At 67.3% G+C, this 225642-nt stretch carries 200 protein-coding genes, 1 tRNA gene, 1 pseudogene and 1 riboswitch (2 of these 203 cut by a window edge); of the genes and pseudogenes, 102 read left to right on the top strand and 100 right to left on the bottom strand.

Annotated features, from left to right (window positions below; genetic code table 11):
- Positions 1–677: the 5' portion of an aromatic ring-hydroxylating oxygenase subunit alpha gene (locus PIGHUM_RS02375; RefSeq protein ID WP_124077736.1), read on the bottom strand. The gene continues 412 nt to the left of window position 1, outside the view; the window shows 677 of its 1089 coding nt (coding positions 1–677); it begins with the start codon at positions 675–677; its stop codon lies beyond the left edge, outside the window.
- 310 nt (positions 678–987) lie between these two features.
- On the opposite strand from PIGHUM_RS02375, the gene PIGHUM_RS02370 reads away from it, so the two are divergent.
- On the top strand, positions 988–1698 hold the full coding sequence (locus tag PIGHUM_RS02370) for an aspartate/glutamate racemase family protein (protein ID WP_124077633.1): 711 nt from the start codon (positions 988–990) through the stop codon (positions 1696–1698).
- Positions 1699–1771: 73 nt separating this feature from the next.
- Complete coding sequence (locus tag PIGHUM_RS02365; RefSeq protein WP_124077632.1) at positions 1772–2551, top strand: class I SAM-dependent methyltransferase; 780 nt, start codon at positions 1772–1774, stop codon at positions 2549–2551.
- A gap of 29 nt (positions 2552–2580) precedes the next feature.
- On the opposite strand, the gene PIGHUM_RS02360 is transcribed toward PIGHUM_RS02365, so the two are convergent.
- The 8 genes from PIGHUM_RS02360 to PIGHUM_RS02325 form a co-directional block, all read right to left on the bottom strand.
- Positions 2581–3876, bottom strand: a complete 1296-nt coding sequence (locus tag PIGHUM_RS02360) for a M24 family metallopeptidase (RefSeq protein ID WP_124077631.1) — start codon at positions 3874–3876, stop codon at positions 2581–2583.
- A 23-nt stretch (positions 3877–3899) separates the two neighbouring features.
- Positions 3900–5009, bottom strand: a complete 1110-nt coding sequence (locus PIGHUM_RS02355) for an alcohol dehydrogenase catalytic domain-containing protein (protein ID WP_124077630.1) — start codon at positions 5007–5009, stop codon at positions 3900–3902.
- Between the two features lie 36 nt (positions 5010–5045).
- A complete protein-coding gene (locus PIGHUM_RS02350) occupies positions 5046–6026 on the bottom strand; it encodes a hypothetical protein (protein WP_124077629.1) in 981 nt (326 codons plus the stop codon).
- A gap of 409 nt (positions 6027–6435) precedes the next feature.
- A complete protein-coding gene (locus PIGHUM_RS02345; RefSeq protein WP_124077628.1) occupies positions 6436–7683 on the bottom strand; it encodes a LysR family transcriptional regulator in 1248 nt (415 codons plus the stop codon).
- Between the two features lie 52 nt (positions 7684–7735).
- Entirely contained in the window at positions 7736–8731 is a 996-nt protein-coding gene (locus PIGHUM_RS02340; RefSeq protein ID WP_160142113.1) for a Bug family tripartite tricarboxylate transporter substrate binding protein, read from the bottom strand.
- 62 nt (positions 8732–8793) lie between these two features.
- The gene (locus tag PIGHUM_RS02335) at positions 8794–9792 is read right to left on the bottom strand and encodes a 2Fe-2S iron-sulfur cluster binding domain-containing protein (protein WP_124077626.1); all 999 of its coding nucleotides are present in this window, start codon (positions 9790–9792) and stop codon (positions 8794–8796) included.
- An 11-nt stretch (positions 9793–9803) separates the two neighbouring features.
- Complete coding sequence (locus tag PIGHUM_RS02330; protein ID WP_160142112.1) at positions 9804–10301, bottom strand: aromatic-ring-hydroxylating dioxygenase subunit beta; 498 nt, start codon at positions 10299–10301, stop codon at positions 9804–9806.
- Positions 10301–11644, bottom strand: coding sequence for an aromatic ring-hydroxylating oxygenase subunit alpha (locus tag PIGHUM_RS02325; RefSeq protein WP_124077624.1), 1344 nt, complete (start codon positions 11642–11644; stop codon positions 10301–10303). Before PIGHUM_RS02325 ends, PIGHUM_RS02330 begins: the two co-directional genes overlap by 1 nt.
- Positions 11645–11747: 103 nt before the next feature.
- Here PIGHUM_RS02325 and PIGHUM_RS02320 point away from each other — a divergent pair, with 103 nt between their 5' ends.
- The 3 genes from PIGHUM_RS02320 (at position 11748) to PIGHUM_RS02310 (ending at position 15401) form a co-directional block, all read left to right on the top strand.
- The gene (locus tag PIGHUM_RS02320) at positions 11748–12713 is read left to right on the top strand and encodes a LysR family transcriptional regulator (RefSeq protein WP_124077623.1); all 966 of its coding nucleotides are present in this window, start codon (positions 11748–11750) and stop codon (positions 12711–12713) included.
- A gap of 459 nt (positions 12714–13172) precedes the next feature.
- Positions 13173–14180, top strand: a complete 1008-nt coding sequence (locus PIGHUM_RS02315) for a Bug family tripartite tricarboxylate transporter substrate binding protein (RefSeq protein WP_160142111.1) — start codon at positions 13173–13175, stop codon at positions 14178–14180.
- A gap of 183 nt (positions 14181–14363) precedes the next feature.
- Positions 14364–15401 carry a porin gene (locus tag PIGHUM_RS02310; protein WP_124077621.1) on the top strand — a complete coding sequence of 346 codons (1038 nt, stop codon included), beginning with the start codon at positions 14364–14366 and terminating at the stop codon, positions 15399–15401.
- On the opposite strand, the gene PIGHUM_RS02305 is transcribed toward PIGHUM_RS02310, so the two are convergent.
- On the bottom strand, positions 15398–16693 hold the full coding sequence (locus PIGHUM_RS02305; RefSeq protein WP_124077620.1) for an erythromycin esterase family protein: 1296 nt from the start codon (positions 16691–16693) through the stop codon (positions 15398–15400). The genes PIGHUM_RS02310 and PIGHUM_RS02305 overlap by 4 nt on opposite strands.
- Positions 16694–16787: 94 nt before the next feature.
- Between PIGHUM_RS02305 and PIGHUM_RS02300 the strand changes: the two genes are divergently transcribed.
- Positions 16788–17474, top strand: coding sequence for a phosphoribosyltransferase (locus PIGHUM_RS02300; RefSeq protein WP_124077619.1), 687 nt, complete (start codon positions 16788–16790; stop codon positions 17472–17474).
- A 16-nt stretch (positions 17475–17490) separates the two neighbouring features.
- Here the strand turns inward: PIGHUM_RS02300 and PIGHUM_RS02295 are convergent, their stop codons facing one another.
- The 7 genes from PIGHUM_RS02295 to PIGHUM_RS02265 all read right to left on the bottom strand — a co-directional run bounded on the left by PIGHUM_RS02295 (position 17491) and on the right by PIGHUM_RS02265 (position 24364).
- Positions 17491–18423 carry a LysR family transcriptional regulator gene (locus PIGHUM_RS02295; RefSeq protein WP_160142110.1) on the bottom strand — a complete coding sequence of 311 codons (933 nt, stop codon included), beginning with the start codon at positions 18421–18423 and terminating at the stop codon, positions 17491–17493.
- Between the two features lie 34 nt (positions 18424–18457).
- Positions 18458–19360 carry a polysaccharide deacetylase family protein gene (locus PIGHUM_RS02290; RefSeq protein WP_124077617.1) on the bottom strand — a complete coding sequence of 301 codons (903 nt, stop codon included), beginning with the start codon at positions 19358–19360 and terminating at the stop codon, positions 18458–18460.
- Positions 19357–20061 carry an isochorismatase family protein gene (locus PIGHUM_RS02285; RefSeq protein ID WP_124077616.1) on the bottom strand — a complete coding sequence of 235 codons (705 nt, stop codon included), beginning with the start codon at positions 20059–20061 and terminating at the stop codon, positions 19357–19359. The genes PIGHUM_RS02290 and PIGHUM_RS02285 overlap by 4 nt, the downstream gene beginning before the upstream one ends.
- Before the next feature lie 14 nt (positions 20062–20075).
- Positions 20076–21683 carry an FAD-dependent oxidoreductase gene (locus PIGHUM_RS02280; protein WP_246012868.1) on the bottom strand — a complete coding sequence of 536 codons (1608 nt, stop codon included), beginning with the start codon at positions 21681–21683 and terminating at the stop codon, positions 20076–20078.
- A 29-nt stretch (positions 21684–21712) separates the two neighbouring features.
- Complete coding sequence (locus PIGHUM_RS02275) at positions 21713–22705, bottom strand: Bug family tripartite tricarboxylate transporter substrate binding protein (protein WP_124077614.1); 993 nt, start codon at positions 22703–22705, stop codon at positions 21713–21715.
- Between the two features lie 67 nt (positions 22706–22772).
- Positions 22773–23588, bottom strand: a complete 816-nt coding sequence (locus PIGHUM_RS02270) for a maleate cis-trans isomerase family protein (protein ID WP_124077613.1) — start codon at positions 23586–23588, stop codon at positions 22773–22775.
- 122 nt (positions 23589–23710) lie between these two features.
- Positions 23711–24364 carry a GntR family transcriptional regulator gene (locus tag PIGHUM_RS02265; protein WP_124077612.1) on the bottom strand — a complete coding sequence of 218 codons (654 nt, stop codon included), beginning with the start codon at positions 24362–24364 and terminating at the stop codon, positions 23711–23713.
- 345 nt (positions 24365–24709) lie between these two features.
- Here PIGHUM_RS02265 and PIGHUM_RS02260 point away from each other — a divergent pair, with 345 nt between their 5' ends.
- From PIGHUM_RS02260 to PIGHUM_RS02250, 3 genes are all read left to right on the top strand, one after another.
- Complete coding sequence (locus PIGHUM_RS02260) at positions 24710–25639, top strand: fumarylacetoacetate hydrolase family protein (protein ID WP_124077611.1); 930 nt, start codon at positions 24710–24712, stop codon at positions 25637–25639.
- 55 nt (positions 25640–25694) lie between these two features.
- The gene (locus tag PIGHUM_RS02255; RefSeq protein WP_124077610.1) at positions 25695–26255 is read left to right on the top strand and encodes a VOC family protein; all 561 of its coding nucleotides are present in this window, start codon (positions 25695–25697) and stop codon (positions 26253–26255) included.
- A gap of 194 nt (positions 26256–26449) precedes the next feature.
- Positions 26450–27439 (top strand): Bug family tripartite tricarboxylate transporter substrate binding protein, encoded by a 990-nt coding sequence (locus tag PIGHUM_RS02250; protein WP_124077609.1) that lies wholly within the window; start codon positions 26450–26452, stop codon positions 27437–27439.
- Between the two features lie 19 nt (positions 27440–27458).
- Here PIGHUM_RS02250 and PIGHUM_RS02245 read toward each other — a convergent pair whose 3' ends face one another.
- The 3 genes from PIGHUM_RS02245 to PIGHUM_RS02235 are packed head-to-tail and all read right to left on the bottom strand — an operon-like array spanning position 27459 to position 29468.
- Entirely contained in the window at positions 27459–28106 is a 648-nt protein-coding gene (locus tag PIGHUM_RS02245; RefSeq protein WP_246012867.1) for a 4-carboxy-4-hydroxy-2-oxoadipate aldolase/oxaloacetate decarboxylase, read from the bottom strand.
- On the bottom strand, positions 28103–28783 hold the full coding sequence (locus tag PIGHUM_RS02240; protein WP_124077608.1) for an RraA family protein: 681 nt from the start codon (positions 28781–28783) through the stop codon (positions 28103–28105). The genes PIGHUM_RS02245 and PIGHUM_RS02240 overlap by 4 nt, the downstream gene beginning before the upstream one ends.
- 25 nt (positions 28784–28808) lie before the next feature.
- A complete protein-coding gene (locus tag PIGHUM_RS02235) occupies positions 28809–29468 on the bottom strand; it encodes an RraA family protein (RefSeq protein ID WP_124077607.1) in 660 nt (219 codons plus the stop codon).
- A 190-nt stretch (positions 29469–29658) separates the two neighbouring features.
- On the opposite strand from PIGHUM_RS02235, the gene PIGHUM_RS02230 reads away from it, so the two are divergent.
- The gene (locus tag PIGHUM_RS02230; protein WP_124077606.1) at positions 29659–30582 is read left to right on the top strand and encodes a LysR family transcriptional regulator; all 924 of its coding nucleotides are present in this window, start codon (positions 29659–29661) and stop codon (positions 30580–30582) included.
- Positions 30583–30597: 15 nt separating this feature from the next.
- Here PIGHUM_RS02230 and PIGHUM_RS02225 read toward each other — a convergent pair whose 3' ends face one another.
- Entirely contained in the window at positions 30598–31134 is a 537-nt protein-coding gene (locus tag PIGHUM_RS02225) for a DUF4188 domain-containing protein (RefSeq protein WP_124077605.1), read from the bottom strand.
- Between the two features lie 224 nt (positions 31135–31358).
- On the opposite strand from PIGHUM_RS02225, the gene PIGHUM_RS02220 reads away from it, so the two are divergent.
- Genes PIGHUM_RS02220 through PIGHUM_RS02210 form a run of 3 tightly spaced genes read left to right on the top strand, consistent with a single transcriptional unit; the run spans position 31359 to position 34378 of the window.
- Positions 31359–32147 (top strand): enoyl-CoA hydratase/isomerase family protein, encoded by a 789-nt coding sequence (locus PIGHUM_RS02220; protein WP_160142109.1) that lies wholly within the window; start codon positions 31359–31361, stop codon positions 32145–32147.
- 22 nt (positions 32148–32169) lie between these two features.
- Positions 32170–33366, top strand: a complete 1197-nt coding sequence (locus PIGHUM_RS02215) for a CaiB/BaiF CoA transferase family protein (protein WP_124077603.1) — start codon at positions 32170–32172, stop codon at positions 33364–33366.
- A gap of 52 nt (positions 33367–33418) precedes the next feature.
- On the top strand, positions 33419–34378 hold the full coding sequence (locus PIGHUM_RS02210) for a Bug family tripartite tricarboxylate transporter substrate binding protein (protein WP_160142108.1): 960 nt from the start codon (positions 33419–33421) through the stop codon (positions 34376–34378).
- A 7-nt stretch (positions 34379–34385) separates the two neighbouring features.
- On the opposite strand, the gene PIGHUM_RS02205 is transcribed toward PIGHUM_RS02210, so the two are convergent.
- The gene (locus PIGHUM_RS02205; protein ID WP_124077601.1) at positions 34386–35159 is read right to left on the bottom strand and encodes an IclR family transcriptional regulator; all 774 of its coding nucleotides are present in this window, start codon (positions 35157–35159) and stop codon (positions 34386–34388) included.
- 79 nt (positions 35160–35238) lie between these two features.
- Here PIGHUM_RS02205 and PIGHUM_RS02200 point away from each other — a divergent pair, with 79 nt between their 5' ends.
- Complete coding sequence (locus PIGHUM_RS02200; protein ID WP_124077600.1) at positions 35239–36165, top strand: fumarylacetoacetate hydrolase family protein; 927 nt, start codon at positions 35239–35241, stop codon at positions 36163–36165.
- Positions 36166–36283: 118 nt separating this feature from the next.
- Here PIGHUM_RS02200 and PIGHUM_RS02195 read toward each other — a convergent pair whose 3' ends face one another.
- Complete coding sequence (locus PIGHUM_RS02195) at positions 36284–37261, bottom strand: Bug family tripartite tricarboxylate transporter substrate binding protein (protein WP_160142107.1); 978 nt, start codon at positions 37259–37261, stop codon at positions 36284–36286.
- Positions 37262–37368: 107 nt separating this feature from the next.
- The gene (locus tag PIGHUM_RS02190; RefSeq protein WP_124077598.1) at positions 37369–38361 is read right to left on the bottom strand and encodes a quinone oxidoreductase family protein; all 993 of its coding nucleotides are present in this window, start codon (positions 38359–38361) and stop codon (positions 37369–37371) included.
- Positions 38362–38686: 325 nt separating this feature from the next.
- On the opposite strand from PIGHUM_RS02190, the gene PIGHUM_RS02185 reads away from it, so the two are divergent.
- The 3 genes from PIGHUM_RS02185 to PIGHUM_RS02175 all read left to right on the top strand — a co-directional run bounded on the left by PIGHUM_RS02185 (position 38687) and on the right by PIGHUM_RS02175 (position 42082).
- Entirely contained in the window at positions 38687–39568 is an 882-nt protein-coding gene (locus PIGHUM_RS02185; RefSeq protein ID WP_160142106.1) for a tripartite tricarboxylate transporter substrate-binding protein, read from the top strand.
- 73 nt (positions 39569–39641) lie between these two features.
- A complete protein-coding gene (locus PIGHUM_RS02180) occupies positions 39642–41222 on the top strand; it encodes an AMP-binding protein (protein WP_124077596.1) in 1581 nt (526 codons plus the stop codon).
- A complete protein-coding gene (locus tag PIGHUM_RS02175) occupies positions 41219–42082 on the top strand; it encodes a citryl-CoA lyase (RefSeq protein ID WP_246012866.1) in 864 nt (287 codons plus the stop codon). The genes PIGHUM_RS02180 and PIGHUM_RS02175 overlap by 4 nt, the downstream gene beginning before the upstream one ends.
- Positions 42083–42137: 55 nt before the next feature.
- Here PIGHUM_RS02175 and PIGHUM_RS02170 read toward each other — a convergent pair whose 3' ends face one another.
- The 4 genes from PIGHUM_RS02170 to dnaA all read right to left on the bottom strand — a co-directional run bounded on the left by PIGHUM_RS02170 (position 42138) and on the right by dnaA (position 48827).
- The gene (locus PIGHUM_RS02170) at positions 42138–42899 is read right to left on the bottom strand and encodes an IclR family transcriptional regulator (RefSeq protein ID WP_160142105.1); all 762 of its coding nucleotides are present in this window, start codon (positions 42897–42899) and stop codon (positions 42138–42140) included.
- 256 nt (positions 42900–43155) lie between these two features.
- Positions 43156–45549 (bottom strand): DNA topoisomerase (ATP-hydrolyzing) subunit B, encoded by a 2394-nt coding sequence (gyrB, locus tag PIGHUM_RS02165; protein ID WP_246012881.1) that lies wholly within the window; start codon positions 45547–45549, stop codon positions 43156–43158.
- A 398-nt stretch (positions 45550–45947) separates the two neighbouring features.
- Positions 45948–47054, bottom strand: a complete 1107-nt coding sequence (gene dnaN / locus PIGHUM_RS02160; protein ID WP_124077593.1) for a DNA polymerase III subunit beta — start codon at positions 47052–47054, stop codon at positions 45948–45950.
- Between the two features lie 243 nt (positions 47055–47297).
- Entirely contained in the window at positions 47298–48827 is a 1530-nt protein-coding gene (dnaA, locus tag PIGHUM_RS02155) for a chromosomal replication initiator protein DnaA (protein WP_124077592.1), read from the bottom strand.
- 212 nt (positions 48828–49039) lie between these two features.
- On the opposite strand from dnaA, the gene PIGHUM_RS02150 reads away from it, so the two are divergent.
- From PIGHUM_RS02150 to PIGHUM_RS02070, 17 genes are all read left to right on the top strand, one after another.
- Complete coding sequence (locus PIGHUM_RS02150; RefSeq protein ID WP_246012865.1) at positions 49040–51508, top strand: heavy metal translocating P-type ATPase; 2469 nt, start codon at positions 49040–49042, stop codon at positions 51506–51508.
- A complete protein-coding gene (gene ccoS, locus PIGHUM_RS02145) occupies positions 51508–51702 on the top strand; it encodes a cbb3-type cytochrome oxidase assembly protein CcoS (RefSeq protein ID WP_160142104.1) in 195 nt (64 codons plus the stop codon). The genes PIGHUM_RS02150 and ccoS overlap by 1 nt, the downstream gene beginning before the upstream one ends.
- Before the next feature lie 80 nt (positions 51703–51782).
- The gene (ccoN, locus tag PIGHUM_RS02140) at positions 51783–53255 is read left to right on the top strand and encodes a cytochrome-c oxidase, cbb3-type subunit I (RefSeq protein ID WP_124077590.1); all 1473 of its coding nucleotides are present in this window, start codon (positions 51783–51785) and stop codon (positions 53253–53255) included.
- Positions 53256–53268: 13 nt separating this feature from the next.
- On the top strand, positions 53269–53907 hold the full coding sequence (ccoO, locus tag PIGHUM_RS02135) for a cytochrome-c oxidase, cbb3-type subunit II (RefSeq protein ID WP_124077589.1): 639 nt from the start codon (positions 53269–53271) through the stop codon (positions 53905–53907).
- 3 nt (positions 53908–53910) lie between these two features.
- Positions 53911–54087, top strand: coding sequence for a cbb3-type cytochrome oxidase subunit 3 (locus tag PIGHUM_RS02130; RefSeq protein WP_124077588.1), 177 nt, complete (start codon positions 53911–53913; stop codon positions 54085–54087).
- Complete coding sequence (ccoP, locus tag PIGHUM_RS02125) at positions 54084–55010, top strand: cytochrome-c oxidase, cbb3-type subunit III (RefSeq protein ID WP_124077587.1); 927 nt, start codon at positions 54084–54086, stop codon at positions 55008–55010. Before PIGHUM_RS02130 ends, ccoP begins: the two co-directional genes overlap by 4 nt.
- Complete coding sequence (ccoG, locus tag PIGHUM_RS02120; RefSeq protein WP_124077586.1) at positions 55007–56461, top strand: cytochrome c oxidase accessory protein CcoG; 1455 nt, start codon at positions 55007–55009, stop codon at positions 56459–56461. The genes ccoP and ccoG overlap by 4 nt, the downstream gene beginning before the upstream one ends.
- Positions 56462–56492: 31 nt before the next feature.
- A complete protein-coding gene (locus PIGHUM_RS02115) occupies positions 56493–56687 on the top strand; it encodes a FixH family protein (protein ID WP_425466660.1) in 195 nt (64 codons plus the stop codon).
- A complete protein-coding gene (locus tag PIGHUM_RS02110) occupies positions 56684–56944 on the top strand; it encodes a hypothetical protein (RefSeq protein WP_124077584.1) in 261 nt (86 codons plus the stop codon). Before PIGHUM_RS02115 ends, PIGHUM_RS02110 begins: the two co-directional genes overlap by 4 nt.
- 61 nt (positions 56945–57005) lie before the next feature.
- On the top strand, positions 57006–57806 hold the full coding sequence (locus tag PIGHUM_RS02105; RefSeq protein WP_124077583.1) for an urease accessory protein UreH domain-containing protein: 801 nt from the start codon (positions 57006–57008) through the stop codon (positions 57804–57806).
- Between the two features lie 298 nt (positions 57807–58104).
- Positions 58105–58239, top strand: a complete 135-nt coding sequence (rpmH, locus tag PIGHUM_RS02100) for a 50S ribosomal protein L34 (protein ID WP_124077582.1) — start codon at positions 58105–58107, stop codon at positions 58237–58239.
- Between the two features lie 67 nt (positions 58240–58306).
- The gene (locus PIGHUM_RS02095; RefSeq protein ID WP_124077581.1) at positions 58307–58711 is read left to right on the top strand and encodes a ribonuclease P protein component; all 405 of its coding nucleotides are present in this window, start codon (positions 58307–58309) and stop codon (positions 58709–58711) included.
- Positions 58712–58754: 43 nt separating this feature from the next.
- Positions 58755–59135, top strand: a complete 381-nt coding sequence (gene yidD, locus PIGHUM_RS02090) for a membrane protein insertion efficiency factor YidD (RefSeq protein WP_124077580.1) — start codon at positions 58755–58757, stop codon at positions 59133–59135.
- A 42-nt stretch (positions 59136–59177) separates the two neighbouring features.
- A complete protein-coding gene (gene yidC, locus PIGHUM_RS02085; RefSeq protein WP_124077579.1) occupies positions 59178–60860 on the top strand; it encodes a membrane protein insertase YidC in 1683 nt (560 codons plus the stop codon).
- Between the two features lie 109 nt (positions 60861–60969).
- Positions 60970–62346: a tRNA uridine-5-carboxymethylaminomethyl(34) synthesis GTPase MnmE gene (gene mnmE, locus PIGHUM_RS02080; protein WP_124077578.1), complete on the top strand. Its 1377-nt coding sequence runs from the start codon at positions 60970–60972 to the stop codon at positions 62344–62346.
- A 169-nt stretch (positions 62347–62515) separates the two neighbouring features.
- Complete coding sequence (locus PIGHUM_RS02075) at positions 62516–64411, top strand: ATP-binding protein (protein ID WP_124077577.1); 1896 nt, start codon at positions 62516–62518, stop codon at positions 64409–64411.
- Positions 64412–64524: 113 nt separating this feature from the next.
- Positions 64525–65004, top strand: a complete 480-nt coding sequence (locus PIGHUM_RS02070) for a YaiI/YqxD family protein (protein WP_124077732.1) — start codon at positions 64525–64527, stop codon at positions 65002–65004.
- On the opposite strand, the gene PIGHUM_RS02065 is transcribed toward PIGHUM_RS02070, so the two are convergent.
- The 4 genes from PIGHUM_RS02065 to PIGHUM_RS02050 all read right to left on the bottom strand — a co-directional run bounded on the left by PIGHUM_RS02065 (position 64996) and on the right by PIGHUM_RS02050 (position 69622).
- Positions 64996–66222: an MFS transporter gene (locus PIGHUM_RS02065; protein ID WP_124077576.1), complete on the bottom strand. Its 1227-nt coding sequence runs from the start codon at positions 66220–66222 to the stop codon at positions 64996–64998. The two genes, PIGHUM_RS02070 and PIGHUM_RS02065, sit on opposite strands and share 9 nt — an antisense overlap.
- Before the next feature lie 194 nt (positions 66223–66416).
- A complete protein-coding gene (locus tag PIGHUM_RS02060; RefSeq protein WP_124077575.1) occupies positions 66417–67391 on the bottom strand; it encodes a Bug family tripartite tricarboxylate transporter substrate binding protein in 975 nt (324 codons plus the stop codon).
- Between the two features lie 74 nt (positions 67392–67465).
- A complete protein-coding gene (locus tag PIGHUM_RS02055) occupies positions 67466–68614 on the bottom strand; it encodes a PrpF domain-containing protein (protein WP_124077574.1) in 1149 nt (382 codons plus the stop codon).
- A 126-nt stretch (positions 68615–68740) separates the two neighbouring features.
- Positions 68741–69622 (bottom strand): LysR substrate-binding domain-containing protein, encoded by an 882-nt coding sequence (locus PIGHUM_RS02050; protein WP_124077573.1) that lies wholly within the window; start codon positions 69620–69622, stop codon positions 68741–68743.
- Positions 69623–69743: 121 nt separating this feature from the next.
- On the opposite strand from PIGHUM_RS02050, the gene PIGHUM_RS02045 reads away from it, so the two are divergent.
- Positions 69744–70346: an HD-GYP domain-containing protein gene (locus PIGHUM_RS02045; protein WP_124077572.1), complete on the top strand. Its 603-nt coding sequence runs from the start codon at positions 69744–69746 to the stop codon at positions 70344–70346.
- Positions 70347–70383: 37 nt separating this feature from the next.
- Here the strand turns inward: PIGHUM_RS02045 and PIGHUM_RS02040 are convergent, their stop codons facing one another.
- The 8 genes from PIGHUM_RS02040 to PIGHUM_RS02005 all read right to left on the bottom strand — a co-directional run bounded on the left by PIGHUM_RS02040 (position 70384) and on the right by PIGHUM_RS02005 (position 80033).
- On the bottom strand, positions 70384–71307 hold the full coding sequence (locus tag PIGHUM_RS02040; RefSeq protein WP_124077571.1) for an aldo/keto reductase: 924 nt from the start codon (positions 71305–71307) through the stop codon (positions 70384–70386).
- Positions 71304–72635: an NTP/NDP exchange transporter gene (locus PIGHUM_RS02035; RefSeq protein WP_124077570.1), complete on the bottom strand. Its 1332-nt coding sequence runs from the start codon at positions 72633–72635 to the stop codon at positions 71304–71306. The genes PIGHUM_RS02040 and PIGHUM_RS02035 overlap by 4 nt, the downstream gene beginning before the upstream one ends.
- Positions 72636–72638: 3 nt before the next feature.
- Entirely contained in the window at positions 72639–73583 is a 945-nt protein-coding gene (nudC, locus tag PIGHUM_RS02030) for an NAD(+) diphosphatase (protein WP_124077569.1), read from the bottom strand.
- 97 nt (positions 73584–73680) lie between these two features.
- Complete coding sequence (locus PIGHUM_RS02025) at positions 73681–74646, bottom strand: Bug family tripartite tricarboxylate transporter substrate binding protein (protein ID WP_246012864.1); 966 nt, start codon at positions 74644–74646, stop codon at positions 73681–73683.
- A 58-nt stretch (positions 74647–74704) separates the two neighbouring features.
- Complete coding sequence (locus PIGHUM_RS02020; RefSeq protein WP_124077567.1) at positions 74705–75742, bottom strand: CobW family GTP-binding protein; 1038 nt, start codon at positions 75740–75742, stop codon at positions 74705–74707.
- 79 nt (positions 75743–75821) lie between these two features.
- On the bottom strand, positions 75822–76196 hold the full coding sequence (locus PIGHUM_RS02015; RefSeq protein ID WP_246012863.1) for a hypothetical protein: 375 nt from the start codon (positions 76194–76196) through the stop codon (positions 75822–75824).
- Positions 76186–77940 carry a hydantoinase B/oxoprolinase family protein gene (locus PIGHUM_RS02010; RefSeq protein ID WP_124077566.1) on the bottom strand — a complete coding sequence of 585 codons (1755 nt, stop codon included), beginning with the start codon at positions 77938–77940 and terminating at the stop codon, positions 76186–76188. The genes PIGHUM_RS02015 and PIGHUM_RS02010 overlap by 11 nt, the downstream gene beginning before the upstream one ends.
- Complete coding sequence (locus PIGHUM_RS02005) at positions 77940–80033, bottom strand: hydantoinase/oxoprolinase family protein (RefSeq protein ID WP_124077565.1); 2094 nt, start codon at positions 80031–80033, stop codon at positions 77940–77942. Before PIGHUM_RS02005 ends, PIGHUM_RS02010 begins: the two co-directional genes overlap by 1 nt.
- Before the next feature lie 217 nt (positions 80034–80250).
- On the opposite strand from PIGHUM_RS02005, the gene PIGHUM_RS02000 reads away from it, so the two are divergent.
- The 3 genes from PIGHUM_RS02000 to PIGHUM_RS01990 all read left to right on the top strand — a co-directional run bounded on the left by PIGHUM_RS02000 (position 80251) and on the right by PIGHUM_RS01990 (position 83710).
- Positions 80251–81207, top strand: a complete 957-nt coding sequence (locus PIGHUM_RS02000; protein ID WP_124077564.1) for a LysR family transcriptional regulator — start codon at positions 80251–80253, stop codon at positions 81205–81207.
- 129 nt (positions 81208–81336) lie between these two features.
- On the top strand, positions 81337–82854 hold the full coding sequence (locus tag PIGHUM_RS01995; protein ID WP_124077563.1) for a PAS domain S-box protein: 1518 nt from the start codon (positions 81337–81339) through the stop codon (positions 82852–82854).
- A gap of 232 nt (positions 82855–83086) precedes the next feature.
- The gene (locus PIGHUM_RS01990; protein WP_160142103.1) at positions 83087–83710 is read left to right on the top strand and encodes an ATP-binding protein; all 624 of its coding nucleotides are present in this window, start codon (positions 83087–83089) and stop codon (positions 83708–83710) included.
- Here the strand turns inward: PIGHUM_RS01990 and PIGHUM_RS01985 are convergent, their stop codons facing one another.
- The 8 genes from PIGHUM_RS01985 to PIGHUM_RS01950 all read right to left on the bottom strand — a co-directional run bounded on the left by PIGHUM_RS01985 (position 83711) and on the right by PIGHUM_RS01950 (position 91994).
- On the bottom strand, positions 83711–84499 hold the full coding sequence (locus PIGHUM_RS01985) for a sulfate/molybdate ABC transporter ATP-binding protein (protein WP_124077561.1): 789 nt from the start codon (positions 84497–84499) through the stop codon (positions 83711–83713).
- A complete protein-coding gene (gene modA, locus PIGHUM_RS01980; RefSeq protein WP_124077560.1) occupies positions 84496–85245 on the bottom strand; it encodes a molybdate ABC transporter substrate-binding protein in 750 nt (249 codons plus the stop codon). Before modA ends, PIGHUM_RS01985 begins: the two co-directional genes overlap by 4 nt.
- A 12-nt stretch (positions 85246–85257) precedes the next feature.
- Positions 85258–85935: a molybdate ABC transporter permease subunit gene (gene modB, locus PIGHUM_RS01975; protein ID WP_124077559.1), complete on the bottom strand. Its 678-nt coding sequence runs from the start codon at positions 85933–85935 to the stop codon at positions 85258–85260.
- Between the two features lie 94 nt (positions 85936–86029).
- Positions 86030–86389: a winged helix-turn-helix domain-containing protein gene (locus tag PIGHUM_RS01970; RefSeq protein ID WP_124077558.1), complete on the bottom strand. Its 360-nt coding sequence runs from the start codon at positions 86387–86389 to the stop codon at positions 86030–86032.
- 63 nt (positions 86390–86452) lie between these two features.
- On the bottom strand, positions 86453–86842 hold the full coding sequence (locus tag PIGHUM_RS01965) for a DUF1850 domain-containing protein (protein ID WP_124077557.1): 390 nt from the start codon (positions 86840–86842) through the stop codon (positions 86453–86455).
- 3 nt (positions 86843–86845) lie between these two features.
- Positions 86846–88903, bottom strand: coding sequence for a TRAP transporter permease (locus PIGHUM_RS01960; RefSeq protein ID WP_124077556.1), 2058 nt, complete (start codon positions 88901–88903; stop codon positions 86846–86848).
- Between the two features lie 35 nt (positions 88904–88938).
- Positions 88939–89931, bottom strand: a complete 993-nt coding sequence (locus PIGHUM_RS01955; RefSeq protein WP_425466659.1) for a TAXI family TRAP transporter solute-binding subunit — start codon at positions 89929–89931, stop codon at positions 88939–88941.
- 119 nt (positions 89932–90050) lie between these two features.
- The gene (locus PIGHUM_RS01950; protein ID WP_124077555.1) at positions 90051–91994 is read right to left on the bottom strand and encodes an aconitase family protein; all 1944 of its coding nucleotides are present in this window, start codon (positions 91992–91994) and stop codon (positions 90051–90053) included.
- A 231-nt stretch (positions 91995–92225) separates the two neighbouring features.
- Between PIGHUM_RS01950 and leuC the strand changes: the two genes are divergently transcribed.
- The 3 genes from leuC (at position 92226) to PIGHUM_RS01935 (ending at position 95316) form a co-directional block, all read left to right on the top strand.
- Entirely contained in the window at positions 92226–93626 is a 1401-nt protein-coding gene (gene leuC, locus PIGHUM_RS01945) for a 3-isopropylmalate dehydratase large subunit (RefSeq protein ID WP_124077554.1), read from the top strand.
- Between the two features lie 39 nt (positions 93627–93665).
- Entirely contained in the window at positions 93666–94322 is a 657-nt protein-coding gene (gene leuD / locus PIGHUM_RS01940) for a 3-isopropylmalate dehydratase small subunit (RefSeq protein WP_124077553.1), read from the top strand.
- Between the two features lie 94 nt (positions 94323–94416).
- Positions 94417–95316 (top strand): LysR substrate-binding domain-containing protein, encoded by a 900-nt coding sequence (locus tag PIGHUM_RS01935; RefSeq protein WP_124077552.1) that lies wholly within the window; start codon positions 94417–94419, stop codon positions 95314–95316.
- A 12-nt stretch (positions 95317–95328) separates the two neighbouring features.
- Here the strand turns inward: PIGHUM_RS01935 and PIGHUM_RS01930 are convergent, their stop codons facing one another.
- The gene (locus PIGHUM_RS01930) at positions 95329–96852 is read right to left on the bottom strand and encodes a CoA-acylating methylmalonate-semialdehyde dehydrogenase (protein WP_124077551.1); all 1524 of its coding nucleotides are present in this window, start codon (positions 96850–96852) and stop codon (positions 95329–95331) included.
- 135 nt (positions 96853–96987) lie between these two features.
- Between PIGHUM_RS01930 and PIGHUM_RS01925 the strand changes: the two genes are divergently transcribed.
- Positions 96988–97929: a LysR family transcriptional regulator gene (locus tag PIGHUM_RS01925; protein ID WP_124077550.1), complete on the top strand. Its 942-nt coding sequence runs from the start codon at positions 96988–96990 to the stop codon at positions 97927–97929.
- Here the strand turns inward: PIGHUM_RS01925 and PIGHUM_RS01920 are convergent.
- Complete coding sequence (locus tag PIGHUM_RS01920) at positions 97869–98756, bottom strand: NAD-dependent protein deacetylase (RefSeq protein WP_124077549.1); 888 nt, start codon at positions 98754–98756, stop codon at positions 97869–97871. The two genes, PIGHUM_RS01925 and PIGHUM_RS01920, sit on opposite strands and share 61 nt — an antisense overlap.
- A gap of 506 nt (positions 98757–99262) precedes the next feature.
- Positions 99263–100429 (bottom strand): methionine aminotransferase, encoded by a 1167-nt coding sequence (locus PIGHUM_RS01915; RefSeq protein ID WP_124077548.1) that lies wholly within the window; start codon positions 100427–100429, stop codon positions 99263–99265.
- A gap of 319 nt (positions 100430–100748) precedes the next feature.
- On the opposite strand from PIGHUM_RS01915, the gene PIGHUM_RS01910 reads away from it, so the two are divergent.
- Positions 100749–100955, top strand: coding sequence for a cold-shock protein (locus PIGHUM_RS01910; protein WP_124077547.1), 207 nt, complete (start codon positions 100749–100751; stop codon positions 100953–100955).
- Between the two features lie 258 nt (positions 100956–101213).
- On the opposite strand, the gene PIGHUM_RS01905 is transcribed toward PIGHUM_RS01910, so the two are convergent.
- Positions 101214–102221, bottom strand: a complete 1008-nt coding sequence (locus PIGHUM_RS01905) for a D-2-hydroxyacid dehydrogenase family protein (protein ID WP_124077546.1) — start codon at positions 102219–102221, stop codon at positions 101214–101216.
- A gap of 191 nt (positions 102222–102412) precedes the next feature.
- On the opposite strand from PIGHUM_RS01905, the gene PIGHUM_RS01900 reads away from it, so the two are divergent.
- Complete coding sequence (locus tag PIGHUM_RS01900; RefSeq protein WP_124077545.1) at positions 102413–104278, top strand: phosphoenolpyruvate carboxykinase (GTP); 1866 nt, start codon at positions 102413–102415, stop codon at positions 104276–104278.
- Between the two features lie 64 nt (positions 104279–104342).
- Here PIGHUM_RS01900 and PIGHUM_RS01895 read toward each other — a convergent pair whose 3' ends face one another.
- The 5 genes from PIGHUM_RS01895 to PIGHUM_RS01875 all read right to left on the bottom strand — a co-directional run bounded on the left by PIGHUM_RS01895 (position 104343) and on the right by PIGHUM_RS01875 (position 113126).
- On the bottom strand, positions 104343–106262 hold the full coding sequence (locus PIGHUM_RS01895) for a choice-of-anchor tandem repeat GloVer-containing protein (RefSeq protein WP_124077544.1): 1920 nt from the start codon (positions 106260–106262) through the stop codon (positions 104343–104345).
- Positions 106263–106290: 28 nt separating this feature from the next.
- Positions 106291–108471, bottom strand: coding sequence for a choice-of-anchor tandem repeat GloVer-containing protein (locus PIGHUM_RS01890; RefSeq protein ID WP_124077543.1), 2181 nt, complete (start codon positions 108469–108471; stop codon positions 106291–106293).
- Between the two features lie 34 nt (positions 108472–108505).
- A complete protein-coding gene (locus PIGHUM_RS01885) occupies positions 108506–111331 on the bottom strand; it encodes a TonB-dependent receptor (RefSeq protein ID WP_246012862.1) in 2826 nt (941 codons plus the stop codon).
- A gap of 291 nt (positions 111332–111622) precedes the next feature.
- The gene (locus PIGHUM_RS01880; protein ID WP_124077542.1) at positions 111623–112585 is read right to left on the bottom strand and encodes a FecR domain-containing protein; all 963 of its coding nucleotides are present in this window, start codon (positions 112583–112585) and stop codon (positions 111623–111625) included.
- Between the two features lie 34 nt (positions 112586–112619).
- On the bottom strand, positions 112620–113126 hold the full coding sequence (locus tag PIGHUM_RS01875; protein WP_124077541.1) for a sigma-70 family RNA polymerase sigma factor: 507 nt from the start codon (positions 113124–113126) through the stop codon (positions 112620–112622).
- Between the two features lie 274 nt (positions 113127–113400).
- Here PIGHUM_RS01875 and PIGHUM_RS01870 point away from each other — a divergent pair, with 274 nt between their 5' ends.
- From PIGHUM_RS01870 to PIGHUM_RS01850, 5 genes are all read left to right on the top strand, one after another.
- Positions 113401–113874 carry a fasciclin domain-containing protein gene (locus PIGHUM_RS01870; protein WP_124077540.1) on the top strand — a complete coding sequence of 158 codons (474 nt, stop codon included), beginning with the start codon at positions 113401–113403 and terminating at the stop codon, positions 113872–113874.
- A 1848-nt stretch (positions 113875–115722) separates the two neighbouring features.
- The gene (mnmG, locus tag PIGHUM_RS01865) at positions 115723–117657 is read left to right on the top strand and encodes a tRNA uridine-5-carboxymethylaminomethyl(34) synthesis enzyme MnmG (RefSeq protein WP_124077539.1); all 1935 of its coding nucleotides are present in this window, start codon (positions 115723–115725) and stop codon (positions 117655–117657) included.
- A gap of 76 nt (positions 117658–117733) precedes the next feature.
- Positions 117734–118444, top strand: a complete 711-nt coding sequence (gene rsmG, locus PIGHUM_RS01860) for a 16S rRNA (guanine(527)-N(7))-methyltransferase RsmG (protein ID WP_425466656.1) — start codon at positions 117734–117736, stop codon at positions 118442–118444.
- A 50-nt stretch (positions 118445–118494) separates the two neighbouring features.
- Positions 118495–119376, top strand: coding sequence for a ParA family protein (locus tag PIGHUM_RS01855; protein WP_246012861.1), 882 nt, complete (start codon positions 118495–118497; stop codon positions 119374–119376).
- 12 nt (positions 119377–119388) lie between these two features.
- Positions 119389–120330, top strand: a complete 942-nt coding sequence (locus tag PIGHUM_RS01850; protein WP_124077538.1) for a ParB/RepB/Spo0J family partition protein — start codon at positions 119389–119391, stop codon at positions 120328–120330.
- Positions 120331–120441: 111 nt separating this feature from the next.
- On the opposite strand, the gene PIGHUM_RS01845 is transcribed toward PIGHUM_RS01850, so the two are convergent.
- Complete coding sequence (locus tag PIGHUM_RS01845) at positions 120442–121551, bottom strand: zinc-dependent alcohol dehydrogenase (protein ID WP_246012860.1); 1110 nt, start codon at positions 121549–121551, stop codon at positions 120442–120444.
- Positions 121552–121777: 226 nt separating this feature from the next.
- Between PIGHUM_RS01845 and PIGHUM_RS01840 the strand changes: the two genes are divergently transcribed.
- Complete coding sequence (locus PIGHUM_RS01840) at positions 121778–122995, top strand: NAD(P)/FAD-dependent oxidoreductase (protein WP_124077536.1); 1218 nt, start codon at positions 121778–121780, stop codon at positions 122993–122995.
- Positions 122996–123078: 83 nt separating this feature from the next.
- Here the strand turns inward: PIGHUM_RS01840 and PIGHUM_RS01835 are convergent, their stop codons facing one another.
- From PIGHUM_RS01835 to PIGHUM_RS01825, 3 genes are all read right to left on the bottom strand, one after another.
- Complete coding sequence (locus tag PIGHUM_RS01835) at positions 123079–124104, bottom strand: GTP-binding protein (RefSeq protein WP_124077535.1); 1026 nt, start codon at positions 124102–124104, stop codon at positions 123079–123081.
- Positions 124101–124880 (bottom strand): IclR family transcriptional regulator, encoded by a 780-nt coding sequence (locus tag PIGHUM_RS01830; RefSeq protein WP_124077534.1) that lies wholly within the window; start codon positions 124878–124880, stop codon positions 124101–124103. Before PIGHUM_RS01830 ends, PIGHUM_RS01835 begins: the two co-directional genes overlap by 4 nt.
- A gap of 274 nt (positions 124881–125154) precedes the next feature.
- Positions 125155–126129, bottom strand: coding sequence for a Bug family tripartite tricarboxylate transporter substrate binding protein (locus tag PIGHUM_RS01825; RefSeq protein WP_124077533.1), 975 nt, complete (start codon positions 126127–126129; stop codon positions 125155–125157).
- A gap of 158 nt (positions 126130–126287) precedes the next feature.
- On the opposite strand from PIGHUM_RS01825, the gene PIGHUM_RS01820 reads away from it, so the two are divergent.
- From PIGHUM_RS01820 to PIGHUM_RS01810, 3 genes are all read left to right on the top strand, one after another.
- Entirely contained in the window at positions 126288–127586 is a 1299-nt protein-coding gene (locus PIGHUM_RS01820) for an aromatic ring-hydroxylating oxygenase subunit alpha (RefSeq protein WP_124077532.1), read from the top strand.
- A 116-nt stretch (positions 127587–127702) separates the two neighbouring features.
- Positions 127703–128752 carry an NADP(H)-dependent aldo-keto reductase gene (locus PIGHUM_RS01815; protein ID WP_124077531.1) on the top strand — a complete coding sequence of 350 codons (1050 nt, stop codon included), beginning with the start codon at positions 127703–127705 and terminating at the stop codon, positions 128750–128752.
- A 131-nt stretch (positions 128753–128883) separates the two neighbouring features.
- The gene (locus tag PIGHUM_RS01810) at positions 128884–130293 is read left to right on the top strand and encodes a phospholipase effector Tle1 domain-containing protein (RefSeq protein ID WP_160142102.1); all 1410 of its coding nucleotides are present in this window, start codon (positions 128884–128886) and stop codon (positions 130291–130293) included.
- An 80-nt stretch (positions 130294–130373) separates the two neighbouring features.
- Here the strand turns inward: PIGHUM_RS01810 and PIGHUM_RS01805 are convergent, their stop codons facing one another.
- The 3 genes from PIGHUM_RS01805 to PIGHUM_RS01795 form a co-directional block, all read right to left on the bottom strand.
- A complete protein-coding gene (locus PIGHUM_RS01805) occupies positions 130374–131366 on the bottom strand; it encodes an ABC transporter substrate-binding protein (RefSeq protein ID WP_124077529.1) in 993 nt (330 codons plus the stop codon).
- Positions 131367–131387: 21 nt separating this feature from the next.
- Positions 131388–132356, bottom strand: coding sequence for a Bug family tripartite tricarboxylate transporter substrate binding protein (locus PIGHUM_RS01800; protein ID WP_124077528.1), 969 nt, complete (start codon positions 132354–132356; stop codon positions 131388–131390).
- Between the two features lie 241 nt (positions 132357–132597).
- Positions 132598–133479, bottom strand: coding sequence for a LysR family transcriptional regulator (locus PIGHUM_RS01795; protein ID WP_160142101.1), 882 nt, complete (start codon positions 133477–133479; stop codon positions 132598–132600).
- On the opposite strand from PIGHUM_RS01795, the gene PIGHUM_RS01790 reads away from it, so the two are divergent.
- From PIGHUM_RS01790 to PIGHUM_RS01725, 14 genes are all read left to right on the top strand, one after another.
- Positions 133451–134170: an ATP synthase subunit I gene (locus PIGHUM_RS01790; protein ID WP_124077526.1), complete on the top strand. Its 720-nt coding sequence runs from the start codon at positions 133451–133453 to the stop codon at positions 134168–134170. The genes PIGHUM_RS01795 and PIGHUM_RS01790 overlap by 29 nt on opposite strands.
- A 78-nt stretch (positions 134171–134248) precedes the next feature.
- Complete coding sequence (gene atpB / locus PIGHUM_RS01785) at positions 134249–135115, top strand: F0F1 ATP synthase subunit A (RefSeq protein ID WP_124077525.1); 867 nt, start codon at positions 134249–134251, stop codon at positions 135113–135115.
- A gap of 243 nt (positions 135116–135358) precedes the next feature.
- Positions 135359–135601, top strand: coding sequence for a F0F1 ATP synthase subunit C (gene atpE / locus PIGHUM_RS01780; RefSeq protein WP_087782618.1), 243 nt, complete (start codon positions 135359–135361; stop codon positions 135599–135601).
- A 77-nt stretch (positions 135602–135678) separates the two neighbouring features.
- Positions 135679–136149, top strand: a complete 471-nt coding sequence (locus tag PIGHUM_RS01775; protein WP_124077524.1) for a F0F1 ATP synthase subunit B — start codon at positions 135679–135681, stop codon at positions 136147–136149.
- 88 nt (positions 136150–136237) lie between these two features.
- The gene (locus tag PIGHUM_RS01770) at positions 136238–136777 is read left to right on the top strand and encodes a F0F1 ATP synthase subunit delta (RefSeq protein WP_124077523.1); all 540 of its coding nucleotides are present in this window, start codon (positions 136238–136240) and stop codon (positions 136775–136777) included.
- A 53-nt stretch (positions 136778–136830) separates the two neighbouring features.
- The gene (atpA, locus tag PIGHUM_RS01765; RefSeq protein ID WP_124077522.1) at positions 136831–138369 is read left to right on the top strand and encodes a F0F1 ATP synthase subunit alpha; all 1539 of its coding nucleotides are present in this window, start codon (positions 136831–136833) and stop codon (positions 138367–138369) included.
- Positions 138370–138525: 156 nt separating this feature from the next.
- Positions 138526–139404: a F0F1 ATP synthase subunit gamma gene (gene atpG / locus PIGHUM_RS01760; RefSeq protein ID WP_124077521.1), complete on the top strand. Its 879-nt coding sequence runs from the start codon at positions 138526–138528 to the stop codon at positions 139402–139404.
- A 42-nt stretch (positions 139405–139446) separates the two neighbouring features.
- Positions 139447–140865: a F0F1 ATP synthase subunit beta gene (atpD, locus tag PIGHUM_RS01755; RefSeq protein WP_124077520.1), complete on the top strand. Its 1419-nt coding sequence runs from the start codon at positions 139447–139449 to the stop codon at positions 140863–140865.
- A 211-nt stretch (positions 140866–141076) separates the two neighbouring features.
- The gene (locus PIGHUM_RS01750; protein WP_124077519.1) at positions 141077–141499 is read left to right on the top strand and encodes a F0F1 ATP synthase subunit epsilon; all 423 of its coding nucleotides are present in this window, start codon (positions 141077–141079) and stop codon (positions 141497–141499) included.
- A 342-nt stretch (positions 141500–141841) separates the two neighbouring features.
- Positions 141842–145042 (top strand): efflux RND transporter permease subunit, encoded by a 3201-nt coding sequence (locus PIGHUM_RS01745; protein WP_124077518.1) that lies wholly within the window; start codon positions 141842–141844, stop codon positions 145040–145042.
- 3 nt (positions 145043–145045) lie between these two features.
- Positions 145046–146263: an efflux RND transporter periplasmic adaptor subunit gene (locus PIGHUM_RS01740; protein ID WP_124077517.1), complete on the top strand. Its 1218-nt coding sequence runs from the start codon at positions 145046–145048 to the stop codon at positions 146261–146263.
- Positions 146260–147738 carry an efflux transporter outer membrane subunit gene (locus tag PIGHUM_RS01735; protein WP_124077516.1) on the top strand — a complete coding sequence of 493 codons (1479 nt, stop codon included), beginning with the start codon at positions 146260–146262 and terminating at the stop codon, positions 147736–147738. Before PIGHUM_RS01740 ends, PIGHUM_RS01735 begins: the two co-directional genes overlap by 4 nt.
- A gap of 176 nt (positions 147739–147914) precedes the next feature.
- Positions 147915–149015, top strand: coding sequence for a mechanosensitive ion channel family protein (locus tag PIGHUM_RS01730; protein ID WP_124077515.1), 1101 nt, complete (start codon positions 147915–147917; stop codon positions 149013–149015).
- Positions 149016–149170: 155 nt separating this feature from the next.
- The gene (locus tag PIGHUM_RS01725; RefSeq protein ID WP_124077514.1) at positions 149171–149899 is read left to right on the top strand and encodes a hypothetical protein; all 729 of its coding nucleotides are present in this window, start codon (positions 149171–149173) and stop codon (positions 149897–149899) included.
- 83 nt (positions 149900–149982) lie between these two features.
- Here the strand turns inward: PIGHUM_RS01725 and PIGHUM_RS01720 are convergent, their stop codons facing one another.
- On the bottom strand, positions 149983–150882 hold the full coding sequence (locus PIGHUM_RS01720) for a LysR family transcriptional regulator (protein ID WP_124077513.1): 900 nt from the start codon (positions 150880–150882) through the stop codon (positions 149983–149985).
- A 346-nt stretch (positions 150883–151228) separates the two neighbouring features.
- Here PIGHUM_RS01720 and PIGHUM_RS23840 point away from each other — a divergent pair, with 346 nt between their 5' ends.
- The 12 genes from PIGHUM_RS23840 (at position 151229) to PIGHUM_RS01665 (ending at position 166774) form a co-directional block, all read left to right on the top strand.
- The gene (locus PIGHUM_RS23840; protein ID WP_160142100.1) at positions 151229–151375 is read left to right on the top strand and encodes a hypothetical protein; all 147 of its coding nucleotides are present in this window, start codon (positions 151229–151231) and stop codon (positions 151373–151375) included.
- 147 nt (positions 151376–151522) lie between these two features.
- Positions 151523–152596, top strand: a complete 1074-nt coding sequence (gene hemE / locus PIGHUM_RS01715; RefSeq protein WP_124077512.1) for a uroporphyrinogen decarboxylase — start codon at positions 151523–151525, stop codon at positions 152594–152596.
- A 377-nt stretch (positions 152597–152973) separates the two neighbouring features.
- A complete protein-coding gene (locus PIGHUM_RS01710) occupies positions 152974–155205 on the top strand; it encodes a primosomal protein N' (RefSeq protein ID WP_425466655.1) in 2232 nt (743 codons plus the stop codon).
- A 107-nt stretch (positions 155206–155312) separates the two neighbouring features.
- Entirely contained in the window at positions 155313–157337 is a 2025-nt protein-coding gene (locus PIGHUM_RS01705) for a UvrD-helicase domain-containing protein (protein ID WP_124077725.1), read from the top strand.
- Positions 157338–157538: 201 nt separating this feature from the next.
- Positions 157539–159632, top strand: a complete 2094-nt coding sequence (locus PIGHUM_RS01700) for a hydantoinase/oxoprolinase family protein (RefSeq protein ID WP_124077511.1) — start codon at positions 157539–157541, stop codon at positions 159630–159632.
- A gap of 16 nt (positions 159633–159648) precedes the next feature.
- Positions 159649–161835, top strand: coding sequence for a hydantoinase B/oxoprolinase family protein (locus tag PIGHUM_RS01695; RefSeq protein ID WP_124077510.1), 2187 nt, complete (start codon positions 159649–159651; stop codon positions 161833–161835).
- A gap of 11 nt (positions 161836–161846) precedes the next feature.
- Positions 161847–162605 carry a dienelactone hydrolase family protein gene (locus PIGHUM_RS01690; RefSeq protein ID WP_124077509.1) on the top strand — a complete coding sequence of 253 codons (759 nt, stop codon included), beginning with the start codon at positions 161847–161849 and terminating at the stop codon, positions 162603–162605.
- A 2-nt stretch (positions 162606–162607) separates the two neighbouring features.
- Complete coding sequence (locus tag PIGHUM_RS01685; RefSeq protein ID WP_124077508.1) at positions 162608–163747, top strand: DODA-type extradiol aromatic ring-opening family dioxygenase; 1140 nt, start codon at positions 162608–162610, stop codon at positions 163745–163747.
- Positions 163748–163801: 54 nt separating this feature from the next.
- The gene (locus PIGHUM_RS01680) at positions 163802–164665 is read left to right on the top strand and encodes an alpha/beta fold hydrolase (protein WP_124077507.1); all 864 of its coding nucleotides are present in this window, start codon (positions 163802–163804) and stop codon (positions 164663–164665) included.
- Positions 164658–165053 carry a RidA family protein gene (locus tag PIGHUM_RS01675; RefSeq protein WP_124077506.1) on the top strand — a complete coding sequence of 132 codons (396 nt, stop codon included), beginning with the start codon at positions 164658–164660 and terminating at the stop codon, positions 165051–165053. The genes PIGHUM_RS01680 and PIGHUM_RS01675 overlap by 8 nt, the downstream gene beginning before the upstream one ends.
- A gap of 97 nt (positions 165054–165150) precedes the next feature.
- The gene (locus PIGHUM_RS01670; RefSeq protein ID WP_160142099.1) at positions 165151–165924 is read left to right on the top strand and encodes a GntR family transcriptional regulator; all 774 of its coding nucleotides are present in this window, start codon (positions 165151–165153) and stop codon (positions 165922–165924) included.
- 76 nt (positions 165925–166000) lie between these two features.
- Positions 166001–166774, top strand: coding sequence for a GntR family transcriptional regulator (locus tag PIGHUM_RS01665; protein ID WP_124077504.1), 774 nt, complete (start codon positions 166001–166003; stop codon positions 166772–166774).
- 36 nt (positions 166775–166810) lie between these two features.
- On the opposite strand, the gene PIGHUM_RS01660 is transcribed toward PIGHUM_RS01665, so the two are convergent.
- On the bottom strand, positions 166811–167785 hold the full coding sequence (locus PIGHUM_RS01660) for a Bug family tripartite tricarboxylate transporter substrate binding protein (protein ID WP_124077503.1): 975 nt from the start codon (positions 167783–167785) through the stop codon (positions 166811–166813).
- A 219-nt stretch (positions 167786–168004) separates the two neighbouring features.
- Between PIGHUM_RS01660 and PIGHUM_RS01655 the strand changes: the two genes are divergently transcribed.
- A complete protein-coding gene (locus PIGHUM_RS01655) occupies positions 168005–169231 on the top strand; it encodes a CaiB/BaiF CoA transferase family protein (protein WP_124077502.1) in 1227 nt (408 codons plus the stop codon).
- 49 nt (positions 169232–169280) lie between these two features.
- On the opposite strand, the gene PIGHUM_RS01650 is transcribed toward PIGHUM_RS01655, so the two are convergent.
- Positions 169281–169856, bottom strand: coding sequence for a c-type cytochrome (locus PIGHUM_RS01650; RefSeq protein ID WP_124077501.1), 576 nt, complete (start codon positions 169854–169856; stop codon positions 169281–169283).
- Between the two features lie 266 nt (positions 169857–170122).
- Here PIGHUM_RS01650 and PIGHUM_RS01645 point away from each other — a divergent pair.
- Positions 170123–170198 (top strand) — tRNA-Arg (locus PIGHUM_RS01645).
- Between the two features lie 27 nt (positions 170199–170225).
- Here the strand turns inward: PIGHUM_RS01645 and PIGHUM_RS01640 are convergent.
- The 4 genes from PIGHUM_RS01640 to PIGHUM_RS01625 form a co-directional block, all read right to left on the bottom strand.
- Positions 170226–171197 carry a helical backbone metal receptor gene (locus PIGHUM_RS01640; protein ID WP_124077500.1) on the bottom strand — a complete coding sequence of 324 codons (972 nt, stop codon included), beginning with the start codon at positions 171195–171197 and terminating at the stop codon, positions 170226–170228.
- A 13-nt stretch (positions 171198–171210) separates the two neighbouring features.
- Positions 171211–173055, bottom strand: coding sequence for a TonB-dependent receptor plug domain-containing protein (locus PIGHUM_RS01635; protein WP_124077499.1), 1845 nt, complete (start codon positions 173053–173055; stop codon positions 171211–171213).
- A gap of 146 nt (positions 173056–173201) precedes the next feature.
- A riboswitch (cobalamin riboswitch) is annotated at positions 173202–173449 on the bottom strand.
- Positions 173450–173689: 240 nt separating this feature from the next.
- A complete protein-coding gene (rnk, locus tag PIGHUM_RS01630; RefSeq protein WP_124077498.1) occupies positions 173690–174109 on the bottom strand; it encodes a nucleoside diphosphate kinase regulator in 420 nt (139 codons plus the stop codon).
- Positions 174110–174393: 284 nt separating this feature from the next.
- Positions 174394–175233 carry an alpha/beta hydrolase gene (locus tag PIGHUM_RS01625; RefSeq protein WP_246012859.1) on the bottom strand — a complete coding sequence of 280 codons (840 nt, stop codon included), beginning with the start codon at positions 175231–175233 and terminating at the stop codon, positions 174394–174396.
- A gap of 191 nt (positions 175234–175424) precedes the next feature.
- Here PIGHUM_RS01625 and PIGHUM_RS01620 point away from each other — a divergent pair, with 191 nt between their 5' ends.
- Both PIGHUM_RS01620 and PIGHUM_RS01615 read left to right on the top strand, forming a co-directional pair.
- Positions 175425–175976: a hypothetical protein gene (locus tag PIGHUM_RS01620; RefSeq protein ID WP_124077497.1), complete on the top strand. Its 552-nt coding sequence runs from the start codon at positions 175425–175427 to the stop codon at positions 175974–175976.
- Positions 175977–175979: 3 nt separating this feature from the next.
- The gene (locus PIGHUM_RS01615; protein WP_124077496.1) at positions 175980–176237 is read left to right on the top strand and encodes a YkgJ family cysteine cluster protein; all 258 of its coding nucleotides are present in this window, start codon (positions 175980–175982) and stop codon (positions 176235–176237) included.
- A 39-nt stretch (positions 176238–176276) separates the two neighbouring features.
- Here PIGHUM_RS01615 and PIGHUM_RS01610 read toward each other — a convergent pair whose 3' ends face one another.
- The 3 genes from PIGHUM_RS01610 to PIGHUM_RS01600 form a co-directional block, all read right to left on the bottom strand.
- Positions 176277–177182: an AEC family transporter gene (locus PIGHUM_RS01610; protein ID WP_124077495.1), complete on the bottom strand. Its 906-nt coding sequence runs from the start codon at positions 177180–177182 to the stop codon at positions 176277–176279.
- Between the two features lie 369 nt (positions 177183–177551).
- On the bottom strand, positions 177552–179087 hold the full coding sequence (locus PIGHUM_RS01605; protein WP_124077494.1) for a YifB family Mg chelatase-like AAA ATPase: 1536 nt from the start codon (positions 179085–179087) through the stop codon (positions 177552–177554).
- A 121-nt stretch (positions 179088–179208) separates the two neighbouring features.
- The gene (locus PIGHUM_RS01600; RefSeq protein ID WP_124077493.1) at positions 179209–179661 is read right to left on the bottom strand and encodes a MarR family winged helix-turn-helix transcriptional regulator; all 453 of its coding nucleotides are present in this window, start codon (positions 179659–179661) and stop codon (positions 179209–179211) included.
- Between the two features lie 100 nt (positions 179662–179761).
- On the opposite strand from PIGHUM_RS01600, the gene PIGHUM_RS01595 reads away from it, so the two are divergent.
- From PIGHUM_RS01595 to PIGHUM_RS01545, 11 genes are all read left to right on the top strand, one after another.
- The gene (locus PIGHUM_RS01595; RefSeq protein ID WP_124077492.1) at positions 179762–180655 is read left to right on the top strand and encodes an FAD binding domain-containing protein; all 894 of its coding nucleotides are present in this window, start codon (positions 179762–179764) and stop codon (positions 180653–180655) included.
- A complete protein-coding gene (locus tag PIGHUM_RS01590) occupies positions 180655–183042 on the top strand; it encodes a xanthine dehydrogenase family protein molybdopterin-binding subunit (RefSeq protein WP_124077491.1) in 2388 nt (795 codons plus the stop codon). The genes PIGHUM_RS01595 and PIGHUM_RS01590 overlap by 1 nt, the downstream gene beginning before the upstream one ends.
- Entirely contained in the window at positions 183035–183598 is a 564-nt protein-coding gene (locus PIGHUM_RS01585; protein ID WP_124077490.1) for a (2Fe-2S)-binding protein, read from the top strand. The genes PIGHUM_RS01590 and PIGHUM_RS01585 overlap by 8 nt, the downstream gene beginning before the upstream one ends.
- A gap of 71 nt (positions 183599–183669) precedes the next feature.
- Positions 183670–184185: an SRPBCC family protein gene (locus PIGHUM_RS01580; RefSeq protein ID WP_124077489.1), complete on the top strand. Its 516-nt coding sequence runs from the start codon at positions 183670–183672 to the stop codon at positions 184183–184185.
- 11 nt (positions 184186–184196) lie between these two features.
- Positions 184197–185177, top strand: coding sequence for a Bug family tripartite tricarboxylate transporter substrate binding protein (locus tag PIGHUM_RS01575; RefSeq protein ID WP_124077488.1), 981 nt, complete (start codon positions 184197–184199; stop codon positions 185175–185177).
- A gap of 15 nt (positions 185178–185192) precedes the next feature.
- Positions 185193–186302: an FAD-dependent oxidoreductase gene (locus PIGHUM_RS01570; protein ID WP_124077487.1), complete on the top strand. Its 1110-nt coding sequence runs from the start codon at positions 185193–185195 to the stop codon at positions 186300–186302.
- Positions 186303–186371: 69 nt separating this feature from the next.
- Entirely contained in the window at positions 186372–187337 is a 966-nt protein-coding gene (locus PIGHUM_RS01565; protein WP_124077486.1) for a Bug family tripartite tricarboxylate transporter substrate binding protein, read from the top strand.
- The gene (locus PIGHUM_RS01560; RefSeq protein WP_124077485.1) at positions 187334–188083 is read left to right on the top strand and encodes an isochorismatase family protein; all 750 of its coding nucleotides are present in this window, start codon (positions 187334–187336) and stop codon (positions 188081–188083) included. Before PIGHUM_RS01565 ends, PIGHUM_RS01560 begins: the two co-directional genes overlap by 4 nt.
- A gap of 40 nt (positions 188084–188123) precedes the next feature.
- Positions 188124–189128 (top strand): Bug family tripartite tricarboxylate transporter substrate binding protein, encoded by a 1005-nt coding sequence (locus tag PIGHUM_RS01555; protein ID WP_124077484.1) that lies wholly within the window; start codon positions 188124–188126, stop codon positions 189126–189128.
- A 6-nt stretch (positions 189129–189134) separates the two neighbouring features.
- Positions 189135–190187 (top strand): 2,5-dihydroxypyridine 5,6-dioxygenase NicX family protein, encoded by a 1053-nt coding sequence (locus PIGHUM_RS01550; protein ID WP_124077483.1) that lies wholly within the window; start codon positions 189135–189137, stop codon positions 190185–190187.
- A 12-nt stretch (positions 190188–190199) separates the two neighbouring features.
- Positions 190200–191621, top strand: coding sequence for an amidase family protein (locus tag PIGHUM_RS01545; protein ID WP_124077482.1), 1422 nt, complete (start codon positions 190200–190202; stop codon positions 191619–191621).
- Here the strand turns inward: PIGHUM_RS01545 and PIGHUM_RS01540 are convergent.
- Complete coding sequence (locus PIGHUM_RS01540; protein WP_124077481.1) at positions 191584–192546, bottom strand: LysR family transcriptional regulator; 963 nt, start codon at positions 192544–192546, stop codon at positions 191584–191586. The genes PIGHUM_RS01545 and PIGHUM_RS01540 overlap by 38 nt on opposite strands.
- A gap of 80 nt (positions 192547–192626) precedes the next feature.
- On the opposite strand from PIGHUM_RS01540, the pseudogene PIGHUM_RS01530 reads away from it, so the two are divergent.
- Positions 192627–193742 (top strand): annotated as a pseudogene (locus tag PIGHUM_RS01530) (Bug family tripartite tricarboxylate transporter substrate binding protein).
- Between the two features lie 79 nt (positions 193743–193821).
- On the opposite strand, the gene PIGHUM_RS01525 reads toward PIGHUM_RS01530, so the two are convergent.
- The 6 genes from PIGHUM_RS01525 to PIGHUM_RS01500 form a co-directional block, all read right to left on the bottom strand.
- Entirely contained in the window at positions 193822–194655 is an 834-nt protein-coding gene (locus PIGHUM_RS01525) for a nitroreductase family protein (RefSeq protein WP_124077478.1), read from the bottom strand.
- A 69-nt stretch (positions 194656–194724) separates the two neighbouring features.
- Positions 194725–195153 (bottom strand): nuclear transport factor 2 family protein, encoded by a 429-nt coding sequence (locus tag PIGHUM_RS01520; RefSeq protein ID WP_160142097.1) that lies wholly within the window; start codon positions 195151–195153, stop codon positions 194725–194727.
- Positions 195146–195934: a fumarylacetoacetate hydrolase family protein gene (locus PIGHUM_RS01515; RefSeq protein ID WP_124077476.1), complete on the bottom strand. Its 789-nt coding sequence runs from the start codon at positions 195932–195934 to the stop codon at positions 195146–195148. Before PIGHUM_RS01515 ends, PIGHUM_RS01520 begins: the two co-directional genes overlap by 8 nt.
- Before the next feature lie 42 nt (positions 195935–195976).
- A complete protein-coding gene (locus PIGHUM_RS01510) occupies positions 195977–197134 on the bottom strand; it encodes an alpha-hydroxy acid oxidase (RefSeq protein WP_124077475.1) in 1158 nt (385 codons plus the stop codon).
- Positions 197135–197139: 5 nt separating this feature from the next.
- Positions 197140–198090: a TauD/TfdA dioxygenase family protein gene (locus tag PIGHUM_RS01505; protein WP_246012858.1), complete on the bottom strand. Its 951-nt coding sequence runs from the start codon at positions 198088–198090 to the stop codon at positions 197140–197142.
- Positions 198091–198234: 144 nt separating this feature from the next.
- On the bottom strand, positions 198235–199224 hold the full coding sequence (locus PIGHUM_RS01500) for a molybdopterin-binding protein (protein ID WP_124077474.1): 990 nt from the start codon (positions 199222–199224) through the stop codon (positions 198235–198237).
- A gap of 151 nt (positions 199225–199375) precedes the next feature.
- On the opposite strand from PIGHUM_RS01500, the gene PIGHUM_RS01495 reads away from it, so the two are divergent.
- Entirely contained in the window at positions 199376–200311 is a 936-nt protein-coding gene (locus PIGHUM_RS01495) for an alpha/beta hydrolase (RefSeq protein ID WP_124077473.1), read from the top strand.
- A 102-nt stretch (positions 200312–200413) separates the two neighbouring features.
- On the opposite strand, the gene PIGHUM_RS01490 is transcribed toward PIGHUM_RS01495, so the two are convergent.
- From PIGHUM_RS01490 to PIGHUM_RS01435, 12 genes are all read right to left on the bottom strand, one after another.
- Positions 200414–201253, bottom strand: coding sequence for a cytochrome b561 domain-containing protein (locus tag PIGHUM_RS01490; RefSeq protein ID WP_246012857.1), 840 nt, complete (start codon positions 201251–201253; stop codon positions 200414–200416).
- Positions 201243–202691: a sulfatase family protein gene (locus PIGHUM_RS01485; protein WP_124077472.1), complete on the bottom strand. Its 1449-nt coding sequence runs from the start codon at positions 202689–202691 to the stop codon at positions 201243–201245. Before PIGHUM_RS01485 ends, PIGHUM_RS01490 begins: the two co-directional genes overlap by 11 nt.
- A gap of 21 nt (positions 202692–202712) precedes the next feature.
- Positions 202713–203693, bottom strand: coding sequence for a Bug family tripartite tricarboxylate transporter substrate binding protein (locus PIGHUM_RS01480; RefSeq protein ID WP_246012856.1), 981 nt, complete (start codon positions 203691–203693; stop codon positions 202713–202715).
- Between the two features lie 41 nt (positions 203694–203734).
- A complete protein-coding gene (locus PIGHUM_RS01475) occupies positions 203735–205171 on the bottom strand; it encodes an aldehyde dehydrogenase family protein (protein WP_124077471.1) in 1437 nt (478 codons plus the stop codon).
- Positions 205172–205175: 4 nt separating this feature from the next.
- A complete protein-coding gene (gene araD1, locus PIGHUM_RS01470; protein WP_124077470.1) occupies positions 205176–206165 on the bottom strand; it encodes an AraD1 family protein in 990 nt (329 codons plus the stop codon).
- A gap of 4 nt (positions 206166–206169) precedes the next feature.
- Positions 206170–207342 (bottom strand): L-rhamnonate dehydratase, encoded by a 1173-nt coding sequence (locus PIGHUM_RS01465; protein ID WP_124077469.1) that lies wholly within the window; start codon positions 207340–207342, stop codon positions 206170–206172.
- Positions 207343–207358: 16 nt separating this feature from the next.
- Positions 207359–208393: a 4-hydroxythreonine-4-phosphate dehydrogenase PdxA gene (locus PIGHUM_RS01460; RefSeq protein WP_124077468.1), complete on the bottom strand. Its 1035-nt coding sequence runs from the start codon at positions 208391–208393 to the stop codon at positions 207359–207361.
- A 62-nt stretch (positions 208394–208455) separates the two neighbouring features.
- Entirely contained in the window at positions 208456–209382 is a 927-nt protein-coding gene (locus PIGHUM_RS01455; RefSeq protein ID WP_124077467.1) for a YncE family protein, read from the bottom strand.
- Positions 209383–209392: 10 nt separating this feature from the next.
- Positions 209393–210319 (bottom strand): SMP-30/gluconolactonase/LRE family protein, encoded by a 927-nt coding sequence (locus PIGHUM_RS01450; protein ID WP_124077466.1) that lies wholly within the window; start codon positions 210317–210319, stop codon positions 209393–209395.
- On the bottom strand, positions 210316–211041 hold the full coding sequence (locus tag PIGHUM_RS01445; RefSeq protein WP_124077465.1) for a FadR/GntR family transcriptional regulator: 726 nt from the start codon (positions 211039–211041) through the stop codon (positions 210316–210318). Before PIGHUM_RS01445 ends, PIGHUM_RS01450 begins: the two co-directional genes overlap by 4 nt.
- Before the next feature lie 53 nt (positions 211042–211094).
- The gene (locus PIGHUM_RS01440) at positions 211095–212657 is read right to left on the bottom strand and encodes a sulfatase family protein (protein ID WP_124077464.1); all 1563 of its coding nucleotides are present in this window, start codon (positions 212655–212657) and stop codon (positions 211095–211097) included.
- A 7-nt stretch (positions 212658–212664) separates the two neighbouring features.
- Positions 212665–213651 (bottom strand): Bug family tripartite tricarboxylate transporter substrate binding protein, encoded by a 987-nt coding sequence (locus tag PIGHUM_RS01435; RefSeq protein WP_124077463.1) that lies wholly within the window; start codon positions 213649–213651, stop codon positions 212665–212667.
- Positions 213652–213846: 195 nt separating this feature from the next.
- Here PIGHUM_RS01435 and PIGHUM_RS01430 point away from each other — a divergent pair, with 195 nt between their 5' ends.
- Positions 213847–215235 (top strand): APC family permease, encoded by a 1389-nt coding sequence (locus PIGHUM_RS01430; RefSeq protein ID WP_187697735.1) that lies wholly within the window; start codon positions 213847–213849, stop codon positions 215233–215235.
- A gap of 18 nt (positions 215236–215253) precedes the next feature.
- On the opposite strand, the gene PIGHUM_RS01425 is transcribed toward PIGHUM_RS01430, so the two are convergent.
- Positions 215254–216090, bottom strand: a complete 837-nt coding sequence (locus PIGHUM_RS01425; protein WP_160142096.1) for an alpha/beta fold hydrolase — start codon at positions 216088–216090, stop codon at positions 215254–215256.
- Between the two features lie 104 nt (positions 216091–216194).
- Between PIGHUM_RS01425 and PIGHUM_RS01420 the strand changes: the two genes are divergently transcribed.
- A complete protein-coding gene (locus PIGHUM_RS01420) occupies positions 216195–216623 on the top strand; it encodes a MarR family winged helix-turn-helix transcriptional regulator (RefSeq protein WP_124077460.1) in 429 nt (142 codons plus the stop codon).
- 73 nt (positions 216624–216696) lie between these two features.
- Here the strand turns inward: PIGHUM_RS01420 and PIGHUM_RS01415 are convergent, their stop codons facing one another.
- The 4 genes from PIGHUM_RS01415 to PIGHUM_RS01400 form a co-directional block, all read right to left on the bottom strand.
- Entirely contained in the window at positions 216697–217692 is a 996-nt protein-coding gene (locus PIGHUM_RS01415; protein WP_160142095.1) for a tripartite tricarboxylate transporter substrate binding protein, read from the bottom strand.
- Positions 217693–217802: 110 nt separating this feature from the next.
- Positions 217803–218939 carry an LLM class flavin-dependent oxidoreductase gene (locus PIGHUM_RS01410; RefSeq protein WP_124077458.1) on the bottom strand — a complete coding sequence of 379 codons (1137 nt, stop codon included), beginning with the start codon at positions 218937–218939 and terminating at the stop codon, positions 217803–217805.
- Complete coding sequence (locus tag PIGHUM_RS01405; RefSeq protein WP_124077457.1) at positions 218936–219727, bottom strand: alpha/beta fold hydrolase; 792 nt, start codon at positions 219725–219727, stop codon at positions 218936–218938. Before PIGHUM_RS01405 ends, PIGHUM_RS01410 begins: the two co-directional genes overlap by 4 nt.
- A gap of 35 nt (positions 219728–219762) precedes the next feature.
- Entirely contained in the window at positions 219763–220371 is a 609-nt protein-coding gene (locus PIGHUM_RS01400; protein ID WP_124077456.1) for an NADPH-dependent FMN reductase, read from the bottom strand.
- 187 nt (positions 220372–220558) lie between these two features.
- On the opposite strand from PIGHUM_RS01400, the gene PIGHUM_RS01395 reads away from it, so the two are divergent.
- On the top strand, positions 220559–221224 hold the full coding sequence (locus tag PIGHUM_RS01395; RefSeq protein ID WP_246012855.1) for a hypothetical protein: 666 nt from the start codon (positions 220559–220561) through the stop codon (positions 221222–221224).
- 12 nt (positions 221225–221236) lie between these two features.
- Here the strand turns inward: PIGHUM_RS01395 and PIGHUM_RS01390 are convergent, their stop codons facing one another.
- Positions 221237–221722: an Lrp/AsnC family transcriptional regulator gene (locus tag PIGHUM_RS01390; protein ID WP_124077455.1), complete on the bottom strand. Its 486-nt coding sequence runs from the start codon at positions 221720–221722 to the stop codon at positions 221237–221239.
- A complete protein-coding gene (locus tag PIGHUM_RS01385; RefSeq protein WP_124077454.1) occupies positions 221719–222939 on the bottom strand; it encodes a GGDEF domain-containing protein in 1221 nt (406 codons plus the stop codon). The genes PIGHUM_RS01390 and PIGHUM_RS01385 overlap by 4 nt, the downstream gene beginning before the upstream one ends.
- 135 nt (positions 222940–223074) lie before the next feature.
- On the opposite strand from PIGHUM_RS01385, the gene PIGHUM_RS01380 reads away from it, so the two are divergent.
- The 3 genes from PIGHUM_RS01380 to PIGHUM_RS01370 all read left to right on the top strand — a co-directional run.
- The gene (locus PIGHUM_RS01380) at positions 223075–223899 is read left to right on the top strand and encodes a helix-turn-helix domain-containing protein (RefSeq protein WP_124077453.1); all 825 of its coding nucleotides are present in this window, start codon (positions 223075–223077) and stop codon (positions 223897–223899) included.
- Between the two features lie 167 nt (positions 223900–224066).
- On the top strand, positions 224067–225062 hold the full coding sequence (locus PIGHUM_RS01375) for a Bug family tripartite tricarboxylate transporter substrate binding protein (protein ID WP_281279038.1): 996 nt from the start codon (positions 224067–224069) through the stop codon (positions 225060–225062).
- A gap of 60 nt (positions 225063–225122) precedes the next feature.
- A protein-coding gene (locus PIGHUM_RS01370) for a Rieske 2Fe-2S domain-containing protein (protein WP_160142093.1) crosses the window boundary here: on the top strand, positions 225123–225642 show its start. It continues 686 nt past the right edge of the window; 520 of the gene's 1206 nt are visible here — the first part of the coding sequence; the start codon lies at positions 225123–225125; the stop codon falls past the right edge of the window.

The raw sequence follows: 225642 nt of genomic DNA, 5'->3' as shown, positions 1-225642 counted from the left end.
CTGGGCGGCGTGAAGCGGCAGATCTGCCAGCGGTCGCAGGGCACGTCGTCGGCCAGGCCGTTGCCGCGCAGCGCCGCGGCCCAGAACGGCGGCGGCATGATGTTTTCCATGTGGCGGCCGGTGACGACTTCGTCGCCTATCGTTTTGGTGGACGGCGCCGACTCCTCGATCTCGGCCTGGCCGATGCTGCTGGCATGCACGTAGGTCTCGTGCGTCAGGTCCATCAGGTTGTCGATCATCAGGCGGTAGTCGCAATGGATGTGGTACAGGCCGCCGCCATAGGCCCACTCGGGACTCTCGGCCCATTCCAGGTGATGGATCCTGGCCGGATCGGCCAGTTCGGCATCGCCGGGCCACACCCAGACGAAGCCGTAGCGCTCGACCACGGGAAAGCTGCGGATGCTGGGAAAGGCCCGCACGCGCTGGCCGGTCATGCCGGCACAGGTGCCGTCGGGATTCATGCGCAGGCCGTGGTAGCCGCACACCAGTTCGCCCTTGTCGATGAACCCCAGCGACAGCGGCGCGCCCCGGTGCGGACAGAAATCCTCCAGCGCCGACACGGCGCCGTCCTGGCCGCGATAGAAAACCATGCGCTCGCCGCAGACCATGCGGCCCAGGGGCTTGCCGGCGATCTCCTCCGGCATACAGGCGACGTACCAAGCGTTTTTAAGAAACATCGGTCTTTTCTCCATGGCCTGGCGGGGCTCGGCCACGATGGCGCCCAGACCCATGGCCTGATTCAAGCTGTATACAGACTGATTGTGCGCCCGAATCCAAAACAGCGAAATATCGGGATAACCCGCATTAATTTTGGGCTATTTATCCGCCTCGGATGAAGTCCGGGGAATTATCTGTATACAGATAGATATGTCCGGCAACGCTATGGCGGCCCGCGGAGCAAGCCTGCGCCGTTGCCGCGTCCTGCCGTTTCTGCATACTATCCAACGCTATCCACAATGCGGTGAACGGAACAGGAGAGAAGCAGCCATGGCACGCCTGATCGGCCTCATAGGGGGCATGAGCTGGGAATCATCGGCGCTCTATTACCGCCTGCTCAACCAGGCCATGCAGCGCCGGCTGGGCGGCCACCACAATGCCGCCAGCGTCATGGTCACGCTGGAGTTCGAGCCGCTGCTGCAGGCCGGCGCGGCCGGCCGCTGGGACGAGGTCGCCGACGCCATCGCGCAGGCCGGCATGCGCCTGAAGCGCGCCGGCGCGGAGTTCTTCCTCCTGACCGCCAATACCGCGCACAACTTCGCCAGCCAGGTGCAGGCGGCGGTGGACCTGCCGCTGCTGCACATCGGCACGCCGACCGTGGCCGCGCTCCAGGCGGCGGGCATCGCGCGCGCCGGCCTGATCGGCACCCGCCACGTGACCGGACCCGGCGCCTACCGCGACTGGTACCGCAGCCAAGGCATCGAACTGGTACCGCCTCCGGATGACGATCGCGCGGCGCTCGACGCCATCATCGCCGACGAGCTGACCCAGGGCCGCATCGACCCGCGCTCGCGCCAGCGGGTGCTGGCCATCGTCGACGGCATGCGGCTCGCCGGCCTGCAGGCGGTCGTCATCGGCTGCACCGAACTTCCCCTGCTGCTGGAAGGCGCGGCCCTTCCGCTGGCCGGCTACGACACCACCCGGCTGCACGCCGAAGCCGCCGTCGCGCTGGCGCTCGATGAAGACGGCGGCTTCGACTGACGCGCGCGCCAAGCGCCGATCCGCATGCCCGCAACCCGGCGAGACCGCTCAGCCGGCCCGGAAGGAGACAGACATGGAACGCCCCTCGACCATCCACCACGCCGCCGCCGACGGCTATACCCAGCAGGCCGACGCCTATGTGCGCGGCCGGCCGGATTACCCAACGCAGATCGACGGCTGGCTGCGCGATGCCGTGGGCCTGCGCGCCGGCACGACCGTCGTGGACCTGGGCGCGGGCACGGGCAAGTTCACGCCGCGCCTGGCCGCCACCGGCGCCACGGTGATTGCCGTCGAACCGGTGCCGAGCATGCTCGACAAGCTCACGGCCGCGTTGCCCGGCGTGCGCGCGCTGACAGGCACGGCCGAGGCGATCCCGCTGCCCGACGCCTCAGCCGACGCAGTGGTCTGCGCCCAGGCCTTCCACTGGTTCGCCCATGCCGCCGCGCTGGACGAGATCCACCGCGTGCTCAAGCCGGGCGGACGGCTCGCCCTGGTGTGGAATATGCGCGATGCGCGCGTGCCATGGGTGGCGCGGCTGGACGCGATCGTCAATGCCTACGAGAACGACGCGCCGCGCTTCTATACCGGGGCCTGGCGCGCGGCCTTCCCGCACGCCGGCTTCGGTCCGCTGGACGAGCGCCACTATCCCAACCGCCACGCCGGCCCGCCCGAGCACGTCATCCTCGACCGGGTGCGTTCGACCAGTTTCATCGCCGCCTTGCCGGAACGGGAACGGACGCAAGTGGACACGCAGCTCAGGGCCTTGATCGACGCCGAGCCGGAACTGCACGGCCGGCCCGAGGTGGCCGTTCCCTACGACACGGCGGCCTTCGTCGCGGTAAAGAACCGCTGACCGCGCCCCGCGCCTTGCGGGGCCGGCGCTCAGGCCGCCGAGCCGTAGACCGTGACGTCCTGCGGCCAGTCCGCAAAGGGCCGGGCCTCCGACACCTGCACGCCGTGCGGCATGCTGCCCATGCGGCGCGCGCCGCCGGGGGTCACGCGGACGGTATCGCCCCAGGCGAATTCGACGCGGCCGTCCGCGGTCGCCACCGAGGGCTTGCAGATGTAGACGCCGTTCTCGGGAAAGCGGGCCTCCAGCGCACGCAGGGTGGCGCCGTAGAAGGGCTCGCCGTCCAGCTTGGTCAGCACCAGCGGACGGTCGTCGCCCAGGCCGCGGCCGTGCAGGATCAGCGACGCCCGCGCGCCGGCCAGCGGTCCGCGGCGCGGCGCGGCGCGGCGCGTCAGGGCGACGGTGGCGTCGATCATCTCGCGCACGGTCACGCCCGGCTTGAGGGTTTCCATCAGCCCGGCATACATCTCGCCGTGCAGCGCCGACAGCTCGGCGATCAGCGGCGGGCAGCGGTTCACCGCCACCACCGGCAGCCGCTGGGCGCGGTAGCCGATCACCGAGGATTCGATCTCGCCCAGGATCAGGTCTCCCTCGCGCAACGGGCGCGCGGTGGGGCGCGTCAGGGTGCGGCCGGGGTTCGCGCCGCTGACCCAGTTGAAGTGCACCGACAGCTCCGAGCCGCGCCGGAACATGGCGTGCATGGTCTCGGCCCACACCACGTAGTCCGGCACGCCGGGCTGGGCGGCGGCGAGCTGGGCATCGAGCGCGCGCTCGACCAGGTCGATCGAGCATTGCAGGACGGCGATCTCTTCTTCGCTCTTGATCTCGCGCACGTCCTGCATCAGCTCGCTGGCGTCGATAAAAGTGGCGTTGGGCACCGCCGCGGCCAGCGCGCGGTAGGTGCCGTGCATGATCGTGCCTTCCGGGGTGCGCGTGCCGCCCTCCAGGCCGCATACGCCGATGCGGCTGCCGTCCAGCCCCAGCTCCAGCAGGCGCTCGCCCATGGCCGCGCCGAACTGGCGGTTCACGGTCCGGACGTCGCTCACCCAATCCTGCACCAGCGGCCCCCAGCGCTCGCGCGCCGAGGTGGCGACCACGGTCACCTCGCCGTCGAGCGGGAAAACCACGCCGATCGAGGTGTCGGCGCCGCCGCCGCAATGCGACAGATAGCGGGTATCGGCCTGCCAGTCGGTGGAGTTGCCGGGGTTGGGCGGGGCGATGATCGCGCTCAATCCTTCGCGCGCCATGAGCTGGCGCACCGCCCGCCATCTGCGGTCGCGCTCGGCCAGGGAGAAACGTCGGTAGGGGTGCATGGGGGTATCGGTCATAAGCAGTCCGGGCGATGCGCGAATCAGGCGGCCGCGCCGTCGGGATGGACGATGGCCATCCAGATGGGCTCCTTGCGGCTGGCGGTGGCCTCCATGGCCTCCTGCAGGCGCGACAGCGGATAGTGGTGGGTGATCAGGTCGTCGGCCTGCACCTGCCCGGAGGCCAGCAACTCCAGCACCATGGCGGTGTCGGCCTTGGTGCACGAGCGGGTGCCGACGAAGCGCCAGCAGTGGTGCATCATGTCGCGGATCGAGAACGGCAGCATGGACATGTTGCCGCCCATGTGCACCAGCGCGCCGCCGGTCGCCAGCGCAGCCATGGCCTGGGCCGTTCCGGGGCCGGAGGGGAAGAAGTCCAGCACCGCGTCGGCGCCGTTGGGCAGCAATGCCTGCAGGCGCTTCGCCAGGCCGTCGTTCTCTTCCCAGTCCGGCAGTTCCTCCAGCGCCACCGTGCGCACCGGCAGGCCGCCGGCCAGCGGCCGCAGCGCTTCCAGCCGCTGCGCCGAACGCGCCACCAGCACCAATTCGCGGGCGCCGAAGAAACGCGCGAACTTGATCGAGGCCGTGCCCATGGTGCCGGTCGCCGCGGTGATGACCAGCCGGCCCGAGGGCGCCATGCCGGTCTGGCTCAATGCGCGCACCGCATTGCCCAGGTCGTGCAGCTTGGCGCCGAGGTCGAAGCTGACGTTGTCCGGCAGCCGGTCGATATGCGTGGCGGGCACGCGCACGTAGTCCGCCAGGCCGCCGTCGTGGTAGCGCTCGTACAGCGGCATCGGGCCGGAGCCGAACGAGGCATGGCCGATCATGGCGGTGGATTCGCACATGGGCTCGCGGCCGGTCAGGCAGAACTCGCAATGGCCGCAGGTCAGATTGGGCGATACCCGCACGCGCTGCCCCAGCAGCGCGCGGTCCACCCCGGCGCCCGCCTCGGCCACCGTTCCGGCGATCTCGTGGCCGAGCGTGGTCGGCAGGTGGCGGAAGCGCCCCTTGGCCAGCAGCTTGGCAATGCCCGGCGCGATGCCGGCGCTGGCCACTTTCACCAGCACGTCGCCGGGGCCGGGTTCGGGCACGGCGATCTTCTCGAGCTTCAGTTCGCCCGTGGCGTAGGCCCGGGCGGCGGTCATCGATGTCATGGATGTCTCTCGTCGTTGTCGGTAGCGGAATCGCGTTCAACCCGCGCGCAGCCGCTCCACCTCGGCGGCGTCGGGCTTGCGGCTCTGCTTGTTGCTTTCGGCCGCCTGCGCCACGTCGTGGCGCGAGGCCAGCACCAGGTATTCGCTGGGCTCGTGGTGGATGCTGGTGAATGCCACGCCATGCGGGATGCGCACGAAATCCCCCGGCTCGATGTCCAGGCAGCCGCGCTGGGTGATCAGGGTGCGGCGGCCGCGTACCTGGTACTGCACCTCGTCGGCGTTCAGGTGGCGCTGATAGACGCGACCGTCCGAGGCGTCGCGCAGTGTTCTGCCTATCCAGACGTGGGCCGAGCGGTATACCCACGCAAGGCCCTGCTGCGCATCGTCGAGCTGGATCACCGACAGGCGGCGCGGATCGCTGCGGGCATTGCCCAGCAGCAGCGCCTCGTCGGCCGGCGCGAGCACGAGATACTGCCCCGGGCCGGCGAGGTCTTTGGAGACCAGTTCGTTGACCACCGCCGGCGTCCACTCGGGGAATTGCTGCTCGAGGTACTCCGAGGCGCGGCTGGCCGGCTGCAGCTCGACCGCGGGCTCGGACACGTAGATCAGCAAATGGATGTCCTGCCGGCCGTAGTTGTCGTGCGCCACCCCGTTGGGCAGGCGCACGAATTCGCCGGGCACCAGGTCGACCGAGCCGCACTCGGTCATCAACAGGCGCTTGCCGTCCACCTGATAGGAGATCTCGTCGGCCCCGGTATTGCGATGGTAGAAGCGCTGCCGGCCGCCGGTCATGGAATGCCGCTCGATGCGCAGGGTGGGGCTTTCGAACACGTTGCGCTGCGGCCCCTTGGCCTCGGTGAACGCGGGCGAATAATGGACGGCCGTGATCGGCGCCGCTTCCGGCGGCTTGACCGAGGACGCCACCGGCTCGGCCAGCAGCAGTTCCTCGCGGCGGGCCAGCACGGTCGGCGGCGCGTCGAACGGAAAGAGATGGAGGTGCTCGTGAACGATGCTCATGCGGTGTCTCGCTTTGTCTGAGGGTTGCCTGCGGGCGGCTGCCGCCGCCTGGGGAAGAAGATCGCGCATCGGAGCGCGGGGTCTGCGCCATGCGCGCTGCCGTCTTCCCAGTGGCGGCATCATGGCCACGCGGCTTGGAGAAATCAAGATGCCAATAATTTTTTTCGGCGCTTATACCGGGTGAATCGAACCCGCTTCGGCGGCCATGAAACCCCTGCGCCAGCTTGCCGAAAAAGTACGATTTAGTGGATTATCTATTTGATTTAATTGAATTTTCACTATGCGGAGGCAAGCGCCTCCCATGCCGCGGTCCATCTCGACGGCCGATCGGCAGGATGAAAAATCCGATAAATAAAACAGATGCCCCATCACAGCAGATTGCTAGGGCTTTCCCCAGGCGCCGCCACGCTCAGGATGCACCCGACGATTCGCCGACGACACTCCGGATGGCCTCGATCAGGGTGCGCGCCGCCGGCGAGGGTTCGCCCGTCGCCCGCATCGTCAGGCCGATGTCGCGCGCCGTGCCCGGCAACGGAATATCCAGCACCACGAGGCTGCCCATCTGGCATTCATAGTGCAATTGCTGGGCGGGCAGCACCGCCAGCATGTCCGAGCGCAGCAGCAGGCCGCGGATCATGGCCAAATCGGCGGTCTCCACGGCCGGCTCGGGCGGCTTGGCGCGGGCCCGCTGGAACAAGTCGTCGAGGATCTCGCGCGCCGGGGTATGGGCGCGCGGCAATATCCATTGCTGGCGTCCCAGCTTGCCCAGGGTCAGGTCGCGGACGCCGGCCAGCGGATGATCGCTGCGCGCCAGCACCACCATGGATTCGGACATCAGCCATTCGCCGTGGAAGCCGCCGGCTGCCTCGGCGCCGCGCAGCCCGCCGAAGATGAAATCGATGTCGCCCGCGCGCAGCCCCGCGGCCAGCGCCTCGTAGGAGCTCTCGTCGGTCATCACCCGCACGCCCGGATGGCTGCGGCTCACGCGCGCCACAGCCTCCGGCAGGATGCGGGCGCGCGCGAACGGCAGTCCGCCCACCACCACCTGCCCGCGTATGCTGCCTTTCACCGCGGCGATATCGTCCGGCACGTGGCGCAGTTCATTCAATGCGCGGCGCACGTGCAGCACGAAATGCTCGCCGCTCTCCGTGAGCTGCAGGCCGCCGGCCGAGCGGTCGAACAGCGCGAAGCCGGCGCCGTTCTCGAGTATGCGGACCGCGGCGCTGACCGCGGGCTGGCTGATGCCGAGCGCGTGCGCGGCGGTAGGCATGTGGCGGTGCCTGGCCAGCGTCACCAGCAATTGCAGGCGGCGCGTGTTGAGCAGGTAGGGCGGCACGCCGGACGGCGGCAGCGTGCGCGGCCGCCCGTGCTGGAGCATGCACCACTGGGCCAGCTCCTCCAGTTCCGCGAAGATCCGCGCATTGCGTTCGAGCACGGCCTTGCCCATGGCGGTGGGAACCATCCCGGAAGCGCGCCGCTCCAGCAATTGCACCCCCAGCGCCTGCTCGATCTCTCGGATCGACCGGGTTACCGCGGACTGGGCCCGGAACAGCGCGGCCGCGGCGCGGGTCGCGCTGCCATGCTGGACGACTGCGGACAGCACGCGCAAATGGGCGAGGCTGGGCAGCTCGGCAAGGCGCTTGGGGTGAGGGGCCACGGTGCAAATGCCATCTTATTTTCTGATCGGCATTATGGCAGCGGGCCGCAGACTAGCGCGTGATGCCCTTGCTTTCGATCAGGGCGCCCAGCATGTCGTAGTCCTTCCTGAGGTTCTTCTCGAATTGCTCGGGCGAGGTCATGTAGGGATCCGCCGAAAGCTCCTTCAGGCGCGCGCGCACGTCGGGCGCCTCGGCCGCCTTCGCGAAAGCCTGGTGGATGCGGGCCACCAGCGCCGGCGGCGTGCCCGCCGGCACGAACAGGCCGGTCCATTGGTGCGGATTGAACTCGGGATAGCCCGCCTCCGCGAAAGTGGGCACGTCCGGCATAGCTTCCATGCGCTTGTCGCTGGTGACCGCGAGCGCGCGCACCTTTCCGCCCAGCGCCTGGGGCACCGCCAGGGTGGCCGAGATCAGCAGCGCCTGCACGTGCCCGCCCACCAGGTCGGTCATGGCGGGGCTGCCGCCTTTGTACGGTGCGTGCACCATGTCGATCCGGGTCATGTCCTTGAACACCTCGAAGAACAGATGGTTGCTGGTCCCCGCGCCGGGACTCGCATAGGAATACTTGCCCGGCGCGGCGGCGGCGAACGAAACCAGCTCCTTGACGGACTTCACCGGCAGGGCCGGATTGACCAGCATGACCAGCGGAATGCGGACCAGCTGGCTGACCGGCTGGAGGTCCCGGAACATGTCGTAGGACAGTCCCTTGTAGAGATGCGGGTTGGCCGGCACGCCGTCGGCGGTCATCAGCAGCGTGTATCCGTCCGGCTCCGCGCGCGCCACGGCGCCTTCGGCCACGGTCCCGCCTGCCGCGGGACGGTTCTCGATGATGACCGGCTGGCCGAAGATCTCGGTCAGGCGCGGCTGAAAGGCCCGGGCAATGATGTCGGTCAGCCCGCCCGGCGCGAAAGCCACGACGACGCGGATCGGTTTGGCGGGCCAGGCTTCCCCTGTCGCGCTGGCGGCGGCGTGGATGGACAGCAGGCTGCCGGCCACGAGCAGACAGGCGAAGTGCCGGGTGCGAACGGACGGAACGGACTTGGGCATGGTTGTCTCCAGTATGGTTGGGCACTGCGTGACACTGCGGTCACTTGCAATCCGGCCTGTGTTCAGGCCGAGGGAAGGAACTTCTCGGCCCGGACCCGGCGTCGATCCACGTCCCGCGCCGCCAGCCATCCGGCGCAGGCCTCGATCATGGGCGGGGGGCCGCACAGATAGACGTCGGGCGCATCGCGCAGCATGTCGTCGCGCAACAGCCCGGTGACATGCCCCGTGGCGCCGGCCCATCCTTCGCCGGAAACGGCGATCCGTTCGATCTCGAGCGGCAGGGCACGGGCCAGTTCTGCCAACTGCTCGTCGGCGAAGAACTCCGCCGCCGCGTTGGCCCCGACCAGCAGCCGGATCGGCGGCGCCGCCTCCGGGCGGCGCGCAAGCTGGCCGAGCATGGACAGAAAGGGCGCCAGCCCCGTTCCGCCGGCGATCATCAGCAGCGGACGGCCGTTCCCGCGCAGGTAGAAATGGCCGGAAGGCGGCGTCAGCTCGAGCGCATCGCCCGCCGCGGCGCGCTGCGCCAGATAAGTGCTCATGGCCCCCTCCGGGACCAGTTTGTGGAAGAACTCCAGGAGGTTCCGTCCGGGCGGATTGGCGAACGAATAGGCCCGCGACACGCCGGCGCCGGGCACCGACAGGTTGGCGTACTGGCCCGGCAGGAAGTCCAGCGGCTGCGCCGTCTCGAGCCGCGTCCTCACGACCGTGGACGAAACGCGCTCGATGTCCGCCAGCCGCGCCTCGATGGACGCCGGCGCGCTCCCGGCCTGGAAACCGGAAGGATAGGGAAGCTCGACCACACAGGACGAACGCGGCAGCATCTTGCACAGCAGCGTCTGCCCCTGGCTGCGCTCGTCGCGCGACAAGGCCTCGTCGCTGTAGTCGTCCAGCTCGAACTCGCCCGCCGTGCACCAGGCCTTGCATTCGCCGCACGCGCCCTCCAGGCAGTCGTGGGCCAGTTGCACCGAGGCGCGATAGGCAGCCTGGTAGACCACCTCGCCGGGCCGGGCGGAGAAGCGCACCGTCCGGCCGTCCTCGAAGATCGCCGTGATGTCATGCATGGTGCGCCCGCCTAGATGTGATAGACATCGACCGTGCCTTCGATCTTCTCGTCGATCATCACGATGCGCTTGCGGGCGATCTTCAGTCCTTCGTCCGTGCGCCGCAGAGTGTAGTCGTAGCGCCCGCCCCGCGTGGCCTCGCCGCGCGGCCCCACGCAATGGACCAGCCAGGACGCCTTGACCTCGATTTCGTCGCCGGATTGCCCTGCGACGAAGATGTTGGTCGTCTGGTGCGCGGTCCGGTCCAGCGGCAGGGATGCGAACGAGTCGCGGCTGCGGATGCGGAACACGCGCTCTTCCAGGCCCAGCCGGGAATCCATGTGCATCAGGCACAGCTGCGTGCGCGGATCGGTGGTCAGGACGTCTTCCGACAGCCAGGCGGGCACGAAGTACTCGACGTCCGGCGCGAACAGGCCGAGCCAGGCGTCCCAGTCCTTCTCGTCCAGGTAGATGGCCTCCCGGGCCAGCAAGGTGGATACCTGCGCGTGCAGGTCGGTATCGACGGCCATCAGCCCCGCTCCTCGTTCATCGCCCGCAGCCAGTGGCGGTAGTAGCCCTGGTAGAAGACCTCGTGGTCCCAGTTGTCGGAAGCCGCGACCGCCTCGCAGCCTATGTCCATCAGCGGCTGGCATTGCGCGCCCGGCACCATGGCCTTTTCTCCCCGGCCGTAGTCGTTCCACCGGCTGAGCCTGGCTTCCCCGCCGACGGCGGTGTCTTCCAACGCGGCGATGTCGTCCGAGGTGGCCATGCCCGTGGGCAGGTAGAAATCCACGAACTTGCGCAGGCGGGAGGCCCGGGCCTCGGGACTTTCGCCGCGCGGCGCGATGCACTGGATGCGGACTTCGGTGCGGTCGGCCGACAAGGGGCGCAGGACGCGGATCTGGGTCGAGGGCTGGTCGAACAGCAGCATGTTGGGAAACAGATAGAGATTGCGCCCCATGCCGACCATCCAGTCCACCTTGCGCTCGTCGAACTCGCGCAGCAGCCGCTCGCGGGCCTCGTACAGCGGCGCGGCCTGCGGCGTCGAGCGCCGCGCCCAGATGCCGATGTGTCCGTTGCCGAAATCCGCGGTGCCGGATTCGACCCTGCCGACGATGCGGCCGGCCTCGGTCTTTTGCGTGCCGGCGCCGCCGCGCGCTTCCTCGCGCATCGTCATCGTGGCGGCGAACACGCGATGGACCGTGCTGACGTGGTAGCCGTCGACGCCGTTCTCGCCGCCCATCTTCCAATTGCCGCGAATGACGTAGGTGGAATCGCCCTCTACCACCTCCAGCCCCTCGGGCGACTGGTCGGCCATCAGGTCTATCCAGACCCGGGCCGGTCCCAGCTGATCCCGCAGCTCGCCCACGTCGGCGCGCAGGCTGCCGAACACGAAACCCCGGTAGCTTTCCACCCGCGGCACGACCTTCAGGCCGAACCCTGCGCGCAGGTTCTCGTCATCGGCGTAGGCGCCGGTCTCCTGGTTCTTGATCTTGATGCAGCGGCCCGTCTCGGCATAGGTCCAGCCGTGGAATCTACAGGTGAAGCTCTTGGCGGTTCCCTTGCGCAAGGGCGCGACGACCGTGCCGCGGTGCGAACAGGCATTGACGAACGCGCCGATGCTGTCGTCCTTGCGGCGGTTGACCACCACGGGCTGGCGTCCCATGTAGCGCGTCACATAGTCGCCGGGCCGGACCAGCTCGCTCTCGTGGCACAGATAGACCCAGCCGTTCTCGAAAATGCGGGCCATCTCGGCCTCGAACAGCTCCGGATCCCGGTAGATGCCGCGATCGACCAGGAACTTGCCATTGCCCGCGTCGTCCAGCACGTACCCGGAGAACCCGGGCCCGCCGGCGGATATCGATTCTTTCATCGTCTCGCTCCACTCGATGTGGAGCGAATCTTAGGTTCGGGGGTAGATATATGTAAAATGAAATGATTGAATCTCTTTCATTCTTCACAAGAATGACAAAGACATGGACAAGCCGCTGTCGCGCAAGCTGGATCTGAACCTGCTGGACCTGTTCGATGCCATCTACCGCACCCGCAACCTCACTGCGGCGGGCAAAGCCCTGGGCTTGAGCCAGCCCGCAATGAGCCATGCGCTGGCGCGCCTGCGCGACATGTACGGCGATCCGCTGTTCGTGCGGCTGGCCAAGGGCGTCGAGCCCACTCCCTTCGCCGACGAACTCGTGGGTCCGGTGTCCCAGGCGCTGCAGATCCTCGCCCAGACGCTGGAAAAGGGCTCCTTCGTGCCCGAGACCGCGCGGCGCGTGTTTCGCCTGGCGATGACCGACATTGGCGAGCACACCTTCCTGCCCCGGCTGATCCGCCATCTCCAGCACCGCGCGCCGCACCTGTGCGTGGAGACGCTCGCCACCAGTGCGAGCCCGGAGGAACTGGCCCAGGAACTCTCCAAGGGAACCATCGACCTCGCCCTGGGCGCCATCAATCCCGACATCGCCGGCGTGCGCAGCCGGATCCTGTTCTCGGATGTCTATGCCTGCGTGGCGCGGCCCTCCACGGTGCCGCGCGGCGCGCTCAGCCTCGCGGAGTTCAAGCGAGCCCGCCACGTGGTGCCGAACGTCGCGGGCACGAATCATTCGATGCTGATCGATCGCATGCTGGTCGCCAACGGCATGAGCGGCCAGGTCGTGGCGCGGGTGACGCACTTTCTGGCCATTGCCGAGCTGGTGGCCGATACCGACGTCGTCGCCATCATGCCGCGCAATCTCGCGCTGTCGGTGGCGCGGCGGTGGAACCTCTGCCATTTCGCCCCGCCGGTGCAGATGCCCGGCTACGACGTCATGGTGTATTGGCACAAACGCCATGACCAGGAGCCGGGCAACACATGGCTGAGGCAGGCGATCGTGGAACTGTTCCAAGGGGGGCCGCAACCTGCCGGCGCCCCGGCAGGGGCGCGCGGCGCATCGGCCGGCTGACTCCGGTCCCGCCAGCCGGCAGGGCGCCCGGGTGCCGAAACCACGGCGAACACGCCGAAAAACGGCTCACGATGACCGGCCGCCACATATAAGGTGGTTCACAAGCCATCACATTTATTTATCGGAATTATGGCGTCCGGGCGCCGGCCGCGCCGTGGCCCGGCCCATGCGCCAGCGCCGGAACCGACGCGTGGCCAGGCTCTCCGGACAGGCCGAAAACCCTTGATTATTGCGGTCGATCACGGGGAAGGGCGGGTTCTCCGAGGCCTTGCCGCATCGTTTCTTTTGGCACACTACCGGCACGCGAAGAGCAAGCGGATTGCATTATCCCGACCTGAATCCCCGTCTCAATCCGCGGGATACCATTTTGACGCAGCACGCTCCCGCGCCGACGATCGCCGCCGTAGCATCCAACCGGCACAGGGCACGCCCGCGCCGGCAGCACAACAAGGAGACATCGTGAAGCCCACTTCCCTCATCCACTCCGCCGCGCGGCGCAGCTGCCTCCGCGCCATCCAGGCGTGTGCGCTCGCCATGCCGCTGGCCGGCGCCCTGGCGCAGCCCTCGAGCGCGTTTCCCGCCGGCCCGGTGAGAATCGTCGTGCCCGGTCCGGCGGGCAGCTCCATGGATCAATCGGCGCGCACGCTGGCCGAACCGCTCGGCCAGATCTGGAACGTTCCCGTCGTCGTAGAGAACCGGCCGGGCGCCGGCACCATGATAGGCAGCGAGGCGGTGGCGCGCGCGGCGCCGGACGGCCATACCCTGCTGTTCACCTCGACCGCTTTCGTGCAGGCGCCCTCGCTGTACCGCAACGTGCCCTACGATCCGCTCAAGAGCTTCGCGCCGGTGGCGCAAGCCGCCGACGCGCCGCTGTGGCTGGCCATCAACGCCGGCATTCCCGCCAGGAGCGTGCGCGAGTTCCTGGCGCTGGCCAAGGCGGCTCCCGGCAAGTACACCTACGCCTCGCCCGGCGCCGGCACCTCGCCGCACCTGCTCGGCGGCCTGTTGGCCAAAGAAGGCAAGGTGGAACTGCTGCACGTTCCGTACAAAGGCACGCCGCCCGCGGTCATGGACGTGGTGGGTGGCCGCATCTCGTCGATCTTCGCCAGCTACTCGACCCTGGCACCCCAGGTCGAGGCGGGCAAGCTGCGCGTACTGGCCATCTCGGGCCCCACGCGCTCGACGCTGACGCCCGACGTGCCGACCATGAAGGAATCCGGCTTCGAGCACTTCGACCTGATCGGCTTCGAAGGCCTGCTGGCGCCCGCCGGCACGCCGGCCCCCACCGTCAGCGCCATCGCCAGGTCTATCGCCCAGGCCGCTGCCCGGCCCGACGTGAAGGCCAAGTACGCCGGCGTCGGCCTGACCCCGGTGAACAGCTCCCCCGAAGATTTCGGACGGCTCATCCAGAGCCAGTACGAGGCCTGGAAGACCATCATCGCCAACGCCGGACTGAAGATCGAATAACGCCGCGGCGCGGCCGCGCGAGCCGTTTCGCGCCGCCCGCCAGGCTCCCCTTTGCAGCCCCCGCATGCGCGTCCCGCCGGACCGCGCAGGGGGACGGCTGCGCCCCGGTCCGGCAGCGCCGCCCGGCCGGTTCCCGATTCCACCAAGCACACGCGCCGGCCCCGCCGGCGCCCGGAGACACTCATGAAAAAATTGCCCAGCCTGCTCGCCGCCGCCGCCGTCGCCGCCATCCCCACGCTCGCCTGCGCCCAGAGCAGCGTCACGCTCTACGGCATCGTCGACGTCTCGGTCGAACACATCAAGTCGGGCAGCAACAAGGCCAACCGCGTGCAGTCGGGCGGGCTGACCCAGTCGCGCTGGGGCCTGCGCGGCACCGAAGACCTCGGCAACGGCATGAAGGCGCTGTTCAATCTCGAAGGCAGGATGAACGTCGACGACGGCACCCAGGTCGGCAGCCTGTTCAACGGCCGCGCGGTACTCGGTCTGTCGGGCCATTGGGGAACGGTGACCCTGGGGCGCGAATTCAACCCCATCTACGACCTCAAAATCCGCTCCAACGCCTTCAACGTCGCGCCCTACAGCACCACCCAGGTGCTGATGGCCGCCGGCGCCTCGCGCACCGACAACGCCATACGCTACGACAGCCCCATCTGGGGCGGCCTGCGCGCCGGGCTGTTCTACAGCATGGGCACCGAGAGCACCACGCAATCCAAGACCGGCCGCCACACCGGCCTGGCCGCCCAGTACCAGAAAGGACCCATCTACGCCGGACTGGCCTGGAACCGCGTGGACCTGCCCGCCGCGGGCGTGCACGCCACCAACGAATGGATGGCCGGCGGCAGCTACGCGCTGGATGCCCTCAAGCTGTACCTGAGCTACTGGACCCTGCGCAGCGACAACACCAGCGCCCCCGACGCCGCGATCAACCTGTGGACCCTGGGCGCTTCCTACGACGTGGCCGCGAACCACCGCCTGCTAGTCAGCATCGGCCTGCTCGACGCCTCCCGGCCCTCGGCCGCCTCCGGCAACGATGCGCGCCAGTTCACGCTGGGCTACGAGTACAGCCTGTCCAAACGCACCACGCTCTATGCCCAGTACGCGCACGTCACCAACAAGAACAGCGCCAATTATCAGATCAGCCGTTTCGCCAACAGCGGCGTCGGATCGGCCGACGTTTCCGATCCGAACGCCTTCCAGCTGGGTATGCGGCACTCGTTCTAGGCCAGCGGCTGGACGGCGGTGGTCTCGTCGAACCAGGCATAGGCGTCGAACTGTTCGGGCAGCGATGCGTAGGCGTAATGGCTGTAGCGCTCGGTCTCGGGCCGATAGATGACCCCGATGAAGCGCTCCAGCCGAGGTTCGGCCAATTGCCGGCGCAAGGCGCCGTGCGCTTGCGCGCGCAGGTCGAGCAGGAAACGCGGCACTTTCGCGCCGTGCGCCAGCGCTTCGTAGCTGCCCGGCAGGGACGGCCGGACCGTCTTGATTTCGAGCGGCCCGTTCCAGTCGGTCGCCGCCGCGACGGTGCCGCGGTGCGTGCCGAAGCCGATGAGCGCGGCGCCGTCGCCGAAGCGTTCGCGGCATAGCTGGCCGATGTTCCATTCGCCGCGCTCCTTTCCCATGTCGGTGGCGGCGGCGTTGCCGATGTGCGAATTGTGCGCCCACACGACCGCCTTGGCGTCGGCTCCGCGGGCCTGCAGCAGTTGCAGCAGCGTCTCGAACATGTGGCTGTCGCGCAGGTTCCAGCTTTCCGCTCCCCCGGCATACATCACGCGGTAATAGCGCTCGGCCGTGGCCACCAGGCGGGCGTTCTGCGCGGCGTCGAGGAACTGCTCGCCATCCTGGCTGGCATAGTCCACGCGCCTGGCGAGAAGCGCCTGCAATTGCGCGACGACTTTTTCCTCGCAGGCCTGATAGCCTTGCGTCAGGACCGCCCGTCCGTAGACGGCGGGATCGTCCTGCCAGGGCGTCAGGCAGGCATAGCGCGCGCGGGCGAGCCGGGCCGCTTCCGGATCGATCCGGTCGAGGTACTCCAGCACCGAGGCCATGGACTCGGCCAGGTTGTACATGTCGAGCCCGTAGAAACCGGCGCGTTGCGCGGGCGGCAAGACCGCATTGTGCTCGCGCAGCCAGCCGACGAGGTCATCGACCTCGCGGTTGCGCCACATCCAGGTCGGAAAGCGCCGGAACACGGGCTCTGCGCGTTTCCGGGGAGGCAGGTGGCGCACGTACCGGTCGATGACCGCGGCATCGGGCCAATCCGCCTCGACCGCCACGATGCGAAAGCCGTGCGCATCGACCAGGCGGCGGGTAATGGCCGCCCGCGCCCGATAGAACTCGGACGTGCCATGGCTGGCTTCGCCCAGCAGCACCACGCGGCAGCCGCCGTAGCGATCGAACAGTTGTCCGAATCCGGGGTCGTCCGGGTCCGGCAGCGGCTCGGCCGCTTCGCGGATCAGTTGTTCGAGGCGCTCCGCCTCGGCGGCAGGGCGGTTGGAGGTATCAGGGACGGTCATCGCACTCTCCGGCTGTCCTGCGCCGCTCCGCAAGCTTCGTGCCGTAGTGGGCACGAAGCTTGCCGGCGAACGTGCGGACTTCCTGGATCGCGATATGCGCACACGTTCTTCTTCCGCACACGACACCCGCTTCGCCGACCGCAAGGACGCGGGCCGCCGGCTGGCGCAACTGGCGCAGCGCTACAGGAATGACGATCCTGTGGTGGTGGCGCTGCCCCGCGGCGGGGTTCCCGTCGGCTATGAAATCGCCGAGGCGCTGCAGGCGCCTCTGGACATTCTGCTGGTCCGCAAGCTCGGCGCTCCCGGGCAGCCCGAAGTCGGCCTGGGCGCCATCGTGGATGGGGCCCATCCGCAACGGGTGCTGAACCAGCACGTCATCGACGTCTTCCGTCCTCCGCCCGGCTACCTCGAAGAAGAGGAGCGCCGGCAATTGCAGCTCATCGAGGAACGCAGGCGCCTATTCCTGCGCGGACGCCCCAGCGTGCCGCTGGCGGGAAGGACCGTCATCGTGGTGGACGACGGCATCGCGACCGGAGGAACGGTGGAGGTTTCGCTCAACGCCCTTGCGCACGTCGACGCCCGCCAAGTGGTGCTGGCCGTGCCCGTCGCTGCGGCCGACGCGCTGGCACGGATGCCGTTGCCGCGCTCGAACGTCCTGTGCCTGCTCGAGCCGGAGCATTTCCGCGCGGTCAGTCTTTACTACGACGATTTTTCGCCGGTTACGGAGGCCGAGGTCGTGGACCTGCTCGACCGCGCGGCCGCGGCGCGCCGGGAAAAATGAGCCGGCGGATGCGCCGCTACGCGTCGCCGCTTCCCGGAGCCGGATCCTGGATCTCCACACCCGGTATGTCGGCCAATATGCCGGACAGGATATCGATGAATTTGTGCACCGGCGCCGGAAGCGACTTGTGCCGGGGCCATGCCACGACCACCTTGCGCCGGATGGCCGGCTCCAGAAGCGCCACGCTCTGCAATGCGCCGCCGAAGAGTTCCGACGACAGGGCCATGGGTGGAATGATGGACAGCCAGCCCGGCCTGAGCGTGATGTGCAGCAGGCTTTGCAGGGAATCGACTTCGAGCTGGGGCCGCAGCGTGAGGCCTTGCAGCCCGAACTGGGCATCGATGAGATTGCGCATGGATTTGTAGCGCGACGGCAGCACCAATTGGAATCCGGCGAGCTCGCGGCCGCTTATGGCCTGCCGTCCGGCCAGCGTGTCGCGGTGCCCGACCACCACCAGCGTTTCGTTCGAGATGTCCCGGGTCTGCATGTTGAGCAGGTCCTGGGTGGTGCTCAACAGCGCGCATTCCAGTTCGCCCGCGATCAGCCAGCTGATCAGGTCGCTGCGATAGCCGTCGCGGGACAGCACTTCGACTTCGGGATACTGCTCGCCGAAGGCTTCCAGCGTCCGCGCCATCACGAACTGATGGAAAGAAGCCTGCGCCCCCACGACGATCTTGCCGCCGAGCCGGTCCGCGCCGCGCGCCAGCACGGCGTCGGCGCGTTCGAGCTCGGTCAGCACGCGGATGCAATGCCGGTAGAACTCATGGGCCAGCGCGTTCGGCGTCACCCCATGCGTGTCCCGCAGGAACAGCTGGACGTCGTGATGCGCCTCCAGCCGCTTGATCTGCTGGCTGATCGCGGGCTGCACGACGTGCAGGCGGCGCGCGGCGCGCGTGATGCTGCCTTCTTCATAAAGCGCGACGAAGCAGCGTATCTGGCGTATGTCCATGCTGGTGGGAAGGCGCTTCTGGTGCCCCATGCGCTCAAGGCATGGGGACGGTCCCCGGGGGCAGGCTCTCCACATGCTCGGCGATCGCTCCCGGCGTGGTCAGCCAGATCTGGTCCCGATGCGCGGCGATGTGATCCAGGATCTGCCGGAGCTGCTTGATGCGATGCGGCTGTCCGGTCATGAACGTGTGCAGGGAAAGGCAATATACCATCGGGTATTCCTTCGACTCCTGAAGCTGCTCATCGAACGCATCGATCGCCATCCGCGTGAACTCCTCGTCGCTCGCCCCGCGATTGATGTAGGCGGGCAAGTCGTTGAGTTCCATCGAGGGATAGGGCACGGCCAGGATCGGACCGTTCGCGGTGCGGAACCACATGGGCTGATCGTCGAACCACCAGTCCAGCATGTACTTCCAGCCCAATTCCTTGAGCAGCTCCGGCGTGTTGGCGCTTTGCGAGATGAAGGGCCCCAGCCACCCGCCGGGCGGCTTGCCCTCGTGCTGCTCGAACAGGGCCTTGACGTCGCTCAGCATGGTCCGTTCGGTTTCCGGATCCATGTCCGCCTGCCGCTCCGAATTGGTCCGGCCGTGCCCGACCATTTCGTCGCCGCGGCGGCGGCATGCGTCCAGGACTTCCGGGCAGACGTCGTAGACCGAGCCGTTGGCCAGCACGGCCAGCGGGAACCCGGCTTTGTCGAATTCCCGGAGGATGCGCCAGACGCCGACGCGGTTGCCGTAGTCGCGGTAGGCATAGCCGCGGTGATAGGGCGCCGACGGCATGGACGTGAAGTCGTTGCCGGGATTGCGCCCGAACTCGAATCCTTCCACGTTCAACGCGAAATAGACGGCCAGGCGCTTGCCTTCGGGCCAGTCGTAGACGGGGCGCGAGACGATGGCGCTGTAATCGTAGCGGTCGTTGCCATGCGAGAACTTCTTCACTTTGCTTCCTCCCTGGTTGCGGGTTCGAGGGCCGACAGCGCGGCCAGCAATGACTGGGTGTCCATGACGTCGGCGTACTTCTCGGCCATGTCGTAGAGGTTGACCGCATGCGAGGTCTGGTTGCGGTCGTAGACGGCGTCTTCCGGCACCGCGACCCGGTAGTTGTACGAGAAGGCATCGACCACGCTGCTGCGCACGCATCCGGAGGTCGAGCATCCGGTCACCACCAGCGTGTCGGCGCCGGTATTGACCAGGTAGCTGGCCAGCGGCGTGCCGAAGAATGCGCTGGGGTGCTTCTTGGGCAGCAGCACGTCGCCTTCGCGCGGCGCGATGGCCTCGACGAATTCGTACCCCTTGGGCGGGATCTGCATCATGGTCGGGACCTTCTCGGTCAGCCGGCCTTGATCGAAGCCGAACTTGGGCGCGACGTGCGGGTACAGCACGGGCCAGTTCCGCTCGCGGAACAGCGCCAGCAGGGCGGCGATGTGGGGGATCGCGTCCCAGGCGGTCTGGCCGCACGAGGTGGCGAACTCCTGCACGGCCTCTTCGAACGGCATCGGCCGCGTTCCGACCGTGCGGTATTGCACGTCGATGATCAGCAGCGCGGGGCGCCGGCCCAGCCCGGACGGACGGCCGAAGCCGGCCAGCCGCGATGCGGCGCGGTCGCGCTCAGGAATGATGGTTTCCCATATGGCGGACATGGTGTCAGGTCTCCTCAGAATGCACCGCGTACGGTGTCGATGATGGCGGCGGCATCGTCCGCCCGCGAGCCGCGCCAGGCGACGTGGCCGTCCGGCCGCACCAGCACCAGCGGCGCGGCGTACAGTTCGGCGGCCTGCGCGGCATCGATGCGCTGTACGTCCAGCGGCACGCCGCGGCTCGCCGCTGCGCGCGCGAATGCGTCGGCCGCGCCCATGGCCGCCGCGTCGAACGCCAGCAAGGTAAAGCCCTTGCCGAACAGATCGATGATGGAGCGTCCCGGCGCGATCCAGGCGTGCGGGGCGCGCGAGCCGGGCCGGGCGGTCTGCACGTAGCGCGAGTACTCGTCGGGCGTGGCCGGCGTGCCGTCCGCGACGCACAGGGGAGAATCCTCGTAGCGATAGCCCATCTGCAGCCCCCAGGACTGCCACTCGTACTCCGTGGCGCGTTTCATCTGCTCGCCGATCTCGCGCCGCGCCGTCTCGGCGCGCCCGGAATCTTCCAGCAGATATTCGCAGCGGGGCGGCGATACCCAGGTCTTGTAATTATGCGTCGAATACGCGGCGTTGCGCACGGCGATCGGCTTGCGTTCCTGCGTATAGGCCGGCAGCAGGGCGGAGCCGCCCCAGCCTTCCAGCATGGCCTGGAGCTTCCAGCCCAGATCGAACACGTCGCCCAGGCCGGTATTCATGCCCATGCCGCCCGTCGGCGACATGGTGTGCACCGAATCGCCCGCGAGCAGCACGCGGCCTCGTCCATACGACTCGGCCACCAGTTCGGCGCGCTTCCACGGCAGGATGGAGACCACTTCGAAAGCGATGCGGTCCGTGCCCAGCGCGCGCAGCACCCATGCCCGCGCGTCGAAGGCGTCCATGTCGAACTTGGACGCCGTGCCATAGACGGTCAGCCGCCAGACTTCGCGGCCGTCGATCACCGTCACGTTGCCCCAGGTTCCTTCCGGCCCGATCAGCAGGAATCGCTCGGCCGGCTTCTTGCCGCACAGCTCGAGCAAACCGGGGCAGGAGAACAGCACGCTCATGGAATAGTTCAGATGGCCCTGCCCTTCCATCTCTATGCCCAGGCCGGACCGGATCGTGCTGGTGCCGCCGTCGCATCCCACCAGGTAGCTGGCGTGGATGGTCAAGGCTTCGCCGCTGCGCGTGTTGGTGGCGCGCACGCGCACCTGTTCGCCGTCCTGCTCGAAGCCTTCGACCCGCGTGTCGACCAGCAGCCTGCTGCGGGGATAATCCCGCAGCGCGGTCTTCAGTACCGGATCGAGCCAGTGCTGCGGGCAGCGCTGCTTCTTCTCGGGCGACCAGTCCGCCAGCGGCGTGGCGCCCAGCGCGGGATACTCGTCCCGCGCCAGGGTATGGCCCGAGAGGCTGGTGCAGAACTCGATGGACAACGCGAAATCGTCGGGGAAACCGCTCTCCCGAACGGCCTGCGCGATGCCCCAGCGCCGGAAGAACTCCATGCTGCGCACGGAGACGAAGCCCGCGCGCGGGTGGGTCACCTGCCCGTCTTCTTTTTCCAGCACCACGCTGTCGATGCCCCGCTGCGCGAGATCGAGCGCGAGGGACAAGCCCACCGGACCGGCGCCGACGATGGCAACCGGGGCAGTCAATACTTTTTCCGTCAAACCGACCATCTCCTTCACTCCACCGTGACCTGGGCGTCCGTCACGACCTGCTTCCATTTCTTGCCTTCCGCGACCATTGCCGCGGTGAACTGGGCGGGCGTTTCATCCACGGGCATGTAGCCCAGCTTGGCGATCTCCGCCTGGACCGCGGGCTGCCGGCTCGCGTGGCGGAAAGCCGTGTTGAGCTTGGCCAGCACATCCTCGGGTATGCCCTTGGGCGCCACCAGCCCGAACCACTCCAGCGACTCGAAGCCGGGATAGCCGCTCTCGGCCAGGGTGGGAAGATCCGGGGCCAATGCGTTGCGTTCCGAGCTGGTGATGGCGATCGGCCGCAGGCCGCCATCCTTCATGTGCGGCAGGATGTGGCCCAGCGCGATGAATGCCATGTCCAGGTGATCGCCTTCGAGGTCGGTCAGGACCTGGGCGTTGCCCTTGTAGGGAACGTGGACCATGTCGATGCCGGCGCGCGCCTTCAGCAGCTCGCCGGTCAGGTGGATGATCGAGCCCACGCCGGCCGAGCCGAAGCTCAGGCGGCCGGGCTTGGACTTGGCCAGCGCTACCAGTTCGCCCAGCGTGCGCACGGGCAGCTTGCTGCTCACCGTAAGAACCAGCGGCCCCCTGACGGCGCGGCTCACCGGCTGGAAAGACGCCTGCGGGTCATAGGGCAGCTTCGCATACAGCGCCGGCGCCACCGCCAGCGTGCTGGTGCCCCCCCACAGCAGGGTATAGCCGTCCGCGGCCGCCCGCGCGGCCAAGCCGCCGCCGAGCGTACCGCCCGCGCCCGGCCGGTTGTCGACGACGACGGTCTGCCCCAGCTCGGGCGTGATGGCCCGGGCGAAGATGCGGGCCGTGACGTCCGTCGGCCCGCCCGCTGCGAACGGCACGATCAGGGTCACCGGCCGATTGGGATAGTCGGTCGCCCAGGCCGCCGGTACGGCAGCCGCCGCCAGGGTGCAGGCCAGCAATGCGCGGACGTGGCAGCGCCACGCCGATTGGAAAGCGTTCATGCAGTTCTCCGGAAAAGGCACGGCGCACCGCCGTGCCGGGTGGAAGGTGGAACAGGGCCTGGCGGCCCTAGACGGGAATGCGGTTGGCCCAACCGCCGTACAGCGTTTCGCCTGGCCCCGGCGGGGCGAGGTACTCCTGGCCGCCCGCGGCGCGCACCAGCGCCCATGCCAGGCAGAGATTGGAAGACAAGGCGGGCTTGCCGGTCAGCTTCGAGACTTCGACCAGCGCCCTGAGCGTGGGCATGCCGGTTCCGGTGAACATGATGGCGTCGGCGTCCTGCCAGCGCAGCGCCGAGAACGAGGACATGGCCATCGGCGTGGTAATGCTGTAGATATCGCGCGTATCGCTGGTGTCGAGCGCGACCGAGGCGCAATCGACCACGTCCAGCCCGCAGGCTTTCCAGTAGTGCTTGCTGGCCTCGACCAGGAAGGGCGGATAGGGCGCGAATACCGCGATGCGCCGGGCGCCGAGGTGCGCCAGCGCCATGCGCAGCGCCTGCGCCGACGAAATGATCGGATAGCCGAAGCGCTCCGCTGCCGCATCCAGCGCCCGCTGCTCCGCCTCGGCCCCGACCAGGTACGAACTTCCGGTGCAGGCGTAGCCCAGCACGTCCAGCTTGGCCGTGTCATAGGCTTCCAGGCTGGCAGGAAGATTCGCCAGGTAATCGACCAGGCGCTGGCCGGAATCGCTGCGGCTGCCCTGCAGGCGCGTCACCAGCATGGAGAAGCCGGGCGGCAGCAATGCGGACATTTCCGGTTCGACCACGGGATTGGCCTGCGGAACCGCCACGCCCAGCACGGCGCCGTTGCCGTACTCGCGCACAGCCGCCGTGCGGGCGGCCGGTTCGTTGTTTCGGGACACTGCGGATACCACGTCGCTCATGACATTCCTTCGCTCGAGAGTCGAAGAAATTATCGGTACGCGGGCTCGGCGCAACAATTAACTTCGATTGATGGGGGGTATCACGGCAAGCATCGTCCGCCGGCCGGCATCGCGGCCGCGTGCTACGCGCTCGCCGCGCGCTGCGCCTCGATCAGTTCCATCACGTGCAGGGTCAGCCGCGTCGTATGGCTGCGCATGGCCAGGTAGGCCTGCTCGGGCTGGCCGGCCAGCACGGCTTCGACGATCTTCTGGTGCTCGCGATGCGACACCTCGAAGCGCCGCTCCACGCCGCCTTGCGCGGCGCGCACCGGCGAGAGCCGCTCCCGCAGGTTCTCGACGGTGGCGACCAGCGTCTGGTTCTGCGCGCCTTCGCACAGCAGTTGGTGGAAACGCGCGTTGAGCGCCAGGTAGGCCTCGGTGTCGCCGCGCGCGGCGACTTCCTCGGCTTCTTCGTGCAGCAGTTCCAACTGCCGCCGCTGCATCGCGCTCATGCGCTGGGTGGCGATGCGGCAGCACAGCGACTCCAGTTCGCACATGGCCTCCAGCATGTCGGCCAGCTGTTCGGCGCTGACGCTGGCCACCACTCCGCCGCGGCGCGGCACCAGCTCGATCAGGCCACGCGCGTTGAGCAGCCGCAAGGCTTCCCGTATGGGGGTGCGCGAAACCTGGAAGCGCTCGGCCAGGGTGGGTTCCTCCAGACGCGCGCCCGGCGCGAGCAGGCCCGACATGATTTCGTCGGCGAGCGATTGGCTGATGCGGGCGGCAATGGTGGTCACGGAATCGTCCTGTCTGGTGAACCGAGCAAGAGCCCGAAATTATACGGGTTCACCCATGGATCAAAGACATTTCCCCATGAAATATATCCATTAATTCATTTATGGATACACCATAAGAAATGTGAGTACATGACCGGCTAATGGCCGGAGCTCTGTTTTGACGTCTCCCGTGCTGCGTCGACATCCCCATTCAAGCGCTGCCACAAGCATTTTCATTCGCTCTCGCGGCCCATCAAATAATTTTCCCTTACCCGTTGACGTGTATACACACAACGCTTAAAGTATTCAAAACAACGAAATAAAAAAACAACCTATTTCCCAAGAACTACCCGAAGGAGTCCTCCCGTGATCTGGCACAGCCTGGCAACCTATCGCGCCGACGGCATCGAACGCACCGGCCTGGTCGTCGATAACGCCTTGTACGACCTGGCCGGCCTGGCCCAGCTGGCCGACGTCGACCCGGTGCGCGTCGCATCCGGCATCGGCGCCATGCTGGCCGACTGGGACGCCACGGCGCCCACGGTCGCCGGCCTGGCCGAATGCGTCCCCGGCCTGGTCTCGCGCGGCATGCTGCGGGCCCAGCCGGCCGGCGCCCGATACGCCATTCCCTACCAGCCGCGCCGCATCTTCGCGACGGCCTCGAACTTCTACGAGCATGCCGACGAAATGGGCACCAAGCTCGCCGCGCGCAGCGAAAGCCAGCCCTACATCTTCATGAAGGCCGAGACCAGCGTCGTGCCCACCGGCGCGGCCGTCGTGATGCCGCCCGAAACCAGCCGCCTGGACTGGGAAGTCGAACTGGCCGTGGTGATCGGCAAGACCTGCCGGCACGTTCCGGTCGAGCAGGCACTGTCGGTCATCGCCGGCTACACCGTGTTCAACGACATCAGCGCGCGCGAACTGAACCGCCGCACCGACTATCCGTTCTCGCACGACTGGTTCCGCGGCAAGAGCTTCGACACCTTCGGGCCGATGGGGCCGTGGCTGGTGCCGGCGGCGTGCGTGCCCGATCCGCAGAACCTGCGCATGAAACTCGCCGTCAACGGCGAAACCATGCAGGACGGCAGCTCGGCCGAGATGATCTTCTCGATCGCGGAGCAGATCGCCTACCTGTCCCGCATCCTGACGCTGCATCCGGGCGACCTGATCGCCACCGGCACGCCCGACGGCACCGGCATGGGGCGCGGCATCTACCTGAAGCCCGGCGATACGATGGTGGCTTCGATCGAAGGCATAGGCAGCATCGAGAACCCCGTCGTGGCGGAGCAGCGCTGAACGCGCCCGCCATGACGGCATCCCCGCCAACCGGACACCGCCCAGCGAGACGACCGTGACATCCACCGCCCCCACCCCCATCCGCACGCGCAAGCTCGGACACCTGGTCCTGCTGGTGCGCGACCTGGAGGCCTCCATCCGCTTCTATACCGAAGTGATGGGCCTGCGCGTCTCCGACCGCATCGCCGACCAGATGGCCTTCCTGCGCGCCGGCGAAGACCACCACGACCTGGCGCTGGCGCGGCTGCCCGACGACGCCCCCGACCGCGACGACCTGCCGCGCTATACGCGCCCCGGCCTGGAGCATTTCTCGTACTACGTCGATTCGGTCGAGGAAATGCGCCGCGCCGTTGACGTCGCCCGCAGCCTGGGCGTCACCATCGAACGCGGCATCGGCCAGCACGGGCCGGGCGGCAACTGGTTCCTGGTCTTCAAGGATCCGGACGGCAACAACGTCGAGATCTACACCGACATGGACCAGATTCCCCAGGATGCGGACCACCGGCCGCAGACCTGGGATCGCAACCTCGAATCGTTCGACCGGCACAGGCTGGCGCACTTCGTGGTCAAGCCGCCCGCCGCGGTGCTTGCCTCCAAAGAAAGCAAGAAAGACTGAGCCAGGGCCGCCGTCCGGCAGGGCGGCGGCATTCCACCCCGTTTTTCCGCCATCCGCGCGCCTCCCCGCGCGCGGACGGACCCGCTCATGCCTGCGCCAGGCAGTCCCCGGCGCAGGAGCGCGCAGAGCTGCCGCCCGCGGCAGCGCAACGATTTGATCCACCACAATGGCAACACGATGAAGGAGTCCATGGAATGAAACCCACCCTGCAGTGGCTGCACCGTTTCTCCTGCGGCATCGCGCTGGCCGCGTGCAGCGCCGCCCCCTTGTCCGCGCACGCCAACGAGGCCTGGCCCGCCAAGCCGGTCACCATCGTCGTGCCGTTCGCGCCCGGCGGCAACACCGACATGATCGCGCGCATGATGGCCGAGCGCCTGGGCAAGGTCTTCGGCAAGCCGTTCGTCGTCGACAACCGCGGCGGCGCAGCCGGCCTGATCGCCACCGAATACGTGGCGCGCGCCCCGGCCGACGGCCATACCATCCTGATGGCGACGATGACGCAGATCGTCACGGCGCCCATGACCAACAAGATCCGCTACGACCCGATCAAGGACTTCGCGCCCATTCTCAACGTAGGCGGCAACCCCTTCGTGCTGGCGCTCAATCCCCGGCACGGTTTCCGCACCGTGACCGATCTGGTCGACTATGCCAAGAAGAACCCGGGCAAGCTCAACGTCGGCCATGCCGGCACCGGCACCCTGACGCAGCTGTCGGCGCTGCTGTTCCTGCAGCGCACCGGCGTGCAGGCCACGCTGGTCCCGTACCGCGGCGGCGCGCCCGCGCTCGCCGACGTGCTGGCCGGACAGATCGACATGTACAGCGCCAGCGTCTCCGAAGTGCTGCCCTATGCCGCCACGCCGGAGAAGCTCACGCTGCTGGGGGTGTCGAGCGACAAGCGCCTGCCGCAGCTGCCCGCGCTGCCGACCATCGCCGAGACCTACCCTGGCCACGACGTCGTGACCTGGAACGGACTGGTCAGCCCCGCGGGCATGCCCAAGGACGTGATCGCCAGGCTGGCCGAGGAAAGCCGCAAGATCGTGGAAGAAGCTGGCTTCCGGACGCAGCTCGAGAAAGCCGGCATCACGCCGCTGGGCGAAATGCCGGACGTGTTCGCCGCGCGCATCCAGGCCGAAACGGCGAAGTGGAAGCCCGTGATCGAAGCGGCGGGAATCCAGCCGGAGTAAAGCGGCGCGGGACGGCGCGCTAGCGCGCGTCGCGCCATTGGGTCAGCCCCATCAGCTCCAGCGTGGAACGCCCTTCCTGCAGGGCCTGCATCATGGCGGCCTCCTTGTCGGCGCGGCGCTGGCCCTGGGCCAGCGTATCGGCCACCCGCGCGGCCGGCAGCACCAGCACCCCGTCGTCGTCGGCCAGCACCAGATCTCCCGGCGCGACCGGCGTGCCGGCAAAACCGATGGGCTTGCCCACGGAAGGCGCGCTCGCCTTGATGGTTCCCCGCATCGAAATCCCGCGCGAGAAAACCGGGAAGCGGCGGGCGGCGAGCGCCGCGATATCGCGCACGCCGCCGTCGATGACCAGGCCGGCGACGCCCGCGGCCTCGGCCGCCACCGTCAGCACCTCGCCCCAGTAGCCGGCAACGAAGCCGCCGGTCGACACCACCAGCACGCTGCCGCGCGGCGCGCGCTCCATCGCGATGTGGATGGCCAGGTTGTCGCCCGGCGAACACTCGAGCGGATAGGCCGGGCCGGCAACGGCCGCGCCCGGCCAGACCGGACGGATGGCCGGATCGACCGAACTGCCGGCCAGGCCCGAGGCCTCGTGCAAGGTGGACGTTCCCAGCTGCCGCGCCTGCTGCAGCAGCGCCGCGTCGTACGAAGAGGGATGGGTCATCATGATTTCCTTTGAAGGGTGTGGTAGCCCAGCGCGGCGCGCGCCTCGCCCAGGGTCGCGCCCTGCGCGATGCGTTCGCGGATGCCCGCCTCGGCGGCCTCGATCCGGCGCGCGGTCTCGGCCACTTCGCGGGCGCGGCCGCGCGGCACGATCACCACGCCGTTGGCGTCGGCCACGACGATGTCGCGCGCGGCCACGCGCACCGTTCCCACGGTTACCGTGGCGTTGACCGACTCCACCTGCACGCGGTCCTTGCCCGTGCGCATGAAGCGGCCCGCCGTGAAAAGCGGGTAATTGTCGCCCAGCGCCCGGCCCACATCGCGGCACACGCCGTCGATCACCGTCGCCGCGATGCCGCGCAGGCCGGCGTACTGGGTCAGGATGTCTCCCCACACCGTGCAATCGGCGCGGCCGTCGTTGTCGAGCACGATGACGTCGCCCTCGGCCACGTCGTCGATGAAATCGCCCACGCTGCCCGCCGGCACCGTGGCCGGCACGTACTGCACGGTATAGGCCGGACCCACCACCGTCTGCGGATAATCGGCCAGCGGCATGATGCCCAGGGCCTGGCCGTGCAGGCCGAGCTTATCCATGGCATCGGAAACGGCGGGGGTGTCCAGCCCGGCGAAGAGTTCGACCAGTTCGCGGTCGCCGGCGCTGGCCTTGCGGGGATTCGTCATATCGGTTCGTTCCATGGATGGGGGTTCAACGGGCGCGTATGGCCTCGAATTCCTTGTCGTGCATGACCTCGGCCACGGAACGGCCCGCCCGCACGGCGGCCACCATGCCGTCCTGGCGGCGCGCGATGCGCTCGCCCAGGTCGAGCACTTCCTCGATGCGCGCGGCCGGCACGAACACCGTCCCGCAGCGGTCGGCGATCACGTAATCGTCCTCGCGCACGGTCACGCCGGCCATCTGCACCGGCTTGCCCGAATCGAGCTGGACCACCCGGTTGCGCGCGCTGATCATCGTCACGCCGCGGCCATACACGGGATAGCCGATCGATTCGCTGCCCTCGATGTCGCGGCTCAGCCCGTCGATGACCGAACCGCGGACGCGCTTGACGTGCGCGGCGTTGGCCAGGATGTCGCCCCAGCACGAGATGCCGTCCGCGCCACCGGCGATGACCAGCACCCGGTCGTCGGCCGCGACCGCGTCGATGACCGGCGAGATCAGGTGCACGGTAGGCTGGCTGCCGGTCTTGGGGCCGAGCTGGATGGTGCTGGCGCGGCCGACGACCTTGGGGCAGTCCCACAGCGGCCGCAGGCCGTAGGTGGCGCCGGGCAGGCCGAGAAAATCGAGCGCGTCGGACACGGTGTTGGTGTCGAGCGAGGCAAGGCGGTCGAGCAGCGAGGGCGAGGGCATGGCCAAGGGTCTCCGTTAGGCGTCGGGCAGCATGGTGATGCGCCCGCCCGGACAAGTAAATTCGCCGGACCGGATCTCGCTGATAGGCGAATCGGATCAGTGCCCGCGCCGGCGATGCGGCCCCGCATGCGGCATGCCCCGACAGCTATACTGCCTGCTCTTGCGCCAGCCCCCGCGATGCGGCACGACCATGAGCGGCACCATAGACTTCCGCCTGATACGCCAGTTATGGATGTTCCTCGCCGTGGCCGAAGAGCAGCATTTCGGCCGCGCCGCGCGCCGGCTGAACATGACGCAACCGCCGCTGACCGAACAGATCAAGGTGCTCGAGCAATCGCTCAAGCTGCAGCTGTTCGAGCGCTCGCGGCAAGGCACCCAGCTCAGCCCCGCCGGGGCGGCCATCCTGCCGGCCGTGCGGCAATTCGCCAGCCAGGTGGAACGGCTCGAGCGCGTCGTGCGCGAAGTCGCGGCCGGGCAATCCGGCGTCCTGCACGTCGGCGCCATTACCTCGGCCATGCTGGAAACCGTGCCGCCGGTGCTGGAAGCGCTCAGGCTCGCCCATCCCCTCCTCACCGTGTGCGTACAGGAAATCGACAGCGCCGACGCCGTTCCCGCCCTCGAAGCCGGCGAGCTCGACCTGGCCTTCGTCCGCCTCGACGGCGAAGTCGGCGGCAACATCGCCACCCTGCCGCTCGCCGAAGACCGGCTCGCCGTGGCCATGCCCAAGGACCATCCCCTCGCCGCGCTGCCCCGCGTGCGGCTGCGCTCGCTGGCTGACGAACCGCTGGTCATGTTCGCGCGGCAGGTCAGCCCGGTCTACTTCGACATGCTGACCGCCACCTGCCGCGCGCATGGCTTCGCCCCGCGCGTCCTGCACGAAGTGCGCTCGGTCGCCTCGCAGATCGCCTATGTCGGCTGCGGCCAGGGCCTGGCCCTGGTGCCCTCCGGCATGCGCAAGCTCGCGCCGGCGCATGTGGTGGTGCGGCCGTTGAAGGAACGGGTGATGGTGGTGACCGCGGCGCTGGCGTGGAACGTGAACCGTGCCCACCCGCTGGTGGAGGTGGTGGTGGACCAGGCGCTCAAGGCCCGGCGCAGGCCCGAGGCGCTGGGGTAGCCGGTAAGGGAAGGGTCATGATTCGTCCCGGGGAGCAGGGCCGGGCAGGTCTTGTTCAGTAACCGGCGCGGGCGAGGCGGCCTGGCCGTCTACGCCGGCGCGCTGGCGGGACGAGAACATCGCGCCCCGGGCATCGACGACCGGCGCGAACGCCCGCAGACCCGAGCGCCCCGGCGTATTGACGTAGACCGCCTCCATGCCGCCGCGCATGAAATAGGCCTCGTGCCAGAAACCGGTGCCCTTGGGATCGCGCAGGAACTGCTTCCACCAGAGCCGATGCGGTTCGCTGCGCGACCATCTTTCCAGGCTGTCGAAATCGCGCCAATACTGGCGCATGCCGATGTGCGGCGGGAACAGCGAATACACGATGTTCTCGTGCCCGAGCAGGCCTTCGGGCCGCGCCTGGACCGCGGAGGCGATCTTCGGACCGAAACCGAGCAGGGTGGCAATGCCGCGCAAGACATTGACCCGCATGCCCAGATATACGACGACGAGATCGGGATAAGCGGATAGGTCGATGGTTTCGCGGACGAGGTTCGAGGTGCTGGCCATGGGACGCTCCTGGAGGCTCGAGGCGGGAATACGGATGATAGGGGGAGACGGAGACAAAAGTTTTTCTTCGCAGAGTACGAAACATTTCCAGGCCCGGAGCATTTTCTTCTTTTCACATATGTGAAATCTCTTTCACACCTATGAAGAACCGTCCAGCCGGGCGCAGCCCTCGGGATAATCCTCCGCACCAGTAGCGCGCCATGCAGCGCCCAGCGGAGACCCCCATGTCCACCCCTCACATCGTCATCGACAAAAGCAGTCCCATCTGGCGCGTCACCATCGACCGGCCCGACGTCAAGAACGCCCACGACCTCCAGACCTTCAAGGAACTGGTCGCCGCCTTCGACGAAGTCGAAGCCGACCCCGCATGCCGCTGCGCCGTGCTCACCGGCGCGGGCGGCTTCTTCAGCGCCGGTCAGGACCTGCGCTTCACCGCCCAGGCCGACGCCATGGACATCGATGCCTATGGGCGCTGGAACGTCGCGGCGCGGCAGCGCATCCAGCGCAATTTCAAGCCGGTGGTGGCGGCCGTCAACGGGCCGGCCATCGGCGGCGGCGTCTATCTGGCGACCGCCTGCGACCTGGTGGTTTCCGTCGACAGCGCCTTCTTCCAGATGCGCGAGATCCAGGCCGGCAACCATAGCGGCGGCGCCTTTCTCTTCACGGTCGGGCGCGCGCGCTCGCTGGAACTGTCGCTGCTGGGCGGGCGGCTACCCGCGCCCCAGGCGCTGGAATGGGGGCTCATCAACCGCTGCGTGCCGCGGGAGGACTTCGACTCGACCGTGGACGAGCTGGCGAACGCGCTGGCCGAGCTGCCGCCGCTCGCCATCCGCTACACCAAGAACGCCACCAATCTGCTGCTGGACATGGCCGGCTTCAGCAATCACATGGAAGCCGGCGCCCCGATGCAACGCTATCTCGGCCTCACCCCGGACGGCCGCGAAGCCAAGCGGGCCTTCAACGAGCGCCGCAAGCCCGCCTTCACCGGCCGGTTTCCCCGCCCCGCCGACTGACCCGTCTCTGGAAAGCCAAACTATGTCGCAGCCTCTCGCCGGCTATCGCGTGGTCGATTTCACGCATGTGCTGTCCGGCCCCATCGCCACCAATTTCCTGCGCCTGATGGGCGCCGAAGTGATCAAGATCGAATCCGCCTCGGGCGATACGATGCGCAACTACGGCGGCGTGCAATACACGGACGGCATGGGACCCTCGTTCGCGTCGGTCAATGCCGGCAAGAAATCCATCGTGCTCGATCTCAAGCGCGATGCCGACCTCGCGGTCGCGCGGCGGCTGATCGAGCAAGCCGACGTCGTCACCGAAAACTTCCGCCCCGGCGTCATGGACAGGCTAGGCCTGGGCTACGAGGCCTGCAAGACGCTGAACCCGCGCGTCGTGTTCTGCTCGATCTCGGGCTACGGCCAGCGCGGCGCGGCGCGCGGCCAGCCGGCCATCGACCAGATCATCCAGAGCACGTCCGGCATGATGAGCCTGAGCGGCGAGCCCGGCAGCCCGCCCACGCGCATCGGCTTCCCGGCGGTCGATACCTATTCCGGGCTGCTCGCCGCCTTCGCCGTCGTCTCGGCGCTGCTGCAGCGCACGCGCAGCCAGGCGGCGCAGCAGATCGACGTCGCCATGTACGACGCCGCCCTGGTCATGATGGTCTCCATGGCCGGGCCCCACCTGCTGACCGGCAAGCGGCCCGCCAAGCAGGGCAATCGAGGCTACAGCATGTCGCCCACGGCCGACACCTTCCCCACCGCGCGCGGCCACCTCACGCTGGGCGCGGTGCGCCAGGAGCAATTCGAAGGCCTGTGCCGCGTCATCGGCCGCACCGAGCTGATCGGCGATCCGCGCTTTCGCAGCCGCGCCAGCCGTTTCGAGCACGGCGACGCGCTGCAGGCCGAAGTGCGCGCCGCGCTGGCGAGCCGCGCCGCCGCCGACTGGGCCGAGCTGCTGAACGCCGAAGGCGTGCCCGCCGGAGAGGTGCGCGAGTTGCCGGAAGCCCTGGACCAGCCGCACCTGGACGAGCGGGGATTGCTGCTCGCGCTGGCGGGCGCAGCGGGCCAGCCGCTGCGGATACTGAACGCGGGCTTTCGCTATGAACACGACGGCCCCGGCGTGGACGCCCCGCCCCCGGGGCTGGGGCAGCACACGGCCGAGATCCTGGCCGGCCAGGGATACGGGCCGGACCAGATCGCCGCTTTCCTGGACAGGCAGCGCGCCCCGACGTGAGGCGCGGCCTGTCCGCAACCATGCATACAGAAGAACCGAAGGAGACCCTGAGATGAAACTTCCCATCCTCGCGACCATGCTGTGCGCGCTCGCGCTTTCGTCCGCCCGCGCCGCGGAGCCCTACCCGGCCCAGCCCATCCGCCTGATCGTGCCGTTCGCGGCCGGCAGCACCAGCGACGCCTCGGGCCGCATCGTCGCCCAGCAACTGGCGGCCAAGCTGGGCCAGCCGGTGACGGTGGACAACATGCCGGGCGCCGATGGCCGCATCGGCATGATGGCGGCCAAGCACGCCCCGGCTGACGGCTACACGCTCGTGCTGGGCAGCTGGACCAACCTGACGGTCAATCCGATTCTCGTCAAAGACCTGCCCTACGATCCCCTGAAGGACTTCAAGCCCATCGCCGGCGTGACGCGCAGCATGCTGGGCATCGCCGTGCCCGCCAATTCCCGCTTCAAGACGCTGGCGGACCTGGTCGCGGCCGCCAAGGCCGATCCCGGCAAGCTCAACTTCGGCAACTTCGCCTGGGGCTACCGGCTGGCCAGCGAGTGGTTCGCCAATATGGCCGGCGCGCGCTTCACGCCTATCTCGTACAAGTCCACCAGCCAGATGAATGCCGATCTCATAGGCGCGCAGATCGACGTGGCCATGGACGGCGTGGCCTCGCTGAGCCCGTCGCTCAAGGGCGGCAAGCTCCGGCTGCTGGCCGTGACGGGAGAAAAGCGCCACCCGGAATTCCCGGACGTGCCCACCATCAAGGAAAGCGGCTATCCCGAGTATGCGATCTACGGATGGTCGGCGCTCATGGCGCGCAGCGAGGTCGACCCGGCCATCACCCGCAAGCTGGTCGATACCATGAAAGCGGTGCTCGACTCCTCCGTGGTACAGACCTTCGCGGAGCGCGGCGGCTCCGAACTGCTCAAGCGCGATCCCGCGCAAATGCGCACGTTCCAGGAGCAGGAAATCGAAACCCTGCGCCGGGTTGCCGCCCAGGCCGGGCTGTCGGCGCAATAGCGGCCGGTCAATGCCCGAACTTGTACGGCAACGCCTCCATATGCTTGCGATGCAATTCGACCACGCGCTGCAAGGCCTGCAGGAACTCCAGCTTCCTGGCGCGCAGCGTCGCGATGCTCGCGCCTATGCCCAGCGCCATCGGCGGCTGGTGGGCGGGCGCGGCCAGCAGCACGGTGATGATGCCCGCGCCCGGGGTCGAGACGCCTTCGCTATAGGCATATCCCTGCTCCCGGTACTCGCGGATGCGCCGGCCCAGTTCGGCCATGCTCATCCGGTGCTCGGGCGGCTCCTGCGCATTGATCCGGCCGGCCAGGGCCCAGAGTTCGGAAGGGGGCTTGAGCGACAGCAGCACCGTGCCCATCGCCGAGCGCAGCAGCGGCCGCAGCGCGCCCGGCGCGACGTCGGGCCGATGCAGCGCGTCCTTGCCGCGCACGACGTGGATGTACTGGACGTAGTGGCCGCTCTGTATCCCCAACGTGGGCGTGCCGCCCGTCTGCTCGCGCATGTCGTACATCAGCCGCGCGATCGTGCCGTCGCTCATCAGCGCATCGTTGACCCAGATGCCCAGCAACGCCGCCTTCACCGTCGGCACGAAGGTCCGTTCGGCGTGCGCGTAGTCGAGATAGCCCATCTCGCTCAGCGTGCGCAGCAGCGCGAGCGTGCTCGACGGCGGATAGCCCAGCTTGCCCGCGATCTCGCTGAGCGTGGCCGGCGCCTTGCGCCGCGCGAAATACTCCAGGATCTCTATGGTCCGCTGAGCCGACTTCACCTTGGGCGCCATCCGCCTCCTCCACCGCCGCCGCGTCCGGCCAAGGCCGACGCGACACCGGAAATACTGTTCTTCTCACCAGGCAGGAAACATGAAACTCGCCACCATTGAACGCAACGGCCGCCAGAGTCCCGCGCTCTTCCTCGACGACGGCCGCATCTGCGACCTCCAGGCCGTCGCCCAGGCCGCCGATCCGGCATCGCTGCCCTTTGCGCTGCCGCGACGCGGCGACCTCGCCATGCCGGACCTGGCCGCGGGCGGCGCCGCGACCTGGGACTGGTGCCGCCGCCTGGCCGGCCAGGCCGGCGCCGCGCAGGTCCAGCCGGGCAGCTACCGGCTGCTGGCGCCCGTTCCGCATCCGCCCAAGAACATCTTCTGCCTCGGGCGCAATTATAGGGAGCACATTCAGGAAGATAACGTCTCGCGCAACCTGAACACCGACGTTCCCGAGCATCCGCAATTCTTCACCAAGCCCTGGACCTCCATCGCCGCGCACGAGGAACCGATCCGCTACGACACCCGCGTCACCCGCCGCCTGGACTACGAGGTCGAACTCGCCGTAGTGATCGGCAAGGGCGGGCGGGACATTCCCGCCGCCGAAGCGATGGACCACGTATTCGGCTACAGCATCCTGAACGACGTGAGCGCGCGCGACCTGCAGAAGCGCCACGACCAGTGGTTCAAGGGTAAGGCGCTGGACGGCAACTGCCCGTTCGGCCCGTGGATCGTCTCGCCGCAAGACATCGGCGACCCGCATGCGCTGGCCATTTCGCTGAGCGTGAACGGGGAGTTGCGCCAGAACGCCAACACGCGCGACATGATCTTCGACATCGCGCGCACGATCGAGTCGCTGTCGGCGGGACTGACGCTCGAACCCGGCGACGTGATCGCCACCGGCACGCCCTCCGGCGTCGGCTACGCGATGAATCCTCGGCAGTGGCTGAAGGATGGAGATTGGGTGGAATGCCGGGTGGAGAAGATAGGGGTGCTGGGAAACCGGGTGGAGCAAATCGGATAGCGCTTGCCGGCCGGGGACGAGCGGACGAACGCCGGGTGGCTGAAGCGCCACCCCAAGCGCCCCCCCAGCGACAGGCCCATCACCCGGTAAAAGCTGACGGATCGGCCATTTCAGCTTTCTAGTCGATCGTGATGTTGGCTCGCTTGATGAGATCCTGCAGCTTGACGTCTTCGTCTTTCAGGACCGCCTCGAACTGGCCGGCGGTGCGTACCGGCGAAATATGCTGTCCTGCTCCGGCCAGCACCTGCACCAGGTCCTTGTCGCCGCGCGCGGCTTCCATGGCCGCTTCCAGCCGTTTGATCACGTCGGGCGGCAGACGGGCGGGCCCCAGAACGCCGCACCAGATTTCAAAGCCGGAATCCGGATAACCCAGCTCGGCGAGCGTCGGCACGTCGGGATAACGCGGCGAACGTTCGGCGGAACTGATGGCCAGCGCCAGCAGCATCCCCGCATTCAGCAGTTCCGTGGTGGACGATGCGGTCGGCATGACGAAGTCCAGCCGTCCGCCGGCCACATCGGGCACGGCGGCCGCCACGCCCTTGTACGGTACGTGCAGAAACTTTACCCGGGCGCGGCTTGCCAGCATTTCGACGTTGAGATGGTTGGTCGTGCCTATGCCCGACGAACCATACGACACCGTCCCAGGCGACTTGCGCGCGGCCTCGATCAAATCCGCCAGGCTTTTGTATGGCGAGTTCGCACTGGTGACCAGTAGCGAAGACGAACGCCCCATCTCCCCTACCGCACTGAAGTCTTTCATCGCATAACCCGCCTTGGCGCTCAAGTGCGGCTGAGCCAGAACGGTATTGACCGTCACCAACAGGGTATAGCCGTCCGGCTCGGCGCGGGCCACACGGCGAAATGCCAGCAGGCCGCCCGCTCCGCCCATGTTCTCGATCAGTACCGGTTGCCCCAGCACACGGGCCATGCGCTCGCCATAGAGCCGCGCCATCTGGTCCGTGATCGCGCCGGGCACCGATTGCACGACCAGCGTCACCGGCCGGTTAGGGTAGGCGGCCTGCGCATGGACCGAGGGCACCGCACACATCGCGGCCCACAAGGCAATGCCCGATTTCAGCAGTCTGGTGCGGATCATAAGGCTATCTCCAGCAGTTTTCGTTGTGTAAGGCGCGCAACCCATTACGGCGGCGATAGTTGCGCGGGCATCGGAACCGCTTGCGCCGACAAGGCGCGAGTCCAACGTCAAGGCTTCATGATCAGCTTTCCGACCACCTGCCCGGATTCGAACACCTGGTGCGCCCGGCTGGCCTGGGCCAGCGGGATGCGATCGTAAATAGGCACGCGGATCACGCCGTTCTTCAGTTTCTGGATCAGGTCGTGCGTGGCACGGCGCCGCAACTCGGGCCAATCGTCCAGCGTGTGTATGGAGAAATAGCGATATGCCAATGCCCGCGCCGGCATGCGCTCGACCGCGGCAGCCAGGTCGCCTTGCGGCGGGCCGCCTATCCGGCCATACAGGATCAGCATGCCGAAGCGGTCAAGGCAGTCGAACAGCGCCAGCATGTCGCGCCCGCCAGCCACCGTCAGCACCAGGTCCACCCCTTTGCCGTCAGTCAGTTCATGAACGCGGGCAACGATGTCCTCCCGGGTCCGGTCGATGACGGCATCAGCGCCTTGTTCGAGCACGAATCGACCGCGCGCCTCGGAACTGACCACGCCGATCACGCGCTTGCCATCGGCCTTGGCGAGCTGGACGAGGGCCGTGCCAACGCCGCCCGCAGCCGCCATGACGAGCACCGACTCGTAGCGGGCGCCGTTGAGTGCCGAATTCAGCAAATGCCATGCGACCTGGTAATTGGCCAGGCCTGCAACCTGTTCCAGGTCCACGTCCTCCGGCACCGGGTAGACCCGCTCTTCCGATGCCTTCACATATTCCGCGTAACAGCCCGCTCGCTCCTCGAATTCGCGCGCCGTCACGAAGACCGGCTGGCCCACCCGCAAGTGCCTGACTGCGGGACCGGTCTGCACCACGGTTCCGCTCATTTCTATTCCGGGGATCGTCGGCAGCCGCGGCATCCATTTGTAGATGCCTTGGCGCACCGCCGTTTCCGGCATGCACACGCCTATGGAATGCGCCTTGACCAACACTTCGTCCCCGCTCGGACAAGGGGTAGGGACATCGACATATTGCAGAACCTCGGGACCTCCGATCTGGCTGATCACGATGGCTTTCATAGCCGCTTCTCCAGGTTGATCGGTTTTTAAAAAATAGCACAGTATGATAATTTTTTACAACAAAGGCGGGCGTCCGTTCATGACGCATCGCATGCGGCACGCCACGCCTGAGCCGGTCGGACATTCGATTGAATATAAAAAATTGTCAAAATACGATAGTTTTTGATAACCTGGCCAACACTAGCCGGAGGAGACAACCATGTGGAAGCATTCTCGAAACACTGGAATTGGGACGACACGCAGGCATGTGCTTCAAGCAGGATTGGGACTCGCAGCAGCATCCGCCCTCCCCGCCAGGGCCCAGCCTGCGGATTGGCCAACCAAGGTGGTCAAGGTCATCGTGCCGTTCGCGCCAGGCTCGTACACCGAGAACACGGCGCGGCTGGTCGCGGCCAAGCTGCAGTCGCAAACGGGACGGCCGATCATCGTCGAGACGCGCCCCGGCGCGGGCAGCACCATCGGCACGGCAGCCGTGGCCAAGTCCGACGGAGACGGGCACACGCTGCTGTTCATCGACAACTCGTTTCCCGCCGCGGCGGCGCTGTACAAGGACTTGCCCTTCGACCCCCTCCGCGACATCGTGCAGCTGACACCGGTAGTCGAAGCCCCTTCCATGATCTACGTCCGGCCCGACTTCCCGGCCGATACGCTGGCGCAACTCGTGCGCTATGCCCGGGACAACCCGGACAAGGTCAACTATGGCTCGGGAGGCATAGGATCATCGGGCCATCTGGCCATCGCACGCTTTGCCGAGGAAACCGGCATCAGAATGACCCACGTCCCCTACGGGGGCGTCGCCGCGGCCCTGAACGATCTGCTGGCCGGGCGCACCGACCTGGGCCTGTCCACCGCTGCAGGGGTCGCCCAGTACATCAAGGCCGGCCGCCTGAAAGGGCTGGCCATCACGGGCGCGCAACGCCATCCCCAGCTCTCGTCCATTCCCACCTTCGCCGAAGGCGGCTACCCCGATTACGACATGACCTACCTGTTCGGCTTCATGGGCCCGGCCTCCATGCCGGGCGCATTGACCGAAGCCATCCACGACGCGTTGGTCCGGGCCGCCAGCAGTGAAGACGTCATCGAGAAACTCAACGTCCTGCCGGTCTACCCGCTGACGCTGTCCACCACCCAATACCGGGACCGTGTCCGGCGCGAGTACGAAATCTGGCGCCGCGTCGTACAGCACGCAAACATCACACCGACCTGACTGCGTTCACACGCGGTGGGTAGTTCAGCAACCCCTTTCGGACACTTTCGCGACGATCTGGATGACGCCTGGAATGAGCACGCAACACTACAACGCCGAGCTGTACGCCGGAGGAACCCTGGGCGACATCATCGCCCGATCCTTGAGCCGCTACCCCGACCGGATCGCCTTCGTGGAAGGAGACCGGCAATTCACATACCGGGAGACAGCCGCCGCCATCAGCCGGATCATGCAATGGTTTGACAGCGTGGGGCTCCAACGCGGGGACACTGTCGCCCAGTTGTCGCGCAACTGTCCCGAGCAGTGGTTCGTCATGGCCGCGCTTTATCTGTCCGGCCTGCGCTCCGTCACGCTGCACGCCATGGGCGGCGCGGACGACCACACCTACATCCTGAACGACAGTGAAGCCAAAGTCGTCATCTATGACGCTTACTTCGCGGACAAGGTGGCGGCGTACCGGCCAGCGTGCGCCGGCGTGGCTGCGTGGTACTGCCATGGCGAGGGATCCGCTGACGAGAACTTCTGGAATGCCGTCTCTTCCTTCCAGCCCCGGACGGCGCTCCGCTGCCGTTCCGCGGCGGAAGACATCATCCGGCTCGCCTATACCGGTGGCACCACGGGCAAGCCCAAGGGGGTCATGCTTTCCAACCGGGCGCTGGTTGCCAACACCATGCTGACCCTGGTCGAAAAAGACTGGCCGGAAGAGGTGAGAGTCCTGTGCACCGCTCAAATCTCGCACGGCGCGGGGGCAATGATCGTGCCGACCTTGTCACGCGGAGGGACGTTCTATCTTTACCCCGGCTTCGATAAAGACACGATCATCGCAGAGGTGAGCCGCCACAGGATTACCGTGATGTATCTCGTGCCGACCATGATCTACAGCCTGCTCGATTACCCGCCGGCACGCCGGGCCGATTGGTCGAGCATCGCGCTGATCACCTATGGCGCTTCGCCCATGTCGCCCAAACGCATCGAAGAGGCGATCGCCGTTTTCGGCCCGGTCATGTGCCAGGGCTATGGGCAGACCGAAGCGCCCAACTCCATCGCCGTACTGCGCAAGTGCGATCACGACCTGTCGAAGCCGGAGCGGCTGCTCTCTTGCGGCATGCCGTATCCGGGCATACAGGTCGCCATTCTGGACGAGCAATACAAAGAAGTGCCCCGCGGCACCGTTGGGGAAATATGCGTGCGCGGTCCGATCGTGATGAGCGGTTATTGGAAGCAGCCGGAACAGACCGCGGAGGCGTTTGCCGGCAACTGGCTGCATACCGGCGACATGGGCTGCCAGGACGACGACGGCTTTCTATACATCGTCGATCGCAAAAAGGACATGATCATCTCTGGCGGGTTCAACGTGTACCCACGCGAAATCGAGAATGTCCTGGCTGAGCATGCCGGCGTCAGCAATGCGGCAGTGATCGGCGTTCCGGATGACAAATGGGGAGAGGCCGTCAAAGCCGTTGTCGTTCTTCGGCCCGGCGCGGACGTCAGTGCCGAACAGCTGATTGCGATGGTCAAAGAGCGCAAAGGATCCGTCAATGCGCCGAAATCCGTGGATTTCATCGATGCCATGCCGCTGACCGCCGTTGGCAAGCCGGACAAAAAAGCGCTGCGCGCCAAGTACTGGTCCAGCCAGGCGCGTCATGTCCATTGACGCGATTCGCCGGATCGTTCATGCCATGGCGAGCAATCCACGTCAGCCATCCAATATATACAGATCGGGCTGCCCCCGTCCATAAGGAGCACCGCATGATACGCAGCAAAGTTTGCACCCTAGACGGCGACGACATCTACATCCGAGGCCACGACCTTCTCGACCTGACTGAAGAGCGCGATTACGTCGATGTGTTCTGCCTGCAGGCATTTGGCGAGTTCCCCTCTCCCCCTATGAAACGCATGGTCAACGCTTTGCTGGTGAGCGTGGCCGATCATGGGCTGACGCCCAGTGTCATGGCTGCCCGCTTCACGCTTTATGGATCGCCCGAGGCCATGCAAGGCGCGGTGGCGGCCGGACTGCTGGGCGGCGGCGATCGCCTGCTGGGAACGATATCGACCGCTGCGGAAATGTTGCAGGCGGCGGCGCGCGGCTTGGAAGAATGGACCGACGACGATATCGCGCACGCCGCGGCCAAGCTGGTCACGCAGTACCGTGAATCGAAGAAGCGCATTCCCGGTATCGGACACATGATCCATGTAAACGGCGATCCACGTTCCACGCGCATGTTCAACATTGCCAAAAGCTGCGGCTACTACGGCAACTACTGCAAGCTGGCGATCGCGGTAGCGGAAGAGGCATCGCGCCAAACCGGCCGCTTCATGCCGCTGAACGCGCCCGGCGCGAAGGCCGGCATCATCCTGGACATGGGGCTGCCGCCTTCGGCGGGACGGGCCTTCAACCTGCTGGGGAGAACCGGCGGGCTGCTCGCCCATGTCCTCGAGGAGCAGCAAGAGCCCATCGCCGCCGATGCATGGAAGATGCTGCGCGATGCGGCCGCACAGGCCGACGGCGCGTAACGCCCCATGAACGAGCCGGCCTGCGGGAGGGGGGCCGCTGTCGGTGCCGCAGGCGTCAGGCGCTCAGACCTCGCGCGGGGTAGGCCGGCGCCGAACTCAAGGATGCGATCGTACGGGAGATCGTCTGCGCTGCCTCCTTGAGCTGTTCCACGCTCTGATCCATGCTTGCCGGATCGGCGCGTCCCCGCCGAGCCAGCGCCAGCGAACCCAGCACGTTCGTCTCGCCATTGAAAATGGGCGCGGCGATGGAAGAAACACCCGGCGTGAACTCGCCCCAGCTGCTCGAGTAGCCCGCTTCCCGTATACCGCGCAGCGTCTGCCGAAATTCGGTCCAATCCCGCCCCAGCCCCGCAGCGCGAATCTGGTCGGCATGCTTGGCGAACAAGCTGCGCAGCTGATGCGGCGGCAACCAGGCCAGAATGGCCTTGGCGGCGGCGCCCTGAAAAAGCGGCCGCCGCTGCCCGCGGCGAAACAGGTCCGGCGAAGCATCCGCCGTATAGGCCGTGCCGACGCACATCACGGTATTGCTGAAAAGAATGCAGAGCAACGCGCTTTGCTGCGTGCGCGCGCTCAAGTCGTCGATGACCGTGTTGCCGGCAAGAAAGACCGGGTCGGTCAATCTCGTGGTGAGATCGAGCTCCAGTATCCGGGGACCCAGCGTATACGAGCCATTGCCCACACGGGACAGCAGCCCCGCCCGATGCAGGGACTTCAGGTAGCGGTAGGTCGTGGAGGGCGACGTACCGGTCAGTTCTATCAATTCCTCTATCGACCAGACTGCCTCTTCAGGGGTGAAGACGTCCAGCAAAGCGAGCATGCGGTCCAGGCTTTTCAAGGCTTCGAGGCAGTAATTTTCGGTCGTGCGGCGGAGTGAAGTTAGCGGCCTGATCTTAGCAGACTACTTTCGCGACTGCCTATGCAGCACGCGCTCCGCAGCGCGCGCCAATCACCGTTGGGCTGCCGGGTCCGACGCGATGGAATCGCTGCTCTCCTTCGAACAAATGCCCGGACAAGCCGGGCATTTTGCCTATTGAAAAGCGAAGGGGACGAATCGCCTTGGCTACGAGCCTGCCTCAGACGTCGATGTTCCCCGCCATCAGCGCGTGCGTCTCGATGAACGCACGGCGCGGCTCGACGTGGTCGCCCATCAGTGTGGTGAAGATCTCGTCCGCGGAAATGGCGTCTTCGATCTGTACGCGCAGCAGGCGCCGCACGGTCGGGTCCATCGTGGTTTCCCAGAGCTGTGCGGGGTTCATCTCGCCCAGGCCCTTGTAGCGCTGCTTGGACAGCGAACGCTCGGCCTCCGCGCGCAGCCATTGCATGGCGTCGCGGAAATCGGCCACCGGCTGTTCTTTGCGCCGGTCGCCCTCGCCGCGCTCGACCTTGGCGCCGGCGCCGATCAGGCCCTGGAAAGTTTGGGCGGCGCCGTGCAGCACGCTGTAGTCGGGGCCGGCGACGAATGCCTGGTCCAGCACGCTGACGCGGATGTTGCCGTGGTGGTTGCGGTGGACTTCCAGCCTGGGCTGCCGGGTTTCTTCGTCGACCGACACCTTGACCTGCACCACGCCCGGCATGGAAGGATCTTCCAGCTCGGCCTGCAGGCGCTGGCGCGACAGCTCGGCCTGGTCCTCGCTGGACAGGTCGGCGGCAAAGCCGCGCACGATGGCGGTCAGGGCCGGGACGTCCACGATGCGCGCCAGGCGTTCGATGACGGCGTCGACCAGGTTGTACTGGCGCGCCAGTTCCTTGAGGGCGTCGCCAGTGATGGGCGCGGCCTCGGCGGTGGGGTACAGCCTGGCGTCCTTGAGCGAGAGCTCCAGCATGAAGGCGGCCTCTTCGGCGTCATCCTTCAGGTAGCGTTCGTCGCGGCCGACCTTGACCTTGTACAGCGGCGGCTGCGCGATGTAGACGTAGCCGCGCTCGATCAGCTGCGGCATCTGCCGGTAGAACAGCGTCAGCAGCAGGGTGCGGATGTGCGCGCCGTCCACGTCCGCGTCGGTCATGATGATGATGCGGTGGTAGCGCAGCTTGTCGACGTTGAAGTCGGGGCCGATGCTGGTGCCCAGCGCGGTGATCAGGGTGGTGATCTGTTCGCTGCTGATGAGCTTGTCGAAGCGCGCCTTCTCGACGTTGAGCACCTTGCCGCGCAGCGGCAGGATGGCCTGGAACTTGCGGTCGCGGCCCTGCTTGGCCGAGCCGCCGGCGGAGTCGCCCTCGACGATGTAGAGCTCGGACTTGGCCGGATCCTTTTCCTGACAGTCGGCCAGCTTGCCGGGCAGGCCGGCGCCTTCGAGCACGCCCTTGCGGCGCGTCATCTCGCGCGCCTTGCGCGCGGCCTCGCGCGCGCGCGCGGCCTCGACGATCTTGCCGCACAGGGATTTGGCATCGGTAGGATTCTCGAGCAGCCAGGACTCCAGGCTGCGCGCGACGGCATCCTCCACCGCGGGGCGCACTTCGCTGGACACCAGCTTGTCCTTGGTCTGGCTGCTGAACTTGGGCTCGGGCACCTTGACCGACAGCACGCAGGTCAGGCCTTCGCGCATGTCGTCGCCGGTGGTCTCGACCTTGGCCTTCTTGGCCAGTTCGTGCTCGTCGATGTACTTGTTGATGATGCGCGTCATCGCCGCACGCAGGCCGGTCAGGTGGGCGCCGCCGTCGCGCTGCGGGATGTTGTTGGTGAAGCACAGCACGTTTTCGGTGTAGCTGTCGTTCCACTGCATCGCCACTTCCACGCCCACCGGCACGCCGCCCGCGGCCGACTCGGTCGCCACCGCGAACACGTTGGCGTGCAGCACCGTCTTGGAGCGGTTGATGTATTCGACGAAGCCCTTCACGCCGCCGCTGAAGGCGAAATCTTCTTCCTTGCCCTGGCGCTCGTCCACCAGCTTGATGCGCACGCCGTTGTTCAGGAACGAGAGTTCGCGCAGGCGCTTGGACAGGACTTCGTAGTGGTACTCGACGTTGGAGAAAATTTCCGTGTCGGCCAGGAACTGCACCTTGGTGCCGCGCTTGTCGGTCTTGCCCGTGACCTTCAGGGGCTCGACGCGCGCGCCGCGCCGGAACTCCATCTGGTGCAGCTCTCCGTTGCGGCGGATGCTGAGCCGCAGCCATTCGGACAGCGCGTTCACGCAGGACACGCCCACGCCGTGCAGGCCGCCCGAGACCTTGTACGAATTCTGGTCGAACTTGCCGCCCGCGTGCAGCTCGGTCATCACGATCTCGGCCGCGCTGCGCTGGAACTCGTCGTCCCTGTGCACGTCCGTCGGGATGCCGCGGCCGTTGTCGGTCACGGAAATGGAATTATCGGCATGTATCGTGACGACGATCTCGTCGCAATACCCTGCCAGGGCCTCATCGATGGCGTTGTCCACGACCTCGAACACCATGTGGTGCAGGCCCGTCCCATCGGAGGTATCGCCGATGTACATGCCCGGCCGCTTGCGCACGGCCTCCAGCCCCTTGAGCATCTTGATCGAATCGGCCCCATATCCATCCGAGGCCGACGCCGGCGTGGCGATGTCCGTACCGGCTGCAATGCGATTGTCGATCTCGCCCGACTCGGGCGCGGTGTTCTGTTCGGTCATAAGGAAGCCCACCCCCTACCCGCTTACGCGGGCCCCCTCGAGGGGGCGGCGCTGGCGGACCGGCAAAGCCGGATCCGCGGCGCCCAGGGTTAAAAACAAACTAAGGCCCTTGCCGGATCGATATCCCGACCCAGCCAGGGAATGCAAATCACAAATCAAAAAAACCAAATGCCACAACCAAAGCCCCCCTCCCCCAAACCCAGGAAGCAGCGGATCCGGCTCCGCCGGTCCGCCAGCTTCGCCCCCTGGGGGGCGCGCGACAGCGCGTAGGGGGGGGCCCTCTATATCCTCATCGGCATCACGACGTACTTGAAGTCCGCGTTGTCCGGCAGCGTGATCAGCGCTGACGAATTCGCGTCGCCCACGCTCAGCTGCACGGTCTCGATCTTCAGGTTGCCCAGCACGTCGAGCAGGTAGCTGACGTTGAAACCGATGTCCAGGGGCTCGAAGCCGTAGTCGATCTCGAGTTCTTCCTGGGCCTCTTCCTGCTCCGCGTTGCTGGAAGAGATCTTCAGCACGTGGTCGGCCATCTGCATCCGCACGCCCTTGAACTTGTCGGTCGTCAGGATGGCGGCGCGCTGCAGGCTGCGCTGCAGCGCCTCGCGCGCGATCGGGAACTGCTTGGTGTAGCCCTGCGGGATCACGCGCTGGTAGTCGGGGAACTTGCCCTCGACCAGCTTGGAGATCAACTCGACATCGCCGAAGCGGAAGCAGATCTGGTTGGCGGCAACGGAGATCTCGATGGGGTCTTCGCTGTCCTCCAGCAGGCGCAGCAGTTCCAGCACGGTCTTGCGCGGGACGATGACTTCCTGCCTGGGGGTCTCGGCGTCGATGCCGACCGCGCAATAGGCCAGGCGGTGTCCGTCGGTGGCCACGCAGCGCACGTTGGCGCCGTCCAGCACCAGCAGCATGCCGTTCAGGTAGTAGCGGATGTCCTGCTGGGCCATGGCGAAGTGCACCATGTTCAGCAGGTGCTTGAACGATTTCTGCTGCATGGTCAGCGTGGCGTTCCACGACGCGGGCTGGGCCACGGTCGGAAACTCGTCGGCCGCCAGGGTCTGCAGCGCGAAACGGCTCTTGCCGGACTGGATGGACAGCTTCTTGTTGGCCAGCGACAGCGCGACGTCACCGGTGTCGGGCAGGGCGCGCAGGATGTCGAGCAGTTTGCGGGCTGCCACCGTAGTGGATTCAGACGCATCACCCACGCCGAAATCGGCATGGGTGGTGATCTGAACCTCGATGTCGGTAGAAACGAACGACACGCGGCTGCCTTCCTTGCGCAACAGGATGTTGGCCAGGATGGGCAAGGTATGCCGCCGTTCCACGATGCCTGAGACGGTCGCGAGCGGCTTCAGCAATGCATCGCGTGAGGCTTTGACCAATTGCATATCCAATCCTTCTTTGGGTTGGTAGGTGATAGGACCCTGTGAATAACTGGAACTACTTCAAAAAAGCATTATAAATCAATAGCTTGTCCAGTTTTTAGAGCGTGGAGAACTGGCCGGGAGCTTATCGCATAATGATGAACAACTTTGCGTCGGAAAAAAGGGCGCGGGGTTATCCAGAAAAGCCTCAGGGCTTGTCCACAGCTCTTCGTACAGGACCCCGGATGGGGCTTCGGTGTCGTTCGGTCATCCTTTCAGGGTCTGTTCGAGCACGTGCAATGAATGGTTCAGTTCGGCCTGCTTGGTGCGCGATTCCGAAATCTTGCGCACTGCGTGCAGCACCGTGGTGTGGTCGCGGCCGCCGAACAGCTCGCCGATCTCGGGCAGGCTTTTCTGGGTCAATTCCTTGGCCAGATACATGGCGATCTGGCGCGGCAGCGCGATATTGGCCGGCCGCCGCTTGGAGTACATGTCCGCGACCTTGATCTTGTAGAAATCCGCCACCGTCTTCTGGATGTTCTCGACCGTGATCTGGCCGTTGGACACCGAGAGCAAGTCTTTCAGGGCGTCCTTGCAGACGTCCACCACAATGGAGCGGCCGTGGAACTTGGCGTAGGCCAGGACCTTGCGCAAGGCGCCCTCCAGCTCGCGCACGTTGCTGCGCAGGTGCTTGGCGATGAAGAACGCGACTTCCTCCGGCAGGTGCACGCCTTCGGTCTCGGCCTTCTTGAGCAGGATGGCCACGCGCATTTCCAGCTCGGGCGGCTCGATCGCGCAGGTCAGGCCCGAGTCGAAGCGGGAAATCAGGCGGTCGTCGATGCCGGAGAGTTCCTTCGGATAGGTGTCGCTGGTGATGATGATCTGCTTGCGCAGCGCCACCAGGGCCTCGAAGGCGTAGAAGAACTCTTCCTGGGTGCGGTTCTTGCCGGAAAAGAACTGGATGTCGTCGATCAGCAGCAGGTCGAGCGAATGGTAATAGCGCTTGAAATCGTCGAAGGCCTTGCGCTGGTAGGACTTGACCACGTCCGAGACGAACTGCTCGGCGTGGATGTAGCGCACCCGGGCCGCCGGATTCTCGGCCATCATGGAGTTGCCGATGGCATGGATCAGGTGGGTCTTGCCCAGGCCTACGCCGCCGTACAGGAATAGCGGGTTGTACGAAGTGCCGGGGTTCTCGGCCACTTGCAGCGCGGCAGCGCGGGCCAGCTGGTTGGCCTTGCCGGTGACGAAATTCTCGAAGGTGAGCTCGACGTTCAGGCGCGAGCGCTCGTAGATGCCGGTGGCTTCGCTGGGCTCGGCCTTGGGCGCGCGCGGCGGAGCGGGACGCGGCGACTCGGCCGCGCGCTGGGCGGCGCGCGCGGCCGCGGAGTTGACCGCGGCAACCGGATCGGCCGGGAAACCCAGGGCGGCCTGGGCCGGTGCATGCGGCGCAGGCGCGGTGCGGACGTGGCCGTTCCCGCCGCCATGGCCGTTGCCGGCCGGGGCGGAGGGAGCCGTGGACGCCGGCCGGGGCGGCGGCGGGGCCATCCTGGGCGTATCCAGCTCGAACTTGACCTGCACGGGGCGCTGGAACCACTCCGCCGCCAGGGTCTCGATCCGTCCGGAGAAGTTGCTGCGAACCCAGTCCATCTTGAACCGGTTGGGCGCGGCAACCCGCAGCACCGCACCGGCTTCATCGAAGGCCAGCGGTACGAGGGGACGGATCCAGGCGCTGTACTGTTGCGGGGTGAGTTCCTGCTCTAGCGTCTGGGCGCAGGTTTGCCAAAAATCTTCCATGAATCTCGCTAAAGGACCGGTGCGCCCGCACAGGACAGGGGGCGCGGCGGTATTTTGGTGGCTTTTTTGCCGGTCCGGAAACCCTTCATTCTACTCCGGCGGGGCCGAGTTATCCACAGGGCCCGACGCCAGGCCGGCGATCCGGCGGCCGGCCGGGCCGGCGTTGACCTGGATCAAGGCGCGCCGGCGCGCCCGCGCGCACAATACGGCGCGTGAATACGCCATCCCTGTCCGCGGACGCCCTGGGCACGCCGGCCGCCGCTCCTCCTGCCGCTCCGGCAGCCGCCTGCTACCACTGCGGCCAGCAGGGCGCGGTGCTGCGCGCGCCGGTGGCGGGGGCGCAGCGCTGGTTCTGCTGCGCGGGTTGCGTGGCCGTGGCCCAGACCATCCACGGCGCGGGACTGGAGAGCTTCTACCGCTTCAGGACGGAACTGGGGCAGCCGCTGGACGACGCCGATGGCAGCCAGGCCCAGGCGCGTGCGCTGTTCGGCCGCCCGGACGTGGAAGCGCTCTATGTGCGAACGATCGACGCCGACACGGCCGAGGTCTCGCTGACCCTGGACAATCTCCGCTGCGCCGCCTGCGTCTGGCTGTGCGAGCAGCACCTGGAGCGCCAGCCGGGCGTGGTGGCCGCCCACGTCAACCATGCGACCGGCCGGGCCCGGGTGCGCTGGAAGACCGGCCGCACCGACCTGGCCGGCGTGCTCGATGCCTTCGCCGCCATCGGCTACCGGGCCGCGCCGTTCCAGCCGGGCGCCGCCAACGACGCCCTGCGGCGCGCCAAGCGCGGCCTGCTGCTGCGCATGGCCGTAGCGATGCTGTGCATGATGCAGGTCATGATGTACGCCTGGCCGCTGTACCGGCACGAGGCGTCGATCGAGCCCGGCCAATGGGAATTGCTGCGCTGGACCAGCCTGGTGCTGACCCTGCCGGTGGTCCTGTACAGCGCCTGGCCGCTGATGCAGGGCGCCTGGCGGGGGCTGCGCCACCGCCGCCCCGGCATGGACCTGCCGGTGGTGATCGGCATCCTGGCCGCCTTCGCCGCCAGCGTGGCAGCCACGGTGGCCGGCCGGGGCGAGGTGTATTTCGATTCGGTGACGATGTTCGTGGCGCTGCTGCTGGCCGCGCGCTACCTGGAGCTGGTGCTGCGCCACGACGCGCAGGACGGCGGCCGCGCGCTGGCGGCGCAACTGCCGGCCCTCTGTACCCGGCTGCCCGGCTATCCGGCCGCCGCGGCGCCGGAACTGGTCGCGCTGCCGCAGGTGCGCCCGGGCGACGTGCTGCGCATCGGCCCGGGCGAAGCCGTGCCGGCCGACGGCACGCTGCTGGAAGGCGCCACCCGGCTCGACGAGGCCATGCTGACGGGCGAGAGCCTGCCCGTGGCCAAGGCGGCGGGCGACGGCCTGGTGGCGGGCAGCTTCAATACGGGCAGCCCCGTCCTGATGCGGGTCGAACAGGTCGGCAGCCGGACGCGCCTGGCCGGCATCATCCACGCGCTCGACCGCGCGCTCGAGGAAAAACCGCGCATCGCGCTGCTGGCGGACCGGATCGCGGTCGTGTTCGTGGCGGCGCTCATCGCGCTGGCGCTGGTCACCGGCGCGGTCTGGTGGTGGCTGGAGCCGGCGCGCGCGCTGCCGGTCATGATCGCGGTGCTGGTGGTCAGCTGCCCCTGCGCGCTGTCGCTGGCGACGCCGGCGGCGCTGGCCGCGGCCACCTCCCGGCTGGCGCGCCGGGGCGTGCTGGTGGTGAAGGGGCATGCCCTGGAAACGCTGGCGCAGGTGACCGACGTGGTGCTGGACAAGACCGGCACCCTCACCCAGGGCCGCTTCGCGCTGGCCCACATCGAAACGATGGGGCCGCTGGACGCCGCGCGTTGCCTGGACCTGGCCGCCGCCATGGAAACAGGCAGCACGCACCCCGTCGGCCTGGCCCTGGCCGCCGCGGCGCACGCCCAGGGCCGGCCGCTGCCGGCGTTGGGCCGGGCCACGCACCTGGCCGGCCAGGGCGTCGAGGCCGAGGTCGACGGCCTGGAATTGCGCCTGGGCAGCGCGCGCTTTACCGGCATCGGCAGCGATACCGCACCCGCCGGCGAAACCGCCGCCACCCACGTCTGGCTGGCTTCTCCGGACCGCCCCCTGGCGCGCTTCGTCCTGCAGGACGCGCTGCGCGACGACAGCCGCGAGCTGCTCGCGGCGCTGCGGGCGATGGGCAAGCGCGTGCATCTGGTGTCGGGCGATGCCGCGGCCACGGTCCGGCAATGGGCCGACGATCTCTCCATCGGCCATTGCGCGGGCGGGGTCAGCCCCGAGGGCAAGCAGGACTACGTCGCCCGCCTGCAGGCCGGCGGCGCGGTGGTGCTCGCGGTGGGCGACGGCATCAACGACGCTCCGCAACTGGGCCTGGCGCAAGTCTCGATGGCGGTCGCCGCAGGCACGGCGCTGGCCCGCGCGAGCGCCGACGTGCTGTTGAACGGCCAGGGCATCATGGGCGTGGCGCACGCGCTGGATGCGGCCCGCCGCACCCGCCGCGTGGTCCGGCAGAACCTGGGCTGGGCGCTGGCCTACAACCTTTCCTTCATTCCGCTCGCCGCCTCGGGCTGGATCTCCGCATGGATGGCGGCGCTGGGCATGTCGCTGTCGTCGCTGCTGGTCGTGGGCAACGCCTGGAGGCTGCGGCGCTGATGGAAACGCTCTACCTGCTGATCCCGCTCAGCCTGATGCTGGTCCTGGCCGTGGCCGGCGCCCTCTGGTGGGCCGTGTCCGACGGCCAATTCGAAGACATCGACAGCGCGGGCCACGCCATCCTGATGGACGACGATGCGCCCGCCGGTGAGGCCGACGCGCCACACCCCGGACAGCGAACGCACGACAGTTGATTCTGATCAAGGCGCGGCAGCCGGCTCTTGCGCATGATCCCAGCCTGGGGATTCAAAACTACGCATAACCGAGGTCTGCCATGGACAACCGCGCCAGCAGCGCGCTTTCAGGCGAAACATTCAACTATCGCATCGTTCGCCAATTCGCCGTCATGACGGTCGTATGGGGCATCGTCGGCATGGCCGTCGGCGTCCTGATCGCCGCCCAGCTCATCTGGCCGGCGCTCAACTTCGACGTGCCGTGGCTCACTTACGGCCGCCTGCGGCCGCTGCACACCAACGCGGTCATCTTCGCGTTCGGCGGCAGCGCGCTGTTCGCCACGTCGTACTACGTCGTGCAGCGCACCTGTCAGGCGCGGCTGTTCGCGGGGCCCCTGGCGGCCTTCACGTTCTGGGGCTGGCAGGCGGTCATCGTCGCCGCGGCGATCACCCTGCCCATGGGCTACACCACCAGCAAGGAATACGCCGAGCTCGAATGGCCCATCGACATCCTGATCACGCTGGTCTGGGTGGCCTACGCGGTGGTGTTCTTCGGCACCATCATGAAGCGCCGCACCCGCCACATCTACGTGGCCAACTGGTTCTTCGGCGCCTACATCCTGACCATCGCGCTGCTGCACGTGGTCAACAACATGGAACTGCCCGCCACGCTGTGGAAGTCCTACTCCGCCTACGCGGGCGTGCAGGACGCCATGGTGCAGTGGTGGTACGGCCACAATGCCGTGGGCTTTTTCCTGACCACCAGCTTCCTGGGCATGATGTACTACTTCGTGCCCAAGCAGGCCGAGCGCCCGATCTATTCGTACCGCCTGTCCATCGTGCACTTCTGGGCGCTGAACTTCACCTACATGTGGGCCGGCCCGCACCACCTGCAGAACACCTCGCTGCCGGACTGGGCCCAGTCGCTCGGCATGGTGTTCTCGCTGATCCTGCTGGCGCCGTCGTGGGGCGGCATGATCAACGGCATCATGACCCTCTCGGGCGCCTGGCACAAACTGCGCACCGATCCCATCCTGAAGTTTCTCGTGACCGCCCTGTCGTTCTACGGCATGTCGACGTTCGAAGGTTCGATGATGTCGATCAAGACCGTCAACTCGCTGTCGCACTACACCGACTGGACCATCGGCCACGTGCACTCCGGCGCGCTGGGCTGGGTCGCCATGATCACGATCGGCTCCCTCTATTACATGTTCCCCCGGCTGTTCGGCCAGAAGCAGATGTACAGCACCAAGATGATCGAACTCCATTTCTGGATCGCCACGCTGGGCGTGGTGCTCTATATCGCCGCGATGTGGATCGCCGGCGTCATGCAGGGCATGATGTGGCGCGCCACCCAGCCCGACGGCACCCTGACCTACAGCTTCGTCGAAGCGGTCAAGGCCACGTATCCGTTCTACGTGGTGCGCCTGATCGGCGGACTGTGCTTCCTCGGCGGCATGGGCCTGATGGCGTGGAACTTCATCATGACCGCGCGCGGCCAGCGTGCCTTCGATGCGCCGATCCCGGCCGCGGCGCCGGTGTTCCCCACCTCGGCCGAACCGCGCCTGGCTTGAGGGAGGACGAGTCATGAAATCGACGACGCGCACTTCCTTCTTCCGCCACGAGACCCTGGAAAAGAACGTAGGCTGGCTGATCGTGGCCACTATCGCAGTGGTCAGCATCGCCGGGCTGGTCCAGATCGTGCCGCTGTTTTTCCAGCATTCCACCACGACCCCCGTGGCCGGCATGGAGCCCTATTCGGTGCTGCGCCTGGCCGGCCGCGACGTCTACATCCGCGAAGGCTGCGTGGGCTGCCACTCGCAGCAGGTCCGCACGCTCACCGCCGAAGTGCAGCGCTACGGCCGCTACTCGCTGGCCGGCGAGGGCGTATACGACCGCCCCTTCCTGTGGGGCTCCAAGCGCACCGGCCCGGACCTGGCCCGCGTGGGCGGCCGCTATAGCGACGACTGGCACCGCGTCCATCTGAACAATCCGCGCGACGTGGTGCCCGAATCGAACATGCCGTCCTATCCCTGGCTGCGCAAGACGCCGGTGGCACGCGACGACATCGAGGCGCGCATGCGCACCCTGCGCAAGCTGGGCGTGCCCTACAGCGACGAGCAGATCGCGCAGGCGGCCGGGGAACTGGCGAACAAGACCGAAGAGGACGCCCTGGTCGCCTATCTGCAGGGCCTGGGCGTGGAAGCGAAGAACCTGGGACAGTGAAAAATGGCTAGCTTGATGATATCGATCGCGACCGTGGTGTCGCTGCTGACCTTCCTGGGCATCGTGGCGTGGGCCTGGTCCGGCGCACGGGCGCAGGCCAACCGCGAATCGGCGCTGCTGCCGTTCGCGCTTCCCGAAGAGAGCGCCGTCGCGGCGCACGGCGAGGAGCGCGCGCAATGAGCGATTTCCATACCGACTTCTGGGGCTACTACATCAGCGCCATCGCGCTGGCCGGCATTTTCTGGTGCGGCTGGCTGCTGATGTCGCAGCGGCGCATCAAGAGTGCACCGGCCGATGCGAGCGGCGCGGTGGCCGATACCGGCCACGTCTGGGACGAAGACCTGCGCGAGCTGAACAACCCGCTGCCGCGCTGGTGGATGTGGATGTACCTGCTGACCTGCATATTTTCGGTGGGCTACCTGCTCCTCTACCCCGGGCTGGGCAAGTTCCAGGGCTGGCTGGGCTGGTCCAGCACCGGCGCGCTGGTCGAGCAGCAGGCCCGGTTGCGCGAACAGGTGCAGCCCGTCTATGCGCGCTTCGAAAACATGGACATCCCCGCCATCGCCAGCGACGCCCAGGGCCAGGAGATCGGCCAGCGGCTGTTCCTGAACAACTGCGCCCAGTGCCACGGCTCGGATGCCCGCGGCAGCAAGGGATTCCCCAACCTAGCCGACGGCGACTGGCTGTACGGATCTTCGCCCGAAACCATCTACGAAACGATCGCCAAGGGGCGCCACGGCGTCATGCCTCCGTTCTCCGAGCAGCTGGACGCGCGCGCCATCGCCGACGTGGCGCAATACGTGCGTTCGCTCTCCGGGCTGGCGGCGGATCCCATCAAGGCGGCGCGCGGCAGGAGCGATTTCAGGTCGACCTGCGCGGCCTGTCACGGCGTGGACGGCAAGGGCAACCAGATGCTGGGCGCCCCCAACCTGACCGACGGCGTATGGCTGTACGGCAGTTCCGCCGCCACCATCGCCGAGGCCATCACCAAGGGCCGCGACAACCAGATGCCGGCGCATGAACACCTGTTCACGCCGCAGCAGATCCGCCTGCTGACCGCGTACGTATGGGGTCTCACCCGGCCCGGGGAAACCCCGCGATGAACACCACGGAAGAATCGTCCGGGAGGCGCGCCGCGCCCCGGGCCGCCGGCAACGACGAGGGCCTGGAACAAGCGCTGTACGAGGTCCGCCGCAAGATCCACCCGCGTTCGGTCAGCGGCGTGTTCGCGCGATGGCGGGTCGTGCTGGTGCTGCTCACCCAGGCGATCTTCTACGGCCTGCCCTGGCTGACCTGGAACGACCGCCAGGCGGTGCTGTTCGACCTGGGCGCGCGCAAGTTCTACCTGTTCGGCATGGTGCTGTGGCCGCAGGACATCATCTACCTGACGCTGCTGCTGATCCTCAGCGCGCTCGCGCTGTTCCTGTTCACCGCGGTCGCGGGGCGGCTGTTCTGCGGCTACGCCTGTCCGCAGACGGTCTATACCGAGATCTTCATGTGGATAGAGCGGCTGGCCGAAGGCGACCGCTTCGCGCGCATCCGCCTCGAGGCCGCGCCGTGGACGTTCGACAAGATCCGGCGCAAGGCCGTCAAGCATGCGCTGTGGCTGGTCGTGGCGGTCTGGACGGGCTTGACCTTCATCGGTTATTTCAGTCCCATCCGCGAACTGGCGGGCCAGGTCTGGCAGGGCGACCTGGGGCCGTGGCAATGGTTCTGGCTGGTCTTCTACAGCTTCGCCACCTGGGGCAACGCCGGCTTCATGCGCGAGCAGGTGTGCCGGTACATGTGTCCGTACGCGCGCTTCCAGAGCGTGATGGTCGATCCAGACACCTACGTGGTCACCTACGACGGCGGCCGCGGCGAACCGCGCGGCAGCCGTTCGCGCAAGACCGACCCCCGCTCGGTCGGGCTCGGCGACTGCGTCAACTGCAGCATCTGCGTCCAGGTGTGCCCCACCGGCATCGACATCCGCGACGGCCTGCAATACGAATGCATAGGCTGCGGCCTGTGCATCGACGCGTGCGACCAGGTCATGGACAAGATGCAGTATCCGCGCGGCCTGATCCGCTATACCTCGGAGCGCGCCATCGAGCTGCGCCTGACGCCCAGCCAGGCGCGACGCCGGCTGGTGCGGCCGCGCGTGCTGATCTACAGCGCAATCTGGCTCGCGCTGGCCGCGGCCTTCGTCGGCCTGCTGGCTACCCGCGAGCCGCTGCGCATGGACGTGATACGGGACCGCTCGGTACTGGCCCGCGAAGTCGAAGGCGGGATGATCGAGAACGTCTACCAGCTGCAATTGATGAACGTCACCGAGCAGGCCCAGCACCTGCGGCTGGACGTCCAGGGCCTCCCCGAGCTGCGGGCGCAAGGCCTCGACGGGAGCGTCGGCATCGAGCTGGCGCCGGCCTCGAACCGGCTGGTGCCGATACGGGTATCGCTGCCGGTCGGCCAGGCCCAGCCGGGTACGCATCGCATCGAGTTCGTCGTGCATGCGGACGGCAACGGCGGCAAGCCGACGGTGCTGCAGGAAAAATCGAGTTTCATTGTTCCATAGCGGTTCGGTCTGAACCCCGACAGAGCGAGGTATGCAGATGCAGCAGCAATTGGATAGGGATGCCGGGCCCTGGTGGAAAGAACCCTGGCCCTGGTTGTTGATGGCCGGCCCCGCCATCGTGATCGTGGCATGCATCGCGACCATCGCGCTGGCCGTCACGCACGACGATCCGCCGGTGCCCGGCCCCATCGTCAAGCGCGGCCTGGTGGTGGAGCAGGCGCGATGAATCGCCGGCGCGCGTTCATGTGGGTGCTGTGGCCCGCCTTCCTCGCCAGCTCGGCGGCCGCGGTGGTGGTGTTCACCTTGCTCGACCCTCGTGGATTGGCCATCGGCGGCCATCCGGTCGAGATGTCGCGCGAGGCGTTCTATACCTGCGCCTTTTTCCTGATCTGGGCGATCGCCGGGGTGTCGAGCGGCCTCACGCTCTACTTGTCGAACGGCTCCGCGCGCTCGGACGGCCGCGACGCCGACGAGCTCCTGTGAACATGGCGCGGCGTGCGCGGCTCCCCATGCGGCATCGATGCGGCGATGCGCGGGAGGGCACATGACCGCCTGGGCCCTGTCGTCGGGCTGGCCGGCGCTGACCGGCATGCTGCTGCTGGGCTTGCTGGGCGGCGTGCATTGCGCCGCCATGTGCGGCGGGCTGGTCATGGCGATCGAGCACAGGCATGCCCCGCGCCTGATCGTGCTGCGGCGCGCGGCGCCGTGGCGGCTGGGCCTGGAAACCCTGGTGATGCACGGCGGCCGCATCCTGACTTATGCCATGCTGGGCGCGCTGGCGGGCGGCCTGGGCGGCAACGTCTGGCGCCAGCAATGGCTGCCGCTGCAGCGCGGCGCGCTGGTCTTGGGAGCCTCCCTGCTGTGCATCTACGGCACGGTGCTGGTGATGCGCGCGGTTCGGCCGGACGCGGCCCCGGGCGCCGCGAACCGGTGGCGCGCCGCGCTGGTACGGGCATGGATGGCCACCGGAGCCCGTGTGGTGCAGTCCCGCGCCGCCGCCGCGGTACGCGCCCGCCTGGCGGGCAGGCCGCTGCTGGAGCGCTTCCTCACCGGCCTGGGCTGGGGACTGATGCCATGCGGCATGTCGCTGGGCGCCCTGGCGATCGCGCTGGTGGCGGGCAATGCCGCGTCCGGGGCGCTGGCCATGGCGGCATTCGGCCTGGGAACCCTGCCCAACCTGGTGGCGATGTCCGGCCTGGCCGGATGGCTGCGGCGGCGCGCCCGGCTGCGGGCCTGGCGCATCGGCGGCGGCACGGCCATCGCGGCATTCGGCATGGTCGGCCTGGCGCGCGCCGCCACCTTGCCGGCAACCTTGCTCGAACAGGGATTCTGCGTCGTCTGGTGACCGAAGCGGCTTGGCGCCCGGCAGCCCCATACCACGCTCAGTAGCCGATTTGCCGGTAAAACCTTGACAGAAACAGATTAATTTGACAGGATGGAGGGCTTTCCGAACTTCGAGCTGAAGATCGGACGGAATCCAAGACCCTGGGTTGGCAGTCTTTCCGCTCTGAACCATGCTGGGCATGCGCGCGCTTTCCTTTCGCAGGAGGGTTGCCGGCTGCGCCTGGCCCATTCACAGACCGGGACTGCGCAAGCTTCCGGGGCGGCTTTCATACCCATACCGGAACTCAGCAGGAACTGCCATGAAACGTACCTATCAACCTTCCGTCACCCGTCGCAAGCGCACCCACGGTTTCCGTGTCCGCATGAAGACCCGTGCCGGCCGCGCCATCATCAACGCCCGCCGCGCCAAGGGCCGCAAGCGCCTGGCCATCTAAGGGCCGCGCAGCGCCAGTCCGCCGCCGGCCGTTGCGGCAGCAGGACAGGCCTCGCAGCACAGCAACATTGAATCCGCGCGCGTCCTTCCCCGGCACCGCGCGGCTGCGCAGCCCGGCGGAATTCGCCCCTGCGCTGAAAGGGCGCCGCCTTGCAAAAGGGGCGCTTTTTGTTTTGAGCGCGGCCGCATCGGCCCAACCCAGGCTGGGCTTGGTCGTGGGCAAGCGTTTCGCGCCGCTGTCGGTCAGCCGCGGCGCCCTCAAGCGCGTCGCGCGCGAGGCCTTCCGGCTGCGCCGCGCGGAACTGCCGGCCGCCGATTATGTCTTGAGATTGCACGCCCGCATTCCCGCATGCTCGCTGACGGAACTCAAGCGCCAGGCCAGGCAGGAGATCAACGCCCACCTGGGCCGCGCGATCAAGGCCTGGCGGCCGGCGCCCGTCCCGGAGCAGGCAGGAAACGGGCAATCAGGATAGACCGGCGCGCACGTGCGCGGTCGAACGGCGAGGACAGACAATCGTGACGCACCAACCAGGCAAGGGATTACCCAAGGGTTCCACGCCGGCGCGCCGCCTGCTGATCTGGCCCATCCGCTTCTACCGCTACTTCCTGAGCCCCTGGATCGGACAATCCTGCCGCTTCACCCCCACCTGTTCCGCCTACACCATCGAGGCCATCGAGCAACACGGCCCCGCCCGCGGCACCTACCTGGGCCTGCGCCGCATCTGCCGCTGCCACCCCTACGCGCAAGGCGGCCTTGATCCCGTGCCGCCGGCACACCCAACGACATCCCCCCCCACGAAGCACGCCCAAACCCAGGGCACAGCGGATCCGGCTCAGCCGGTCCGCCAGTGCCGCCCCCCTGGGGGGGCGCGCGAAGCGCGTAGGGGGGGGACCTAGTACACTAGCGGACTTTGCCGCGACGACTGGAAACTACCGTCCATGGACATGCAACGCACCATCCTCTGGATGATTTTTTCGCTATCCCTGCTTTTCCTGTGGGATGGCTGGCAGAAACACAACGGACATCCTTCGATGTTCGGATCCGCGCCCGCCAAGACGGCGACCGCTCCCCAGAACCCTGCCGCCCAGCCGCCCGCCGACCAGGCCGGCGTGCCCAGCGCCGATAGCGCGCCCGCGCCCGCGGCGGGCAGCGATGCCGTCCCCGGCGCCTCCGCGCCGGCCCAGCAGGCCACGCCGGTCGCGGCCGAAAAGGTCGTCATCACCACCGACGTGCTGCGCCTGACCTTCGACACGCTGGGCGCCCAGATCGTCAAGGCCGAGCTGCTCAAGCACGGCGACAGCGACGACCGCGAGCGTCCCACCGTGCTGCTGGACGATTCCGCCCAACGCGTCTACCTGGCGCAGAGCGGCGTCGTCGGCGCCGCCAGCGGCGCTTCCTTCCCCACGCACCGCACGCCGTTCCGCATCACCACCCCGGCGCGCGAACTGACCGGCGACACGCTCGAGGTCTCGTTCGAAGCCGAAAGCGGCGGCGTCAAGGTGCTCAAGACCTACATCCTGCACCGCGGCGGCTATGCCATCGACGTGCGGCACAACCTGGTCAACGTCAGCGCCGAGCCCGTCACGCCTTCGCTGTACTTCCAGCTGACCCGCGACGGCAACAAGCCGCCCGGCGAAAGCCACTTCTACAACACCTTCACCGGCCCGGCCGTCTACACCGCCGAAGGCAAATTCCAGAAGGTCAACTTCTCGGACATCGAAAAGGGCAAGGCCAGCTTCGCCAAATCGGCCAACGACGGCTGGCTGGGCATGATCCAGCACTACTTCGCCGTGGCCTGGGTGCCGCCCGAAGGCGTGGCCCGCAACTACGACATGACCAAGGTCGGCAGCAACCTCTACGCCGTGCGCGCCATCGAGCCGGTCGGCACGCTGGCGCCCGGCACCGGCAGCACCGTCGACGCGCGCCTGTGGATCGGCCCGCAGGACCAGGCCGCCATGGCCGCCATCGCCCCCGGGCTGGACCTCGTGGTGGACTACGGCTGGCTGACCATCATCGCCAAGCCGCTGTTCCTGCTGATGACCTGGCTGCACAAGATACTGGGCAACTGGGGCTGGACCATCGTCGCGCTGACGGTGATCATCAAGCTCGTGTTCTTCCCGCTGTCGGCCGCCGGCTACAAGTCCATGGCCCGCATGAAGAAGGTCGCTCCGCGCATGCAGGCGCTCAAGGAAAAGTACGGCGACGACCGCCAGAAACTCAACGTGGCGATGATGGAGCTGTACCGCACCGAGAAGATCAATCCCATCGGCGGCTGCCTGCCGATGATCGTCCAGGTGCCCGTGTTCATCTCGCTGTACTGGGTGCTGCTGGCCAGCGTCGAAATGCGCAACGCGCCGTGGATACTGTGGGTGCACGACCTGGCGGCGACCGATCCCTGGTTCATCCTGCCCGCCATCATGATGGCCACCATGTTCCTGCAGATGAAGCTCAACCCCACGCCGCCCGATCCCGTGCAGGCCAAGGTCATGATGATCATGCCCCTGGTGTTCGGCGGCATGATGTTCTTCTTCCCCGCCGGCCTGGTGCTGTACTGGGTCGTGAACAACGTGCTGTCCATCGCGCAGCAGTGGTACGTCACCCACCACCTGGTGAAAGCCTGACGGCATCGCGGGGCGGCCGCGCCGCCCCGGACGTGCTTCGCGGCCCCGGCTTCGTCCGGGGCCGTTTGTTTTACAGTGTGGGCAACGCCCGCCAGCGCTCATTCCCGCCATGTCCCATTCCGACCAGGATCCCATCGCCGCCATCGCCACCGCCGCCGGACGCGGCGGCATAGGCGTGGTGCGCGTCTCCTCCCGCCAGCCGCTCGACGGCCTCATGCGCGAGCTGCTGGGCCGTACGCTCACGCCGCGCCACGCCCACTACCTGCCGTTCCGCGACGCCGGCGGCACCGCCATCGACGAAGGCATCGCGCTCTCCTTCCCCGCGCCGCACTCCTACACCGGCGAACACGTGCTCGAACTGCAAGGACACGGCGGCCCCGTCGTGCTGCGCCGGCTGCTGGCGCGCTGCCTGCAGGCCGGCCGCGAAACCGGCATGCGCCTGGCCGAGCCGGGAGAATTCACCCGCCGCGCCTTCCTCAACGACCGCATGGACCTGGCCCAGGCCGAAGCCGTCGCCGACCTCATCGACGCCTCGTCCGAAGCTGCGGCGCGCAGCGCCGCAGCCTCCCTCACCGGCGCCTTCTCCAACGAAGTCCACGGCCTGGCCGACCGCATCGTCCATCTGCGCATGCTGGTCGAAGCCACCCTGGACTTCCCCGAAGAAGAAATCGAATTCCTCGAGAAATACCAGGCCCGCGAAACCCTGGCGGTCATCCAGTCCGACCTCGCCCGCCTACTCTCCCAGGCCCGCCAGGGCGCCATCCTGCGCGAAGGCCTGCACGTCGTGCTCGCCGGCCAGCCCAACGTCGGCAAATCCAGCCTGCTCAACGCCCTGGCCGGCTTCGAAGCCGCCATCGTCACCCCCATCGCCGGCACCACCCGCGACAAAGTCGTCCAAGAAATCGCCATCGACGGCGTGCCGCTCCACATCGTCGACACCGCCGGCCTGCGCGACACCGAAGACACCGTCGAGCGCATCGGCATAGAACGCACCTGGGCCGAGATTGGCAAAGCCGACGTCATCGTCCACCTCATCGACGCCACCCGCCCCGGGCCCGAACTCGATGCGGCCATCACCTCGAAGCTGCCTCCGCGCACGCCCGTGCTCGAGGTCGTCAACAAGATGGACCTGGCCGAACCGGGGCAGGTCGCACAGCAACAGGCCGAAGGCACCAAGCGGCTATACGTCTCGGCGCGGACCGGAGAAGGGCTGGACGCGCTCAAGCAGGAACTGCTCGCGATCGCCGGCTGGAACCCTTCGTTCGAATCGCCCTACCTGGCGCGCGAGCGGCATATCCAGGCGCTGCTGGTGACCGCGGATCACCTGGAGATCGCGGGCGAGCATGCGGCGCAGAGCGATCGGGTGCTGGATTTGTTCGCGGAGGAATTGAGGTTGGCGCACGAGGCGCTGACGTCGATTACAGGGGAGTTCAGCAGCGATGATTTGCTGGGGGTGATTTTTTCTCGGTTTTGTATTGGGAAGTGAGCTCAAAAACCCTTGGCAAAAACACATACGGGCCGATCGAACCCACCTAACCGGCGAAAATTAAACGGATGTCGCAAATCCCAAACGGGATGAACGAAACAAAAAATACCACTTGTTTTCCCATGACAACCGCAGAAGCGCGGACACCCGAATAGCTTGGAAGTGGCTCATGAATGCATACGAATTGCTGCAACGTTTGAATCTATTGGATGAAAATGAGCGTATCGAGGCCAAGCGCGCTCGGGAAAGCGGCAAATCAATGTTGGAAACCATCTGTGCTTTTGCCAACGAACCGGGCTTGGGGGGAGGCTGGCTGCTGCTGGGCGTCATTCGAGAAGAAATGGCGCTATTCCCTGGATACGAGGTAGAAGGGGTATCCCATCCCGACAAGCTCAGTGCTGATTTGGCTAGCCAATGCGCCAGTGTATTCAACCAGCCGCTGCGTGTGGATATCAGAACCGAAACTCTCGACGACAAGCCGGTCATCGTCGTGTTCGTACCCGAAGCCATGCCGCAGGACAAACCCGTCTATTTCAAATCCACCGGCCTGCCAAGGGGAGCTTTCCGCCGAATCGGTAGCAGCGACCAGCGCTGTACCGAAGATGATTTGACCATTTTTTATCAATCGCGCCAGCAAGAAAGCTTTGATGCCGGCCTGGTACCCGATGCGGAACTAGACGACCTTGACGAGGCCGCTATTGCCGACTATCGGCAGGCCCGTGCGGAAGCCAACCCGGATGCTGAGGAACTACGCTGGACCGACACCGAGTTGCTTCAGGCTTTGAAGGCCATTCGGCGCGATGCAACAGGTCAATGGAAACCCACCGTTGCCGGTTTACTATTGTTTGGTAAGGTTTTGGCCCTGCGGCGTAGTTTTCCCATGACGCGAGTGGATTACATTCGCGTACCCGGCCGTGAGTGGATGCCGCACGCGGAACGCCGTTTCGACACTGTAGAACTGCGTGCTCCCCTATTCAGCCTGTTGCGTCGCACTCAGGCCGCTATTCTGGACGACCTGCCCAAGGCCTTCGGTCTTGATGAAGGCTCTTTGCAACGTAGTGACAAACCTGTCATCCCATTGCGGGCACTGCGTGAGGCCCTGGTCAACGCTTTGATGCACCGTAGCTACCGTACCCATGCTCCCGTGCAGGTCATCCGTTATGCAAATCGGCTGGAAATCCGTAATCCTGGTTTTTCGCTGAAGTCACCAGAGCATCTGGGTGAACCCGGCTCCATGCCACGCAACCCGACCATTGCCGCAGTACTACATGAAACCCGCTTCGCCGAAACCAAAGGCAGCGGCATCCGCGCTATTCGCGAGGCCATGGACGCGGCCGGGTTGGCGCCCCCCTTGTTTGAATCCGACCGAGGGCAGGACCAGTTCATTACTCAGTTCCTCTTCCATCATTTCCTGGGTGAGGACGACATCCGTTGGCTTGGCCGATTCCGAGAACTCCATCTATCCGATGAAGAGGCGCGTGCCTTGATCGTAGCTCGTGAGGCCGGCGTCATCGATAACGCCACTTACCGTGCTTTGAACAAGGTTGATGCGCTGGCCGCCAGTGCCGCACTACGCAAACTGCGCGATGCAGGTTTGTTGAGCCAGCAGGGGAGGGGCTCTGCCACTTGGTATCAGCCTACCGAGCGACTGATCGGAAAAGCAGGCGAACAAGATAGCAAGTCTGAGCCGTTATCTAGCGAGTCAGACGGCTTATCTAGTAAGCCGAGTTCCTTATCTAGTAAGCCCGGTTTCTTATCCAGCAACCTTGAATCCGAGGCGCGTAACACTCTGCTGAACCAACTGCCAGGTCAGTTAGCCGCGAGGGTCGGCGGATTGGGCCAGCGGCATCCTCCAGAACAGGTACGGGATCTGGTCGTCGCACTATGCCAATACCAATCCTGGAAGGTCGAGGAACTTTCTCTAATCCTATCCCGCAATCCGGAAACCATTCGACAGAACTACCTGCGCCCCCTGCTGGCGCAGAAGCGCATCGTTATGACTCTACCGGATACGCCCAATTCGCCGCAGCAGGCATACCGAAGTATGGAAAGAAATGAATCATGAATGTCGAAAAGATGCCGCAACTCAGTACGCAGCAACTCGAGCAATAAGGAAGCAATGAAGCCTCCCCCAACGCGCCAAGCTCCATAATGCCCCCAGTCACGAATTCCTCCCCCCTGCGCATCTGGGTCGACGCCGACGCCTGCCCCGCCGTCGTCAAGGACATCCTGTTCCGCGCCGCCGACCGTTGCACGGTCCAGGTCACGCTGGTCGCCAACCAGATGCTGCGCACGCCGCCGTCGCGCTGGGTGAGCGCGGTACAGGTGCCGCGCGGTTTCGATGTGGCCGATGCGTATATCGCCGCGCAGGCGGCGACGGGGGATCTGGTGATTACGGGCGACATTCCCTTGGCTGCCGAGGTGCTCAAGAAAGGCGCGGCGGTGTTGAATCCGCGCGGCGAGCGCTATACCGAGGCGACCATAGGCGAGCGCCTGGCGATGCGGGACATGCTGGAGGAACTGCGGTCGAGCGGCGTGGCGACGGGCGGGCCGTCGGCGTTCAGCCAGGCGGACCGGCGGGCGTTCGGCAATGCGCTGGACCGGTTCCTGCAAAGCGCCCTGGCGGGCCGGCCCAGCGGGATGCCCGGCCTAGCCTAGCGCCAGACGCCGCCGCATCCACCTGACCTGCAATACGACCAGCGTCCCCAGCAGCACCAGGTTGGCCAGGTTGGACAGCACCCCGGCCAGGAAGGCCGGATCGTACGACGCATGCTGGTCGTACATGTACCCCGCAAGCCATCCGCCCACCGCCATGCCGCAACCGCTCATCAGCATCAGCGAGGGCACTCGCCAGTAGGCCTCCTTGGCGGGAAAGGTCTCGCGCACGGCTAGGACGTAGGCGGGAATCAGGGCGCTGAAGCCCAGGCCGAAGGCGATGGATACGGTGAAGAGCCCGAATTGCTCGGTGACGTAGAGATAGCCCGAGACGGCGATGACCTGCATGACTGAACTGATCAGCGCGGTCCGCAGTCCGCCGATGCGGTCGGCGACGAGTCCCCATGCCTGCCGGCTGATGAAGGCAGCGGCCAGCAGGATCGAGAGCATGGCGGCGCCCACGGCTGCCGGAAGGCCGCGATCGGAGCACAGTGCGACGAGGTGGCCCTGGGGCATGGCCATGGGGATACAGCAGAGGAAGGCGGCGCTGGCCAGCATGACGAAGATGACGTTCGGGCGCAGGCCGAATACGGTGGCGGCTTCGCTGCCGGTGCGGTCCGCGGCGCGGACGGGCGCATCGCCGGCAGGCTGGAGGAAACGCACCGCCAGCGTCAGGACGACGATGGCCTCGAGCAGGCCGTAGCCCAGCATGGTCGCGCGCCAGCCCCAGGTGGCGATGGTGTGCTCGAACACGAGGGGCCATACGACGCCGGCGATGTAGCTTCCGCTCGACAGCAGGGCCAGCGCGGAGCCGCGCCGGCGTTCGAACCACTGGCTGACGTAGACGTACAGCGGCGCGTTCAGGCCGCCCATGCCGAAGAACCCGATGAACACGCCGTGGCCGATGTACAGCAGCCAGGGCTCGCCCAGGGTGGAAATGAACAGGCCCAGGCAGACCGATACGGCGCCGATCATCACCGTCCAGCGCACGCCGAAGCGATGCGCGAGCCGCCCCATCAGCACGCCGCCCAGCGCGGAGCCGAGCCAGGCCAGCGATCCTCCCAATGCGGGCACGGAGCGCGCTCCGCCCATTTCTCCGGCGATCGCCTTGAGCCCGACCGTGGAAACCAGCGGCGCGCCGAACGTCATGCCCAGACAGCAGAGGGCGACGGTTGCGATGATCCAGGATGCCCTGGAATCGACCTGCGGAAGGGAAGCCATATCGTCAGATACCCATTCGTGGCCTCGCGCGCCGGGCGGGAGGGCAACGGCCTATCGGAAGGCCGTCGATGGCTTCCGTCGTCCGCCCCGGTTCTTGGCCGGGCGGGCGAGCGCCAGGGTACCATGACCGGTCCGGCCATGCAGGGAGCAGGGTATGGCCGCTGCCGGCCGACGCCGGCAGCGGCAAGCCCGGATTACTCCAGTTCGATCTTCGCCTGCGTCACGACCGCCTTCCACTTGGCCAGCTCTTCCTTGACGAAGCCGTCCAGTTCCTTGGCGTCGCTGAAGGTCGGGTCCGCGCCCGCTGCGGCGAAGCGCGCCTTCAGGTCCGGATCCTGCAAGGCCTTGGCAATCGCGGTGTCGAGCTTGGCGATGATGCCGGCCGGCGTGCCCTTCGGGGCGAACACGGCGTTCCAGGAGTTCACCGAATATTTCTCGAAGCCCTTGTATTCGGGCAGCGGCTTGACGTCGGGCAGGACGGCCGAGCGGTCCTTGACGGTCAGCGCGAGCGGGCGGACCTGGTTGGCCTGCAGCTGGGGCATGATGGCCGGCAGCAGGGCGAAGCTGAGCTGGGTTTCGCCGCCGATGACCGAGGCGTTGCCTTGCGCGCCGCTGCGGTAGGGGACGTGGGTGAGCTGCAGGCCCGCGGTGTGGGCGAACAGTTCGCCGGCCAGATGGACGGGCGAGCCGTTGCCGCCGGAGGAGTAGTTCAGCTCGCCGGGCTTGCGCTTGGCGAGCGCGATCAGTTCGGGCACGTCCTTGACCGGCAGCTGGTTGTTGACGACCAGGACCAGCGGGATGGTGGCGACCAAGGCGACGGGCGAGAAGTCGGCGACGGGATCGTATTCGAGCTTTTTGTACAGCGCGGGGTTGATGCCGTGGCTGGCGACCGTGCCCATGAACAGGGTGTAGCCGTCGGCGGGCGCGCGGGCGACCGTGGCCGCGGCGATGCCGCCGGCGGCGCCGGTGCGGTTCTCCACCACGATGCTTTGCTTGACGACGCCCGACAATTTATCGGCGATGACGCGCGCCAGGATGTCGGTGGTGCCGCCGGCGCCGTAGCCCACGACCAGGCGTATCGGCTTGCTGGGGAAGTCCTGCTGCGCCGCCGCCGGTCCCGCCAGGGCCAGGCCGAGGCCCGCCGTGGCCAGGGTCAATAGATGTCTCATGGTGTTACTGCTCCTTTTTGTGGTTTCCGAATGCTGCTCCCGCTCGGCGCGGCCGGCGGGATGATTACCGGGATTCAGTACTCGCCCTTGAGCGCTGCCCGGCCGTCCATCAGGACGCGCGCGGTACGGCCCAGGACGGCCGAACGCAATGTGTGCACGCCGCCGGGCCAGGCCACCTCGGCGCGCACGGGGAAGACTCCCGCGGGGTGGCCGATGCGCACGTCGTAGGCGCCCTCTGCGGTCGGCCGCAGGCGTGCGGCCTGGTGGGCGATGCTGCCCGGCACGCCGCAGGCGGCTGCGGTGGCGACGGCGCCCGTCACCGGATAGGCCTTGGAGAAGGTGCGCGAGAACGAACGGGCGGTGATGTCCTGCTGATCGGCCTCGACGGTCCGGCCGCTGGCGGTTTTGTAGGGAGTCGCCGGGCCGACCAGGAACAGCAGGGGGTTGAGGCTGGCCTGCATGCGTGCCGCGACGTCGCCGCTGGCGAATCCGATGGCTTCGGACACCACGCCGCGAACCACGTCGAGCAGGCGCACCAGCGCGGGATTGGCCTGCAATTGCTCGACGTCGGCGGCCGCGTCCAGACCGAAATCGGCAGCGCGCACGAAGATGCACAGGTTGGCGGCATCGACCACGCTGGCTTCCAGCGGGCCCATGCCGGGAATGTCGAAGGTGTCGACGACGTGGCCGGTGGGCAGCAGGCCGCGATCCAGCGTGGCGCCGCCGAAGTCGCCGAAGTCGAGTTCGATGCGCGGGCCGGTGCCCGGCACGCCGCCTATCGCGTAGTCGCCATGCCGCGCCGGAAGGCCGTGCTCGAGCGGGACGCGCGCCTTGAGTTTCCTGCCCGTGTTGACCTGGTGGATGGCGACCTCTGCATGGCTGCCTTCGCCGCGCGCATAGTTGCGATAAACGGCATACAGGGCCGCGCCGGCCGAGAGATTGCCGCAGTTGCTGCGCCAGTCCACGGTCGGCAATGCGGTGCCGACCTGGCCGAACAGGAAGTCCACGTCGCAGTCGTCGCGCGTGGGCTTGCCCATGACGGCGACCTTGCTGGTGAGCTTGTCCGCGCCGCCCAGTCCGTCCACCTGGCGTGCATCGGGACTGCCGAAGAGGTCCAGGATGAGCTGGTCGCGCTGCGGGCCGGGCGCGGGCAACAGGTCGCGCTCGATGTAGATTCCCTTGCTGCTGCCGCCCCGAAGAACGACGCACTCCAGTGCGTTCATGGTCCTGCTCCTCTTGCTTTCCGCCGCCCTTTGCAGGCGTTCTCAATGAGGAGCGAGATTCTGGCGCAATCCAAGTAGTTGCAAAAGCAACTTTTCAGGCGGCTTTGGCCAATCTTTTATTGGCCATCAGGCCAGCCGGGCCAGCAGCCATTGGCGGAACTGGCGCAGCGCGCGCGACATCGGCCGGTCGGCCTCGCGCACCAGGTAGTACCCGCCGTCCATCTTGTGCACGTAGGAAAAGGGCGCGACCAGCACGCCTGACTCGAGATAAGATTCGACCAGCACCCGCACGCCGAGCGCCACGCCCACCCCCTGGATGGCCGCCTCGTAGGCCATGGCCGAGCTTTCGAAGCGGTGTCCTTTATAGGCATCCCGGCTGCGCACGCCGGCGGCATCGAGCCATACCGACCAGTCGCGCGGCCGGGCCAGGGAATGCAGCAGCGTCAGCCGCGCCAGGTCCGGCGGATTGCGGCCATGGCGCGCAAGCAGCGCGGGACTCATCACCGGCATCAGTTCGATCGGCGCCAGGAAGTCGGCCGCCAGGTTCAGGCCGCTGGGCACGCCGAAATGAATCGAAGCGTCCACGTCCTCGGCGGCGGCGGAGCGGTCGAGCGGGGGCGACGACAGGCGCACCTCGACGTTGGGATGGGCGTCGTGGAAATCCGGCAGGCGCCGGATCAGCCAGCATTGCGCGAAGGTCGAATACGCCTGGATGGCCAACATTTCCGTGCGGCCGCGCTTGCTGACCTGCGCGGTCGCGACCGCGATTTCATCCATGGCCCGGCTGATGGCGGGATACAGCCTGGCGCCGGCCTTGGTGAGCTTGATCGAGCGTGCGCTGCGCACGAACAGCTCCACGCCGAGGTAATCCTCCAAGGTCCGGACCTGGCGGCTGATCGCCACCTGGGTCACGCTCAGTTCTTCGCCCGCGGCGGTAAAGCCGCCGAGGCGCGCGGCGGCCTCGAAGGCCCGCAGAGGATTCAACGGAGCGAGAATGCGTTTGTTCATGCAAAAAAGGCCGGTGTTGGGCGTCGGACTCCAGCGCGTTCGCCGGGCACAGGCGTAGCGGGATGCGAAAAATATCGCCCTATCCTATCGCATGTGTCCTGCCAGGTTTTAGAATCCGGACATGCCCGTTCCACCCAGTACCCCGCTTTCCTCGCTCCCGGAGTTATGCCATGCCCTCCAGGAACGCTGCCATCACACGTATGACCACAGCGGCCGCGTCGGCCGCCTCGCCCAGGAACTCGGACTGGCCTGCGGCCTGCCCCAAGGGGAAATCCTCCAGCTGCGGCAGGCCGCTTCTTTTCACGACATCGGCAAGATCCAGGTCCCCGACGACATCCTGTTCAAGCCCGGCAGGCTGGATGCGGCCGAGCGCGACGTCATGATGCGCCATGCCGAATTGGGCGAGCAGATGTTCGCGGCCGCGGCGGACGACAATGCAGATCTCGCCGCCGCGGCCATTCGCCACCACCATGAGTCCTTCGACGGCAGCGGCTATCCCGACGGACTGCACGGCGAGCAGATCCCGCTGCTGGCGCGCATCGTGAGCCTGGCCGACAGCTACGACGCCATGGCTTCGGTACGCCCCTACCAGCACGCGCGCACCCACCACGAGATCATGGAGATCCTGCTCGGCGAGCGCGGCAGCAAGAACGATCCCCGGCTTTTCGACGAGTTCGCCCGATTGATGGAGCGCCCCGACATGGGCGTGTTCCGGGGCGCCTGACCGGCGGCGGCCCGCTGCGCAAGCAGCGACCCCGCGGCTACAGCTTCTCGATGTGCGCGGCCATGCGTTCGCGCATCGCGCGATCGGGCAGCTCGCCGCGCGCCGCGCCCAGGTTGTCGATGGCGTTGGCCGCGCGGCTGGTGGCGGGCGTGGCGCAGGTGATCGCGGGATGGGCCACCACGAATTTCAGGAAGAATTGCGCCCACGAACGGATGCCGATCTCGGCCGCCCACGGCGGCACCTCGTGGCCGCGCACCTTGTCCCACAGCCGGGTGCGGCCGAAGGGCGCATAGGCCAGCACGGCGATGCCGCGGTCGGCGGCCAGGGGCAGGATGCGTTCTTCCATCACGCGGTTGTCGATGGCGTAGTCCACGCCGATGAAATCCAGCGGCTCGGCGCGCATGGCCTGCTCGAGCATGTCGTACTGTCGCGGGAAGGTCGTGGTGACGCCGGCATAGCGTATGCGCTTCTGCTCCCGCAGTTCCTTGAGCAGGCCGAACTGCCTGGGAACGTCGCCCATGTTGTGGACCTGGATCAGGTCGATGGGCGTCTTGCCCACGCGCTGGAACGAGGCGTCGAGCTGGGCGCGGGCCCGGGCCGGGTCGGCCGTGCCGCCCTGCGCCACGTTCAGCTTGGTGGCCCAGAACAGCTTGGCCGCCATGCCGGTATCGCGCGCGATCTGCCCGGCCACTTCTTCCGAGGCGCCGTACCCCGGCGCGGTATCGAAGACCGTCCCGCCCTGGGCGAGCATGGCCTCGAATACCTCGCGCAGGCGCTGTTTCTCCTCGCCGGCGGCGGTGCTGGAGAACGTGGCGGAACTGCCCAGGCCGACCACCGGCAGGCGTTCGCCCGTCCTGGGGATGGCGCGCGTGATCAAGGGCTCGGCGGCAGCGGCCGGCCATGCGCGCGCGGCGGCCCCCGCGGCCAGTCCCAGCTTGAGGCAATCGCGGCGTGAAATCATGGTTTCGCTCCTTCTTGCAGGATGACGGCGGCATGCGTGTCGTTCGGCGCGGCAGCCGGTCCGGCATCCGCCGCGCGTTGCTGGGCGCGCCCCAGCCACAGCGCCAGCGCGGCCCATGCCAGCGCCAGGGGCACCGCCACGCTGGCGATCGCGGCCACGCCCATTCCCAGCCTGCCCAGCGCGCCTTCGACCTGCGCGCCGGCGACGTCGCCGAACCGGTAGACGAAGGTGTCGATGAAGGCCTTGGACTTGTACTTGTCCTCGCGGCTAAGCACGGTAAACAGGGTTTCCCGCGCCGGCCGCATGATGGCGCGCTGCACCGCGCGGAAAGCCGACTCGAAGGCGATCAGCGCCGCCAGCGAACCCACCATGGCCAGCCCCACGAAGCCCAGCAGCGTCGTCAGCGGCAGCAGCGCCAGCGTGATCGATACGCCCAGCCGCTTCATGAGATGGCCGGCGATCAACAGCTGGATGACCAGCGTGGCGATCTGCGTCAGCATGTCGATGCGGGCGAACAGCTCGGTGCGCGCGTCCAGTTCACTGCCCAGCGCCGCTACCATCTGCAGCCGCGTGAAATAGAGGAAGGTCGCCATGACGGCGAGGATGATCACGTAGACGGCGATGCCGGCCAGGTAGCGCGAGCGCAGCACCGCCTTGGCGCCTTCCCATGCGCCGCCGCCTATGCGTTCGCGCTCGTCCGCGACCGCCGGGCCGGCGTCGCCACGCGGCTGCACGTGCGAGATCGCCCAGGCCAAAACCAAGGCAAGCAGCAGCAGGCCGCTCGACACCAGCAGCAGGCCGGCGGTGCCCACCGGCCGCGCCAGCACCGACGCCAGCCAGGGGCCGAAGATCGCGCCCAGGGTGCCGCCCACGGAGATCAGGCCGAAGAAGCGCTTGCCCTGCTCCAGCGTGAAACGGTCGGACATCAATGCCCAGAACACCATGGTCGAGAACAGGTTGAATACGCTGAACCAGACGTAGAACACCTGTCCGCTGGCCACGCCTATCGCTCCGGGCGCCTCGACGATCAGCAGATAGAAGGCCGCCAGGCTGGCGGCGAAGAACAGGTAGGTAACGGCGATGAACTGCATGCGCCGCAGCCGGCTCACCAGCAGCCCGAACACCGGGTTGACCAGCAGCGTGACCACGGCCGTCCCGACGAACAGCCAGCGCACCGCGTCCAGTCCGCCGCGCATCCCGAGCGCCTCGCGCGCCGGACGCAGCATCATCAGCGCCGCCAGCACGCAGAAGAAAAAGCCGACGGCCAGCGCGACCGGCAGGGCCTCGTCGCGGCGAACGTTGAACAGCCTGGATGCGTCGAGCTTCATGGTTCAGACCGCAGGCGCCGTTTCTTCCGCATACGCCTTGAGCAGCTGGTATGCGATGGTGAACGGGCGCGGCGCGCTCAGGCCTTGCGGATGCTCGTCCGCCAGCATTTGCCGCACCTCGGCGCGCGTGAACCAGCGCGCGTCTTCCAGTTCGTCGTTGTCTAGCACGATGCCGGTATCGATGGCGCGCGCAAAACAGCCCAGCATCAGCGAGGCGGGGAAAGGCCAGGGCTGCGACGCGAAATACGCCACTTCCGCGCAGCGGATGCCGGCCTCTTCGTGGATCTCGCGCCGCACCGCATCCTCGATGGTCTCGCCCGGCTCGAGAAAGCCCGCCAGCGCGGTGTACATGCCGGACGCGAAGCGCGCCTGGCGGCCCAGCAGGCAGCGCTCGCCATCCACCGCCAGCATGATGACGACCGGATCGACGCGCGGAAAGTGCTGGGTGCCGCAGGCTTCGCAATCGCGCCGCCAGCCCGCGCAGGACGGCCGGCTCGCGGCGCCGCAGTTGGCGCAGAAGCAATGGCGCTGGTGCCAGCCCAGCACCGATTTGGAGGCGCCGATCTCGCCCATGACGCCCGGCTCGAACAATTCCCGCGTGGCGATGGTGCGGACGTCGATCAGCTCCAGCCCGGGCAGGGACGCGATGGCGTCGGCGCGGCCGGCATCGAGCGAAACCGCGAACAGGGCGCGGCCATCGGGATCGTTGCCGAGGAAGATCTCATGCCGAGGTTCGCCCAGCGCGGCCATTTCCGGGGCGCTGAACAGCGGATCGTGCCCCGCGGAGTCCACGCGCAGCACCGGCACCTCGCCCGCGAGAACGAAAAAGCGCGTCGCCGGATCGCGGCGCCGCTGCTGGACGAAATCCGTGTCGGCCCGGCGTTCCGATAGGCGGTCCAGGGGATTGAAGCCGAAGCCGACGCTGGCCGAGCGGTCGAAAGTCTGCATGAACACCTGCACATTGTGGGTAGTGCCCGCATGCCGGCGCAAGCGGACACGGGGCGAAGATGCAGGCCATTCTACGCTGGACGCGGCGCCGCGCCCTTCATTCGATCTTGATGTCGGCGGCCTTGATCAGCTTGTCGTATTTGGCGTTCTCGGCGCGTACGTAGTCGGCGAATTCCCGCGGGGACGAACCCTTCCCGACGAAGGCCTGCTCGCTCAAAGTCTGCTTGACCTGCGCCGAACCGATGGCCTTGACGACCGCGTCGCGCAAGGTACGCACGACCTCGGCGGGCAGGCCGGCAGGACCCCACAGCCCGTACCAGGACACCATCTCGAACCCCGCCAGGCCCGACTCCGCCACGGTCGGCACGTCGGGCAGCGCGGCCAGCCGTTCTTTGCTGGTCACCGCCAGCGCCTTGGTCCGGCCGGCCTTGACGGGCGGCAGCGACGACGGCACCGCGTCGATGACCGCGCTGATGTGGCCGCCCATCAGGTCGGTCAGCGCCGGGCCGGTGCCTTTGTAGAGCACGATGGGAAGATCGGCCTTGGCTTCGTAGCTGATCGCCGCCTCGGCCAGGTGGCTGGCCGAACCCGCCGCGGAGGCGCCGAAGAAATACTTGCCCGGCTGCTTGCGCGCCAGATCGATGAACTCGCGCAGGTTCCCTGCCTGCACGCCCGGGGCGGCGGTGACCAGCAGGGGCACTTCGCCGAGATTGGTGATGGGCGTGAAATCCTTGTGGATGTCGTAGGGCAGGCTCTTGAGCAGCAGCGGGCTGGCCGCGAACGTGGAGGCGTTGACCAGCAGCGTATAGCCGTCGGCCGGCGCGCGCGCCACCGCTTCGCTGCCGATGGAGCCGCTCGCGCCCGCGCGGTTTTCGACGACGAAGGTCTGGCCGAGCTGGTGGCCCAGGTTGTCGGCGAACACGCGCGCCACGGCGTCGACGGTTCCGCCCGGCGGGTAGGGAACGATGACGCGTACCGGACGGTTGGGGTAGGCCTGCGCATGGGCCGCCACGGCGGCGGCGCACGCCAGCACGCCGGCAAGATATCGGATGAGGGGTTTCAACGTTGTCTCCTTTTTCATCATGGTTGCTGCACCGCGCTTCGCGCGTGGGAGGTGGGGTTCACTTGTTCTCGAAGATCCTCAGGGTTTCCTCGACCAGATCGCGTTCGATGCCGCGCGTGATGAAGACGATGCGGGTGCGGCGGTCGCCGTCCGGCCAGGCGGGCAGGAAGACATGAGGATGGAAGATGTGCTGCACGCCGTGGATGACCACGGGCGTGCCCGGATGCTCGGCCACGTCGACGATGCCTTTGACGCGCAGCAGGTCCGGGCCGCGCATCGAGGCCAGCATGGCCAGCCAGCGCTGCACGCCGGTCCAGGACACGGGATGGTCGCGCGTCACCATGTAGGAACGGATGTGTTCGCCATGACGGGTCCGGTCGTGATGGTGCGTGTGGCGGCCGTGGTCGTGCGCGTCCGCCGCCTCGTAGGCTTCGGCCCGCAGCCAGCGGCGCAACCCGCGGCCGTCCGCATCGTCCGGGGTGTCCAGCCAGCCGGCCAGCGCCGCGGGGGCGGCGTCGGCCCGGTCCATGGCCGCGCCGGGATTCAGTTCGCGCAGGCGGCGGCCGAGCGCGTCGGCCATGGCCGGCGGCGCGAGGTCGGTCTTGGTCAGCACCAGGCGATCCGCCACGGCCGCCTGCTTGACCGCTTCGGCATGGCGCTCGAGCGTGTCCAATCCATTGCAGGCGTCCACCGTCGCGACCACGTGGCGCAGCCGGTAGTGGCGCGCCACCTCCGGCTCGCTCATCAGCGTGTGCAGAATGGGCGCGGGATCGGCCAGGCCGGTCGTCTCGATGACGACGCGGCGCGGCGCCCGGCCCTCTTGCGCCAGCCGCTCGCGCAGCCGCGCGAACGCTTCCACCAGATCGCCCCGGATGGTGCAGCAGATGCAGCCGTTGGCCAGCAGCACCATGTCTTCGCTGCTCGATTCGAGCAGATGGTGGTCCAGGCCGATCTCGCCGAACTCGTTGACGATGACGGCGGTGTCGTCCAGCGCCGGCTGGGCCAGCAGGCGGTTGAGCAGCGTGGTCTTGCCGCTGCCCAGGAAACCGGTCAGCACGGTGACCGGCATGCGCGTGTCGTTTTCCTGCGGTGTCATGTGAACGGCTCCACCTCTGCGTTGCGCCGCTCCCGTCGCGGGAATCGGCGTACTTCCACTCCGGGCGATGCGGCCGGCGTCATCGTCCGCCATGCAGGCGCGCGAACGACGTCAGCGTCCGGTCCAGGCGCGCCAGCAGCCAATGGGCCGCCGCCTGCGGCACCTGGGCGGCGGGATCCGCCAGTTCCCCCAGCACCTCGGCCAGGCCGGCGCCGTCGGCCCCGGCCGCCGCGGCGTGCCGGTCCAGCAGCGCCCCGGCCTCCTGCTCGCCCAGCCGCGCCGCCTCGGCCTGCAGGTAATCGACGATGTCGCGCTCGAAATCCTGCAGGCGCACGACCACGCCGCCTATGCCGCAGGCGCACGCGCCGCCGCCCATGGCGACGTGCTGCAGCGCCAGTTCGTTCCACAGGCGCTGCAGCGCTGCCGCCTGGCGCAGGTCGGCTTCAGCCGGCACGGCCGCTCCCGCGCAAGGCAGCGGTGGCGGCCGCGTCCACCTCGCCCGCCGCGGTCAGCGCGACGCCGTATCGTTCGCGTGCCGATTCGGGGCTGACGTAGCCTTCGCGCACGTCGTCGGCCACCGCCTCGGGATCGCGGCCGCGCGGATCGCCGAAGCCGCCGCCGCCGCCCGACAGCATCTTGTAGGCATCGCCCCGCTCCAGCCGCACGTTGAAGATCTTGGCGTTGGGCATGCCGTCGTCCCACTCGCCCCGCTTGCGGATGGCGATGCCGTTGCCGGCGGCCTCGTGCCCGCCCTCCAGCCCCCAGGGCTTGCAATGCATGCGGTCGATTCGGGTAGTGACCGAGAACGGCGAGAGCGCCTGCACCACCATCTCCGCGCCCAGTCCGCCGCGATACGTCCCCGCGCCGCCGCTGTCGGTGCGGATCGCATAGCGCTCGACCAGCACCGGATACTTGGCCTCCAGCTGTTCGGTCGGACTGTTGTGGGTGTCGCCGTCGTTGATGCAGACCGTCACCGAGACGCCGTCCTCGCGCGACTTCGCGCCCCAGCCGCCGCCCAGCGGGCCGATGCCGACGATGAACAGCCGTCCGTCTTCGGGCGAAATGCCGTGGATGTTGGGGAACACGAGATCGGCGTGGTGGCCGGCGATGACGCGGTCGGGCATCGCCGGCGCCAGGGCCTTGAAGATGGTGTCGATCACCGTCATCGGGAAGGTCATCCACACCCGCATCGGGAAAGGCCGTTCCGCGCTGATCACCGTGCCCATGGGCATGATCACCTTGAGCGGCCGGAAGCTGCCGTCGTTGACGGGATAGTCGGTGGGCGTGGTCAGGCACTTGAACGCCACCTGGGCGCAGGCGATGCCGGTCGTGAAGCCCGAGTTGTAGAAGCCCCGCACCTGCCGGCTCACGTCCGACAGGTCTATGGTCATCTCGTCGCCCTGCTTGACCACCTTGACGCGGATGGGAATGCGCCGGCCCACGTCCACGCCGTCGTCGTCCATGTACGACTCGGCCTCGTAGGTGCCGTCCGGAATGCTGAGCGTGTTCTGGCGCGCCACGGCCTCGGACTGGTCCATGATCTGCGCGATCGCGCCGTGCACGGCCGGCACGCCGTAGCGCTGCACCAGTTCCAGGAAGCGCCGTTCGCCGGTGGTGACGGCCGTGATCTGCGCGCGCAGGTCGCCGAGCGCGCGCTCGGGCAGGCGCACGTTCATCGCGATGATGTCCACCAGGTCCTGGTTGACCACGCCTTCGCGGCGGTACTTCACGATGGGGATCTGTATGCCTTCCGAGAAGATGTCGGTGGTGACCTGCCCCAGCGTGCCGCCCACGTCCAGCCAGTGCGCCATGCAGCAGGTGAAGGCGACGATGCGGCCTTCGTGGTAGACCGGCATCGTGAAGGTGAAGTGGTTCAGGTGGCTGCCGGTGACGTAGGCGTCGTTGGTGACCAGGATGTCGCCCGGGTGGATGTCGTCCAGGCCGAAGTGGCGGATCTTGGCCTTGACCGTCTCGGACATGCCGCGGATGAACATGGGCAGGCCCAGGCCGATCGAGACCGTGTCGCCCTCGGGCGTGAACAGGCCGACGGTGAAGTCCAGCGCCTCGTAGATGATGAGGTTGTACGCCGTCCTCATCAGGTTGGTCTTCATTTCCTCGGTCACGGCCAGGAGGCCGTTGCGGATGATCTCCACGGTCACCGGGTCGACCGTCTGCGGTTGGGTGTCTCGCGCGTTCATTATCGTTCGCTCCCGATGGCCACGTGCAGGTTGCCGCACGCGTCCACGGTCAGTTCGTCGCCGGGCTGGACGACGGTGGTGGAGGCATGTTCTTCGATCAGCGCCGGCCCCGCGATGCGGTTGCCGGCCAGCAGGGCGTCGCGCCGGTAGACCGGCGTGGACACTTCGCCGTGCGTGCGGAAGTACACGGGCTTGCGGGCGCGCAGCGCCGGCTCGGGCGGCGTCGCGCCGCCGGCCTGCACGGCGTGGCGCGGCGGCTTGCGCATGGCGCCCAGCACCGTCACGCGCAGGCTGACGATGTCGGCCGGTTCCGCCGGCGCGCTGGTGCCGTAGCGGATGGCGTGCACGTCGTCGAAGTGGTGCTTGATGGCATCGCGGTCCTGGCGCTCGAAGTACAGGCGCGGCAGGTCCACGGTCACCGCGTGCTCCTGGCCCACGTAGCGCATGTCGGCCGAGCGCTCGATGACGATGTCGTCGGGGCGCACCGCGGAAGCGGCCACGGCGGCGCGGCCTTCTTCCTCCATGGCGGCGTAGAGCGACTCGATCTCGGCGAACGAAAGATCGTCCAGGCGGCGGAACACCGAGCGCACGTAGTCGTAGCGCAGGTCGCTGAACAGCATGCCGTAGGCCGAAAAATAGCCCGGCGCGTACGGCACCAGCACGCGCTTGATGCCCAGTTCGCGGGCGATGGCCGAAGCGTGCAGCGGCCCGGCCCCGCCGTAGACCACCATGGTGAAGCTGCCGGCGTCCAGGCCGCGCTCGGTGGTCACGGCCTTGACCGCGTGCGACATCGCGGTCACCGCGATGCGCAGGATGCCGTCGGCGGCCTGCTGCATGTCCAGGCCCAGCGGCGCGCCGATGCGTTCCCGCATCGCGGCGCGCGCGCCCTCCAGGTCCAGCGGCATGGTGCCGCCCAGGAAGTGTTCGGCATCCAGGCGCCCCAGGACCAGGTTGGCGTCGGTCACGGTCGGCTCGGCGCCGCCGCGTCCATAGCAGACCGGACCCGGCATGGATCCCGCGCTCTGCGGACCCACGCGCAGCGAGTTGCCCAGCTCGACGCGGGCGATGCTGCCGCCGCCGGTGCCGACCTCGAAAATGTCCATCATCGGGATCTGGATGGGCAGGGCTTTTTCGTAGCCGCCGATCAGCGCGCTGCCGGTGGTCAGCGGCCGGCCCTCGCTGATCACGCCGGCCTTGGCGGTGGTGCCGCCCATGTCGAAGGCGATGGCATCGGGCAGGCCCAATTGCGCGCAGATGGCCTGCGCGCCGATCACGCCCGCCGCCGGCCCCGATTCGAGCATGCGCACGCAATCGCGCCGCGCGTGCTCCAGCGGGAACAGGCCGCCGGTCGATTGCACCGCGTAGAAATCGCCGCCGAAGCCGCGGTCGTTCAAGTGGGTTTCGAGCTGGCCCAGGTAGGCCGATACGCGCGGCCCGACATAGGCATTGGCAACCGCGGTGGAGGCGCGTTCGAACTCCCGGTATTCCTGCGACAGTTCGTGCGAGGCGGTCACGAACACGCCCGGCATCTCTTCCAGCAGGATCTCCTTGACGCGTTTTTCGTGGTCGGGCTTGCGGTAGGAATGGAGCAGCAGCACCGCCGCGGCCTCCACGCCCTGCGCCTTGAGCGCGCGGGCGACTTCGCGCACTTTCTCTTCGTCCAGCGGCTTGTGGACGCTGCCGTCGGCGCGCAGGCGCTCCTCCACTTCGTAGCGCAGCGAGCGCTTGACCAGCGGCGTGTGCTTGGAGAAGAACAGGTTGTACGCATCGGGGCGGTTGACCCGGCCGATCTCGTAGATGTCGCGGAAGCCTTCGGTGATCAGCAGCGCGGTCTTGGCGCCGTTGCGTTCGAGCAGGGTATTGATCGCGATGGTCGAGCCGTGCAGGAAGAGATAGCCGTTGCGCAAGTCGATGCCGGCGCCGTCCAGCGTGTGCTGGATGCCGTCGACCAGCTTGCCGTGCGTGGACAGCGCCTTGCCGAAATGCAGGGTGCCGGCGCTTTCGTCGAAAGCCGCCAGGTCGGTGAAGGTTCCGCCGATGTCGACGGCGATGCGCAAGGGCGCTGTCTCGGGCGCCAGGTTGATGTCTGTCATGGTAATGGACGCTGTTCGGGCATCCGGGTCCGCCCCGGCTGCCGTTGATCGGATGTCCGTACGCATCGCGCGATGTCGTAGCGAGGGGCAGTGTAGGGAGCAGACAGATATCTTCCTAGTCTAGAATCAGAGATTTCAGACATGCCGAAATTGTGATGTCTCCCTCCTCGAATCCCGCAGGCGGCCCAGGGCTTGTTCACGCTAAAAGGAGCCTCGCATGAACCAGGCGGATCTCAGGCTGTTCATCGAAGTGGCCGAAGCGGGCAGCTTCACCAAGGTCGCCGCCGCGCGCATGACCGTGCAATCGCACATCAGCCGGCAGATCGGCAATCTCGAACAGGAATGCGGCGGCAGGCTGTTCCGCCGCACCGGCCGCGGGGTGGTGTTGACCGAACTGGGCGAGCGCATCATCGCGCGCGTGCGCGGCTGGCTGGCCGACACGGACCAGCTGTTCCACGACATACGCGCCACCTCGTCCGTGCCCATGGGCGAGGTGCGGCTGGGCATCCTGCCCTCGGCGGCCCATCCGCTCATCACCACGCTGTTCGGCCGCCTGCGCCGGCACTATCCGCTGATACGCCTGAACGTGCGCGAAGGACAGGGCGGCGAACTCGACGCCTTGCTGGATGCGGGCGCCGTCGACATGGCCATCCTGTTCCGCTACCACAAGCCCGACAGCAGCGAAGAACGGCTGCTGGCCACCGGCCACACCTATCTGGTGTCTCGCCCCGGCGACGTCCTGACCCGCGAAGCGTCGCTGGATTTCGCGCGCCTGCAGGGGTTGCCGCTGGTATTGCCGCGGCGTCCCGCGCACTGGCGCGCCATCCTCGATGAAACCGCGCGCAGCAAGGGGTTCGCACTCGATGCCGTGATCGAGGCCGACTCGCTGACGGCGCAGAAGGAACTGGCGATCCGCCACGGCGTCTACGCCGTGCTCGGCCCCTATTCGATCATGCTGGAGCTGCAGCAAGGCACGCTGCAAGCAGCGCGGCTGGTCAGCCCGGATCTGCGCCGCTACGTTACGCTGGCCCTGCCCAAGACCGGCGTGCTGACCAGCGCCGGCCAAGTGGTCAGCACCATGCTGCAGCAGCTCGTCGAGGAATGGGGCGCGGAGTTGTGCCCGCCCGTCGCAAGCCCGGCGCCCTCGCGCAAACGCGCCCGCCCGGCCGGCTAGGGCCGGCACCCGTCGCTTTGCCGATCAGATAAACTTCCTGCGCTCAGGCAGCGCGCTGTCGACCCCGACACAAGCCGATGCGGGACCGCATCATCCGGCGAAGCGCGCTATTGCCTCCTGGAGATGGGCATGAGAAACACCCCCGCGCAGGCCTCCCCCAAACCGCAGGCGGACCGCCGGCAGTTGCAGCAAATCATCTCCGGGCTGAGCGAGGGCGTCATGCTGATCGACCCGGACGGCAGCATTGTCTGGGCCAACAAGACCGCGTTGACCATCCACGAGGCCGCCACGCCGGCGCGGCTGGGCCGCACGGCGCGCGAGTACGTGGCCGCCTACACACTCAAGTACCGCAACCGCCACGCGCTCGCGCCGGCGCAGTATCCGATCATGCGCCTGCTGGGCGGCGAATGCTTCAGCGACGTCGTGGTGGAGGTCTCCAAGCCGGGCGACGATTCTTTACGCCGCGTCCACCAGGTGCGCGGCCTGGCCCTGACCACGCCCAAAGGCGAGCCGGAGTCGCTGGTGCTGGTCATCCAGGACGTCACCGAGCGCTATGACGCCGAAGAACGCTTCGAGCGCACTTTCAACACCAATCCGGCTCCGGCGGTCATCTGCCGCCTGGCGGACCTGCGCTACATCAAGGTGAACGCGGGCTTCCTGGAAATGACGGGCTATGCCCGCGCGCAGATCATCGGCCATTTCACCTACGAGCTGGACGTGCTGAACGGCGCCGCCGACCGCGACCTGGCCGTGGGCCACCTCAAGGAAGGCCGCCCGATCCCGCAGATGGAAGCCATGCTGCGCCTGCCGCAAGGGCGCACCAGGCGGGTCATCGTCGCGGGCCAGCCCATCGAGGTCGGCGATGCGCCGTGCATGTTGTTCACCTTCATGGATATGGAGCCGCGTTGGCAAGCCGAAGAAGCGTTGCGGCAATCCGAAGAGCGCTTCTCGAAGGCGTTCCGGCTCGCCCCGGTGCCGATGGCGCTGTGCGCGCTCGACGACCTCGCGCCGATGGATGCCAACGAGGCTTTCACGCAGGCCACCGGCCATGAGGTGCGCAAGAACGGCGCGGCGGCAGGGCATGAAGCGCCCTGGTGCGGCGAGGACAACCGCCGCCGGTTGCTGGCGGCCCTGCGGGAAGGCGGCGTGCGCGATGCCGAGATCATGCTGCGCACCCGCGATGGCCATGAGTTCGATTGCCTGCTGTCGGCAGAGACCATGGAGATCCAGGGCGCCTGCTGCGTGCTGGTGGCGATGCAGGACATCACCGAGCGCAAGCAGAGCGAAGAGGAACTGATGGCCGCGATCGATGCGGTCATGCAGGATGCCTCGTGGTTCAGCGGCACGGTGATAGAGAAGCTCGCCCAATTGCGCCGTCCGTCCGGCAGCAAGGCAGGCGCCGGTGAATTGTCGGACCTGACCGAACGCGAACGCGAAGTGCTGGGCTTGATGTGCCAAGGCGAGAACAACGAGCACATCGCCCACGTGCTGCAGCTCTCGCCCAATACCGTGCGCAACCACATCGCCACCCTCTACAGCAAGATAGGCGTGCACCGCCGCAGCGACGCGATCGTCTGGGCGCGCCAGCGCGGCGTGACCGGCTATGCGGAATCGGCGCGCGGCAGGCGAAGAACCTCCCGCCGGTGAGCGCTATGGAAAACCGGGATGAAAATACCACCGCGCCTAGTACGTGTTCATCTGGCTTTGGACAGGGAGCGCCGCTACAGTCTGCCTATGTCCTCGGCTCAAGCATGGAGTGCCTGTTGGTGTGACCAACGATCCTCGCGTGGGCACACTCCGGGGCGCAACCATACTCATGACGAGCGTTTCAGGCAGCGAGCCAGCATCGAGCACTTCCGCACCATCCCCGAGCCAGGTCATGGAAGATATCCAGGACCTGCGTCTGCGTGAATTGCACCATGGCATCCACAACGGATTGCACCTGCTCTCCACCGCCTTGCAATTGCAGGCGCGTCGCAGCGGCAGCGAGGAGGTCCGGCGCGAACTCGGCATCGCCGTCAGCCGGCTGGAAAACCTGGTGCGCCTGCACGAACATGCCTACCGCGCCGGCACGGATGCGCCCGCCGATGCGGCCGCGCATCTGGCTCAGTTGGTCGGGCAATTGCAGGCGGCATTGATCGATCCGCGTTCAGGCCGCACGGTGCAGTTGGCATGTACGGGCCTGCCCCCGGTGGACAACGCGGCGCTGGTCACATTGAGTTCGGTCGTGATCGAACTGGCCACCAACAGCATCAAGTACGGTACGGGAACAGTGCGCATCGAGGTGCGGCCCGCCTCCGGTGCCGCCTGCGTGCAGGTGGAAGACGAAGGCGCCGGTTTTCCGGCGGATTTCGACTTGCGCAGCCATGCCGGCTTCGGCCTCAAGTACGTGGCCCGCGTCTGCGCCCGCTCGGGCGGTTCGCTCAGCATCGACCGCCAGGCTGCCGCGCGCATCGTTGCACGGGTCGGCATCGCCCCGCCGCGCACGCCGCCGGCATCCTGATCAGCCGGCCGCCGGCCCGTCGTTGAGCAGGTGCCGCAGTTTTTGCCGCATGGGCGATTCCACGGGCCGTTCGTCGCCCAGGGCCCGGCGCGCATGATCGCGGCTTTCGCCCTTGCGCAAGTCCACGTCGCGCACGACCTGCCCGTCCTGGTAGACGAAGGCGACATCGGCGAGTTCGAGCACGTCGTCGATATCGTGGGTGATCATCAGCGCCGGAATGCGCGCCTGGCGCACCACCTCGGCCAGTTCCCGGCGCAGCGCGCCGCGCAGCATGGGATTGAGCGCGGCGAACGGTTCGTCCAGCAACAGCGCCGAAGGCTCGCGAACCAGCGCGCGCGCCAGCGCCACCCGCTGCTGCTGTCCGCCCGACAGCACGCCCGGCCGGCTGTCGGCCATGGCCGACAGGCCGAAGCGCTCGATCAGGCTGTCCACCCGCGCCTGCTGTGCCGGCGTCAGCCGGCGCCGGCGCCAAGTCGTCAGGCCGAAGCCGATGTTCTGCCGCACCGACAAATGGGGAAACAGCGCGTAGTGCTGGAACAGATAGCCGACGCCGCGCTCGCGCGGCGCCAGGTCGATGCCGCGCGCCGCATCGAACAAAGTGCGGCCGTCGAGCCGGACGTGTCCGGCACGCGGCTTGAGCAGGCCGGCAATGGCCTGCAGCGTCAGCGATTTGCCTGACCCCGAGGGCCCGTACAGCGCAGCGAAAGGCGCCTCGGTGGCAAAGCGCACGCCGAGGTCGAAACGCCGTGCGCCATCGCGCACGGTCAGTTCGATATCGACGTCGATCACGGCTTGCCGAAGCCGTAGCGGCCGAGGATCTCCTGGCCCGGCACCGACAGCAGGAAGTCGACGAAGCTGCCGGCCAGCGCCTTGTGCTTGCTCTCGGCCAACTGCGCAACCGGGTAGGAAACGGGCGTATGGCCGCCGGCGGTCAGCACGATCTTGACCTTGTCCTGCATGACGGCCGCGTCGGTGCGGTAGACGAAACCGGCATCCACTTCGCCGCGGCTGACGTAGTCCAGCACCTGGCGCACGCTGTCTGCCTGGATGAACTTGGGCTGCAGCGGCTCCCACAGCTTGGCGCTTTCCAGCGCCTCCTTGGTGTAGTTGCCCACCGGGACGGTGGCCGTCTTGCCGATGGCGATGCGCTTGACCGCCGCGCCGGACAGGTCCTGCAGCGAGCCGATGGCCGGGCCGCCTTGCAGCGGCGCGATCAGCACCAGGCTGTTGGTGGCGAAATCCTTGCGGGTGGCGGTGTCGATCAGCTTCTGCGCCACGGCCTTGTCCATGGTCGCCTGGTCGGCGCTGGCGAACACGTCCACCGGCGCGCCCTGGGCCATCTGCTGCAGCAGGGTGCCGGAGGCGGCGAAGTTCAGCCGCACGTTGGTGCCGGGATGGTTCTTCTCAAACTGCTGGCCGATTTCCTTGAAGGCGTTGGTCAGGCTGGCGGCGGCCGAAACGGTCAGTTCCTGGGCCGATGCGGAGAGCGGCAGGGCCAGGGAGAGGAACAGGGCGGCAAAACGGGAACGAGTCATGGGAATATTCCTTTAACGGAGCGAAAGATACCGGTTGCAAGCCACCAGGATGGCGATGGAGATCGCCGACGTGATGACCACCAGCAGCAGGGCGAGGTCGTCCTGGCCCGCCTGCGTGGCGTCGTAGATGGCCATGGAAAGGGTTTGCGTGCGGTTCGGAATCGAACCGGCCACCATCAGCGAAGCGCCGAACTCGCCCATGGCGCGGGCGAACGCGAGCAGCGTGCCGGCCAGCACGCCGGGCCAGGCCAACGGCAGCGTCACGCGCACGAATACTGACCAGCGCGACTGGCCGAGCGTGCTGGCGGCCGCTTCGAGTGAACGGTCGATGCCGGCGAACGCGGCGTTGGCCGATTTCAGCACCAGCGGCAGCGCGACCACCGCCGAGGCGACCACCGCGCCATGCCAGCTGAAGATGATGGTGTAGTCGAAGTGCTCGTAGACCCACTTCCCCAGCGGGCTGCGCCGCCCGGCCGCCACCAGGATCGCATAGCCGATGACGGTGGGCGGCAGCACCAGCGGCAGCATGAACACCGACTCGACCACCGAACTGCCGGGGAAAGGCTTGCGCGCGAACAGCCACCCCAAGGCAATGCCGGCCACCAGGGCGAGCACGGTGGCCAGGGCGGCGACTTTGAGGGACAGGATCAGCGGAAACGCATCGAATGCGTCGAACAGCGAACTCGTCATGTCCCGAAGGATACAGCGAAAACACGCTCGACGGTATGGTGAAACCCCGGGAGCGCGGCCGTTCGCCCGCTTGCGAATGAACCGGGTGAACGCCTCAGGAAGCCAGCAGGGCGGTCACCGCGGCGATGTCGTCGGCCGCGGCCGCATGGGCCTTGGCTTCGATGGAACGATAGCGGCGGATCAATTCCCTTCCCGCTTCGGTCACGACGGTACCGCCGCCGTGCGCGCCGCCCGTCGCGCTCTCGACCGCCGGTTCGCTCAGCGAGCGGTTCAACTCGTCCACCAGCAGCCAGGCGCGCCGGTACGACATGCCCATCTGCTTGGCCCCCGCGGTAATGGAGCCCGCCTGCAGGATGGCTTCCAGCAGCGCGATCTTGCCCGGGCCGATGGCGATCCCGGCATCGCGGTAGACGCGCAGGCGGAACTGGAAGCGGGGCGGCGGCAGTGTATTCATGCGGTCTCGAGACAGCGGGCGTCGATCATGCGGACATTGTAGGTGCGTCGGGCAAGCGCCGCCTCAACGGCGTTCGGTCCGGCAGGCCGACAGCTCAGCCGGCACGCCGGCGGGAGCGCCCGCCATCCATGTTTCAAGCGGCGCGCAGCGCCGTTCCGTGCAAAGCAGGTAATCGCCGGCGAATTCCGACCGTGACAGCACGATCGACTCGCGCCAAGGCTGCGCGGGCCGATAGTGCCAGGCGCCGTGTTCGAGGCGCGCGCCTTCCGGCGGATCCATGCCGGCGCCCGATCCGCGGACGGCTGCATCGGCAATGAACAGCCGGTTGTCGCGGATCAGGTAGGATTCGCGCCACTCGATCTTCTCTATCGAGTGGCGCCAAGACAGCGTGAACGCATCGGCCGCCACCGTGGCGTGGAAGCCTCCTGCCGCCAGGCACAGCGCCGCCAGCATGCGTCAGGCCGACGCCACGGCGGACCCCGATCCGGGCCGCGCCGCGTCGCGCGTGCGATACCAGTGCCATAGCGCGAGCATGGCGGCCATCACGTAGCCGATGCTGTCGGTGAGCGGAACGGCCGCCACCAGCAGGCCTGCCGCGACGAAGGCCCAGGCGCGCTCCCATATCCTGAGCGGACCGCGCCAGTAGCCGATGGTGGTGCCGCCCCACAGCAGCACGGCCACGATTGCCTTGAACACCACATAGGCGGTATCCAGCAACGATCCCGCCTGCAGCATCAGCGCCGGACTATAGACCGCGATGTAGGGGATCAGAAAACCCGCTATCGCGATCCGCACCGCCTGTACCCCGATCGCCATGCCCGATGTGCGCGCGATGGGCGCCGCGGCGAATGCCGCCAGCGCGACAGGCGGCGTCAGATCCGCCATGATGCCGAAATAGAACACGAACATGTGCGAGACGATCAGCGGCACGCCCAGGTGCAGCAGGGCCGGCGCGGCAAGCGAACTGGTGATGATGTAGTTGGGGATGGTCGGTATGCCCATGCCCAGCACCAGGCACACGCACATGGTCAGCACCAGGCTCAGCAGCAGGCTGTTCTCGCCGACCCGGATCACATAGCCGGCGAAGGTGGTGGCCGCGCCGGTCAGCGACAGGATGCCGATGATCACCCCCACCAGCGCGCATGCGATGCCCACCGGGAGCGCATGCCGCGCCCCGTCCGCCAGCGCTGCCAGCGCCGTGCGCAGGACCGGGCGGCCGCTGGCGCGCAGATAGAGCAGCACGCCCAGCACCGCGATCACGGCGACCACGGCGGCGATGCCGTATTCCATGAATGCGGAGCAGGCTACCGCGATCGCGATCCAGAACGCGATGCGCCCGATCATCGAGCTTATGCCCAGCATGACGCCCGCGCCGAAGATCAGCACGACGGTCAACGCCAGCCCCACCGTCCCGGAGAACAGCGGCGTATAACCCGAAAACAATAGCCAGACCAGCGCGATCAGCGGCAGCAGCAGATACCAGCGCTCGCGTATGGCGCGCCACGGATTCGGGCACTCGTCCTTGCTCATGCCGTGCAAACCCGCGCGGCCGGCTTCCAGGTGCACGATGACGAAGGCGGTGAAGAAGTACAACAGGGCCGGGATCAGCGCCGCCTTGCAGATGTCGACGTAGGGAACGTTGATGGTCTCGGACATGATGAAGGCCACTGCCCCCATGACCGGCGGCATGATCTGTCCGCCCATGCTCGCCGTAGCTTCCACGCCCCCGGCGAAGCTGGCCTTGTAGCCGAAGCGCTTCATCAGCGGGATGGTGAACTGGCCGGTGGTGACCACATTGGCCACGCCCGAACCGTTGATGGTTCCCATCAGGCCCGAGGAAATTACCGCCACCTTGGCGGGGCCGCCACGGCGGTGCCCGAACAGTCCGAGGGCGAAATCGGTGAAAAGCTGGATCATGCCGGCATGCTCGAGGAAGGCGCCGAACAGGATGAACAGGAAGATGTAGGAGGACGAGACGTAGATCGGCGTGCCGTAGATGCCCTCGGTGCCGAAGCCGAGCTGGCCGACGATCTGGTCCAGTCCGTAGCCCCGGTGCGCCAGGTCGCCGGGCAGGTACTGGCCGAACAGGCCGTAGGCCAGGAACAGGGCGCAGATGATGGGCAGCGCAATGCCCATGGCCCGCCGGGTCGCGTCGAACACGAGCAGGATCAGCACGATGCCCACCGCCATGTCGAGCGATGTGACGTCGCCTGCGCGCTGGATCAGGTCGGCCTCGAAATACCATTGGTAGAGGCCGGTGAGGAAGGCCACAGCGCCGATGGCCCAGCCCAGCCATTTGCGCCCAGCGGGCGGATGGAGGACGAACACCATCAGCAGCAGGAAGCCGACGTGGACTGCCCGCACGACCGTGCTGGACAGCGGGCTGAACGCTGCGGTGACGATCTGGAAGGCCGAGAAAGCGACGGCAACGTAAAACAAGGCGCCGGCCAGGACGGCCGGCTCCGGTCCGCCCGCGTCGGGGACGGGACCGGAGGTCGTGGTGGACTGGTTCATGGTACCCCGGCGGGATGGCGCTTACGCTGACTGGCTTACTTGGCCAGGCCGACTTCCTTGTAGTACTTCAATGCGCCAGGGTGGAAGGGCACCGAGGTGCCGCCCATCGCGCTGGCGCGGTCGATCGCCTTGGCTGCGGAGTGCGCCGCGACCATCTGGTCGAGGTTTTCGAACAGCGCCTTGGTCATGCCGTAGGCGATGTCGTCCGGCACGCCCTGGTGGCTGACCAGGAAATTGCGGATCGCGATGCTGGGCACGTCCGCGGTCTGGCCGGTGTAGGTATTGGCGGGAATGGTCGTGGCCTGATAGGCCGGGTCGCCGATCTTGGCGACCACGTCCTGGCTGACCGGCACCACGACGATCTCCACCGACGTGGCGAGGTCGCGTATCGAGGCCACGCCCAGGCCGGCCGACTGCAGCGTAACGTCGAGCTGGCGGTTCTTGATCAGTTCGACCGATTCGCCGAAGGGCAGGTATTCGACCTTGCTGAAATCCTTGTAGGTCAGGCCCGCGGCTTTCAGCACCGCGCGCGCATTGAGTTCCGTGCCCGAGCGCGGGGCGCCGACCGAAATGCGCTTGCCCTTGAGATCGGCCAGCGTCTTGATTCCGGAAGCCTTGCTGGCGATGATCTGAATGTAATTGGAGTAGATCCCGGCAATGGCGCGCAGCTTGCCCAGCGGCTCCTTGAAGCCGGCCTCCTTCTCGCCCTTCCAGGCGTCCGACAAGGCATCGGCCAGCGTGAAGGCGATTTCGCCGCGCCCGGCCTGCAGCAGGTTCAGGTTCTCGGCCGAAGCCTTGGTGGCCTGCACGCTGGTCTTGGCGCCCGGAATGGCCTTGGCGTAGATTTGGCCCAGCGCCACGCCCAGCGGGTAATACACGCCGCTCTGGCCGCCGGTCAGGACGTTGATGAACTTCTGCTGGGCAAAGGCAGGGATGCCGAACATCGACGCGGCAACGCCGGCAGCGGAGGCCGTCAGCAGAGTACGGCGGCGCGCATCGAACGCGGGCAGGATGGAAAGCTTCTTCACAGGCAGTCTCCTCGACAGGTGTTCTTATGCAACCGATGGTACACGAGGAGTATGCAGAAACAATACCCAAAACCGTCTTTTGTCCTGGAAACCCCGGATGACTGACGCGCGGCGGATAGCTAGGCCTGCACCGCCATCGCCAGCCCGCCGAAACTCGCGATGCGGCCGGCCAGCGCGCTGGCAGCCACCGTATAGGGGCTTGCCAGCCAGACGCTGCCCGGCCCGGAGCGTCCGGGGAAATTGCGGTTGATCGCGCTGATGGTGACCTCGGCCGCCTCGGTGGACTGGCCCGGACCGCAGTTGGCGCAAGAGCCGCAGCCGGGCATGACCAGCGTCACGCCGGCCTGCGCGAAGGTCTCCAGGTAGCCCTGCTCCTCGCAATACGCCTTGACCGCCATGGTGCCGAACTGCAGGTAGAAGCGCGTATGCGGCGCCACGCGCCGGCCGCGCGCCAGTCCCCAGGCGAGCACCTCGTGATAGGCGTCGAAGTCGTCCCGCTTGCCGCCGGTACAGGATCCCCCGTAGGCGATGTCCACGCGCACGGGCTGGTCCAGCGCTTCCGCCTCCATGCCGTTGCCCGGGTCGCCCGGACGCGCGACCATGGGCTTGACGGCGGCGCCATCGATGCGGATCACGCTGCGATAGCGCGCATCGGGATCGCTGCGCATCCAGCCCTCCAGGGTCACCTCCGTATCGCGCCGTTCCTTCAGGAAGGCGACGGTCCGTTCGTCCGGCTCGACGATGCCGGTGAAGCCGCCGAGTTCCGCCACCATGTTGGTCAGCGTGGCGCGCTCATCCACCGACATCGCGCGCACCGCCGCGCCGCCGTACTCGAATACCGCGCCGATGGCATCGCCGCGCCGCACCGGCTCGGACTTGAGCAGCTCCAGCACGATGTCCTTGGCCGTCACGCCAGGACGCAGGCGGCCGCTTATCTCGACCCGCAACGTCTCCGGCACCTTGCAGCGCACATAGCCCGTAACCCAGCTGTTGGCCATGTCGGTCGAACCCACGCCGAACGCCAGGCAGCCCAGCGCGCCCGCATGCGGCGTATGCGAATCGGTGCCCGCGACCACCTCGCCGGGCAGAGCGTAGCGCTCGGTCATCAGCGCGTGGCAGATGCCCTCCGCGCCGCTGCCGTCGGCCAGTTCCCCATGCACGCGCACCGGATAGTCGCGCGCGAAATCGTGGTGCCCGCCCACCAGCGACACTACCTCGGGCAGCAGGCCGCCGCGCACGTGCGGCACGCTCTGCGGCGCCAGCACGAGGTGGTCGTGGAAAGCCACGATGCGCTCCGGATCCCGCAGCGCGGCCGGCTTGCCATAAGCGCGATGCATCAGGTGCGCGCTCATGCCGGTGAAATAGTCGTGCGCGAAGCGCCAGTCGGCGCGTACGAAGACGCCGCTTCCCGGCGTTGCCGCCGGCGTATCCGGGTGCAGGTGGCGGCGGATGATCTTCTCGACCAGCGTCAGCCCGCCCGCGCGCTCGGATGCATCCCCCGCGCCCTGCTGCGGCCAGTTGGCGCGGCGGCTGTAGGCCATCAGTCCGCCGCTGCGGATGATCGCCTGGGTCAGCGCGTCGCGCCCCTGCAGGAAACAGTCCATGGGGATGGCCTCGCCGGCTTCGATCCGGCGCAGCACGTCGAAATCCGTCGTAGTCAGGATGCCCAGGTTGTCGCAGTTCTGCTGGTAAATGCGCTCGAAGCTCTCGGCCACGATCAGCCGTATGCCGGCCGAGAGTTCGGCCAGCGGACTGTGCTCGCGCGACGAGCCCTTGCCGTAGCGCTTGCCCGCCACGGTCGCCACGAAGCCGCCGTTGCGCACCGCATCGCGCCCGATGGGCCGGCGGCCGCCGGCCTGCAGGCCCACATAGGGATGGCTGCCCAGGCGCTCGTCATAGCTCAGCATCACGGTCACCGGCGTGATCTCGTCGGTGGAGACGTTGTCGCGCAGCGGACCCGCCTCCTGCAGCATCAGGTCGCGGCCGGCCAATTGGGATTCGATACAGGCGGGGTCGTCCGACAGGTACAGGATGCGGCCGTCGAAGCGGATGGCGTCGTTCATGGTGCGTGGGCTCCTTTTCACGCATGCACTGTAGACAGGCGCCAGGCCGGCACGAAGCGGTATTTCGGCATTGCTGCCATCTCATCCAGCGATGCTTGGCGTGCCGGCAACCGCGACGGCTGCCATCTCGAATCGTCAATCCACGCCCTTGCGGCAACTCCTATCATGCGGTGCATATCGGCCATCCCGGCACGCAGCCGGACCGATGCCGACAAGACCCAAGGACCGTCCATGCCACGCACGCTCTACGACAAACTCTGGGACGCGCACGCCTTCGCCGCCGAAGCGGACGGCACGTGCCTGCTGTACATCGACCGCCACCTGATCAACGAAGTCTCCAGCCCGCAGGCCTTCGAAGGACTGCGGCTGGCCGGCCGCGCAGCATGGCGGCCCGACTCCTGTCTGGCCATCGCCGACCACAACGTGCCGACCACGGACCGCAGCGGCGGCATCACCGAACCGTTCTCGCGCGCCCAGGTGGCGGCGCTGGAAGAGAACGCGCGCAGCCAGGGCGTGATCTTCTTCGGCATGCAGGACCGGCGCCAGGGCATCGAGCACGTGGTGGGTCCCGAGCAGGGCGCGACGCTGCCCGGCATGACGGTGGTGTGCGGCGACTCGCATACGTCCACGCACGGGGCGTTCGCCTGTCTGGCGCACGGCATCGGCACTTCCGAAGTGGAACACGTGCTGGCCACGCAGACTCTGCTGGCGCGCAAGATGAAATCCATGCTGGTGAAGGTGGAGGGCACGCTGCAGCCGGGCGTGGCGGCCAAGGACATCGTACTGGCGCTGATCGGCAAGATCGGCGCCGCGGGAGCGACGGGCCACGCCATCGAGTACGCTGGCTCGGCCATACGGGCGCTGTCGATGGAAGGCCGCATGACGATCTGCAATATGTCCATCGAGGCGGGCGCGCGCGCCGGCATGATCGCGGTGGACCAGGCCACCATCGATTACCTGCGCGGCCGGCCGTTCGCGCCCGCCGGCGCGCTGTGGGATGAGGCCGTGGCCTATTGGCGCACGCTGCATTCGGACGAGGGCGCGGCATTCGATGCCGTGGTCGAGATCGACGCTTCTTCCATCCGGCCCCAGGTAACGTGGGGCACGTCGCCGGAAATGGTCGCGACGGTGGACGGCAAAGTGCCCGACCCGGATGCCGAATCCGACGTCGTGCGGCGCGACGGCATGCGCAAGGCGCTGGCCTATATGGGATTGCAGGCCAATACGCCGATCGCCGAGATCCGCCTGGACAAGGTGTTCATCGGTTCCTGCACCAATTCGCGCATCGAGGATCTGCGCGCGGCTGCCGAGGTGGTCAAGGGCCGCCGCAAGGCCGACAACATCCGCCTTGCCATGGTAGTGCCGGGCTCGGGGCTGGTGAAGGCCCAGGCCGAACGTGAAGGACTGGACCGCGTATTCCTGGAGGCGGGCTTCGAATGGCGCGAATCGGGCTGTTCGATGTGCATGGCCATGAATGCCGACCGCCTGGAGCCGGGCGAACGCTGCGCCTCGACCTCGAACCGCAATTTCGAAGGGCGGCAGGGCGCGGGCGGACGCACGCACCTGGTCAGTCCGGCGATGGCGGCCGCGGCGGCCATCGCCGGCCACTTTGTCGACGTGCGCGCGCTGTGACGCGCGGGTCTTCCTCCTCCAGACACGGTTCCGTTCATCATGGATAAATTCACTCGCCTGCGCAGCACCGTCGTACCGCTCGACCGCAGCAACGTCGATACCGACGCCATCATTCCCAAGCAGTTCCTCAAATCCATCAAGCGCACCGGCTTCGGCCCCTACCTGTTCGACGAATGGCGCTACCTGGATCGCGGCGAACCCGAGCAGGACTGTACGCACCGCCCGCTCAACCCTGATTTCGTGCTGAACCAGCCGCAGTACCGCGGCGGCGCCATCCTGCTGGCGCGGGCCAACTTCGGCTGCGGCTCGTCGCGCGAGCACGCGCCCTGGGCCCTGCAGCAATACGGTTTCCGCGCCATGATCGCGCCCAGCTTCGGCGACATCTTCTACAACAACGCGATGCAGAACGGCTTGCTGCCCGTGGTGCTGGCCGACGCGCAGGTCGATGCGCTGTTCGCGCGCGCGGCGGCGGACGGCGTGATGGCGCTGGACGTGGATCTCGAAGCGCAAACGGTGGCCACGCCCGACGGCGCGCTGTCCTTCGGCTTCGATATCTCGCCGTTCCGCAAGTACTGCCTGCTCAACGGCCTGGACGACATCGCGCTGACGCTGCGCAAGGCCGACGAGATTCGCGCGTTCGAAGCGGCGCACCTGCAGGCCTTCCCCTGGCTGAAGCGCGACGCGGCGGCCGCCTAGGGCATGCATTGCCGCGCCCGCGGGCGCGTGCCACAATTTCCGCACCCGCCGCGCACGCTGCGCGCCCTCCCGCTATTTCGGCCGTCGGCCCCGCATGAGCAATCTCGTCCGCAAACTCGATCTGACGTCGCTACGCTTGTTCGTGGCCGTCTGCCAGGAACGCAACATCGCGCGCGCCGCCGAGCGCGAAGCGATCGCGCCCTCAGCGGTGAGCCGGCGCATCGCCGAGATCGAGCACGTGATCGGCCAACCCGTCATCCACCGCGAATCGCGCGGCATCTCGGTCACGCCCATAGGCGAGGCGGTGCTGCGCCATGCGCAGGAAGTCCTGGCCGGCATCGAGCGCCTGGAGGCGGAACTGTCCCGGTATGCCAGCGGCGCCAAGGGCACGCTGCGCATCGTCGGCCACATGTCGTCCATCGTGCAGTTCCTGCCCGAGGACCTGGCCGCTTTCAAGCGCGTCTACCCCGACGTCGACATACAGATCGACGAACAGACCAGCAGCCAGGTGCTGCGCAGCCTGCTCGAAAGCGATTTCGACCTGGGGTTCTGCAACCGCGTGCCGGGCATGGAGCAAGTCGAGTCCCTGCCGTACCGCCACGACCGGCTGTACCTGGCGGTGCCCAGCCGCCACCGGCTGGCGCGCATGGCGGTGGTTCGATTGTCCGACTTCGCCGGCGAGAGCCTGGTAGGCCTGGGCCAGGACGCCTCGCTCACGCAGCTGCTCGAACGGGAAGCGGCCAGGCTGGGCGCATCGCTGCGCGCCAAGATCCGCGTCAGCAGCCTGGATGCGCTGTGCCGCATGGTGCACGTGGGCCTGGGCGTGGCCGTGGTGCCGCAGCACAGCGGCGAGCTTTACGTCGATACGCTGGATCTGGCGCTCATCCCCATCGAGGAAGAATGGGCCTTGCGCGAATCCTTCATCGTGTTCCGCCAGCGCGGCGGCCTGACCGCGCCGGCCGCGGCGCTGGTGGATTTTCTGGCACGGCGGTGAAGGCGGCGGATATCACTTCGCCGTCGGCATCGCGAACTCCGCGCCCTTGCGCATGCTGCCCGGCCAGCGCTGCATGATGCTCTTCTGGCGGGTGTAGAAGCGCACGCCTTCCTCGCCGTAGGCGTGCATGTCGCCGAACAGCGAGCGCTTCCAGCCGCCGAAGCCGTGCCAGGCCATGGGCACCGGAATGGGCACGTTGATGCCCACCATGCCGACCTGGATGCGCCGGCCGAATTCGCGGGCGACGTTGCCGTCGCTGGTAAAGCAGCTCACGCCGTTGCCGAATTCGTGGGCGTTGACGAGTTCGACGGCCGACGCGAAATCGGGCACGCGCACGCACGACAGCACCGGACCGAAGATTTCCTCGCGATAGATGCGCATGGAAGGCGCGACGTGGTCGAACAGCGTACCGCCCAGCCAGAAGCCGCCCTCGCAGCCCGGCCCCGCCGCGGCCGGATCGAAACCGCGGCCGTCCACCAGCAGGCTGGCGCCTTCCTCGGCCCCCAGCGCGATGTAGTCGCTGATGCGGCGGTGCGCGGCGGCGTGCACGATGGGGCCCATCTCGGCATCCAGCTCCATGCCGTTCTTGACCTTGAGCGCGCGGGTGCGCTCGACGAGCCGGGGCATGATGCGGTCGGCCGCTTCGCCCACCAGCACCGCCACCGAGATCGCCATGCAGCGCTCGCCCGCCGAGCCGTAGGCCGAACCGATCAGCGCGTCCACCGCCAGATCGAGGTCGGCATCCGGCATCACGACCATGTGGTTCTTCGCGCCTCCCAGCGCCTGCACGCGCTTGCCGTGGCGCGCGCCCTGCTCGTAGATCGATTGCGCAATGGGGGTGGAACCCACGAAGGAAATCGCTCTGACGCCGGGATGTGCGATCAGCGCCTCGACCGCATCCTTGTCGCCCTGCACGACGTTGAACACGCCGTCCGGCAGGCCGGCCTGCTTGAACAGGTCGGCAATGATGAGCGAGGGCGTCGGATCCACGGGGCTGGGCTTGAGCACGAAGCAATTGCCCGCCGCGATGGCTACCGGGAACATCCACATCGGCACCATGACGGGAAAATTGAAAGGCGTGATGCCGGCCACCACGCCCAGCGGCTGGCGCAGCGTCCAGTTGTCCATGCCGGTGGAAACCTGGTCGGTGAACTGCGTCTTGAGCAATTGCGGAATGCCGCAGGCGAACTCGACGATATCGATGCCCCGCGCCACTTCGCCCTGCGCATCGGTGAACACCTTGCCGTGCTCGGCGGTGATGGCGCGGGCCAGGTCGTCCTTGTGCCGGTTGAGCAGCTCCAGGAAACGGAACATGACGCGCGCGCGGCGGATGGGAGGCACGTCGGCCCAGGCCGGGAAGGCGCGTGCGGCGCTGGCGACGGCGGCATCCACGTCCGCGGCGCTGCCCAGTGCAACGCGGGCGCCTACGACGCCGCTGGCGGGATGAAAGACGTCGGCGATACGCGTGCCGCGCGATTCGGCGCGGGCGCCGTCTATCCAGTGGGAAACGAAGGGAAGGGCGGAAGCGGAAGACATGGCGGGATTCCTGTGCGTGGCGGGCCGCATGCGGGGCTGCGGAACGAAGGCCTCAGTCTAGGCCGTGCGCGACATTTGGATAAGCGGGCCGATTCCGACTAAAGTGTTCAATATTCTGAACAATCCACCATGTAAATGCCCGCCGACCGCATCGCCTCATGGGTGGCCGACATCCATCTGCTGACCGTGCTCGCCCAGACCCGCAGCTTTACGCAGACGGCGCGGCGGCTCGGCCTGTCCAAGGGCTCGGTCAGCATGCGCATCGGCGCGCTGGAGCGGGCCGCCGGCATTCCGCTGGTGCAGCGCACGACCCGCGCCGTGGTATTGACCGAGGCCGGACAGCAGTTGGTAGCCGATGCCGGCCCCGCGTTCGACCGCATCGATGCCGGGTTCTCGGCCGTCAGCGACCTGTCGGGAACGCCGCGCGGCACGCTGAAAGTCACCGCGCCGGTTGCGTTGGGACGCCAGCACGTGGCCCCGGCGCTGGCCTCCTTCCTGCGCCGCTATCCCGACGTGCGGGTCCACCTCGACTTGACCGACCGCTTCGTCAACCTGGCCCAGGAAGGCTACGACCTGGCCATCCGCCATACGGCCGCGCCGCCGGACAGCTACGTGGCCTGGCCGCTGTGCGAAACGCGCTCATTGCTGGTCGCCAGTCCGGCCTATCTGCGCAAGCGCGGCCATCCGGTCCATCCGGCCGATTTGTCCCGGCACGATTGCCTGCTCTACCTGGGCGGCGCCGGATCGGACACCTGGACCTTCGTTCCCGCCGAGGAAGACGGACAGCCGCCGCTGTCGGTGCCCGTGCAGGGACCGCTCAGGGCCAACAACAGCGAAGTGCTGCGCGACGCGGTGCTGGACGGACTGGGCATCGGCTTGCTGCCGGATTTCAGCGCCAGTCCGGCGATGCGGCGGCTGGCGCCGGTGCTGCCGGCGTGGCGCGTCCAGGGGTTCTTCGGCAATCGGCTCTACGCTCTGCGGCCCTGGGCGCCGCGCGTGCCCAGAGCGGTGCAATGCTACGTAGAGCACCTGCGCTCGAGCTTCGCCGCCGGGTTCGCCGCTCCAGGCGATAAATAAGGCGACAGCAGGAAAGCCAGCGCCGCCGCGCAAGGCTGCTCGATTTTCAATGCCAGCAGGTCCTCGGCGCGCGTGCGGCCCAGGTTGACCGCGGCCACCGGCACGCCCGCCTCGGCCGCGGTGCGCACGTAGCGATAGCCGGAATGCACCATCAGCGACGATCCGACCACCAGCATGGCGTCGGCTTCGCGCACCGCCTGCAGCACCGCCGCGATGCGCTCGGCCGGCACCTGTTCGCCGAAGAACACCACGTCGGGCTTGAGCACGCCGCCGCAGCTCGGACAGGGCAGCATCCGGAACCCGGAAAAATCATCCGATTCCAGATCGGCGTCGCCATCGGGCGCATGCGCCGCATCGAGCACGGCCCACTGCGGATTCAGCCTTTCCATCTCGGCCTGCAGGTCAGCGCGCGCCAGCTTGTGCCCGCAGTCCAGGCAACGCACCGTATCCAGCCGGCCGTGCAGGTCCACCACCGCCCGGTTGCCGGCCGCCTGGTGCAGGCCATCGACGTTCTGAGTCACCAGCAGACGCATGCCGCCGCGCGCTTCCAGGGCCGCCAGCGCATGGTGCGCCGGGTTGGGCCCCGCTTTTCCGAAGTAGCGCCAGCCCACCATGCTGCGCGCCCAGTATCTCGCCCGGGCAGCAGTGTCGCCGGCGAAGGTGAGCAGGTCGATGGGCGGGCGCCGCTTCCACTGGCCGTGGCCATCGCGGTAGTCCGGTATGCCCGAATCGGTGCTGCAGCCGGCCCCGGTCAGCACCACCAGCCGGCGGGAACGGCCGATGAAATCCGCCAACTCGGCCTGTGCGGCAAATAGCGATGTATCCACGTCCCGTTTTCTCCCCCAAGATCCTCAGCATACCGCGAGGTGCATGCCCCACTGTCCGTAGAAAGACAGGGGCCGCTCCTTCAACCCCCTCCCGGCCTGTGGATAAGCTCTGGGAAGCAGGTTGTGCACAGGGTGTGGTCAGATTCTGGACAAGTGCCGGATTCTGCCGATCCGAAAAAGTTGTTCAAGTTGGGCGTACACCATGTGGACAATGTTATCCACATGCCTAATTTTTACGCAACCGATTGAAAAATATGAAGTTTTCAGGATGAAGAAAGTTATCCACAGGCTCCTATTAACTACGACCAATAAGATAGATAGTTATCCATAAAACCCCAAAACACTTCTCTGCTACGACGACGAACCCGCCCGCTACGCGGGTACGGTGCTTCCTGCAAATCCCCTTCGTCCAGCTCAGGTGCATGCAAAAGCCGGTTCGGCAGGAAAAAGGGCCGGTCGCTATCGAGCTGACCGGCCCTTTCATCGTGAACAGCGGGCATGACGCGCTACACCGCCTGCAACTTCTCCAGTGCTGCGTCCAGGGTGCTGTCCTGCTTGGCAAAACAGAAGCGCACCAATTGACGGTTCGAGCCTGGCGCATCCGGATCGCCGTGGAATGCGGCAATGGGAATCACTGCCACCCCGTGCTCGGTCGTCAGCCAGCGGGCGAACTCGCTTTCCGGAGCATCCGATATGGCGCTGTAGTCGGCCAGCAGGAAGTAGGTGCCGGGACAAGGCAGGGTTCGAAAGCGGGTCTGTCGCAGGCCCTGCGCCAGGCGATCGCGCTTGGCCTGGTAGAAAGCGGGAAGGTCCAGGTAGTGGCGGGGATCCCCCAGGAAGGCCGCCAGGCCGTGCTGCATGGGCGTGGAGACCGCAAAGACCATGAACTGGTGGATCTTGCGGAATTCGGCCGATAGGACGGCCGGGGCGCAGCAATAGCCGATTTTCCAGCCGGTCGTATGGAAGGTTTTGCCGAACGACGATATCAGCAGGCTGCGGGCCGCCAGGGCCGGCCGGCGGGCAATGGAAGCATGCTGGCGGCCGTCGAACACGATGTGCTCGTAGACCTCGTCGGAAATCAGCAGGACGCCCGTATCCGCCACGATGCGCTCGAGTTCGTCGAGATCGGCGTCTTCCAGGATCGCGCCGGTCGGATTGTGCGGAAAATTGATCAGCAGGGCCCGGGTGCGCAGCGTGATGGCCTGCCGGACCGCGGTCCAGTCCGGACGATAGGTCGGCTCCCCGGGCGTAGGCGGCAGCAAGGACACCCCTACCGGACGCGCACCGGCCAGCTTGATGGCCGGCACATAGGAATCGTAGACGGGCTCGAGCACGACGACCTCGTCCCCCGGCCCTGCAACGGCCAGGATGGCGGTCATCAGGGCCTGGGTGGCGCCGCTGGTGACGGTAATCTCGGTTTCGGGATCGTAGGACGCGCCGTACAAGGCCTCGGTCTTGGCGCTGATGGCCTGGCGCAGCGCCGGCACGCCGGGCATGGGGGCATATTGGTTGTGGCCGGCTCGCATCGCGGCATCCACCTGCGCCAGCAGTTCGGGATCGGCATTGAAATCCGGAAACCCCTGGCCGAGGTTGATCGCCTGTGTTTCGGCGGCGAGCCGGCTCATTACCGTAAATATAGTGACGCCGACATCCGGTAGTTTGGAATTGATCATCGCTTGCCTTATCGGGATGGATCCATAAGTGTCCGCCGGGCCGGTCGGCCCCTGCTCCGGCGGTTATCGGGCATTGTGGAACAAACTCGCAATAGCCCGTCCATGGGGGCTTTCCGCCTTGTTGTAATGCACTCACGCATCATTTGCGATACGCCGTCGAAATGTTATTGATTCGCAAAGTTTGCCCGGGTATGCTGCTATTCGCAGTTGAATTCAAGCAGCACGCAAGCTCCGTCTGGCATTTGCGGATGTCCGCCATTACCGTTCGTGTCGGCGTTCTTGGTTCTATTGCACTGTTTATTATTAGAGGACGCCGCACATGGCACAGAAGGGCAAGGTCAAATGGTTTAACGCGGACAAAGGTTTCGGCTTCATCACGCCGGATGCCGGTGGTCCCGACGTGTTCGCTCACTTTTCCGCCATCGTCGGCCGCGGCTACCGTAGCCTGGCCGAAGGCCAGGAAGTCGAATACGAAGTCAAGGATGGTCCCAAGGGTCCCCAAGCCGCGGACATCAAGCCGCTGTAAGGAACGTCCTTGTCATACGCGCGATGCGATAGCACCGCGCCCAACACCCCGCTAGACGGGGTGTTGTCGTTCTGAACGCGGTTCCATGCCCGCTTGCGGCGAAGCATATCGGGGTAAGGACCCAGGAAGCGGTGGATCCGGCTCCGCCGATCCGCCAGCACCGCCCCCTGGGCCCGGCGCCGGGCCGCCCCAAGGCGGGCCCAGGCCCCCTCGGGGGCTGCCGCGCAGCGGCTGGGGCCTCACCATCCCGGGCGCGCGTCAGCGCGTAGGGGGACACACCTCCGGATTGACGATATTGGCCGGCTTGCCCGCCGCCCAGGCCGCAATGTTCTCGAAGGCAACCTTGAAATAGAGGTTGTAGCTGTCGGCTTCGACGAAGCCGATGTGCGGCGTGCAAATGACGTTTTCCATGCGCAGCAGCGGGTGGCCTTGCAGGATGGGCTCGGATTCGAATACGTCTATGGCCGCCAGGCCGGGGCGGCCGCGGTTCAAGGCCAGGACCAGCGCGTCGGACTGGAGCAGCTCGGCCCGCGAGGTATTGACCAGCAGCGATTCCTGCCCCATGTGCTGCAGATCGGCCAGCGTGATGATGCCGCGGGTTTCCTCGGTCAGCTTGAGCAGCAGGCAAAGCACGTCGCTCGTTTCGAACAGGGCCTGCTTGCTCGGGGCGGTATCCAGGCCGTCGGCGCGGGCGCGCTCCAGCGTGGTGTCGCGGCCCCAGACCTGGACGTTCATGCCGAAGGCCTTGCCGTAGCCGGCCACCAGCTTGCCGATCTTGCCGTAGCCGAACAGTCCCAGGGTGCGGCCCCGCAGGGTGCGGCCCAGGCCGAAATTGGGCGGCATGGACGAAGCTTTCATCCCGGATTGCTGCCAGGCCCCATGCTTGAGGTTAGCCGCATATTGAGGAATCCGCCTCATCGCGGCCATAATGAGCGCCCAGGTCAATTCGGCCGGCGCGATCGGCGAGCCAACGCCCTGCGCGACGGCGATGCCGCGTTCGGTGCAGGCGGCCACGTCGATGTGCGAGCCCACCCGTCCCGTCTGGGAGATCAGTTTCAGTTGGGGGAGTTTGTCCAGCAGGGCCTTCGTGATCTGGGTGCGTTCGCGGATCAGTACCAGTGTTTCCGTGTCGCGCAGCCTGACGGCCAACTGGCCCAGGCCTTTGACTGTATTGTTGTAGACCTTGACGTCGTGGCCGTCGAGCAGGCCGAAGCAGTCCAGCTTGCGTATGGCGTCCTGGTAGTCGTCCAATATCGTGATGCGCATGGGCTTTCCTTGAGTCACGCGCATGGTAGACCAATCTGCCGCGGCGGTGGGAGCCGTCAACGGTAACCGACCCTTACGTTTCGGGATACACCGGCGCGGGAGCGGTATATTTAGTCCGACCGGGCTGGACGCCCGGTTGTCATTTACATATCAGGCGCTTGAAGCAGGCGCCGAGGAAGGAGATTTCATCCATGAATGCCGTGCCTGAATCAGCGGATTCCAAACAAACAGCGGCCATCGACGCGCCTGATTGGGTACGCCATGAACGACTCAAGGCCTGGGTGGCCGATATTGCCGCGCTGACCCGCCCCGACCGCATCGAATGGTGCGACGGCTCCCAGGAAGAATACGACCGCCTGTGCGAAAAGATGGTGCAGGCCGGCACCCTGCGCCGCCTGAATCCGGCCAAGCGCCCGAATTCCTACCTGGCCTGGTCCGATCCCTCGGACGTCGCCCGCGTCGAGGACCGCACCTTCATCTGCTCGGCGCGCCAGGAAGATGCCGGCCCGACCAACAACTGGGTCGATCCGGCCCAGATGCGCGCCACGCTCAATGGCCTTTTCGAAGGATGCATGCAGGGCCGGACCCTGTACGTGATTCCGTTCTCGATGGGGCCGCTGGGCTCGCCTATTGCGCAGATCGGCGTCGAACTGTCCGACTCGCCCTATGTCGTGACCAATATGCGCATCATGACCCGCATGGGCCGCAAGGTCTACGACGTGCTGGGCAGCGACGGCGAATTCGTGCCTTGCGTGCACACGGTGGGCATGCCGCTGGCGGCGGGCCAGGCCGACGTGCAGTGGCCGTGCAACGACACCAAGTACATCGTCCATTATCCGGAAACCCGCGAGATCTGGTCGTTCGGTTCGGGCTACGGCGGCAACGCGCTGCTCGGCAAGAAATGCCTGGCGCTGCGCATCGCTTCCAAGATGGGCCGCGACCAGGGCTGGCTGGCCGAACACATGCTGATCCTGGGCGTGACCGCGCCGGACGGCAAGAAAATGCACGTGGGCGCGGCGTTCCCGTCCGCTTGCGGCAAGACCAACTTCGCCATGCTGATCCCGCCGGCGGCGCTGCCGGGCTGGCAGGTCACCACCATCGGCGACGACATCGCGTGGATCAAGCAGGGCCCCGACGGCAAGCTACGCGCGATCAACCCCGAGGCGGGCTATTTCGGCGTGGCGCCGGGTACGAACGAAAAGACCAATCCCAACTGCATGGCCACGCTGCGCGAGAACGTGATCTTCACCAACGTCGCGCTGACCGACGACGGCGACATCTGGTGGGAAGGCATGAGCGAGGCCCCGGCCCATTGCCTGGACTGGCAGGGCAAGGACTGGACGCCGGAGATCGGCAAGAGCACCGGCCGCAAGGCGGCGCATCCGAACGCCCGCTTCACCGTGGCCGCCGACCAGAACCCGGCCATCGATGCCGAGTGGGACAATCCCGCCGGCGTGACCATCGACGCCTTCGTGTTCGGCGGCCGCCGTTCGACCACGGTGCCGCTGGTGACCGAGGCCCGCAACTGGGTCGAAGGCGTCTACATGGCCGCCACCATGGGCTCGGAGACCACCGCCGCCGCCACCGGCAAGCAGGGCGTGGTGCGCCGCGATCCGTTCGCCATGCTGCCGTTCTGCGGCTACAACATGAGCGAGTACTTCCGCCACTGGCTGGACCTGGGCGCCAAGCTGGCCGCGCAAGGCGTGCGCCTGCCCGCGATCTTCTGCGTGAACTGGTTCCGCACCGATGAGAACGGCAAGTTCATCTGGCCCGGTTTCGGCGAGAACATGCGCGTCCTGAAGTGGATGCTGGAACGCATCGAAGGGAAGGCATCGGGCCAGGACCACATCTTCGGCATTACGCCCAGCTACGGCGACCTGTCTTGGAGTGGCCTGGACTTCAGCAACGAACAGTTCGATCGCATCACGTCGATCGACCTGCAGGCGTGGAAGGAAGAGCTTCGCCTGCACGATGAACTGTTCGAGCTGCTGACCCATGGCTTGCCGCAGGAACTGCGCGAGGTCAAGGACAAGCTGGCGCAGCGTATCGCCGACTGATCTCTTTTTTGCAGGCATTGACGGGCCCGGGCGGCGCATCGCGCACCGCCCGGGCCCGTCGCTTTTAGGACGCGATACGCCGACGCAGCAGCGCCAGGCCGGCCAGCGGCGCCAGCAGCCACGGACCCAGCGGTCCGCCGCCACCGCCGCCGCCGGTGTCGCCGCCGTCCGGATCGGTCGGCGTCGCCGCCGCCTCGACGGTGACGCTTACCGTGGCTTCGGCCGCCGGACCGCCATGGACGCTGGCGCAGCTCAGCGTGAAGGTGTTGACGCCCGACTGGGTCAGCGCCGCCAGCGGGACCTCGCTGCCGCTGGTCTGCTGGGCGCCGGTCCAGATGCCGCCGTTGCTGCCGCCCGCGGTGCAGCTTTCGGCATTCTCGGCAGCCCAGCTCAGGCGCAGGGCATCGCCCACCTTGGCGGTCGTGGCCGATACGCTCAGCGGCGTGGTGAAGCTGACGCTGGGCAGGGCGAGTTCGACCGCGAACAGCGCGCCGTGGCCGCCGGTGGAGGTAGCCGCCGTGCCCAGTTGATCGCCGTCGGCGCCGCCGAAGCGTGTGGCGCCGTAGAGTTTCTGCACGCCGTCGACCACCGGACCTGCGGACAGACCAACAGGACGTCCGCCTTCGGTTTCCATGTCGAAGCGGTGCAGGATCTCGAGCTGGTCGTCGCCGCGATCGGCCTGCTGGCCCACCCGTACGCGGAACAGCGCGCCGGCGCCGATGGCGACCGTGCCGCTCAGGCTGCGGCTGTCGCGCGAGGTCGTGCCGTAGATGTTGCCGTCTGCCGCGCGTACCAGCGGCCCCATGGGTTGCGAGCCGTCGGCCTGGTCGGTGCCGTCCTGGCTGGCGTCAGAGTGGAAGGTGTGGATCACGGCGAAAGAAGCCGGGTCGGTCTTGCGCACGCGCCATACCGTGCCGCCGGGCGCCGTGCTGCTCGACGCCTGATACGTCGTGCCGTAAAGCCATTCGCCGTCTTCGACCAGGCTGCTGGCACGCGAATCCCCCGACACCAGGGTGACCGAAATGGTCGGAACCCCGTCGCGGTTTTGCGCAAAGGTATGTAGAACCTCGATCTTGTCGCCGTCGCCGGCAGCCACGCCGCTGTCCAGCGCGGTCTTGGCGATGCGGAACAGCGTGCCGGCCGACTTGCCGTCATTGTCGTCGGCGGGCAGGCTCGGGTCCACGCCGGCGGCGGTAACCTGCGTCAAGCCATAGAGCGCCTGGTCGGTTTCGCTCCAGATCAGCGCGACGGGCAGGCCGCCCTTGACGTGGCGATAGATGGGATTGTTGCGGCTATCGACACCGGCCTGCTCCAGGAAGTCGCAGAAGCGGACGATGCGTTCGATTTTTCCAGCCGCGTTTCGGCGCCACAGCGTGTTCGAGGTGTCCGAATTGGCGGGGGTGCATGCAGCCGCCTGCAGGCCGCTGCTGAAGTACACATTGCTCTGGCCGTCGATGGCGGCCTGACCTTTGGGACTGAAGCCGGTGGCCGAGATCAGCGTGGCGTCGGGGGCGGCGCCCAGGGCCGGCTGGCCGTCGGCGGCCAGGCTGAAGAAGGTGCCGGCGTTGGCCGAGCTGGTGGCCTGCATGGCGCCGGCCCACAGCGTGCCCGCGCTGTCGAGCACGGAATTGGTGAACTGGTGGCCGTAGTCGACGTCCAGGACGCGGCTGGTATAGACGAGGCCGTCCAGGAGCAGCCGGTACGCCACGCTTTGTTCGTGGCCGTAGACGCTGTAGGCGGGGCCGCCGGCCAGGGTAGTGCCCAGCAGTGCGCTGCCGTCGGCCGACACCACGGGGGGAGTGTAGGGACGGGCGCCGGGTGCATCACCGGCGGAGCCGCTGAAGCGCAGCAGCACCTGGGGCGTGAAAGGCGAAGCGGTGCCCGAGGTCTGCGCCAGCAGCGGGTTGCTGCCCAGCATCGACAGCGAGGCCAGCGCGAGCGCGATGGCGCGGGTTCCAGTGCAAAGAGGTGGTTTGCTGTTCATGATCGATGTTCGTCGCGGGGAAAAGGTGTCAGGAGCGGACGCGCCGGCGTCCGCAGAGCAGGGCGAGCGGCGCAAGCAAAGCCAGCGCCAGCGCGCCGCCGCCGCCATTGCCGTAGTTCACGGTGTTGCCGTCCTCGGTAGTCGCGGGCACGCCCACGTACAGCGTCACCAGGTTGGACGAGACCTCGGTGTTCTTGACCGTGTCCGTGCACACCACGCTGTAGCGATAGGTGCCGCCGGCCTTGTTCAGGGTGATGCTGCCTTCGGTGGCGATCGGTCCGCTCCAGTCATCGGCGGACGATACGGCGCGGCAGTCGCGGGTCTGGTACGAGGTCCAGGTCAGCGTGGCCGGTTCGCCCTCGCGGATCTCGGCGGATGCGATATTGAGCGTGATGCCGGCCGAGGGCGTGTCGCCTTGCAGGTCCACCTGGAACACCGTGCCTTCGTCGTCCTGCGCCACGTCGGCGCCGCTGGCGTTTTTGTAGGCGGTGCCGCCGTTGGCCGCGACGCCGTACAGCCTGCCATCGCCGCCGGCGGCCACGCCCAGGGGATGCAGGCCGTCCACGTCGCGCTTGAAGGAATGCAGCAGTTCGAAGCCGCCGGCCTGCACCGTGCCGTCGGTCGCCACGCTGATGCGGGCCGGCACGATGCGGTAGAGCACGCCATCGGTCACGCTCTGGCCGAGGTTCAGCAAGAAATCGTAGTTCTCGGCGCCGGCCGCCTTGCAGGCGTTCTGTTGAGAAACCAGCACGAGGTCATCGCAGGTCGCCGCGCGGTCCAGGTTGCCGACAGTCGTCGGGCCCGGCCAATGGCGATGTTCGCCGCCGGTCAGCGTGGTGCCGTAGACGTTCCCGTCCGCGCCCACCGCCAGCGGTCCGCGCGGCGCGCTGCCGTCGGTGTCGGCGAAGCGGTGCAGTATCTGCAGGCCGCCCGTGCCGTCCATGCGTATGCGGTAGACCGCGCCGTGCGGCACCGGACCGTCGTAGTAGGGGTAGCTCAGGCTGCCGTAGGTGCGTGCGCGGCTGTGCGTGCCGCATTGGGGGGACGAGCCTATGGCGTAGCCCGCGCTGGTCCAGCTCGCATCGGCGTTGTAGGCGCCCTGGCAGGCGGGGGTGGTGGCGCCGTAGAGCCAGCCGTCCGGACCTTCGGCCACCCAGCTCAGGCCGCGCGAACCGGCGGTGTGCGCATGGGTGACGTTGTCCAGGACATTGATTTCACCCTCGGCCAGGGTGAATGTGTGCAGCACGGCGAACGTGCCCGGCAGGTCGGGATCGATGCGATAGAGCGTGCCGGTAGGGGTATCGTCGGCCGACGGCGTGCCGGACTGGAAAGGCACGCCGCGGTCGTAGGCGGTCACGCCGTACAGGCGGCCGTCGCTGCCCAGCACCATGCCGTTGGCGATCTGCGGCATGCCGTCTGGACCGGCGCCGAATTCGTGCACGGTGCTTACCGTGCCGCGGGTGCCCGACAGCGTGACTTTGAAAACCCGGCCGTGTCCCTGCGGTCCCTTGTCGACGCCGTAGAAGTCGCCGTTCGCATCCATGACGAGCGCGCCGTTGGGCGAATGGAGATCGCCCGGCGCGGTGACCGCCGTCATGTGCGTGCCGTCGGCATCGGTGCGGAAGACGACGCCCTGGTCCACCGTGGCCGTGAACAGGTAGCGCGCGCCCACGGTGGCCAGACCGTCCGATCCGTAGTTGTTGGTGCGTTCGCCGAGCGAGCTGGTCATGACGCCGTACAGTCCGCCGTCCTTGCCTTGCAGCGGCGTGCCGTTGATGCGGCCGTACAGTTCATCGTCGACCTCGTGCGTGCGGCTGTCGATCGACAACCGCTCGTAGACGCCCGGTATGGTCGGCAGCCAGTAGAGCCCGGCGCCGCTGCGCAGGCTGGGAATGCCGCGCGCGATGTTGGTGTTCTGGCCCGAAAAACCGCCGTACAGGTAGCCGCGGTTCAGCGTGGGATGCAGGATGTAGAGCGGCGGCGAGGTGGGCCGTTGCGCGCCCGGCCAGCCTTCGGGGCTGGTCGAAGTGCTGACGGTTTCGGAGTATTGGTGGAACGAGGTCAGGTGATTGACCTGCACGCTCGAAGCGGTTTGCGCGACGGCCGGCGAGGCCGGGCCGGAGAGGGCCGCCGCGCACGCGAACGCCCATGCGCATCGCCTGGCGGCGGTCGAGGGCGCGAACTGGAGAAGGGAATCGGGCTTGGTCATTTCCGGGGGTCCGAGGATAAGAGGGCGCGATCGATCAGAACCGCACCGAGACGGTGGCGAGCGCGGTGCGGCCGGGCCCGACCCAATAGGTGCTCCCGTTCATTTCGGAGTAGTTGGTGTCGAACAGGTTGTTGACCGCCAGGCGCAGCGTGACGTTGGAGGTCATTTCGTAGCTCGCCCAGAAGTCGTAGAGCCGCCATGATTTCTGGTTGTACATATCGCCCGTCCATATGCTGGAGTTGCGCGACGGCGATTGCATGCGCAGGCGTGCGCCGAGCGTGAGCTTGCGATCGAGCAGGCGTACGCCCGCCGTGACGCTTGCATTGCGGCGCGGCGGCAGCACGTACCAGATGTTGGCGTCGCCTGGCGTGCCCAGCGTGTTCTCGGGATAGCCGGTCAGACTGCCCAGCGGGAAGGGGTCGTAGCCGCCCTGGCCCGGATCGATGATCATGCGCGTGAAGTTGATCGCGCCGAACATGTCGCCGTTGTCGTAGTCCAATTGCAGCTCCAGGCCCTTGGAACGGAACGGCGAATCCATGTTCATGTAGGCATAGGGTCCCAGCACGCCGCCGCCGCCCGCGCTGATGGGCGACATCACGCGCGCCAGCGTGATGTAGTTCTTCACGCGGCTGTCGAACCAGGCCGCTTTCATGCGCAGTTTGTCCGAGCGGGCGGCAAGTCCCTCGAAGATCGCGTTGGCGCCGATTTCCCAGTTGCGCGAGCGTTCGGCGCGCAAGGCGGGATTGGGATAGTAGGGAAAGAGCGAACCCGTATGCGATCCCCATAGCAGCGTTTCGGTCAATGCCGGCGGACGCATGCCCTGGCCGTAGCTGGTGAAGAGCTGCAGCCAGTCGGAGGGCTTGATGGCCAGGGAGATGCGCGGCGAAATCGCGGCGTCGTTGCGGTCCACGCCGAAGCGCGTGTAGACGGTCGTGGTGCCCGGCCGCACCCCCGGCGGATTGGTGATGGAGCCCACGCGCATGCGGCCGTCGCCTTGCAGTCCGTACCAGTCGTAGCGCAGGCCGCCCGTCAGTTCCAGCCAGTCGCCGCGCAGCAGGGTAGCCTGGCTGAAGAGGCTGGCGACCGTGCGCTTGCCCTCGGGCGTGGCGCCGGTGTAGAGCGCGGTGGTCCCGGCATCGGCGCCGGCCGACAGCGATTGGGCGCGCGGGTCGGTCCAGTCGTGGAAGAACTCGCCGCCGGTGTCGAGCACCGCGTCCAGCCCGCCCAGGCGCATGCGCGCCTGGTTTTGCAGCGTGCCGCCCACCGTGCTGGTCTGGTATTGCAGCCGATACAGGTTGGCGTCGAGCGAACCCGCTTCCCGGTTCACTTTGTTCAACGTCCGCGTGTAGTACAGGCTGCTCCGCAGGTCGACCCATTCGAGGCTCGACGGACGCCAGCGGTGGGCCAGCTGCAGCGTGTCGCTGCGTATGTGGTTGTGCGTGGTCACGTCGCCGCTGGCTACGTCGGTGCTGGCGCCCTCGTCGAAGTGCGCATTCATGCCGATGTAGCTGAGCTTGAATTCGTGTCCGGGCAGCGGCCGCCAGTCGGCCTTGGCCAAGGCCGACCATTGATCCTGCGCGGACAAGCGGCTCATGCCGTGCGTGAGCGTGTTCAGGTCGTCGGCGATGGCGCCGCGTTCGCCTTTGCGGAATTCGCCCACGGTCTTGCGGCCGACCGCGAAGACCAGGTCCAGGTCGTCGGCGGCGCGCAGGCCCAGCGCCGCGCTGCCGCCGAAGTGATAGGCATTGCTGCCGGTGGTCGCATTCACGCGTCCGCCCACGGTCTGCCCGTCGCGCAGCAGGTCCGAGATTTCCAGCGTGCGAAAGTTGACCGAACCGGCGATCATGCCGGCGCCGCCTATCGTGGAACTGGGTCCTTTGGAGATGTCGACGCCGCTCAGCAGCTCGGGATCGAGATAGACCGCGCCGTTCGAGCCGTGGCCGCTCTGCTGGTAGTTCTGCCGCGTGCCGTCGATCATGACATTGACCCGGCCAAAATCCTGCAGGCCGCGCATATTCACGGAGACCCCCGGATTCTGGCGGCTCTGCGAGGTATACACCCCGGGTACATCGGCCAGTACGTCACCGGTATTGCGCGGCGGCAGCCGGTCGATTTCCTCGCGCGTGACCACGGCCACGGAACCCGCCGTCTCGAACACTTCCTGCCGGTCGTCACGCTTGGCGGTGACAATGACGACCGGCAGATTTCCCAGGTGGGCCGCCGAGCGGGCGGAGCCGGCCGACGCCGCTCCGCGTTCCTGGATGCGCCAGGCATCGGCGCCATCGTTGCGCGCTGCCAGCGGGTGGGCGCCCAGCAGCGAGGCCAGGCCGGCCTGTATGGTGGCCGCGCCCCGGAAACCGGGGCTTTGCAGGCCGCGCATCCGTTCCCGGTCGTAAATGACGCGCACCTGGGCGCGGCGCGCGAACTGTTCCAGCACCGTATCCAGCGCCGTATCCAGCGGACCGGCCGGAATGTCGTAGGAAAGCAGTTGCAGTGCGTAGCTGCCGGCCTTGCGTTGTACAGCTTCCAGTCCGGTTCCGGCGAGCAGGCGATCGAAGCCCTGGAAGACCGTGTAGCGGCCATTCAGTCCCGGCGTCATGCGTCCGGCGACCAATGCCGCGTCGAAGGAAAAAGCCACTCCCGCCCGCACGGCGAAGGCGGTCAGCGCCTGATCCAGCGGTCCGGCGGCGATGGCATAGGTCTGCGCCGCCTGGGTCTGGGCATTGCCCGGGCTCGCTTCCCGCTGTGTCTGGGCATGCAGCGGCGCCATTGCGGCCAACGCCAGCCCCACAGCCAGGCAGTATCGGGAAATGCCGGCCGGGACGGTTGCCGTTCCGGGGCTGACAAGGCGCGTGGCCATCGAAGCGTTCCTTTCTAGCTGTCTATATGTCTCCTCTGCCGGACGAAATCGGAAAAAGTGTCATTCCCGTTGAAAAAAGCCCCCACGCTTGCTGCGCTGCCCCGAGGGGCATCTTTGATCCGACCCAGGGCGCCGCGGATCCGGCTTTGCCGGTCCGTCAACGCCGCCCCCTCTGGGCCCGGCGCCGGGCCGCCCCAAGGCGGGCCCAGGCCCCCTTGGGGGGCTGCCGCGTAGCGGCTGGGGGCTCCCCATGTTGGGCCCGCGAAGCGGGTAGGGGGTGGGCCTCCTCTGTCAGCGCGTCCCCGGGCCTACGATTACCCAGTAGCGCGTATGGGCACGCACATGCAGCGCGAAAGTGCTCGCCAGCATGGCCAGGCTCTGGTCGGTATCCGTGTTCGGATAGACACCGGATACGCGCAGGTCGGCCACGGCGGGATCGCATTGCAGGATACCGGTGCGATAGCGTGCCAGCTCGGCCAGCAGATCGGCCAATCGCATCTGATTGGCTACCAGCATGCCCTGCGTCCATGCAGCGGCGCTCCCGTCATCGGGAGCGATGGCGCCCACCGATGTGCTGCTGAAGCGTGCCTGCTGGCCAGCTTGCAGGCGCACGGCGGCCTGCGTGCCATGCAGCGGGCGTATTTCCACGGCGTCCTGGAGCACGGCTACATGGGTGGCGTCTTCGAATTGGCGTACGGTAAAGCGCGTGCCCAGCGCCCGCACGTGCCCTTGCGCCGTGCGCACCGAAAACGGCCGGCTGGCCGGGTCGTGTGCCGTAGCGATCATGGCCTCGCCTGCGCGCAGGACCAGCAACCGCTGTCCTGCGTCGAAAAGCAGATCCACGGACGACGCCGTGCCGAGCATGAGCTCGCTGCCATCGGGCAGAACGAAAGACTTTCTCTCGCCGGTGCTGGTTCGGTAGTCGGCCGACCATTCCTGCGGGGGCAGCATGCGCCAGGCCAGCCAGGCCGCGCCCGGAACCAGCAGCAGTCCGGCGAACTTGGTCAGCGCGTCGCGCCGGCCCGGCTTGGCGGGCATGCGGGCAAGCGTGGCCCGGCCGACGCCGGCGGGCAAGTCCTGCATCGCGCCCATCAACAATTGGGCGCGCTTCCAGGCCTGTTCGTGCTCGGGTCGCAGGGCGCGCCAGCGCCGATGCGCCTCGCGATCGGCATCGGTGGCCGTTCCCGAATGCAATTGCACCAGCCAGGCCGCGGCTTCGTCGAGCACGTGCGGGTCGATGGCATGGTTGTTCATGGCGCGAAGCTCGCCGCGGTGCCGGCGGCGCGCGTCACGCGGCGTCCAGGCAGGCCCGGAAGGCCTTGAGCATGTGGCGTTTCACGGTAGCGAGCGATAGTTCCAGACGCACGGCGATCTCGGCATAAGTCAGGCCATCCAGTTGCGAGAGCAGGAATGCTTCGCGCGCCTTGGCGGGCAGGGCGCCGAGTGCCGAATCTATCCGCAGAAGAGTCTCCAGTATTTGCAGCCGCAGCTCGGGTGCGGGCGCAAGTTCCTCCGGCAGCAGCGCGATGCTTTGCAGGTAGGCCTGTTCCAGCTCCTGGCGGCGATAGTGATCGATGACCAGCCCTTTGGCGATGGCGGTCAGATATGCCCGCGGTTCGTGCACGGAACCGGGCTGCCGAGGCGTGCTGAGCAGGCGAATGAAGGTGTCGTGCGCCAGGTCTGCCGCGCGTTCGTGCGTATCCAGCTTGCGCCTGAGCCAGTTCACTAGCCAGCTGTGATGCGAAGCGTACATGGCTTCCACGTACCGGGTAGAGGACGACAGGCTGCTGGACATGGCGGGATTTCCAGTTGAGCTTGCCTGGGAACAGGCAGGGCTGCAGGTTCTTTTAAATGAGAATCGATATCATTATAGAGATTTCGCCCATGCTCGTGTGTTATTGCTATGCGATCCGCTTCCCACGGATATCGGCAAGTAGTGCACGCTTGCCAAGCGACGACCCTGGTTACAGCGCCGCGCGCGATCATAGGCATCGGGCGCGCACAATAGGCTTATCTTGCTGTTCTACCGGATTTAGCGCGCATTTACAGACTTTTGCCAGGAGAAGCGCATGTTCTTCCGAACAGGGGTACGCATCGCCGCCGTATGTCTGGCGTTGGGTTCGATGCAACCCTACGCCATGGCGGCCAGCAATATCGTGGACACGGCCGCGACCGCCGGTATGTTCAGTTCGTGGATCCAGGGGGTGCGCGATGCCGGCCTGGAGCCTGCTTTGAAAGGGCCGGGCCCCTATACCGTTTTCATTCCTTCTGACGAAGCCTTTGCCAAGCTGCCAGCGGAGCGGCGCGACGCCTTGCGCAACAAGGAAACGCTGGCCCACGTGCTCAAGTTGCACATGGCTCCGGGCAAGCTGCGGCTCAAGGACGCCAAGGAAGGGACGCGTATCAAGACACAGGCGGGTGAGACGCTTACCGTCCACCGGGAAAAGAACACGATCAAGCTGGGAGAGGGGGAAGTCCTGGAGCCTGACGTCGAGGTGGGCAATGGTGTGATCAATGTCGTGGATACGGTGTTTTTTCCTTGAGGGAGGATCGGCGTGCGGATGCCAAAAGCGGGATCTGCATGAATATGGATGTATAAACATCTTGCTTCATATTTGCGTCATAGATGACCAAGTCATATAAAAAATAAGCTTGTTCGCTAGTCTCGATAGCCTTGGCAGAGTCAGTCTTCTTAAAGGTAAGCGGAGCCGCTTGCACAAGTTTCACGCACTAATGCATTCGGCCATGAAGCATTGCTTGCTGCCAAGGTCGCTACCTTAAGCAAGTCCCTGGCAGCAAGTCCCTGACGCGTACTGCTGTCTTGCACTCCCGCGAAGAATTCATGCTTTCCCACATGGAGTGGCAGATCGTCACCTTGCTTGGCGTGGTCCAACCTGTCTCGACACGCCAGCTTGCCTAGACGGCGCTTGTCGATGTGGCACAGCTAAGCCGTGCAGCGGCGGCGCTTTTCAGTCGAAGTTTGGTCGAACGCAAGTAGCTCAAGGGCGGCAGCCGGGAAGTCGAGCTCAGCTTGACGGCCGAAGGGATGAAGACCGCGTTGGCTATCCGGGGTGTGGCATCCCAACGCAACGCTGATCGGCCGGAAGGTTTCGAGCCGGAGAATCCAATCGATGTTCGAGATGCTGGATGTATTGATTGCACGCGCCATACGCGAAAAAGCCGAAGGCGAGTGATAAGCATGGTTTTATGGGAAATGTTTCACGTGGAACATCCTGTCGCCAGGTTCTTTACCCACAACCTTGTTCTCGCGCAGGGCAGTTTTTTACAAGATCCACTCTTCGCGCTTTATACATGCCGTCGGCTTTGATAGCTGGCAGCTGAACGCTGCCCGTAAAAAACGAAGTGCAGCTATTTCTATACCCATACGGACAATGCCTGGACCCCAATGGGCGCATCGATGTCACTCTCTGTATGCCTTGGCTAGAGGCTCGGTGGTGTATCGGTATGGCCTCGCAGGCATGCCTATGGTCGCCCCATTTCCATCCCCGAGCCGCCAGCGCGGGATTCAAACAGGGGTGGACTTCGATGAACTTCTGTTCAAACTTTAGTCTCTAGTCCTGCGTGCCGGCAATTTGGCGGGTGATGCTACTGAGCTCTGCACTTCCTATCCCAGTGATGATTTATGGCACAGAAGGGAGCCTCGGCGGTAATGGCATACATCGATCGCCGCAGTTGGCAGATTGTTCCACGTGAAACATTGTCGAAAGTGGTGAACCAGCGCGTCAAAATCTCGATATTCGGTTCGTGCAAATCCATGGATATAGTCGCTTGTATGGGAAATCAATGATGAGTTGGCGATATTCATCACTACCGCAACTCGATGAAAAGTGTCTAGCTGAAGAGATCGACACACTGAATTGCAAAGGTGCTCCAAGATTGGAAGATATGCCGCTGATAGGAAAATGCCCGCAGTCCAGATCGCTAGCCTGACTCATCGGAGCGAAGCTGGCTCTGCCAAGCAGGCATGGCAAGGGCCGCCCAATTGTCGAAGGTCTCTGCATTGACGGCAGCGCAAGGTAATGCATTGGCTGGCCAAGTCATTGCTATGAAGATGCCCGGCGAGGGTGAGCAGAAGTCTCGCCGCCGCCGGGGTTGCCGCGACTTGTGTCCCCACGTTCGGCAATGCGTAGCGGAACACGGTGGAGTTGTTGACCCCTGGCAGCGCTGCCAGCGTGTTTTCCCGTGTTCCACGTGAAACATTCCTACGACAGGCTCAAGTTGACGGTTAATTACTCGCGTTGCCTGGCCCCCGCTCCTATAATCGACGTTTAGGTCGCCTCTCTTGCGATCTGGACATTGCCCGAGTCCCATCAGGACTGACGGCAGCCGGGAGCCGTAGAGCCAGTCCCGGTCTCCCTTTGGATTTCACCATGCAGTATCCGACCGAATTCGATGTGATTGTTGTGGGCGGCGGCCATGCCGGCACCGAGGCAGCCTTGGCTGCCTCCCGCGCGGGCTGCAAGACCTTGCTGCTGACGCACAACATCGAGACCCTTGGCCAAATGTCGTGCAACCCGTCCATAGGCGGCATAGGAAAGGGCCACCTGGTGAAGGAAGTGGATGCGCTGGGCGGCGCCATGGCGCTTGCCACCGACGAAGCCGGCATCCAATTCCGCATTCTGAATGCTTCCAAGGGACCGGCTGTCCGCGCTACGCGCGCCCAGGCCGACAGGGTGCTGTACCGCAAGGCCATCCGCCACCGCCTGGAGAACCAGCCCAATCTATGGCTATTCCAGCAGGCCGTGGATGATTTGATGTTGGAAGGGGACCGGGTAGTGGGAGCGGTGACGCAGATCGGCCTGCGCTTTCGTGCCCGTTCCGTGGTGCTGACCGCCGGAACTTTTCTCAACGGTCTGGTGCATGTCGGCCTGGAGCATTATTCGGCCGGCCGCGCCGGCGATCCGCCCGCCATATCGCTGGGCAAGCGCCTGCAGGAACTGAATCTGGGCCAAGGCCGCCTCAAGACAGGGACGCCGCCGCGCATCGATGGCCGGACCATCGATTTCAGCGTGCTCGAGGAGCAGCCTGGCGACCTGGATCCCGTACCGGTGTTCTCGTACCTGGGCGATGCCTCCATGCACCCGCAGCAAATGCCGTGCTGGATCACCCATACCAATGCGCGCACGCACGAGATCATACGCAGCGGGCTGGACCGTTCCCCCATGTATACCGGTGTCATCGAAGGGGTAGGGCCGCGCTATTGCCCGTCCATCGAAGACAAGATCCATCGTTTTGCCGACAAGTCCTCGCACCAGGTCTTCCTGGAACCCGAGGGCCTGACCACCAACGAGTTCTATCCGAACGGCGTCTCGACCAGCCTGCCGTTCGACGTGCAGTTGGCGCTGATCCACTCGCTGCCCGGGCTGGAACAGGCCCACATCCTGCGCCCCGGCTATGCCATCGAGTACGATTATTTCGATCCGCGCGGACTCAAGGCTTCGCTGGAAACCCGTGCCATCTCCGGGCTGTTCTTCGCCGGCCAGATCAACGGAACGACCGGCTATGAAGAAGCTGCGGCCCAAGGCCTGCTCGCCGGGATCAATGCCGCGCTGAAAGCCAAGGGGGAAGAGGCCTGGGTTCCGCGCCGGGACGAAGCCTATCTGGGCGTGCTGGCCGATGACTTGGTCACGCGCGGCGTGACCGAACCCTACCGGATGTTCACCTCGCGTGCCGAGTACCGCCTGAGCCTGCGCGAAGACAATGCCGACTGGCGCATGACCGAGGCCGGCCGCCGCCTGGGCCTGGTGGACGACGCGCGCTGGGATGCCTTCAACCGAAAGCGCGATGCCGTTGCCGCAGAAGTCGAAAGGCTGCGTTCCACGTGGATCAATCCCCGGATCTTTCCCGCGCAGGCCGCCGAGCCTTTGCTGGGGAAGGCCATCGAACGCGAGTACAACCTGTTCGACCTGCTCAAGCGTCCCAACGTTTCCTACGATGCGCTGATGCATACCCGGAACGTGGATGGCACGCTGCTGGCCGGTCCGGGTGTCGACGACAAGATCGTGGCCGATCAGGTCGAGATCCAGGTCAAGTATGCCGGCTACATCGCCCGCCAGCAGACCGAGATCGACAAGCAGGCCGGACACGAAAACCAGAAAATTCCCGACGATATCGACTATGACACCGTGCTCAGCCTGTCATTCGAGGTCCGCCAGAAACTCAAGACGCACAAGCCGCAGACCATAGGCCAGGCTGCCCGCATATCGGGCGTGACGCCTGCCGCGGTCTCATTGCTGCTCATACACCTGAAACGCCGGCAGTATGGCCGTACCGCCGCCGCCCTCGACTCGGGCCGGGCTGCATGAGCATTGTTGCCTGGCTGCCGACGAACGGCGCGTCCTTCCTCGGCGACCATGTCCCGCAACCACAGGAGGGTAATCAGTGAGTGTTTCTCCCTCGCAAGCGGCCCAGGAACCGTTCAACGGTGCATTGTTCGCCGCGCAGCTCGAGTCGGACTGCGCCGCGCTGCGCCTGCCCCTGGATCATCGCCGCATCGACTTGCTCCTCAACTACCTGGCGCAAATGCTGCGCTGGAACCGCACCTACAACCTGACTGCGATCCGAGACCCGGATCAGATGCTTTTACATCACATAACAGATAGCCTGGCGGTCGTGCCGGAACTGGCCCAGCGCCTGGCCGGGAAGTCCGCCAGCCTGCTGGATGTCGGTTCGGGGGGCGGGCTGCCCGGCGTGGTGCTGGCGATCTGCTATCCGGAATGGCAGGTTCGCTGTGTCGATGCCGTCGAGAAAAAAACGGCCTTCGTCACGCACGTGGCCGGCATGCTGCGCCTGCCCAACCTGAGCGCCGTCCATGGCCGCGTGGAAGAACTGGAGCCGTTGCAGTGCGATATCGTGATCTCGCGCGCCTTCGCCTCGCTGCATGACTTCGCGGCGCTGGCCGGCCGCCACGTGCGCGAGGGAGGCTGGCTGGCTGCGATGAAAGGCCACCCGCCCGAAGACGAGATGCAGTCGCTGAAAGACCAGGGCATCTGGCGGGTGGAGGGCGTGACGACCCTGTACGTGCCGCGATTGTCCGCCCGCCGCTGCCTGGTGTGGATGGACCGCGTCGGCAATGAGGCACCGGAGCAATAACGCGGCGGCGGCCGCCGATTCATTACCTTTATCTTAGGCAGTTCTATTCGATGTCTTCCAATTCCAGCATGGCCAGCGGCACGGCACCGGCCGAGGAGGCTTCCAGCGATCTGTCGGCCCTCCAAGGCGCCGAGCCGCTGGCAGCCAAGCGCGCACGCGCGGCGGCCCGCATTTTCTGCATTGCCAACCAGAAGGGCGGGGTCGGCAAGACCACCACGGCGGTCAACCTGGCGGCGGCGCTGGCGGCCCATGAACAACGGGTGCTGCTGATCGATCTCGACCCCCAGGGCAACGCGACCATGGGCAGCGGGATCGACAAGCGCAGCCTGGAAGCGACGCTCTACCAGGTGCTGATCGGCGAATCCACCATCGCCGAGGCGGCGCGGACGTCGGAGACGGGCGGCTACGACGTGCTGCCCTCCAATCGCGAATTGGCCGGCGCGGAAATCGACCTGGTGCAACTGGAAGAGCGCGAGCGCCGTCTCAAGCAGGCCATCGAAGCCGTCTCCGACCGCTACGATTTCGTCCTGATCGACTGCCCGCCCACGCTGTCGCTGCTGACGCTGAACGGCCTGGCGGCCGCGCACGGCGTGATCATCCCCATGCAGTGCGAGTACTTCGCGCTCGAAGGCCTGTCCGACCTGGTCAATACCATCAAGCGCATCCATGCCAACCTGAACGCGGACCTGCGCGTCATCGGCCTTTTGCGGGTCATGTTCGATCCGCGCGTGACCCTGCAGCAGCAGGTGTCGGCGCAGCTGGAAAGCCACTTCGGCGACAAGGTGTTCAACACTCTCATTCCGCGCAACGTGCGGCTGGCCGAGGCGCCCAGCTACGGCATGCCGGGGGTGGTGTTCGATCCCGCATCCAAAGGGGCGCAGGCTTACGTGGCCTTCGGCAAAGAAATGATAGACCGCATGAAAACGCTATAAGCCGGAAAGAGCATGGAAAGGAAAGCTGCACAGAAAGCGGTAAAGAAGGCCAAGGGACTGGGGCGCGGACTCGACGCGCTGCTGGGGGCCGACATGCCGGCGGTCAGCACGCTGGGCAATGCGGCGCCGGTGGGCAAGGAAAAGCCCGAAGGCCCGCCCAGCGTGCTGCCGGTTGCGCACATGCAGGCCGGCAAATACCAGCCGCGTTCGCGCATGGACGAAGGCGCGCTGGCGGAGCTGGCAGAATCGATACGCACCCAGGGCGTGATGCAGCCCATCCTGGTCCGCGCGATCGATGGCGGCCGCTATGAAATCATCGCCGGCGAGCGCCGCTTCCGCGCCGCGCAACTCGCCGGACTGGCCGAAGTGCCGGTGCTGGTGCGCGAAGTCAGCGACGAGAATGCCGCCGTCATGGCGCTGATCGAGAACATCCAGCGCGAGGACCTCAACCCGCTCGAAGAAGCGCAGGGGGTGCAGCGCCTGATCGGCGAGTTCGACATGACCCACGAGCAGGCGGCCCTGGCCATCGGCCGTTCGCGTTCGGCCACCAGCAACCTGTTGCGCCTCTTGAACCTGGCGGGTCCGGTGCAGACCATGCTGCTGGCGGGCGACCTCGACATGGGGCATGCGCGCGCGCTGCTGGCCGTCGATGCCGCCACGCAGATCCAGCTCGCCACTCAGATCGTTGCCAGGCGGCTGTCCGTGCGCGAGGCCGAGAAACTGGTGGCGCAGACCCTGCAGGAAGCGGCCCAGAAATCCAATCGCAAGGACAAGGCCAAATCGCGCGACGTCCTGCGCCTGGAGGAAGCGCTGTCCGACAGGCTCGGCACCCAGGTGGCTTTCAAGATCGGCGCCAAGGAACGCGGCCAGCTCATCATCGACTTCCACGGCTGGGAGCATCTGTCGTCGCTGCTGGAGAAGCAGGGGCTGGGGGACGTGCTGCAGGAGTCGTGACCGGACGGCGCGACTCCTGAAAATGGCGCTTTCGCTAAGAGGGAAAAGCCCAAGGCCTCGCCGGATCCCCTGGGTTTTTTGCCGCGCCGTGCCCGCATCGGGCCTGGACGATCACATCCACGGATCGATCACCATGTGCACGGCGTCTTCGACGCCTTTGCCGGCCAGGGTGCGCAAGGCGAGGTCGGTATCTTCCAGGCCGAACAGGTGCGTGCTCATGTCGGTGACGTGGTGGCGGTTGCCGGCGATGAGCTGCAGCGCGAGTTCGACGGACTGGTAGCTGTGTCCGCGCATGCCTTTGACGGTCAGAAAGCGGGCGATGATCATGTCGCTGTCGAACTCCGGGATCCGCTTGCGCTTCTGGCCGCCGAGGATGACCCGGCCCTGCTTGCGGGCGAGCTGGATGGCGCTGACCACGGTGTCGGTGCCGCCCGACGCGCAATCGATGACGAGGTCCGCCAACTCGCCGCCGGTGATGTCGGCCACGGTCTCGAGCAGGTCCTGGCTCTGGATGTCTATGGTGTGATGCGCGCCCAGCTTCTTCGCCAATTCCATGCGGCGGTGGTCGGTGGGGGTGCCCAGGCCGGTGACGATGATGCATTCGGCGCCGGCCTCGCGGGCGGCGACCACGCAGGCCAGGCCTTGCTGGCCGGGCCCCTGGATGACCACGGTCTGGCCCGGCCCCGCGCCGCCCTGCAGATAGGTCCATTCGATACCGTTTGACAGCGGCAGCGCGAGCGCCGCGTGGCGGGGCGATACCGAGGAAGGCACTTTGTGGAACACGGTGTTCAGGTGCAGGTATTGGTATTGGCTGTACCCGCCCCACAGGCCCGGAGCCACGTTCATGCCGGTCGCGCCGTAGCGCATGCCGCCCAGGCGCCAGTCGGTGGCATTGCAGAGGCGGAAGTCGCCGCTGCGGCAGAACCGGCAGAAGCCGCAGGGAATGTACTCTTCCAGCGCCACCAGGTCGCCTTCCTTGACGCCCCACTTGGCGCGCGCGATGTCGCCCATCTGTTCGACATGGCCGACCGTCTCGTGCCCGAGGATGACCGGGCCGCGCGTTTGCGGCAGCGTCTGGTAATAGGGCAGGTCGCTGCCGCAGACGCCGGTGGCCGCTACGCGCAGGAGCCCGGATTCGGGCCGCACGCCGGGCTTGGGCAGCCATTGCAGTTCGGTGCGCTCCGGGGCCGTTGCGACGGCGGCTCGGATCATGTCATTCATATCGATATTCCTTGATGTCATTACGCGCTATCTTCTGGGGAACACGTCCCGGACGCCGTGCGGCGCGGGCCGGTAGGATGCTATAAGTCGTTTCTGCCGAGGTCTTGATGCGTGAGCACGTCTCCCGCGTCGAGCAGAGCCTGGACGTCATCCGGGACCGGCTCTGCGCCATCAACCAGGGAGCCATCGGACCGGGCTCCAACTGACGCCATAAGAAAGGAAACCCATGCAGGAGCAACAAACGTTCGTGATCGTCGGGGCCGGACAGGCGGGGGGCTGGGTCGCCTTGACGCTGCGCAGCGAGGGCTACGCCGGACGCATCGTGCTGATCGGCAGCGAGAGCCATCCGCCCTACGAGCGGCCGCCGCTGTCCAAGGGCGTCCTCAAGGGCGCCGAGACCCCGCACAGCACGTACATCGCGACGGCCGAAAAGTTGGCCGAGCAAAACATCGAATGCTGGTTCGATGAAACGGTCGAGTCGATCGACCGCGCCGGGCGCGTCGTGCGCTGCGCAAGCGGCCGCTCGCTGGTCTACGACACCCTGTTCCTGACGACGGGCGGTTCGGCCCGCAAGCTGCCGGCCCTGCCCGAGGACGGCCGCACCTTCTATCTGCGGCGGATCGACGACGCCATCCAGCTGGGCGAGGCGCTCGAGCGGGCCCGCAGCGTGCTGGTGGTCGGCGGCGGCTGGATCGGACTGGAAGTCGCCGCGACGGCGGCCCAGGCGGGCAAGCAGGTCGCCGTGGTCGAGATGGCGCCGGCGTTGTGCGTGCGTTCGCTGCCCGCGGAAATCTCGGCATTCCTGGAGGAATTGCATCGCGCCAACGGCGTGGCGGTGCGGCTGGGCTGCGCGGCGACGTTCGAGCCGCATGCCGAGGGCGTGCGCGCCCGCCTGGCCGACGGCAGCGTCATCGACGCCGACTTGGCGGTAGTAGGCATAGGCATGGTGCCGCACGTGGAATTGGCCCAGGCCGCGGGCCTGGAGGTCGACGACGGCATCGTGACCGACGAACAGGGCCGCACCAGCGACCCGCGCATCTTCGCGGCCGGCGACGTGGCCAACCATCCCAGCCGGCACGCCGGCCGCCGCCTGCGGCTGGAGTCCTGGGCCAATGCGCAGAACCAGGCCATGGTCGCCGCCAAGGCGGCGCTGGGCGGGGCCGACGGCTACCACGACATCCCGTGGTTCTGGTCCGACCAGTACGACGTGAACCTGCAGATCCTGGGCCTGCCGCCCAAGGACGTGCAGCCGGTGGTGCGCCAGTACGACGAGCGGCGCAAGGTCTATTTCTACCTGGAAGGCGGCGCGCTGCGATCCGTCATCGCGGTCAACGCCGGCCGCGACATCAAGATCGCCAAGCGCTGGATGACGTCCGGCAAGATGCCCGCGGCGGCCGACTTGCCCGATACCTCGCGCGATTTGCAGAAGCTGCCCGTGTCCTGATCGGCGACAGGGCGCTTCCGGGCCGGTCGGCGCACCATCCCTCGGGGCGGCCGCGCCGACCGCCGTCGGCCGCGCGTCGGCACTCATGGATCCGGGCCCAGCAAGGCCGCGGTGGCGCGGCGGGCATCGGCATGCTGGGCAATGACGGTCAGGCCGGCAGGCTGGCCGGCGGCCGCGGCGTCGGCCGGAATCAGTTCGAAACCTTCGCTGTCCGGAGCGTACTGCACCACGCAACGTGCGCCGTCCGCCAGCGTCACAACGCCCTTCAGGCGCAGCAAATCTTCGCCCAGGGTCCGGGACAGGGCGGACACACGCTCCTCCAGCCAATCGCGCGAGACGGGCTGCGGCAGCGGCACGAAATGCGCCTGCGCCGCATGCCGGCCATGGCCATGGCTGTGATCATGATCGCAGTCATGGCGGTGGGCCTCGCTGCAAGCTGCCGGATCGCATCCGGCGGAGGTCTCTTGCGCCGTGCCGGCGTGCTGTGCATCGATGGCGGCGAGCACCGCGTCCAGCGGCAGGTCGGCGCGATGCGACATCAATATCGGCGCGGCGGCATTCAAGCCGGCTAGCCTGGCCTCCAGGGCCTGCGTCCGGTCCGGCGCGGCGGCATCGGTCTTGGTCACGATCAGCGCCTGCGCCGCCTGGACTTGCGCGCGCGCCTCGGAATGCCGATCGATGATCCCGGCCCCGGCCGGCGCGCCCGCCACCGTCAGCACGGCGCGCAGCCGGTAGCGCTCGCGCAGCAGCGGATGGTCTTCGAATGCCTGGATCACGGGCCTGGGGTCCGCCAGGCCCGTGGTCTCGATCGCGACGGCGTGGAAGGCGGGCACCTGCCGCTGCAGCCGGGCCCAGAACAGGTCTTCCAGCGCCTGTTCCAGTCCGGGCAGGCCGGTGCAGCACACGCAATTGCCCGCCAGCAAAGCGCTTTCGCTGGCGACGCCCAGCAGCGAGCCGTCCAGACCGACTTCGCCCAGTTCGTTGACGATGACGGCCGCTCCGCGCAGCGCCGGCTGCGTCAGCCAGGACGACAGCAAGGTGGTTTTGCCGCTGCCCAGGAAACCGGTCAGCAGAAAAACGGGAATGCGCGTGCGCGGCGGCGTGGTCAAGGCTGGTAGCCCAGGCGGGTGGAGAGGGCGTCGGCCGCTTGCACGACCGGCGCGATGAAACCGCGCATGGCTTTCTTGGTCAGCCGCTGCACCGGCCCGGCAATGCCGATGGCGGCGATGACTTGGCCGCTGTGGTCGCGTACCGGCGCGGCGAGGCCGCGCATGCCGACTTCCGACTCTTCATCGTCTTGCGCGTAGCCTTCGCGCTGCACGAGTTCCAGCGTCTTGCGCAGGCCGGCCGGCGCGGTCTGCGTGTTCGGCGTGCGGGCGACCAGGCCGTCCTTGACCACGCGCGCGAGCACCTCGGGTTCCTGGAAGGCCAGTAGCGCGCGCCCTTCGCTGGTGCAGAAGGCGGGTTTGCGCGCGCCCACGTAGGAGCGCATGCGTATGGCCTGGTGGCTTTCGAGGTTGAACAGATAAATGATGTTGCTCTGTTCCAGCGTGGCCAGGTGCACGGTCTCGCCCGTGATCTCGCGCAGTTCGTGCAGGTAGGGCAGCGCCTGGGTGGAGATGTCCATCCGGCGCCGCACCAGCGCGCCCAGCGCGAACAGGCCCAGGCCCAGGCGGTAGCGCCCGTTCTCCGGGTTCTGTTCCAGCAGTCCTTCCGAAGCCAGGGTGCTCGCCAGGCGGTGGACCGTGCTTTTGGCCAGTCCCAGCCGCTTGGCCAGCGTGCTGATGCCTATCTCGATCTCGGTTTCGGAGAAGGCCTTGAGTACGCGGATTGCCGAAGCAACCGAAGAAAGCCGGCTTTCGGTGCCTTCCGTGGAGTCTTGCATGGCTGAAGAATAGGGTAGTGGGGGCAATCCTTCTTTATACAGGACCCTCATGGTTTCTCCTGGCTACGCCTCGCTCCGGCATCCCGGTTGCCATGGCGCTGCGCGCTCTACCATCACATGAACAGCCGCTGTCCGATGTCGGGCGCCGCGGATCCGGCTTCGCCGGTCCGTTCGTTCCGCCTCCGGGCCCGGCGCCGGGCCGCCCCAAGGCGGGCCCAGGCCCCCTCGGGGGGCTGCCGCGCAGCGGCTGGGGGCCCACCATCCCGGGCGCGCGTCAGCGTGCAGAGGGGGTGATATACGGTCCCCAATGCTCGATCTCCGTCTTCACGAATTTATTGAAGGTCGGGACGTCCCAGTCGAAGGTCTCCATGTTCTGGTTGCGCAGCTCGGTCTGCCCTTCCTGCGATTGCATCGCTGTGCGCACGGCCTTGTTGAGTTTCTCGACCAGGTCGGGCGCCATGCCGGCCGGGCCCGATAGCGAGAACCAGGTCGTGCCGGTCAGCTGCGGGTAGCCCAGCTCTTTGAAGGTGGGGATGTCGGGGAAGTCGGCGATGCGCTGCGCGGAGGTGACCGCGAGCGGGCGCAGCTTGCCGGCCTTGATGCTGCCGCTGGCCGTGCTCAGCGTGATGAAGGCGGCCGGCACCTGGTTGCCGGCAACGTCGGCGACCGCCGGCCCGGCGCCCTTGTAGCTGATGTGCACCAGGTTCAGCTTGGTGACGTGCCGGAAGGCTTCGCCGATCAGCGCGCCGTGCGTGCCCTGGCCCGGCGATGCCCAGCTCAGGCCCTCGGGCTTGGATTGCACGTACTTGACGAAGCCGGCCACGTCCTTGATGGGCTGGGCGACGTTGACCGCCAGAACGGTGGGCGGGCCGCCCAGCAGCGCGATGTGGCTGAAGTCCTTGATGGGGTCGAAGCTGGCCGGGTTGGTGAGCGGCGCGACCACGTGCGAACCGATGCCCGATACCACCAGGGTGTAGCCGTCCGGCTCGGCGCGCGCCACCATCTGCGAGCCGATCACGCCGCCCGCGCCGCCGCGGTTCTCCACCACGAAGCTCTGCTTGAACGTCTCGGACAGATGGCGGGAGATCAGTCGTCCCAGGGTATCGGCGCTGCCGCCCGGCGCGTACGGCACGACCACCTTGACCGGGCGGGTCGGCCAGGGATCCTGCGCACAGGCCGGGGCGGCGTAGGCGCCGAGGGCCAGGGTGGCGCTCAGCATGGAAGCGAGGGAAAGGCGATGAAGCGTCATCGGCGTGTCTCCTGTCAGGGAATGTTGTCGGGTGTCATCGGCCGGTCATCCGGCATGCACGACCTGGTTGACACAGGTTTCGGGCAAATGATACCTTCGTTTCCTATCAAGGAACAACGTTCTTTTATACGGAACAACCCTAGGAACCGGAGACTCCGATGCTGAAGAAGGAACAGAACGACCTGCTGACCCAGACCGGGCCCGGCACTCCGACCGGCGAGCTTTTCCGCCGCTACTGGCTGCCGGTGCTGCTGAGCCGGGAATTGCCCGAGCCCGGCTGTGAGCCGGTGCGCGTCCAGCTGCTGTCCGAACGGCTGCTGGCAATCCGCGACGAGAACGACAACGTCGGCCTGATCGACGAGTTCTGTGCCCACCGCGGGGTTTCGCTGTGGTTCGGACGCTACGACAGCAAGGAGGAGGGCGGCGGCATCCGCTGTCCCTATCACGGCTGGAAGTACAGCGTCGACGGCCGCTGCCTGGATGTCCCGTCCGAGCCCGAGGAAAGCGGCTTTCGCGACCGCGTCAAGCTCGTTTCCTATCCGCTGGTCGAGCGCGGCGGCATCTACTGGACCTATATGGGACCGCCCGAGCTCCAGCCGCCGCTGCCCGAATACGAGTTCGCCATGGTGCCGTCCGACCAGTCCTTCATCTCCAAGCGCGTGCAGGAAAACAACTGGATGCAGGCGCTGGAAGGCGGCATCGATTCCAGCCACGTGTCCTGGCTGCATCGCGACAGCCTGAAATCCGACCCCTTGTTCAAGGGCGCTGCGGGCAACAAATACAACATGACCGACCTGCGTCCGGCTTTCGAGGTGGTCGAGACCGATACCGGCCTGCTGGTGGGCGCGCGCCGCAATGCCGAAGAGGACAAGTACTACTGGCGCATCACGCCCTGGCTGATGCCGTGTTTCACCATGGTTCCCCCGCGCGGCGACCATCCGGTGCACGGCCATTTCTGGGTGCCCATCGACGACGAGAACTGCTGGGCCTGGAGCTTCGACTATCACGCCGCGCGCCCGCTCACGGAAGCCGAGGTGCAGGCCATGGAAGACGGCAAGGGCATCCACGTGCGCTACGTGCCCGGCACTTTCCGTCCGCTGCAGAACAAGGACAACGACTACTTGATGGACCGCGCCGCGCAGAAGGCCGGCAGGACCTTCAGCGGCGTCGAGGGCATCGGGATGCAGGATGCCTCGCTGCAGGAGAGCATGGGCGCCATCCAGGACCGCACCAAGGAACACCTCACCGCTACCGACATGGGCATCGTCAAGATGCGGCGCGCGCTGCTGAAGGCGGTCAAGGATATGCAAGAGGAAGGCGCGGCGCCTCCGGGAACGCTGCCCGACGCGCACCACGTGCGCTCGGCCGCCGTGCTCCTGCCGCGCGACCAGTTCTTCAAAGACGCCGCCGCCGACGCGCTGCGGGTGCAGCCGGGCCAGCGCCACGCATCGGTATAGGGCCGAGGCCGGGGCAGCCTGAGGCTGTCCCGGCAGCCGCGTCCAGGAGAGGTTTGCAGTACTCTTGTACAAGACCGTGCCATGCCGGCAGCCATCTTCAAAACAGGAGTATCGCCGTGGAGTACCGCAAACTTGGACGCACCGATCTGAAGGTCAGCGTGATCGGCCTGGGGACCATGACCTGGGGCGAGCAGAACAGCGAGGCCGAGGCGCACGAGCAGATCGATTACGCCCTGTCGCGCGGCGTGAACCTGGTGGACACGGCCGAGATGTACCCCGTGCCGCCGAAGGCCGAGACCCAGGGCCTGACCGAGACCTATATCGGCACCTGGCTGGCCAGGACCAAGCGGCGCAACGACATCGTGCTGACCAGCAAGATCATCGGCCCGGTGCGCGACCCCAAGCGCCCCAGCCATTTCCGCGACGGCAAACCTTTCCTCGACCGCAAGAACCTGACCCAAGCGCTCGACGACAGCCTCAAGCGCCTGCAGACCGACCACGTCGACCTCTACCAGCTGCATTGGCCGGACCGCACCACCACCACCTTCGGCAGGCTGGCCTACCCGTGGCCGGACGATGAATACACCGTGCCCATCGAAGAGACGCTATCGGTACTGCAGGAGTTCGTGCAGGCCGGCAAGGTGCGGCACATCGGCGTGTCGAACGAAACGCCCTGGGGCGTGGCGCAGTTCCTCAAGCTGTCGGAAACGCGAGGCCTGCCGCGCATCGCGTCCATCCAGAACCCGTACAGCCTGGTCAACCGGATATACGAGATCGGCTTGTCGGAGTTCACCCGCTTCGAGCAGATCGGCCTGCTTGCCTATTCGCCCTTGGGCATGGGCGTACTGTCCGGCAAATATCTGGACGGCGCCCGGCCCGAAGGGGCGCGCCTGACCAAGTTCACGCGCTTCACCCGCTACGACGGCCCGCAGGCCGAATCGGCGGTGCGCCAATACGTCCAGCTGGCGCGCGAGCACGGCCTGTCGCCGGCGCAGATGGCGCTGGCCTGGGTGAACAGCCGGCCCTTCGTGACCAGCAACCTGATCGGCGCGACCACCATCGCCCAGCTCGACGAAAACATCGCCAGCGCGCAGCTGACGCTCGCGCCCGAAGTATTGGCGGGCATCGAGGCGATCCATGTCGCCCATCCGAACCCTTGCCCATGAGGATCCTGCCGGGGCGGTATCCCTAGGGATTGCGTTTCCCCGTTTGTATGCTATTTCTTTTTCGTTACACAGCATGCGGGCACCGGGATGTCTGCGCTGCGGAAATCTCGTGCGGAGAAACGGGGAAGAAAATGCGCATCCTGCTGGTTCTGATCACGGTTGTTCTGGCGGGTTGCGCCAGCCATTTGCAGACGCTGGATTGGTACCAGCCAGCCGGATCCGAATTCATTGGCCCCGTAGCGGAAACAGATTCGGGCAAAACGGGGTATTCGCTGCTGGATCGACAACTGCTGTCTACGACCTCCGACGCATGCAAGCTGGCGGGCAGTTCGATCGATCCGTCAGACATGGACGATAGTGCGAAGAATGTCCAAGCTCGATGGATCAGGCTGAACTGCCGGTTCTGGCAGTCCCGGCCGAGAGCCTTGGCGGTATTTCTGGATGGGACCGGAAATACGAAAAAGGATCAGACCAACGTGTGGCGGTTATATACCCTGGCATATGCGCGAGCGCTGCAGGGTGATCCGGTCGTTCCGTACTATGACCGAGGCGTAGGCACAAATTTTCAGAGATTTACCGGCTCCGTTTTCGGAAACGGCCTGGAAGAGAATGTCCGGCAGGCCTATCGCTTTCTCATCGCTGCCTACAGACCTGGAGACAAAATCTATCTCTTCGGTTTCAGCCGTGGAGCGTTCACGGCGCGAACCCTCAATGGTTTGGTCGAATACGCCGGATTGCCTGTCTTCAATGAGGCGCGAGGCCCGGTTGATGCGGAGCTGTTGAAACGGGAATATGGGCGGCTGTTCGAGCAGACGACGGGTTTGTTTCGCCAATACACCGAACTGGACAAAGGCGAAGCCAATTTCTCAGGGAGATTGGCGCAAAAGTTGAAGCTCTACGAGCAGGCACAGGGCATGGAAGTGAATCGGGTCATTGTGGAAGCTATCGGCGTATTCGATACGGTTCCCGCGTTCGGCTTTTGGCGCAATGACGATCCCGACGATCACAGATTGGAACTCTATGCTCGGCGAGGCTACCACGCCATGGCTATCGACGAGCAGCGCAATGACTTTCGTCTGGTCAGATTCGGCATTCCCCGTGCGCGGAACCAAACATTGAAAGAAGTATGGTTTGCTGGAGCCCATGCGGACGTAGGGGGAGGTTACTACCCCATTCTTGCGCGAAGGCAGCCCGCGCCAATGCCATGTGGCTCGGCCATTGGCCTGGAGGGTGTCGCTTTGCATTGGATGCTAAAGCAGTTTGCCGATGATCGACTTTTCGCCATGGACAATCTTCCTGCCGGGGATTCGAGGGGCAAGCTTCACGACGAGTTGTTCGATGGGTCTTTTAGTGCGATCTATTCGGCGGCGGGAATCTATCGCCGCCAACCGAATGAAAAGGATTTCGTACACCGTAGCGCGATCGATCGCTACGAAGCAGGAGAGTTGCCCTGCCGGAACGTTCACAGGGAACCGGACGGTATCTACCGTCCGGTGAATCTGGGAGAGACGCCCGCGTTCAACTTCAGGATAGAAGGATGAGGGTTGACCGGGGCAGTCTCGATGAGCAAGCAAACGGGCCTATTTGCTGAACAGGCCCGTTTATCCGAGGAAGCTGCGGTTCAGATCTTGAATGCTTCGAAGGTCTCGGGGGCGAACAGATCTTCGGGCTGGAGCAGCTTCTTGGAGAGTCCGCCTTCGTAGTGGTAGCGCAGGAAGGTCTCCAGGGTCTTGCGGTTGTTCTCGAAGCCGTAGGCCCAGAAGTCCTCGCCCATTTCCTGCACGACGGCTTCCATGTTGGACAGCAGCCAGGGGTGCATGATCTTGAGCGCGGCGGTTTCGCGCAGGTTCTGGTAGGCGACCTGCTGGGCCTGGGCGAAGGCCTTGTACAGCGATTGCGCGACCCAGCGGTTGGCTTCGTAGATCTCGCGGCGGATGACCAGCGTGTGCATGATCGGGAAGATGCCGGTGTCGCGGTAGTAGGCGCGCTCGACCGCCTCGAAGTCGGGGAACAGGCGCTGCACCTTGCCCTTGCCGGTCAGGAAGGTCGAGGGCATGCGCGCGGTGTGCAGCGCGTCGATCTCGCCGTCCAGCAGCATCTGCGAGAGCGTTTGCGTGGGGCCGATCTGTTCGACCTTGATGTTGGGGGGCAGGTCGATCTTGAGCTTCTCGGGGCGGCCGGGCTCTTCTTCGCCGCCCGTGACGTAGGTCACGCTGTCCACCGGCACGCCGTAGTGTTCGTCCAGGATGCCGCGGATCCACACCGGAGCGGTCATCTGGTACTCGGGCGTGCCGATGCGCTTGCCGATCAAGTCCTTGGGTTCGCGGATGCCGGCATCGGCATTGACGTAGATGCACGAATGGCGGAAGAAGCGCGACGGGAACACCGGAATGGCGATGAACGGCCGCTCCGGTTTGAACAGCGACACGGTGTAGGACGACAGCGACATCTCGGCGATGTCGAATTCGCGGTGGCGCAGCATGCGGAAGAAGGTTTCTTCCACTGGCATATTCAGGTAGTTCAGGTCGATGCCGTCGACGGCGACGGTGCCGTCCATGAGCGCGCGGGTGCGGTCGTAGTCCCAGCAGCCCAGCGAAAGTTTCAGTTTGGACATGAGGCGTTCTCCTGGTTGCGCTTATTCGACGCGGATGTTGGCTTTCTTGATGACGGCGCCGTAGCGTTCGACGTCGGAGCGGATCTTGGCGCCGAACTGTTCCGGCGTTCCGCCCACGGGCGTGACGTAGCTGGTGGCGAACGAGGCTTGCACGTCGGGCTTCTTGAGCACCACGTTGACCGCCTTGTTGAGCTTGTTGACGATGTCCGCAGGCGTGCCCGCGGGCGCGAGCATGCCGTACCAGATGTCGATGTTGAAGCCGGGGTAGCCTTGCTCGGCGCCCGTGGGCAGGTCGGGCGCGTAGGGCGTGCGCTGGTCGGCCGCGACGGCGTAGACGCGCATGCGGCCGTCCTTCACGTAGCCGGCGATGTTGGTGAACGTGATGAAGATCAGGTCCACCTGGCCGCCCAGCACGTTGGGCACGGAATCCGAGCAGCCTTTGTAGGGCACGTGGGTGACGTCCACGCTGGCCTGCTGCTTGAACATCTCGCCGGCCAGGTGCAGCGCCGAGCCGGTATCGCAGCCGGCGTACGACAGCTTGCCCGGGTTCTGCTTGGCGTAGTCCACCAGTTCCTTGAGCGACTTGGGCGCCAGGTTGCCGCGTGCGCCCAGCACTGCGGGCGTGGTGCCCAGCAGCGCCACGGGCGCGAAGCTCTTGAGCGTGTCGAACGGCAGCTTGCTCATCAACGTATGGTTGATGGTCATGGTGTTGGGGATGACCGCCAGCGTGTAGCCGTCGGCGGGCGCCTTGGCCAGCAGGTCCAGGCCGATGTTCCCGCCGGCGCCCGGCTTGTTCTCCACCACGAAGGTCTGGCCGAGTTCGTTGCGCAGGTGGGTGGCGATCAGCCGCGCGGCGGTGTCCACGCCGCCGCCGGCGGTCACGGGCACGATGACGCGCACAGGCTTGGAGGGATAGTCGTCGGCATGGGCGACGGAGGTGGCGGCGGCCACCGACAGGGCGGCGGCGAGCAGGCGCAGGGGCGCTTTCATGAAAGTCTCCTTCTAGGGTTCCGCAATGCCTGGCGACGCCCGGTATCTCGAGTCGCTCCCGCGGCATCCGCGCGGGTCCGGCGGGCGCACGGCGGCGCGCCGCGGCGCCGCGTGCCAGGCTCAGGCAATTCTAAGTGCAGAGAGAAGGCCGAAACCGATCGCGAATCATGATAAATAATGATCGCTGATATCACTCATCGCTATGTTGCGATCGCCGCCGGCCGCTGGCTCCCGGCGCCGCTCAGCCGGACAGCCCGCGGATGTGCCGCTTGAGCACCTCCAGCAGCAGCGCCGCCGCGGTGGTGAGCGGACGGCGCGGGTGGGTGACGCCTATGATCTGGCGGAACATGGCCGGAGCGCCGATGCTGCGCACGCGCAGCGACGGCCGTCCGGCATGGCGCCGCACCACGGTGCGGGGCAGGATGGCGTAGAGCCCGGCGTCCTGCGCCAGGTTCAGCAGCGCGGTCATGGAATAGATCTCGAACGCCGGCTTGAAGACCACGTTCTCCTGGCGCGCGTAGTCTTCCAGGATCTCGCGCATATTGTGCTCGCGCGGCGTGAAGACCAGCGGCAGCGCGGCCGCCGCCGCCAGCGGCAAGGTGTCCGGCACGGCCGGATCGTCGGGGCCGACCAGCACCAGTTCGTCGTCGAGAATCGGCTCGACGCTCAACGAGAACGGCCGGCGCGGCTTGTCGACGATGGCGGCATCGATCTTGCCGGCTGCCACCCAGTCCAGCAGCGGTCCGTTGGTGACCGTGACGTTGACCTTGGGGTAGCGCCGCGCGAATTCGGTCAGCGCCTCGCTCAGCACGCTTTCGGCCAGCGAAGAAATCATCCCGACCGCCACCTCGCCTCCCACTTCGTCGCGCCGCAGCGTCATCTGCTCGCGCGCGTGGGTCAGGTCGCGCAGGATGGGCAGGTAGAGCTGGTACATGCGCCGCCCGGCCTCGGTCGGCTCCATGCCGCGCGGATTGCGCACGAACAGCTTCTGGCCGAGCTCTTCTTCCAGCTTGGCGATCTGCGCGCTCAAGGCCGGCTGCACGACGTTGACCCGGCGCGCGGCGCCCGTAACGGTGCCTTCCTCGAAAAGGCAGATGAAATATTGGATCTGGCGCAGTTCCACGGCGGTTCCTGGCGGGGGCGGGACGGCTCCGATTTTATCGGCCTGCGCCGGCAGGATGCATCCGGCCCCGCCTCGGCACGCATGCAACACGCGCGATCAAGGTTTGCTAGTCCACGGGAAAACCCGCTATACTCGTATGGTTTGCCGGAAAGCGGGTCTTGAAACAGTGCCGGATCGTTTAGATGACCATGGTGCGCAAGGCCGCTCTACGCAAGAGGCGGATCCGTGGGGCTGGGAAGCCCGGGATGCCGAGCGCTCGCGTTCCGACGAACAGGTAGAACCGCTTCGGCTTACCGAAGCGGAACGAGCGATATTGCGCCAGCGGGCCGTGCGGGACTTGCTGCATGCGATAATCGTTCAGATCGTTGTCAGCGTAGTCGTGGGCCTGCTGGCCTACGCGGTGTCGGGGAGCGCCGCGGCCGTGTCTGCGCTGGTGGGCTCTGCGGCCTACGTCATTCCCAACGCCTTGTTCGCATTCAGATTGATCCTGAGTGTGCAGAAGCCGGGGGGAGCAAACCCCGCAACGTTTTTTCTCGGCGAGTTTCTCAAGATCGCCGTCGCTGTCGTGTTCATCGTCGCAGCGGCGAAGTTCGGTCGCGAATGGCTCGTCTGGCCCGCCTTTCTGGCGGGTTTGGTGTGTGCGCTCAAAAGCCAGTGGCTGGTACTGGCTTTCGGCAAGAAAATGGATTGAAGATGACGGCGCGTGCGGAGCACCCCGGCCGGCATCGCGAGAATTTCAAAATCAGGTCGTAGGATAGAAACCCCCGATATGGCTTCCACCACAGCGCCGACCGCGTCCGAGTACATCGTCCATCACCTGGGACACCTGAACAATACCGGACACAAGCAGTCTCTTATCGCCGATTTCTCGGTCGTCAACTACGACACGCTTTTCTGGTCCATCTCCATGGGCCTGCTGGTCGTGTTCCTGATGTGGCTGGGCGCCCGCCGCGCCACCGCCGGCGTGCCGGGCAAGATGCAGGCCTTCGTCGAGATCCTGGTCGAGTGGGTCGACGAGGAAGCCAAGGGCATCGTCAGCAACGCCAAGTCGCGCCTGTTCGTCGCGCCGCTCGCGCTCACCGTGTTCATGTGGATCGTCTTCATGAACGCGCTCGACCTGCTGCCGGTCGACCTGCCGCACTACCTGTTCAGCCTGATCGGGCTGGACGACGTCATCCACTATCACCGCATCGTGCCGACGGCCGACCTGAACGCGCCGATCGGCATGTCGATGGGCGTGCTGCTGCTGATGTTCTACTACGGCATCAAGATCAAGTCGCCCGGCGGCTTCGTCAAGGAGCTGTTCACTGCGCCTTTCCACGCGCACGGCATCGGCGCCGTCGTCCTGGCTCCCTTCAACTTCCTGCTGAACCTCATCGAGTACGCGGCCAAGATGGTCTCGCTGGGCATGCGGTTGTTCGGCAATATGTTCGCCGGCGAACTGATCTTCATGCTGATCGCCATGCTGGGCGGCGCGTGGGCGGGCCTGAATGCCTCCAGCCTGGCCCTGGGCGTCGGCCATGTCATCGCCGGGTCGATCTGGGCCATCTTCCACATCCTGATCGTCGTGCTGCAGGCCTTCATCTTCATGATGCTGACGCTGGTCTACATCGGCCAGGCCCACGAAGGGCACTGAGGGAAGCCCACCCCCTACGCGCTTCGCGCGACCCCTCAAGGGGCGGTGTTGGCGGACCGGCGGAGCCGGATCCGCGGCACCCTGGGTGGGATGGCGGCTGGCGGAGAGAGGTTTCTTGCCAGTGAGATTTTGGGAATATCGGGACGCGGTTGGTTTGGCCGCGATCTTGTAGCAAGTTGGCAGTATCTGTAGTTTCACTTTCAACATAACTAGTCGTTTTTCGATTCATATCAAGGAGTTGTCATGACCAACGTCGCTCTCGTCGCTCTCGCTTGCGGTCTGATCATCGGTTTGGGTGCCATCGGCGCTTGCCTGGGAATCGCGATCGTCGGTGGCAAGTACATCGAAGCTTCGGCTCGCCAGCCGGAACTGATGAACCCCCTGCAAACCAAGCTGTTCCTGCTGGCCGGCCTGATCGACGCGGCCTTCCTGATCGGCGTGGGTATCGCCATGCTGTTCGCTTTCGCGAACCCGTTCGTCGGCTAAGACCTATTCGACATGACCGCTCCGTGACGCGGCCCGGCCCGTCACGGATGATGTTCTTTTCCGAATAAGGAAACACCGTGAATCTGAACGCGACACTCATCTTCCAGATGCTCGTGTTCTTCATTCTGGCGTGGTTCACGATGAAGTTCGTGTGGCCGCCTCTGATGAAGTCCATCGAAGAGCGTCGTCTGAAGATCGCCGAGGGCCTCGCCTCGGCCGAGAAGGGCAAGGCCGAACTGGTGCAGGCCGAGGCCCGCATCGGCCAGATCGAAGCCTCTGCCAAGGCCGACAACCAGGCTCGCCTGGCCCAGGCCGAAAAGCAGGCCGTCACCCTGATCGAACAGGCTCGCAAGGACGCCGAGGCCGAACGCGCCCGCATTCTCGAGCAGGCCCGCCAGGAAGCGCAGCAGGAAGCGCAGCGCGCCCGCGAAGGTCTGCGCGATGCGGTTGCCCAGTTGGCCGTGAAAGGCGCCGAGGAAATCCTCAAGCGCGAAGTCAATGCCCAGGTGCATGCCGACCTGCTCGGCCAGCTCAAGGCCCAGTTGTAAATAAACCCGCGGGGGTGGCACGGTGAATGCGTGCCGCTCGCGCGTTCGCGAATCACCTCGCCAACCGTATCAGGCATCGAGAGCCACCATGGCTGAACTGTCCACCATCGCCCGGCCATACGCTGAAGCGCTGTTCGGCGTCGCCCGTGCAGATAGCGCAGGCCTTGCCGCCTGGGCCGAGCTTGTCGCCGAAATGGCCCAGGCTGCCGCGCACCCCGACGTGCGCAGCGCCATCGCCGATCCCAAGCTCGACAACGCGCAGCGAGTCGAGTTGTTCACGGCCACGCTGAAGTCCGAGCTGTCGCCGGCCGCGCGGAACTTCATCAAGCTGCTGGTCGATAACCAGCGCCTGCTGTTGTTGCCCGAGATCGCATCGCAGTTCCTGTGGCTCAAGAATCGCCACGAAGGTTCGGCCGATGCGGAGATCGCCAGCGCGTTCCCGTTGACCGATGCCCAGGTTGCCGACCTGGTCGCCGGGCTGGAAAAGAAATTCGGCGTGAAAATCAAGCCCATCGTCCGGGTCGACGCTTCGCTGATCGGCGGCGTGCGTGTGTCCGTCGGGGATCAGGTGCTCGATACCTCCGTGCGTGCGCAGCTTGATCGCATGCGCGACGCGCTCGTCGCATAGTTCGGTCGCTGCGCCCCACTCGGCACCCAGTCAAAGGATTCCAGGAGTCAACCATGCAACTCAATCCGTCTGAGATCAGCGAATTGCTCAAGAGCCGCATCGAGGGCCTGAGCAGCTCTGCTGACATCCGCACTCAAGGCACGGTCGTGTCCGTGACCGACGGCATTACCCGCATCCACGGCCTGTCGGACGTGATGCAGGGCGAAATGCTCGAGTTCCCCAACAACACCTACGGCATGGCGCTCAACCTCGAGCGCGACTCCGTGGGCGCCGTCATTCTGGGCGAATACATCCACATTTCCGAAGGCGATACGGTCAAGTCGACCGGCCGCATCCTGGAAGTGCCCGTCGGCCCCGAGCTGAAGGGCCGCGTGGTCAACGCGCTGGGCCAGCCCATCGACGGCAAGGGTCCGATCAACGCCAAGGCCACCGACGTGATCGAGAAAGTCGCCCCGGGCGTGATCGCGCGTAAATCGGTGTCGCAGCCGGTGCAGACCGGCCTGAAGGCCATCGACGCCATGGTGCCGGTCGGCCGCGGCCAGCGCGAGCTGATCATCGGCGACCGCCAGACCGGCAAGACCGCCGTCGCCGTCGATACCATCATCAGCCAGAAGGGCAAGGGCCTGACCTGCGTGTACGTGGCGATCGGCCAGAAGGCCTCGACCATCAACAACGTGGTCCGCAAGCTCGAAGAGCACGGCGCGCTGGAGTACACCATCGTCGTGGCCGCCTCGGCTTCCGACTCGGCCGCGATGCAGTACATCGCCGCCTACTCGGGCTGCACGATGGGCGAATACTTCCGCGACCGCGGCGAAGACGCCCTGATCATTTACGACGATCTGACCAAGCAGGCCTGGGCCTATCGCCAGGTGTCGCTGCTGCTGCGCCGCCCGCCCGGCCGCGAAGCCTATCCCGGCGACGTGTTCTACCTGCACTCGCGCCTGCTGGAGCGCGCCGCGCGCGTCAATGAAGAGTACGTCGAGAAGTTCACCAACGGCGAGATCAAGGGCAAGACCGGTTCGCTGACCGCGCTGCCCATCATCGAAACGCAGGCCGGCGACGTGTCCGCCTTCGTTCCGACCAACGTGATCTCGATCACCGACGGCCAGATCTTCCTGGAATCGGACCTGTTCAACGCCGGTATCCGTCCCGCCATCAACGCCGGTATCTCGGTGTCGCGCGTGGGCGGCGCCGCCCAGACCAAGGTCATCAAGAAGCTGTCCGGCGGTATCCGTACCGACCTGGCCCAGTATCGTGAACTGGCCGCGTTCGCGCAGTTCGCCTCCGACCTCGACGAATCGACCCGCCGCCAGCTCGAGCGCGGCCGCCGCGTGGTGGAACTGCTCAAGCAGCCCCAGTACCAGCCGCTGCAGGTGTGGGAACTGGCCGTCTCGCTGTTCGCCGCCAACAACGGCTACCTCGACGACGTCGAAGTCAAGGACATCCTGGCCTTTGAGAAGGGTTTGAAGGAATACCTGAAGTCCAAGTACGAAGCCCTGGTGGGCCGTATCGAGGACACCAAGGAGTTGTCCAAGGACGACGAGGCCGCGCTGCACGAAGCCGTCAAGGATTTCAAGAAGAACGCTGTCTGATAAGGCCCCCCTACGCGCTGACGCGCGAAGGAAACCACCCCCTACCCGCTTCGCAGGCCCCCTCGAGGGGCGGCACTGGCGGACTGGCAAAGCCAGATCCGCTGTGCCCTGGATAGCGAAGCGGTCTGAGCAAGGGAAACAGACAAGGGAAAAGAGATGGCCGGAATCAAGGAAATCCGAACCAAGATCAAGAGCGTGCAAAACACGCGCAAGATCACCAAGGCGATGGAAATGGTCGCCGCGTCCAAGATGCGCAAGGCGCAGGACCGGATGCGCGCGGCCCGTCCGTATGCCGACAAGGTGCGCAATATCGCTGCGCACATGGCGCAAGCCAATCCCGACTACGAGCACGCCTATCTGGCCAAGCGCGAGAACGTCAAGGCCGCCGGCATGATCGTGGTCACGACCGACAAGGGCCTGTGCGGCGCGCTGAACACCAACATTCTGCGTGTGGTGCTCAACCGCCTGAAGGAAGCCGATTCGCAGGGCGTCAAGGTGCAGGCCACCGCCATCGGCAACAAGGGTCTGGGCTTTCTGACCCGTCTGGATGCCGACGTCGTCTCCCAGGTCGTGCATCTGGGCGATGCGCCCAACCTCGAGCGCCTGATCGGCGCGATCAAGGTGCAGCTCGACGCCTATGCCGAAGGCAAGGTCGACGTGGTGTACCTGGCGTACAACCGCTTCATCAATACGATGAAGCAGGAGCCCGTCGTCGAGCAGCTGCTGCCGCTGTCGGCGGATCGCTTCGCGCAGACCGAGGAAGAGAAGCAGGCGTACTCGTGGGACTACATCTACGAACCGGATGCCAAGTCGGTCGTCGATGAACTCCTGCTGCGCTACGTCGAAGCGCTGGTTTACCAAGCCGTTGCCGAAAACATGGCGTCCGAGCAGTCTGCCCGGATGGTGGCCATGAAGGCTGCATCGGACAACGCCAAGAAGGTGATCGGCGACCTGCAACTGGTCTACAACAAGACCCGCCAGGCGGCCATCACCAAGGAAATTTCGGAAATCGTGGGCGGTGCGGCGGCGGTGTAAGCCGGCGCGACGCCTTAAAGAATCAGGAATCGAGGAATCGATATGAGCAACGGAACCATCGTTCAGTGCATCGGTGCCGTGGTGGACATCCAGTTCCCCCGCGACGGCATGCCCAAGATCTACGAGGCCCTTCAGTTGGCCGACGAAAGCTCGCCTTTCGCCGAGAAGGGTCTGACCTTCGAAGTGCAGCAGCAGCTGGGTGACGGCGTCGTCCGCACCATCGCCATGGGCTCGTCCGACGGCCTGCGCCGCGGCATGGCCGTGGCCGCCAGCGGCGCGCCGATCTCGGTGCCCGTCGGCACCGGCACGCTGGGCCGCATCATGGACGTGCTGGGCCGTCCCATCGACGAAGCCGGCCCGATCAACTCGGAAGAGCGCCGCGCCATCCACCAGGACGCGCCCAAGTTCGACGAGCTGTCGCCCTCCGTGGAACTGCTCGAAACCGGCATCAAGGTTATCGACCTGGTCTGCCCGTTCGCCAAGGGCGGCAAGGTGGGCTTGTTCGGCGGCGCCGGCGTGGGCAAGACCGTGAACATGCTCGAGCTGATCAACAACATCGCCAAGCAGCACAGCGGTTTGTCGGTGTTCGCCGGCGTGGGCGAGCGCACCCGCGAGGGCAACGACTTCTACCACGAAATGGCGGAAGCGGGCGTCATCAACCTGGACAAGATCGAAGAGTCCAAGGTGGCGATGGTGTTCGGCCAGATGAACGAGCCTCCGGGCAACCGCCTGCGCGTGGCGCTGTCGGGCCTGACCATGGCCGAGAAGTTCCGCGACGAAGGCCGCGACATCCTGTTCTTCGTCGACAACATCTACCGCTACACGCTGGCCGGCACCGAAGTGTCCGCGCTGCTGGGCCGCATGCCTTCCGCCGTGGGCTACCAGCCGACGCTGGCCGAGGAAATGGGCAAGCTGCAAGAGCGCATCACCTCGACCAAGACCGGCTCGATCACGTCGATCCAGGCCGTGTACGTGCCCGCGGATGACTTGACCGACCCGTCGCCCGCCACGACCTTCCAGCACTTGGACTCCACCGTCGTGCTGTCGCGCGACATCGCCGCGCTGGGCATCTACCCCGCCGTCGATCCGCTCGACTCCACCAGCCGCCAGCTCGACCCGCAAGTCGTCGGCGAAGAGCATTACGCCGTGGCCCGTGGCGTGCAGCAGACGCTGCAGCGCTACAAGGAACTGCGCGACATCATCGCGATCCTGGGCATGGACGAGCTGTCGCCGGAAGACAAGCAGGCCGTGGGCCGTGCCCGCAAGATCCAGCGCTTCCTGTCGCAGCCCTTCCACGTGGCCGAAGTGTTCACGGGCTCGCCCGGCAAGTACGTGCCGCTGAAGGAAACCATCCGCGGCTTCAAGATGATCGTCGAAGGCGAGTGCGACGCGCTGCCCGAGCAGGCCTTCTACATGGTCGGCACGATCGACGAGGCGTTCGAGAAAGCCAAAAAACTGTAAACCCCCCCCCTACGCGCTGACGCGCGCCCCCCAGGGGGCGGCACCGGCGGACCGGCAGGGAAGTCCACCCCTGGTGGCCTGCGGCCACTCCCCTCAAGGGGCGGCACTGGCGGACCGGCAAAGCCGGATCCGCGGTGCCCTGGGTCTGGAGCGGCTGGTTTTGGGTTGAGGTGCTGGCGCTGCGCTGGTGCGCAGCACAGGAGAATTGAGTATGGCAACTATTCATGTAGACGTTGTGAGTGCGGAAGCGTCGATCTTCGCTGGCGAGGCGAAGTTCGTGGCGCTGCCGGGTGAGGCGGGGGAGCTGGGCATTCTGCCTGGGCATACGCCGCTGATCTCGCGCATCCGTCCCGGCACCGTCAAGATTTCCCGCGCGGACAATGGCGAGGAAGAGCACATCTTCGTTGCCGGCGGTCTGCTCGAGGTCCAGCCGGGCACGGTGACGGTGCTGGCCGATACGGCCATCCGCAGCCGCGACCTGGACGAGGCCAAGGCCGAACAGGCCCGCAAGGCTGCCGAGGAGGCGCTGCGCAACGCCAAGGACAAGGCGGAAGTCGCCGTTGTCGAGGCCGAGCTGGCGATGCTGGCGGCGCAGCTGGCGGCTATCCGCAAACTGCGGGGCGGCCGCAGCTGATCGAACGGCCCGGCCCGGGAATTCCGGGCCATGGGACAGGAATGGGGTGAGCGAGAGCTCGCTCCATTTTTTTGCCCGCGCCGCACGTTCGCCGGACCAGGCACATTGTCTGGGCTGCCGTCCGGAGGCGGCTTTCCTTCGGGATGGCCAGGCTGCAAGCGCGGAATAGGGGTTTTTCCGCTCCGGGCCATTATTCAGCTTTGCTTAAGCTGGTTGGCGCTAACTTCACGAAGCCCATGCGGGCATTTTTGATCGTGTTGCGCCATTGTTCCCGCCAGTCCGGCCAGGGGCGCGCCGTCCCCACCGAGCCGACCACGCTCCTTTCCTGGCGGAAGCAGAACCGTGTCCTTCGTTCTACTGGCCCTCAAGCGCCCGTATACGTTCATCGTGATGGCGCTGCTGATCCTCATCTCGGCGCCGTTCGCCCTGATGTCGATGGCGGTGGATATCTTCCCCAACATCAACATCCCCGTGGTCAGCGTGATCTGGACCTATACCGGCCTGTCGGCCGAGGAGATGGGCCAGCGCATCGCCGCCGCCAACGAGCGCAGCCTGACCACCACGGTCAACGACATCGAGCACATCGAGTCGCAGTCCATGGACGGCGTTACGGTGATCAAGGTGTTCTTCCAGCCGACGGTCAACCTGCAGATGGCGATCGCGCAGATCGTCGCCTCCGAGCAGTCCATGGTCAGGCAGCTGCCGCCGGGCATCACGCCGCCGCTGGTGATCAACTATTCGGCCTCCAGCGTGCCGGTGATCCAGCTCGGGCTGTCCAGTTCGGAACTGCCCGAACAGTCGCTGTTCGATCTCGCGCTCAATACCTTGCGGCCGCAGCTGGTGACGGTGCCGGGCGTGGCCATTCCCGGGCCCTACGGCGGCCGCTCGCGGCTGGTGTCGGTGGACCTGGACATGCAGGCGCTGCAGGCGCGCGGGCTGTCGCCCGCCGACGTGGTGACCGCCGTGAATGCGCAGAACCTGATCCTGCCGTCGGGCACCATCAAGCTCGACGCCGCCGAGTACGGGGTCAAGCTCAACGCCTCGCCCGAAACCATTGCGGAGCTGAACGACCTGCCGGTGCGCACGACGCCGGCAGGCACCATCTACCTGCGCGACGTGGCCCACGTGCGCGACGGCTATTCGCCGCAGACCAACGTGGTGCGCCAGGACGGCGCGCGCGGGGTGCTGCTGTCGGTGCTCAAGAACGGTTCGGCCTCGACGCTGGACATCGTCTCGGACATCTACAAGCTGCTGCCGCATGCGTCGGAACTGATGCCGCCCAGCGTCAAGGTTACGCCCATGTTCGACCAGTCGGTCTTCGTCAAGGCGGCGGTCGAGGGCGTGGTGACCGAGGCGCTGATCGCCGCGGCGCTGACGGCGGCCATGGTGCTGCTGTTCCTGGGAAACTGGCGCAGCACGCTCATCATCGGCATGACGATTCCGCTCTCCATCCTGGCCGCCATCCTGGCGCTGCGCGGGCTGGGCGAGACGCTCAACCTGATGACGCTGGGCGGGCTGGCGCTGTCGGTCGGCATCCTGGTCGACCAGGCCATCGTGACCATCGAGAACATCGAGCGGCACCTGCACCTGGGCAAGGACCTGAAGGCGGCGATCCTGGACGGCGCCAACGAGATCGGCGGCGCGGCCTTCGTCTCCACGCTCTGTATCTGTATCGTGTTCGTGCCCATGTTCTTCCTGTCGGGCGTGGCGCGCTTCCTGTTCGTGCCCCTGGCCGAGGCGGTGGTGTTCGCGATGATCGCCTCGTACCTGCTGTCGCGCAGCTTCGTGCCCACCATGGCCATGCTGCTGATGCGCAACCATGGCGCCGACGCCGGCGCGCCGCCCAGCCTGCTGCAGCGCGTCTACCGCGGCTTCGACCAGCGCTTCGAGCGGCTGCGGCGCAGCTACACGCTGGCGCTGTCGTCGTTCCTGGCGCAGCGGCGCGCCTTCATGCTGGTGTTTTTCGGGTTCTGCGTGGTGTCCTGTGGGCTCTACGGCGTGCTCGGCCGGGATTTCTTTCCCAGCGTCGATGCCGGCCTGATCCGCCTGCACATGCGCGCGCCCACGGGGACCCGCATCGAAGAAACCGCGCGCCTGGCCGACGACGTCGAGAAGGCCATCCGCGGCCTGATCCCGCCGGACCAGCTCGGCACCATCCTCGACAACCTGGGCATGCCCAATAGCGGCATCAACCTGTCGCTCAGCAATTCCGGCACCATCGGCACGCTGGACGGCGAACTGCAGATCGCGCTCAAGCCCGGCCACGCGCCGACCGAGGGTTTCGTGACCACGCTGCGCAAGGAACTGCCCAGGCGGTTTCCCGGCGTGGAGTTCTTCTTCCAGCCCGCCGACATCGTCACGCAGATCCTGAACTTCGGCCTGCCGGCCGCGATCGACGTGCAGTTCACCGGGCCCAACATCGCCGAGAACGCCAGGCTGGCGGCCGAGCTGTCCAAATCGATACGCGAGATCCCGGGCGCGGTGGACGTGCACCTGCACCAGCGCCTGGACGAGCCCACGCTGTCGCTGGCGATGGACCGTTCGCGCATGCAGCAGGTCGGGCTGAGCGCCGCCAATGTCGCGCAGAACGTGCTGATCACGTTGTCGGGCAGTTCGCAGACCTCGCCGGCCTTCTGGCTCAATCCGCGCAACGGCGTGTCGTACCGGCTGGCGATCCAGGCGCCGCAATACCGCATCGATACGCTCGATGCGCTGATGAACCTGCCGGTGGCCGCGGCGGGCAATGCCGCGTCGGCCAGCGGGCCGCAGCTGCTGGGCAATCTGGTCGAAGCGAGCCAGACGCGCCTGCCGGCGGTGGCGTCGCGCTACAACATCCAGCCTGCGCTCGACGTGTTCGCCAGCGTGCAGGGCACCGACCTGGCCTCGGTCGCCAGCCAGATCGAGCAGCGCGTCGAGGCCATGCGGCCGCGGCTGCCGCGAGGCAGCACGCTGGTCATCCGCGGCCAGGTGCAGACCATGCAGTCGTCGTTCGTCGGCCTGGGCGTGGGGCTGGCCATGGCCATCGTGCTGGTCTATTTCCTCATCGTGGTCAATTTCCAGTCGTGGGTGGATGCGCTCATCGTCATTGCCGCGCTGCCCGCGGCGCTGGCCGGCATCGCGTGGATGCTGTTCATCACGGGCACGACCTTGAGCGTGCCGGCATTGACCGGCGCCATCATGACCATGGGCGTGGCGACGGCCAACAGCATCCTGCTGGTGGCGTTCGCGCGCCAGCGCGCCGAAGACGGCATGCCGCCGCTGTCGGCGGCGCTGGAGGCCGGCGCCACCCGCATCCGGCCGGTGCTGATGACCGCGCTGGCCATGATCATAGGCATGATCCCCATGGCGCTGGGCCTGGGCGAGGGCGCCGAGCAGAATGCGCCGTTGGGCCGCGCGGTGATCGGCGGGCTGGTCTTCGCCACGGTATCCACGCTGTTTTTCGTGCCGGTGGTCTATGCCGGCGTCCATGAATGGATGGTCCGCCGCGCGCAGCGGCGGCCCGCTGCGCGCACGCAGCGTCCCGATACGCTGCAGGAGAGCTGAACCATGACCGAGCAACGCCACGCGATGCTGGGCATCCACCCCCTGGAAACGCCGCCCGGCGAGGAGCACGAGCTGCTCCGCCGCAAACAGGTGGCGCGCCGGGCCCGCCTGCTGGCCGGCGTGGTCGTCGTGCTGCTGCTGATAGGCGGCGGGCGAACCGTGTTGAGCCGCCGCGCCAACGCCATCGAGCTCGAGCAGAACGCCGCCGAACTGGCCCACCAGTACGTCCAGGTCGTGTCGCCCAGCGCCGGTCAGGGCGACCAGACGCTGATGCTGCCCGGCACCTTGCAGGGTTTCGTGCAGTCGCCGATCTCGGCGCGCGCCAGCGGCTATCTCAAACGCTGGACCAAGGACATCGGCAGCCGCGTCAATAAAGGCGAGGTGCTGGCCGAGATCGAGACCCCGGAGATCGACCAGCAGCTCTCCCAGGCCGCCGCCGCGCGCCAGCAGGCGCAGGCCAGCTTCGATTTCGCCCAGAGCACGCTCAGGCGCTGGGAGGGCCTGCGCCAGAAGGACGTGGTCTCGCAGCAGGACCTGGAAGAGCGGCGCAGCGCGGCGGAACAGTCGCGGGCCAACCTGGCGGCGGCCCAGGCCAACGAACAGCGGCTGCGCCAGCTCGAGGATTTCAAGCGGGTGGTTGCGCCGTTCTCCGGCGTGATCACGCGCCGCAACGTCGACGTGGGCGACCTGATCGACGCCGGCGGCGGGGTCGGCAAGACGCTGTTCATGCTGTCGCAGACCGATCCGCTGCGCATCTACGTCAACGTGCCGCAGGCCTATGCCCAATTGGTCAAGGTGGGCGCGCCGGTGGAGGTGACTCAGTCCGAACTGCCCGGGCGGGTGTTCAAGGGCGCGATCGCGCGCACTGCGTCGGCAATCGACGCCACGACGCGCACCATGCAGATCGAGGTGTCGCTGCCCAATAAAGAAGGCACGCTGCTGCCGGGCGCCTATGTGCGCGTGGCGCTGAAGATGGCGCCCAGCCAGGCGCTGACCGTGCCTTCCAACACGCTGCTGCTGCGCGCCGAAGGGCCGCGCGTGGGCGTGGTGGACGACCAGGGCGTGGTGCGCCTGGCGCCCGTCGCGCTGGGCCGCAATTTCGGCCAGAGGCAAGAGATCCTGGACGGCTTGACGGCCAGCGACCGTGTAGTGCTCAATCCGGCCGATTCGCTGGCCGACGGCGACAAGGTCGTGCTGGCCCAGCCCAAGGAGCGCCAATGAGGCGGATTGGCCGGGGCGTCGTCCTCGCGGGCATGCTGGCTTTGTCCGCCTGCGCCGCGCCCGACTACCGGCGGCCCGACGTGGCGATGCCGGTGGCCTGGAAGCTCGAGCCGCCCTGGCGCGAGAGCGCGCCCAGCGACACGCACGACAAAGGCCCCTGGTGGGAGCGTTTCCGCGACCCGGTCCTGGACCGGCTGGAGCAGCTCGCCGTCGCGCGCAGCCCCACGCTGGAGGCCGCCGCGCACCGGCTCGAACAGGCGCGCGCGACGGCCGACGCGGCATCGGCCGGCCTGTTCCCGCAGATCGGCATAGGCGGGCGCAGCGGCCGCGCCAAGAACTCGGCCAACCGGCCGCTGACCAACTACGCGCAGTCGGTTTATTCGACGGTGCAGAACGATACGACCGTGGGCTTTACCGTCAGCTACGAAGCCGACCTGGCGGGACGCGTCCGCAGCGCCGTATCCGGCGCGCAGGCTTCGGCGCAGCAGTCCGCCGCCGATTTCGCCAATACCCGGCTGCTGCTGACCGCCGAGCTCGCGGCCGACTACGTCAACCTGCGCGAGCTCGACATCGAACTGGACGTGCTGGGCCGGTCCATCGCGCTGCAGCGCCGCGCGCTCGGCCTGATCTCGGCGCGCCACGAGCTGGGCGCGGCTTCGGGGCTGGAGGTCGCGCAGCAGCAAGGCGTGCTCGATGCCACCCTGACCCAGGTGGACGTGCTGGCCAAGCAGCGCAGCCAGTACGAACATGCGATCGCCACGCTGACGGGCACGCCGGCGCCGGAGTTCTCGCTGCCCGCCGAGGTCCAGGACATGACGCCGCCGGCGATCCCGCTGGGCGTGCCTTCGGACGTGCTGGAACGCCGTCCGGACATTGCCGCGGCCGAACGCGCCATGGCCGCCGCCAATGCGCAGATGGGCGTGGCGCGCGCAGCCTTCTATCCCAGCATTACCCTGTCGCCCACCATGGTCGGGGTCGAAAGCCGCGACCTGGACAGGCTGTTCAGCGCGACCAGCCTGCTGTGGTCGTTCGGCGTTTCCGCCACCCAGGTGCTGTTCGACGGCGGCCGCATCCAGGCCAACCTGGATTTTGCCGAGGCCGGCTACCAGGCCGCGGTCGCGGCGTACCGGGGCAAGGTGCTGAGCGCCATGCAGGAGGTCGAGGACGGCATCTCCGGCCTGGCCGCGCTGGAGCGCGCTTCGGCGCAATCGCAGCGCGCCGTGGATTCGGCGCAGCGGGTGCTGGACATGGCCACCGCGCGCTACGAAGGCGGCGCCACGACCTACCTGGACGTGATTACCGCCCAGCAGTCGCTGCTCGCGGCGCAGCGCCAGCGCGCCCAGCTGCTGGGGCAGCGCCTGCTGACCTCGGTATACCTGGTCAAGGCGCTGGGCGGCGACTGGGCGGGCCCAGGAGCGTCACAGTCTGCCGTGGCGGCCACGGCGAGCCGGGAGGCGGCGTCTCCGGGGCAATAGCGGCGCGGCGCAAGTTGCAATAAGCCGATCCCCGCGCGCCGGCACGGGCCTGTCCCAGGGGCAGCGCGACGCGCCGGCACGTGGCTTGCTAGCGTGAATGGCGAATGGGCGCCGGGCCGGGGCATGGTCTGCCCGCGTCCGGCACAGGCGCACGCTGCACGACGGGAGATTCGATCATGGCATTTCCGGCACTGGAATTTCTTCCTGAGACTTATCGGCCGTGGTTCGTGCTGGTCCTTGCCGCCGTGGTGGCGGTGGCCATCGCGGCGGCCGTGCACCAGGCAGGCTTCCTGATCCTGCGCCGCCTCTCCGCGCCGCGGCCGTACCTGCACGCGATGGTCCTGGGCGCGCGCCGATCCAGCCTGTGGGTGATGGCGCTGCTGGCGCTGCGCGTCGTCCTCGGCGGCACGCCCGACGAAATGGCGTATGCCGCGGGGCTGTCCTATATCGTGACCGTGTTGCTGATCGTCTGCGTAACGTGGCTGGCCAGCAGCTGCATCCAGTCGCTCAGCGATACGACGATCCAGCTCAACCCTTACGATGCGGCCGACAATCTCCTGGCACGCCGCAAATTGACCCAGACCCGGGTGCTGGCGCGCAGCGCGCATGCGATCGCGCTATTGCTCGGCGTTTCTTTCGTGCTGCTGACCTTGCCCGGCGCGCGGCAGTTCGGCGCCAGCCTGCTGGCCTCGGCAGGCGTGGCCGGCCTCGTCGCCGGTATCGCCGCGCGGCCGGTGCTCGGCAACTTCATCGCCGGGCTGCAGATCGCCTTTACCCAACCCATACGCATCGACGACGTGCTCATCGTCCAGGGCGAATGGGGGCGGGTGGAAGAAATTACCGGTTCGTTCGTGGTGGTCAGGATCTGGGACGAACGCCGTCTGATCGTGCCGCTGCAGTGGTTCATCGAAAACCCGTTCGAGAACTGGACGCATCGCACCTCCACGCTGCTGGGCACCGTCTTCCTGTGGCTCGATTTCTCGGTGCCGCTGGCGCCCGTGCGGCAGGAATTCGAACGGCTGTGCCGCGAATCGAAATATTGGGACGGCCGGGCGGCTGCGGTGCAGGTGACCGACACCACCGATCGGGCCATGCAGGTGCGCTTCCTGATCAGCGCCGCCAGCTCCGGCGATGCGTTCGAGCTGCGCTGCATTCTGCGCGAGAAGCTGCTGGCTTTCATTGCCGCCCATCATCCGGACGGCCTGCCGCGAGTGCGGGCGGAACTGGAGGGGGGCAAGAACCGGGATCCGATCCGACCGGTGCCGCAGCAGGCCTAGGCGGGCCTCTCGCGCTCCGCTCCGGCGGCCGGGACTCCGCGTTAACGACGGCCGGCGGCATAACTGAATGCGGGGATCTCCCTTTGTGTGTTGCTCGCATTGTGCGGGCCGGGTGCGATGCTTAGTCTGGGGCCTCACAACACGAGGTGGCACCCATGCGAGGAACGATCGATTGCGCGTTGTTGATGATTCCGCCCCATGCACGGTGGATGCGGGAGTTGGCGCAGGCCTGCACGCTGGCACCCGACCGGGTGGCGCTGCATTGCGTGGAACTGGCGCAGCCGGGGCAGGGCGGCATGCTGCCGGGCGATGCTCTGTCGCGCCAGGCCGTCGCGCTGCGGCGCTTCGACGTGTGCCTGCTGCCGGTCACCGTGGAAACCTTGGGTTGGACGCGGATGGCGCTGGCGTCGGCCGCGGGCATCCTGGATACGCCGGTGCTGGGTCTGGTGCGCGGGCTCAGGTCCGCCGCGCTGCAGGACCTGCTCGCTTTCGGCCTGGCGGATTTCATGCGCGATCCGATGTGCACCGAGGAACTCAAGACGCGCTTGATGCTGGCGGCGGGAGCGCCCGCCGTCGACCGCCCCGTGTTGCGGCCGCCCGGGGTTCCGGACGAACAGCCGGAATGGCCGCCGCTGCCCGCGGCCGACGCCTTCCCTGCCGAGGGCGAAGCCTTCCGGGTCGCCAAGGCGCGCCTGGTCACCCAGTTCGAACGGCACTACATCTCCGGCCTGCTGCAGCGCTATGAGGGCAATATCTCGCAAGCCGCACGCGCGGCGAGCAAGAACCGCCGCGCGTTCTGGCAGTTGATGCGCAAGCACGAGATCGCTGCCGACGCCTATCGCAAGATGAGACCATCGCCTACCCGCTTCGCGGGCACCTTCTAGGGGGAGCTGCGGGCGGACCGGCGGAGCCGGATCCTCCGCATCCTGGTTGAAACCCGTCGTGCTTCGCGGGAGGTGCATCGCCCTTAGGTGCGCATGGGGCCGAAGATCGATACCAGGAAGTCCACGAAAGCCTTGACGTGCGGCGGCGTCGGCCGCCGCGCGGTGTAGAGGGCGGCGATGGGCGGGCCGGGGCGGCGCCAGTCGGGCAGCACCTGGATCAGGCGTTGTTCGGCCAGCGACCGCGTCAGCAGGAAGTCCAGGTCTTCATAAATGCCCAGGCCGGCGAGCGCGCAAGTCAGCCCGGCGCGGGTGTTGTCGACGATGAGCTGGCCCTGGGCCGCCACGCTGGCGGTCTGGCGGCCCTTCACCAGTTGCCAGTCGTAGGGTTTGCCGGTGTTCGCGTCCCAGAACTCGATCAGGCGGTGTTCCCGCAGTTCGCCGGGGTGGCGCGGCGGCGGGTGCAGCGCCAGGTAGGCGGGACTGGCGGCCATGATGTAGTTGCCGCGGCCCAGCAGCTTGAACCGCAGCGCCGAGTCGCGCAGCGGCCCTACGCGCAGGCCGATGTCGGCGCCCGAGACGGCGGGGTCGACCACGCCTTCGTTGAGCGAGATGCGCAGCGATACGTCGGGGTAGGCGCGGACAAACTCGGGCAGGCGCGGAATTACCCGGGCGTTGGCCAGGGATTCCGACATCTCCACGTGAAGGTGGCCCTCGGCCCGGCCCGCGCGCGACTGCAACTCGGCGTCGAGCGCGTCCAGGCCGTCCACGAGCCGGGCGGCCCGCTCCGCATAGCGCTGGCCCTCGCGGGTCAGCCAGACCCGGCGGGTGGTGCGGTTGAGCAATTGGGTGCCCAGGTGGCGTTCCAGTTCCTGGATGTGGCCGGTGATCGCCGAGCGTGACAGCGCGAGCTTGCGAGCGGCGGCGGTGAAGCTGCCGGTATCGGCAACGGCCAGGAAGGCCCGGACGGGAGTCAATTTTTCCATTGTTCTATTTTAATGAACAATGTGGTTACGGCATCCAAGCAATGGGGGCCTATACTGAAAACACGCAATCTCATCCTTTTTCAAGGAGCGACCCCATGTTCAGCCCGCTACGCCGCGGTCCGAGCGCAAGGCGCCCTGCCACGTTTCCCGCAGGCGCGGCCCGGCATGCCAAGCATGCCGCCTCCGGTTCGCGCGCTGCCCGTGTCTTACGCGCTTCCCCGGTTCTGCCGGTTCCCGACCTTTAGCGTTCTTGCGCCGCTGCGAGCCGCCGCTCGCTGCCTGCAACGACAACCTGGCCCGCATGCCTCCTGGCAGGATGGCGCGCGCCGCGACGAGGAAACGCATCATGATTCCACATTTCACCCCCGCCGTCCGAACGCCGAACGTGCATCGAAGCGTCTGCGGCCATTCCGCCGCCGAAGTATTCTCGGCTGCCGCCCGGGTGCTGCTGCCCTTCATTCTCATGGCTGCCGTATTGTTGCTGGCACGGTAACAATTGCTGCGTCCCGTATCGGTGCGTGAAACGGCGATACGGCGTACTTCCCCCTTTTCACATGAACGTGCGCCGCCTGACCGGGCACGGCGTGGCCGGCCCGCCGGCAGGGTAAAATCACGGGCTTGTGCAAAGCGAGGCAAGCCCGTGTCCCAGCCGATATTGAAAAACGACGTATTCCTGCGGGCGCTGGCGCGCGAAGCTACGGACTACACGCCCGTCTGGCTCATGCGCCAGGCCGGCCGCTACCTGCCCGAGTACAACGCCACGCGTGCCCGCGCGGGGTCTTTCCTCGGCCTGGCCAAGAATCCCGATTACGCCACCGAAGTCACGCTCCAGCCGCTGGACCGCTATCCGCTGGACGCCGCCATCCTGTTTTCCGACATCCTGACCGTGCCCGACGCCATGGGACTGGGGCTGGATTTCGCCGCCGGCGAAGGGCCGCGCTTTGCCCGGCCATTGCGCACCGAGGCGGACGTGGCCGCGCTGGCCGTTCCCGACATGGCCGAGCTGGACTACGTGTTCGCCGCCGTTGCCCAGATCCGGCGCGAACTGCACGGTCGGGTGCCGTTGATCGGTTTTTCCGGCAGTCCCTGGACGCTTGCCTGTTACATGGTGGAAGGCGCGGGGTCGAGCGATTACCGCACGGTCAAGTCCATGATGTACAGCCGGCCCGACCTGATGCACCGCATCTTGTCGATCAATGCCGAGGCCGTGGCGGCCTACCTCAACGCGCAGATCGAAGCAGGGGCCCAAGCCGCCATGATCTTCGATAGCTGGGGCGGAGTGCTGGCCGATGGGTTGTTCCAGCAGTTCTCGCTGGACTATACCCGGCAAGTGGTGAAGAAACTGGTTCGCCACCACGACGGCCGGCAGGTGCCGGTGATCGTCTTCACCAAGGGCGGAGGCCTGTGGCTGGAAGATATCGCGGCTTGCGGCTGCGACGCCGTCGGGCTGGACTGGACCGTCAATCTCGGCAAGGCGCGCGCCGCCGTGGGCGGCCGCGTGGCGCTGCAGGGCAATCTCGACCCGATGGCCTTGTTCGGCGGACCGGACGCGATCCGCGCCGAGGTCGTCCGTACCCTGGATAGCTACGGTCCGGGGCCGGGCCACGTCTTCAACCTGGGCCATGGGATCTCCCAGTTCACGCCGCCCGAGGCGGTCGAAGTGCTGGTGCAGACTGTGCATGAACACAGCCGCGCGCAGCGCCGGCAGGCCTGAGGTTTACACGCAGAACGAGGATGGGCGCGGTTCTCCAGTGGTCCGTGCTAACCCTGATTGTTCCTACGACGGATTGGACTTATGCACATACGGCGCCATTCGCCCGGAACGAAAGCGCCTATTTCCACAGACTCCGTGGATATTCATAAGCTCATGATTTAAAAAGAGTTTTCTGATATTCCCAAATGAAGGAAGCGACTTTCCTTCCCATGGCTTTCAGTTATCCCCGGCTTTGTACCCCTGTTGTCCCCATAGTTATCCACAGGAGGCCAGGCCTGCGAAAAGTCTTGTCCGGGCAATGGGGTTAGGAAGCTTTCAGAGGTTTTACTTTAAGTCATCACGGATGAGTTCCGTGACGCATAGACGGAGTTCGTGAGTTGTCCACAGACCAGCCCAGGTCCGACGCCGCCCCGGCGGAGCAGGATCCCACGACGTGGGTGCGCGTGGCGCTGGACGTGCCCTTGGCTGGCCTGTTCGACTATCGCGTGCCCGGGCGCGTCGAGCCGGGGGCGCGCGTCATCGTGCCTTTTGGACGGCGCGAGCTGGTCGGCATCGTCATGGAGACGCCCGATGTGCCCGCAGTGGCTGCCGAGCAGGTGAAGGACGTCATCCAAGTGCTGGACGATCTTCCCGCTTTCCCGGCGGATTGGCTGAAGTTGGCCGCTTTTGCAGCGGATTATTACCAGCGGCCCATGGGCGAGGTGATGCTGCCTTCCCTGCCCGGCCCGTTGCGCAAGCCCGCCTCCTATCAGGGGGCGCGGTCGGCCGGCGGGCCGGTGGCGCGCCTGGACGCTCGCGCCGCCAAGGCGGCGCGGCCAAGGACGAGCCGGCGCGGTGGCAAGCGCCGGGAAGAGGAGGGGGGGGAAGACATGCCGGATCCGGCGGTCCGCTCGCCCGACGATGCTTCCGCCGCCTTGGCGCCGGTCCTGCCGCAACTGAACGAAGCCCAGGAGGCCGCTGTCGACGCCCTGGCCGGGCTGGCCGGATTCAAGCCCGTGCTGCTGCATGGCGTGACGGGCAGCGGCAAGACCGAAGTCTATTTGCGCGCTGCCGAGCGTGTCCTCAAGCAAGGCCGCCAGGTCATGCTGCTGGTGCCCGAGATCAACCTCACTCCCCAGCTGGAAGGCGTATTCCGCCGGCGCCTGGAGGCAATTGCCGGCCCGGGCGGCGTGGCGGTGCTGCACAGCGGATTGGCCGACGGCGAGCGCCTGGAAGCCTGGCTGCGCGCGGTACGGGGCCAGGCCCGGGTGCTGCTGGGCACGCGCTTGTCGCTGTTTACCCCCCTGCCGGCGCTGGGCTTGATCGTCGTCGATGAAGAGCACGATCCGTCCTACAAGCAGCAAGAGGGGCTGCGCTATTCGGCCCGCGACCTGGCGATCTGGCGGGCGCGCGAACGCGACGTGCCCATTGTGCTGGGGTCGGCCACGCCTTCGCTTGAAAGCTGGCATCACGCGCAGAACGGCCGCTATCTTCTGTTATCCCTGCCCCAGCGTGCATTGGCCTCGGCGCCGCCCCGCATCCGCCTGCTCGATACCCGCAACCAGCGTCTCGTGCAGGGGCTGGCGCCGCAATTGCTCAAGGCGGTGGGCGAGCGCCTGGAGCGCGGCGAACAATCCCTGATCTTCCTGAACCGGCGCGGCTATGCGCCGGTGCTGCATTGCGACGCCTGCGGCTGGGTGAGCGGCTGCACGCGCTGCTCGGCCTATATGGTGCTGCATCGCCAGGCCTCGGGCGCGCCCGGCGGTGCGGCGCGCCATGAACTGCGCTGCCACCATTGCGGCTGGCAGCATCGCGTCCCCGCCGCCTGCCCGGATTGCGGCAATCAGGACCTGCAGCCCATGGGGCGGGGCACGCAACGTCTGGAAGAACACTTGGCGGAAGTGTTTCCGGGAGCGCGCGTGGCCCGCATCGACGCCGACAGCACCCGGCGCAAGGGCAGCGCGCAGGAACTCTTCGCGCGTGTGCACGCCGGCGAGATCGATATCCTGGTGGGCACGCAGATGGTGGCCAAAGGGCACGATTTCCAGAATCTCGGCTTCGTCGGCGTGCTCAATGCCGACGCGATGCTGTTCTCGCACGATTTCCGCGCGCCGGAGCGGCTGTTCGCGCAGCTGATGCAGGTGGCGGGCCGGGCCGGCCGGGCGGGGACGCCGGCCGAGGTCTATATCCAGACCGGCTATCCCGAACAACCGCTCTATCAGGCGCTGATCCGCCACGATTACGCCGGTTTCGCCCGCTATGCGCTGCGCGAGCGCGAGTCCGCGGGCCTGCCGCCTTTTGCTTTCCAGGCGCTGCTCACCGCCGAGGCGCGCGAGCTGGCGCAGGCCCAGGAGTTCCTGGCGCAGGCGCGCGCGCTGCCCGAGCGTCCCGACCTCGCCGGTGGGACGGATCTGTCCCAATGCGCGGATTTGGCGCGGATTACGCTCTATGATCCCGTACCGCTGCGCGTGGTGCGCGTGGCCAATGTCGAACGTGCCCAACTGCTGGCCGAGAGCGACAGCCGACCCGTCCTGCAGGCCTTCCTGCGGGCATGGTCCGCCGCGCTGCCGCGCCTGCCGGCGGCGGCGCGGGTGCGCTGGCACCTGGAAGTCGACCCGCTGGAAATCTGATGACCGCTTCTTCCCCCTCCGCTACCGATCGCGCCATGAACCGCGCCGAGGCCCGTCTCGACAAGACCCGCGGGCAGGCGGCGGCGCTGCCGCCGCTCGACGCCGGCATGAACCCGGCGCAGCGCGAGGCGGTGCGCTATCTCGATGGACCGTGTCTGGTGCTGGCCGGCGCGGGCAGCGGCAAGACCCGCGTCATCACCCAGAAAATCGGCTATCTCCTGCGTGATTGCGGTTATTCCGCACGCAACGTCGCCGCGCTCACGTTTACCAACAAAGCTGCGCGCGAGATGGCCGAGCGGGTCGGGGCCATCGCTCCGCCCAATGCCCTCAAGGGGCTGACCATCAGCACCTTCCACTCGCTGGGGGTGAAGATGCTGCGCGAAGAAGCCAAGCAGGTCGGACTCAAGCCGCAGTTTTCCATCCTCGCTGCCGACGATGCCATGGGCATCGTGCAGGATCTGGTCGCAACTACGGACAAAGGCCACATCCGCGCCGTACAGAACGCGATCTCCTTGTGGAAGAACGCGCTGGTCGAGCCCGACCAGGCCGAGCGCCTGGCGGCCACGGAAAGCGAGCGCGACGCGGCTCGCGTCTACCGCAGCTACAACGCCACGCTGCGCGCCTACCAGTCGGTGGATTTCGACGACCTGATCCGCCTCCCGGCCAGGCTGCTCGAATCCGATCCCGAGGCGCGCGAGCGCTGGCAGTCGCGCCTGCGCTACCTGCTGGTGGACGAATACCAGGACACCAATGCCTGCCAGTACCGGCTGGTGCAGCTGCTCACCGGGCCGAGGGCGATGTTCACGGCGGTGGGCGACGACGACCAGGCCATTTATGCCTGGCGCGGCGCCACCATCGAGAACCTGGCCAAGCTGACCACCGATTATCCGAACCTGCGGGTCGTCAAGCTCGAGCAGAATTACCGCTCGATGCAGCGCATCCTGGCGGCGGCCAACAGCGTGATCGGCCACAATCCCAAGCTGTTCGACAAGAAGCTGTGGTCCGATCTCGGCGTGGGCGACCCCATCGGCGTCATTCCCATGGACGATGAAGAAGCCGAGGCCGAATCCGTCTCCATGCGGATCTCCGCCGCGCGCTTCGAGCTCAAGGCTGACTGGCGCGACTTCGCCATCCTGTACCGCAGCAACCACCAGGCGCGCATGATCGAGCAGGCGCTGCGCAACCTCAAGATCCCGTACATGGTCTCGGGCGGCCAGAGCTTCTTCGACAAGGCCGAGGTGCGCGACATCATGGCCTACCTGCGCCTGATCGCCAACGACGAAGACGATCCCGCCTTCATCCGCGCCATCACCACGCCCAAGCGCGGCGTGGGGCAGAGCACGCTGGAAGCGCTCGGCACCTATGCCGGCGAGCGCGAGATCCCGCTGTTCGCCGCCGTGTTCGAGACCGGCCTGGAACAGCGCCTGCAGCCGCGCCAGCTCGGCCCGTTGCGCGAGTTCTGCGAATTCATCAACCGCATGCAATGGCGCGCCGGGGCGGCCAAGGGCGAAGGCGCCGCGAGCGGCGAGAGCGCCGGCGAAATCCTCGACGACCTGGTGCGCGCGATCAACTACGAGAACTACCTCTACGACCACTTCGACGAGCGCGGCGCGCAGAGCCGATGGCAGACCGTGCTCGACCTGCTGGGCTGGCTCAAGCGCAAGGCCGACGAAGACGACATGACGCTGATGGCGCTGGTCCAGCACATCGCGCTCATCACCATGCTCGAAAAGAGCGACGACGAAGACCCCGACCTCGTGCGCCTGTCCACGCTGCATGCTTCCAAGGGCCTGGAATATCCGCACGTATTCCTGGTCGGCACCGAAGAGGGGCTGCTTCCGCACCTGGGCAAGGACGACGAGCAAGGCGATCCCGAAAAAGCCGCCGAATCCATCGAGGCGCGCGTGCAGGAAGAGCGCCGTCTCATGTACGTCGGCATCACGCGCGCCCGGCGCACCCTCAACGTCACTTGGTGCAAGAAGCGCAAGCGCGGCCGTGAGGAAATCGCCCGCGAGCCCTCGCGCTTCATCAAGGAAATGGGGCTGGAAGACGACCGCGTGGCCGATGCCACGCCGGGGCTGAGCGCCAAGGAAAGGCTGGACAGGTTGAAGTCCCTGCTAAAGAAAGACTGAACCACGGCGCAGGGCGTCCCGCGCTGGCTGGCCGGCGCCCGCGCGGTCCAGAAAGGGTAATTACCTAGTCTTTTAACATTCTATAGTTCTATACATAGAATGTTTTTCGGGTTTTAATAGCGCCAGATTCGGACGCGGCCGCGCGGCGGCCGTGTTCCGGGGAACGATCGCCCGCTGGGGCGGCATCTGGAGGAAAGACTCGTGTCTTACATAGGTACGGATATCGGAGGGACGTTCACCGACCTCGTTCTTCTGTCCGACGACGGCGACGTGCGCATCTTCAAGGCGCTGACGACGCCCGACGACCGCACGCGCGGCGTGCTGGACGCCATGAAACTGGCGGCCGAGGAACTGGGCATCCCGGCCGATCGGCTGGTGGCGGAACTGAAATACTTCTCGCACGGCACCACCGCGGCGACCAACGCGTTCATCGAGCGCAAGGGCGCGAAGACGGGGCTGCTGACCACGCGCGGCTTCGAGGACACGCTGCGCATCCAGCGCGCCATGGGCGGCTGGATCGGCATGCCCACGCACGAGATCTCGCACTTCTCGAAGCGCCGCGTGCCCGAGCCCATCGTGCCGGCGAACCTGATCAAGGGCATGGCCGAGCGGGTGGACTACAAGGGCGAGGTCATCGTGCCGCTGGACGAGGCGGCGGCCCGGCAGGCCATACGCGAATTGCGCGACGCGGGCGTCGAAGCCATCGCCATCAGCCTGCTGTGGTCGTTCCGCAATTCGGCGCACGAGCAGCGCCTGGCCGAACTGGTGGAAGAAGAGGCGCCGGGGCTGTTCGTGACCACGTCCTCGCTGCTCGTGCCCATCATCGGCGAATACGAGCGCACCTCGACCACGTCGATCAACGCCTACCTGGGCCCCGTCATCCATCGCTACATCAACGGGTTGGAAGGGGCGATCCGGCGCTTCGGCTTCAAGGGTCCGATCTCCATCATGGAGTCGGGCGGCGGCGTGCTGCCCGCGGCCGAAGCCGCGTTCCAGGCCGCCAACCTGCTGACTTCGGGGCCGGCCGGCGGCGTGCTGGCTTCGCAGAAGCTGGGCGACCTGCTGGGCTACCGCAACGTGCTGACGGCCGACATGGGCGGCACCAGCTTCGACGTGGGCCTGATCGTGGACGGCCAGCCGCTGCTGGAGACGGTGCGCGAGGTAGGGCGCTTCCACGTGGCGCTGCCGTCGATCAAGGTCACGGCCATCGGTGCGGGCGGCGGTTCTATCGCCCGCGTGCGCGACGGGCACCTGACCGTGGGCCCCGAGAGCGCGGGCTCCACGCCGGGACCGGCGTGCTATGGCCGCGGCGGGGTCGAGCCGACCATCACCGACGCGGACGTGGTGCTGGGCATCATCGATCCGCGCTACTTCCTCGGCGGACGCATGGCGCTGGACGTCGAGGCCGCGCGCGAAGCCGTGCGCAGGCACGTGGCCGAGCCGCTGGGCATGAGCGTGGAAGAGGCGGCCGCGGGCATCCGCGAGGTGGCCAACAACCAGATGGCGGACCTGCTGCGCCGGGTCACGCTGCGCGCCGGCTACGATCCGCGCGACTTCGTGCTGATGGCCTACGGCGGCGCGGGCGCCACGCACGCGCACCAGTACGCCGAGGTGGCCGGCATCGGCAAGGTGGTCGTGCCCAACACCGGACCGGCGCATTCGGCCTACGGCACCGTCACGGGCGACCGCCACCGCTCGTTCTCGCTGGCGGTGGGCCAGCACGCGCCGGCGCGCTTCAAGCGGGCCTCCGAGCACATCGACATCGCGGCCCTGAACGAAGGCTTCGGCCAGATCGAGCAGCGTGCGCGCGATGCGCTGGGCGACGACGTCACCATCCATCGCTACATCGGCATGCGCTTCCGTCAGCAGGTGCACGAGATCGGCGTCGAGGTGCCGGCCGGGCAGCTCCAGCCCGCCGACGTCGATGCGCTGGTGGATGCCTTCGAGGCGCAGTACGAGCGCATCTACGGCAAGAACACCGCGCTGCGCAGTTCGGGCGTGGAGTTCACCGTGGTGCGGGTCGAGGGCACGTCCCCCGTCATCAAGCCGGCGGCACGCCAGGTCGAGGGCGCCGGCCGCTCGAACCGGCCGGTGTCCGACCGCCAGGTCTATTTCTACGGCCACGGCTTCATCCGCGCCGACATCTACCGCAGCGAGGACGTGGGTCCCGGCCATGCCATCTCAGGCCCCTGCATCATCGAGCGGCCCGACACGACCATCGTCGTCGGCCCGGACCAGTCGGTCGAGATGGAGCCCTACGGCAACTTCGTGATTTCCATCGCGCGCAACCAATAACGCTATCGAGACGAGCATGCATCAGGTCTACGAATACACGGCCAAGGAGGTCGACCCGATCACCTTCGAGGTGATCCGCCACCGGCTGCTGTCGATCACCGACGAGCAGGCCGCCACGCTGGCCTCGGTGTCGGGGTCGGCGCTGGTGAACGAGGCGACCGATTTCAACACCGGCCTTTACCGCGCCTTCGGCGAAGTGGTCACCATGGGCAAGACGGTGACCTTCCACGCGGCCTCGCTGTCGCTGATGGTCAAGCACGTGATCGAGGATTGCGAGGACACGGTCGGCATCAATCCGGGCGACATGTTCATCGTCAACCACCCGCACAAGGGCGCGCTGCATTGCCCGGACGTGGGCGTGCTGGCACCCATCTTCGTCGACGGCAGGCGCATCGGCTGGACCGGCGCCTGCGCCCACCAATTGGACGTGGGCGGCATGGTGCCGGGCAGTTTCGCCTCGATGGCCAAGGACATCCGCCAGGAAGGCATGCTGATCCCGCCGGTCAAGATCATCGACCGCGGCGAACTGCGCAGCGACGTGCTGAACTTCATCACCGGCATGTCGCGCCTGCCCACCAACATCAGCCTGGACCTGAAGGGGCTGATGGCGGCCAACAACATCGGCGTGAAGAGCCTGCTGGACACCATCGCCAAGTACGGCGTGGACACGGTGCTGACGGTGATGGACGGCATGATGAACCTGTCCGAGACCAAGATGCGCAAGCGCCTGAAGGAGCTGCCCGACGGCGTGTTCCGCGCCCAGGCCTTCCTGGACCACGACGGTTTCGACAACAAGATCTACAAGATCCACGTCGAGCTGCGCAAGCAGGGCGACCATATCGTGTTCGACTACACCGGGTCGGATCCGCAGGCGCCCGGCTTCGTCAACGCGACGCGTACGGGCCTGCTGGCCGGCGTGTACGCCGGCATCCTGCCGGTCATCGCCTACGACCTGCCGTGGAACGAGGGCCTGCTGCGGCCGCTGGAAGTGCTGTCCACCGAAGGCTCCATCGTTTCGTGCAAGTTCCCCGCGCCGTGCAGCCAGGGGCCGCTGGGCGCGATGTGGCTGGTCGAGGTCACCACCACCGAGGCCATCTCCAAGCTGATGGCCACGCATCCGGACTACCTGGCCGAGGCCCAGTCGTCGCCGGCCAGCGGACCGGACCTGTTCCACATCCACGGCCGCAACCAGTACGGCGAACCGGCCACCGCGCCCATCCTCGAAGTGATGCTCTCGGGCGGCGGCGCCTATGCGCACCGCGACGGCGTGAGCGTCTCGGGCCAGCGCAACATCACCGCGGGCCGCGCGCCCAACGTCGAGACCACCGAGCTGAAGCTGCCGGTGCTGTACATGTACCGCCGCATCATTACCGACAGCTCCGGCGCCGGCCGCAACGTGGGCGGCCAGGCCGCCGGCGCGGCCTTCGTGCTGCACGGCGTGGACGAGGTCGAATCGCTGGTCGCCTGCCACGGCTACCAGTCGCCCACCTCGCGCGGCCTGTTCGGCGGCTATCCAAGCGGCTGCAACCATCGCCGCTTCCTGCGCCACAGCAACATCCGCCAGCTGCTGGCGGACGGCGTGTTCCCCGACCGCATGGACGGCCTGGAAGGCGAGGAAGTCGAGTTCAACGCCAAGCCGCCCGAGTTCGAGTTCGGCAAGGACGACGTCTATGAATGCAATCCCACCGCTGGCGGCGGCTGGGGCGATCCGCTGGGCCGGCCGGCGGACAGCGTGGCCGAGGATGTCGCGGCCGGGGCCTTTTCGGCCCAGGTGGCCGAACACATCTTCGGCGTGGTGACGAAGGGCGGCGCGCTGGACGAGGCCGCCACCGACGTGGCGCGCGCCGCGATCCGCCAGCGCAGGCTGACGTGGCCCGCTGGCAAGGCGCTGGCCGTTCGGCCGGAAACGGCGAGAGCCGAACCCGTGGCCATCGTCGGCGACGTGGCGCGCATCGTGCGCGCGGCCGGCACGCCCTACCTGGTCTGCAACAGCTGCGACACCGCCATCGCGCCGGCGGCGGAGAACTGGAAGGACTACGCGCGCCACTACTTGGCCACCCCCGAGGACCTGGGACCGCGCGTGCGCATCCACCACGACCTCGAAGTCGTCCAGCACGCCTGCCCGCATTGCGCCACGCTGCTCGACGTCGAGGTGCGCCGCAAGGGCGAGGCATCCCTGTTCGACATCCAGGTCGCGGCCTGAAGGAGGCATCCATGAACAAGCGAACCAGCCACGGCCGTTGGGTGACCTTTCCCAGCGGCGCCGACCAGGTGCGGGGCTACCTGGCCGAGCCCGATGGCGACGACGTACTGGGCGCGGTGGTCTGCGCGCCCGAGAACCTGGGAGTGACCGAGCACCGCCAGGAAGAAACGCGGCGCCTCGCGGCCGAGGGCTTCATCGTCCTGACGGTGGACCCGTACAGCCGCATCGGCGGCCGTCCGCCGCAGGACTACACCACCGTCGAGGAGCGGCGCAGCAAGGCCTTCATCGCCGCGCGCGACGAAGTCGTGGTGCCCGACTGCCAGGCGGCGCTGGAGTGGCTGCGCACGCAGCCGCGGGTGGGCCGCGTCGGCGCCCTCGGTTATTGCCTGGGGGGCGGCACGGTGCTGGCCTGGGCCGCCGGCACGCGCGACCTGGCCTGCTCGGTGGTGCTGTACGCGCTGCCGGTGGTGCCGGCCGCCTATTCGCCCGACGGCCGCGACCGCTCGCGCATCGAGTTGGCGCCGCGCATCCAGGCGCCCATGCAACTGCATTTCGGCGACGCCGACGAAGCCATTCCCATGGATCAGACCTTGGCGCTGAAGGAGGCGCTCGAATCGCAGGCGCCCGCGCCCATCGCGTTCCACGTCTATCCCGGCGCGCGCCATGCCTACATGGACAGCACGCTGGAACGGTATTCGCCCGAGGCCGCCGCGCTGACCTATGAGCGATTCGTGGACTTCCTGCATCGTCATCTGGACGCGGGGGATTGAACATGAGCGAGATCGTCTGGGCCGCCGCCACGGCCCATACGGGCGCCATGATGCGCGCGCCCAAGGGCGACCCGGACGACCTGGCGCGCGCAGACCGGGTGTTCCAGGCCTTCTCGGCCCTGTCCGCCTCGCTCCGCGCGGCGCGTCCGGACGTGCTCGTGGTCGCCGCCACCGACCATTTCCTGACCTTCGACCAGGCCGCGCTGCCGGTATTCGCCATCGGCACGGGCGCGGCGTTTCCGGGGCACGGGGAGTTCGGCGTGCCCAAGCGGGACTACACCGGCGTGGCGAACCTGGGCGAAGCGGTGCACGCGGGCATGGTGGCGGCCGGTTTCGACGCGGCCGGCGCGCGCGGCCTGCCGCTGGACCACAGCTTCTCGTGTCCGCTGCAATTGCTGCTGGCCGGCTGGGACGCGCCGGTGCTGCCGGTGTACGTGAACTGCACCATCGAGCCGCTGCCGCGCCTGGACCGCTGCCTGGCCTTCGGGCGAGCGCTGGGCGACGCGCTGCGCGCGCAGGACCTGGCGCCCCGGGTGGCCGTGCTCGGCACCGGCGGGCTGAGCCACTGGGTCGGCATGCCCGAGACCGGACACATCAACCGCGATTTCGACCGACGCTTCCTGGAGGGCTTCGCCGCCGGCCGGTTCGACGAGATCGCGGGGTGGGACGCGGCCGAGGTGGTGCGCAGCGCCGGCAACGGCGCGGCCGAGATCCGCAACTGGCTGCTGGCGGCGGGCGCGGCCCGGGCCACCGGAGCGCGGGTGGCGGCCTACGAGCCGGTGGCGGCCTGGGTGACCGGGATAGGCGTGACCGAGCTGCTGCTGCCCGAGACGGACACGCGCGAAGCCTTGCCCGCGCAAGCGGGCGCGGCGGGAAGCGACCGGCATGCGCTGGAGCGCTACCTGTTCCGCTTCGACAAGGAGCCGGCGCTGCAGGCGGCGTTGAAGGCCGATGCCGGCGACGCCTTCGATGGCCATGCGCTGGACGACGAGGAGCGGCGCGTCCTGCGCGAGCGGGACCTGGCCACCTTGTACGAATGGGGCGTGCATCCGCTCCTGATCCGCAATTTCGCCGGAACCCTGGGACTGCGCTACGTGCAGGCCTACCGCGACCGCGGCCTGTCGCCGCGGCACGGCAACTGAGCAAGCGGGCCCCGCGACGGGCGGGGTCCGGCTCTTCGACTGGAGACATCGACCATGAATGACACGGCAATTCGTTCGCGCTGGGTACTGGCCAACGGCGTCCGCACGCACTACGCGGAAGCGGGCGGCCAGGGCAGCACCCTGGTCGCGCTGCACGGCGGCGGCGCGGGCTCGTCCGGCGCATCGGGCATGGGGCCCGTGCTGCCGCTGCTGGGCAGGGACTTCCGGGTGGTCGCGCCCGATTCCATCGGCGGCTTCGGGCTGACGGACACCCAGGCGCCCACGCCCTACGGGCTGATCAGCCGCGCGGCGCACATGGCGGATTTCGTCGACGCGCTGTGCCTGGACAAGTTCTCGGTGCTGGGCAATTCGCAGGGGGCCTGGTCGGGCGTGTACTACGCCATGCTGCATCCGGACCGCGTCGAGAAGCTGGTCATCGTTTCTTCGCTCACCATCGCCGGCTCGCTGGGCCTCAAGCAGGCGCCGAACGAGGCGATGCACGCGCTGATGGGCTATGACGGTTCGCGCGCGGGCATGAAGCGCCTGCTCGAGGCCCTGATCATCGACAAGGCGCGCATCACCGACGCGCTCATCGACGAGCGCCAGCGCGCCGCCACGCGGCCGGGCGCGTTCGAGGCCTTCCAGCGCATGGCGCAGGGCATCGAGTTCGTGCGCAACGACCCGGTGCTCAAGCTGCAGACCCAGTGGCAGGAAGCGCTGCCTGCGCTGACGCGCCGCATTCCCACCCTGATTCTGTGGGGCACGCAGGACACCTTCGCCGTTCCCGCCACCGGGCGCGCGCTGGCCGAGATGCTGCCCGACGCGCGCATCGAATGGGTGGAAGGGGCTGGGCACCAGGTGCAGACCGACGCGCCGGACCGCGCCGCCGCCATCATCCGGGAGTTCCTGCATGGATAGGCAGACCATGCCGCAGTCGCCGGACGCGCCCGAACGCATGGCCGGCATGGTGCCCGGCGTGCGGGCGGGCGGCTTTCTGTTCCTGTCGGCCATACGCGGCCGCGATCCGGCCACCGACCGCATGCCCGACGACCCTTTTGAGCAGGCCTGCCAGGCCCTGCGCAACGTCGAGGCGGTGCTGGCCGCGTCCGGGGCGACGCTCCGGCACGTGGTGAAGGTCACGCTCTATCTGCATGACCTGGAAAAGCGCAAGGCCTTCCATCAGGCGTGGATGGCGTTCTTTCCGGAGGATCCACCCGCCCGCATTGCCGTGGGCGTCGCGGATGCCAATGGAGCACCCGGCGGCAACGCGCACTATGCGCTGGACGTGATCGCGCTGGCGCCGTGACCGGGCGGCTCGTTTGCCGATGTCCGCCGCGCCCCGGCACAATATGCGTTTGCGCCCCGGGCGCGAGACTGGCCATCCGCCGCAGGTGATTCGCTCCATGGCATCAGCACGACGCAATACCGCCTCTACCGATACTTCCGCGCGCGCCGCCACGAGCGGCCCGCGCGGCGGGCTGCCGATGTACGCGCAGCTCTTCGCGCTGTTCCGCCAGCGCATCGAGAACGGCGTCTGGCCGCTGAACGAATGCATTCCGTCGCTGGACGAGCTGATGGAAGAATTCGACGTGGGCCGGGTCACGGTGCGGCATGCGCTGGGCATGCTCGAGGCCGAGGGGCTGGTCGGCCGCTTCCGCGGCCGCGGCACCTTCGTGATGGCGCGTCCCCAGTCCAACATCTGGTATCGCATCCCGATGAACTGGGACGAGCTCACGGGAGCCCAGCCCGACATCGAGGTCGAGTGGCTGGAAAGCCACGAGTGCGCGCAGCCGCCCGCCTCGGTACACGCCGGAGCGGCGCTGGGCGAAGCCTACCAGGCGCTCAAGCGCCGCCTGCTGCGCCATCGCATTCCCTACGGCATCGGCCATACCTACATCGAAAAGAACGTCTATGCCGCCTTCGGCGCCGACGTGCTGGCCAAGCCCATTCCGCTGCAGGTCCTGGACGCCCGCCTGCCGGGCGGCGTCGGCCATGCCGAACAGACCGTGCGCGCCAGCGTGGCCGACCTCGACACCGCCCGCCTGCTCGACCTGACCTCGGGCGCCCCCGTCATCCAGGTGACGCGCTCGGTGCTGGACCACCAGGGCGTGCTGGTCTACGAATCGCTGGGCGTCTTCCGCGGCGATTTCGTCGAGATCCACACCGACCTGAAGTAGCGGCGCGTCGCTTCCTCCGACGCCGGGACAGGCCGCTGATAGAATGGAAGGCTAGTCAACCAGCACATTCCGCCACATGACTTCGCCCCCGCCCCGCGCCGCCCGCACGACGCCGCCGTCCGCCATTGCGAACCTGGCCCAGGTGGGGACGCCCATCTACGTCAAGCTGGTGATGTCCTTCAGGAAGCGCATCGAAACGGGCGAGTGGGCGGTGGACCGGCAGATCCCGTCGCTGGACGAACTGGCCCGCGAAGAGGGCGTGGCGCGCGCCACCATCCGCCACGCCATCGGCTTCCTGGAGTCCGAAGGGCTGATCGGCCGCTATCGCGGCCGCGGCACCTTCGTGCTGCGCCGGCCGCAGAGCGGGGTCTTCTACGACATCCCGACCAGCTGGGACACGCTGGTCAACCACGTGCCCGACATCCAGATCGAATGGCTGGAAAGCAGCACCGTCATGCGGCCGCAATCGATCGACCACCACGGCGGCTCGCTGTCGCCCGACGGCTACCAGCACCTGCGCCGGCTGCAGAAGCACAACCAGATCCCGTATTTCGTGGGCGACTCGTACGTCGAGCGCACGATCTTCCGCGCCATCGGCAAGAAGGCGTTCAACTCGCCCGTGCCCATGCGGCTGATACAGAAGCACGCGGGCGAGCGTATCGGCCGCGCCGAGCAGACCATCCAGGCCAGCAACGCCGACTTCGAGGTGGCGCAGCTGTTGGACGTGGCGGTGAACACCGCCATCATGGTGGTCACCCGCTCGGTGTTCGACACGGACGAAGTCCTGGTTTACGAATCCCAGGGCCTGTTCCGCAGCGACTTCGTGCGGGTGCACATGCGGCTGAAATAGCGGCGGCGCCTGGCGTGCCGGCCGCCCGCGGCGCGGCTATTCGATGCTGATGCCCAGCCCCTTGATGCGCGTTTCCACCTCGGCCAGTTCGTCGCTCACGCGCGCGGACAACTCGGCCGGCGTGCTGCTCTGGGGCTCGATGCCCAGCGCCGCGAATTTCTCGATCAGTTCGGGATCCTTCAGCACCTGGGCGATGCCGGCATTGAGCTTCTGCACCACGGCCGCAGGCGTGCCCGCCGGCGCGACCAGGCCGACCCAGGTCTCTATCGAGAGGTCGGGACCGCCGGATTCCTTCACGGTGGGAACCTGCGGGTAGTCGGCCAGCCGCTGCGGCGACGCGGTGGCCAGCATCTTCAGTTTGCCGGCCTTGACCAGCGGCAGGCCCGAGCCGATCGTGGCGACGCTGAAGCTGATGTCGCCGTTGGCGACGGCCGTGTAGATCTGCGCGCCTTCCTTGTAGTGCACCGGCATCATCTCGGTGCGCGTGGCCTGGGCCAGGATGGCGCCGCCGAAGTGGGCGGGGCTGCCCACGTAGGGCGTGCCGTAGGTGATCTTCTTCGGATCCTTGCGGGCCGCCTCGACCAGATCGCGCATCGAGGCATAGGGCGCCGCGGCGGACGTGTAGAACAGGAAGGGCGCGCGGAAGAACAGCGAGACCGGCGCGAAGTCCTTCTGCGGATCGTAGGGGACCGAGGACAGCAGCTTGGGATTGGTCGTCATGTGGGCGTCGCCCACGACCAGCAGGGTGTAGCCGTCCGGCGCGGCCTGCTTGGCGGCGCCCAGCGCCAGGAAGCCGTTGGCGCCCGGCTTGGCTTCGATGACGACCGGCTTGCCCCAGAGCTTGCCGAGCTTCTCGGCCATGACGCGCGTGGCGACGTCCGGCGTCAGGCCGGCAGGATAAGGGGTGACGAGGCGGATCGGGCGCGCCGGGAATTCTTCGCCGTGCGCGGCGGGAACACAGGCCAGGGCCAGGGCGGCCAGGGCCGCGCGCCATGGGTGGGTGAGCTGCAAGGTCGTCTCCTTCTTGCGCCTGCGGAAGGCGCGCGCGGCCGTCGCGTGGGACCGGCCGTCTTTGCTAATAGGTCAGTAAACTATACTACTAGTTATTATCGGACGGAAGAAGGGAAAACAGCAGGGGGAGAAGCCGCCGCCAGGGCTGCGGTAAGCTTACGGCGCTGCATTGCGGCCGCCGATCATCCGGCATCCCCTTACCGAAAACCGAGCAGAACAATGACCGAACGTTCTTCCTCCCTGGCCGGCATCCGCGTCCTCGACCTGACGCGCGTGCTGGCCGGGCCGTGGTGTACGCAGAACCTGGCCGACCTGGGCGCCGAGGTGATCAAGATCGAGCGGCCGGGCAGCGGCGACGATACGCGCAGCTGGGGGCCGCCGTTCCTCAAGGACACCGAGGGCAGGGAGACCAAGGAAGCGGCCTACTACCTGAGCGTGAACCGCAACAAGCGTTCGGTGGCGCTGGACATCGCCACCCCCGAGGGTGCGCGCCTGGTGCGCGAGCTGGCGCTGCGCAGCGACATCTTCATCGAGAACTTCAAGGTGGGCGGGCTGGCCAAGTACGGGCTGGACTACGAGAGCCTGAAGGCGGACAACCCCCGGCTGATCTATTGCTCGATCACCGGCTTCGGCCAGACGGGCCCGTATGCGTCGCGGCCCGGCTACGATTTCATGATCCAGGGCCTGGGCGGCTTCATGAGCATCACCGGCGAGCGCGACGGCGTGCCGGGCGCGGGGCCGCAGAAAGCGGGCGTGGCGGTGGCCGACATCTTGACCGGGATGTACGCCACGGTCGGCATCCTCGCCGCGCTCGAAGAGCGCCACCGCAGCGGCCTGGGCCAGCGGCTGGACATCGCGCTGCTGGACAGCGTGGTGGCCATGCTGGCCAACCAGGCGTCGAACTATCTGGTGTCCGGCGTGGCCCCGCAGCGGGCCGGCAATGCGCACCAGAACATCGTGCCGTACCAAGTGTTCGCCGCTTCGGACGGACACCTGATCGTGGCGGTGGGCAACGACGGCCAGTTCCGCGCCTGCTGCGGCGTGCTGGAGGCGCCGCAGCTTGCCGACGATCCCGACTACCGCACCAATAGCCAGCGCGTGCTGAACCGCGACAAGCTGGTGCCGCTGCTGGCCGCGATCATGGAGCGGCGTCCGCGCGACTACTGGCTGGCGCGGCTGGAGGAAGCCGGCGTGCCCTGCGGGCCGATCAACACGATCGAGCAGGCGTTCGACGATCCGCAGGTGCTGGCCCGGAGCATACGCCTGGACCTGCCGCATCCGCTGGCCGGGACGGCGCCCTCGGTGGCCAGTCCGCTGCGGCTGTCGGATACGCCCGTGCAGTACCGCAGCGCGCCGCCCTTGCTGGGGCAGGATACGGAGGCCGTGCTGCGCGAATGCCTGGGATTGAGCGAAGAGGAAGTCCGCCGCATCGCGCGCGGCGGCTGAGGCCGGGCGCTGCGCCGTTGCCGGCCACGCGCCCGGCGGCGCGCGGGGTTTACTTGGCGGGCTGGTCGGCGGCCGCGCCGTCCGGGGCCGGGGCATCGCCTGCCGCCGGCTTGGGTTCTTCGGGCTCTTTGAAATTGCCGCCGCTGTTGTTGGCCATGTAGGCCACCGCGCGCGCGACTTCGAAGTCGTCGAGGTCGGGGTTGCCGCCCTTGGCGGGCATGGCGCCCTTGCCGTGGATGGCGACCTGGAGCATGGCGTCCCAGCCCTGGGCGATGAACTTGGCCCACGAGCCGGAATCGCCGAACTTGGGTGCGCCGGCCACGCCGGCGGCGTGACAGGTGGTGCAGACGGCCTTGTAGACGGCCTCGCCGGTCTGGAACACGCGCGGCCCGTTGGCGTCGCGCAGCTCGAAGTCGCCGACCGGCTTGATGCGGGCGATGATGGCTTCGGGGCTCTGGGCGTCGGAGCCCGCGTTGGACTTGGTGCCGCTGACCACGAAGTTCACGAGCAGCAAAATGGTGATGATGGGAACCAGGAACGCCAGGACGACGAGCGTGATCAGTTGACGGGGCGTCCTGATCGGCGATTCATGGCCTTCCGCGTGGGTATGCTGCGCATTGCTCATTGCCAAGTCCTGCAAGTCTATGTGCCGGTGATATCCGGCGGGTTTATCGGATTCTGATGACGGCTTGCTTTGATGCGTTTTGCGTTGGAAACGCGGCTGGCAAGTTCTCCTCCAGGCCGGCTGCGCCCCGCACGTAAACGTCCGATTATAGCGGCAGCTCTCCCAGGCGGTTCAATGGCGTGCGCCTGTGCGGCTCGAGCGCCTATCGCGGCTGCCGGCGCGGCCCAAAGACGAAATGGCCAGGACAAGGTACAATCTTGCGTTACGCGCCCGTAGCTCAATGGATAGAGTACTGCTCTCCGAAGGCAGGGGTTGCTGGTTCGATCCCAGCCGGGCGCGCCATTTCTTCAGATCCCGTCGATGCCGTTTTTACGGATCTCGTCGACGCGGCTCCCTTTCCCGCCCATTCTTTCCCCGTTCCCCCGATTGTGGCCGCAGGCCGTCCGCGTTCGCCTTGCGCACCGCGTCGATCCGTTCGCACAGCCGCGCCGTCGCCGCGATCATGCGCGGCCCTGGCCGATGCATGGTGTCCGGGTCGACCGTCCATATCGCGCTGGAAGGAATCGTCAGCGTGGGCCCGAGGGTGCGCCATTCGGCCAGCGCGGCTTCGGCGCCCTGGCCGGACCGGCCGATGACGATGGCCTGGGGACGCTGTTGGAGCACGCCTTCGGCGCTGACTTGCGGCGAGGCGGCGGGGAGTCCGCCGAAAATATTGACGGCGCCGCAGGTCCGCAGAGCATCGCCGATGATGCCCCCGTCGTTGACCGTATACATGGGCTGCGTGCCGACCTGGTAGAAGACGCGCACCGGCGCCTGGCCCGCGTAGCGGGCGCGCAGTTGGGCGAGCCGGCGCCGCAGCGGCTCGGCGCTGGCCCGGGCGGCGCCGGCGGTGCCGGCCAGCTCGCCCAGTCTTTCGATGGCGTCGGGAATGTCGGCCAGCCGGCGCGGATTGCTGGTGTAGCGGACGATGCCGAAGCGGTCCAGCAGCGCGTCCGACGAGCGGGCGCCATAGGCCCACAGCACCACGAGGTCGGGCTGGAGGGCGAGCAGGTATTCGACGTTCGGCTGCATGCCGTCGCCGCCGCGAGGCAGTTTCAGGGCTTCGGGCGGATAGTTGCTGTCGCGGTCGACGCCGACGAGGCGGGAGCCCGCCCCGGCCGCGTACAGCAGCTCGGTGGCGTGCGGGGCGAGCGATACGATGCGCCGGGCCGGCGCAGGCAGGACGAGCGGCCGGCCGGCGTCGTCGCTGGCGTGAATCGGCCGGCCGGCCTGGCCGGCCGCCGGGCCGGCGGTGCCGGCCAGGCTTGCGCCCAGCAGGGCGAGCCAGGCGGCGCGCCGCATCTGCGCCCGCGATTCAAGGACGGTAGTTGAGGCTGACGAAGACCGTCGAGCCCGGAGGCGCGAAGCCGCCCGCCAGTTCATAGCGCTTGTTGAAGGCATTGTTCAAGCGTACCTGCACTTGCGTGTGCCGATCGATGTCGTAGGCCGCGGTCAGGTTGAGCAGGCTGTAGCCGCCCAGCCTGCCGACCGCGCCGGCGTAGTCCACGCGCGGGGTGGTCGCCAGCCATTCGGCGCCGAGCAGCCACGGTCCGAGGCGATGGTCCGCGGCGAGCCGCAGGGTGCCCCGGGCCCGGCGCGCCAGCTGCTCGCCGGTCCGGGCGTCGCGCGGATCCTGCCAGTCGGCGCTGGCGCGCAGGCTGGTGGCGCCGAACTGCTGCGCCGCGCTCAGGGTCAGGCCCTTGAGGATGGCCTTGTCGACGTTGGTGTTGGTGCCGGTCCAGTTGCCCGTGCCGTCGTCCACCCAGACGATGAGATCGCTGATGCGGTTGCGGTAGGCGACGAGCGAGGCCTGGGTGCCGTTCCGGTCGTAGCGCAGGCCGGCTTCGACGTTGCGCGCTTTCTCGGGGCGCAGGTCGGGGTTGGCGCCCCAGCCGTACAAGTCGTTGTAGGTGGGGGCGCGGAAGGCCGTGTGGGCGCCGGCGGTGGCCTGCCAGCCGGGGGCCAGGTCGTAGGCGTAGTTCAGGCCGCCGGAGGTCCGGCTGCCGTATTGCGAGTTGTGGTCGAAGCGCAGGTTGGCCTGGACGTGGTGGGCGCCGAAGTCGCCGCGGTAGATGGCGCCGGCCGAATTGGTGCGGCGGCCGTCGGGGTAGCTGCCGCCCAGCGAGCTGGCGAGCACTTCTTCGCGCAGGTGTTCGGCGATCAGCGACAGGTTCTGGCCTGCCGCGAGTTTCAAGTCGTTCTGCCAGGTGAACAGGTCCTGGCGGGTGCGGGCGCGCGAAGCGGAGCCGGGGCTGGCCAGATCGCGGTAGTCGTCCACGGTGCGCCCGAAGCGCAGGGTGCTGGTCCAGGCGTCGGTCAGGCGGTCGACGCTCGAGAGCGTGGTGGCCTGTACGCGCGTCACGGCGTGCGAGTCGAACGGCGAGCCGTTGTCGTACTGGCCGTTGATGCGCGAATGGTAGACGCTGGCTTCGACGCGATGGCCGGCGGCCCAGTTCAGCCCCAGGCGGGCGCTGGCGTTCTCTTGCTCGTAGCCGTCGCGGTCGGCCGAATAGACGAAGCTGTCGGGCCAGGTGGTGTTCTGGCCGCGGCTCTTGGACCGGCCGTATTGCAGGCCGTAGCTCCACATGCCCTGGCTGCCGTCCAGGGTCACGTTGGCCGAGTAGGTATCGTGGCTGCCCGCGCCGATCGAGGCGCCGATGGCCAGCGGGCGGTCGGTCTCGCGTTTGGTGATGAGGTTGATCACGCCGCCGATGGCGTCGGCGCCGTAGATGCTGCTGGCCGCGCCGCGCAGGATCTCGATGCGTTGGAGGCTGGACGGGTCGACGCCGTTCAGGCTCATCGCGCCCGAGGTGGTCGAGCCTACGCGCACGCCGTCGATCAGCACCAGGGTATGGCGGCTGTTGGCGCCGCGGACGAATACGCTGGTGGTGGTCTGCGGCCCGCCGTTGCTGCCGATTTCCACGCCGTACTGGCGTTGCAGCAATTCGGCCAGGCTGCTCTGGCCGGCGCGTTCGAGGGTGTCGCTGTCGATGACGGTGACGTCGCCCAGCGCGCTGGACAGGGGCTGTTCCACGCGCGCGGCCGTCACGGTGACGGGTGCCAGCGTGGCGGCGGCAGGTGCCTGGGCGTGGGCTTGGGCGGCGCACAGCAGCGCGCCGGCGGCGCCTGCCAGGCGCCGGGAAATGAGACTGGATGACATGATGCCTGTGTCGGTTCGGTGACGCGGATCCCCGCGCGTCGGCTTGCGAATCGGGAAGCGTCGCACCGGCATGCGCCGCGCGCATGCCGTCCAGGCTCGAAATCTTGGTTCGCCGCCCGCCGCGGCGCTTCCCCCATGGTTGGTCCGGAAGGACCATCGAGCCGGCCGGTATCCGGGCTGGCATCCATGGCCGCATCCCCTTCCCATGCGCAAGCCCGCCGGAGGATGCGGCGGACCAGGCACAGTGGGATCGATGCGGCTGTCGCGGCGGCGTCCGGGGGACTACCGGCGGCGACGGAGGCTTACCGTTGCGGGGGCAGCACAGGTTAGATCCCTTGAAAGGGTCCTCCTGTTTCCCGTTTAACTGTCAAGCACCGACTCGGCGGCTACTCTAGCACGCTGCACCGCGCTTGCCGCCCGCTCAGGCCGCGCAGCGCCGCAAAAACATTCGTATATGTTGCATAACGGCCGCGTTGAACCCGCAGAACAGTTCGAGCCGACGAAGCACGTTGGATCTAGACCCAGGGCACAGCGGATCCGGCTCCGCCGGTCCGCCAGTGCCGCCCCCTCGAGGGGGCCCGCGCAAGCGGGTAGGGGGTGGGCTTCCCCTTGGTGGGCTTCCCTGGTCTTCCCTTTATACGGTGTAATCGCCATTGGCCTCGGGCTGGTAGTCGATGCGCGTGGCGCGCAATTCGCGGCGTTCGCCGTCCGGCGGCGTCCAGCTGATCGTGCCGGGCACGCGGACGCCCAGCAGGGCTGCGCCCAGCGGCGAGAAGACCGACACCAGCCCCTGCGCGGCATCGGCCTCGTGGGGGTAGCACAGCGTGAGCAGCCGCGTGCCGGTTTCGTCCTGGACTTCGACGCGGGTGTGCATGGTGACGACGTCGGCCGGCATTTCGCTCGGCTCGAGCTGGTCGGCCTGGTCCAGGGCCTGGGCGACGTGGGCCTGGGTGGTGCCGGGCGGAGGATCGCGGTCCAGCCGGCTGAGCAGGCCCGTGAGACGGACATAGTCCAGTTCGCTGACGGTAATGTATTCGGGGCTGGCAGTTTGCATGCCTGTCTCCTGGAAAAACGATGCGGCGCCACAAGGCGGGCGACGCGGATCAAGTTCGGTGGGAAGGCCCGGCGATCAAGCGCGGAAAGGCGCGATGGGGAGGGGTGGGGATCGCCGGGCTCAGCCGTGGAAGGCCGTGCGGGCGGTGCGCTGAATGGACGCGCGCACGATGCCCTGGCGCGCAAGCGTGCGCGCCGGGCAGGATCGATGCGAAGAAGAGGGTGCCGGAAAGGCACGCCGTTGGCGTTCCATAAGACTAGGATAGCCCAACCTGGCGGAAAGCTTCAAACTCCCTCGGACAGCGTGGCCAGCCAGGCATCGAAGTCGGCGTATACCGGCGTGGCCAGTTCGGGCGCTTCGTGCAGTACATCGTGAAAGGCCTGGTGGTACCAGCGCAGCGCGAGCTTGCCCGGGGCGGCATGGTCGGCAAAGCGGCGGCTGCCGGCAGGCGGGACGACCGTGTCGGCGCCCGCGACCATCAAGAGCGTACGCGGCGCGAGCCGGGAGGCTTCGGCGATGGACTGCTCGCCCGCCTCGGCGATGAAGCGCATCAGGCGCGCGCTGACGCGGTCGTGCACCAGGGGGTCCTGGGCATAGGCATCGACCACGGCCTGTTCGTGCGTGAGCTTGTCCAGCTTCAGGCGGCTGCGCACGCGCAGGTTGGGCGCATGGCTGCCCAGTACGTCGAGCAGCCAGCGCTGCCGGGCCGGCAGCGTCATGCCGAACGCGGGCGAAGACAACGCCAGCCCGGCCAGCGGCGCGCGGCCGCGCAGCGCCACGCGCGCGGCGACCAGGCCGCCCAGCCCGTGGCCGATCAACAGCGGCGGCGCGCCGGTTTCCTGCAGATATTCGCCCAGCCGATGTTCCGCATCCACGACCAGGTCGTCCTGGGTGCGCAGCGCGCCGCGCTTGCCGGCCGAGCGCCCATGGCCCCGGTGATCGTGCGCTGCCGCCGACCATCCCCGCGCCGCCAGCCAGCGCGCCAGGCCCTCGTAGCGGCCGGCATGCTCGCCCAGGCCGTGCAGCAGGTAGGCCGGCCGCAAGCCTGGGGGGCGGGGCGCGTCCCATCGGTACGCCGCGAGTTGCGTGCCGTCGGGAGCGGTCGTCATGGAAATCAGCGACAATTCGGCTCCTGTATCGGGGGTGGTCGATCGTAGCGTCGATTGTCGCCCAGTGTCCGGGCTCGGGCGCGGCGGACGGGTGTAACTGCTTGTACCGTTTTGTCGCGGAATCCCGCGGTGCGCAGGGGCCGCGCGCACCGGCGATCACAATGGAACCCTAGAACACGCCGTCGAATGCCAGGAAAAATGCCTCTATGAATGCGCTGTCCCGATTCTTCCTGCTCCTGTGCCTGACCGGCCTGGCTGCCTGTTCGCCCAAGTACGACTGGCGCGAGATGCCCGCGGCCGACGGCGCCGTCCGTGTCACCTTTCCCGCCAAGCCCCGGCCTGACGCGCGCGACGTGGTGGTAGCCGGCCATACCCTGCCGCTGGTGTTCGAGATCGCGCCGGTGGACAGCTCCATCTTCGCCGTCGGCCACGTCGTGCTGCCCGAGGCCATCCTGGCCGATCCCGCCGAACTGGCCAAGGTGGCCGATGCGTTCGAGGAAGTGCTGCGCGCCAACCTGCAAGGCACGCTCAGCCAGCGCAAGGATGTGCGGCTCAAGCAGGCGCAGTCGGATACGCGCAAGCTGTCGCGCGCGGTCGAGCTGGAGATCCACGGCACCGTGGCTGCCACGCCGTCCTGGCTGCTCGGGCGGGTGTATTTGCTGGGCGACCGGCTGATCGAAGTCGTCGCGCTGGGCCGCGAAGACGAACTGCCGCGCGAGGTTGCAGAAAACTTCATGCAGTCGGTGCGGGCCGATTGACGCATGGAGTGCCGTGCCCGCTGCGGGGCCTGCTGCACCGCTCCGTCCATTTCCAGTCCGATACCCGGCATGCCGTCCGGCAAGCCTGCGGGCGTGCGCTGCGCCCAATTGGACGAACACGAGCGTTGCCGGATCTTCGGCGATCCGGCGCGGCCGGCGGTGTGCGGTTCGCTGGCGCCCAGCATGGACATGTGCGGCGACAGCCGCGAGCATGCCATGCGGTGGCTGACGCATCTGGAGCGGGCAACGCGGCCGGAGTGAACGGGGCATGCCTTCCCGCCCCGCATGCCGGCGGCAGGTTCAACCGGCCACCGGCGAACCCAGCAGCCACAGCAGGAATGGCGCGATCACCAGGAAGACCGCCGTCGAAATCAGCACGGCGCCGGCCGCGGCATCGCCCATGTCGGTATAACGCCGCGCGTACATATAGCTGACCACCGCGCAGGGCATGCCCATCTGCAGCGCGATATTGCCGATCATGTCGGCGGGCAGCCCCACCAGCCAGGCCGCCGCGGCGCCGCTGGCCAGCCCGAACACCAGCCGCATGGCGCTGATCAGGGCGCCCAGCCGCAGGCCCGAGGCCGGGATCAGCGCCAGCGCGTGGCCCAGGCCCAGCAGCATCAGCGGAACGGTCATGCTGCCCAGGAGCTGCGCCGATTCCATGATCCATTGCGGCGGCGCATAGCCCAGCAACCGGCAGGCCACGGCCGCCAGCGAAGCGATCAGGATCGGGCTTTTCCACGGCGCGGGCATGCCGCTGGCGCTGGGCAGCGTGCGCACGCCCAGCGTGTGCTGGATGAAGGAACAGACCGCGAAGAACGCGATCGACGTGGTCAGCCCGGAGTCGCCGAAGGCCAGTTGGGTGACCGGCAGGCCGAGGTTGCCGGCGTTGGGAAACGTCGTGGTCTGCAGCAGTTTGCGCACCGGCAGCTTGCACAGCTTGAGCGCCGCGGCGGAGATGGCCATGCAGAGCGCCAGCGACAGCACCGTCGCGCTGGCAACCGTGGCCATGATCTCATTGCTCAGGCGTGTGGTGACCAGGGTGTAGAAGACCAGCGCCGGCGTGGTGACGTTGGTGGCCAGCACCGTGATGAACTGGGCCGGAAAAGGATGGCCCATTTTGCCCCAGGCGGTGCCGACGCCGATCACGACCATGAGCGGAGCCAGCAGGCTGAGTATGGTGAAGTAGATGTGGAAGACGCCCATTACGGCATCCTCGGCGCGGCGCGGGGAAGAAGGAGGCGGATCGGGGTCGGCGGAAAGATAACGGTGGCGGCGGCGTTGCCGCCGGAATCGGACGTGGGCATGGAGCGGATCTGGACTGCGGCTGGGCGTGCGCGCCGCCGCCATCTGGGCAAGCCCCTAGGATATCGTGAAACGATGCGGGCTGGACTATGGACGCTTTTCCTTCGTATGCCAGAGCCGCGGGTATCAGCCTTGGGCATGGTGCTTTCCAGCGCATGGGCGAGGGGCAATGAGTCATATTCAATCGTAGTGATTAAGTTGGCTGGGTTCAATGTTCCGAAATCGGCCGAAAACGCGCATGCGTCAGCATCGATGCGGCGTTCGCACGGGTCACCTCTCCGCCAGCGGCCGCCGATACTGGATGGCCTCCGCCATATGCGCGACGCCGATATCGGGAGCGGCCTCCAGATCCGCCAGCGTGCGCGCGATCTTGAGCACTCTGTGCGCGGCGCGGGCCGACCAGGCGAAGCGGCGCATCGCGTCTTTCCACAAGGCCCTGGCGGCTTCGTCCGGCTGGCAGTGTTCGTCGATGCCGCGCGTCGGCAGCAGGGCATTGCAGCAGCCCTGGCGACGATGCTGCGCGGCGAGGGCCGCGGCGATGCGCGGACGGATGGCGGTGCTGGGTTCGCCCGCGGGGAGTTCGGTCCAGTCGTCTCCCGGTGCCGGCACGTCCACTTGCAGGTCGATGCGGTCGAGCAGGGGACCGGAGATGCGGCTCCGGTATGCCGCGACCTGGTCCGGCGTGCAGGTGCAGGCGCGTACGTTGCTGCCGCGCCAGCCGCACTTGCAGGGATTCATCGCGGCCACGAGCTGGAAGCGCGCCGGATACGTGGTGCGGTGCATGGCGCGCGCGATGGCGACGTGGCCGGTTTCCATGGGTTCGCGCAGCATGTCGAGTACGTGGCGTCCGAACTCGGGCAGTTCGTCCAGGAACAATACGCCCAGGTGCGCGAAGGTGATTTCGCCGGGGCGTGGACGCGTGCCGCCGCCGACCAGGGCGGCGCTGGAGATGGAGTGATGCGGCGCGCGGAACGGGCGCAGGCCGAAGGCCGGCGGGGCGCCGCCGGCCAGCCCCGCGATGGCGGCGGCTTCGAGGGCGCTGTCGCGGTCCAGTGGCGGCAGCAGGCCGGGCAGGCGCTGCGCCAGCATGCTCTTGCCCGATCCGGGCGGCCCGGCCAGCAGCATGTTGTGGCCGCCGGCCGCCGCGACTTCGAGCGCGCGCCGGGCCTGCGCCTGGCCGCGCACCTCGGACAGGCAGAGCAGCTCGGGGCCTCGCGCGGATGCGGGCGGAGCCGCCACGCCCAGGTCGAGTTTCTCTTCGAGGCCGGCGACCACGTCCTGCAGCGTGGTGGCGCCGAGCACGCGCAGGCCCGGTACCTGGGCGGCCTGGCGCGCGCTGTCGACGGGCAGCAGCAGCGCGGCATCCGGCCGGCGGCGCGATACCGACAGTGCGATGGCCAGGGCGCCGGCGATGGGCACCAGCGCGCCGGTGAGCGACAGTTCGCCGGCCAGCACCAGCCGTTCGAGCATCGGCGGACCGCTGGCGTCGGGCTTGCGCTGCATCAGCGACGGCATGGCGATCTGCCCCGACGCGAGCAGCACGCCGATGGCGATGGGCAAGTCGAAGCGCCCGGATTCCTTGGGCAGGTCGGCGGGCGCGAGATTGACGGTGAGCCGGCCCGCGGGAAACTCGAAGCCGCTGCTGAGCAGCGCGGCCCGTACGCGTTCGCGGCTCTCGCGGACTTCCGTGTCGGCCAGGCCGACCACGGTGAACGCGGGCAGGCCGGAACCGAGGTGGACTTCGACGCGCACCGGAGGCGCTTCGATGCCGGTCAGGGCGCAGCTGGAGAGAACGGCCAGGGTCATGGTGGGCGGATGGCGGGCAACCGCGCCAGTATGGCGTGCCCGGAAGCCCGCGGGTGGCCCGGCTGGGACCAAATGCTCATAGCCGCGGCTAGAAAAAGGCGGCCGCCCGGCGGTTGCCCGCTCAGTCCGTCAGCGCGTCGAGATCCGGCGGCGCGGCCGTGATTTTCTCCAGCAGGTAGACCAGCGCCACCTGTTCGGCCGGGGTCAGTCCTTCCATGGTCAATTCCGCGACGCGCTGAGAGCGCGGGCGCATGGCGTTGACCAGTTCCTGGCCGTCGGGCTCCAGCGTCACGATGGCTTTGCGCTTGTCTTCCGGATCTTGGCGCGCGGCGACCAGCCCCCGCGCTTCCAGCCGCTTGACCACGTCGCGCGTGGTGGCCGCGTCGATGGTGGCATGGCGGCCGATCAGTGCCAGCGAGCATGGGCCGTGCTTTTCCAGGACATACATCACCGCGAACTGTACCGAGGTCATGCGCGGGTCCACGCACAGACGGCTGTAGATCGCCTGGTTCTTCTGGACCGCCTTGCGCAGCAAATGCCCCACCTGCTTGTGCAGCTCGAATTCCGTGCTCATCGTTTCTTGTCTCTTTATTTGGATGTATACGTTGACTTAAATTCTATCATTAGGGGTAAACGAGCATTAAAATTGAACGTGTACATTGTATTATTTCGCCATGAAGCCGACGCCCTTCCTATATGCCAGACCCGCCAGCGCGCACGAGGCCGTGACGCTGCTGCAGCGCTATGCGGATTCTGCGAGGGTGCTGGCGGGCGGCCAGAGCCTGGTGCCCATGATGAATTTTCGCATCGCCCGGCCCGAGGTGCTGGTCGACCTGGGCGGATGCGGCGAGCTGGCTTTCATCCGCCGCGACGGCGAACGCCTGGAGATCGGAGCGATGACCCGCCAGGGCGTGGCCGAACGCGACGATACTGTCCGGGCCATGTGCCCGCTGATCTGCCTGGCGCTCGGCAATGCCGGCCCGGTCCCGGTCCGCAACCGCGGTACGGTGGGCGGCATGCTCGCCAATTGCTATCCGGCGGCCGACCTGGTCTGCGCGGCGCTGTGCCTGGACGCCGAACTGGACGTGCTCGGGCCGTCGGGCCACCGGATCGTGGCGGCTCAGGAGTTCTTCATCGCGCAGTTCACCACCGCGCTCGAACCCGACGAACTGCTGTACGGCTTTGCCATCGCTTGCAAGCCCGGGCGCCGCTATGCCTACGGGAAGCTGAGCGACCACCCCGCCGGAGCCGCGGCGGTCGCCATCGCGCTCGCGGCCATCCCGGCCGGCGAGGCCGAGCCGCTCGCCGAGGTCGCGGCCTGCGGCCTGGGGTTCGATTCGGTCGCCGTGCGCCTGCCCGGCCTCGAACACGGCCTGTCCAGCCATCCGCAGCCCGACCTCGCGGACATCCGCGCCTGGCTGGCCGAAGACATGGCGCAGTTCGGCGCCGACCCGCAGGATGCGGCCACGGCCTACAAATTGCACGCCGCGGCCGCGCTGGTGGCCCGGTCGCTGCCGGATCTGTGCCGTCCGCCGGAAGGCGCCGGCACAAGCATGGTGGAACACTGATGTCGAGCCACCCCGTCTCCCTCGGCAATGACCAGGCCGGCCGCATCGGCGACGCCGCCGCCAGGGTGGAGGACGATCGTCTCCTGACGGGGGCGGGCTGCTTTCTCGACGACATCCGGAGCATCGACGGCCTGCCGCTGCTGCATGCCTGTTTCGTACGCAGCGCCCATCCGCATGCGCGTCTGGGAACGGTCGACGTCTCCGCCGCGCTGGAACTGCCCGGCGTCGTTGCGGTGCTGACCGGGCAGGACCTGGCGGAACGGGTCCTGCCGGTATATGCGGATATGGTTCAGCCGGGCTATGCGCGGACGCGGCGAGACGTGCTCGTGCGGGACAAAGTCCGTTTCGTGGGCGACAGCATCGCGCTGTGCGTGGCCCGGGACCCCTACGAGGCCCTGGACGCCAGCGAGCTGGTCCAGGCCGACCTCGATCCGCTGCCCGCAATCGCATGGATAGACGATGCGCTGGCAGAGGGCGCGCCGCTGGTCCACGACGCCGCAGCCGGCAACCGTGTCTTCCAGTCCGGTTTCGCCACGGACGGTTTCGAAGCGGCGCACCGCGCGGCGCCGCTGCATCTGCGGGAAGAGTTCCGCACGGGCCGCATCGCCTGCGTATCCATGGAGCCGCGCGGCTGCATCGCGCACTACGATGCGGCGTCCGGTCATCTGCGCTTCTGGTCGTCGACCCAGGTGCCGCATATCCTGCGCACCTGCCTGGCCGAGCATCTGGCCATGGATGAAGCGCACGTCACGGTCCTCGTGCCCGACGTGGGCGGAGGCTTCGGCGGCAAGACGACGGTCTATCCGGACGAGATCGCCGTTGCCGCGGCGGCCATACTGCTCGGGCAACCCGTCAAATGGGTGCAGGACCGCTACGACGACCTGCTCACCACGTCGCAGGCGCGCGACCACCGCTATCGCGTCGAGGCCGGATTCGACGAGCAGGGGCGGCTGCTCAGCGTCGACGTGGACCTGGCCGTCAACGTGGGCGCGTATCCCATGCTGCCGTTCGGATCCAGCCTGGAGGCCAACGGCGCGCCCCGCAATATTCCGGGCCCCTACGCGCTGCGCAATTTCCGCTACGAGACGCAGGCGGTGCTGAGCAATACCTGCGGCATCGGCGCCTATCGCGGCGTGGCCGCGCCCCTGGCCTGCTTCGTCATGGAAGGGCTGATGGAGCGCATCGCCGCGCGGCTGGGCATGGACCCTGCCGAAGTGCGGCGCCGCAACCTGGTGACCGACTTTCCCTATGTCAATGCGATGGGCCTGACCTACGACGACGGGTGCTTCGTACCCGCCCTCGACCGCGCTCTGGAATTGATCGATTACGTGGGATTCCGCGCCATGCAGGCGGCCCAGCCGCCCGCGGCGCGGGTACGCCGGGGCCTGGGCCTGGCCGTCTTCACCGAGCAGACCGGCATGGGCCGCGCGCGCTACAAGGCTCGCGGCCTGCTGCGCATCTCCGGCCACGAAGGCGCGCGCGTCGCGCTGGAACGGGACGGCATGGTGACGGTCTTCGTCAGCCAGGTGTCGCAGGGGCAAGGGCACCAGACGGCTTTCGCGCAGATCGCGGCCGATGTCCTGGCCTTGCCGCTGGCGGACGTGCGCATCGTCGCGGGCGACACCAGCCGCACGCCGTCGGGCACCGGCACCTTCGCCAGCCGCGGCATGGTGCTGACGGGCGGCGCGGTGTTCGAGGCCGCCTCGGTATTGAAGCAGCGGCTGGCCGCGCTCGCCGCGCGCGCACTCGAATGCGGGCCGGAGCAGCTCGAATTCGCCGACGGCCTGGCGCGCCGCATCGACAACCCGGCCTGCGCGGTCGACTTCGCCGAACTGGCCCGCCGGCACGACCGGGAGCAGCCGGGAATTCCCTGCAGCGTCGAGGCCGAGCACGATATTCCCGGAATCCGCCTGGCCAGCGGGGTCCACGCCGTGACGGTGCGGGTCGACCTGGACACCGGTACGGTGGAGATCGACGACTACGTCGTCATCCACGATTGCGGCCGCATGATCAATCCGGTCATGGTCGACGGCCAGATCCAGGGAGCGGTCGTGCAAGGCATAGGCGAGGTCCTGCAGGAGCAGTTTTCGTATGCCCGGGACGGCACGCCGCTGAGCGTGAGCCTGCTGGACTACCACCTGCCGCGTGCCAGCGCGCTGCGCGGCATGGTCATCGAGCCCATGCATTCCGAGGAAGGCGGAAAGGTGTTCAAGGGAGTGGGCGAGAGCGGCACGATAGGCGCCGTGCCCGCCTTGGCCAATGCGATTGCCGATGCCTTGTCGGCGCTGGGCGTGAGGCCCGCCCAGCTGCCCTTGGACCCGGCGACCTTGAGCGGCCTCATCAGGCAGGCGGAAGGCCGGCGCGCCGCGGAGGCAGGCAATGAGTGAACACGTACACGTATGCGACCCGGTGGATGCGTCTTGCCCCGAGGCGAATGCCGCGGCACGGCAGCAGAACGACCCGGCCGGCGAAGCCACCGTCACGCTGCGGATCAACGGACGCGAAGTGACCCGCACCGTGCCCTGCCGCCTGCTGCTGGCGGATTTCCTGCGCCATCACGCCGGGCTCACCGGCACGCACATCGGCTGCGAGCATGGCGTCTGCGGGGCGTGCACCGTCATGGTCGACGGCGCGACCGCGCGCAGCTGCCTGATGTTCGCCGTCCAGGCCGCGGGCTGCGATATAGGCACGGTCGAGGGCATGGCCGCCGGGGCAGAACTCGATGCGCTGCAAGAGGCGTTCAAGCGCCGCCACGCGCTGCAGTGCGGCTTCTGTACCCCCGGTTTTCTCGCCGTGGCGGCCGAGCTGCTGCGGCGCAATCCCGACCCGAGCGCCGACGAGGTGCGTGCCGCGCTGGACGGCAATCTGTGCCGCTGCACGGGCTACATCAACATCGTCGCGGCCGTGCTGGACGCGGCTGCGCGGCTGCGGCCGGACCGCTGATCCGTCCTCGGCGGCGCCGAGGGAATGGTCCCGGCTGGAGCGGGACGCACTGCAAGCAAAGGCAATCGAACATGCAGATGGAAGACGAACAGCGGCTGCCCGCCGCACAGGACGCGGTGTGGGCGGCGCTCAACGATCCCGAGGTGCTCAGGCGCGCCTTGCCGGGGTGCGCGGAGCTGGTCCGCACTGGCGAAGACGGCTTCGACGCGGTCGTGGAAATCAAGATCGGGCCGATGAAGGTTCGCTTCAAGGCCAAGGTGGCCCTGTCCGAGATCGAGGCGCCGTCGGGCTATGTGATCAGCGGCGAGGGCGTCGGCGGCGTGGCCGGCTTCGCCCAGGGTTCGGCCCGCATCGGATTGCAGCCGGTATCGGCCGGCGAGACCCTGATGCGCTACCAGGCGGAAATGAACATAGGCGGCAAGATCGCCCAGCTCGGCGCCCGCCTCATCGACAGCACCGCGCGCAAGTACACCGAGCAGTTCTTCGCGAATTTCCGTTCGATTCTGGGACCCGCGCCGGACGCCGCGAGCGGCGCGGCGGCAGCGGGAATTTCCGAAGGGCAGGGCGGCCGCTCTCCCGATCTCTGATAGGGCTCATCATGAACGTCTACCGGTTCAAACGAAGCTTTATTGCGCTGGCGTCCGGCATGCTGCTCTGCGGCGCGGCGCTCGCCCAGGACTTCTCCAACAAGCCGATCCGCATCTTCGTGCCCAATCCGCCCGGCGGCGGCGCCGACCTGATTGCCCGCCTGATCGCCAGCAAGCTGGCCGCCGGGCTGGGCACGGTCGCGGTCGTCGAGAACAAGCCGGGCGGCAGCTCGATCATCTCTACCGATGCGGCCGCCAAGGCCGCGCCGGACGGCACCACGATGGCCTTGATCACCGATACCCATTCGATCAATGCCGTGGCGAACGCGAAGCTGCCCTACGATTCGATCAACGACTTTGCGCCCGTGGCGCAATTGATCCGCGGCGACTGGATCCTGGTGGCCAGCAAGGCGTCCGGGATCACCAGCCTGCAGGACCTGATCGCCAAGGCCAAGGCGCAGCCCGGGCGCTTCTCGTACGGTTCGACCGGAATCGGATCGGTGCACCACCTGGCCACGGAGCTGGTGGCCGAGAAAGCGGGAATCAAACTTACCCACGTGCCCTACAAGGGGGTTTCCCAAGCCCTGGCCGACGTGCTGCCGGGGCACATCGACCTGCTCATTTCAGGCACGGCCGGGTCGATCATTCCGGAAATCAATGCGGGCAAGCTGGCCGGCCTGGCCGTGACCGGCGACAAGCGGCTGACAGGCGCGCCCGGCACGCCCACCTTCGCGCAGGCCGGGCTGCCCCAGTTCCAGACCACCTTCTGGTACGGCTTGGTCGCGCCCAAGAACACGCCTGCCGACGTGGTCTCCAGGTTGAACGCCGAGGTCGTCAAGGCCCTGCGGTCGGACGACGTGCGCGAGCAGCTCGCCAAATACGGCATGCAGGCCGCGCCGCCGCTCACGCCCGCCCAGTTCCGCCAGTTCATGATCGATGACGTCGCGAAATACAAAGATCTCATCGAAACCACGGGCACCCGTCTCGAGTAAGGTCAAGGAGGATCAATGTCGAAGAAATACCGGATCGCCGTGGTGGGCGCGGGCATGGGAGGCCTGCTCGCCGCGACCATGCTGCAGCGCGCGGGGCATGCCTGCACCGTCTACGAACAGGCGCCACGGCTCAACAAGGTGGGCGCCGGCATCAATATCGCGCCCAATTCCACCCGCATCTTCCGGGAACTCGGGCTCGAGCGGCAGATGCAGGCCGCGGGCATACGGCCCCGGCTCAAATTCAGCAGGGCCTGGAACACCGGCGAGCTGCTGTTCACCGTGCCGGTGCCCGAGATGCAAGAACGCTATGGCGCGCCTTTCCAGGCCTTCCATCGGGGCGCGTTGCAGGAGGTGCTGTACCGCACGCTGCCGGCCGGGACGGTGCAGTTCGGCCGCCGCCTGGCGCAGATGACCCAGCAGCCCGACGAGGTGCACCTGGATTTCGAGGATGGCGCCAGCGCGATGGCCGACATCGTGATCGGCGCCGACGGCGTGCATTCGCGCGTGCGCGAGATCCTGTTCGGCGTTGCGCCGGCGGACTACCACGGCCTGGTCGCCTATCGCGCGCTCATCAGGAATTCGCACCTGCGTCCCGCCGACAACACCAAGTGGTGGGCGCCGGACCGCTACGTGCTGGTCTACTACACCACCGAGGCGCGCGACGAGATCAACCTGGTCACGGGCAGCCCGCAGCCGTGGACCCACGGCGACTACCAGCCGCGGCCGGCGTCGGTGGACGACCTGCTGGCGACCTTCGGCGATTTCCACGAGGAAGTGCAGGAAGTCCTGAAAGCCGCCACCGAGATCACCTGCTGGCCCATGCTCGAGCGCGACCCGTTCTCGCCCTGGAGCAGTGGGCGCGCCGTGCTGCTGGGCGACGCCTGCCATCCGACCACGCCGCACATGGGGCAGGGCGCCGGCATGGCGTTCGAGGACGCGGTCGTGCTCGCGCGCTGCATAGACGAGTTTCCCGATCCCGGCGTCGCCTTCCAGCGCTACGAGTCGGCGCGCTATGCGCGTACCGCCCGGATCCAGCGCGATTCGCACGCCAACGAGTGGACCAAGAAAGACATGGATGCCGACTGGGTGTACGGCTACGACGCGATGACCGTCGCACTGGAGTGACGCGCGCGTCGTTGCCGGCCATTTCGATCAAGAACGCTTTCTTCTTCGTTCTGCGCATTGGGAGACACCATGCTTGCCCGCTTCATCAGGTTCATCGCGATCGCCGCCATGACGTGCCTTTCCGGTGCGGCGCTCGCGCAATACCCTTCGCATCCGGTGACCATCGTCGTTCCCTATGGCGCGGGCGGCCCGACGGATGCCGTGGCGCGCGTGCTCGCCGAAGGGCTTTCCAAGGCATGGGGGCAGCCGGTCGTCGTGGAGAACCGCGCGGGAGCCGGCGGGAACATCGGCAGCGACCGGGTCGCCCGGGCCCTGCCCGACGGCCACACGCTGCTGGTCATTCCGTCCGGCGTGATGGTGCTCAATCCGCTGCTGTTCAAGCAGATGCCGTTCGCGCCGCTGACGGATCTCGCGCCCATTTCGCAGCTGGGGTCGGGGCCCATCCTGATGTTCGTCTCGACCAAGGTGCCCGTGAACAGCGTCGCGGAATTCGTCGAGTACGCGCGCAAGAATCCCGGCAAACTCAATTTCACTTCGCCGGGCGTCGGGACCATCCCCCACCTGGCGGGGGAAATGCTCATGCAGCAGACCGGCATCAAGATGGTCCACGTGCCCTATCAGTCGGCGCCCCAGGCCACGCAAGCCGTGGTGGCGGGGGATGCGGAAGTGATCTTCGACGCCACGACCGCCTTGACCTATAGCGCCGCCGGCCGGCTCAAGCCGCTGATGGTGCTCGGCGACACGCGCTTTGCGCCGGCCGGCGATGTTCCCACCGCCGCCGAGGCCGGCTTGCCGCGGATGACCGTGGACGCCTGGTATGCGATCGTCGCGCCGGCGAAGACGCCGCCCGCCGTGCTGCAGAAAGTGCAGGCCGATGCCGCGACGATCGTGCGCAGCCAGGCGACGCGGGACCGGCTCTCCGGCATCGGCTTCATTCCGCTGGCGAACCGGCCGGAAGAGTTCGAGCGATCCGTCAAGGCCGAAGCCGGCATGTGGAAGAAGGTCTTCGACGCAGCAGGGATAACGCCGCAATGAACTCCTCCCAACCGTCCGGCAACATGCCCGATCACCGCATCGACCTGTTTCCCGAGATCGCGGCGCGCATCGCGCAGCGGCGCGGGCAGGCCGCCATCTATCCGCACTTCGTTCCGGCCCGTACCGCAATGGTGGTCGTGGACATGCAGAACTGCTGGCTCGAAGCGGGGCAGCCGGGCTATTCGCCGCACTGCCTGCCTCTCGTGCCGAGAATCAATGCCCTGGCCCAGGCGCTGCGGGGCGCCGGGGGAACGGTGTGCTGGGTGCAGATGAACGGATCGCGCGAAGTGTCCGCGGCCTGGCCCCGCTACCGGGACTTCTTCGCGCGCGAAGAAGTGTTCGATGCCTGGAGCGATGCGCTGACGCCGGGAAACCCGGGCTATGAGCTCTGGCATGGACTGGACGTCCAGCCGCAGGACATGCGCGCGGCGAAGTCCCGCTACTCGGCGTTCATCCAGGGGGCGTGCGATCTGCACGAGCGGCTGGCCGGCCGCGGCATCGACACCGTGCTGATAGCGGGCACGGCCACCAACGTCTGCTGCGAGGCCAGCGCGCGCGATGCGCAGATGCTGAACTACAAGGTCGCCATACTGGCCGACGGCTGCGCGACGCGCAGCGACGCCGAGCACAACGCCAGCCTTTCCAATCTGTTCGGCATGTTCGCCGACGTGGTCACCGTGGCCGAGGCCATCGGCAGGCTGCAGCCTCCGGATCGGACGACGGCCGATCCGCGGGGCGGTGCATGAACCGTCGTATCGCCATGGCAGCTTCTTTGGAGTGACCATCATGATGAGCAAGCCGATGTTTTCCCCCGGCGCCTTGCGCGCGTTGGTATCTGCGATCTGCTGCGCGGCGGCATGGGCCGGCGCGGGCATCGGGACGGACGCCGCCGCGCAGAGTCCCGAACACCCCATCCGCATCATCGTTCCCTTCCCGGCCGGCGCGACCCTGGACTACACCGCGCGCAAACTGGCGCCGCTGATCTCGCGCGAACTGAAGCAGCCGGTCTTCATCGAGAACCGCGCGGGCGCCGGCGGCAACGTCGGCGCGCAATACGTGCTGCGCGCGCCGGCCGACGGCCTGACGATGCTCTACACCGCGCCGGCGACGCTGGTCGTCAACAGGCTCCTGTATCCGAAGCTGGGTTTCGACCATACCTCCTTCGCTCCCGTCTCCCTGACCGCCACCAGTCCTTTCGTGCTGTTCGTGCCGGATTCGTTTCCCGCCCGCACGTTCCAGGAATACATCGCCTATGCGAAAAAGAATCCGGGCCGGGTGTCGTATGGCTCCATGGGCGTGGGCACGGCTTCGCACCTGCTGCTGGCCGCCTTGAACGCCGAGGCGGGCGTCGATATCCTGCACGTCCCTTTCCAGGGCTCGGCGCCGGCGTTGAGCGCCCTGCTGGGCACGCAGGTCGATTCGATGACGACCGGCCTGACCTCGACCATCGAGCACGTCAAGGCGGGCAAGCTGATCCCGCTGGCGGTGACCAGCAAGGAACGCGATCCGTCGCTGCCCGACGTTCCGCCCATGTCGGACTTCTATCCGGGCCTGGAACCCACCGGCAACTGGTTCGCCTTCCTCGCCCCGCCGAAGACGCCGGACGAGACGGTGCAGCGTTTCGCGCGGGCGGTCCGGCAAGCCTTGCAAGACAAGGACGTGCAGGCCGATTTCGCCCGGATCGACATCAAGCCCGTGGGCAGCACGCCGGCCGAGCTGCAGGCGGTCATGGCGAAAGAAGCGCGGGTGTGGGGCGGCGTCATCCGGACCAATAACATTGCCGTGGAGTAGCCAGACATGCCGGTAAGCGATACCCGATCGACAGCGATGTGGCGCGAGGTGCTCGAGCTGTCCGAGGTCGGTCCGGGACAGAACGTCCTGCTGCTCACCTCCGCCAATTCCAATCCCCTTTTGATCGATGCCGCCGGGCGCGCCGCCGCCGCGCTGGGCGCGACGGTGTCGCGGCTGGACATCGAGCCCAACTGGGACCTCTTCGAGGTCGGCTCCGATCCGACCGTGGTCAGCGGACAATCGCCGATCGACCGCAACCCCATGGCGCTGGCCGCCATGAAAGCCGCCGATCTGGTGGTGGACTTCGTTTTTCTGTTGTTCACGCCGGGACAGAAGGAGGTGCTCGCGTCCGGCACCCGCATCCTGCTGGCCTACGATGCGCCGGAAGTGCTGGCCCGCATCGTGCCGACCCGGGAAGACCGGCGCCGGGTGCTGGCCGCCAAGGCGGCCTATGCCGCCGGCTCCACGATGCGCGTCACGTCGCCGGCCGGCACGGATCTGCATGCCCGGATCGGCCAGTATCCGATCACGGCCGAATACGGCTTCGTCGACGAGCCCGGCCGGTGGGACCACTGGCCCAGCGGCTTCGTGGCGCGGCTGACCGACGACGAGACCGCGCACGGCCGCGTGGTGCTGGCGCCCGGCGACATCATCCTGCCGTTCAAGTCGTACGTGCAGACCGCCATCGCGCTGACCATCGAGGCCGGCTTCATCACCCGCATCGAAGGGGGACTCGACGCCGACTTCCTGCGGTCCTACCTGGACGGATTCCGCGACCCCAATGCGTACGGCGTGTCCCACCTCGGATGGGGCCTGCAGCCGCGCGCCCGCTGGACGTCGCTGGGCCTGTACGACAAGCATCCGACCATAGGCATGGAAGCCCGGGCGTTCTACGGCAACTTTCTTTTTTCCACCGGCCCGTCCGGGAAGCACAGGACGCCGGCACACCTGGATATTCCGATGCGGGGATGTTCGTTCTATGTCGACGGCGCGCCCATGGTCGTCGATGGCGACGTGATTCCCGAAGACCAGCGCGTCGCAGGCGCTACGGCGCAATAGGAGGAGTAGAGCATGAGCAGCGACCCGGCCTATCTGGAGATAGGCGAGCTGACGGCGGCTTTCGCGGCCGGCGCCCTGAGCCCGGTGGACGTGCTGGAGGCCCAGATCGCCCGCATCGAACACTTCAACGCGGACATCAATGCCTTCACGGCGCTGGACGTGGAGCGCGCGCGCGCCGCGGCGGGCGCCAGCGCGGCACGCTGGCGGACCGGACAGCCTTGCGGGCCGCTCGACGGCATCGTCTTCGCCGTCAAAGACAACATGATGGTCGCCGGCCATCCCTTCCGCAGGGGATCCCGCACGACGCCGGAAGCGCCGGTCGCCGAGACCTCGCCGGCGGTTGCCCGCTGCATGGAGGCCGGCGCGGTGTTCCTCGGGCTGACCACGATGCCGGAGTTCGGCGCCGGGCCCGTCACGATCAGCCCGCTGACGGGTATTACCCGCAATCCCTGGGACACGCGGATGCAGCCGGGCGGGTCCAGCGGCGGCGCCGCCGCGGCCGTCTGCGCCGGTTTCTGCACGTTCGCCATCGGTTCCGACGCGGGCGGCTCCATCCGCATTCCCGCCGCGTTGACCGGCGTGGTCGGCATGAAGGCGACCGGCAGCCGCGTTCCGATCTATCCGCCCAGCGCGGCCGGCGGCCTGGCCTGCATCGGCCCCCTCGCCCGCTCGGCGGCCGATGCGGCGCTGCTGATGAACGTCATCTGCCAGCCCGACGCGCGCGACGCCTCGGCTTTGCCGGGCGACGGCGTCGATTACGTCGCGGCGCTGTCGGGAGGGCTGGAGGGCCTGCGGATAGGCTGGACCACCGATCTCGGGTTCGCGCCCAGGGTGCATCCGGAGATCGCCGCCCGCATCGCGGCCATCGCGACAGAGGTGCTGCCCGGCCTGGGCGCGGCCGAGGTCGCCCCGGCCCATCCGGGCTACCCCGACCCGATAGACCCCTACCTGGTCCTGCTGAAAGCCGGCTACCAGCATGCGCTGCGGACGCTGCCCGCGGACAAGCGCGGGCTCCTGGGGCCCGCCTTGCAGGAGATCCTCGACGAGACGCCGCACGTCTCGCTCGCCGAATACCTGTCGGCTCACGAGGCCTGCCAGGCGCTGGGCCGCCGCTCGCTGGCGTTCGCGCGGGACTACGACCTGCTGGTCACGCCGACGGTCGCCGCGCCGGCCTTCCCGGCCGAGCGCTCCTATCCCGAGGACTACGAGCCCTATGCCAATCGGCGCGCGTGGACCCCGTTCGCGTCCTTGTTCAACCTGACCCAGCAGCCGGCCATCAGCATTCCGGCAGGCCTGACCCGCGACGGACTTCCGATCGGACTGCACATCGTCGGCCAGCGCGGCCGGGACGCCCTCGTCCTGCGCGCCGCGCATGCGGTGCAGCGCGGGCTGGGCGCTATCCCGCGTCCGCCATTGCGCGTTCCTGCGGCGTGACGCCCGACCCCATGCCCTTGCTCCACGACTTCGGCCGCTTCGCCCATTCTTTCAGGAAATCCAGGAACACCTGCACGCGCAGCGGCAGGTTCTTGCGCGAAGAGTAAATCGCATAGACGTCCAGTCCGGACGGCTCGTAGTCGGGCAGCACGACCCGCAGATCGCCGCGTTCGATTTCCTCGGCGATCATGTAGTAGGGATGCATCGAGATTCCCATGCCCGCGAGCGCGGCCTCTTTGAGCGCGTCGCCGAAGTCCGAGCGCAGCGGCCCTTGCACTCTTACCGAGACCGGGCCGTCGGGTCCGGTGAAGTTCCAGTTCGCGGTGGGGGCCTTGTTCCAGTTGACCAGGCATTTGCAGCGCTGCAGGTCGCGCGGATGCCGGATGGGCGCTTCCTTTTCCAGGTAGGCGGGCGAGGCTATCAAGGCCTGGGGCGCTTCGGCCAGCGGGATGGCGATGAAGCTGGCATCCTTGAGCACCGGCACGATGATGATGCCCACGTCGAGCCCTTGTTCGACGAAGGTTTCCTGCTTGCGCACGGTCAGCAGGCTCAGGGCGATCTGCACGTCGGGGTAGCGCTCGTGGAACTCGCCGATGACGGGCAGCAGGCGCTGCGTGCCGAAGGCAGGGGGCACGCCCACGCGCACGACGCCCGCCACGTCGCGCGACAGGTCGTGCACCGATTCGCGCAGATCGTCGAAGCGCTGCAGCAGTTCGGTGCCGTTTTCCAGGACTTGCAGGCCGGCCGGCGTCAGGCCGAGCTGCTTGGTGGTGCGGTTGAGCAGTTTGACGCCCAGCGATCGTTCCAGCCAGGCCACTTGCTTGGTGCAGGTGGCGCGCGAGACGCCGAAGTGCGTGGCGGCGCCGGCAAAGCTATTGCGCCGGGCCACTTCCAGGAACATGCGCAGGCAACTGAGCTGATCCACGGCGTCTCCTTGCAGGTTTCTGTTTAGGAAATTTCAAATTTAGCACCGCCTTCTTGCTGGGTGGGTCGGCGGCACGAATAATGCGGGCAAGCATTGTTTCGCATCCATGTACAAGGCACAGCCTTGGTCTCGCAAGCGGCCAAGTACACAGCCTGGAAATACCGGAGACCCGCATGGCCAAGTTCTTCCCGCTTTCCACCCGCCCAGCCGCGGGCACGCCCGTCCGCCTGCGCCGCCGCCTCGGTGTGGCCGCGCTGGCGTTGGCCGCCGCGGCCCCCTGGGCCGGCGCCCAGGCGCAAGGGTTCCCCACGCATCCGCTGCGCCTGGTGGTGGCCTATGCCCCGGGCGGCGCGACCGACATCGTCGGACGCATGTTCGCTCAGGAAATGTCCGAGAGCCTCGGCCAGACCGTGGTGCTGGAGAATCGCGCCGGCGGCGGCACCCTGGTCGGCACGGAGTCGGTGAAACGTTCCCCCGCCGACGGCTATACGCTGCTGTTCGGCACCAATGCCTTCGTGATCACGCCGCTGCTGCACGACACCAAGACCTAAGATCCCGTGGCGGATTTCCAGCCCGTCGGCCAGGCCACCGTGCAGTCGCTGGGCATCCTGGTGACGCCGGGCCTGAAGCTGCGCACGGTCAAAGATTTCATCGCCTATGCCAAGGCCAATCCCGGCAAGGTGAACTTCGCGTCCTCGGGCAACGGTTCGGCCCAGCATCTGGCCGGCGAGGCGTTCGCCAAGGCTGCCGGATTGAAGATGGTGCACGTGCCCTACAAGGGGACGGGGCCAGCCATGGCCGACCTCCTGGCGGGGCGCGTGGACGTGATGTTCAGCTCCCTGGTCGGCAACATGGAGCACGTGGCCGACGGCCGGCTGGTGCTGATTGCCACGACGGGGCTGAAGCGCTCGCCCGCCACGCCGCAGGTGCCGACGGTGGACGAGTCGGGCCTGAAGGGTTTCGAGGCGCAGACCTGGCAGGCCGTCGTGGCGCCGGCGGGTACGCCGCCCGCCGTGGTCGAGCGCTTGAACGCGGCGCTGCTCAAGGCCGGCCAATCGCCCAAGATCATCGAGACGCTGGCTGCCCAGGGCATGGAGGTCAAGACGTCGACGCCGGCCGAACTGCGCGAGCTGCTGGCGCGCGAGACCGCCCAATACACGTCCATCCTGCAGCAGGCGAAGAACACGCTGCAGTAAACCGCATGCCGCGCCGTCCTCCCGGACGGGACGCGGCATGCCGCTCCAGCGCAAGGCCGGCCGCGGCCGGCAGCAAGTCCTACTTCAGCGGAAAGCCCAGCGCATGCAGCGCCTCGGTCAGCCGATCGCGTCCCTTCATGGCGGCGGGACCGCGCACGCGGTGCACCGAATGGGTGTCCCAGGTGCCCTGGGTCTTCATGCCTTGCTCGCCATAGAACGCGGACATGGTGGCGTTGTAGGCCTGCACCGCGGGTTCGCCGGCTGCGGCGTCGTAGGTTTCCCGATGCAGCACGGCGGTTTGCGGCAGGCGCGGCTTGACCGAGGCGGGACGCTCCGGATCCGGATAGCCGACGCACATGCCGAATGCCGCAAAGACGCGTGGAGGCAGGCCCAGTTCGGCGGCCACCGCTTCGGGCTGGTCGCGGATGCCGCCGATGTAGACGATGCCCAGGCCCATGGCCTCGGCGGCGACCGCGGCGTTCTGCGCTGCCAGGGCCGCGTCGATCACGCCCACGGTGTACATCTCCAGATAATCCAGGCTGTCGCGCGCGAGTTCGCGCCGCGCGCCGATTTCGTCCAGCCGCGCCAGGTCGGCCAGCCAGACCAGGAACAGCGGGCATTCGCGCACATGGCGCTGGTCGCCGACGAGTTCGGCCAGGCGCGCCTTGCGCCCGGCGTCCTCGACGGCGACCACGCTCCAGGCCTGCAGGGTGGAAGAGGACGATGCCGATTGGGCCGCGGCCACCATCGATGCGGCGGTGTCGGCGGGCAGCGCGCGCGGCGCGTAGGCGCGCACGGAGCGGTGTTGCAGCAGCCCTTCCAGCGTGGGCGTGATGGCCTGCGGCACGGCGGCGGCGCTGCCGTAGCGCCCGGCCCAGAGTTCGGCGATGCGTTGGGAGTCGGGGGAAGTCATGAAGTTCGGACGTGAGAAAGAAGCAATGAGGCCAGACGATACGCGCAATCGAATAGGGAGAAAAACCGGTCAGCCGCCGAATATCCGCCGTGCGCTTTTCTTGGCGATCAGCCATTGGCCGTCGCCGCTGCGGCGCAGGTGTTCTTCATGGGCCGAGATCGACAAGGGCGCGGGAAGCGGCGCAGGACCGGCGGCCGCGGCGGGCAGATCGACGCGGTAGACCAGCGTCATGAAGCGCGCGATGGCGTCGCCCGGCCCTTGCACGTCGACGACGAGATTCTGCACCAGATGGGCGGTGGTGCGGCCGATCGGGCGGTCGGCCAGGGCGGCGCGCACCTGTTCCGGACCGCGCAGTTCGCGGCCTTGGCGAGGCCAGTAGCCGTCGCCCGTCATGCAGGCCGCCACGGTGTCGAAGTCCGAGGCGTCCAGCGCGGCATAGAACCGGTGGATGGTCTGCTGGCAGCCGATGACGGCGGCCGCGTTATCGAAGTCATGCATCGCGTTGTCCTTGGACGAAGGTATTGCGCAGCGTGCCCAGCCCGGTGATCTCGATCTCCACGACGTCGCCCGCATGCAGGTCGGGGGATTGCCCGTCGGTGCCCATCCAGACCACGTCGCCGGGGTAGAGCGTCAGATAGCGGCTCATGGCGCACAGGAACGCCGGGACATCGAAGATCATGGCGGCGGTGGGGAAATCGATGGCGGTCCGGCCATTGACGCGCACTTGCGTGCGTGCGCCGGCAGGATCGAAATCGGTCTCTATCCACGGCCCCATGGGCTTGAAGGTGTCGGAATTCTTGGCGCGCCACAGCGTGCGGTCGGAACGCTGCCAGTTGCGCTCGCTGACGTCGTTGCCGATGGTGTAGCCCAGCACGCAATCGAGCGCGTTGGCGGGCGTCAGATGGCGGGCCTGCCTGCCGATCACGACGACCAGTTCCCCTTCGTAGTGGATGGTGCGGGCATCCGGCGGGATCACGACGTCATGGCCGTGGGGCACCAGCGCATTGTTGGCGCGGTAGCCGATGTCCGCCTGTTCGGGAAGCCGGGGCTCCTGGCCGCGCTTGCGCGCCGCCTCGATGGCGTGCTCGGCATAGTTCAGCCCGGCGCAATAAAAAGTGCGGGGGATCACCGGGACCTCCAGCCGCACCGCGCCGAGCGTGGTCCAGTCCTCCGTCGCCGCGTAGCCTTCGAACGGCGAACCCGTCACGCGGCGGATCCGCTCGCCTTCGAGCTGGCCGTAGTGCGTGCCCGCGCCGTCCGTATATCTCACCCAACGCATATTCTTCTACTCGCCAAGATCGCTCCCGTGCAGGGAGCGGGTTTACGGTTGCAACAGGTTCGCGTCGATATCCTCGACCCGGGCGACGCCGCATAGCTTCATCGCGCGCACCAGTTCCTCGGTCAATATCTGCAAGGCGCGTTCCGCGCCGGCATCGCCGCCCGCGACCGCGCCATAGAGCGTGGCCCGCCCGACCAGCACGCCTTGCGCGCCCAGCGCGCGCGCCTTGACGATGTCCACGCCGCGGCGCACGCCGCCGTCCAGCCAGACCGGGATGCGCCCGGCCACGGCCCGCACGACGCCTGGCAGCGCATCCAGCGTGGCGCTGGCGCCGTCGAGCTGGCGGCCGCCGTGGTTGGAGACCACCACCGCGTCCGCGCCCAGGCGCACCAGCCGGTCGGCATCGTCGCCGCGCAGCACCCCCTTGACGATGAGCTTGCGCGGCCAGCGATCGCGCACCTGGGCCAGGCGGTCCCAATCGAACGAGGGATCGTAGTTGCGGCCCACCGCCGAAGCGACGCCGCGGACCGTCGTGACGTCGCGCTGCAGGCCGACCAGGTTCTGGTTCACGGGCATGCCGTGGCGCAGCAGGGCGAGCGCCCAGCGCGGGTGCAGGGCGACGTCGGCGAAGCAGCGCGGCGTGATCTTGAACGGCGTGCGAAAACCGTTGCGCACGTCGCGCTCGCGCTTGCCGCCCACCGGCAGGTCCACGGTGATGACCAGCGCCTCGTAGTCGGCGGCGCGGGCACGCTCGATCAGCTTGTGGAAGAAATCCCGGTTCTTCAGCACGTAGGCCTGGAACCACAGCCGGCCCGGCGCCTCGCGCGCGATCTCTTCGATGGATGCGGTGGCACTGGTGGACAGGGTGTAGGGAATGCCGTGGCGTGCCGCGGCCTTGGCAATGGCCAGGTCGCCGCCCTGGCGGCCGTAGCCCACGCCGCCGGTGGGCGCGATCGCCAGCGGGTAGTCCGCCGGCGCGCCCAGGATCGTGCAGGCCGTGGAAACCTCGGCCACGTCCACCAGCACGTGCGGCAGCAGCCGCACGCGTTCGAAGGCCTGGCGGTTGGCCGATAGGGTCAGTTCGCTTTCGGAGCCGCCATCGAAGAAGTCGAATACGAATCTCGGCAGGCGCCGGCGCGCGGCCAGGCGCAGCTCGTCGATGGACTGGGCGCGCGCGATGGCGTGCTGGAAGAGGCCCATTGCGTTCAGGCCCGCGCGGCGTCGCGCGCCTGCCGCAGCGGCTGCGGCAGGAAGGCGGGATCGAAGATGCGGTCGGCCAGCACCTGGCAGCGCTTGATCAGCCGGTGCTCGTGCGGCAGGTAGTCCGGCCAGGCGTTGTGCAGCGTGCCGATGTGGTCCCACATCAATACGTCGTGCTCGGCCCATTCATGGGTGTACTGATACTTGGGCTGCAACTGGTGGGCGAACAGGAATTCCAGTATTTCGTCGCTGTCGGCCGGTTCGAGTTCGTTGATGCGCAGCGCATAGCCCGGATTGCAGTACAGCACCTTGCGGCCGGTGATCGGGTGGGTCAGGAAAACCGGGTGCACCGACGGCGGACGCTTGGCGCGCTGCTCGGGCGACAGCGGCGGACGTTCGCTGCCGGGCCGGGCGCGCATGTTCTCCCAGAACTTGTTGAAGTCGTGCAGCGCGGTGGCGTGGGCGAGCCTGAGTTTGATCTCCGCGGGCAGGTCTTCATAGGCCGCGTGCATATTGGCGAAGCTGGTCGAGCCCAGCGCCCGCCCGTCGCGGCGCGGCACTTTGAGCGCATGCAGCACGTTCACGAAGCCGACCGTCCGGTTGTAGGACATGTCGGTATGCCAGTCCTGGCCCGCGTCGGCGATGCCTATGGCTTTGCCGTTCTCGACGATATTGGAAAGAATACTGACTTCCGGCAGGCCGGGTTCGTTGAAGCTCGACACCGTGCGCTGCAGGCCGCCGAACCGGCTGGAGAAGGCTTTCAACTGAGCCGGCGCGATGGCCTGGCCGGGAATCTTCAGCACGCCGTGCGCGCCCAGCGCGCCCAGCAGAGCCGCGAAGTCTTCCTCGGAGAGCGGCCGGGAGAGATCCAGTCCGTGCACCGTGGCGCCGAGTATGCGGCCGGTGGGTACGATTTCCATCATGGCAATGCGGTCCTTGCTGAACGATGCCGCCATGGTAGGCATCCCCGGCCGGTTTGGGCACCAGCCAGGCGCAAACTTGTTATTTCTTCTCAGGAAACAAAGCGGCGCTGGACCGCGCCGCCATGTGCCATCGCGCGCCAAGCCGCCCAGCCGTGCGCTGGGCGGCGGGACCGGCCGCTACTTGCCGTCGGACAGCGCGAACACTTCCAGGTTGACCAGGTTGGACACCGAGCGGCTGGCCCGGCCGTCGCCCGGCACGACCAGGCGCGCCATGCCGTTGATGTCGAGCAGTTGGTCATTGACGGCATAGGCCACCAGGCTGTTGCCGCCGCCGAAGGCCGGGTCGATCTCGGCCATCGAAATCAGGGCCTGGTAGCCGTCGCTGCCGGTGGCGAGCACGTACATGCCCAGGGTCGGGTTCTTCGCGCCGGGGGCGGTCTTCAGGCCGGCGACGTCGTTGAGCAGGTACCAGAGGTCCACGCCCTTGTATTCGTTGCCGGCCCCCTGGGTGCGCGTGACCGCGGGTTCGGCCTGCAGCGCGGCCAGGTCGAGGGTGAGCGGCTGCTGCACCTGGCCCGAGATGGTGAAGGTGGGCGACAGGCCGCCGCCGATGCCGGTCTGCTTGGAAACCGGCGACTTGAGTTCGACGCTGGTGGCCATCGACGCGTAGCGGCCGCCCTTGACGTCTCCCGGCGAGGTGACGCGGAAGGGGCCGTCGGTATCGGAAAGCGGACCGGACTTGCCGTCGCGCGTTTCGGCATAGGCGACGATGCTGGCGCGATTGCCCATGTCCGGCTTGAGCTCGCCGGCCGAGAACACGACCCGATAGCCGTCGGACGAACCGACCACGATGTACTTGCGCAATACGTCGTTCTTGTAGGCGGGGTCGGTCTTGATGCCGGCGTCCTCCAGCAGCGACCACAGGTTCGCGCCGGTGTAGGTGCGCGTCTGCGAGCCGTTGCCGCTGGTGTAGGTGACCGTCTGCGTGACGGCCGTGCGCGTTTTCAGGTCGTCGACGGTAAAGGAGGCGGCGTGCTCGAGATCGCCGCCCAGCGAGATGCTGGGAGCCGTCTCGTTCTCGTGGATGGCGCCGTCGCCGCCACAGGCGGTCAGCACGGCGGCCAGCAGGGCGGCGGTGCCGAACTTGGCCAGCATGGAGTAGTTCATTCTCTTCCCTTTTTCGAGTTTCGTTATGCATGGAAGTATATGACGAAGGCTGCTCCTGGGAAAACATGCGGCCGGACGCGATATTCTTCCCGCTTGCCACGGCCGGGGACCGCCGCCCGCGCCACGGGCCGTTTCCAAGGAGTTTTCACGCATGTCTTTCCTGCCGCCCGAGCTGTTCTTTCCCGACCTGGCCGAACGCGCCGTCCAGTACAACGCGCGCGCCTCGGTGCCCGACTTCGACGCCTGCGTGCGCGAATACGCCGACCTGGCGCGGGCCGCGCGCGAGCGCTGCGCGGCGGTGTGCGACATCCAGTACGGCATGGGAGCGGCCGAGCGGCTCGACCTGTTCCTGCCCGCCGCGGCCGCGCGGCCGGCGCCGGTGTTCGTTTTCATCCACGGCGGCTACTGGCGTTCCCAGACCAAGGAAGACGCGCCCGTCATGGCGCCCGTATTCAACGCCGCCGGGGTGGCGGTGGCGCCGGTGGAATACACGCTGCTGCCCGAGGCCACGCTGGCCGAAGCGGTGCGCGAAGTGCGCAGCGCGGTGGCGTGGATCTACCACCATGCCGCGCAATACGGCCTGGACCGCGAGCGCATCTACGTGGGCGGCAGTTCGGCGGGCGGCCACCTGGCCGGCATGCTCGCCGCCCAGGACTGGCAGGACAAGTACCGTTTGCCGGCCGACGCGATCAAGGGCGTGCTGGCCATGAGCGGCCTGTTCGACTTGCGGCCGCTGTGCGGGATCAACGTCAACGAATGGCTGCGGCTGCACGAAGAGCAGGCGCAGCGCCTGAGCCCACTGTTCCTGGCGCCTCGCCCCTCGCTAGGCATGATCGTCTCGGTGGGCGGCCTGGAAACCGAAGGCTTCAAGCGCCAGACCGCCGCCTACGAAGCCATGTGCCGCGCGGCCGGGCTCGCCGTGCGGCGCGTCGAGGCCGGGCACTGCAACCACTTCGACCTGTTGTGCGAACTGGCCAAGGCCGACAGCGCGCTGGCGCGGGCCACGCTGGAGATGATCGGGGGGTGCGGGGGGCCGACCCGCATGTCGGGACGGCATTGCCGCCTCTGTCCTCCGAATGAGGGTTAGCCCTCTGGGATGATTCCAGTCAGCATTCCGACATGCTCTTTTCCTGCCGTGCAATATTGCCGGCCAACCTGAATCTCCTCAAACCCCGGTTGCCGTCCTGATTTACCGATCCTGCGCCGCCCCGATCCGCCGGACCCCCGGCCCCACCACCGGCATCCGGTTGCCCGGATGGCGCGGGTCCGGTCCCCAGATCGCCTGGTAGGTGTCGATGCACCAGCCGCGCCGCTGCAGCCAGGCGAACGCGGCGAGCCAGGCCAGCGTCCACAGCGCGATGAAGACCGCCATCCAGCGGGGCGCGTTGACGTGGACCAGGCCGGTGGCGATGGCGGCCATGGCCACCGCCATCGCCAGATAGCCGCAGGATTTGTGCGCGCGTTCGAACAGGAACCTGCGCGGCGTCATGTCGTAGTGGTCGCCGCGTTCGTCGGGCGTGCCGCCGCCCTTGGAGCCGCGCAGCATGCCGCCGAGCGCCTGCACCGCCGCCAGGGCGCAGACCAGCCAGGCCAGCAGGCGATGCGCGCGTGCCCAGCCCGCGGCGGATCCGGCGTCCTGCCAGACCAGCGCCACTGCGGCCAGCGTCAGCGCGATGCCGCCCAGTTGCAGGGCCAGGTGCGCGCGCCACCACCATTTGTTGTCCAGCACGGCGGGCCAGGGCTGGCGCGGCGTGATCTTGAAGAAGCGGGCGGCGAGCACGCCCAGCGGAATCATGACCGCCCACGCCAGCACCATCGCGCGGGCGTGCCAGGCCTGGGCCGGATCGATGCGGTGCGGCCTGCCGGCCTCCAGGGGCAGCCACAGCCAGGCCAGCACGTCGTGGCGCCGCCATAGCAGCCACGCCGCCAGCACGGCCAGCGCCGCCGCTGCGCCGGCCAGCACGCGGGCCGGCGGCAGCAGCGGGCCGCGGCCCAGGCGGTTCCGGCAGGGGAGCGGTTCAGTCGTCATTGAGCAGCTTGACCTCTTCCCCCGGTATGGGCGTATAGCTGCTGCCGCCGCGCTTGAGGATGGCCTCCGTGCCGCCATGCCGGGCGATCATCTCGGCCTGGTCGCGCTTGGCCTGGCGGTCCACCGCCTCGGGGTCGCACAGCGTGCGCAGGTGCGCCTCGAACCCGTCCAGCAGGGGGCGGCTTTCCGGGCGGCCCGCCAGGTCGTCCAGTTCTTCCGGATCCCGCTCGAGGTCGAACAGTTCGGGCGCATAGCCGGTGTAGTGGATGTATTTGTGGCGGCCGCGCCTGAGCATGTAGGCCGCGCTGACCGAGCCGGCGGCATGGTATTCGCTGAGGATGGTGCGGTGGGCGTCGTCCGGCTCGCGCGCGATGTCGAACAGCGAGCGTCCGGCCAGGCCGGCCGGCGTCTCCAGGCCGGCGGTCTGCATCACGGTGGGATAACAGTCGAGGTGGGAGACCGGCGTGCGCACCTTCTTGCCCGCCGGCAGGCCGGGCCCGGCGGCGAGCATGGGGATGCCGGCGGATTCCTCGTACATGGTGGATTTGCCCCATAGCGAGCGCGAGCCGAGATTGTCGCCATGGTCCGACAGGAAGATCACGCGCGTGTTGCCGGCGAGTCCGCTGGTTTCGAGCGCGTGCAGGATGCGTCCCACGTTGTGGTCCAGGAAGGAGCACAGCCCGAAGTACGAGGCGATGGCGATGCGCCGCTGCGCATCGCTCTCGAAGTGCGAGTCGAAGCGGTAGCAGTCGTTCCAGGCCTGGATCCACGGATGCAGCGGGCCGGCGGCGCGCTTGGGAAGCGGGATGGCGGCCGGGTCGTACATCGCATAGAACTCGGGCGGGGCGATCAGCGGCGAATGCGGGGCGATGAACGAGGAGAACAGCACCCAGGGCCTGTCCTGCGCGCGGCCGCCCTGCTCGTGCAGCCAGGCGACCGTCCTGTCGGTGATGTCGCGGTCGTAGCGCGTATAGCTGCTTTCGCCGGGGCCGATGCTCTTGGCCAGGTCGGCGGACTGGTGGCGGATGGGCAAGGGGTCGCGCACCAGGCCGTACAGGTCGCCCACGCCGGCCTCGATGTGCATGGGAATGATCTGCTCGGTGAAGCCGCCGTCGATGTCGTCGCCGGTGTAGTGCAGCTTGCCGATCGAGACGGCCCGGCGGCCGGCGTCGCGCAGCTCGTGCGCCCAGCTGCGCACGCGCCCGTCGTAGGCGATGGCGTTGTCCCAATAGCCGGTCTCGTACACCGGCCGGCCGGTGGCGAACGCGGCGCGCGCCGGTACGCAGATGGGCGAACTGGAATAGGCGGCCTCGAACGAGGTCGCGCGCGCGGCCAGCTTGTCGAGGTTGGGGGTCTTGACCATCGGATGGCCGTTGTAGCCGAGCACTTTCTTGTTGTGCTCGTCGTCCATGATGATCAGCAGGTTCATCGGTTCCATGGTTGGTCTCTCATCGGGCGATCACTGGGACTTGATGCCGCTGCTTTCGACGATCTGCGTCCAGCGCGCGGTCTCGGCGGCCACTTTCTGCGCCAGTTGTTCGCCGCTGCCGCCGGCGGGCATCGCGCCCAGCGATTCGAATTGCTTCCTGACTTCGGCAGACTGCAGCACCTTGTTGACGGCGGCCTCCAGCTTGGCGCGCACCGGCGCGGGCAGGCCGGCCGGCGCGAACAGCGCGTGCCAGTTGTCCACTTCCAGGCCGGGCAGGCCGGCTTCGGGCGCCGAAGGGACGTCCGGGAATTGCGGGAAGCGCGTGCCGGCGGTGACGAACAGCGGGGTGACGCGCTTGGCCTGCACCAGGCCGATGGCGGCGGCGATGCCGGCGAAGCCGATCTGGGTCTCGCCGCCGGCCACGGCGGTCAGCGCCGCGCCGCCGCTCTTGTAGGGCACGTGCAGCATGGTCGCATGCATTTCCTTGCCCAGCAGCACCCCGGCCAGGTGCTGCGGACCGCCCACCCCCGGAGAGGAGTAGCTGAACGATGCGGCGGCGGCTGGATCCTTCAGTTTGGCGCGCAATTGGTCGATGCTGGCGATGCCGGTGGCGGGCGAGGCCACCAGCACCAGCGGCACCGAAGCCACCATGCTGATGGGGGTGAAGCTGGTGGTGGGCTTGTACTTGATGGGATAGAAAGAGGGCGCCAGCGCGATGTTGGACACGGTGCCCATCAAGAGGGTGTAGCCGTCGGGCTGGGCGCCCGCCACGGCCGCCGCGCCTATCGTGCCGGTGGCGCCGGCGCGGTTCTCGACGATGACGGCCTGGCCCAGCAGCGTGCCCAGGTCCTTGCCGAGGACGCGCGCCAGCACGTCGGGAGCGCTTCCGGCTTCCGAGCCGACGATGATGCGTACGGGCTGGCTGGGAAATGCGTCGTCGGCGTGGGCGGGCAGTCCGCAGAGCATGCCCGACAGGACGAGCGCGGCGTGGCGAAGAAAATGGCGTTGCATGGTTGTCTCCTGGTGTTCCCGGGTAGTCGGGGGACGGATGTTCAGCTTTGCAGGTACGCGGTCTTGACGGTGGTATAGAACTCGGCGGCGTGGCGGCCCTGTTCGCGCGGCCCGTACGACGACGCCTTGGTGCCGCCGAACGGCACGTGGTAGTCGACGCCGGCGGTCGGCAGGTTGACCATCACCATGCCGGCCTGCGCGTGCAGGCGGAAATGCGTGGCGTGCTTGAGCGAGGTGGTGCAGATGCCCGCGGCCAGGCCGAACTCGGTATCGTTGGCCAGGTGCAGCGCATGGTCGTAGTCCCGCGCGCGCAGCACGCTGGCCACGGGGCCAAAGATCTCCTGCCGGTTCACCGCCATTTCGGGCGTGGTCTGCGCCACCAGGGCCGGCAGCTGGAAGTAGCCTTCGGTGTCGCGCGCCACGGCTTCGCCGCCCCAGATGGCGCCGGCGCCTTCGGCGCGGGCCGTTTCCAGGTGCGCCAGGTTGCCGGCGAGCTGGCGCGCATCCACCACCGGTCCGATGTCGATGCCGGCCCGCAGCGCATGGCCGATCTTCAAGCCTTCCAGGCGGGCGCGCAGCGCGTCGACGAAGCGGTCGTGCACGCCGTCGGTCACGATCAATTTGCTCGATGCCGTGCAGCGCTGGCCGGTCGAGAAGTAGGCGCCTTGCGCGGCCACTTCCACGGCCTGGGCGAGATTGGCGTCGTCCAGCACGACCAGCGGGTTCTTGCCGCCCATCTCGCATTGGACCTTGGCGCCGCGCGCGGCCGCCGCGGCGATGATGCGGCGGCCCGTGGCCACCGATCCCGTGAAGCTGATCGCCCGCACGTCGGGATGCTCCACCAGGGTCTGGCCCACTTCCGAACCGGGGCCCATGACGAGGTTGAACGCGCCTTTGGGCAGCGCCGTGCGCGACAGGATTTCGGCCAGATGCCAGGCGCTGCCGGGCACCAGGTCGGCGGGCTTGAAGACCACGCAATTGCCATAGGCGAGTGCCGGGGCGATCTTCCAGGCCGGAATGGCGATCGGGAAATTCCACGGCGTGATCAGCCCGACCACGCCGACCGGCTGGCGGAACACTTCCACGCCCACGCCGGGCCGGACCGAAGGCAGCAGGTCTCCCGGCGTGCGCAGCGCCTCGCCCGCGAAGAACTTGAAGATCATCCCGGCGCGCGCGACCTCGCCGATGGCTTCGGGCAAGGTCTTGCCCTCCTCGCGGGCCAGCAGTTCGCCCAGCTCCTGCCGGCGCGCCAGCAGCTCGGCGCCGACCGCATCGAGCACGTCGAAGCGCTGTTGCGGCGTGGACGCGGCCCAGGCCGGCGATGCCTGCGCGGCCGCGGCGATGGCCTGGCGCGCCAGCGCCGCGTCGGCCTGGGCGTAGAGGCCGACGATGTCCGAGGTGTCGGAGGGGTTGACGTTGGGCGCCTCGGCGCAGCCGGCGACCCATTCGCCGCCTATGTAGTGATGATGGCGGGTCATGGCGCTAGAGTCCCTCCGCCTGGGCCAGGCCGGCGTCCGGCTGGTAGCGCACGGTGTTGCGCAGCGGACGGCCGAACCCTTGCAGCGAGATTTCGAAGCGGTCGCCGTCGCGGGTCTGGACCTGGTCCGCGAAGCTGAGCGTGGCGGTGCCGAAGAAATGCACGTGCGCGTCGCCGGGCCGGCGGAACTGCGCGTACTTGAAGTGGTGATGCTCCAGGTTGGCCAGCGTGTGGCTCATGTTCGCCTCTCCCGTGGCGAAGGGCTGTTCCCACAGGGTGTCTTCCGCGCGCACGATGCGGCTGGTGCCCTGCAGGTCGGCGGGCGCCTCGCCCAGCAGCAGTTCGGGGCCGAATGCGCACGGGCGCAGCTTGGAATGCGCCAGCCACAGATAGTTGAAGCGCTCGGTCACGTGGTCCGAGAACTCGTTGCCGATGGCAAACCCGATGCGGCGCGGCCGCCCCTGGGGATCGATCACGTACACGCCGGCCAGCTCGGGCTCTTCGCCGGCGTCCTGCGCGAAGCCCGGCACCGGGAAGTCGGCCTCGGGCGCGACCACGATGCCGCCGTCGCCCTTGTAGAACCACTCGGGCTGCACGCCGGCGGCGCCCGCCGCGGGCTTGCCGCCTTCCACGCCGAGCTTGAACATCTTCATCGAATCGGACGGCGCCGGATCTTGCGCGATCTTGGCATGCATGGCGTTGCGCGAGGCGGCGCTGCCCAAGTGGGTCAGGCCGGTGCCGGATACCAGCAGGTGGGCGGGGTCCGGATGGGTCAGCGGCGGCAGCAGGCGCCGCTCGTCCACCAGCGCCTGGTAGTCCACGCGCGTGCCCGTGGCCCGGCGTTCGATCAAGGCCGGCAGCGCGGCGTTCTCCGCGATCGCCTGCAGCGCGAGGCCGTAGACGCCGTCGTCGGCGGCCACGAGTTCGACCTGGTCGTGGTCGATCACCCGGCCGACGCAGGTCCGGCCATCCTGTTTGAATTGAATGATGCGCATGTCGTTACTCGATGATCTGGAATTGATCGAGGTAGTCGGTGTTCAGCGTCAGCCCTAAGCCGGGCACGTCGTCATCGAGCTGCAGGAAGCCGTCCTGAGCCTGGGGTTCGCCCTTGAACACGTAGTAGAAAAGTTCGTTGCCGACTTCCACGTCGAACTGCGGGAAGTATTCGCTCATGGGCGAGGCCAGCGTGCTCATGGTCAGGTGGTAGTTGTGCATCTGGCCGGCATGCGGGATCACGGGAATCGAGTGCGCTTCGCACAGCGCATTGATCTTGTGCGCGGCGGTGATGCCGCCCACGCGGTTGGTGTCGTACTGCACGACCGAGACGGCCCGCTTGTCCAGCAGCTGCCGGAAGCCGTGCAGCGTGAACTCGTGCTCGCCGCCCGAGATGGGAATGCTGCTCAGGCGCGACAGTTCCGCATAGCCGTCGACGTCGTCGGCGATCACCGGTTCTTCCAGCCAGCGCGGCTCGAATTTCTCCAGCTTGGGCAGCATGCGGCGGGCATAGTCCAGGTCCCAGCCCATGTAGCACTCGAGCATGAGATCGTTCTCGTAGCCGATCACCTCGCGGACGGCCTCGACCGATTTCAGGTTCTCGGCCACGCCGCGCGTGCCGTGGCTGGGGCCGTAGCCGAAGCGCATCTTGAAGGCCGTGAAGCCCTGCTTGAGAAACTTGGCGGCTTCTTCCTGCATGGCGGCCAGGTCGCCCCGGTAGAGCTTGGAGTAGTAGCAGGGAATGCGTTCCTTGGTGCGGCCGCCCAGCAGCTTGAACACGGGCTTGTTCGCCGACTTGCCCAGGATGTCCCAGATGGCGATGTCGATGGCCGAGATCGCGGCCATGGCGACGCCCTTGCGGCCCCAGGCCAGGGTGGAGCGGTACATGCGCTGCCAGAGGTATTCGTAGTCCCACGGGTCCTGGCCGATCACCAGCGGCGCCAGGTACTGGTCGATGATGGCCTTGGCGATGCGCGGCGCCAGCGCGACGTTGCCCAGCCCGACGATGCCGTCGTCGGTTTCCACTTCTACCACGGTCCAGCCGTGGAAACGGAAGGTGTGCATGGAATCGCCCCGGTCGTAGAGGGCATCCATGGCGTTGGAGCAGAAGTTGGCCTGGGGCGGGACGGTCTTGCCCTGCCATTCGAAAACGCGGGCGCGTACGGAACGGATTTTCATGGTGTGGTCTCGGTGGTTAGCGTGCGGGGGCGGCCGGGCGGCGCTGGCTCAGCCCCATGCGGCAGGCGATGGAAAAGGCGTTGGCCATCGCGTTGACGTCGGCGCGGCCCTGGCCGGCGATGTCGTAGGCGGTGCCGTGCGCCGGCGTGGTGATGGGGATGGGCATGCCGCCCTGCACGGTCACGCCCTTGGAGAAGCCCATCAGCTTGATGGCGATCTGTCCCTGGTCGTGATACATGGTGACGATGGCGTCGAGCTGCCCGTCGCGCGCCTTCAGGAAGATGGTGTCGGCCGGGTAGGGGCCTTCGACGGTCAGGCCTTCCTCGGCCAGTTCGCGCACGGCCGGCCCGATGATCTCGACCTCTTCGCGGCCGCAGGTGCCGCCGTCGCCGCCGTGCGGGTTGAGCGCCGCCACCGCCACGCGCGGCGCCGCCACGCCGCTGGCCAGCAGCGAGCGGTGGATCAGGCGCGTGGCTTCCTTGATGCGCTGCTTGTCGATGTACAGCGGGATGTCCTTGATCGGTATGTGCGAGGAAATGCGCGAGGTCCACAGCGTGCCCAGCGTGTTGAACTCGCAGAAGTAGCCGGTCACGCCCAGGTACTCGGCGAAGTGGTGCAGTTCGTCCTCGTGGCGCAGGCCGCCCAGCTTCATCGCGTGCTTGTTGAGCGGGGCGAAGCAGATCGCGTCGATCTCGCCGGCCGTGGCCGCGCTCATGCAGCGGTCCAGCACCGCCAGCACCGAGCGGCCGCCGGCGGCCTCGGCTCGGCCTACCGTGACGGCCGATTCGGCGACGGTATCGACGGCCAGCATGGCCGGCACGCCGGTGTCCGCGCGCTCGCGGACTTCCGCGAAGCCGGATACCGGGCGGGTGGCGCTGCGCAGGCCGGCCACGCGCTGCCCGGCCTCCCATAGCCAGGGATCGCCGACCAGCACGACGTTGGCCGCGCGGGTGGTTTCGGGCCGCGCGAGCAGCCGGGCGATGAGTTCGGGGCCGATGCCGGCGGGATCGCCAAGGGTGAGGGCGACCACGGGAAGTGCGGAAGTGTCCATGTCGTTGTCGAAGCGTTGGGCCGGCGCTGCCGCCGGCAGGGTCATGAGGAGGAAGGCGCGGCTCAGGCGTGCACGATGCGCGAGACGTCGGGCTCGCGCTGCGTGGCGATGTAGCGGTCGAAGCGGAGGGTCTCCAGGTTCAGCACGCCTACGCGGTCGTCGTCCTGCGAGACGTAGGCGATGGGCCGGGTCGGGTGCACCGACAGCGCGATGGCCCGGGCGTCCATCTTCACGTAGCCGGTCTCTTCCAGCGTAACGGGGTCCACGACGGAGATGCTGCGGTCGCCGTAATTGGTGACGAGCAGGCGGCGGCCGATGCGGTAGATGCGCGTAGCGTCGTCGCGCGACGGACGCGTTTCGCGCACCGTCATCGTGGCGGTGTCGATGGCTGAGAGCGTATTGCTCCAGCGATTGCTGACGTAGAGCGTGCGTTCGTCCTCGCTCAGGCAGCAGCCTTCGGGCTTGAGCCCGGGGTGGCAGGCCTGCGGCTGGTGCAGCGGCTCCCACGGCCTGAGCCGGGTGACGGTGTGGCTGAGCAGGTTCATGCTGAACGCGGTCTGCCCGTCCGCCGCGAGCGCGAACAGGTGGCTCTTGATGCCGCCCGAGGGCACGGCGCGCCGCGGCGCGTTGTCGCTGGCCGGGTCCTCCAGCACGAGCAGCGTGCTTTTCTCCTCGCTCAGCGCATAGAGCCGGCCGGCGCGGTCCATCTGCATGCCGTGGATGCGGTTGAACGGGTACAGGTCTATGGACCGTACCAGTTTGGCCGCAGCAATATCGATTTGCAGGATGGCGGAACCCCCCGGGCCGACGTGGCCGGAAGTTTCCACGCCGTAGTGGCCGACGTAGGCATAGCGCTCGGCGGCGTCGACCACGAACTCGTGGGGGAAATCGGGCAGCGGCAGGGTGCGCAGGCGCTCGCCCGATTCAGGGTCGTACCAGCTGATGCAGTGGGAACACTTTTCGACCAGCAGCAGGATTTCTTGGCTCATGGCGTTGCTCTCAGGAATTGCCTCGGGTATTTAGCGGGATGCGGTACAGCGAGGTGCTCGCGCAGATGTAGAGCTGGTCGCGCGCCGCCCCGCCGAAGGCGAGGTTGCCGACCTTCTCGGGGACGGGGATGCGGGCCAGCCGCGTGCCGTCGGGGTGGTAGACCTGTACGCTGTCTTCGCTGCTGGTGTAGATCCAGCCGCGTTCGTCCACGCGCAGGCCGTCGGCCAGGCCCGGCTCCACCACGGCGAACACGCGGGGACGAGCCAGCGTGCGGCCGGACACCACGTCGAAGGCGACGATGTGGTGATGGCCGCCGCCGTCGCTGCGCAGCGCCGCCGACGTGTCGGTCACGTACAGGATGTCTTCGCCGGGCGAGAAGGCCAGGCCGTTGGGCTCTTCGGGGAAGTCGCTGACGACGTCGAGGGAGCCGTCGCGCGGGTCGAAGCGGAACACGTAGTTGGCGCGCAGTTCCGATGGCGCGCGGTGTCCCTCGCGGTCGGACAGGATGCCGTAGGGCGGGTCGGTGAACCAGATGGTGCCGTCGCGCTTGACGACCAGGTCGTTGGGCGAGTTCAGCCGGCGGCCCTGGTAGCGGTCGACCAGCACTTCGTCGGGCAGCGCGCGGCCCTGCGCATCGAAGCGGGTGCGCACGATCGCGCGCAAGCCGTGCGAACAATGCAGCAGCGCGCCGTCGGCCGCGCAGGCATGGCCGTTGGTGAACTCGGCCCGCTCGCGCCAGACCCGGCCGCCTTCGCGCTCGCTCCATGCCAGCATGCGGTTGTTGGGAATGTCGCTCCAGACCAGGGTCTCGGCGTGGGCGAGCCAGGCCGGCCCTTCGCTCCATGCCGCGCCGGTATGGAGCCGCTCCAGGCGGGCGCCGGCGGCGAACAGTCCTTCGGCGCGCGGATCGAGGATGACGGGAGGCGAGGGGTTCATGGCGCGTCCATTTCCTGGAGCGTGGTGCGGTGGACTTGTTCGAGGTGCTGCTGCATGGCGGCGACCGCGGCCTCGGGGTCGCTGCTCTTGAGCGCGGCGACGATGGCGCGGTGGTCGGCCACGCTATGGGAAATCGCGCCCGGCCGGCGCAGGGCGTTGCGGCGGTGTTCCAGCGCGTAGCCGTAGAAGTCGAACACCACGTCGGCCAGCAGGGCGTTGCCGCAGGCGCGGTACAGGACTTCGTGGAACTCCTGGTCCGATATCTGGAAGCGAACCGGGTCGTCCATCATTGCGGCCTGGTCGGCCAGCAGGTCGTCCAGGCGGTTCAGTTGCGCAGGCGTGATGCGGCGCGCCGCCAGCCGGATGACCTGCAGCTCCACGGCGGCGCGGGCCTCGGCCACCTCTTCCACCGAACGCTCGCCCAGGTCGCGCAGGATGCTGACCGAATCGTGCACGCCTACCGAGCCGGGTCCCAGCACGCGCGTACGCGCGCCCTGGCTGACTTCCAGCATGCGCCAGGCCTGCAGCATGCTGATGGCGGCGCGCACGGTTTCGCGCGATACGCCCAGCGTGGTGGCTAGTTCGCGCTCGGACGGCAGTTCGTCGCCGGGGCGCAGCAGGCCGGAATGGATCATGTAGGCGAGCTTGTCGCTGATCTGGTCGCGTACGGTCCGGCGGGTGATGTTGGGGCTGTCGCCGGGGATGCGAGAGATGATTTGCATGCTTGAAATTCCCATCGCTACGAGGCTCCTGACGAGCTAAGCATAACCATCTCCTAGGCCATGCGCGTCGGCAGCGGGCAGTCGTCCGCGTGCCGCGCCATGGAGCGGGCCAGTTCCCACAGCAGCGCCGATTTCGTCGCGGCGCTGCCCGGGTCGTCCCAGAGGTTGACGGTTTCGTGCGGATCGGCGCGCAGGTCGTAGAGTTCGCCCCATGTTTCGAAGGCGTGCACCGACAGGCGCCAGTCCTGGGTGACGACGGTGCGGACTTTGGGCAGGCCGGAACCGGGCATGGGGCGGTGGCCTTCTTCCTCGACCAGCGCGGCGCAACGGGATGCGGGCGCATCCGGCGCGCCGGGGGCGAGGTCGTGGCCCTGTACGCCATGCGGCGCCGCCAGCCCGGCGCGCGCCAGGATGGTCGGGGCGATGTCGATGGCACTGGCCAGGTCCGGACGGCGCTGCGCCCGGGGCGCCTGGGGGTCGGCCCAGATGAACGGCATGCGCACCAGGCTCTGGTAGTGCAGCGGCCCCTTGAACAGCAGCCCGTGGTCGCCCATGAAGTCGCCGTGGTCGCTCAGGAACAGCACGACGGTGTCGCCGGCCAGGTCCAGCGCGTCGAGCCTGGCCAGCACCGTGCCGATCACGTCGTCGATGCAGGAGATCGAGCCGTAGTTCAGCGCGATGGCGGCGCGCGCTTCCTGCGGGGTCACGGCGATCATCCGGCTGCCGCCCGCGGGACGGCGGCCCTGGGCGAGTTCCTCGTGCAGCGCGCGCTTGAGCGGCACGTCGTCCGCGCGCGCCGGGCCGCACGACGGCGGCAGCGCGACGTCTTCCGGCCGGTACATGTCCCAGTACCCGCCGGGCGGCGTGAACGGGTGGTGCGGATCGGGAAACGAGCATTGCAGGAAGAAAGGCGCCGCGCGGTCCGCGGCATGCTGCTCCAGCCATGCGCAGGTGCGTTCGCCGATGAAGGCGCTCGGATAGAGCCGCTCCGGCAGCGCCGTGCGCCATGCCTGCGGCGCGGCCGAGCCGCCGGGCAGCGCGTGGGCGGAGCCTCGCAAGGCATCCGCGCCCGGGTGCTCGCGTTCCAGCCAGCGCTGATAGTCGCCGCCGACCTCGTCGCCGTGCTCCAGGCACAGCTCGACGTGGTCGAAGCCGTAGTAGGGCGTGCGCACGGCGTGGCCGGGATCGCGCCAGCGCGCGATGGATTCCTGCTCGTAGGCCGGGTCGTCGCGTCCGTTCCGGCGCGCCTGGTCAGGCGCCCGGTCCAGGCCGTTGCGCCAGGCGGGCGCGTTGTCCGTCATGTTCTGCAGGTGGCTCTTGCCGATCAGCGCGGTGCGCCAGCCCGCATCGCGCAGCACGTCCACGAAGGTCCGGCTGTCCAGCGGCAGGGGCACGCCGTTCATGCGGGCGCCGGCGGCGATCGGCATGCGTCCGGTCATGATGGCCGACCGGTTCGGCATGCACGCCGGGGAGGCGACGTAGCACCGGTCGAAGACCGTGCCGCGCGCCGCCAGGCCGTCGATATGGGGCGTGCGTACGTGCGCGTTGCCATAGCAGCCGAGGTGGTCGGCGCGCTGCTGGTCGGTCATGAAGACGAGGAAGTTCGGACGTGTCATGCGGGCGTCAATTGGCTTGCAGGTCGATGGCGGCGGCCAGCTGCCGGTAGCGGCGGATGTCTTCTTCGGCCATGGCCGCCAGTGCCGCCGGCGCGCCGGCTTCGGCCACCATGCCCTGGGCCGCGATGCGTTCGCGCACCTTGGGATCGCCGAGCGCCTGCCGGACCTGCTGGTTGAGCCGGTCGACGATGCGGGCCGGCAGTTTGGCCGGCCCGTACAGGCCGAACCAGGTCCGCGTCGCGAACCCGGGCACGGATTCGCCCACGGTAGGCGTGCCGGGCAGCATGCGCGAGCGGGCCGATTGCGGCACCGCCACCGCCGCCAGTTTGCCGCTCTGGATATGGGGCAGGGCGGGAGACAGTCCCACCAGCATGAAATCGATCTGGCCGCCCAGCAGATCCTGCATCGCGGCCGGTCCGCCCTTGTACGGCACGTGCGCGAGCCGGATGCCGGCCGCCTGCATCAGTTGTTCCATGAACAGGTGATTGGGCGAACCCACACCCGCCGATCCGTACGTCGCCTTGCCGTCCTGCGCGCGCGCATGGGCAATGAATTGCGCGTAGTTCCGCACGCCGAGCGCGGGGTTGGCGGCCAGGACGAATTCGTTGAAGCCCAGCAGCGATACCGGCGAGAAATCCTGCAGCGGGCGGTAGGGCAGCTGCTTGTACACGATGGTGTTGATCGCCATGTTGCCGTCGTGGGCGATCGCCAGCATGTAGCCGTCGGGTTGGGCCTTGGCGAGCGTTTCCATCGCGATCAGCCCGCCGGCGCCGGGTTTGTTCTCGACCACGACCCGCTGGCCCAGCCCGGCCGATAGCGGCTCGGCCAGGATGCGGGCAAACACGTCAGGGGCGCTGCCGGGCACCGAAGGCACCAGCAGCTTGATGGGCTGCTGCGGATAGTCGTCGGCGGAGGCGGCGCCGGCCCAGAGCGCGGCGCACGCGGCGAGCAAGGCCGCGGCGCGGCGGTGGAAGGGAGCGGATCTGGCGAGCATGGTGCGGACGTCTCCGAGTGATGTTCTGGTCTACTGGTCTGAATAGTAGACCAGTTGGGCAAATCCGGGAAGATAGGGGTTAACCAGAGGCCGTGGCAGAGGAGACGTTTCGTTGCATCGGCAACGTTTCGTGCCCATGGGCGGAACCTAGAATGGTTGCATCGCGCATCCGGCACGCGCTCGCGGAGAATGACAATGACTGCACCCGCCCAGGAGTCCACCCCGCTCAAGCGGGTAATGGGTCCCAAGCTGCTCCTGCTGTTCATCATCGGCGACATCCTGGGCACCGGCATCTATGCCCTCACCGGCCAGGTCGCCAAGGAAGTGGGCGGGGCCGCGTGGGCGCCGTTCCTCGCCGCGTTCATCGTGGCCATGATGACGGCGCTGTCGTATCTCGAACTGGTCACCAAGTACCCGCGCGCCGCCGGAGCCGCGCTCTACGTGCACAAGGCGTTTAACGTGCACTTCTTCACCTTCATCGTCTGCTTCACCGTGATGTGCTCGGGCCTGACCTCGGCATCGACCGCATCCCAGGCCTTTGCCGCCAATCTGTTCGCCGCCCTGGGCGTCGATGCCGGACCGGGGTGGGTGATGCTGGGCGCGGTGGGCTTCATGGCGCTGGTGATGCTGGTCAACTTGCGCGGCGTCTCCGAGAGCGTGAAGGCAAATGTGGTGCTGACGCTGGTCGAGCTGAGCGGCCTGGTGATGGTGATCGTGCTCGGCTTCTACGCGGTCGGCCAGGGGCAGGCGGATTTTTCGCGGGTCGTGGCCTTCGACACGCCCGAAGACAAGAGCGTCTTCCTCGCCATTACTTCGGCGACCGCGCTGGCCTTCTTCGCCATGGTGGGGTTCGAGGATTCGGTCAACATGGCCGAGGAAACCCACCAGCCGCACCGCATCTTCCCCAAGGTGCTGCTGGGCGGCCTGGGCCTGACGGCGGTGATCTACGTGCTGGTGTCGATCTGCGCGGTCGCGCTCATCCCGGTGGGCGAACTGGCGTCCAGCGCGACGCCGCTGGTGCTGGTGGTCGAGCGCGCGGCGCCGGGGCTGCCCATGGAGACCATCATGCCCATCATCTCGATGTTCGCGGTGGCCAACTCGGCGCTGATCAACATGATGATGGCGAGCCGGCTGCTCTACGGCATGTCGCGCCAGGGCGTGCTGCCGGGCTTCCTGGCCAGGGTCCATGCCCGCACCCAGACGCCGTGGGTCGCCATTCTGTTCACCACTGCGCTCGCCGTCGGGCTGATCGTGCTGGTAACGGCGGGCACCGATTCCGAAGCCATCCGCGCCCTGGGCGGCACGACGGCGCTGTTGCTGCTGGGCGTGTTCACCTGCGTCAATGTCGCCGTGCTGGTGCTGCGGCGCGACCGGGTTGCGCACCCGCACTTCCGCACCAACGGCATCGTTGCCGCGCTGGGGGCGGTGACCTGCCTGTTCCTGGTGACGCCGCTCACGGGGCGCGACCCCATCCAGTACGAAGTCGCGGGCTGGCTGCTCGCGCTGGGCGTGGTGATGTGGGGCGTGACGCTGCTTGCCGGCGGGCGCGGCATGGCGCGGATGGATCCGGAAGAATTGGAGTGACGGCCTGCCCGATAGCTGCTATTTGCAGGCTTGCTCCAGGTAATCGATCAAGGTCCGCGCCAGTGTCTCGCGGCCGCACCAGGCGTCCATATCGATGAACTCGGCATCCTGTTGGACGAGGCCCGGATCGAGCAGCGTGCCCTGGCGCAACAGCTCGGCGACGTTGCGCCCGACCTGCAGCGGATGGATGGCGTCGTTGCCGGGGATGACGCCGGCCGGCATGTCCAGGCGCTTCAGATCGTCGGCATCGACGCCCAGCGCCGGCATGTGGGCGCCGGCTTCCAGCGAGGCGCGCCAGCGTTCCATGGTCTGGATGAAGCGCTGCGTGGGCAGGCGCATCAGGGTGTCCCGGTTGCGGGCATCCGCGGCGATCATGCCGGCGAAGTGGGGATCGGCGCAGACCGCCGCCATGCCGCCCGCGCGGGCCAGCTCGATGTAGGAGCCGTAGTATTTGCGCGCCAGCAGGTTTGCCGCGAAGGCGCCCCCCGTCACCCGCATCAGCAGCAGCGCGCGGACGGTTTCCGGGTGCTTGAGCGCCAGCAATAGCGACATGCGGCAGCCGGATGAAAAGCCGCCCACGATTGCGCGATCGATCCCGAGGCCGCGCAGCAGTTCGTACAGGTCGTCGGCCCATACGGCGAACTCCGAATCGTCGTCGGCGAACGAGACCGGCGAAAGGCCGCAATTGCGGCGGTCGTGCAGCAGCACCCGGTAGCCGGCCCGGGCGAGCGATTGCGCGAGCGGCAGCAGTTCGCCCGACCCCCGGCGGCCGCCCGGCGACAAGGCGATCCATGCGCCCGAGCTTCCCACCACGTCGTAATGCAATTCGGCCCCGCGGATCACGGTCTTGGTCATTCCGTTTTCCTCCCTGGCAGGAATCCTAGCAGTTGTGCGAGCGCCCGGGCCGACAGGCGCGGGCATGTGCTACCTTCCCCGCTCCCGCTGCTGGTTTTTTTTCGATGAACATACGCACGCAAAGCCTGGGTTTCGTCGTCGGCGCGCTCAATCGCCGCATCGTCTGGCACCTGGCGCAGCTGACCGCTCCCCATGGCGTCATGCCGGGCCAGTTTCCCGTGCTGCGCTGCCTGCGCGACGTGAAGGTGTCGACGCAGATGGAGCTGGCGCGGATGGTGGGGGTCGAGCAGCCCTCCATGGCGGCGACGCTCGTGCGAATGGAGAAGAACGGCCTGATCGAGCGGATCTCGGACGAGAACGATGGCCGCCGCCGCCTGGTGTCCCTGACGGACCATGGGCGCGCCATGCTCGCGCTGATGACGGACGCGGCGGTGGAGGTCTACCGCGAGGCGTGCCTGGGCCTGACCGACGAGGAAGTGGCCGAGTTCCTGCGCATAGGCGTGAAGATGATGGCGAACCTCGACGAGGAATGAAGGGGCGCCGGCCGCCGGCAACAGGATGCCATGCGGACGGCCGGCAGGAATGCCGTCCGTCCGCCCCGGCGTTCTATTGCAGCTTGATCCCCGCTTCTTTGATCACGCGCTTCCACTTCTCGGCTTCGCTGCGCAGGAAGTCCTGCAGTTCCGCCGGTGTGCTGCTGATCACTTCGAGCCCCTGCGTCTGGGCGCGTGCGCGCAGCTCGGGCAGGGCCAGCGCGGTCTTGATCTCGGCGCTGAGTTTGTCGACGACGGGGCCGGGCGTGCCTTTCGGTGCCATGATGGCCACCCAGGTGTCGGCCGAGAAGCCCGGCAGGCCGGCTTCGGCCACGGTGGGGACGTCGGGCAGTGCGGGAGAGCGCCCGGTGCCGGTGGTGGCGAGCGCCTTGAGCTTGCCCGAAGCCACCAGCGGTATGGAGGCGGTCAGGTCCATGAAGCCGATGGGCACGCGCCCGCCGATGATGTCCTGGAGCGCTTCCGGCGTTCCTTTGTAGGGGACGTTGCGCATGTCGAGCCCGGCCGACTGGCGGAACAATTCGGCGGCCAGGTGGTGGCTGGTGCCCACGCCGTTGGTGGCATAGGCGAGCGCGCCCGGCTTGGCCTTGGCCTGTTCGATCAGCTGCTTGATGCTGCCTATGCCGGCATTGGGGTCGGCCACGATGGCGACGGGCGCGCGGGCCACCATCGAGACGCCGATGAAGTCCTTGGCGGGGTCGTAGTCCAGGGTGTAGAGATTCGGATTGATGACCAGCGCGCCGGTCACGCCCACCAGAAGGTTGTAGCCGTCGGCAGGCGCCTTGGCGATATGGCGCGTCGCGACGTTGCCCGCGGCGCCCGGGCGGTTCTCGATCAGGAAGGGTTGCTGCAGCTGGGCCTGCAGGCGCTCCGCCATGGCGCGCGTGATCGTGTCGGCGGATCCGCCCGGCGGGAAGGGCAGGGCCAGCTTGACGGGTTTGTCGGGAAAGTTCGCCGCTGCATCCGCGGCCAGGGGGCTGGCGGCGGGCAGCGCGAGGCCGGCCAGCGACAGCGCAAGCGGCGCGAAGCCGCGCAAGAGCAGGTATGCCATGGTGTCTCCTCCTTGTGGTGAGCGGCCGCTCATCGGTGTGCCCTCCTGTCGCTTGGCGACATCCTCTACGGGGGAGGGCGCACGCCCCGCGGGCGGCCGTGCGGGCGTGTTCAAGCGGCGTCTTTGAAGTGGGGAATGATTTCCTGAGCGATGGCCTGCATGTTGGCGCGGACCATGCCGTCCGGCATCGTGCCGAACTGGGTCTTGGTGAGCGTGGTGCCGAACCCGGCCAGTTCCTCGTATTCGGCCAGCTTTTCGCGCACGGTGGACGGGCTGCCGATGATGACCAGCCCCGACTTGACCAGATCCTCGACCGACTGCGGCTTGGCGCCGACCGCCCGGGTCGCCTTGATGCGCTTCATGGCCTCGATGTTGGTATAGCCGGGCGGCAGCAGCATCTCCATGGGCATTTTCAGCAGGCGGGTCATCAGCGCTTCCAGGTGCGGCCTGGCCTCCGCCATGGCGCGCTCGTCGGTCTCGGCCACGTAGATGCAATTGGACCAGGCGAGCTGGTCGCGCCCGGCCTCGTAGCCGGCCTTGCGCGCTTCTTCGCGGTACATGTCGAAGAACTTCTTGACCGTGGCAATGGGGCTGAGCGTCTGGCAATAGGTGTAGCGCAGGCCCGCCGCCCAGCGGATGGTGCTGCTGGACCCCTGCGAGGGAACCCAGATCGGCGGGCGCGGCTGCTGGTAGGGGCGGGGCCAGGGGTTCACGTACTGGAATTGATAGTGCTTGCCCATGTAGGAGAACGGTCCGGGCTCGGTCCAGGCGCGCACGATCAGGTCGTGCGCCTCGGCGAAGCGGGCCTGCGATTCGGCCGGGTTGATGCCCATGGCGTGATACTCGGCGCCTATGCCCCGCACGAAGCCGGCGATGAAGCGGCCGCGCGTGAGGTTGTCCAGCATCGCGAATTCCTCGGCCACCGTGAGCGGGTTGTTCACCAGCGGCAGGGCGCGGCCCAGCACGGCGATCTTCGCGCGCTTGACGCTGCGCGCCAGCGCGCCGGCCAGTACGCCGGGGATGGGCATCAGCCCATAGGCGGTCTGGTGGTGCTCGTTCAGGCAGACGCCGTCGAAGCCGAGCTGGTCGGCATACTCCATCTGGTCCAGGTACTCGTGGTAGAGCTCGGCGCCCAATGCCGGATCGTAGTGCGCGTTCGAGAAAGTGACCCACGCCGAGCCGTTCTTCTGGATCGCGTCCAGGTCCGCATGGCGATAGGGCATCAAGTGGAAATTGAAGAACTTCATGCGAGGCTCCCGGACGAGGCGGTCAATCGATTCAGCGCGGCGACGGTATCGACCGTGCGTTCGACGTGCGGCGCGTGTCCGCAATCGGACAGTTCGGCCAGCGTCGCGCGCGCGATGCGGTCGCGCCACGAGCGTCCGTATTCCACGGGCAGGATGCGGTCGTTCGCGCCCCATACGACCAGGGTGGGGACGGCGATGCGGTGCAGCCATTTGGCCAGGTCCGGATCGTGGCCGCGCGGCTGCCAGGTGAGCCTGGCGGTGATCTCCTTGTCGCGCACGGCTTGATCGAGCTGTTCCTCGGTCGGCGTGCGCGCCAGGATGGCATCGGCCAGCGCCGTGTCGTGATAGGTGTCGCGCACCAGGTCGTCGTCGGTGCGCAGAAAGACGTCCACGCCCGGCGCGCCGGGAACGTGTATGCCCTGCGCGCCGATCAGTGTGAGCGTAGCCAGGGCGTGGCTGTTGCGCACCGCCAGCTCGGCAGCGATCCAGCCGCCCAGGTCGTAGCCGACCAGATGCACGTCCGAGAGCTGCTGCTGCGCCAGGTAGTCGAGATAGAAATTGGCGAGATCGCGGATGTTGTCCAGCCAGGCCGGCACGGCGCTGCCGCCGTAGCCGGGGTGCTCCGGCGCGTGGCAGTCGTAGTGGCCGGCCAGCGCGCGCAGCGCGGGTTCGGATTCGGCCAGGCCGCCCGGGCCGTGCAGGAACAGCAGCGGCCGGCCGCTGCCGCCGCGCGCGACGCGCAGCGCGGTATCGCGGATGCGCAGCGTGGATGTTTCGAGTGCGGTCATGAGGGTTTCCTCGATGGAAAAACGGACGTGTCGTATCAGGCCGCGGCGCGGATGGCATCGGGGCGGCAGGGCGCCTGGCCGCGCATGCGATGGGCGAAGCCGGCCACTTCCAGCGCCAGGGTGCGCAGCTGCTCGTCGGTGCGCGGATCGATGCAGCTGCCGTCCGGAGCGAAGGCGGGATCCGTGCCGCCTATGCAGACACCGAGCGGGGTGGGCCAGCCGCGCAGGGCATGGACGATGTCGCGCAGCGCGCCCAGGGTGGCGACCGCGGCCTGCCAGCCGGCGGCATTGGCGATGCAGCCGACGGCGCGGCCGCTCAGGTAGGGCCGGGCGTCGGTGCGCAAGTCCTCGGCGTAGTCCAGGGCGTTCTTGACCAGGCCGGACAGGCTGCCGTGGTAGCCCGGGGAAGCGATGATCACGCCGTCGGCGCGGCGCAGTTCGTCCACCAGGCGCAGCGCCGCGGGCGTGCGGGCGGAGTCGTGGGGCGCGTACATGGGCAGGACCAGGTCGTCGCCGGCCAGCATGGCGACTTGCGCGCCCGTGGCCGCCGCCGCGTCCAGCGCATGGCGCAGCGCGCGTTCGGTGGACGAATCGGGGCGGGTCGTGCCCCCCAAGGCCACGATGCGGGGAACGTGAAGCGGCATGGCTGTCTCCTGGTAATACATAGCTAGCTATGTATTACGCGCGCCGCACGGAAGAAAGTCAAGCGCCGGCGGACGGTGGTAACCCGTAACATTCCTCCACCCGGGTTGTGCGAGGATGGGGCCTGGAAACCGGCATGCCGAGGAGACGACACGGGTGGATGCGCTGAGTCCTTATTTATGGATCGCCGTGATTGCGATCGTTCTGGCCCTGCCTGGGTTCGGCATGGCTTTCGGGTCCGGCGGCTACGCCGGGCCGGCCTGGCACCCGCGCCGGCTGCGGCCGCTGCGGCGCCTGCTGGGGCTGGCGCTGCTTGCCCTGAGCCTGGTTGCCGCGCTGCTGGCCTTCACGGTGCATCGCTATCTGCAATTGTTCGAAGACCGGCAAGTCGCCACGATCGAATTCGCGCAGGAAGGGCCGCAGCGCTTTCGCGCCAGTGTGATGCTGCCGCCGGGACCCGCGGGCGCGCCGCAGGGCGAGCGCCGGTTCACGCTGCTGGGCGATGCATGGCAGATCGACGCGCGCGTATTGCGCTGGCGGCTGCCCGCGGCGCTGGCCGGGGTGCCGTCGCTGTACAGGCTGGACCGCATAGGCGGGCGCTACGACGACGTCGAGCGCGAACGCACCGCGCCGCGCAGCGTCTACGCGCTCGACGGCGACGGCCGCCTGCCCGACCTGTGGATGCTGAAGCGCGAATTCTCGCGCTGGCTGCCCTACGTCGACGCCGAGTACGGCAGCGCCACTTTCATGCCCATGTTCGACGGGGCGCGCTATCTGGTGCTGTTCAACGATCGCGGCGGCCTGCTGGCCAAGCCGGCGGACGCGGCCACGGCGGCGCGGCTGCGGCAGGGCTGAGCGCGCGCCGCTCTACGCCGGCAGCGGCAGCTTGCTCGAGAACTTCACTTCCCTGAGCGACAGGCTGGTGCGCACCGTGGCCACGTTGGGCAGGGTGCGCAACACCTTGTCGATGAAATCCCGCACCGAATCCAGATCTTCGGCCACCACCATCATCACGAAGTCGGCCTCGCCCGTAACGCGGTGGCAGGTCAGCACTTGGTCGTTCGCCTCGACTAGCTTTTCCAGCGCCTCGAAGGCCTCGGCCGTGTGCGGCGAGAAATTCAGGCTGATGAAGGCCAGCTCGCCCAGGCCCAGTTTGCGCCGGTCGAGCATGGCCTGGTAGCCCTGGATGTAGCCTTCGGACTCGAGTTTGCGCAGCCGGTGCCAGCAGGGGGTCTCGCTCAACGCGACGCGCTGGGCCAGCTTGGCGTTGGACAGCCGGCCGTCGTCCTGCAGATGGCGCATCAGCTGCAGGTCGGTCTGGTCCAGGGATTCGGTTGGAGCATTCTTTTTCATCGATTCATCGTAGAAAAAGAATCTTCTCCTGTAAAGCCAATAACTGGGGGTAATGCTTGGGTGTCTTCATCCCCGGCCGGCTCGGTGGCGGCCTTGCCGATGCGGTTGCGGCCTTGTCGCTTGGCCAGCGCCAGGAGCCGGTCGACGTGGGCATAGGCCTGTTCGAAGGGTACGTCGCGGCCGAAACTGCCTGCGCCGAAGCTGGCCGTGCAGCGCAGCCCCGGCGCGATGGAAGAGAAGTCCTGCTCGGCCATGGCCGCCTGCAGCCGCGCGGCGGCCTGCTCGGTTTCTTCCAGCGCCGCCCCGGGCAGGACCAGCATGAATTCCTCGCCGCCGATCCTGCCGGCGGCGTCCGCCTTCCGCAGATGCAGCGCCAGGACGCCCGCCATGGCCCGCAGCACCGCGTCGCCCACGGGATGGCCGTAGCGGTCGTTGATCTGCTTGAAGTGGTCCGCGTCGAGGATGACGAGCCCGTAGCGATCGGCCTTCGCCAGGCTCTTCTCCAGGAAACGGATCAGGCTGTTGCGGTTGCGCAGGCCGGTCAGCGGATCGCGTTCGGAAACCCGGCTGAAGTGCGCAATGGTGCGGAACGCCGTCAGCAGCAGGAGCAGCACCGCGGCGCCCACGCTGAAAAGGTAGAAGCTGAGCTGGGTCAGCACCCAGTACATGCCGCCGTCGTAGCCGTAGTGCGTGGTCCTGGCGTCCAGGGTCAGCAGGATACGGGGCATGAGGCTGAGGGTGCCCAGCAGCACGAACCAGAACAGCAGCCGCTCCAGCGCCGAGCCCCGGCCGAGGTGCCGGATCCGCCAAAGGGCGAGCAGGAACAGCAGGGTGACCGCGGTGTACAGCGTGCCTATCCTCAGGCCGGACCAAGCCGGATCCCGCAGGCTCCAGATGCGCACGGCCAGCATGGCGGCCAGGATCGCCGCCGAGGGCCAGGACGGCATCGGTTTGCGCTCGAGTTGCGTGATGCCACTGGCGAACATGTAGGTCGCGCCGCTGTAGAGCAAGCCCGTCGCGGTAATGTTGACCGCCAGATCGGCGGGCCAGAGCGTGATCTGCAGGGTCAGTCCGGCCGCATAGCAGACGAAGGCCCCGGCGAAATACAGCAGTTGCGCGGGCCGTCCCATGAAGTGCCACCCGCCGGTCAGCAGCGCTGCGATCAGGAACGCCACGAGCGGATGGGCCAGTGCGAGAAGCGTATCGGCGGTGGACATGGGGAAGGGCGGGTGCGCGGGATTCCACTTTGGTCGGGGTGTGATTCTGAGTGTAGCCTTGAGGGAGTATCCCGGCTTGCGCCGGCAATCGGCGTTCCTGTCCACGAGCCAGCAGCGTTCTCAACGGAGGCATAAATGCTGCAGACGCACTCACGTCGCCAAGGCGACCAAGCTTCCGATGCGGCAATCTCCCACGACTCCCCGTACCACATGGTGCGCGGCCTGGAGCGTGGGTTGTTCGTTCTGCAAACGCTCAATCGGCTGGGAGAAGCCTCTTCGCAGCAGATCGCAGCCCAGGTCGGCCTTCCCCGTCCCACCGTGCACCGGTTGCTCGAGACCCTGCGTTTCCTGGGGTATGTCGACCGCGCCAAACTCCGGGACCTTTACCGGCTTACTTCCCTCGTCAACCAGTTGTCTGTCGGCTATCGCCGGGTCGACAAAGTGGTCGAGGCAGCCACGCCCGTGCTGAAGTCGCTGTCCGCGGAACTGGTATGGCCGGTCAATGTCGCCACCTATGAAGACGGGGCCATGGTACTCAGGGCAAACACCCATCGGGACAGCCCTCTTTCGTTGGTAGCCGCGCTGCCGGGTACGCGCGTACCCATGCTGAGTACCGCCGTCGGCCGCACGTACCTCGCATTCTGCGGCCAGGAGGAACGCCGCTGGATACTCGAGTTGCTTGAAGCAGACATTGCGGTTCGCTATCCGGCGGCAGCGGATCTGTCCTTGGTTTTTGCCCAGGTCCAGGATGCAGGCTATGCAGTTCAGGAGGCTGGCGGTTGCAAGCGCTCCGCTGCGCTGGCCGTGCCCATCATGACGCATGGGCAGGTCGCAGGATGCCTGAACATCATGTGGATACGCGCGGCGATCCGGCCCGAGGCGGCTACGGCCATGTTCCTGCAGCGGCTGCAGGCCGCGGCGGCCGAGATCGAGCGCAATCTCCTCCGCCTGCTCGGCTAGAAGCCCTCTGGCTGACGGGGTCCGCCGTGCCCCGCCGCCCGCGACGTTCAGTCTCTGAACAAGGGCGCCGTGCCTCTTTGTCCCCCCGTTCTTGGCTGATACGCTGGACCGACCATGTTCCCAGCGGCGCGGTTCGCGCGCCATTCATACGAGATGAGGAGACGGCGATGAGTGCATCATGGAGTCGGAAATTCGCATCAGGATCGGTTGCCGCTGTCCTGATTTTCTCGTGTACGTCCGTCTCGGCCGCCGACGCGGCCGACTCCTATCCCTCGCGGTCGATTCGCCTCTTGACCGCGAATTCGCCAGGTGGCTCCGCGGATCAGCTCCTCCGGAGCATCTCGGAAGTTCTCTCGAAAGAACTGGGTCGCTCCGCCGTGGTCGAGAACAAACCAGGCGCGGAAGGCCTGCTGGCGGGGGAGGCCTGTGCCCGGGCACAAGCGGACGGACATACGCTGTGCATGCTGGACCTCTTCAATTGGGCTCTGCTGCCCAGGATGCGGGCGGACCTTCCCTACCGGCCAAGCGATCTCGAGCCCGTCATGCTGCTCGCCTACATCCCCGCGGGCTTCTGGTCCCATCCCAGGCTCGCCGTGGACAACATGAAGGAACTGATCGCCCGTGCCCGAAGCCGGCCGGAAGAGGTCACGTTGGGAAGTTGGGGCAAGATGAGCACGCCCTACCTGTATGGGGAATTCTTCCGCCATACCGCCGGCGCGACATTCAACGTCATCTCGTACAAGTCGGTCACGCAGGCCTGGCAGGCCGTCGTGGCGGGAGAAGTGCAGAGCACGACGTACTCGATACTGGCCGGATTGCCCTACATGAAGAGCGGGAAGGTCAAGCTGCTTGCCATCAACACCGCGCAGCGTCTGCCGTCGCTGCCCGATATTCCCACTTTCGCCGAAGAGGGCATGCCCAGCGTGACGCAATGGCTGGCTCTGTTCGCGCCCCCCGGCACCCCGTCCGCCATCGTCGAGAAAATCAATGCGGCCCTGGCGCGGGGAGCCTATGCCGACCCGGCCGTCGCCGGCCGCATTTTCGCCCAGTTCAGCGTCTCCGATGTGGCGGGAGGTCCGTCCGCCGGTTTTCGGGCGTTCCTGAGCGATCAGCAGTCGCAGTTCGACAAGCTGCTGGAGGCGGCCAGGATCAAGCCGGAGTAGTCCTGCCTGCCGGTTCGTCCCCGAATCATTCCTTCTAGAAATATGCAAATGGAGATACAGATGAACAGCACCGATGATTCTTCGCTCACGCATCTCGACTACTGTCTGACCGGTCCGGGTACGGTCGGCGGCCGGTACATGCGGCGTTTCTGGCAACCCGTCTGCAGAAGCGAGGACTTGCCCGGAGAGCGGGCCCTGCCGATTCGGATACTTGGCGAATCGTTCACCTTGTATCGGGGGGAAGGCGGTACGCCCTATGTGGTCGGGCAACGCTGCCCGCACAGGGGGACGCAATTATCGGTAGGATGGGTCGAAGGAGAAACGATTCGCTGCCGCTATCATGGCTGGCGGTTCGACCATTCGGGGCAATGTGTCGAGATCCCCGCCAATTCCGCGGCTTTTGCCGCCAGCATGCGGATCCCGGGCTATCCGACGGTAGAGCGTCTGGGACTTGTCTTCGCTTATTTCGGCGAAGGCGACCCGCCCGATTTCCCCTATCCCGACTTCGTCGGCCATGGCATGGTTGAAACCCGCGTCCAGGAACTGGGGTGCAATTTCTTTCAGAGCTACGAGAACGACT

The organism is Pigmentiphaga humi, from assembly GCF_900606115.1.
GTDB classification, from domain to species: domain Bacteria; phylum Pseudomonadota; class Gammaproteobacteria; order Burkholderiales; family Burkholderiaceae_B; genus Pigmentiphaga; species Pigmentiphaga humi.
This window is presented reverse-complemented; position numbering and strand designations above follow the sequence as displayed.

What these genes read in the sequence shown, in the direction of transcription:
- PIGHUM_RS02370 (WP_124077633.1), top strand. Translation starts at nt 988, where the DNA reads ATGGCACGCCTGATCGGCCTCATAGGGGGCATGAGCTGGGAATCATCG.
- PIGHUM_RS02365 (WP_124077632.1), top strand. Translation starts at nt 1,772, where the DNA reads ATGGAACGCCCCTCGACCATCCACCACGCCGCCGCCGACGGCTATACC.
- PIGHUM_RS02360 (WP_124077631.1), bottom strand. Translation starts at nt 3,876, where the DNA reads ATGACCGATACCCCCATGCACCCCTACCGACGTTTCTCCCTGGCCGAG.
- PIGHUM_RS02355 (WP_124077630.1), bottom strand. Translation starts at nt 5,009, where the DNA reads ATGACATCGATGACCGCCGCCCGGGCCTACGCCACGGGCGAACTGAAG.
- PIGHUM_RS02350 (WP_124077629.1), bottom strand. Translation starts at nt 6,026, where the DNA reads ATGAGCATCGTTCACGAGCACCTCCATCTCTTTCCGTTCGACGCGCCG.
- PIGHUM_RS02340 (WP_160142113.1), bottom strand. Translation starts at nt 8,731, where the DNA reads ATGCCCAAGTCCGTTCCGTCCGTTCGCACCCGGCACTTCGCCTGTCTG.
- PIGHUM_RS02335 (WP_124077626.1), bottom strand. Translation starts at nt 9,792, where the DNA reads ATGCATGACATCACGGCGATCTTCGAGGACGGCCGGACGGTGCGCTTC.
- PIGHUM_RS02330 (WP_160142112.1), bottom strand. Translation starts at nt 10,301, where the DNA reads ATGGCCGTCGATACCGACCTGCACGCGCAGGTATCCACCTTGCTGGCC.
- PIGHUM_RS02325 (WP_124077624.1), bottom strand. Translation starts at nt 11,644, where the DNA reads ATGAAAGAATCGATATCCGCCGGCGGGCCCGGGTTCTCCGGGTACGTG.
- PIGHUM_RS02320 (WP_124077623.1), top strand. Translation starts at nt 11,748, where the DNA reads ATGGACAAGCCGCTGTCGCGCAAGCTGGATCTGAACCTGCTGGACCTG.
- PIGHUM_RS02310 (WP_124077621.1), top strand. Translation starts at nt 14,364, where the DNA reads ATGAAAAAATTGCCCAGCCTGCTCGCCGCCGCCGCCGTCGCCGCCATC.
- PIGHUM_RS02305 (WP_124077620.1), bottom strand. Translation starts at nt 16,693, where the DNA reads ATGACCGTCCCTGATACCTCCAACCGCCCTGCCGCCGAGGCGGAGCGC.
- PIGHUM_RS02300 (WP_124077619.1), top strand. Translation starts at nt 16,788, where the DNA reads ATGCGCACACGTTCTTCTTCCGCACACGACACCCGCTTCGCCGACCGC.
- PIGHUM_RS02295 (WP_160142110.1), bottom strand. Translation starts at nt 18,423, where the DNA reads ATGGACATACGCCAGATACGCTGCTTCGTCGCGCTTTATGAAGAAGGC.
- PIGHUM_RS02285 (WP_124077616.1), bottom strand. Translation starts at nt 20,061, where the DNA reads ATGTCCGCCATATGGGAAACCATCATTCCTGAGCGCGACCGCGCCGCA.
- PIGHUM_RS02275 (WP_124077614.1), bottom strand. Translation starts at nt 22,705, where the DNA reads ATGAACGCTTTCCAATCGGCGTGGCGCTGCCACGTCCGCGCATTGCTG.
- PIGHUM_RS02270 (WP_124077613.1), bottom strand. Translation starts at nt 23,588, where the DNA reads ATGAGCGACGTGGTATCCGCAGTGTCCCGAAACAACGAACCGGCCGCC.
- PIGHUM_RS02250 (WP_124077609.1), top strand. Translation starts at nt 26,450, where the DNA reads ATGAAACCCACCCTGCAGTGGCTGCACCGTTTCTCCTGCGGCATCGCG.
- PIGHUM_RS02245 (WP_246012867.1), bottom strand. Translation starts at nt 28,106, where the DNA reads ATGATGACCCATCCCTCTTCGTACGACGCGGCGCTGCTGCAGCAGGCG.
- PIGHUM_RS02240 (WP_124077608.1), bottom strand. Translation starts at nt 28,783, where the DNA reads ATGACGAATCCCCGCAAGGCCAGCGCCGGCGACCGCGAACTGGTCGAA.
- PIGHUM_RS02235 (WP_124077607.1), bottom strand. Translation starts at nt 29,468, where the DNA reads ATGCCCTCGCCCTCGCTGCTCGACCGCCTTGCCTCGCTCGACACCAAC.
- PIGHUM_RS02230 (WP_124077606.1), top strand. Translation starts at nt 29,659, where the DNA reads ATGAGCGGCACCATAGACTTCCGCCTGATACGCCAGTTATGGATGTTC.
- PIGHUM_RS02225 (WP_124077605.1), bottom strand. Translation starts at nt 31,134, where the DNA reads ATGGCCAGCACCTCGAACCTCGTCCGCGAAACCATCGACCTATCCGCT.
- PIGHUM_RS02220 (WP_160142109.1), top strand. Translation starts at nt 31,359, where the DNA reads ATGTCCACCCCTCACATCGTCATCGACAAAAGCAGTCCCATCTGGCGC.
- PIGHUM_RS02215 (WP_124077603.1), top strand. Translation starts at nt 32,170, where the DNA reads ATGTCGCAGCCTCTCGCCGGCTATCGCGTGGTCGATTTCACGCATGTG.
- PIGHUM_RS02210 (WP_160142108.1), top strand. Translation starts at nt 33,419, where the DNA reads ATGAAACTTCCCATCCTCGCGACCATGCTGTGCGCGCTCGCGCTTTCG.
- PIGHUM_RS02205 (WP_124077601.1), bottom strand. Translation starts at nt 35,159, where the DNA reads ATGGCGCCCAAGGTGAAGTCGGCTCAGCGGACCATAGAGATCCTGGAG.
- PIGHUM_RS02200 (WP_124077600.1), top strand. Translation starts at nt 35,239, where the DNA reads ATGAAACTCGCCACCATTGAACGCAACGGCCGCCAGAGTCCCGCGCTC.
- PIGHUM_RS02195 (WP_160142107.1), bottom strand. Translation starts at nt 37,261, where the DNA reads ATGATCCGCACCAGACTGCTGAAATCGGGCATTGCCTTGTGGGCCGCG.
- PIGHUM_RS02190 (WP_124077598.1), bottom strand. Translation starts at nt 38,361, where the DNA reads ATGAAAGCCATCGTGATCAGCCAGATCGGAGGTCCCGAGGTTCTGCAA.
- PIGHUM_RS02180 (WP_124077596.1), top strand. Translation starts at nt 39,642, where the DNA reads ATGAGCACGCAACACTACAACGCCGAGCTGTACGCCGGAGGAACCCTG.
- PIGHUM_RS02170 (WP_160142105.1), bottom strand. Translation starts at nt 42,899, where the DNA reads ATGCTCGCTTTGCTGGACGTCTTCACCCCTGAAGAGGCAGTCTGGTCG.
- gyrB (WP_246012881.1), bottom strand. Translation starts at nt 45,549, where the DNA reads ATGCTCAAGGGGCTGGAGGCCGTGCGCAAGCGGCCGGGCATGTACATC.
- dnaN (WP_124077593.1), bottom strand. Translation starts at nt 47,054, where the DNA reads ATGCAATTGGTCAAAGCCTCACGCGATGCATTGCTGAAGCCGCTCGCG.
- dnaA (WP_124077592.1), bottom strand. Translation starts at nt 48,827, where the DNA reads ATGGAAGATTTTTGGCAAACCTGCGCCCAGACGCTAGAGCAGGAACTC.
- ccoS (WP_160142104.1), top strand. Translation starts at nt 51,508, where the DNA reads ATGGAAACGCTCTACCTGCTGATCCCGCTCAGCCTGATGCTGGTCCTG.
- ccoN (WP_124077590.1), top strand. Translation starts at nt 51,783, where the DNA reads ATGGACAACCGCGCCAGCAGCGCGCTTTCAGGCGAAACATTCAACTAT.
- ccoO (WP_124077589.1), top strand. Translation starts at nt 53,269, where the DNA reads ATGAAATCGACGACGCGCACTTCCTTCTTCCGCCACGAGACCCTGGAA.
- PIGHUM_RS02130 (WP_124077588.1), top strand. Translation starts at nt 53,911, where the DNA reads ATGGCTAGCTTGATGATATCGATCGCGACCGTGGTGTCGCTGCTGACC.
- ccoP (WP_124077587.1), top strand. Translation starts at nt 54,084, where the DNA reads ATGAGCGATTTCCATACCGACTTCTGGGGCTACTACATCAGCGCCATC.
- ccoG (WP_124077586.1), top strand. Translation starts at nt 55,007, where the DNA reads ATGAACACCACGGAAGAATCGTCCGGGAGGCGCGCCGCGCCCCGGGCC.
- PIGHUM_RS02115 (WP_425466660.1), top strand. Translation starts at nt 56,493, where the DNA reads ATGCAGATGCAGCAGCAATTGGATAGGGATGCCGGGCCCTGGTGGAAA.
- PIGHUM_RS02110 (WP_124077584.1), top strand. Translation starts at nt 56,684, where the DNA reads ATGAATCGCCGGCGCGCGTTCATGTGGGTGCTGTGGCCCGCCTTCCTC.
- PIGHUM_RS02105 (WP_124077583.1), top strand. Translation starts at nt 57,006, where the DNA reads ATGACCGCCTGGGCCCTGTCGTCGGGCTGGCCGGCGCTGACCGGCATG.
- rpmH (WP_124077582.1), top strand. Translation starts at nt 58,105, where the DNA reads ATGAAACGTACCTATCAACCTTCCGTCACCCGTCGCAAGCGCACCCAC.
- yidC (WP_124077579.1), top strand. Translation starts at nt 59,178, where the DNA reads ATGGACATGCAACGCACCATCCTCTGGATGATTTTTTCGCTATCCCTG.
- mnmE (WP_124077578.1), top strand. Translation starts at nt 60,970, where the DNA reads ATGTCCCATTCCGACCAGGATCCCATCGCCGCCATCGCCACCGCCGCC.
- PIGHUM_RS02075 (WP_124077577.1), top strand. Translation starts at nt 62,516, where the DNA reads ATGAATGCATACGAATTGCTGCAACGTTTGAATCTATTGGATGAAAAT.
- PIGHUM_RS02065 (WP_124077576.1), bottom strand. Translation starts at nt 66,222, where the DNA reads ATGGCTTCCCTTCCGCAGGTCGATTCCAGGGCATCCTGGATCATCGCA.
- PIGHUM_RS02060 (WP_124077575.1), bottom strand. Translation starts at nt 67,391, where the DNA reads ATGAGACATCTATTGACCCTGGCCACGGCGGGCCTCGGCCTGGCCCTG.
- PIGHUM_RS02055 (WP_124077574.1), bottom strand. Translation starts at nt 68,614, where the DNA reads ATGAACGCACTGGAGTGCGTCGTTCTTCGGGGCGGCAGCAGCAAGGGA.
- PIGHUM_RS02050 (WP_124077573.1), bottom strand. Translation starts at nt 69,622, where the DNA reads ATGAACAAACGCATTCTCGCTCCGTTGAATCCTCTGCGGGCCTTCGAG.
- PIGHUM_RS02045 (WP_124077572.1), top strand. Translation starts at nt 69,744, where the DNA reads ATGCCCGTTCCACCCAGTACCCCGCTTTCCTCGCTCCCGGAGTTATGC.
- PIGHUM_RS02040 (WP_124077571.1), bottom strand. Translation starts at nt 71,307, where the DNA reads ATGATTTCACGCCGCGATTGCCTCAAGCTGGGACTGGCCGCGGGGGCC.
- PIGHUM_RS02035 (WP_124077570.1), bottom strand. Translation starts at nt 72,635, where the DNA reads ATGAAGCTCGACGCATCCAGGCTGTTCAACGTTCGCCGCGACGAGGCC.
- nudC (WP_124077569.1), bottom strand. Translation starts at nt 73,583, where the DNA reads ATGCAGACTTTCGACCGCTCGGCCAGCGTCGGCTTCGGCTTCAATCCC.
- PIGHUM_RS02020 (WP_124077567.1), bottom strand. Translation starts at nt 75,742, where the DNA reads ATGACACCGCAGGAAAACGACACGCGCATGCCGGTCACCGTGCTGACC.
- PIGHUM_RS02010 (WP_124077566.1), bottom strand. Translation starts at nt 77,940, where the DNA reads ATGAACGCGCGAGACACCCAACCGCAGACGGTCGACCCGGTGACCGTG.
- PIGHUM_RS02005 (WP_124077565.1), bottom strand. Translation starts at nt 80,033, where the DNA reads ATGACAGACATCAACCTGGCGCCCGAGACAGCGCCCTTGCGCATCGCC.
- PIGHUM_RS02000 (WP_124077564.1), top strand. Translation starts at nt 80,251, where the DNA reads ATGAACCAGGCGGATCTCAGGCTGTTCATCGAAGTGGCCGAAGCGGGC.
- PIGHUM_RS01995 (WP_124077563.1), top strand. Translation starts at nt 81,337, where the DNA reads ATGAGAAACACCCCCGCGCAGGCCTCCCCCAAACCGCAGGCGGACCGC.
- PIGHUM_RS01990 (WP_160142103.1), top strand. Translation starts at nt 83,087, where the DNA reads ATGGAAGATATCCAGGACCTGCGTCTGCGTGAATTGCACCATGGCATC.
- modA (WP_124077560.1), bottom strand. Translation starts at nt 85,245, where the DNA reads ATGACTCGTTCCCGTTTTGCCGCCCTGTTCCTCTCCCTGGCCCTGCCG.
- modB (WP_124077559.1), bottom strand. Translation starts at nt 85,935, where the DNA reads ATGACGAGTTCGCTGTTCGACGCATTCGATGCGTTTCCGCTGATCCTG.
- PIGHUM_RS01970 (WP_124077558.1), bottom strand. Translation starts at nt 86,389, where the DNA reads ATGAATACACTGCCGCCGCCCCGCTTCCAGTTCCGCCTGCGCGTCTAC.
- PIGHUM_RS01965 (WP_124077557.1), bottom strand. Translation starts at nt 86,842, where the DNA reads ATGCTGGCGGCGCTGTGCCTGGCGGCAGGAGGCTTCCACGCCACGGTG.
- PIGHUM_RS01960 (WP_124077556.1), bottom strand. Translation starts at nt 88,903, where the DNA reads ATGAACCAGTCCACCACGACCTCCGGTCCCGTCCCCGACGCGGGCGGA.
- PIGHUM_RS01950 (WP_124077555.1), bottom strand. Translation starts at nt 91,994, where the DNA reads ATGAACGACGCCATCCGCTTCGACGGCCGCATCCTGTACCTGTCGGAC.
- leuC (WP_124077554.1), top strand. Translation starts at nt 92,226, where the DNA reads ATGCCACGCACGCTCTACGACAAACTCTGGGACGCGCACGCCTTCGCC.
- leuD (WP_124077553.1), top strand. Translation starts at nt 93,666, where the DNA reads ATGGATAAATTCACTCGCCTGCGCAGCACCGTCGTACCGCTCGACCGC.
- PIGHUM_RS01935 (WP_124077552.1), top strand. Translation starts at nt 94,417, where the DNA reads ATGAGCAATCTCGTCCGCAAACTCGATCTGACGTCGCTACGCTTGTTC.
- PIGHUM_RS01930 (WP_124077551.1), bottom strand. Translation starts at nt 96,852, where the DNA reads ATGTCTTCCGCTTCCGCCCTTCCCTTCGTTTCCCACTGGATAGACGGC.
- PIGHUM_RS01925 (WP_124077550.1), top strand. Translation starts at nt 96,988, where the DNA reads ATGCCCGCCGACCGCATCGCCTCATGGGTGGCCGACATCCATCTGCTG.
- PIGHUM_RS01915 (WP_124077548.1), bottom strand. Translation starts at nt 100,429, where the DNA reads ATGATCAATTCCAAACTACCGGATGTCGGCGTCACTATATTTACGGTA.
- PIGHUM_RS01910 (WP_124077547.1), top strand. Translation starts at nt 100,749, where the DNA reads ATGGCACAGAAGGGCAAGGTCAAATGGTTTAACGCGGACAAAGGTTTC.
- PIGHUM_RS01905 (WP_124077546.1), bottom strand. Translation starts at nt 102,221, where the DNA reads ATGCGCATCACGATATTGGACGACTACCAGGACGCCATACGCAAGCTG.
- PIGHUM_RS01900 (WP_124077545.1), top strand. Translation starts at nt 102,413, where the DNA reads ATGAATGCCGTGCCTGAATCAGCGGATTCCAAACAAACAGCGGCCATC.
- PIGHUM_RS01895 (WP_124077544.1), bottom strand. Translation starts at nt 106,262, where the DNA reads ATGAACAGCAAACCACCTCTTTGCACTGGAACCCGCGCCATCGCGCTC.
- PIGHUM_RS01890 (WP_124077543.1), bottom strand. Translation starts at nt 108,471, where the DNA reads ATGACCAAGCCCGATTCCCTTCTCCAGTTCGCGCCCTCGACCGCCGCC.
- PIGHUM_RS01885 (WP_246012862.1), bottom strand. Translation starts at nt 111,331, where the DNA reads ATGGCCACGCGCCTTGTCAGCCCCGGAACGGCAACCGTCCCGGCCGGC.
- PIGHUM_RS01880 (WP_124077542.1), bottom strand. Translation starts at nt 112,585, where the DNA reads ATGAACAACCATGCCATCGACCCGCACGTGCTCGACGAAGCCGCGGCC.
- PIGHUM_RS01875 (WP_124077541.1), bottom strand. Translation starts at nt 113,126, where the DNA reads ATGTCCAGCAGCCTGTCGTCCTCTACCCGGTACGTGGAAGCCATGTAC.
- PIGHUM_RS01870 (WP_124077540.1), top strand. Translation starts at nt 113,401, where the DNA reads ATGTTCTTCCGAACAGGGGTACGCATCGCCGCCGTATGTCTGGCGTTG.
- mnmG (WP_124077539.1), top strand. Translation starts at nt 115,723, where the DNA reads ATGCAGTATCCGACCGAATTCGATGTGATTGTTGTGGGCGGCGGCCAT.
- PIGHUM_RS01855 (WP_246012861.1), top strand. Translation starts at nt 118,495, where the DNA reads ATGTCTTCCAATTCCAGCATGGCCAGCGGCACGGCACCGGCCGAGGAG.
- PIGHUM_RS01850 (WP_124077538.1), top strand. Translation starts at nt 119,389, where the DNA reads ATGGAAAGGAAAGCTGCACAGAAAGCGGTAAAGAAGGCCAAGGGACTG.
- PIGHUM_RS01845 (WP_246012860.1), bottom strand. Translation starts at nt 121,551, where the DNA reads ATGAATGACATGATCCGAGCCGCCGTCGCAACGGCCCCGGAGCGCACC.
- PIGHUM_RS01840 (WP_124077536.1), top strand. Translation starts at nt 121,778, where the DNA reads ATGCAGGAGCAACAAACGTTCGTGATCGTCGGGGCCGGACAGGCGGGG.
- PIGHUM_RS01830 (WP_124077534.1), bottom strand. Translation starts at nt 124,880, where the DNA reads ATGCAAGACTCCACGGAAGGCACCGAAAGCCGGCTTTCTTCGGTTGCT.
- PIGHUM_RS01825 (WP_124077533.1), bottom strand. Translation starts at nt 126,129, where the DNA reads ATGACGCTTCATCGCCTTTCCCTCGCTTCCATGCTGAGCGCCACCCTG.
- PIGHUM_RS01820 (WP_124077532.1), top strand. Translation starts at nt 126,288, where the DNA reads ATGCTGAAGAAGGAACAGAACGACCTGCTGACCCAGACCGGGCCCGGC.
- PIGHUM_RS01810 (WP_160142102.1), top strand. Translation starts at nt 128,884, where the DNA reads ATGCGCATCCTGCTGGTTCTGATCACGGTTGTTCTGGCGGGTTGCGCC.
- PIGHUM_RS01805 (WP_124077529.1), bottom strand. Translation starts at nt 131,366, where the DNA reads ATGTCCAAACTGAAACTTTCGCTGGGCTGCTGGGACTACGACCGCACC.
- PIGHUM_RS01800 (WP_124077528.1), bottom strand. Translation starts at nt 132,356, where the DNA reads ATGAAAGCGCCCCTGCGCCTGCTCGCCGCCGCCCTGTCGGTGGCCGCC.
- PIGHUM_RS01790 (WP_124077526.1), top strand. Translation starts at nt 133,451, where the DNA reads ATGAAATATTGGATCTGGCGCAGTTCCACGGCGGTTCCTGGCGGGGGC.
- atpB (WP_124077525.1), top strand. Translation starts at nt 134,249, where the DNA reads ATGGCTTCCACCACAGCGCCGACCGCGTCCGAGTACATCGTCCATCAC.
- atpE (WP_087782618.1), top strand. Translation starts at nt 135,359, where the DNA reads ATGACCAACGTCGCTCTCGTCGCTCTCGCTTGCGGTCTGATCATCGGT.
- PIGHUM_RS01770 (WP_124077523.1), top strand. Translation starts at nt 136,238, where the DNA reads ATGGCTGAACTGTCCACCATCGCCCGGCCATACGCTGAAGCGCTGTTC.
- atpA (WP_124077522.1), top strand. Translation starts at nt 136,831, where the DNA reads ATGCAACTCAATCCGTCTGAGATCAGCGAATTGCTCAAGAGCCGCATC.
- atpG (WP_124077521.1), top strand. Translation starts at nt 138,526, where the DNA reads ATGGCCGGAATCAAGGAAATCCGAACCAAGATCAAGAGCGTGCAAAAC.
- atpD (WP_124077520.1), top strand. Translation starts at nt 139,447, where the DNA reads ATGAGCAACGGAACCATCGTTCAGTGCATCGGTGCCGTGGTGGACATC.
- PIGHUM_RS01750 (WP_124077519.1), top strand. Translation starts at nt 141,077, where the DNA reads ATGGCAACTATTCATGTAGACGTTGTGAGTGCGGAAGCGTCGATCTTC.
- PIGHUM_RS01740 (WP_124077517.1), top strand. Translation starts at nt 145,046, where the DNA reads ATGACCGAGCAACGCCACGCGATGCTGGGCATCCACCCCCTGGAAACG.
- PIGHUM_RS01735 (WP_124077516.1), top strand. Translation starts at nt 146,260, where the DNA reads ATGAGGCGGATTGGCCGGGGCGTCGTCCTCGCGGGCATGCTGGCTTTG.
- PIGHUM_RS01730 (WP_124077515.1), top strand. Translation starts at nt 147,915, where the DNA reads ATGGCATTTCCGGCACTGGAATTTCTTCCTGAGACTTATCGGCCGTGG.
- PIGHUM_RS01725 (WP_124077514.1), top strand. Translation starts at nt 149,171, where the DNA reads ATGCGAGGAACGATCGATTGCGCGTTGTTGATGATTCCGCCCCATGCA.
- PIGHUM_RS01720 (WP_124077513.1), bottom strand. Translation starts at nt 150,882, where the DNA reads ATGGAAAAATTGACTCCCGTCCGGGCCTTCCTGGCCGTTGCCGATACC.
- PIGHUM_RS23840 (WP_160142100.1), top strand. Translation starts at nt 151,229, where the DNA reads ATGATTCCACATTTCACCCCCGCCGTCCGAACGCCGAACGTGCATCGA.
- PIGHUM_RS01705 (WP_124077725.1), top strand. Translation starts at nt 155,313, where the DNA reads ATGAACCCGGCGCAGCGCGAGGCGGTGCGCTATCTCGATGGACCGTGT.
- PIGHUM_RS01695 (WP_124077510.1), top strand. Translation starts at nt 159,649, where the DNA reads ATGCATCAGGTCTACGAATACACGGCCAAGGAGGTCGACCCGATCACC.
- PIGHUM_RS01690 (WP_124077509.1), top strand. Translation starts at nt 161,847, where the DNA reads ATGAACAAGCGAACCAGCCACGGCCGTTGGGTGACCTTTCCCAGCGGC.
- PIGHUM_RS01685 (WP_124077508.1), top strand. Translation starts at nt 162,608, where the DNA reads ATGAGCGAGATCGTCTGGGCCGCCGCCACGGCCCATACGGGCGCCATG.
- PIGHUM_RS01680 (WP_124077507.1), top strand. Translation starts at nt 163,802, where the DNA reads ATGAATGACACGGCAATTCGTTCGCGCTGGGTACTGGCCAACGGCGTC.
- PIGHUM_RS01675 (WP_124077506.1), top strand. Translation starts at nt 164,658, where the DNA reads ATGGATAGGCAGACCATGCCGCAGTCGCCGGACGCGCCCGAACGCATG.
- PIGHUM_RS01670 (WP_160142099.1), top strand. Translation starts at nt 165,151, where the DNA reads ATGGCATCAGCACGACGCAATACCGCCTCTACCGATACTTCCGCGCGC.
- PIGHUM_RS01665 (WP_124077504.1), top strand. Translation starts at nt 166,001, where the DNA reads ATGACTTCGCCCCCGCCCCGCGCCGCCCGCACGACGCCGCCGTCCGCC.
- PIGHUM_RS01655 (WP_124077502.1), top strand. Translation starts at nt 168,005, where the DNA reads ATGACCGAACGTTCTTCCTCCCTGGCCGGCATCCGCGTCCTCGACCTG.
- PIGHUM_RS01650 (WP_124077501.1), bottom strand. Translation starts at nt 169,856, where the DNA reads ATGAGCAATGCGCAGCATACCCACGCGGAAGGCCATGAATCGCCGATC.
- PIGHUM_RS01640 (WP_124077500.1), bottom strand. Translation starts at nt 171,197, where the DNA reads ATGCGGCGCGCCGCCTGGCTCGCCCTGCTGGGCGCAAGCCTGGCCGGC.
- PIGHUM_RS01635 (WP_124077499.1), bottom strand. Translation starts at nt 173,055, where the DNA reads ATGTCATCCAGTCTCATTTCCCGGCGCCTGGCAGGCGCCGCCGGCGCG.
- rnk (WP_124077498.1), bottom strand. Translation starts at nt 174,109, where the DNA reads ATGCAAACTGCCAGCCCCGAATACATTACCGTCAGCGAACTGGACTAT.
- PIGHUM_RS01620 (WP_124077497.1), top strand. Translation starts at nt 175,425, where the DNA reads ATGAATGCGCTGTCCCGATTCTTCCTGCTCCTGTGCCTGACCGGCCTG.
- PIGHUM_RS01615 (WP_124077496.1), top strand. Translation starts at nt 175,980, where the DNA reads ATGGAGTGCCGTGCCCGCTGCGGGGCCTGCTGCACCGCTCCGTCCATT.
- PIGHUM_RS01610 (WP_124077495.1), bottom strand. Translation starts at nt 177,182, where the DNA reads ATGGGCGTCTTCCACATCTACTTCACCATACTCAGCCTGCTGGCTCCG.
- PIGHUM_RS01605 (WP_124077494.1), bottom strand. Translation starts at nt 179,087, where the DNA reads ATGACCCTGGCCGTTCTCTCCAGCTGCGCCCTGACCGGCATCGAAGCG.
- PIGHUM_RS01600 (WP_124077493.1), bottom strand. Translation starts at nt 179,661, where the DNA reads ATGAGCACGGAATTCGAGCTGCACAAGCAGGTGGGGCATTTGCTGCGC.
- PIGHUM_RS01595 (WP_124077492.1), top strand. Translation starts at nt 179,762, where the DNA reads ATGAAGCCGACGCCCTTCCTATATGCCAGACCCGCCAGCGCGCACGAG.
- PIGHUM_RS01590 (WP_124077491.1), top strand. Translation starts at nt 180,655, where the DNA reads ATGTCGAGCCACCCCGTCTCCCTCGGCAATGACCAGGCCGGCCGCATC.
- PIGHUM_RS01585 (WP_124077490.1), top strand. Translation starts at nt 183,035, where the DNA reads ATGAGTGAACACGTACACGTATGCGACCCGGTGGATGCGTCTTGCCCC.
- PIGHUM_RS01580 (WP_124077489.1), top strand. Translation starts at nt 183,670, where the DNA reads ATGCAGATGGAAGACGAACAGCGGCTGCCCGCCGCACAGGACGCGGTG.
- PIGHUM_RS01575 (WP_124077488.1), top strand. Translation starts at nt 184,197, where the DNA reads ATGAACGTCTACCGGTTCAAACGAAGCTTTATTGCGCTGGCGTCCGGC.
- PIGHUM_RS01570 (WP_124077487.1), top strand. Translation starts at nt 185,193, where the DNA reads ATGTCGAAGAAATACCGGATCGCCGTGGTGGGCGCGGGCATGGGAGGC.
- PIGHUM_RS01565 (WP_124077486.1), top strand. Translation starts at nt 186,372, where the DNA reads ATGCTTGCCCGCTTCATCAGGTTCATCGCGATCGCCGCCATGACGTGC.
- PIGHUM_RS01560 (WP_124077485.1), top strand. Translation starts at nt 187,334, where the DNA reads ATGAACTCCTCCCAACCGTCCGGCAACATGCCCGATCACCGCATCGAC.
- PIGHUM_RS01555 (WP_124077484.1), top strand. Translation starts at nt 188,124, where the DNA reads ATGATGAGCAAGCCGATGTTTTCCCCCGGCGCCTTGCGCGCGTTGGTA.
- PIGHUM_RS01550 (WP_124077483.1), top strand. Translation starts at nt 189,135, where the DNA reads ATGCCGGTAAGCGATACCCGATCGACAGCGATGTGGCGCGAGGTGCTC.
- PIGHUM_RS01545 (WP_124077482.1), top strand. Translation starts at nt 190,200, where the DNA reads ATGAGCAGCGACCCGGCCTATCTGGAGATAGGCGAGCTGACGGCGGCT.
- PIGHUM_RS01525 (WP_124077478.1), bottom strand. Translation starts at nt 194,655, where the DNA reads ATGACTTCCCCCGACTCCCAACGCATCGCCGAACTCTGGGCCGGGCGC.
- PIGHUM_RS01520 (WP_160142097.1), bottom strand. Translation starts at nt 195,153, where the DNA reads ATGCATGACTTCGATAACGCGGCCGCCGTCATCGGCTGCCAGCAGACC.
- PIGHUM_RS01515 (WP_124077476.1), bottom strand. Translation starts at nt 195,934, where the DNA reads ATGCGTTGGGTGAGATATACGGACGGCGCGGGCACGCACTACGGCCAG.
- PIGHUM_RS01510 (WP_124077475.1), bottom strand. Translation starts at nt 197,134, where the DNA reads ATGGGCCTCTTCCAGCACGCCATCGCGCGCGCCCAGTCCATCGACGAG.
- PIGHUM_RS01505 (WP_246012858.1), bottom strand. Translation starts at nt 198,090, where the DNA reads ATGGCGGCATCGTTCAGCAAGGACCGCATTGCCATGATGGAAATCGTA.
- PIGHUM_RS01500 (WP_124077474.1), bottom strand. Translation starts at nt 199,224, where the DNA reads ATGAACTACTCCATGCTGGCCAAGTTCGGCACCGCCGCCCTGCTGGCC.
- PIGHUM_RS01495 (WP_124077473.1), top strand. Translation starts at nt 199,376, where the DNA reads ATGTCTTTCCTGCCGCCCGAGCTGTTCTTTCCCGACCTGGCCGAACGC.
- PIGHUM_RS01490 (WP_246012857.1), bottom strand. Translation starts at nt 201,253, where the DNA reads ATGACGACTGAACCGCTCCCCTGCCGGAACCGCCTGGGCCGCGGCCCG.
- PIGHUM_RS01485 (WP_124077472.1), bottom strand. Translation starts at nt 202,691, where the DNA reads ATGGAACCGATGAACCTGCTGATCATCATGGACGACGAGCACAACAAG.
- PIGHUM_RS01480 (WP_246012856.1), bottom strand. Translation starts at nt 203,693, where the DNA reads ATGCAACGCCATTTTCTTCGCCACGCCGCGCTCGTCCTGTCGGGCATG.
- PIGHUM_RS01475 (WP_124077471.1), bottom strand. Translation starts at nt 205,171, where the DNA reads ATGACCCGCCATCATCACTACATAGGCGGCGAATGGGTCGCCGGCTGC.
- araD1 (WP_124077470.1), bottom strand. Translation starts at nt 206,165, where the DNA reads ATGCGCATCATTCAATTCAAACAGGATGGCCGGACCTGCGTCGGCCGG.
- PIGHUM_RS01465 (WP_124077469.1), bottom strand. Translation starts at nt 207,342, where the DNA reads ATGAAAATCCGTTCCGTACGCGCCCGCGTTTTCGAATGGCAGGGCAAG.
- PIGHUM_RS01460 (WP_124077468.1), bottom strand. Translation starts at nt 208,393, where the DNA reads ATGGACACTTCCGCACTTCCCGTGGTCGCCCTCACCCTTGGCGATCCC.
- PIGHUM_RS01455 (WP_124077467.1), bottom strand. Translation starts at nt 209,382, where the DNA reads ATGAGCCAAGAAATCCTGCTGCTGGTCGAAAAGTGTTCCCACTGCATC.
- PIGHUM_RS01450 (WP_124077466.1), bottom strand. Translation starts at nt 210,319, where the DNA reads ATGAACCCCTCGCCTCCCGTCATCCTCGATCCGCGCGCCGAAGGACTG.
- PIGHUM_RS01445 (WP_124077465.1), bottom strand. Translation starts at nt 211,041, where the DNA reads ATGCAAATCATCTCTCGCATCCCCGGCGACAGCCCCAACATCACCCGC.
- PIGHUM_RS01440 (WP_124077464.1), bottom strand. Translation starts at nt 212,657, where the DNA reads ATGACACGTCCGAACTTCCTCGTCTTCATGACCGACCAGCAGCGCGCC.
- PIGHUM_RS01435 (WP_124077463.1), bottom strand. Translation starts at nt 213,651, where the DNA reads ATGCTCGCCAGATCCGCTCCCTTCCACCGCCGCGCCGCGGCCTTGCTC.
- PIGHUM_RS01430 (WP_187697735.1), top strand. Translation starts at nt 213,847, where the DNA reads ATGACTGCACCCGCCCAGGAGTCCACCCCGCTCAAGCGGGTAATGGGT.
- PIGHUM_RS01425 (WP_160142096.1), bottom strand. Translation starts at nt 216,090, where the DNA reads ATGACCAAGACCGTGATCCGCGGGGCCGAATTGCATTACGACGTGGTG.
- PIGHUM_RS01420 (WP_124077460.1), top strand. Translation starts at nt 216,195, where the DNA reads ATGAACATACGCACGCAAAGCCTGGGTTTCGTCGTCGGCGCGCTCAAT.
- PIGHUM_RS01415 (WP_160142095.1), bottom strand. Translation starts at nt 217,692, where the DNA reads ATGGCATACCTGCTCTTGCGCGGCTTCGCGCCGCTTGCGCTGTCGCTG.
- PIGHUM_RS01410 (WP_124077458.1), bottom strand. Translation starts at nt 218,939, where the DNA reads ATGAAGTTCTTCAATTTCCACTTGATGCCCTATCGCCATGCGGACCTG.
- PIGHUM_RS01405 (WP_124077457.1), bottom strand. Translation starts at nt 219,727, where the DNA reads ATGACCGCACTCGAAACATCCACGCTGCGCATCCGCGATACCGCGCTG.
- PIGHUM_RS01400 (WP_124077456.1), bottom strand. Translation starts at nt 220,371, where the DNA reads ATGCCGCTTCACGTTCCCCGCATCGTGGCCTTGGGGGGCACGACCCGC.
- PIGHUM_RS01390 (WP_124077455.1), bottom strand. Translation starts at nt 221,722, where the DNA reads ATGAAAAAGAATGCTCCAACCGAATCCCTGGACCAGACCGACCTGCAG.
- PIGHUM_RS01385 (WP_124077454.1), bottom strand. Translation starts at nt 222,939, where the DNA reads ATGTCCACCGCCGATACGCTTCTCGCACTGGCCCATCCGCTCGTGGCG.
- PIGHUM_RS01380 (WP_124077453.1), top strand. Translation starts at nt 223,075, where the DNA reads ATGCTGCAGACGCACTCACGTCGCCAAGGCGACCAAGCTTCCGATGCG.
- PIGHUM_RS01375 (WP_281279038.1), top strand. Translation starts at nt 224,067, where the DNA reads ATGAGTGCATCATGGAGTCGGAAATTCGCATCAGGATCGGTTGCCGCT.